The 230,686-nt window shown below is 51.9% G+C and carries 203 protein-coding genes, 1 tRNA gene and 30 pseudogenes (2 of these 234 cut by a window edge); 112 read left to right on the top strand and 122 right to left on the bottom strand.

Annotated features, from left to right (window positions below; all coding sequences use genetic code 11):
- The 5 genes from rfbB to rfbD all read right to left on the bottom strand — a co-directional run.
- Window positions 1-624 carry the 5' portion of a dTDP-glucose 4,6-dehydratase gene (gene rfbB, locus L1889_RS17320; protein WP_238666259.1) on the bottom strand. It extends 480 nt beyond the left edge of the window, so the window shows 624 of its 1,104 coding nt (coding positions 1-624); it begins with the start codon at window positions 622-624; the stop codon falls past the left edge of the window.
- 26 nt (window positions 625-650) lie between these two features.
- Complete coding sequence (locus L1889_RS17315) at window positions 651-1,817, bottom strand: nucleotide sugar dehydrogenase (protein ID WP_238666258.1); 1,167 nt, start codon at window positions 1,815-1,817, stop codon at window positions 651-653.
- A 46-nt stretch (window positions 1,818-1,863) separates the two neighbouring features.
- Window positions 1,864-2,217: a MarR family EPS-associated transcriptional regulator gene (locus L1889_RS17310; RefSeq protein WP_238666257.1), complete on the bottom strand. Its 354-nt coding sequence runs from the start codon at window positions 2,215-2,217 to the stop codon at window positions 1,864-1,866.
- A 272-nt stretch (window positions 2,218-2,489) separates the two neighbouring features.
- The gene (locus L1889_RS17305; RefSeq protein WP_238666256.1) at window positions 2,490-2,705 is read right to left on the bottom strand and encodes a hypothetical protein; all 216 of its coding nucleotides are present in this window, start codon (window positions 2,703-2,705) and stop codon (window positions 2,490-2,492) included.
- A 105-nt stretch (window positions 2,706-2,810) separates the two neighbouring features.
- On the bottom strand, window positions 2,811-3,707 hold the full coding sequence (gene rfbD, locus L1889_RS17300) for a dTDP-4-dehydrorhamnose reductase (RefSeq protein ID WP_238666255.1): 897 nt from the start codon (window positions 3,705-3,707) through the stop codon (window positions 2,811-2,813).
- Between the two features lie 152 nt (window positions 3,708-3,859).
- On the opposite strand from rfbD, the pseudogene L1889_RS19335 reads away from it, so the two are divergent.
- Window positions 3,860-4,063: pseudogene (locus tag L1889_RS19335) on the top strand (Fic family protein); the annotation flags it as partial.
- Between the two features lie 24 nt (window positions 4,064-4,087).
- On the opposite strand, the gene rfbC reads toward L1889_RS19335, so the two are convergent.
- Both rfbC and L1889_RS17290 read right to left on the bottom strand, forming a co-directional pair.
- Window positions 4,088-4,624: a dTDP-4-dehydrorhamnose 3,5-epimerase gene (gene rfbC / locus L1889_RS17295; RefSeq protein WP_238666254.1), complete on the bottom strand. Its 537-nt coding sequence runs from the start codon at window positions 4,622-4,624 to the stop codon at window positions 4,088-4,090.
- 12 nt (window positions 4,625-4,636) lie between these two features.
- Window positions 4,637-5,221 (bottom strand): annotated as a pseudogene (locus L1889_RS17290) (dTDP-glucose 4,6-dehydratase); the annotation flags it as partial.
- Window positions 5,222-5,415: 194 nt separating this feature from the next.
- Between L1889_RS17290 and L1889_RS17285 the strand changes: the two are divergent.
- Window positions 5,416-6,291, top strand: a complete 876-nt coding sequence (locus L1889_RS17285; protein WP_238666253.1) for a TauD/TfdA dioxygenase family protein — start codon at window positions 5,416-5,418, stop codon at window positions 6,289-6,291.
- On the opposite strand, the pseudogene L1889_RS17275 reads toward L1889_RS17285, so the two are convergent.
- The 7 genes and pseudogenes from L1889_RS17275 to L1889_RS17245 all read right to left on the bottom strand — a co-directional run bounded on the left by L1889_RS17275 (window position 6,286) and on the right by L1889_RS17245 (window position 11,780).
- A pseudogene (locus L1889_RS17275) lies at window positions 6,286-7,009 on the bottom strand (IclR family transcriptional regulator). The gene L1889_RS17285 and the pseudogene L1889_RS17275 overlap by 6 nt on opposite strands.
- Window positions 7,010-7,084: 75 nt before the next feature.
- Window positions 7,085-8,593, bottom strand: coding sequence for a tripartite tricarboxylate transporter permease (locus L1889_RS17270; RefSeq protein ID WP_238666250.1), 1,509 nt, complete (start codon window positions 8,591-8,593; stop codon window positions 7,085-7,087).
- Between the two features lie 78 nt (window positions 8,594-8,671).
- A complete protein-coding gene (locus L1889_RS17265) occupies window positions 8,672-9,106 on the bottom strand; it encodes a Bug family tripartite tricarboxylate transporter substrate binding protein (RefSeq protein ID WP_238666249.1) in 435 nt (144 codons plus the stop codon).
- The gene (locus L1889_RS17260) at window positions 9,067-9,654 is read right to left on the bottom strand and encodes a hypothetical protein (RefSeq protein ID WP_238666248.1); all 588 of its coding nucleotides are present in this window, start codon (window positions 9,652-9,654) and stop codon (window positions 9,067-9,069) included. The genes L1889_RS17265 and L1889_RS17260 overlap by 40 nt, the downstream gene beginning before the upstream one ends.
- Window positions 9,655-9,691: 37 nt before the next feature.
- On the bottom strand, window positions 9,692-10,132 hold the full coding sequence (locus L1889_RS17255) for a tripartite tricarboxylate transporter TctB family protein (protein WP_238666247.1): 441 nt from the start codon (window positions 10,130-10,132) through the stop codon (window positions 9,692-9,694).
- A 12-nt stretch (window positions 10,133-10,144) separates the two neighbouring features.
- A pseudogene (locus L1889_RS17250) lies at window positions 10,145-11,085 on the bottom strand (hydroxyacid dehydrogenase).
- Complete coding sequence (locus L1889_RS17245) at window positions 11,085-11,780, bottom strand: RraA family protein (RefSeq protein ID WP_238666246.1); 696 nt, start codon at window positions 11,778-11,780, stop codon at window positions 11,085-11,087. The pseudogene L1889_RS17250 and the gene L1889_RS17245 overlap by 1 nt, the downstream one beginning before the upstream one ends.
- A 140-nt stretch (window positions 11,781-11,920) precedes the next feature.
- On the opposite strand from L1889_RS17245, the gene L1889_RS17240 reads away from it, so the two are divergent.
- Both L1889_RS17240 and L1889_RS17235 read left to right on the top strand, forming a co-directional pair.
- The gene (locus L1889_RS17240; protein ID WP_238666245.1) at window positions 11,921-12,667 is read left to right on the top strand and encodes an IclR family transcriptional regulator; all 747 of its coding nucleotides are present in this window, start codon (window positions 11,921-11,923) and stop codon (window positions 12,665-12,667) included.
- Between the two features lie 110 nt (window positions 12,668-12,777).
- Window positions 12,778-13,023: a hypothetical protein gene (locus L1889_RS17235; RefSeq protein WP_238666244.1), complete on the top strand. Its 246-nt coding sequence runs from the start codon at window positions 12,778-12,780 to the stop codon at window positions 13,021-13,023.
- An 80-nt stretch (window positions 13,024-13,103) separates the two neighbouring features.
- Here L1889_RS17235 and L1889_RS17230 read toward each other — a convergent pair whose 3' ends face one another.
- The 15 genes and pseudogenes from L1889_RS17230 to L1889_RS17165 all read right to left on the bottom strand — a co-directional run bounded on the left by L1889_RS17230 (window position 13,104) and on the right by L1889_RS17165 (window position 26,473).
- Window positions 13,104-13,778, bottom strand: a complete 675-nt coding sequence (locus L1889_RS17230) for an Rpn family recombination-promoting nuclease/putative transposase (protein ID WP_238666243.1) — start codon at window positions 13,776-13,778, stop codon at window positions 13,104-13,106.
- A gap of 4 nt (window positions 13,779-13,782) precedes the next feature.
- Window positions 13,783-13,911 (bottom strand): hypothetical protein, encoded by a 129-nt coding sequence (locus tag L1889_RS18620; protein WP_257794034.1) that lies wholly within the window; start codon window positions 13,909-13,911, stop codon window positions 13,783-13,785.
- Entirely contained in the window at window positions 13,908-14,969 is a 1,062-nt protein-coding gene (locus L1889_RS17225) for a Fic family protein (RefSeq protein ID WP_238666242.1), read from the bottom strand. Before L1889_RS17225 ends, L1889_RS18620 begins: the two co-directional genes overlap by 4 nt.
- A 371-nt stretch (window positions 14,970-15,340) precedes the next feature.
- Window positions 15,341-15,466 (bottom strand): annotated as a pseudogene (locus L1889_RS19440) (Arm DNA-binding domain-containing protein); the annotation flags it as partial.
- 526 nt (window positions 15,467-15,992) lie between these two features.
- Window positions 15,993-16,574, bottom strand: coding sequence for a YqaA family protein (locus L1889_RS17215; RefSeq protein ID WP_238666240.1), 582 nt, complete (start codon window positions 16,572-16,574; stop codon window positions 15,993-15,995).
- A gap of 164 nt (window positions 16,575-16,738) precedes the next feature.
- A complete protein-coding gene (locus L1889_RS17210; RefSeq protein WP_238666239.1) occupies window positions 16,739-19,048 on the bottom strand; it encodes an autotransporter domain-containing protein in 2,310 nt (769 codons plus the stop codon).
- Window positions 19,049-19,375: 327 nt separating this feature from the next.
- Window positions 19,376-19,924 carry an NADPH-dependent FMN reductase gene (locus tag L1889_RS17205; protein ID WP_238666238.1) on the bottom strand — a complete coding sequence of 183 codons (549 nt, stop codon included), beginning with the start codon at window positions 19,922-19,924 and terminating at the stop codon, window positions 19,376-19,378.
- Window positions 19,925-20,021: 97 nt separating this feature from the next.
- Window positions 20,022-20,585 (bottom strand): ATP-binding protein, encoded by a 564-nt coding sequence (locus L1889_RS17200; protein ID WP_238666349.1) that lies wholly within the window; start codon window positions 20,583-20,585, stop codon window positions 20,022-20,024.
- Window positions 20,586-20,623: 38 nt separating this feature from the next.
- Entirely contained in the window at window positions 20,624-21,361 is a 738-nt protein-coding gene (locus L1889_RS17195) for an AlbA family DNA-binding domain-containing protein (protein WP_238666237.1), read from the bottom strand.
- Between the two features lie 297 nt (window positions 21,362-21,658).
- On the bottom strand, window positions 21,659-21,901 hold the full coding sequence (locus tag L1889_RS17190) for a hypothetical protein (RefSeq protein ID WP_238666236.1): 243 nt from the start codon (window positions 21,899-21,901) through the stop codon (window positions 21,659-21,661).
- A gap of 377 nt (window positions 21,902-22,278) precedes the next feature.
- Entirely contained in the window at window positions 22,279-22,725 is a 447-nt protein-coding gene (locus L1889_RS17185; protein ID WP_238666235.1) for a hypothetical protein, read from the bottom strand.
- On the bottom strand, window positions 22,686-23,249 hold the full coding sequence (locus L1889_RS17180; RefSeq protein WP_238666234.1) for an Rpn family recombination-promoting nuclease/putative transposase: 564 nt from the start codon (window positions 23,247-23,249) through the stop codon (window positions 22,686-22,688). The genes L1889_RS17185 and L1889_RS17180 overlap by 40 nt, the downstream gene beginning before the upstream one ends.
- A gap of 197 nt (window positions 23,250-23,446) precedes the next feature.
- A complete protein-coding gene (locus L1889_RS17175) occupies window positions 23,447-24,763 on the bottom strand; it encodes an MFS transporter (RefSeq protein WP_238666348.1) in 1,317 nt (438 codons plus the stop codon).
- 94 nt (window positions 24,764-24,857) lie between these two features.
- Window positions 24,858-25,610 carry an SDR family NAD(P)-dependent oxidoreductase gene (locus tag L1889_RS17170; RefSeq protein ID WP_238666233.1) on the bottom strand — a complete coding sequence of 251 codons (753 nt, stop codon included), beginning with the start codon at window positions 25,608-25,610 and terminating at the stop codon, window positions 24,858-24,860.
- Entirely contained in the window at window positions 25,607-26,473 is an 867-nt protein-coding gene (locus tag L1889_RS17165) for a fumarylacetoacetate hydrolase family protein (RefSeq protein WP_238666232.1), read from the bottom strand. The genes L1889_RS17170 and L1889_RS17165 overlap by 4 nt, the downstream gene beginning before the upstream one ends.
- Before the next feature lie 111 nt (window positions 26,474-26,584).
- On the opposite strand from L1889_RS17165, the gene L1889_RS17160 reads away from it, so the two are divergent.
- The 11 genes and pseudogenes from L1889_RS17160 to L1889_RS17105 all read left to right on the top strand — a co-directional run bounded on the left by L1889_RS17160 (window position 26,585) and on the right by L1889_RS17105 (window position 40,199).
- The gene (locus L1889_RS17160) at window positions 26,585-27,541 is read left to right on the top strand and encodes a LysR family transcriptional regulator (protein ID WP_238666231.1); all 957 of its coding nucleotides are present in this window, start codon (window positions 26,585-26,587) and stop codon (window positions 27,539-27,541) included.
- A 380-nt stretch (window positions 27,542-27,921) separates the two neighbouring features.
- The gene (locus L1889_RS17155) at window positions 27,922-28,884 is read left to right on the top strand and encodes a nitrilase-related carbon-nitrogen hydrolase (protein ID WP_238666230.1); all 963 of its coding nucleotides are present in this window, start codon (window positions 27,922-27,924) and stop codon (window positions 28,882-28,884) included.
- Window positions 28,885-28,978: 94 nt separating this feature from the next.
- A pseudogene (locus L1889_RS17145) lies at window positions 28,979-29,919 on the top strand (DUF6963 family protein).
- Entirely contained in the window at window positions 29,916-30,623 is a 708-nt protein-coding gene (locus L1889_RS17140) for a TetR/AcrR family transcriptional regulator (RefSeq protein ID WP_238666227.1), read from the top strand. Before L1889_RS17145 ends, L1889_RS17140 begins: the two are co-directional and overlap by 4 nt.
- Window positions 30,620-32,287 (top strand): thiamine pyrophosphate-dependent enzyme, encoded by a 1,668-nt coding sequence (locus L1889_RS17135; RefSeq protein WP_238666226.1) that lies wholly within the window; start codon window positions 30,620-30,622, stop codon window positions 32,285-32,287. Before L1889_RS17140 ends, L1889_RS17135 begins: the two co-directional genes overlap by 4 nt.
- Entirely contained in the window at window positions 32,284-33,534 is a 1,251-nt protein-coding gene (locus L1889_RS17130; RefSeq protein ID WP_238666225.1) for a D-amino acid dehydrogenase, read from the top strand. Before L1889_RS17135 ends, L1889_RS17130 begins: the two co-directional genes overlap by 4 nt.
- A 115-nt stretch (window positions 33,535-33,649) precedes the next feature.
- Window positions 33,650-35,242, top strand: coding sequence for an ABC transporter substrate-binding protein (locus L1889_RS17125; RefSeq protein ID WP_238666224.1), 1,593 nt, complete (start codon window positions 33,650-33,652; stop codon window positions 35,240-35,242).
- A gap of 11 nt (window positions 35,243-35,253) precedes the next feature.
- Window positions 35,254-36,195: an ABC transporter permease gene (locus L1889_RS17120; protein WP_238666223.1), complete on the top strand. Its 942-nt coding sequence runs from the start codon at window positions 35,254-35,256 to the stop codon at window positions 36,193-36,195.
- A 9-nt stretch (window positions 36,196-36,204) separates the two neighbouring features.
- The gene (locus tag L1889_RS17115) at window positions 36,205-37,050 is read left to right on the top strand and encodes an ABC transporter permease (protein WP_238666222.1); all 846 of its coding nucleotides are present in this window, start codon (window positions 36,205-36,207) and stop codon (window positions 37,048-37,050) included.
- Window positions 37,050-38,747, top strand: a complete 1,698-nt coding sequence (locus L1889_RS17110) for a dipeptide ABC transporter ATP-binding protein (protein ID WP_372871896.1) — start codon at window positions 37,050-37,052, stop codon at window positions 38,745-38,747. Before L1889_RS17115 ends, L1889_RS17110 begins: the two co-directional genes overlap by 1 nt.
- Window positions 38,740-40,199: pseudogene (locus L1889_RS17105) on the top strand (N-acyl-D-amino-acid deacylase family protein). The gene L1889_RS17110 and the pseudogene L1889_RS17105 overlap by 8 nt, the downstream one beginning before the upstream one ends.
- A gap of 680 nt (window positions 40,200-40,879) precedes the next feature.
- Here L1889_RS17105 and L1889_RS17100 read toward each other — a convergent pair.
- Window positions 40,880-42,454 (bottom strand): ABC transporter substrate-binding protein, encoded by a 1,575-nt coding sequence (locus L1889_RS17100; RefSeq protein WP_238666220.1) that lies wholly within the window; start codon window positions 42,452-42,454, stop codon window positions 40,880-40,882.
- Between the two features lie 141 nt (window positions 42,455-42,595).
- Complete coding sequence (locus L1889_RS18615; protein WP_257794033.1) at window positions 42,596-42,730, bottom strand: hypothetical protein; 135 nt, start codon at window positions 42,728-42,730, stop codon at window positions 42,596-42,598.
- A gap of 193 nt (window positions 42,731-42,923) precedes the next feature.
- On the opposite strand from L1889_RS18615, the gene aqpZ reads away from it, so the two are divergent.
- The 7 genes from aqpZ (at window position 42,924) to glcF (ending at window position 51,107) form a co-directional block, all read left to right on the top strand.
- The gene (gene aqpZ / locus L1889_RS17095; RefSeq protein WP_238666219.1) at window positions 42,924-43,616 is read left to right on the top strand and encodes an aquaporin Z; all 693 of its coding nucleotides are present in this window, start codon (window positions 42,924-42,926) and stop codon (window positions 43,614-43,616) included.
- Window positions 43,617-43,750: 134 nt separating this feature from the next.
- On the top strand, window positions 43,751-44,902 hold the full coding sequence (locus L1889_RS17090; RefSeq protein WP_238666218.1) for an acyltransferase: 1,152 nt from the start codon (window positions 43,751-43,753) through the stop codon (window positions 44,900-44,902).
- A gap of 91 nt (window positions 44,903-44,993) precedes the next feature.
- Window positions 44,994-45,344 carry a DUF4870 family protein gene (locus tag L1889_RS17085; protein WP_238666217.1) on the top strand — a complete coding sequence of 117 codons (351 nt, stop codon included), beginning with the start codon at window positions 44,994-44,996 and terminating at the stop codon, window positions 45,342-45,344.
- 133 nt (window positions 45,345-45,477) lie between these two features.
- Complete coding sequence (gene pgi, locus L1889_RS17080) at window positions 45,478-47,007, top strand: glucose-6-phosphate isomerase (protein WP_238666347.1); 1,530 nt, start codon at window positions 45,478-45,480, stop codon at window positions 47,005-47,007.
- A 207-nt stretch (window positions 47,008-47,214) separates the two neighbouring features.
- Complete coding sequence (locus L1889_RS17075; RefSeq protein ID WP_238666216.1) at window positions 47,215-48,720, top strand: FAD-linked oxidase C-terminal domain-containing protein; 1,506 nt, start codon at window positions 47,215-47,217, stop codon at window positions 48,718-48,720.
- Between the two features lie 30 nt (window positions 48,721-48,750).
- Window positions 48,751-49,833, top strand: coding sequence for a glycolate oxidase subunit GlcE (gene glcE, locus L1889_RS17070; protein ID WP_238666215.1), 1,083 nt, complete (start codon window positions 48,751-48,753; stop codon window positions 49,831-49,833).
- Window positions 49,833-51,107 carry a glycolate oxidase subunit GlcF gene (gene glcF / locus L1889_RS17065; RefSeq protein ID WP_238666214.1) on the top strand — a complete coding sequence of 425 codons (1,275 nt, stop codon included), beginning with the start codon at window positions 49,833-49,835 and terminating at the stop codon, window positions 51,105-51,107. The genes glcE and glcF overlap by 1 nt, the downstream gene beginning before the upstream one ends.
- 87 nt (window positions 51,108-51,194) lie before the next feature.
- Here glcF and L1889_RS17060 read toward each other — a convergent pair whose 3' ends face one another.
- Window positions 51,195-51,950 carry a GntR family transcriptional regulator gene (locus L1889_RS17060; RefSeq protein WP_238666213.1) on the bottom strand — a complete coding sequence of 252 codons (756 nt, stop codon included), beginning with the start codon at window positions 51,948-51,950 and terminating at the stop codon, window positions 51,195-51,197.
- A 340-nt stretch (window positions 51,951-52,290) separates the two neighbouring features.
- On the opposite strand from L1889_RS17060, the gene L1889_RS17055 reads away from it, so the two are divergent.
- The gene (locus L1889_RS17055) at window positions 52,291-53,790 is read left to right on the top strand and encodes a nucleobase:cation symporter-2 family protein (protein WP_238666212.1); all 1,500 of its coding nucleotides are present in this window, start codon (window positions 52,291-52,293) and stop codon (window positions 53,788-53,790) included.
- 86 nt (window positions 53,791-53,876) lie between these two features.
- Here the strand turns inward: L1889_RS17055 and L1889_RS17050 are convergent, their stop codons facing one another.
- Together L1889_RS17050 and L1889_RS17045 are read right to left on the bottom strand one after the other, a co-directional pair.
- On the bottom strand, window positions 53,877-54,647 hold the full coding sequence (locus L1889_RS17050) for an isocitrate lyase/PEP mutase family protein (protein WP_238666211.1): 771 nt from the start codon (window positions 54,645-54,647) through the stop codon (window positions 53,877-53,879).
- A gap of 52 nt (window positions 54,648-54,699) precedes the next feature.
- Entirely contained in the window at window positions 54,700-55,374 is a 675-nt protein-coding gene (locus tag L1889_RS17045) for a GntR family transcriptional regulator (protein ID WP_238666210.1), read from the bottom strand.
- 181 nt (window positions 55,375-55,555) lie between these two features.
- Here L1889_RS17045 and L1889_RS17040 point away from each other — a divergent pair, with 181 nt between their 5' ends.
- From L1889_RS17040 to L1889_RS16995, 8 genes and pseudogenes are all read left to right on the top strand, one after another.
- Window positions 55,556-56,281, top strand: a complete 726-nt coding sequence (locus L1889_RS17040; RefSeq protein ID WP_238666209.1) for an alpha/beta fold hydrolase — start codon at window positions 55,556-55,558, stop codon at window positions 56,279-56,281.
- Complete coding sequence (locus L1889_RS17035) at window positions 56,272-57,513, top strand: iron-containing alcohol dehydrogenase (protein WP_238666208.1); 1,242 nt, start codon at window positions 56,272-56,274, stop codon at window positions 57,511-57,513. The genes L1889_RS17040 and L1889_RS17035 overlap by 10 nt, the downstream gene beginning before the upstream one ends.
- A gap of 162 nt (window positions 57,514-57,675) precedes the next feature.
- Window positions 57,676-58,500: a sterol desaturase family protein gene (locus L1889_RS17030; protein ID WP_238666207.1), complete on the top strand. Its 825-nt coding sequence runs from the start codon at window positions 57,676-57,678 to the stop codon at window positions 58,498-58,500.
- A gap of 168 nt (window positions 58,501-58,668) precedes the next feature.
- Entirely contained in the window at window positions 58,669-59,763 is a 1,095-nt protein-coding gene (gene dctP / locus L1889_RS17025) for a TRAP transporter substrate-binding protein DctP (RefSeq protein ID WP_238666206.1), read from the top strand.
- An 83-nt stretch (window positions 59,764-59,846) separates the two neighbouring features.
- Complete coding sequence (locus tag L1889_RS17020; RefSeq protein ID WP_238666205.1) at window positions 59,847-60,356, top strand: TRAP transporter small permease subunit; 510 nt, start codon at window positions 59,847-59,849, stop codon at window positions 60,354-60,356.
- Window positions 60,357-60,359: 3 nt separating this feature from the next.
- Window positions 60,360-61,674: pseudogene (locus L1889_RS19330) on the top strand (TRAP transporter large permease).
- Between the two features lie 67 nt (window positions 61,675-61,741).
- A complete protein-coding gene (locus tag L1889_RS17000; protein WP_238666201.1) occupies window positions 61,742-62,329 on the top strand; it encodes a cysteine dioxygenase family protein in 588 nt (195 codons plus the stop codon).
- Between the two features lie 118 nt (window positions 62,330-62,447).
- The gene (locus tag L1889_RS16995) at window positions 62,448-63,326 is read left to right on the top strand and encodes a DMT family transporter (protein ID WP_238666200.1); all 879 of its coding nucleotides are present in this window, start codon (window positions 62,448-62,450) and stop codon (window positions 63,324-63,326) included.
- 1 nt (window position 63,327) lies between these two features.
- On the opposite strand, the gene L1889_RS16990 is transcribed toward L1889_RS16995, so the two are convergent.
- The 14 genes from L1889_RS16990 to L1889_RS16930 form a co-directional block, all read right to left on the bottom strand.
- Window positions 63,328-64,179: an IclR family transcriptional regulator gene (locus tag L1889_RS16990; RefSeq protein ID WP_238666199.1), complete on the bottom strand. Its 852-nt coding sequence runs from the start codon at window positions 64,177-64,179 to the stop codon at window positions 63,328-63,330.
- A 60-nt stretch (window positions 64,180-64,239) separates the two neighbouring features.
- Window positions 64,240-65,511 (bottom strand): TRAP transporter large permease, encoded by a 1,272-nt coding sequence (locus tag L1889_RS16985; protein WP_238666198.1) that lies wholly within the window; start codon window positions 65,509-65,511, stop codon window positions 64,240-64,242.
- Window positions 65,508-65,984 (bottom strand): TRAP transporter small permease, encoded by a 477-nt coding sequence (locus L1889_RS16980; protein WP_238666197.1) that lies wholly within the window; start codon window positions 65,982-65,984, stop codon window positions 65,508-65,510. Before L1889_RS16980 ends, L1889_RS16985 begins: the two co-directional genes overlap by 4 nt.
- Window positions 65,985-66,101: 117 nt before the next feature.
- Entirely contained in the window at window positions 66,102-66,668 is a 567-nt protein-coding gene (gene dctP / locus L1889_RS16975; RefSeq protein ID WP_308217698.1) for a TRAP transporter substrate-binding protein DctP, read from the bottom strand.
- Window positions 66,578-67,081 carry a type 2 periplasmic-binding domain-containing protein gene (locus tag L1889_RS18610; protein WP_257794032.1) on the bottom strand — a complete coding sequence of 168 codons (504 nt, stop codon included), beginning with the start codon at window positions 67,079-67,081 and terminating at the stop codon, window positions 66,578-66,580. The genes dctP (L1889_RS16975) and L1889_RS18610 overlap by 91 nt, the downstream gene beginning before the upstream one ends.
- A 25-nt stretch (window positions 67,082-67,106) precedes the next feature.
- Window positions 67,107-68,351 (bottom strand): L-fucose:H+ symporter permease, encoded by a 1,245-nt coding sequence (gene fucP, locus L1889_RS16970; protein WP_238666196.1) that lies wholly within the window; start codon window positions 68,349-68,351, stop codon window positions 67,107-67,109.
- Window positions 68,352-68,368: 17 nt separating this feature from the next.
- Window positions 68,369-68,713 carry an L-rhamnose mutarotase gene (locus L1889_RS16965; protein WP_308217697.1) on the bottom strand — a complete coding sequence of 115 codons (345 nt, stop codon included), beginning with the start codon at window positions 68,711-68,713 and terminating at the stop codon, window positions 68,369-68,371.
- Window positions 68,714-68,746: 33 nt separating this feature from the next.
- The gene (locus tag L1889_RS16960) at window positions 68,747-69,523 is read right to left on the bottom strand and encodes an L-fucose dehydrogenase (RefSeq protein WP_238666194.1); all 777 of its coding nucleotides are present in this window, start codon (window positions 69,521-69,523) and stop codon (window positions 68,747-68,749) included.
- A 12-nt stretch (window positions 69,524-69,535) separates the two neighbouring features.
- Window positions 69,536-70,396, bottom strand: a complete 861-nt coding sequence (locus L1889_RS16955; protein WP_238666193.1) for an amidohydrolase family protein — start codon at window positions 70,394-70,396, stop codon at window positions 69,536-69,538.
- 15 nt (window positions 70,397-70,411) lie between these two features.
- Entirely contained in the window at window positions 70,412-71,692 is a 1,281-nt protein-coding gene (locus L1889_RS16950; protein WP_238666192.1) for an L-fuconate dehydratase, read from the bottom strand.
- A 32-nt stretch (window positions 71,693-71,724) separates the two neighbouring features.
- Window positions 71,725-72,567, bottom strand: a complete 843-nt coding sequence (locus L1889_RS16945) for a fumarylacetoacetate hydrolase family protein (protein WP_238666191.1) — start codon at window positions 72,565-72,567, stop codon at window positions 71,725-71,727.
- Window positions 72,568-72,610: 43 nt separating this feature from the next.
- Entirely contained in the window at window positions 72,611-73,381 is a 771-nt protein-coding gene (locus L1889_RS16940; RefSeq protein WP_238666190.1) for an SDR family oxidoreductase, read from the bottom strand.
- Window positions 73,382-73,655: 274 nt separating this feature from the next.
- A complete protein-coding gene (locus L1889_RS16935) occupies window positions 73,656-74,855 on the bottom strand; it encodes an acetyl-CoA C-acyltransferase (RefSeq protein ID WP_238666189.1) in 1,200 nt (399 codons plus the stop codon).
- Between the two features lie 23 nt (window positions 74,856-74,878).
- Window positions 74,879-77,317, bottom strand: coding sequence for a 3-hydroxyacyl-CoA dehydrogenase/enoyl-CoA hydratase family protein (locus L1889_RS16930; RefSeq protein ID WP_238666188.1), 2,439 nt, complete (start codon window positions 77,315-77,317; stop codon window positions 74,879-74,881).
- Between the two features lie 318 nt (window positions 77,318-77,635).
- Here L1889_RS16930 and L1889_RS16925 point away from each other — a divergent pair, with 318 nt between their 5' ends.
- From L1889_RS16925 to hisB, 14 genes and pseudogenes are all read left to right on the top strand, one after another.
- A complete protein-coding gene (locus L1889_RS16925; protein ID WP_238666187.1) occupies window positions 77,636-78,202 on the top strand; it encodes a chromate transporter in 567 nt (188 codons plus the stop codon).
- Window positions 78,202-78,732, top strand: a complete 531-nt coding sequence (locus tag L1889_RS16920) for a chromate transporter (RefSeq protein WP_238666186.1) — start codon at window positions 78,202-78,204, stop codon at window positions 78,730-78,732. The genes L1889_RS16925 and L1889_RS16920 overlap by 1 nt, the downstream gene beginning before the upstream one ends.
- An 80-nt stretch (window positions 78,733-78,812) precedes the next feature.
- The gene (locus tag L1889_RS16915) at window positions 78,813-79,643 is read left to right on the top strand and encodes an ABC transporter ATP-binding protein (RefSeq protein WP_238666185.1); all 831 of its coding nucleotides are present in this window, start codon (window positions 78,813-78,815) and stop codon (window positions 79,641-79,643) included.
- Complete coding sequence (mlaE, locus tag L1889_RS16910; RefSeq protein WP_238666184.1) at window positions 79,640-80,428, top strand: lipid asymmetry maintenance ABC transporter permease subunit MlaE; 789 nt, start codon at window positions 79,640-79,642, stop codon at window positions 80,426-80,428. The genes L1889_RS16915 and mlaE overlap by 4 nt, the downstream gene beginning before the upstream one ends.
- Window positions 80,429-80,447: 19 nt before the next feature.
- Entirely contained in the window at window positions 80,448-80,903 is a 456-nt protein-coding gene (gene mlaD, locus L1889_RS16905; RefSeq protein ID WP_238666183.1) for an outer membrane lipid asymmetry maintenance protein MlaD, read from the top strand.
- A 118-nt stretch (window positions 80,904-81,021) separates the two neighbouring features.
- Window positions 81,022-81,851, top strand: a pseudogene (locus tag L1889_RS16900) (MlaA family lipoprotein).
- A gap of 25 nt (window positions 81,852-81,876) precedes the next feature.
- A complete protein-coding gene (locus L1889_RS16895) occupies window positions 81,877-82,521 on the top strand; it encodes an MlaC/ttg2D family ABC transporter substrate-binding protein (RefSeq protein WP_238666182.1) in 645 nt (214 codons plus the stop codon).
- Window positions 82,522-82,626: 105 nt separating this feature from the next.
- Window positions 82,627-83,417 (top strand): annotated as a pseudogene (locus L1889_RS16890) (ABC transporter ATP-binding protein).
- 32 nt (window positions 83,418-83,449) lie between these two features.
- The gene (locus tag L1889_RS16885) at window positions 83,450-84,271 is read left to right on the top strand and encodes an ABC transporter permease (protein WP_238666346.1); all 822 of its coding nucleotides are present in this window, start codon (window positions 83,450-83,452) and stop codon (window positions 84,269-84,271) included.
- A gap of 6 nt (window positions 84,272-84,277) precedes the next feature.
- Window positions 84,278-84,526 carry a BolA family protein gene (locus L1889_RS16880; protein WP_238666181.1) on the top strand — a complete coding sequence of 83 codons (249 nt, stop codon included), beginning with the start codon at window positions 84,278-84,280 and terminating at the stop codon, window positions 84,524-84,526.
- Window positions 84,519-85,781, top strand: coding sequence for a UDP-N-acetylglucosamine 1-carboxyvinyltransferase (gene murA, locus L1889_RS16875; protein ID WP_238666180.1), 1,263 nt, complete (start codon window positions 84,519-84,521; stop codon window positions 85,779-85,781). Before L1889_RS16880 ends, murA begins: the two co-directional genes overlap by 8 nt.
- Window positions 85,778-86,460, top strand: a pseudogene (hisG, locus tag L1889_RS16870) (ATP phosphoribosyltransferase). The gene murA and the pseudogene hisG overlap by 4 nt, the downstream one beginning before the upstream one ends.
- Window positions 86,461-86,513: 53 nt before the next feature.
- A pseudogene (hisD, locus tag L1889_RS16865) lies at window positions 86,514-87,817 on the top strand (histidinol dehydrogenase).
- 24 nt (window positions 87,818-87,841) lie between these two features.
- Entirely contained in the window at window positions 87,842-88,429 is a 588-nt protein-coding gene (gene hisB, locus L1889_RS16860) for an imidazoleglycerol-phosphate dehydratase HisB (protein WP_238666179.1), read from the top strand.
- Window positions 88,430-88,624: 195 nt separating this feature from the next.
- Here the strand turns inward: hisB and L1889_RS16855 are convergent, their stop codons facing one another.
- A complete protein-coding gene (locus tag L1889_RS16855; protein ID WP_238666178.1) occupies window positions 88,625-90,079 on the bottom strand; it encodes an NAD-dependent succinate-semialdehyde dehydrogenase in 1,455 nt (484 codons plus the stop codon).
- Window positions 90,080-90,343: 264 nt separating this feature from the next.
- A complete protein-coding gene (pdxR, locus tag L1889_RS16850; protein ID WP_238666177.1) occupies window positions 90,344-91,840 on the bottom strand; it encodes a MocR-like pyridoxine biosynthesis transcription factor PdxR in 1,497 nt (498 codons plus the stop codon).
- 336 nt (window positions 91,841-92,176) lie between these two features.
- Here pdxR and L1889_RS16845 point away from each other — a divergent pair, with 336 nt between their 5' ends.
- The 8 genes and pseudogenes from L1889_RS16845 to L1889_RS16810 all read left to right on the top strand — a co-directional run bounded on the left by L1889_RS16845 (window position 92,177) and on the right by L1889_RS16810 (window position 101,296).
- On the top strand, window positions 92,177-93,739 hold the full coding sequence (locus tag L1889_RS16845; RefSeq protein WP_238666176.1) for an ABC transporter substrate-binding protein: 1,563 nt from the start codon (window positions 92,177-92,179) through the stop codon (window positions 93,737-93,739).
- A 68-nt stretch (window positions 93,740-93,807) separates the two neighbouring features.
- Window positions 93,808-94,812, top strand: a complete 1,005-nt coding sequence (locus L1889_RS16840) for an ABC transporter permease (RefSeq protein WP_238666175.1) — start codon at window positions 93,808-93,810, stop codon at window positions 94,810-94,812.
- Window positions 94,812-95,650 (top strand): annotated as a pseudogene (locus L1889_RS16835) (ABC transporter permease). The gene L1889_RS16840 and the pseudogene L1889_RS16835 overlap by 1 nt, the downstream one beginning before the upstream one ends.
- A gap of 9 nt (window positions 95,651-95,659) precedes the next feature.
- A pseudogene (locus L1889_RS16830) lies at window positions 95,660-97,290 on the top strand (ABC transporter ATP-binding protein).
- A 20-nt stretch (window positions 97,291-97,310) separates the two neighbouring features.
- Entirely contained in the window at window positions 97,311-97,607 is a 297-nt protein-coding gene (locus L1889_RS16825; protein WP_238666174.1) for a cupin domain-containing protein, read from the top strand.
- 12 nt (window positions 97,608-97,619) lie between these two features.
- A pseudogene (locus L1889_RS16820) lies at window positions 97,620-98,873 on the top strand (Zn-dependent hydrolase).
- A gap of 12 nt (window positions 98,874-98,885) precedes the next feature.
- Window positions 98,886-99,800, top strand: coding sequence for a DMT family transporter (locus L1889_RS16815; RefSeq protein WP_238666173.1), 915 nt, complete (start codon window positions 98,886-98,888; stop codon window positions 99,798-99,800).
- Window positions 99,797-101,296, top strand: a complete 1,500-nt coding sequence (locus L1889_RS16810; RefSeq protein WP_238666172.1) for an aldehyde dehydrogenase — start codon at window positions 99,797-99,799, stop codon at window positions 101,294-101,296. The genes L1889_RS16815 and L1889_RS16810 overlap by 4 nt, the downstream gene beginning before the upstream one ends.
- Before the next feature lie 24 nt (window positions 101,297-101,320).
- On the opposite strand, the gene L1889_RS16805 is transcribed toward L1889_RS16810, so the two are convergent.
- The 8 genes and pseudogenes from L1889_RS16805 to L1889_RS16770 form a co-directional block, all read right to left on the bottom strand.
- Window positions 101,321-102,028, bottom strand: coding sequence for an SDR family NAD(P)-dependent oxidoreductase (locus tag L1889_RS16805; RefSeq protein WP_238666171.1), 708 nt, complete (start codon window positions 102,026-102,028; stop codon window positions 101,321-101,323).
- Entirely contained in the window at window positions 102,028-103,062 is a 1,035-nt protein-coding gene (locus L1889_RS16800) for a histone deacetylase family protein (protein ID WP_238666170.1), read from the bottom strand. Before L1889_RS16800 ends, L1889_RS16805 begins: the two co-directional genes overlap by 1 nt.
- A gap of 16 nt (window positions 103,063-103,078) precedes the next feature.
- A pseudogene (locus L1889_RS16795) lies at window positions 103,079-104,681 on the bottom strand (dipeptide ABC transporter ATP-binding protein).
- Window positions 104,681-105,520: an ABC transporter permease gene (locus L1889_RS16790; RefSeq protein WP_238666169.1), complete on the bottom strand. Its 840-nt coding sequence runs from the start codon at window positions 105,518-105,520 to the stop codon at window positions 104,681-104,683. The pseudogene L1889_RS16795 and the gene L1889_RS16790 overlap by 1 nt, the downstream one beginning before the upstream one ends.
- Window positions 105,517-106,494 carry an ABC transporter permease gene (locus L1889_RS16785; RefSeq protein ID WP_238666168.1) on the bottom strand — a complete coding sequence of 326 codons (978 nt, stop codon included), beginning with the start codon at window positions 106,492-106,494 and terminating at the stop codon, window positions 105,517-105,519. Before L1889_RS16785 ends, L1889_RS16790 begins: the two co-directional genes overlap by 4 nt.
- 12 nt (window positions 106,495-106,506) lie before the next feature.
- Window positions 106,507-108,087, bottom strand: a complete 1,581-nt coding sequence (locus L1889_RS16780) for an ABC transporter substrate-binding protein (protein WP_238666167.1) — start codon at window positions 108,085-108,087, stop codon at window positions 106,507-106,509.
- An 83-nt stretch (window positions 108,088-108,170) separates the two neighbouring features.
- The gene (locus tag L1889_RS16775; RefSeq protein ID WP_238666166.1) at window positions 108,171-109,439 is read right to left on the bottom strand and encodes an aspartate aminotransferase family protein; all 1,269 of its coding nucleotides are present in this window, start codon (window positions 109,437-109,439) and stop codon (window positions 108,171-108,173) included.
- Window positions 109,436-110,494: a phosphotransferase gene (locus L1889_RS16770; RefSeq protein ID WP_238666165.1), complete on the bottom strand. Its 1,059-nt coding sequence runs from the start codon at window positions 110,492-110,494 to the stop codon at window positions 109,436-109,438. Before L1889_RS16770 ends, L1889_RS16775 begins: the two co-directional genes overlap by 4 nt.
- A 190-nt stretch (window positions 110,495-110,684) precedes the next feature.
- Between L1889_RS16770 and L1889_RS16765 the strand changes: the two genes are divergently transcribed.
- Complete coding sequence (locus tag L1889_RS16765) at window positions 110,685-111,389, top strand: GntR family transcriptional regulator (RefSeq protein ID WP_238666164.1); 705 nt, start codon at window positions 110,685-110,687, stop codon at window positions 111,387-111,389.
- Between the two features lie 22 nt (window positions 111,390-111,411).
- Here L1889_RS16765 and L1889_RS16760 read toward each other — a convergent pair.
- Window positions 111,412-113,068: pseudogene (locus L1889_RS16760) on the bottom strand (thiamine pyrophosphate-binding protein).
- Window positions 113,069-113,161: 93 nt separating this feature from the next.
- Window positions 113,162-113,890 carry a FadR/GntR family transcriptional regulator gene (locus L1889_RS16755; protein ID WP_238666163.1) on the bottom strand — a complete coding sequence of 243 codons (729 nt, stop codon included), beginning with the start codon at window positions 113,888-113,890 and terminating at the stop codon, window positions 113,162-113,164.
- A gap of 388 nt (window positions 113,891-114,278) precedes the next feature.
- Between L1889_RS16755 and gabT the strand changes: the two genes are divergently transcribed.
- Window positions 114,279-115,544 (top strand): 4-aminobutyrate--2-oxoglutarate transaminase, encoded by a 1,266-nt coding sequence (gene gabT, locus L1889_RS16750; RefSeq protein WP_238666162.1) that lies wholly within the window; start codon window positions 114,279-114,281, stop codon window positions 115,542-115,544.
- Between the two features lie 153 nt (window positions 115,545-115,697).
- Here gabT and L1889_RS16745 read toward each other — a convergent pair.
- From L1889_RS16745 to L1889_RS16715, 7 genes and pseudogenes are all read right to left on the bottom strand, one after another.
- Window positions 115,698-117,196: pseudogene (locus tag L1889_RS16745) on the bottom strand (M81 family metallopeptidase).
- Between the two features lie 19 nt (window positions 117,197-117,215).
- Window positions 117,216-118,903: pseudogene (locus L1889_RS16740) on the bottom strand (ABC transporter ATP-binding protein).
- A 9-nt stretch (window positions 118,904-118,912) separates the two neighbouring features.
- Window positions 118,913-119,806 carry an ABC transporter permease gene (locus tag L1889_RS16735; protein WP_238666161.1) on the bottom strand — a complete coding sequence of 298 codons (894 nt, stop codon included), beginning with the start codon at window positions 119,804-119,806 and terminating at the stop codon, window positions 118,913-118,915.
- Window positions 119,807-119,814: 8 nt separating this feature from the next.
- The gene (locus L1889_RS16730; RefSeq protein WP_238666160.1) at window positions 119,815-120,756 is read right to left on the bottom strand and encodes an ABC transporter permease; all 942 of its coding nucleotides are present in this window, start codon (window positions 120,754-120,756) and stop codon (window positions 119,815-119,817) included.
- Window positions 120,757-120,770: 14 nt separating this feature from the next.
- Window positions 120,771-122,125, bottom strand: a pseudogene (locus tag L1889_RS16725) (ABC transporter substrate-binding protein).
- Between the two features lie 258 nt (window positions 122,126-122,383).
- Window positions 122,384-123,544 carry a D-serine ammonia-lyase gene (gene dsdA / locus L1889_RS16720; protein WP_238666159.1) on the bottom strand — a complete coding sequence of 387 codons (1,161 nt, stop codon included), beginning with the start codon at window positions 123,542-123,544 and terminating at the stop codon, window positions 122,384-122,386.
- Complete coding sequence (locus L1889_RS16715; protein WP_238666158.1) at window positions 123,538-123,696, bottom strand: hypothetical protein; 159 nt, start codon at window positions 123,694-123,696, stop codon at window positions 123,538-123,540. Before L1889_RS16715 ends, dsdA begins: the two co-directional genes overlap by 7 nt.
- A 126-nt stretch (window positions 123,697-123,822) precedes the next feature.
- On the opposite strand from L1889_RS16715, the gene L1889_RS16705 reads away from it, so the two are divergent.
- On the top strand, window positions 123,823-124,782 hold the full coding sequence (locus L1889_RS16705) for a LysR family transcriptional regulator (protein WP_308217696.1): 960 nt from the start codon (window positions 123,823-123,825) through the stop codon (window positions 124,780-124,782).
- 62 nt (window positions 124,783-124,844) lie between these two features.
- On the opposite strand, the pseudogene L1889_RS16700 reads toward L1889_RS16705, so the two are convergent.
- Both L1889_RS16700 and L1889_RS16695 read right to left on the bottom strand, forming a co-directional pair.
- Window positions 124,845-127,054 (bottom strand): annotated as a pseudogene (locus tag L1889_RS16700) (TonB-dependent receptor).
- A gap of 10 nt (window positions 127,055-127,064) precedes the next feature.
- Window positions 127,065-128,189, bottom strand: a complete 1,125-nt coding sequence (locus L1889_RS16695; RefSeq protein ID WP_238666157.1) for a YncE family protein — start codon at window positions 128,187-128,189, stop codon at window positions 127,065-127,067.
- Between the two features lie 477 nt (window positions 128,190-128,666).
- Between L1889_RS16695 and dctP (L1889_RS16690) the strand changes: the two genes are divergently transcribed.
- From dctP (L1889_RS16690) to L1889_RS16670, 5 genes are read left to right on the top strand one after another with little or no spacing between them, the layout of a single operon-like run.
- A complete protein-coding gene (dctP, locus tag L1889_RS16690; RefSeq protein WP_238666156.1) occupies window positions 128,667-129,647 on the top strand; it encodes a TRAP transporter substrate-binding protein DctP in 981 nt (326 codons plus the stop codon).
- Complete coding sequence (locus tag L1889_RS16685; RefSeq protein WP_238666155.1) at window positions 129,644-130,195, top strand: TRAP transporter small permease; 552 nt, start codon at window positions 129,644-129,646, stop codon at window positions 130,193-130,195. Before dctP (L1889_RS16690) ends, L1889_RS16685 begins: the two co-directional genes overlap by 4 nt.
- Before the next feature lie 11 nt (window positions 130,196-130,206).
- The gene (locus L1889_RS16680; RefSeq protein WP_238666154.1) at window positions 130,207-131,502 is read left to right on the top strand and encodes a TRAP transporter large permease; all 1,296 of its coding nucleotides are present in this window, start codon (window positions 130,207-130,209) and stop codon (window positions 131,500-131,502) included.
- A 13-nt stretch (window positions 131,503-131,515) separates the two neighbouring features.
- Complete coding sequence (locus L1889_RS16675) at window positions 131,516-132,295, top strand: SDR family oxidoreductase (protein WP_238666153.1); 780 nt, start codon at window positions 131,516-131,518, stop codon at window positions 132,293-132,295.
- A 39-nt stretch (window positions 132,296-132,334) separates the two neighbouring features.
- Window positions 132,335-133,840 carry a 3-hydroxyacyl-CoA dehydrogenase gene (locus L1889_RS16670; protein WP_238666152.1) on the top strand — a complete coding sequence of 502 codons (1,506 nt, stop codon included), beginning with the start codon at window positions 132,335-132,337 and terminating at the stop codon, window positions 133,838-133,840.
- On the opposite strand, the gene L1889_RS16665 is transcribed toward L1889_RS16670, so the two are convergent.
- Window positions 133,832-134,641: an IclR family transcriptional regulator gene (locus L1889_RS16665; protein ID WP_238666151.1), complete on the bottom strand. Its 810-nt coding sequence runs from the start codon at window positions 134,639-134,641 to the stop codon at window positions 133,832-133,834. The genes L1889_RS16670 and L1889_RS16665 overlap by 9 nt on opposite strands.
- A 128-nt stretch (window positions 134,642-134,769) precedes the next feature.
- Here L1889_RS16665 and L1889_RS16660 point away from each other — a divergent pair, with 128 nt between their 5' ends.
- The 13 genes and pseudogenes from L1889_RS16660 (at window position 134,770) to tatC (ending at window position 144,358) form a co-directional block, all read left to right on the top strand.
- Window positions 134,770-136,320 (top strand): class I adenylate-forming enzyme family protein, encoded by a 1,551-nt coding sequence (locus L1889_RS16660; protein ID WP_238666150.1) that lies wholly within the window; start codon window positions 134,770-134,772, stop codon window positions 136,318-136,320.
- The gene (locus L1889_RS16655; RefSeq protein ID WP_238666149.1) at window positions 136,295-137,104 is read left to right on the top strand and encodes an enoyl-CoA hydratase/isomerase family protein; all 810 of its coding nucleotides are present in this window, start codon (window positions 136,295-136,297) and stop codon (window positions 137,102-137,104) included. The genes L1889_RS16660 and L1889_RS16655 overlap by 26 nt, the downstream gene beginning before the upstream one ends.
- Before the next feature lie 11 nt (window positions 137,105-137,115).
- Window positions 137,116-138,317 (top strand): annotated as a pseudogene (pcaF, locus tag L1889_RS16650) (3-oxoadipyl-CoA thiolase).
- A gap of 2 nt (window positions 138,318-138,319) precedes the next feature.
- The gene (locus L1889_RS16645; RefSeq protein WP_238666148.1) at window positions 138,320-139,105 is read left to right on the top strand and encodes an enoyl-CoA hydratase-related protein; all 786 of its coding nucleotides are present in this window, start codon (window positions 138,320-138,322) and stop codon (window positions 139,103-139,105) included.
- Between the two features lie 180 nt (window positions 139,106-139,285).
- A complete protein-coding gene (gene hisH, locus L1889_RS16640) occupies window positions 139,286-139,927 on the top strand; it encodes an imidazole glycerol phosphate synthase subunit HisH (RefSeq protein ID WP_238666147.1) in 642 nt (213 codons plus the stop codon).
- Window positions 139,928-139,993: 66 nt separating this feature from the next.
- On the top strand, window positions 139,994-140,734 hold the full coding sequence (gene hisA, locus L1889_RS16635) for a 1-(5-phosphoribosyl)-5-[(5-phosphoribosylamino)methylideneamino]imidazole-4-carboxamide isomerase (protein WP_238666146.1): 741 nt from the start codon (window positions 139,994-139,996) through the stop codon (window positions 140,732-140,734).
- Window positions 140,731-141,522 (top strand): imidazole glycerol phosphate synthase subunit HisF, encoded by a 792-nt coding sequence (hisF, locus tag L1889_RS16630; protein WP_238666145.1) that lies wholly within the window; start codon window positions 140,731-140,733, stop codon window positions 141,520-141,522. The genes hisA and hisF overlap by 4 nt, the downstream gene beginning before the upstream one ends.
- 2 nt (window positions 141,523-141,524) lie before the next feature.
- On the top strand, window positions 141,525-141,923 hold the full coding sequence (hisI, locus tag L1889_RS16625) for a phosphoribosyl-AMP cyclohydrolase (RefSeq protein WP_257794028.1): 399 nt from the start codon (window positions 141,525-141,527) through the stop codon (window positions 141,921-141,923).
- Window positions 141,920-142,263 (top strand): annotated as a pseudogene (locus L1889_RS16620) (phosphoribosyl-ATP diphosphatase). Before hisI ends, L1889_RS16620 begins: the two are co-directional and overlap by 4 nt.
- A gap of 93 nt (window positions 142,264-142,356) precedes the next feature.
- A complete protein-coding gene (locus L1889_RS16615) occupies window positions 142,357-142,776 on the top strand; it encodes a histidine triad nucleotide-binding protein (protein ID WP_238666144.1) in 420 nt (139 codons plus the stop codon).
- On the top strand, window positions 142,737-142,961 hold the full coding sequence (gene tatA, locus L1889_RS16610) for a Sec-independent protein translocase subunit TatA (RefSeq protein WP_238666143.1): 225 nt from the start codon (window positions 142,737-142,739) through the stop codon (window positions 142,959-142,961). The genes L1889_RS16615 and tatA overlap by 40 nt, the downstream gene beginning before the upstream one ends.
- Before the next feature lie 29 nt (window positions 142,962-142,990).
- A complete protein-coding gene (tatB, locus tag L1889_RS16605) occupies window positions 142,991-143,590 on the top strand; it encodes a Sec-independent protein translocase protein TatB (RefSeq protein WP_238666142.1) in 600 nt (199 codons plus the stop codon).
- Window positions 143,591-144,358, top strand: a complete 768-nt coding sequence (gene tatC / locus L1889_RS16600; protein WP_238666141.1) for a twin-arginine translocase subunit TatC — start codon at window positions 143,591-143,593, stop codon at window positions 144,356-144,358.
- A 54-nt stretch (window positions 144,359-144,412) separates the two neighbouring features.
- Here the strand turns inward: tatC and L1889_RS16595 are convergent, their stop codons facing one another.
- Complete coding sequence (locus tag L1889_RS16595) at window positions 144,413-145,564, bottom strand: trypsin-like peptidase domain-containing protein (RefSeq protein WP_238666140.1); 1,152 nt, start codon at window positions 145,562-145,564, stop codon at window positions 144,413-144,415.
- A gap of 34 nt (window positions 145,565-145,598) precedes the next feature.
- On the opposite strand from L1889_RS16595, the pseudogene L1889_RS16590 reads away from it, so the two are divergent.
- Window positions 145,599-146,374 (top strand): annotated as a pseudogene (locus L1889_RS16590) (Nif3-like dinuclear metal center hexameric protein).
- Between the two features lie 99 nt (window positions 146,375-146,473).
- Here the strand turns inward: L1889_RS16590 and mscL are convergent.
- Window positions 146,474-146,959 (bottom strand): large conductance mechanosensitive channel protein MscL, encoded by a 486-nt coding sequence (gene mscL / locus L1889_RS16585; RefSeq protein ID WP_238666343.1) that lies wholly within the window; start codon window positions 146,957-146,959, stop codon window positions 146,474-146,476.
- 124 nt (window positions 146,960-147,083) lie between these two features.
- Between mscL and petA the strand changes: the two genes are divergently transcribed.
- The 17 genes and pseudogenes from petA (at window position 147,084) to L1889_RS16500 (ending at window position 160,912) form a co-directional block, all read left to right on the top strand.
- Window positions 147,084-147,725 carry a ubiquinol-cytochrome c reductase iron-sulfur subunit gene (gene petA / locus L1889_RS16580; protein WP_238666139.1) on the top strand — a complete coding sequence of 214 codons (642 nt, stop codon included), beginning with the start codon at window positions 147,084-147,086 and terminating at the stop codon, window positions 147,723-147,725.
- Between the two features lie 47 nt (window positions 147,726-147,772).
- Window positions 147,773-149,161, top strand: a complete 1,389-nt coding sequence (locus L1889_RS16575; RefSeq protein ID WP_238666138.1) for a cytochrome b — start codon at window positions 147,773-147,775, stop codon at window positions 149,159-149,161.
- A 20-nt stretch (window positions 149,162-149,181) separates the two neighbouring features.
- Window positions 149,182-150,035, top strand: a pseudogene (locus tag L1889_RS16570) (cytochrome c1).
- A gap of 143 nt (window positions 150,036-150,178) precedes the next feature.
- Window positions 150,179-150,787: a glutathione S-transferase N-terminal domain-containing protein gene (locus tag L1889_RS16565; protein ID WP_238666137.1), complete on the top strand. Its 609-nt coding sequence runs from the start codon at window positions 150,179-150,181 to the stop codon at window positions 150,785-150,787.
- 4 nt (window positions 150,788-150,791) lie between these two features.
- A complete protein-coding gene (locus L1889_RS16560) occupies window positions 150,792-151,220 on the top strand; it encodes a ClpXP protease specificity-enhancing factor (RefSeq protein WP_238666136.1) in 429 nt (142 codons plus the stop codon).
- A 357-nt stretch (window positions 151,221-151,577) separates the two neighbouring features.
- Window positions 151,578-152,252 (top strand): annotated as a pseudogene (locus tag L1889_RS16555) (amino acid ABC transporter permease); the annotation flags it as partial.
- A gap of 28 nt (window positions 152,253-152,280) precedes the next feature.
- Window positions 152,281-152,919 (top strand): amino acid ABC transporter permease, encoded by a 639-nt coding sequence (locus L1889_RS16550; protein ID WP_238666135.1) that lies wholly within the window; start codon window positions 152,281-152,283, stop codon window positions 152,917-152,919.
- 16 nt (window positions 152,920-152,935) lie between these two features.
- On the top strand, window positions 152,936-153,436 hold the full coding sequence (locus L1889_RS18605; protein WP_257794027.1) for a transporter substrate-binding domain-containing protein: 501 nt from the start codon (window positions 152,936-152,938) through the stop codon (window positions 153,434-153,436).
- Window positions 153,437-153,515: 79 nt separating this feature from the next.
- The gene (locus tag L1889_RS19325) at window positions 153,516-153,725 is read left to right on the top strand and encodes a type 2 periplasmic-binding domain-containing protein (protein ID WP_372871835.1); all 210 of its coding nucleotides are present in this window, start codon (window positions 153,516-153,518) and stop codon (window positions 153,723-153,725) included.
- Window positions 153,726-153,747: 22 nt separating this feature from the next.
- Entirely contained in the window at window positions 153,748-154,476 is a 729-nt protein-coding gene (locus L1889_RS16540) for an amino acid ABC transporter ATP-binding protein (protein ID WP_257794026.1), read from the top strand.
- A gap of 47 nt (window positions 154,477-154,523) precedes the next feature.
- The gene (locus L1889_RS16535; protein ID WP_238666134.1) at window positions 154,524-155,459 is read left to right on the top strand and encodes an SMP-30/gluconolactonase/LRE family protein; all 936 of its coding nucleotides are present in this window, start codon (window positions 154,524-154,526) and stop codon (window positions 155,457-155,459) included.
- A gap of 98 nt (window positions 155,460-155,557) precedes the next feature.
- A complete protein-coding gene (locus tag L1889_RS16530; RefSeq protein WP_238666133.1) occupies window positions 155,558-155,752 on the top strand; it encodes a hypothetical protein in 195 nt (64 codons plus the stop codon).
- Entirely contained in the window at window positions 155,749-157,152 is a 1,404-nt protein-coding gene (locus L1889_RS16525) for an amidase (protein WP_238666131.1), read from the top strand. The genes L1889_RS16530 and L1889_RS16525 overlap by 4 nt, the downstream gene beginning before the upstream one ends.
- A gap of 24 nt (window positions 157,153-157,176) precedes the next feature.
- A complete protein-coding gene (locus L1889_RS16520; protein WP_238666130.1) occupies window positions 157,177-158,205 on the top strand; it encodes a C4-dicarboxylate TRAP transporter substrate-binding protein in 1,029 nt (342 codons plus the stop codon).
- 149 nt (window positions 158,206-158,354) lie between these two features.
- Complete coding sequence (locus L1889_RS16515; protein WP_238666129.1) at window positions 158,355-158,834, top strand: TRAP transporter small permease; 480 nt, start codon at window positions 158,355-158,357, stop codon at window positions 158,832-158,834.
- Between the two features lies 1 nt (window position 158,835).
- Window positions 158,836-160,118 (top strand): annotated as a pseudogene (locus L1889_RS16510) (TRAP transporter large permease).
- Window positions 160,119-160,225: 107 nt separating this feature from the next.
- On the top strand, window positions 160,226-160,912 hold the full coding sequence (locus L1889_RS16500) for a GntR family transcriptional regulator (RefSeq protein WP_238666126.1): 687 nt from the start codon (window positions 160,226-160,228) through the stop codon (window positions 160,910-160,912).
- Between the two features lie 432 nt (window positions 160,913-161,344).
- Here the strand turns inward: L1889_RS16500 and L1889_RS16495 are convergent.
- Both L1889_RS16495 and araD read right to left on the bottom strand, forming a co-directional pair.
- A pseudogene (locus tag L1889_RS16495) lies at window positions 161,345-162,054 on the bottom strand (ribonuclease activity regulator RraA).
- Window positions 162,055-162,074: 20 nt separating this feature from the next.
- Window positions 162,075-163,808, bottom strand: coding sequence for an L-arabinonate dehydratase (gene araD, locus L1889_RS16490; protein ID WP_238666125.1), 1,734 nt, complete (start codon window positions 163,806-163,808; stop codon window positions 162,075-162,077).
- A 225-nt stretch (window positions 163,809-164,033) separates the two neighbouring features.
- Here araD and L1889_RS16485 point away from each other — a divergent pair.
- Window positions 164,034-165,604, top strand: a pseudogene (locus L1889_RS16485) (aldehyde dehydrogenase (NADP(+))).
- Between the two features lie 176 nt (window positions 165,605-165,780).
- Window positions 165,781-166,923 carry a metallophosphoesterase gene (locus tag L1889_RS16480; protein ID WP_238666124.1) on the top strand — a complete coding sequence of 381 codons (1,143 nt, stop codon included), beginning with the start codon at window positions 165,781-165,783 and terminating at the stop codon, window positions 166,921-166,923.
- 84 nt (window positions 166,924-167,007) lie between these two features.
- On the opposite strand, the gene cysW is transcribed toward L1889_RS16480, so the two are convergent.
- From cysW to L1889_RS16460, 4 genes are all read right to left on the bottom strand, one after another.
- Window positions 167,008-167,838, bottom strand: coding sequence for a sulfate ABC transporter permease subunit CysW (gene cysW, locus L1889_RS16475; protein WP_238666122.1), 831 nt, complete (start codon window positions 167,836-167,838; stop codon window positions 167,008-167,010).
- Window positions 167,835-168,731 carry a sulfate ABC transporter permease subunit CysT gene (cysT, locus tag L1889_RS16470; RefSeq protein WP_238666120.1) on the bottom strand — a complete coding sequence of 299 codons (897 nt, stop codon included), beginning with the start codon at window positions 168,729-168,731 and terminating at the stop codon, window positions 167,835-167,837. The genes cysW and cysT overlap by 4 nt, the downstream gene beginning before the upstream one ends.
- Before the next feature lie 13 nt (window positions 168,732-168,744).
- Complete coding sequence (gene cysP / locus L1889_RS16465; protein ID WP_238666118.1) at window positions 168,745-169,749, bottom strand: thiosulfate ABC transporter substrate-binding protein CysP; 1,005 nt, start codon at window positions 169,747-169,749, stop codon at window positions 168,745-168,747.
- A gap of 220 nt (window positions 169,750-169,969) precedes the next feature.
- A complete protein-coding gene (locus L1889_RS16460; RefSeq protein WP_238666116.1) occupies window positions 169,970-170,989 on the bottom strand; it encodes an Ldh family oxidoreductase in 1,020 nt (339 codons plus the stop codon).
- Between the two features lie 111 nt (window positions 170,990-171,100).
- Here L1889_RS16460 and betT point away from each other — a divergent pair, with 111 nt between their 5' ends.
- The 3 genes from betT to L1889_RS16445 all read left to right on the top strand — a co-directional run bounded on the left by betT (window position 171,101) and on the right by L1889_RS16445 (window position 173,910).
- Complete coding sequence (gene betT, locus L1889_RS16455) at window positions 171,101-173,113, top strand: choline BCCT transporter BetT (protein ID WP_372871894.1); 2,013 nt, start codon at window positions 171,101-171,103, stop codon at window positions 173,111-173,113.
- Window positions 173,114-173,192: 79 nt separating this feature from the next.
- Window positions 173,193-173,268: transfer RNA gene (locus L1889_RS16450), tRNA-Thr, on the top strand.
- A 126-nt stretch (window positions 173,269-173,394) separates the two neighbouring features.
- On the top strand, window positions 173,395-173,910 hold the full coding sequence (locus tag L1889_RS16445) for a SixA phosphatase family protein (RefSeq protein WP_238666113.1): 516 nt from the start codon (window positions 173,395-173,397) through the stop codon (window positions 173,908-173,910).
- Between the two features lie 106 nt (window positions 173,911-174,016).
- Here the strand turns inward: L1889_RS16445 and L1889_RS16440 are convergent, their stop codons facing one another.
- From L1889_RS16440 to L1889_RS16400, 9 genes are all read right to left on the bottom strand, one after another.
- Entirely contained in the window at window positions 174,017-174,349 is a 333-nt protein-coding gene (locus L1889_RS16440; protein ID WP_238666112.1) for a hypothetical protein, read from the bottom strand.
- Window positions 174,331-174,642, bottom strand: coding sequence for a Fic family protein (locus L1889_RS16435; protein ID WP_238666111.1), 312 nt, complete (start codon window positions 174,640-174,642; stop codon window positions 174,331-174,333). The genes L1889_RS16440 and L1889_RS16435 overlap by 19 nt, the downstream gene beginning before the upstream one ends.
- Window positions 174,585-175,169, bottom strand: coding sequence for a Fic/DOC family N-terminal domain-containing protein (locus L1889_RS16430; RefSeq protein ID WP_238666110.1), 585 nt, complete (start codon window positions 175,167-175,169; stop codon window positions 174,585-174,587). Before L1889_RS16430 ends, L1889_RS16435 begins: the two co-directional genes overlap by 58 nt.
- A gap of 324 nt (window positions 175,170-175,493) precedes the next feature.
- The gene (locus L1889_RS16425; protein WP_238666109.1) at window positions 175,494-176,633 is read right to left on the bottom strand and encodes a M20 family metallopeptidase; all 1,140 of its coding nucleotides are present in this window, start codon (window positions 176,631-176,633) and stop codon (window positions 175,494-175,496) included.
- A gap of 37 nt (window positions 176,634-176,670) precedes the next feature.
- Window positions 176,671-177,669 (bottom strand): ABC transporter ATP-binding protein, encoded by a 999-nt coding sequence (locus L1889_RS16420; protein WP_238666108.1) that lies wholly within the window; start codon window positions 177,667-177,669, stop codon window positions 176,671-176,673.
- The gene (locus L1889_RS16415) at window positions 177,666-178,658 is read right to left on the bottom strand and encodes an ABC transporter ATP-binding protein (protein WP_238666107.1); all 993 of its coding nucleotides are present in this window, start codon (window positions 178,656-178,658) and stop codon (window positions 177,666-177,668) included. Before L1889_RS16415 ends, L1889_RS16420 begins: the two co-directional genes overlap by 4 nt.
- Complete coding sequence (locus L1889_RS16410; RefSeq protein WP_238666106.1) at window positions 178,658-179,611, bottom strand: ABC transporter permease; 954 nt, start codon at window positions 179,609-179,611, stop codon at window positions 178,658-178,660. The genes L1889_RS16415 and L1889_RS16410 overlap by 1 nt, the downstream gene beginning before the upstream one ends.
- Window positions 179,612-180,589, bottom strand: a complete 978-nt coding sequence (locus L1889_RS16405) for an ABC transporter permease (protein ID WP_238666105.1) — start codon at window positions 180,587-180,589, stop codon at window positions 179,612-179,614.
- A gap of 47 nt (window positions 180,590-180,636) precedes the next feature.
- A complete protein-coding gene (locus L1889_RS16400; protein WP_238666104.1) occupies window positions 180,637-182,244 on the bottom strand; it encodes an ABC transporter substrate-binding protein in 1,608 nt (535 codons plus the stop codon).
- 199 nt (window positions 182,245-182,443) lie between these two features.
- Between L1889_RS16400 and L1889_RS16395 the strand changes: the two genes are divergently transcribed.
- From L1889_RS16395 to L1889_RS16385, 3 genes are all read left to right on the top strand, one after another.
- Window positions 182,444-183,355 carry a LysR family transcriptional regulator gene (locus L1889_RS16395; RefSeq protein WP_238666103.1) on the top strand — a complete coding sequence of 304 codons (912 nt, stop codon included), beginning with the start codon at window positions 182,444-182,446 and terminating at the stop codon, window positions 183,353-183,355.
- A 105-nt stretch (window positions 183,356-183,460) separates the two neighbouring features.
- Window positions 183,461-184,234 carry an HAD family hydrolase gene (locus tag L1889_RS16390; protein ID WP_238666102.1) on the top strand — a complete coding sequence of 258 codons (774 nt, stop codon included), beginning with the start codon at window positions 183,461-183,463 and terminating at the stop codon, window positions 184,232-184,234.
- Window positions 184,235-184,323: 89 nt separating this feature from the next.
- Window positions 184,324-185,559, top strand: coding sequence for a multidrug effflux MFS transporter (locus L1889_RS16385; RefSeq protein WP_238666101.1), 1,236 nt, complete (start codon window positions 184,324-184,326; stop codon window positions 185,557-185,559).
- 170 nt (window positions 185,560-185,729) lie between these two features.
- On the opposite strand, the gene L1889_RS16380 is transcribed toward L1889_RS16385, so the two are convergent.
- The 6 genes from L1889_RS16380 to L1889_RS16355 all read right to left on the bottom strand — a co-directional run bounded on the left by L1889_RS16380 (window position 185,730) and on the right by L1889_RS16355 (window position 190,419).
- The gene (locus L1889_RS16380) at window positions 185,730-186,443 is read right to left on the bottom strand and encodes an amino acid ABC transporter ATP-binding protein (protein ID WP_238666341.1); all 714 of its coding nucleotides are present in this window, start codon (window positions 186,441-186,443) and stop codon (window positions 185,730-185,732) included.
- A 117-nt stretch (window positions 186,444-186,560) separates the two neighbouring features.
- Window positions 186,561-187,205, bottom strand: a complete 645-nt coding sequence (locus L1889_RS16375; protein ID WP_238666100.1) for an amino acid ABC transporter permease — start codon at window positions 187,203-187,205, stop codon at window positions 186,561-186,563.
- Entirely contained in the window at window positions 187,205-187,876 is a 672-nt protein-coding gene (locus L1889_RS16370; RefSeq protein ID WP_238666099.1) for an amino acid ABC transporter permease, read from the bottom strand. The genes L1889_RS16375 and L1889_RS16370 overlap by 1 nt, the downstream gene beginning before the upstream one ends.
- Before the next feature lie 96 nt (window positions 187,877-187,972).
- Complete coding sequence (locus tag L1889_RS16365; protein ID WP_238666098.1) at window positions 187,973-188,770, bottom strand: transporter substrate-binding domain-containing protein; 798 nt, start codon at window positions 188,768-188,770, stop codon at window positions 187,973-187,975.
- 23 nt (window positions 188,771-188,793) lie between these two features.
- Window positions 188,794-189,651: a fumarylacetoacetate hydrolase family protein gene (locus L1889_RS16360; protein ID WP_238666097.1), complete on the bottom strand. Its 858-nt coding sequence runs from the start codon at window positions 189,649-189,651 to the stop codon at window positions 188,794-188,796.
- Window positions 189,652-189,672: 21 nt separating this feature from the next.
- On the bottom strand, window positions 189,673-190,419 hold the full coding sequence (locus tag L1889_RS16355; protein WP_238666096.1) for an SDR family oxidoreductase: 747 nt from the start codon (window positions 190,417-190,419) through the stop codon (window positions 189,673-189,675).
- Window positions 190,420-190,648: 229 nt separating this feature from the next.
- Between L1889_RS16355 and L1889_RS16350 the strand changes: the two genes are divergently transcribed.
- The 4 genes from L1889_RS16350 (at window position 190,649) to L1889_RS16335 (ending at window position 195,208) form a co-directional block, all read left to right on the top strand.
- Window positions 190,649-191,464, top strand: coding sequence for an IclR family transcriptional regulator (locus tag L1889_RS16350; protein ID WP_238666095.1), 816 nt, complete (start codon window positions 190,649-190,651; stop codon window positions 191,462-191,464).
- A 6-nt stretch (window positions 191,465-191,470) separates the two neighbouring features.
- The gene (locus tag L1889_RS16345; RefSeq protein WP_238666094.1) at window positions 191,471-192,379 is read left to right on the top strand and encodes an AEC family transporter; all 909 of its coding nucleotides are present in this window, start codon (window positions 191,471-191,473) and stop codon (window positions 192,377-192,379) included.
- Between the two features lie 25 nt (window positions 192,380-192,404).
- Window positions 192,405-193,373: an AEC family transporter gene (locus tag L1889_RS16340; RefSeq protein ID WP_238666093.1), complete on the top strand. Its 969-nt coding sequence runs from the start codon at window positions 192,405-192,407 to the stop codon at window positions 193,371-193,373.
- Window positions 193,374-193,792: 419 nt separating this feature from the next.
- On the top strand, window positions 193,793-195,208 hold the full coding sequence (locus tag L1889_RS16335) for an aspartate ammonia-lyase (protein ID WP_238666092.1): 1,416 nt from the start codon (window positions 193,793-193,795) through the stop codon (window positions 195,206-195,208).
- Window positions 195,209-195,275: 67 nt separating this feature from the next.
- On the opposite strand, the pseudogene L1889_RS16330 reads toward L1889_RS16335, so the two are convergent.
- From L1889_RS16330 to L1889_RS16300, 8 genes and pseudogenes are all read right to left on the bottom strand, one after another.
- Window positions 195,276-198,928, bottom strand: a pseudogene (locus L1889_RS16330) (hydantoinase B/oxoprolinase family protein).
- A 157-nt stretch (window positions 198,929-199,085) separates the two neighbouring features.
- Complete coding sequence (locus tag L1889_RS16325) at window positions 199,086-199,964, bottom strand: NHL repeat-containing protein (RefSeq protein WP_238666091.1); 879 nt, start codon at window positions 199,962-199,964, stop codon at window positions 199,086-199,088.
- A gap of 6 nt (window positions 199,965-199,970) precedes the next feature.
- Window positions 199,971-201,266 carry a TRAP transporter large permease gene (locus L1889_RS16320; RefSeq protein WP_238666090.1) on the bottom strand — a complete coding sequence of 432 codons (1,296 nt, stop codon included), beginning with the start codon at window positions 201,264-201,266 and terminating at the stop codon, window positions 199,971-199,973.
- Entirely contained in the window at window positions 201,259-201,750 is a 492-nt protein-coding gene (locus L1889_RS16315; RefSeq protein WP_238666089.1) for a TRAP transporter small permease, read from the bottom strand. Before L1889_RS16315 ends, L1889_RS16320 begins: the two co-directional genes overlap by 8 nt.
- Before the next feature lie 16 nt (window positions 201,751-201,766).
- On the bottom strand, window positions 201,767-202,732 hold the full coding sequence (locus L1889_RS16310) for a TRAP transporter substrate-binding protein (protein ID WP_238666088.1): 966 nt from the start codon (window positions 202,730-202,732) through the stop codon (window positions 201,767-201,769).
- A 76-nt stretch (window positions 202,733-202,808) separates the two neighbouring features.
- On the bottom strand, window positions 202,809-203,474 hold the full coding sequence (locus L1889_RS16305) for a DUF4286 family protein (protein WP_238666087.1): 666 nt from the start codon (window positions 203,472-203,474) through the stop codon (window positions 202,809-202,811).
- Between the two features lie 229 nt (window positions 203,475-203,703).
- The gene (locus L1889_RS18595; protein ID WP_372871824.1) at window positions 203,704-203,964 is read right to left on the bottom strand and encodes a hypothetical protein; all 261 of its coding nucleotides are present in this window, start codon (window positions 203,962-203,964) and stop codon (window positions 203,704-203,706) included.
- Window positions 203,955-204,638 (bottom strand): LysR family transcriptional regulator, encoded by a 684-nt coding sequence (locus L1889_RS16300; protein ID WP_257794023.1) that lies wholly within the window; start codon window positions 204,636-204,638, stop codon window positions 203,955-203,957. The genes L1889_RS18595 and L1889_RS16300 overlap by 10 nt, the downstream gene beginning before the upstream one ends.
- A 120-nt stretch (window positions 204,639-204,758) precedes the next feature.
- Between L1889_RS16300 and L1889_RS16295 the strand changes: the two genes are divergently transcribed.
- Window positions 204,759-205,424, top strand: coding sequence for an HAD family hydrolase (locus tag L1889_RS16295; protein ID WP_238666086.1), 666 nt, complete (start codon window positions 204,759-204,761; stop codon window positions 205,422-205,424).
- Between the two features lie 11 nt (window positions 205,425-205,435).
- On the opposite strand, the gene L1889_RS16290 is transcribed toward L1889_RS16295, so the two are convergent.
- Complete coding sequence (locus L1889_RS16290) at window positions 205,436-206,608, bottom strand: FAD-dependent oxidoreductase (protein ID WP_238666340.1); 1,173 nt, start codon at window positions 206,606-206,608, stop codon at window positions 205,436-205,438.
- Window positions 206,609-207,262: 654 nt separating this feature from the next.
- On the opposite strand from L1889_RS16290, the gene L1889_RS16285 reads away from it, so the two are divergent.
- Window positions 207,263-208,801 carry a hypothetical protein gene (locus L1889_RS16285; RefSeq protein ID WP_238666085.1) on the top strand — a complete coding sequence of 513 codons (1,539 nt, stop codon included), beginning with the start codon at window positions 207,263-207,265 and terminating at the stop codon, window positions 208,799-208,801.
- 121 nt (window positions 208,802-208,922) lie between these two features.
- On the opposite strand, the gene L1889_RS16280 is transcribed toward L1889_RS16285, so the two are convergent.
- The 15 genes from L1889_RS16280 to L1889_RS16215 all read right to left on the bottom strand — a co-directional run bounded on the left by L1889_RS16280 (window position 208,923) and on the right by L1889_RS16215 (window position 221,467).
- Window positions 208,923-209,492: a putative pterin-binding protein gene (locus L1889_RS16280; RefSeq protein ID WP_238666084.1), complete on the bottom strand. Its 570-nt coding sequence runs from the start codon at window positions 209,490-209,492 to the stop codon at window positions 208,923-208,925.
- A 393-nt stretch (window positions 209,493-209,885) separates the two neighbouring features.
- On the bottom strand, window positions 209,886-210,596 hold the full coding sequence (locus tag L1889_RS16275) for a ribonuclease activity regulator RraA (RefSeq protein WP_238666083.1): 711 nt from the start codon (window positions 210,594-210,596) through the stop codon (window positions 209,886-209,888).
- A gap of 44 nt (window positions 210,597-210,640) precedes the next feature.
- Entirely contained in the window at window positions 210,641-211,423 is a 783-nt protein-coding gene (locus tag L1889_RS16270; protein ID WP_238666082.1) for an SDR family oxidoreductase, read from the bottom strand.
- 45 nt (window positions 211,424-211,468) lie between these two features.
- Complete coding sequence (locus tag L1889_RS16265; protein WP_238666081.1) at window positions 211,469-211,699, bottom strand: acyl-CoA carboxylase biotin carboxyl carrier protein subunit; 231 nt, start codon at window positions 211,697-211,699, stop codon at window positions 211,469-211,471.
- Window positions 211,700-211,715: 16 nt separating this feature from the next.
- Complete coding sequence (locus L1889_RS16260; RefSeq protein ID WP_238666080.1) at window positions 211,716-212,747, bottom strand: ATP-binding protein; 1,032 nt, start codon at window positions 212,745-212,747, stop codon at window positions 211,716-211,718.
- Window positions 212,748-212,782: 35 nt separating this feature from the next.
- Complete coding sequence (locus tag L1889_RS16255; RefSeq protein ID WP_238666079.1) at window positions 212,783-213,079, bottom strand: biotin carboxylase N-terminal domain-containing protein; 297 nt, start codon at window positions 213,077-213,079, stop codon at window positions 212,783-212,785.
- A 36-nt stretch (window positions 213,080-213,115) separates the two neighbouring features.
- Window positions 213,116-214,297 carry a pyridoxal phosphate-dependent aminotransferase gene (locus L1889_RS16250; protein ID WP_238666078.1) on the bottom strand — a complete coding sequence of 394 codons (1,182 nt, stop codon included), beginning with the start codon at window positions 214,295-214,297 and terminating at the stop codon, window positions 213,116-213,118.
- 75 nt (window positions 214,298-214,372) lie between these two features.
- A complete protein-coding gene (locus L1889_RS18955; protein WP_308217693.1) occupies window positions 214,373-214,678 on the bottom strand; it encodes an amidohydrolase family protein in 306 nt (101 codons plus the stop codon).
- Window positions 214,651-215,826, bottom strand: coding sequence for an N-acyl-D-amino-acid deacylase family protein (locus tag L1889_RS16245; protein WP_308217692.1), 1,176 nt, complete (start codon window positions 215,824-215,826; stop codon window positions 214,651-214,653). The genes L1889_RS18955 and L1889_RS16245 overlap by 28 nt, the downstream gene beginning before the upstream one ends.
- A 139-nt stretch (window positions 215,827-215,965) precedes the next feature.
- Window positions 215,966-216,829, bottom strand: a complete 864-nt coding sequence (locus L1889_RS16240) for a dihydrodipicolinate synthase family protein (RefSeq protein ID WP_238666077.1) — start codon at window positions 216,827-216,829, stop codon at window positions 215,966-215,968.
- A 33-nt stretch (window positions 216,830-216,862) separates the two neighbouring features.
- Window positions 216,863-217,828, bottom strand: a complete 966-nt coding sequence (locus L1889_RS16235; RefSeq protein ID WP_238666076.1) for a 5-oxoprolinase subunit C family protein — start codon at window positions 217,826-217,828, stop codon at window positions 216,863-216,865.
- Window positions 217,825-218,559, bottom strand: coding sequence for a 5-oxoprolinase subunit PxpB (gene pxpB / locus L1889_RS16230; protein ID WP_238666075.1), 735 nt, complete (start codon window positions 218,557-218,559; stop codon window positions 217,825-217,827). Before pxpB ends, L1889_RS16235 begins: the two co-directional genes overlap by 4 nt.
- Window positions 218,556-219,869 (bottom strand): TRAP transporter large permease, encoded by a 1,314-nt coding sequence (locus L1889_RS16225; protein ID WP_238666074.1) that lies wholly within the window; start codon window positions 219,867-219,869, stop codon window positions 218,556-218,558. The genes pxpB and L1889_RS16225 overlap by 4 nt, the downstream gene beginning before the upstream one ends.
- 23 nt (window positions 219,870-219,892) lie before the next feature.
- Window positions 219,893-220,414 (bottom strand): TRAP transporter small permease subunit, encoded by a 522-nt coding sequence (locus L1889_RS16220; RefSeq protein ID WP_238666073.1) that lies wholly within the window; start codon window positions 220,412-220,414, stop codon window positions 219,893-219,895.
- Window positions 220,415-220,426: 12 nt separating this feature from the next.
- Window positions 220,427-221,467: a TRAP transporter substrate-binding protein gene (locus L1889_RS16215; protein ID WP_238666072.1), complete on the bottom strand. Its 1,041-nt coding sequence runs from the start codon at window positions 221,465-221,467 to the stop codon at window positions 220,427-220,429.
- A 222-nt stretch (window positions 221,468-221,689) separates the two neighbouring features.
- On the opposite strand from L1889_RS16215, the gene L1889_RS16210 reads away from it, so the two are divergent.
- A complete protein-coding gene (locus tag L1889_RS16210) occupies window positions 221,690-222,469 on the top strand; it encodes a LamB/YcsF family protein (protein WP_238666071.1) in 780 nt (259 codons plus the stop codon).
- A gap of 18 nt (window positions 222,470-222,487) precedes the next feature.
- Here the strand turns inward: L1889_RS16210 and L1889_RS16205 are convergent, their stop codons facing one another.
- The gene (locus L1889_RS16205) at window positions 222,488-223,150 is read right to left on the bottom strand and encodes a GntR family transcriptional regulator (protein WP_238666070.1); all 663 of its coding nucleotides are present in this window, start codon (window positions 223,148-223,150) and stop codon (window positions 222,488-222,490) included.
- 363 nt (window positions 223,151-223,513) lie between these two features.
- On the bottom strand, window positions 223,514-223,855 hold the full coding sequence (locus tag L1889_RS16200; protein ID WP_238666069.1) for a two pore domain potassium channel family protein: 342 nt from the start codon (window positions 223,853-223,855) through the stop codon (window positions 223,514-223,516).
- A gap of 173 nt (window positions 223,856-224,028) precedes the next feature.
- Between L1889_RS16200 and L1889_RS16195 the strand changes: the two genes are divergently transcribed.
- Both L1889_RS16195 and L1889_RS16190 read left to right on the top strand, forming a co-directional pair.
- Window positions 224,029-225,120, top strand: a complete 1,092-nt coding sequence (locus tag L1889_RS16195; protein ID WP_238666068.1) for an SLC13 family permease — start codon at window positions 224,029-224,031, stop codon at window positions 225,118-225,120.
- Entirely contained in the window at window positions 225,045-225,872 is an 828-nt protein-coding gene (locus L1889_RS16190) for an SLC13 family permease (protein ID WP_308217691.1), read from the top strand. The genes L1889_RS16195 and L1889_RS16190 overlap by 76 nt, the downstream gene beginning before the upstream one ends.
- Window positions 225,873-225,939: 67 nt before the next feature.
- Here the strand turns inward: L1889_RS16190 and L1889_RS16185 are convergent, their stop codons facing one another.
- Window positions 225,940-226,377, bottom strand: a complete 438-nt coding sequence (locus tag L1889_RS16185; RefSeq protein ID WP_238666066.1) for a 2'-5' RNA ligase family protein — start codon at window positions 226,375-226,377, stop codon at window positions 225,940-225,942.
- Window positions 226,378-226,602: 225 nt separating this feature from the next.
- Between L1889_RS16185 and L1889_RS16180 the strand changes: the two genes are divergently transcribed.
- The 3 genes from L1889_RS16180 to L1889_RS16170 all read left to right on the top strand — a co-directional run bounded on the left by L1889_RS16180 (window position 226,603) and on the right by L1889_RS16170 (window position 228,143).
- Window positions 226,603-227,421, top strand: a complete 819-nt coding sequence (locus L1889_RS16180; RefSeq protein WP_238666065.1) for a M20/M25/M40 family metallo-hydrolase — start codon at window positions 226,603-226,605, stop codon at window positions 227,419-227,421.
- Window positions 227,418-227,750, top strand: a complete 333-nt coding sequence (locus L1889_RS16175) for a M20/M25/M40 family metallo-hydrolase (protein ID WP_238666064.1) — start codon at window positions 227,418-227,420, stop codon at window positions 227,748-227,750. Before L1889_RS16180 ends, L1889_RS16175 begins: the two co-directional genes overlap by 4 nt.
- Before the next feature lie 144 nt (window positions 227,751-227,894).
- Window positions 227,895-228,143 carry a GlsB/YeaQ/YmgE family stress response membrane protein gene (locus L1889_RS16170; RefSeq protein ID WP_238666063.1) on the top strand — a complete coding sequence of 83 codons (249 nt, stop codon included), beginning with the start codon at window positions 227,895-227,897 and terminating at the stop codon, window positions 228,141-228,143.
- Here L1889_RS16170 and L1889_RS16165 read toward each other — a convergent pair.
- A complete protein-coding gene (locus L1889_RS16165; RefSeq protein WP_238666062.1) occupies window positions 228,130-229,584 on the bottom strand; it encodes a GTPase/DUF3482 domain-containing protein in 1,455 nt (484 codons plus the stop codon). The genes L1889_RS16170 and L1889_RS16165 overlap by 14 nt on opposite strands.
- A 9-nt stretch (window positions 229,585-229,593) precedes the next feature.
- Window positions 229,594-230,686: the 3' portion of a DUF2868 domain-containing protein gene (locus L1889_RS16160; protein WP_238666061.1), read on the bottom strand. The gene runs 317 nt beyond the window's last position; 1,093 of the gene's 1,410 nt are visible here — the last part of the coding sequence; its start codon lies off the right edge, out of view; the stop codon is at window positions 229,594-229,596.

Raw genomic sequence — 230,686 nt, 5'->3', positions numbered from 1 at the left:
CAAGGCATTCAAGATCATCAACGGAATTAGTTTTTCCGGAAAATGATAAGGTCCATAATTATTTGAGCAGTTGGTAATTAAGATCGGAAGCCCGTAAGTTCTTTGCCAAGCACGAACCAAATGATCAGAGCTAGCTTTACTGGCCGAGTAGGGCGAGCTAGGCGCATAGGGCGTAGTTTCAGTAAATAGATCCTCAGGGCCTTCGAGATCACCGTAAACCTCATCAGTGGAAATATGATGAAATCTGAAATCTGCTTTACGTTCATCACCCAGTCTATTCCAATATGCTCGCGCAGCCTCAAGTAACGTATAAGTGCCAACGATATTAGTTTCGATAAAAGCTGCCGGACCATCGATCGAGCGATCCACATGGGACTCAGCTGCAAGATGCATAACCCTATCCGGTTGCTGCTCTCTGAAAACGCGGTCAAGCTCAGTACGGTTGCAGATGTCCACCTGCTCAAAGTCATAACGCTCGCTGTAACAACTATCGCCAAGGGACTCAAGGTTACCGGCGTAGGTCAGTTTATCCAGATTGACCACTGCATCCTGAGTATGTTGGATAATATGGCGTATGACTGCAGAGCCTATAAATCCAGCCCCGCCAGTTACTAAAATTTTCATACTTTCGACTCCATTAAAGATACGACTCAGTCATTACCGAACAAATCGCGTGTATAGATTTTTTCCGACACATCTTTAATTTCAGTCGTAACTCGGTTTGCTACTATGACATCTGAAACCTCTTTGAACTGGTTCAAATCATGCAGAACACTTGAACCGAAGAAGCTCTTCTCTTCCAGCACCGGCTCATACACGACTACCTCGACCCCTTTAGCTTTGATACGCTTCATGACCCCCTGAATAGCCGAAGTCCTGAAATTATCCGAGCCAGACTTCATCACTAAACGATATATACCTACCACTTTAGGACTTCTTTCTAAGATAGACTCAGCAATGAAATCCTTACGCGTACGATTTGAATCCACAATCGCTCTAACCAGGTTGTTAGGCACTTGATCGTAATTTGCCAACAACTGTTTAGTGTCTTTAGGCAGGCAGTATCCGCCATACCCAAAGGACGGGTTGTTGTAATGGTTACCGATACGGGGATCTAGTCCTACACCTTCAATAATTTGTTTTGTACTCAGCCCATGTATCTGAGCATACGTGTCTAACTCATTGAAGTAGGCAACTCGCATGGCTAGGTAGGTATTAGAAAATAATTTAATAGCCTCTGCCTCGGTGGCATCCGTAAATAGTACAGGAATGTCCTGTTTGATTGCGCCTTGCTGCAGTAAGCTGGCGAACGTTTCAGCTCGCTTACTATGCTCACCAACAACAATGCGTGATGGATGTAAGTTGTCGTGCAGTGCCTTACCTTCGCGTAGAAACTCCGGCGAAAACAAAATATTATTTGTGGCGAATTTCTCTTTAATTGACTTTGTGTAGCCAACAGGTACCGTCGACTTAATAACCATCACCGCACTTGGGTTGATGTTAAGCACATTTTGAATAACGGCTTCTACGCTAGTAGTATCAAAATAGTTGGTTTTTGGATCGTAATCAGTCGGGGTAGCGATAATTACAAAGCTGGCCCCTTCGTAGGCAGTGCTTGCATCAGTAGTAGCACTCAGACTTAAGCTATTATTTTCCAAATAATGCTGTATCTCTGCATCCTCGATGGGCGAAATCTTGTTATTAATTTGCTCTACTTTCTGAGCAATAATGTCAACAGCCACTACCGTGTTGTGCTGCGCTAGCAATACCGCATTAGATAGACCTACATATCCTGTGCCTACCACTACTATCTTCATAATTAATCTTCCAGTTTATTCTAATTCAGTATTTCATATACTCAGTTTAAGAATCTGATGTTCGCTCTAGCTCTGTTTTCAACGCTGCAATTTCTTTTTGCAATATTTCATACTCACGCATTTTTCGTTGTAAAAACTTTACGGTTAATTCAGTTTTCTTTGCGATACCTGCAGGGGTCAATAAATACACATAACCGCTTTTATTCTTGTTATTGCGGAAGTTGTTGATTTTTAGCAAACCCTTGTCGACTAGAGCCTTAATGCAATAGTTGGTTTTACCCACACTGATGCCCAGTTCCTCAGCCAGTTCGCGTTGGCTAAGATGTGGGTTCTGCTCCAGCACCCGTAGCACTTCCAGGTGGCTTTCTTCGTACAGTGCGGTGTATTCAGGGCGTTTCATAATAAAAAAGCCGGGGATACCGGCTAGCGTTCAATGATTGAACGCAACTATAGCACGCTCACTAAGAGGAAAGAGAAGCAATTCTCAGTTCTGAATAAAAAGTAACTATATAGATCTTTTATTACAGTTCTATGTTTCTATTATGTGACAAGTAAAAATGAAAATTACTTTAAATTTCAAGTTTATGCATTAGCTTTCAACTAAGCGTCCTAAAGAGTTGTTACGCTACATGCGGCCCAGAAATAGATACTTTTAATAGAATCAAACAAGCACTATTTTAGCATTCCATAATGCTCTATCTGCTCAGCTCCGGTCGTATAAGTCAGAACATCAGTCACCGTTTCATCAACTTTTTCACATAAGGCTAATATCGCGCGCAGCGCGGCCTCCCTCTGTGCTGGGTCTGAGTTTGTCAGGCCCAGGCGGGCGTGAATCGTAATCGTTGTGATGGCACTGTCGTACTCATCTATGGCGGTAAGTAAAGGCATGCCCGTAATGCTAGCGCCATTTAACCTCTAGTTACAAGTCAATAGACGATAATGCGCAGAAAAGACTTTGGAGTAACGAATGCCCTCGGGATATTCTGGCTTTGATCAGGATGTTTGCAGTATGTCTAACACCGTATCAAGCTCATCTCGCCAGTCCACAGGCTCAATGCCATAAACAAATTGTATTTTTTCACCGCTTAACACTGACCACGCCGGGCGCTTCGCCGGGGTTGGGTATTGCGTAGTCTCGATGGCATTAACTACGGGTATTCTGCCTATTAAACACCGGGCATGGGCCTGACGAAAAATCTCTACGGCAAACTCATACCATGTACAGGCTGGGCTACCGGCGTAATGGTAGATTCCCCAATCCAGCGTACCGTGCAGACGGTAACGACCAGCCAAGCCCCATAATGCGTCTGCCACGCTCCTTACCGAGGTAGGGCTTCCATATTGATCGTTCACCACCCCTAGCTCGACGCCGCTGGGGCCCATTTCCAGCATCTTGTTAACAAAGTTATTGCCATAAGCGCCAAACAGCCAACTGATGCGTAGGATTAGGCTGTTGGGGCATTCGGCCAGCAGGGCTTTCTCGCCAGCCAGCTTGCTGGCGCCGTAGACACCTAGAGGCCCGGTGGCGTCATCTTCGGTATAGGGTTCATCAGCCTCGCCGGAAAACACGTAATCGGTTGATACATGAAAAACCGGAACCCTGGCTGCCTGCGCACTGCGTGCCAGGTTGGCTACGCCGTCCCTGTTAACAGCATAAGCCTGTTCAACCTCAGATTCGGCCTTGTCTACCGCCGTGTAGGCCGCCGCGTTAATAAGCAGGTCAGGTTTAAAAAGCTGTACCGTCCGCTCCACCGCTTCGGCATCACTGATATCCAGCTCGGCAGAGCTTGGCGCCAGTATAAAAGCGCCTCCGGGTGAGGTGCGCACCAACTCATGGCCTAACTGGCCGCTTGCACCGGTGATCAAAGCCCGAAGTCGCTTTTCGCTCATAAGCTCAGAAGTTCTTGCAGCAAAGGGTTGTTTAATTGAAGGTAATCATAACCATTTTTAAACGCTCTCATCTTCCGCAACCCGCACATCAGGCCTTACAGTAGGTTTCTAAAAGTGAGCAAGTCAGTGCGCCAGTCAGTGAGCAAGTCAAAACCATCCTCAATAGCTGCGTGGATCAACCACTAAGCAGACAAGAGCTATTGGCTGCCATTGGCTTATCTAATGCTTACATGAACTATAAGCGCCACATTGTGCCATTGTTGGAACAAGGGCTTCTGGAGATGACTATTCCTGAAAAACCAAATAGCCGCTTACAGAAATACCGGGTGACGAAGACTGGCCGCTGGCACCGGTGATCAAAGCCCGAAATCGCTTTTCGCTCATAAGCTCAGAAGTTCTTGCAGCAAAGGGTTGTTCTTATCCTTCTCGGAAAGCAGCGGGTTATCCACTGGCCAGGGAATACCGATTTCCGGATCATTCCACAGCACTCCTCCTTCATCTTCCGGAAAGTAAAAGTCAGTACACTTGTATTGAAAATCGGCCACGTCGCTGAGTACGCAAAAACCATGGGCATAACCGGGTGGTACCCAGACTTGACGGTGGTTCTCATCACTTAGCTCCACCGCTGTATATTGTCCACAGGTAGCCGACTGCGGGTTAATGTCGACGACCACGTCATAAACCAGCCCACGACTAACCCGCACCAGCTTGCCTTGTGGACGTGTGCGCTGAAAATGCAACCCACGTAACACGCCACGCGGTGAGCGAGAATGGTTGTCTTGCACGAAAGGCAGCTCTATGCCGGCCTCCCGGTACCGCTCAGCGTGGTAGACCTCGGTAAAAAAGCCCCGACTGTCTCCAAACACATTGGCTTCGATAATTAATACACCTGGCAACGCGGTTTGTATCACTTTCATGTCAGTGCTGTATCAAGGGTTTTTCAGATATTGGCCATAGCCGGTCTTGCTTAAGTCCAGCTTATGCAAGTGCCACTCTACGGTTTTACGAATTCCAGATTCAAAACTTTCTTCGGGCGCCCAGCCCAGTTCATTCTGGATTTTTGACGCATCAATGGCATAGCGTACATCGTGCCCCGGACGGTCTTCCACATGGCGAATCAATGAGGCATGCGGTATGACTGGAGAACTGGGATGTAGCTCGTCCAGTAAATGGCAGATGGCGTGTACGACTTCAATATTCTGCTTCTCGTTATGGCCACCAATGTTGTAGGTTTCACCCGGCTGCCCCGTTGTCAGCACCGCATACAGTGCACGCGCGTGATCGTCCACATACAGCCAGTCTCGAACCTGAGTACCCTGCCCATAAACCGGCAGCGGCTTGCCTGCCAGTGCATTGACGATAACGAGCGGAATAAGCTTTTCAGGGTAATGGTAGGGACCGTAGTTGTTGGAGCAGTTGGTTATCAGCGTAGGCAAGCCATACGTCCGTCGCCAGGCCCGCACCAAATGGTCAGCCCCGGCCTTGCTTGCCGAATAAGGCGAGCTAGCCCGGTAACGCTGGGGCGAACTTAGTTTTCTTTTCAACCATAGCGGAAAAAGCGGCGACAAGGTAACGAGCAAGGCTTATCTACCTCCCCGTTTCATTCTGTGAAACCACATTGTGGTACTCGAACCCTATTTCTACAATTCAATTCATCTTGTCGAGTGTCTATTTAAACCACAACATGCATGACCATGGGAGACTAGTTATGAGTATTACATTACGCCCGGCCACTCCGGGATTTGGTTTGGAAGCTCAAGGTATTGATGTCAGCCAGCCCTTAACCGCAGAACAGGTAGCGATACTGCAGCAGGCATGGCTGGATGCCGATGGTATTTTGTTTTTTCGTAATCAAAACCTGACTCCCGAGCAACATATAGCATTTAGCGGGGTATTTGGTAATGTCTATAGTGAAGGCGCTAAAAACAACCCAGCGCTCGCCCACTACTACTTAGAAGGCCACCCAGAAATCTATCAGGTTTCAAACAAACAAATAGATGGCAAGCCTGTAGGGCGGGAAGACGCCGGTACCTTCTGGCACTCGGACGCTTCGTGGCATGCTGCTCCCCCTACAGGCTCACTGCTTTTGGCGCGAGAGCTACCTACTGTAGGCGGCGATACGATGTTTGCTAATATGTACCGTGCCTATGAAACCCTTTCTGAACCGATGAAGCAGATGCTTAGCGGCCTGGAAGCCTCGCATTCAATTTTAACGGCAGCCCTTCAAACAAGTTATGCAAAAGAATATGTGGGCAAGCTGGATCAGGCCAGCCAGAAACAAGCCGTCCATCCACTAATTAAGGTGCATCCTGACTCTGGCCGCAAGGTACTTTTTGTGAACCCTGGCTTTACCTCGCACATTATTGGTATCCCGACGGCAGAAAGTCGCGCCATTCTGGATTTTTTGTTCGAGCACTCAACTCAGCCCGATAACGTGTATCGCCATGTTTGGCAGCTTAACGATTTATTGATGTGGGATAACCGCTGTGTAATGCACTACGCCGTGCCTAACTATAAGGCCCACGGCATTCGTTACATGCATCGCACCACAATCAAGGCTCCTGAAGTCGCCGGTGCCTTATAGCAATCGTACAACCCTATGCCCGCCTAATGCTATCGATAACTGGTTTGCATGCTCAAGTATAGGCTCTACCAGGCTTTCCATTTTTTCTGCATTCAAGCGGGCGTACGGGCCCGATACACTGATCGCACCGAGCAACTTCCAGTCAACGCCATACACTGGCGCTGAAATGCTGGCTACCCCGGATCCCGTTCACCGCTAGAAGCGTAATACCCCTTTTTCGTATCGCTTCGAAGGCTTCGCCCTGCTCGCCGCTGAAGGCCAGAATGGTTTTCCCCGGACTCCCTATCTCAAGCGGCAGCGACTGGCCAATACGAAAATAATGACGGCCAGCCAACGGGCCTTCGGCTCTGTATAGACAAACTCGTGTGTGGTCTTCTTTCACAAAGAAGGTTGCACTTTCATTCGCAATTTTAGCGAGCTTCTTTAGTACAGGTTCTATTGAGGTAGAAAGGTCCAAAGACGCCTGATACCGTGCACCCAGCCACCCAGCAGCCGACCCTAAGCGCCAGGCTCCATCATGGCGTCGCACCAGATACTGATACTCAGCCAAGGTGCGGGCCAAGCGTAATACCGTTGTTTTATGTAAGGCGCTGCGTTTACTGAGCTCAGCTAGCGACAGATAACCATCTTGTAAGGTGAAGCATTGCAACAGAGTCAAGGCCCGCGCTACAGCGATGACTGTGCCACTTGCTGCGCTGTCTGTGTTTGAGGTGCTCATTGGTCTTCACCAAAGACTTAAGGTCAGCATCGCGAAGACAACGCTGATCTTAAGTCGTTAAATAACAGTCGCTTATTAAGCCTCTGCTCTTTTTCTGGTTTGCAACCTTTTATAAGAACGCCATATAGGTAACAGCACCATCACAAGAATTACCGCCCACACCACTTTGGAAATCGGGCTAGCAAACAGAATGGCGATATCTCCGTCGGAGATCGACAAAGCACGGCGTAAGTTATCCTCCATAAGCCCACCCAAGACGAATCCTAGCAAAATTGCCGATAGCGGAAAGTCGAGCTTTCTGAGGATATAGCCCACGACACCGATTCCTACCATCAAGAGCAGATCGAAAGGCGACGAGTGCACTGACCACACACCCAGCATCGTAATGATGGTGATGAAGGGAACCAGGACCCAGGTAGGAACCAATAAGATGCGAGCAAAAACACCAACCATCGGTATGTTCAGTACGAGCAACATGATGTTCGCTATGAATAGCGAGGCTATTAACCCCCAAACCATGTCGGGCTGTTGCTGAAAAAGCAACGGACCCGGCGTTATGTTGTACAAGGCAAGAGCCCCCATCATGACCGCAGTAGTACCCGAACCTGGTACACCGAGTGTCAGCATAGGCACCATTGAGCCGGTCGCTGCAGCGCTATTCGCTGTCTCCGGAGCAGCCAGACCCCGTAAATCTCCTTCTCCAAACTTACCGCTTTCGCCTGCTATGCGTTTTTCATTGCTGTAGCTTAATGCCGTTGCAATCAATAGGCCCGCACCAGGGAGAATTCCAAATAAGAACCCTGTTAAGGCACTGCGCACATTCGTCCACCAGACGAAAGAGACTTCTTTCAAATTGAAAAGCTTTCTACCTGTGGTGCTGGCAAGTTTTGAACCAATTTCTGTTTTTTCCATTAGCGTCAGAATTTCACTAACTGAAAACAGACCAAGCACTAATACAACAAACTGTATGCCGTCTGATAAACCTAGCGTGCCAAAAGTAAACCTGTACGTGCCCGTGCTTCCATCAATCCCTACTGCTGACAAAAACAGGCCGAGCATGGCTGCCATTAAGGTCTTTAGCGGTTTATCACCAACCATGCCTCCGAGGCAGACAATCGCAAACACCATCAGCGCAAAGTACTCCGAAGGCCCAAAAGCTATCGCCCACTTTGCCAGCAAAGGAGCAAATAACACAAAACCAATGGCTGCAGAAAAGGTGCCAAGAAATGAACTCCAGGCCGAGATGGAAAGTGCAATACCCGCCTTCCCCTGCTGAGCTAAAGGGAAGCCATCCAGCGTACTCATGACTGCGCCAGCCTCACCCGGAATATTCAGCAGTATGGATGAGATACGTCCGCCATACTCACATCCCAGATAAACAGCGGCTAAAAGAATTAATGCCGAGTCAGGCGGTAAACCAAGTGCAAAGGCAACAGGAATCAGTAATGCAATACCGTTAACCGGACCTAAGCCAGGCAGTAGCCCAACCACAGTGCCTATCAGTGAGCCCGCCAGAGCGACCAAGAGGTTAAGTGGCCGCAAGGCAACCTCAAAACCCAGTCCTAAGAAATTTAATGTATCCATCGACTTTCTGTTTTTATAGCTCCAGCCACGCGGCTGGAGCTAACCGTTATAGGTGCATTATTGACGGCAATACTCAACTTACTGAGTGAAACCGAACTCTTCGGATAATTCACGGTACTGGGCGATTTGCGCATCCAGCGTTTCTTGTAAATCGCTGCCACTCAGTTCAAGCGGAAAAAAACCAAACTGATCACGCAACTCAGCGTAGCGATCTGTCTTATAAAGCTCCTTAATCGTTTGGTTCCACCATTCATAATCTTCATCGCTCACGTCAGGCCCCAGGTATACGCCTCGTAATACTGACCAGTCGACGTCGTAGCCTTGCTCAACTGCGGTTGGCAGCTCACTGTATTTGCCAGGCAAGCGCTGCTGAGTCAGAACTCCAAGTACACGCAAATCGTCGCTTTCCAGATGACTCACGATGGCGCTTACATCGTTGCTAAGCACGTCCACATGCCCGCCCAACATATTTGTTAGCGCTTCAACGTTTCCTTCAAAAGAAACAAAGCGCATTTTTTCGGATCTACGCCGATTTCACGAGCGAATAAAGCGGTTTTCATCCAGTGAGGATTACCGGGTGATCCGGAGATACCGAACACTACGCTTGAGGGATCGTTTTGTAATGCTTTGACTACATCTTCCAAACTCTTGTACTTTGAGTCGCCCCGCACCGCAAACATGCCGTAATCAACCCCAACGGAGGCAAGCCATCTTGCGTCTTTTTCAGTGTATTTACCAAAGCGGCCTTGCATTAGATTCAGCAGGCTGCCGCTACCAAATGCCACCACCGTACCCGGCTCGGCCCTGCGGTGAGCGTTAATAGTGTTAAACGCTACAGCACCCACCCCTCCGGGCATATAGGTAGCCCGCATGGAGCTTTTCATCAAACCAGTGTCTTTTAGACCCATTTGCAGAATCTTGCAGGTTAAATCAAAGCCACCACCCGGTTTAGACGGTGCAATACATTCCGGTCTTCTGGGCTCTGCGCTTGCTACGGTGGAAACCCCTATGCCCAGCAAGGCAAGGGATACAACAGATACTTTTGCTAGAGTGCGTAACATGCACCTCTCCTCGTTATCGTTTTATTAATAAATGTCTTCAGGAAAAGAAAGGATCGAGCAGGCCGAGTGGCAAAGGCACATCCAACACATACTCAAATGCGACATAGGCGAACACAGATATCACGAGCGCTGCCAAGCCACCTTTCCAAACGCTTCCACCATAAAAAACTGCCAATACCCATGCCAGTAAAAAACTGGCAATTAAAAAACCAAGCCATTCAATAGTTAGCCCATAAGCAACCATCGCGAGAACGCACACTGCTCTTTTAAGTAACAGCGCTTTATTTACAGGGCGCACGCTGCCTGGGTTTCTCACTACCAGCACCATGGCCCCTAGTGCCATCAAGGCTAGTAAAATGATGGGGTACGGCTTAGGCCCTAAAGGTTCATAGGAATAAGGGGCATATAAGTCCCAGCCTACATAGATAAGAAATACGCAAACAAGGAACCAAACACCTACAACAGCACGTTCCATCATTTTTCTCCGCAATCAGGTTGGGATGGGTTCAGAAGCCAGTACGCTCAATACGTTCTTGGCCGCTGCCACGCCCATAGCGATATAGGCTTCTTGTGTTACTCCACCGATATGCGGGCTGAGTATGACGTTGGGCACGTGACGTAACGGGCTTTCAGGTGGCAATGGTTCAACAGCAAAGGTATCAAGACCTAAAGCGCCTACCTGCCCGGCTTTTAGCATATGGATTGTGTCTGTTTCATTAATGACCGCACCTCGCGCCGTATTAATGATGGTGACACCGGTCTTCATTTTTTAAGCGTTTCTTTATTGATCAGGTTTCGGGTTTGCGAAGTAAGTGGGCAATGTAGGGAGATCACATCAGCGCGCCTCCAGATCTCGTCAAGCTCAACGCTCTCAATATCGCCACTACTGTTCTGAGGAGCAGGGTCATAGGCAATCACACTCATGTTAAAAGCCTTGGCCATTTCCGCCACTCGCTGGCCTATAGCTCCAATCCCAACCAAACCAAGTGTTTTTCCAGCGAGTTCAATACTCTGATGGGTGGGTTTGTCCCAGTGGCCTGCTTGCATACGCTCATTCAAGACCACTATCGATTTCGAGCAAGCCAGAATTAAGGCGAAAGCATGTTCGGCGACCGCATTCGCATTGACACCGCTTGCGGCGCGAACCTCTATGCCATGCGCTTGTGCTGCCTCAAGATCGATAGAATCGACACCGCTGCCATGTTTGGAGATAACTCTCAGTGCTTTAGCTTGCTCAAGCGCCGCTTTGTTTACCCCGCTATATCGGACAATGACCGCTACGGGTTGATGCTCTTTTATTAGCGAAGCGATGTGCTCGTAATCCGTTGTTCTGCCAGTAAAAACCAGTTCATAGCTATTTAACAGCTCCTTTGCTTCGTCTGCCAGGTCTGCTGCTGTGACCAATATTTTTTCTTTATTATCCTGGCTCATTACAATGAACTCCCCTGGTCTAGTATGCCCATCTGCCTCAACGCCGGCTCTAACCAAGCGCTGCGCAAATCCCCTTCGCTGATTTTTTCCATACGGCTTGCCTCGTCTTCCAATTTCTTTTGTCCTAGCGCCATTAGCTCCGCTGCGCGATCCCGAGGGATCACCACTACACCATCAGCGTCACCCACAATAAGGTCTCCGGGGTTAACGGAAACTCCACCCATAGAAATTGGGTGATTAACCAGCCCGCCTAGTCCCTTTGTGGGCCCGGAAGGATTGGTGCCCACAGAGAATACCGGAAAGCCTGCTGCACAAATTTCTTCGGCGTCACGTACCGCTGCGTCGACTACGAACCCGGCAATTCCACTTTCACTTGCCTGAAATGCCATGATTCCACCACACAGCGCGCTTGTTTGGTCACCCTTTCCATCGACCACGATGACATCACCAGGTTGCGCAATTGCCAAGGCGGCATGAAACATGAGGTTGTCTCCGGGTCTTACCTCAACAGTAACCGCCGGGCCTACTACTCTCATGGTTTGACTTAAGGGCTTAATGCGACCATGGGCAGTGCCTCGGCGCCCCAGCACATCAGCCAAGATAGCGGCGGGTAAAGAGCGCGCAAGCTCGATAACGTCAGGACTCACGCGAGTGATGTCGCGGATGATAGGTTGAAACGAAGAAGCAGCTGTCATAAGAAGTTCGATTAAAACGCCCGGTAAATTAAATACATTTATTTGTTTCACTAGGTACAACACTGTTGCGCCTACAGAAACTATAAAATGCGAACTTCTGTGCAACAATAGGGGGATACCCGATAATAATGAGATCAATTATGAGTAATACAGGTGTCAACTCCGTAGAACGTGCTCTGGTTCTTCTAGACTGCTTTACTATCGCATCGCCCCAGCTAACCCTTACTGAACTGGCGGTTAGTGCCGGTTTGCATAAGACCACTGCTTATCGCTTACTGAACTCGCTCGAACGCATGAACTATGTTGTTCGCCAAAGCGATGGGCTCTATTCCTTAGGACCGAGAGTTCTGTATTTGGGCAGCTTATACAGCCGAACCTTTCAGCTTGAAACCTTAGTTCAACCTATACTTCAAGAGCTATGTTCTGCTACCGGCGAAAGCGTTTCTTATTACGTACTGAGTGGCAATTCACGGCTGTGCCAATGGAGGATCGAACCCACCGAAGGAATGCGCGACACCGTTATCCCAGGCTCACTCCTGCCTCTAGATGAAAGCTCTATTGGAAAAATTCTGCGTACATGGGGAATTGATAAAGCCCCACTCTCGCCCGATGTTTTGCCGTTACCGATCACATCAGAGGGCGTCCGCGACAAATACGTTAGTTCTGTCTCAATGCCTATTTTCGGAATTAACGAGAGTTTTTTGGCGCGCTGGCTGTATCTGGCTTATCAACTCGGATTCGCGCTGCAGATCAAGAAAAGCTCAAAAGTTTGCTTGTTAATGCTTCCGCATCTCTGTCTCGACAGCTTGGAGCCAGCGTCGCTCTTTGTAAACGTATGTACGGGATTTAGCGAAAGCCCCGCAGCCAGCGGCCGCAGCGCCTCTTGAGGCGCTACTACATAAACGGGACATAAACAACCTGTCAATTCTGATAGGTTACTTTTTTACACATAAGCGGGCACAATGCGGTGTCGACTCCCTGCAAGAGAATTAATCCCATGCGTCATTTGATCGAGAGCTTAGACGAGTACTTAACAGCGAATGCCAGAATGGCAGAACTGATGCACATGAACCCGGACACAGACACATTAGAGTACAAAATGCTGTCCGTCCTGACAGATCAGGTCTTTATTTACGAAATCCGAAATTTTCCCGTTTTTTACGAGAATAGCCAATACTTCACAGCCCTACGCCAATCCTCTGCCAACGTGGACGACATACTGGAAGAATTGGAGCTGGTGTAAGCCCAGCACAAGCTTAGGCGCCATCCTTAAGGTATTTAACAACAACCTTAGAACACAAGCACACTAAGCCTGAACAAACCTTAATCAGCCAACAACGCGTCCAGGCTATCAGCAGTTAGTATGCGCTCACCCCAAACATCCATCTGCCCGGAGCTGGCCTGATCAAGCTTGGCTTGCACCCAATCCGGAACCGAACCAAATTTCAACTTAATTAGCTTCAGCAGCAACTGACGTTCACCGTCGCTCCTCCCTTCGACCTTACCCTTGGCTTTGCCTTTAGCTTCGCTCCGATCTTCAATCCCTTGTATCCACTGCTCCAAATTCTCTGCCAGCATGGTGTTCACCTCTTCCAAATCATGTTGTTCAGGAATAGCATCGTTGCGAAACCGGGTTCGTAGCAAGCGACTAATCCAAATGGAAAACGTTTGCCGAATCTGCTTGTAATGCGGTTCGGCAAGCTCGTGCGGGCCCGACCACCTTTTGCTGCCATTATAAAGCACGATAGGCAAAACAGGTGGCAGCTTATCACCCTGCCCCAGCCCTGTGGAACGGATAATATCCTGGTACAAAAGCCCAGTGTAGGTGACCACACGTACAGCCATAAAATGATCATCGCTGGACTGAAACTCAATCATTAAATACAGGTAAACCCAGGTGCCATCAAAACGCACCCGCCAAATACTGTCATCATGGCGCTGGGTCAACTCATCCGTAACATAACTGCCCTTATGAGGCTCAAGCGTCGTCAAATCCACACTATCAAGCCTCCCTGGCGATGAGGAAGCCTTGGTTACCCGCGATCATTTCCTCGGTCTGGAACGCGGGCACATTGCCGCAAGTGTGATCGTCGCGGATGTCGAGGCTGAAAATACTTTTTCTAGTCTTCATTTCTCATCCCCTTGATTGATGCGAAGCCACTTTGCCCCACGCCCTTTGCCCGTCGATTCGATCAGTCTCTCTGACTTCATCGCCCGCAACACCAGCCGCACCATGTCCCGGCTCACGCCCGGGCAAGCTTCTTCGATCTCCGAAATCGAGAATGGCAAGCTGCGCCCCAGGACTTCCGCCCGCACCCGGTCGCCCTTGCTGCCACGTCCCCGTTCGATGGTGCCGACACGCTCCTCGAATTCGCGGTAGGCCCGTAGCAAGGCACCCCAGAAGTAGTCGAGCCAAGGTTTGACGTCGTGCTGCCCCTGGTGCCATCCCTGCGAACTGGCTTCCAGCGTCTCGTAATAACCTTCCTTGGTGTCCTCGAAGATGCGTTCTAAGCTGATGTAGCGGCCCACGGCATAGTCGAAGTGGTAGAGCAGCAGCAGGGTCAACAAGCGGGACATGCGACCGTTGCCGTCCGGGAAAGGGTGGATGCACAGGAAGTCGAGCATCGCCAGCGGCACCAGTACCAACGGGTCGGCCAGGTGCTGGTCCAGCGCGGTGGCGTAGCGCCCTGTCAGATCAGCCATGGCCATCGGCGTGAGATGCGAAGCCACCGGCTGGAAGCGCAGGCGCGAAGTGCCATCCGGGTGACGCTCGATGATGTCGTTATCGGTGGCCTTCCAGCGCCCGCCCGCCTGCGGCATGTAGCGATACAGCAGGGTGTGCAGTTGCAGCACCACGCCATCGCTGAAGGGCATGTGCGCGGCAGACTCGTGGATCAGCGCCAGGGCATCACGGTAGCCGGCGATCTCCTGTTCGGAACGGCTCTTTGGCGTTGCGTTGCGGATGACCAGAGACTTCAAACGCGAGGGCGCTATGACAACACCCTCCAGCCGGTTGGACGACTCGGTGGACTCCACCACCGCGATCTGGCGCAGGCCCTTGAGGGCTTCGGGCGACTGCGCGGCGTAGAGTTGCTGCTTGCCCTGGTACTGGCCCAGTGCGCGCAACGTGGCGGCTTGAGTGCCATCGAAGCGAAGCGCGGCAAGGTACTCGGGTGTGAGCGAGTGCATTGAAATGTAAGCCCAGGCTGTCTAAATGGGGTAATCATAGCTGTTAAATGGGGCATTGTCTCTATAAATACCTCATTAACAGTGTTTGACTACCCCATTTCCTGAACGTAGGCCCGGTCGTGAGGGACCGACAAAGCTGACCAGGAAGAAAACGGGCGACATAATACTAAAAATAGGGCAATAAATTACAAATTACCCCATTTAATCCATTGTTTACCCCATTCATAGGCCCAACCTGGGGCAAAGGCAAACGGCAAGGGAACGGCACTCAAGGGACAACGGCCCTACCCTGAAAAGGAAAAGGCCGCCCACCCTTGCTCACTCGCTCTGTCACAACCGACCAAATCGTCTCTATGCTGTGCCGCTGCCCTCCGCCAGAGCTTGCCGCCGGTGGGCTTGACCAGCAGGAACAAGCCCCCGCCGTTTGAAAGTTTCCAGTCTCGATCAGTCGATTTGGCCGACCTAACCTTGAGGTCGGTGAGTAGATTTTCGGGCATCGTCGGACTCCACTGCGGGGAGATGTACCCCCACGGTTGAACACGAGTACCCCCAACGCTACTCCCGAATTTTCTGGACCTCGATGAACAATAGGAACGCTCAGCAGACCGTATTATTTACGCAACCCATTGATTTCAAATGGGCCAACCTGTCCACCAAGCGCTACTGAGCGCCACCGAGATCCAGCAAAAATCGTCAGACATCAACACGGAAACCCGTCAGCGAAAGCTCAGCCACTCTTTACCATAAAAACTCAGCAAAAACGCCTCTACCATTAAGCCACCACCGCAAGTCAGCCGTCGCCTCAATGAAGGCCGGCGGTTAGGTGTGCGCCGCGTGCTGACGAAGGGAAGGTGGGGGCTTTCGGCGGACGCTGTTTGAGCGTTAGCGAGTTCGTCCGCCGCCCGCCTGTACGAGGCAGACGCGGAAAAAGCACACCGTGCCGGCCTTCATTGAGGCGACGGCTGGCCTTAAGAACCTGTAATAGCCGCCCTTAAGAACACCTAAGCACAGACACGCAAAGTGTTACGAAAACGCCACCCACACACCCGCTATAGCAACGACTATCACCGTAGCCCACCCAAGGCGATCCACATAGCGCTGCAGCAACGCCTCCATTCGCGGACCACCACGCGCCAGCAGCGCAGCAACCAGAAAGAAACGTATACCACGGCCAATAAGTGACGCCACGAGAAATGGCGCCAGAGCCATTGACATGGTGCCCGCTGCAATCGTGAACACCTTGTAAGGAACAGGGGAAAAACCAGCTACGAATATCGCCCAGAAACCGTATGCCTTAAACCAGGCAACGGCAGTCTCATACGTGGGCCAGTAGCTGCTTGCCTGCAGCCAAGGCATGATGGCATCAATAGCATAATAACCAATCAAATACCCAAAAAAGCCACCAGCCGCCGAGGCAAGAGTCGTAAGCAAAGCAAACCACCAGGCACGCTTTGGGCTGGCCATGCACATCGGCGCCAGCATGACATCGGGTGGAACCGGAAAGAATACAGATTCGAAAAAACTGAGCGTCGCGAGATACCAGGGCGCCCTGGGGTGGCGCGACCAGATCATCGCGCGCGCATAAAGAGGAGAAAATATTTTCATGTGGGGAGCATCGTATCTGCGGCAAATAGCACTGCTTGAAGTGGGCGAAACCGCCATAAAGAATAGATGGTAGCGCAGTTTGGCCACCCGTGTGGAATCGATAGTTAGCTGATTGCTACCCCGGCTTACAGCCAAGGTAGCCACCAAACTTTTTTCAGGCAAACTTAAAAGGCGAACTCGGCGCGCAGGTTGATGGTGTGATCCAGACTATGCCGATGATGACGCCGGCTGAAATCCACCCCCACGTAGCTGTGCTTTCCGATCTCTGCCCGCACGCTCAAATCCAGTTGCCAGGCACTTAGCGAATGATCTGACGATTGGCGGCTGCCCTGCAGCCAATCCGAAGCAGGGTTGTAATCAGTGCGTAGCCTCGACGCTGCGACAGCCTGTTGCCGCAGCATACGCAGGTTAACGGTAGCTTCCCCGTGTTGACCCTTAAAGTGATGCTCCAGCCCAGCCCCCAAGCCCATCAAAGTAGCATTGGCCGCACGATGACGTAAACCCAGCTTGCCCTGGCCTGCCCAGTGCTCGTTGCTGCGATAAGACGGGCGGTGCAATTGCACCAGCTGCGCTATGCCGTACACCTGGGTAGTGGGCTCTTCCCAGTGCACTTTAGCTTCATGATCCAAGCTAAACAGCCGTGGCCGCGTCTCCGCATACAGTTGCCACAGCGCATGGCTATCTCTGCTGTGAAAGCTGGTTTGCAATGTCTCTCGCTGGTGATGCGTATGCAGCAGCGTATAGCCCACGCCTATGTGCCACGGTAAGCGCTGTTGAGGATGCGAGCCTACAGTAGCGCCCAGAGTGTAGCTTTCCCAGCGGGCTTCCGAGGAATAGGAAGGCGACTCCCAGCGGCTTTGCTGCAATCCCAGTTGCACCCCGTAGCGCAGAGCATAGTTGCTCCCGCTATCTACGCCCACAATCAGCCCTTCAGTCCGGCGCTGCTGATCCCACGTCTGTCCATGCTCATGTTGATGTAAGTCCGCATGAAAAACACGTACCCACAGGCCCCGTTTGTGAGTTTGAGCGGCTCCCTCTCTGCTGGGCTCAATGGCTGCATCTGCGTGCCTATACGTAGGAGCTGTACCCCCGTTATCCCACAAATAGCCCGCCACCGCTTCACGCAAGAATCGGCTATCTGAAAGCTGTATGGCCCCAACCTGGGTGTAGGCTCCCGCTCCGGTATTGAAGCGTTCAGGGGCATACGGAGCCGGTTCAGGCCGAGCATCGGGATCAGGTTTCGGTTCGGTTTCCGGAAACGGTTCAGGAACAGGGGCTGGTGCAGGAGGCGTTGCGTCGTCCGCATCGTCATCACCATAGGCCAAAAGCACTTGCGTAGGCTGGTACTGCAGCGAGGGCATCTGCTCGTGCGGGTTGGTAAACAGCAACTTGGCAAAAGAGCCCTGGTAACCATCCGGTGCCGAGACCACCACATAGGGATACCTTTGCTGAAAACCGTCGCTTAAGGTCACCAGTAACGTGCCTCCCAGGTGCACATCTCCCTCAAAGACCAAAGGTGCGCGAACCTGCCCGTTATTTAACCAGATATGCGCCACCGAGCGCGGAGCCATGCGCAGCGATGACCAGACGGTAAAGGTGTCGGTAGGGCTATACAACGCCAGATGGGCCCCATCGTTTAAGCGCAAATCATTCACAAACCCCCGCGAACGAATACGGGCGCCGTCATGCACAACAATAAAACCCGTGCTGCGATTGTGTACGGTGAAGCTACCCTCGCGAATATGAAACTCACCACGTATACCCGCGCCCGACAGAGGCCCTTCAAAGCTCAGCTCGCCCTTACCGGTTTTGCTGAGACTGTAGATCTCGTCAATGCTGATGAAACCCGTGTGATAAACCTCGCCGTGCGGCACATGCAGAGCCATTGAGTTTGTGCCAGGAGGCGTGCCGACAGGCCGATGCGGTACCAGATCAATAACCTGCTGGTCTGACTCAACCATCATGATATTGTTTTGCAGCCTTAAACCATCAGCAAACTCCAGCCGCGTACCCGGCGACATTGAGAACTGCGTACGACCATTATTCGCGGCTTCGAGGCTTTCAATACGGAGCGTACCTTCGGCTACGTTAATACCGCCAAACATGGTGTTGTTACCGCTCAGGCTAAGTGTGCCCTGCCCGAACTTGAAGACCGGATCGGCCATGGGCGAAGGCCTTACCGTTAAATTACCGCTTATGCTCACGGTTTGTCGGGTGTCCACGTCCACCACCATCGGCCCATGTACTGTCACATCCCGCTGTATTAACGCATCGGCTGCAAAATACAGCCGCTGCTGCCAGATATCCATCGGGGAGCCTATTTTCAGCAGCTCATCGTCCGCGACTACATTTCTATCTTCGAAAACCATCTCTTGCGCCAGCACAGACTGGTGTGCGCAGATTGCCACCAGTAGCACTTTAGTTACGGCGCGACAGCGTTTATAGGCTGCCTTCCTCAACATCGTTACAACCATGACATTTCCTAAGAAAACCCACCCGGCTGGCGGGATAGGGCAAATTTAGCCCTGTCACTAGTTGTTAGTCATTGTTAATTATTGATATAAACGACACTTTTACATGCGAAATGACACTTTGTTGAGTTTTATCAAGTTAGCTGCAAATATAGTTTTTTAGAGGGGAGTTAACACGAAATAGTGTCATGTTGAGGGTGGTATGGTGGTGGGCTGGGCAGCAATTCAGTCGGCTAACAACGGACAGTCTCTCCGCTAGGGAGTAGTGTGGCCAGCCCGCCGTCAACCAAGCTGTCTAAATTAAAGTGGCTTAATGCGATTTCTAATCGCTCAGTTGTGCTTCTTTACCCATGCAACATATTGATCCATCCAGCTTTGCAGGAATGCTTGGCTGTCGGGTCCAATATTGCCGTCACTATCAAACAAACCCTCTTTGACATGGATGAACGCCTCCGGCTGGCCAAGCGTTGGTACGTCAAGATACGCCAGAACATTGCGTAAATGCTGCTGGGCCATGGCAGTTCCGATGGAGCCGATTGATGCACCCAGTACGCCGGCAGGCTTGCCCGCCCACGCGCTTTCGCCATAAGGACGTGAAGCATGATCAATGGCGTTCTTGAGTACGCCGGACATCGAGCGATTGTACTCGGGTGTAACGAACAAGAGACCTTGAGCGCCGGCGATGTCTGCCTTCAGGCGTTTCACGGAATCTGCCTGGTGTGCATCATCGTCCTGATCGTAAAGAGGCAAATCACCAATTTCCACTTGCTTGAATGAGAACTCCGACGGCGCCAGCTTAACAATGGCGCTCGCCAACTTGCGATTGAAGGAATCCTTGCGAAGGCTACCGACTACAACAGCGATTTGGTATTGGCTCATGTTTATCCTTTCACGTTTTATGACAAGAAATAAAACTTAGGTTACTGCCTGGCTGACGACCAAAGAGCTGGAACTTCACAACGGCTTGATATGGAAATCATACACCCTTAAGTTCACGAGCGACCATCGCCTCTCCTGACTGAGTCAGCCGATAACGCTGCAGTCGGCTCGATGGCGTGTCAGGACGCGTCATTTCAATCAGACCAAAATCAAGCAGGCGACGAATCTGCTTGTGCAGTTCACCCGAAACGGTTTTGTGCCCCAGCAAACGGGCTAGCCCAGCCTTTCCAGCCTCATCCTCAGTGAGCAGCAAAACAACTTTAGCCGCGAGCTTCGACTCTAGCCGTGACTCTAGCCGTGACTCTAGCCGCGCATCACACCGCGACATGTAAGCTTCTGCAGTTGACACTCGGGGCTCAGATAAAAAAGATGCTGTACTTGCTGGTTTTTCAGTAAAAATTGTCAAACGTAAATGTAAACCGATTTCCTCAATAACTGGCTCAGGTAAACCCAGTGTCTGCGCCTGCTCAAAAATACGTCTCACACCGCTGCCCCATTGTTCAATCAGCTTCAGCTCGTGAAAAACTCTGGCAATGACACGATTACGCAAATTGGACACACCCCGCTTCATGTCCTCAATCGTCATCCCTGGAACAAGAATCCCCGGGCTCTCGACCTCGATCCGATTATCGTAAAAAGCTACCCGTATAGGCGCCCCCGGTGAGAATAATCGGCATGCACCAATGCATTGATAATCGCCTCACGCAACATCAACAATGGAATGCTCCACACATCCTTGCGCTGAAGCTCGGAAAAATCCGCACCCCGCATGGCATGTTTTTTCAGGAAATCCATAATTTGTGGCACGCATTCGGGCAGCGAGGCATGAATGTCCACATGGTCAAAAATCTCCGCCTTGTCGTTCCCCACGAAACGCCCACACTGAACCCAGGCATCGGGAAAATAGTAGTCGCGATTTTTGCCAAACAGCAAAATGGCACCTTTAGTAGGTACAAGCCGTCCTTGCTCGCGAACCAGTAACCGTAATGACAGCAATGCCTGCTCTGTAAGAACACGATCATCGCCGAACACACGCTGTGCAGCACTAAGGTCGAGATCCTCAACACCCAGCTCAGGCATAGGCTGCTCGTCAAAGACAACTCCGGCCGCTGAGCGCTGCAATTGCGCAATAAGTTCAGGCCCTGCCCGCCGATTGCTGGAACCAAGCCGCACATAGCACCCCTGATCCCGACCATCTGACTTTAGATAGTGCGGACGCATGCTGCTGGGAAACACCTCGACCATCAGAATATTCACGTCTTTGTGGCTCAGAGTCTCTACAGTGGGCACCAGACGGGGAGCAATTGAATCAGCAATCAGATTACAGAGACGTTCTTCTTCATCCATCGGGTTGTCCACACCAACAACCTGATGCATATCATCTACGCCAACAAGCAAACGCCCCCGGCACTGTTCGCAAAAGCGACCAAAGACTTAAGTACATTTCGGGGGAAGACAGATCGCTTTTAAACTCCAGCGTTTTACTTTCTGGGCTTGCCACCAACTGCTCGGTTGTCGTGTCCATTTAACCCTCGTTTATGCCTTCCTGCCCGACGATTCTTCTCAAAAAAATCAACTATAGCGTAGCTGTGCTGACTCAGGAGGATAAGCATGGACACTCACCCACAAGGACGACACAAATGCGGAGAAAAGCACAATGAATCTGAACAAACCTTAATCAGCCAACAACGCGTCCAGGCTATCAGCAGTTAGTATGCGCTCACTCCAGACATCCATCTCCCCGGAGCTGGCCTGATCAAGCTTGGCTTGCGCCCAATCTGGAACCGAACCAAATTTCAACTTAATTTGCTTCAGCAGCAACTGACGTTCGCCGTCGACTTTCCCCTCAACTTTTGCAACTTCAGCAGCGCGATCTTCAATCCCTTGTATCCACTGCTCCAAATTCTCTGCCAGCATGGTGTTCACCTCTTCCAAATCATGTTGTTCAGGAATAGCGTCGTTGCGGCCAGCGATACATGCATGGGATCAATCAGCTCAGCCACTTTTTATTATAAAGACACCGGCAAAAACGCCTCTACCATTAAGCCACCACCGCAAGCCAGCCGTCGCCTCAATGAAGGCCGGCGGTTAGGTGTGCGCCGCGTGCTGACGAAGGGAAGGCGGGGGCTTTCGGTGGACGCTGTTTGAGCGTTAGCGAGTTCGTCCGCCGCCCGCCTGTACGAGGCAGACGCGGAAAAAGCACACCGTGCCGGCCTTCATTGAGGCGACGGCTGGCCTTAAGAACATGTAATAGCCAGCCTTAAGAACACAAGCACGCTAAGCCTGACCAAACCTTAATCAGCCAACAACGCGTCCAGGCTATCAGCAGTTAGTATGCGCTCACCCCAAACATCCATCTGCCCGGAGCTGGCCTGATCAAGCTTGGCTTGCGCCCAATCCGGAACCGAACCAAATTTCAACTTCATTAGCTTCAGCAGCAACTGACGTTCGCCACGATCCTCAAACCCTTGTACCCACTGCTCCAAATTCTCTGCCAGCATAGTGTTCACCTCTTCCAAATCATGTTGTTCAGGAATAGCGTCGTTGCGAAACCGGGTTCGTAGCAAGCGACTAATCCAAATGGAAAACGTTTGCCGAATCTGCTTGTAATGCGGCTCGGCAAGCTGCTGCTGCAAACGCGCAATGCAATCACCTATTTGATACGCATCACGGCACTGACCCAGCACGATCAGGTGGCCCATCAGATTATCCGGATGCCGCTCGGTGTAATCACGCGCCACCGCCGCCTCATGCAAGAAAAATACCGCAGCCGAGGACTGAATTCGGCCAAAGTCGCATGCATTGGATCAATCAGCTCGGCCAGCTCATGCGGGCCCGACCACCTTTTGCTGCCATTATAAAGCACGATAGGCAAAACAGGCGGCAGCTTATCACCCTGCCCCAGCCCTGTGGAACGGATAATATCCTGGTACAAAAGCCCAGTGTAGGTGACCACACGTACAGCCATAAAATGATCATCGCTGGACTGAAACTCAATCATTAAATACAGGTAAACCCAGGTGCCATCAAAACGCACCCGCCAAATACTGTCATCATGGCGCTGGGTCAGCTCATCCGTAACATAACTGCCCTTATGAGGCTCAAGCGTCGTCAAATCCACACTATCAAGCCAGGACTGCTTAACAAAACCGGTTAATAAGTCACGCACCAGCCGGGCGTTACTAAACAGCAGCTTATAGCCGCTATCGTGTGGAACAGAAGGGGAAGCGGCTTTTTTAATAGCGTGTGGAACATCATGAGGCATATCGACTCCGGCAACTTAATCCTGGTTGCCAGAATATCGAACTTTCGCGTGACACAACCGTCCCTACGTAGTCACCAGCCTGGACAAAAAGGACATCACCGCAAGCCAGCTGTCATCGTCTCATGCAGAAAAAAGCTGCTCTTCTATTATATTAAGAGCAGCCTTGATGATCGACCAAGACGGTACGAAACAACAGCTTAACTATCTACCGAGAGCCGCTTCGGCAAACCCCATGCGATAAGCAGAAAAGCAATAACGCACGCAATTGAGATCGCATACAGCCCCATCGTGGCGCTTCCTGTGAGGTCGAGCACTTTGCCCACCATATATGGAGTAATGATTCCACCCAACTGACCGATAGAATTAATAAACGCAATGCCTGCTGCCGCTGCCATTCCCCCAAGAAACCTCTGAGGGAAAACCCAAAACAAACCAATAGCGGAAATTATTCCTGTTGCTGCAATAGTTAAGCCAATCAGTAAAATAACAGTATTACCACTGTATAGGCCGCAAATGAAATAGCCAAGCGCCCCCGCTAACGTCGTCAATGCCAAATGCCAGCGACGCTCTCCTGTACGGTCCGAATTTTTCCCAAGTAAAATCATAACAACGCCAGCAATAGCATATGGCAACGATGATATTAAACCTATAATAAACACATCTTCAGTACCTGCTGTACGGATCAATTGTGGCATCCAGAAAACCAACCCATAAATTCCGCCAGCCAAAGCCATATAAATTAATGACAATATGTATGTCGCAGGTTCACGTAAAGCTGCTCCGAAGTTATGCGTGTTTACTGTTTGAGAATCCTTAAGAACTTTTTCAGACCAAAACTGCTTCTCGGTAGGTGACAACCATTTTGCATGCGCAATTTCATCATCCAAATGCTTCCAAACAATTAATCCTAGAACAACGGCAGGCAGACCCTCTAAAAGAAACAGCCATTGCCAGCCGGCGAGGCTAAAAGCAGCATCGGTGTACTTCATAATGCCACCAGAAATTGGTCCGCCGATAATTCCGCAAAACGCAATACCGGACATAAAAATAGTATTGACTCTAGCTCGCCGATCGCTAGGGAACCATTTAGTGAAGAAATAAAGAGCCCCTGGTACAAAACCAGCCTCTAAAGCCCCTACTAAAAATCGAATTGCGTAGAAGCCCATCTCAGTGGTGACAAACATAGTGCAAGCTGAGGCAATACCCCACGTTACCATGATGCGCATAATCCACACTCGCGCACCCACTCGATGCAAAATCATATTACTGGGTACTTCGAAAAAGAAATAACCAATAAAGAAGACGCTAGCCCCCATTCCGTAAACAGCATCACTGAAACCAAGATCACTTTGCATTTGTAATTTAGCAAAGCTGATATTCACACGATCCAAATAGGCTACTACCCAACATACGACGAGTAACGGTATAAATCGCCAAAACACCTTTGCGTAAATGGCTGCATCCTTCACCGTATCATTATCTTTCGGATTGGAAGCCGAACCTTCTAAAGCTATGGAATTCACTATGGTCTCCACTACATTATTATTTGCAAAACAAGACCAGATCGGCTGCAATCAAGCGCAGCTGACCCGATGACCATTTTGATAATTAATATGTTGCCCTTCCTCCCGAAAGGTCAAACACAGCACCCGTCGTAAACGAGTTTTCTGAGGAGACTAGCCAGCTGACCATCGCAGCAATTTCCGCTACTTGTACAAAACGTCCTCTGGGGATTTTTGCTAACATGTAATCAATGTGCTGTTGTGACATCTGATCAAAAATCTTTGTTTTTGCAGCCGCAGGGGTAATGGCATTCACGCTAATATTCTTGCCCGCTGTTTCTTTTCCCAAGCTTTTTGTAAAGGCTATGACTGCCGCTTTTGATGCACTATATGCAGCTGCATTAGGATTTCCTTCTTTACCAGCTATTGATGCCACGTTGACCACACGGCCATAATCACGGTTGATCATTCCAGCGACTATGACCTTATTAACATTGAACGTACCGTTAATATTGATGTCAATGACTTTCTTCCACTCGCTTTCGGCATAATCCACCACTGGTGCATTTTCACCAGCAATACCCGCGCTGTTAACTAATATCGATACAGGGCCAAGCTTATTTTCAGTTTGTACCGCCGCCTCTTCCACTGATTGCAAGTCAGTGATGTTGACCTTTAAACCACAAACATTACCGCCTCCGCCTAGACGTTCAATCGCTTCCTCAAGAGCGTCGGGGTCCTTATCCCAGATAGCGACCTTGGCCCCACTGGCTAGAAGCCTCTCCACAACGGCATAACCAATTCCTTGCGCTCCACCTGTTACCACTGCAACTTGAGCGCTTAGTCCATACTGATTCATTTTCTCTCTCCGTCTCGGTAGGCCGCTACAACTTCCTGCTGTTGCTCTCCAAGTCCATCAATACCCAGTCGCATAACTTGGCCTGGACGCAAATAGACTGGGTTAGGCTTCTGTCCCATTCCTACGCCGGGAGGTGTTCCAGTTGAAATAACATCCCCAGGATGAAGCGTCATAAACTGGCTGAGATACGCAACAATTTTAGGAACGCTAAATATCATCGTTTCCGTACTCCCATCTTGGTATCGCTTTCCATCTACTTCCAGCCAGAGATTAAGCCGATGGGGATTCGGCACTTCATCACTGGTTACCAGCCAGGGACCAATTGGTCCAAACGTGTCGCAGCCCTTACCTTTATCCCACGTACCGCCCCGCTCAATCTGGTACTCGCGCTCCGAAACGTCATTAATAACGCAGTAGCCAGCGACATGGTCCAGAGCGACACTCTCGTCAATGTACGAAGCGGTTTTTCCAATGACAACGCCTAACTCGACCTCCCAGTCAGTTTTTTCTGACCCTCTGGGTATCATTACGTCGTCATTCGGACCTACTACCGCAGAGAGCCATTTATTAAACACGACGGGTTCGTCAGGGATGGGCATATTTGACTCCGCAGCATGATCCGCGTAATTCAACCCTATACAAATAAACTTTCCAATATCGCCAATGCAAGCCCCTATTCTTGACTTGGAGTCAACAGTTGGAAAAGTTTCTAGATCAGTGTTTTTAAGACGATTAAATGCTTCGCTGGATAAAAAGTCTCCATTAATATCAGCGGTAAGGCTAGAAATATCCCGGATAACTCCTTTATCGTCGAGAATACCCGGCTTTTCTTGTCCAGCTAATCCGTATCGCAATAGCTTCATAATACAAATCCTAATTAAACAAGTTAAAACATCTTCATTCAGATACAACTTGAGTATAGGATTGCGAACAGCTGCTATAGTAATGAGAGTTACTGACCCATTATCTACAAGATGTTATCTACTGGTTTACCCTCAATTTCTACTCTGCACGCTTTGTGTTCAAGACTAAGATTTCGCCAGTTGCGGCTTCTCATCGCTATCGACGATCTGGGGTCGGTGCATCGGGTAGCGAAAATTCTGCACATGACTCAACCCGGCGTGAGTAAATCTCTCAGGGGAATTGAAGAGACCTTTGGTGTCAGTTTGTTTGTTCGTTCTACGCAGGGTCTCTTGCCCAACGAAATGGGGAAAACCGCAATTCGGCATGCTCGATTAATTTACGCCAGCCTCGGACATATGCGAGACGAGCTAGATTCAATCAGTAGAGCTCAGGGAAATAGGATTGCAGTCGGTACGATCGCAGGCGGCCTAGCAGCAACAGTAGCTAAAGCCTTACTGGCATACCAGCAAGAGATGTCTGAGGTCAGCATCGATTTATACGAAGACACGAGTGCCAACCTTCTCGAACAACTGCAAAGTGGGGGAATTGATCTTGCAGTTTGCCGCACATCCGTAGCGGCACTACCCGAACTTTTCGATTTTGAATGGTTATGTGATGAAACTGTGGGGGCCGCCGTGGGCTTCCACCACCCATTAGCCAAAAAGAAAAGTGTCAGCTTAGAAGATGCTGCTCAATACCCATGGGTTTTATTCCCGGGACACATGCCTCTTCGCACACTGCTAGAAAGAGAACTAGCATCTAAGGGGGTTACTCTTAATCCGGGGACCATAGAAACATCGTCAACATTTGCAACCGCATTACTACTCGCAAAAAGTAAGAGTTTGGTCGCTCTATTTTCATCTGAAACCATTGATTTCTTTGCTGAACATAAAACGCTACATTTGCTTCCGTTTGAAATTGACTCAACCGCTGAACCTTACGGCATTGTTACGCGGCGAGGTGCTCAACTGTCTAGCTCCCTGCAACTGTTCAAAGAACGTTTGTTAAGTACTTCTGAAACAAATTAATAAACTAATCAAACTTCCAGACGGACTTGTTTTCTGACCAAGCCTCAACGCTAATAACCCTAAACGATCCCTACCACCACTAGCACGTCTTAAGCAAAAACGCCTCTACCATTAAGCCACCACCGCAAGCCAGCCGTCGCCTCAATGAAGGCCGGCGGTTAGGTGTGCGCCGCGTGCTGACGAAGGGAAGGTGGGGGCTTTCGGCGGACGCTGTTTGAGCGTTAGCGAGTTCGTCCGCCGCCCGCCTGTACGAGGCAGACGCGGAAAAAAGCACACCGTGCCGGCCTTCATTGAGGCGACGGCTGGCCTTAAGAACATGTCATAGTCAGCCTTAAGAACACGCTATATTAGACAGCTAAACCACCATAACGGAGACAACAATGCCAGGCACAATCACCATAGCAGCCGCACAAATGGGCGCCATACAAAAGAACGACACGCGAAGCAGCGTAGCCCAGCGCATACAACATCAAATAGAAAAAGCAGCCAGCCGAGGTGCCCAATTAATTGTATTCCCCGAACTCTGCCTAACCCCATTCTTTCCCCGCTGGTACTACGAAACACTAGACGAAGCCGACCAATGGTTCGAAGACCAATGGCCGCCCCGAGGCCTGGAAGCAGCACTGCAAAAAGCCAGAGAACTGAACATCATGGTACAGATCTCCTACGCTGAGAAAACACCCGACCAGCACCGCTACAACACCGCCAGCCTGATCTTCAGCCAAGGCAGCGCGATCATGAAATATCGCAAAATTCACCTGCCAGGCCACGCTGAATACATCCCGGAACGCCCCTTGCAACACCTGGAAAAACGCTACTTTGAAATCGGAGACCTGGGTTTCCCGGTAGAGCGCCTCAATCTGAAAAATGTAGGCGAATTCAACATCGGCATGCTGCTCTGCAACGACAGACGCTGGCCCGAAGCCTGGCGCGTATTAGGCCTGCAAGAAGTTGATATCGTGCTCATCGGCTACAACACGCCTGTTGCCAATCTGGACGTAACACACAACCAGCCGCCACACCTGAAAGTGCTGCATTCCAACCTAAGCGTGCAGGCAGGCTGCTACCAAAACAACTGCTTCGGGGTGTCAGTTGCCAAGGCAGGGGTCGAAGACGGCCACGCCATGTTCGGCAGCTCAATCATTGTGAACCCATTCGGCGAAATTATTGCCCGCTCCTCCACCTGGAACGACGAACTCATCATTGCTGACTGCGATTTATCCTTGTGCCAGGTCAATCGCTCATCAACCTTTAACTTCGAAGCACATCGGCGCCCCGAGCACTACCAGCGGATCGTCGAACAAACAGGCAGCATTCGCCCTAAAAACACAATCCAGGCTTAAGGGAATCTACTGATATAAGTCCACTATTCACACTCCCGACTCAGTGCTAGCATCTAAATGTGACCACTTGGTCACCTTTGTGGAGCGTGGTGGTATGACGATAGGAATAGCAGCTTCTGGCCCTCATGCCGTATCAGTAGTCATGGAGGCCTTACGCGTCACAGAAACGCTAGGCGCAGGCGCCATCGGAGGCTTTGCGGTGCTGGCCGCCCTCGATCACGAAGGGGGGCCCATTATTGCGAAACCCAAACTGGCGGCTCAGCCGAGCTTTCCTACCCGGCATCATGGCTGTCCTATGAGCGCGCCGCGGCCATTTCCAGCGGCCCCAATCGGCCAGCTCCATTGATGCAGTTTTTACCCAGCCTCGATGGCGTGGGTTTAGTGACCGGCCATCGCCTGCCGAATCGCGACCTTAACGGCACGCCTTTAAACGTCGCCGCTCTGCAACGCCTGGCACAGGGCGAAACCGCCCGCGACGCCATAGCCGCGGTATTGACTGCCTACCCTGAGTGTGACGCCGGTTTAATCGCATTAAGTGCAAACGGAGAGCTGGCTTTAGCGAACAGCCCCCGCGTCGAACGAAGACTGGATCTTTACACCACAGAGCATCACCACAGCTTTGGTACCGTCGCTATGCTGATGAACTCCATTACGTTTCGGGCTGTCACGGCTCGGGCCGACCCGGCTGCCTTGATTGCGCAGATTGCGGCACAACGTTTTGCCGAGCCCCCATCGCCGTCAACGCTTATGCTGGCGCATGTCGATGAACACTGCCAGTTAAGCCAGGCCGATCAAGACCTGGTCATGGTGAACTCCGTCACCCGACGAGTCGTGCGTATTGCCAGTGCCGATCCCTTGCTACCCACTGCTGCCGGACGGTGGACGGTCATTCAGAATGGCACCGCTGTGGTCGACATGGAGGGCGAACCGCTAGGCATCAGCTATAACGATGTAATAGCAAACGTAGAGGCCAGCTCGTTGCGCAGCCTGGCCGACTATTCGTCTTTAGGACTCGTTATAGGACCGCAACCATGAGCTTATCGCGCAGAGAAAAAACAGAGCAGCGCATTATGCAGGCGCTTGAGGATCAGATACGTGAAGCGGGCATGATGGGCGTGGGCATTAACGCCATCGCCAAACGCGCTGGTGTCAGCAAAGAGCTGATCTATCGCTACTTTGATGGCCTGCCCGGCTTGATGCTGCAATGGATGCAAAACCAGGATTTCTGGACAGGTAAATCGTCGGTGCTGCGCGATCCAGGCGCCGCAGAAAGCAGCCCCCAAGAGCTGATATTGATGATGCTGCGGGCACAGATCAGTGCCTTGGAAAACAACGATGCGCTTAAAGAGATACGCCGCTGGGAGCTTATCGAGCGCAACGAGGTCAGCGGCCAGCTGGCCGATCGGCGCGAAATGGCCGCGCGTCCTTTTATTGATGAGCTGGACGCCCTGAACAACGAGATGGACGTACCCGCCATGGTAGGCGTGATGCTTGCGGGCGTACTGTATCTATCGTTGCGCTCTAAAACCGAAAGCCAGTTCCTGGGCGTGCCGCTGCGCACTCCCGAGGGCTGGAAGCGTATTGATGATGCCCTGGTGCAGCTCACGCAAAGTCTGCCCGGCGATTTCCAGAACAGCACTCTGGGCGAATTAAGAACCCATCATTCCGTAGCAAAAACCGACGTCACGACCACTCATGGCGCTTACTCACTGCACACTGAAAGCGAGGCATCAGAATGACGATTCGAGCAGCAGATCTATTAGTGAAATGCTTGGTGGCCCACGGCATCGATCAGGTTTATTGCGTTCCGGGAGAAAGTTACTTAAGCGTACTGGACAGTTTGCGTGATGAAGAAAGCATTAAGGTAATCACGTGCAGACACGAGGGAGGTGCGGGTTTTATGGCCTTGGGTGATGCGCGATTGCGTGCCGCCCCTGCCGTGCTGCTGGTCAGTCGGGGACCTGGTTGCATGAATGCCTCGATTGCCATTCATTCGGCCCAGCAGGATGCCACGCCCCTGGTAGTCTTTATTGGTCAGGCCGAACGCGAGAATTTACGGCGTGACGCCTTTCAGGGCATGAACTATGAACGCATGTTTGTGGACGTCGCCAAGTGGGTGGTTGAGCTTAACGACCCGAATCTCCTGGCTGACACTATATGCACAGCCTTTAAGTTGGCACAGGCAGGGACGCCTGGCCCCGTGATTGTTTCGCTGCCCGAGGATATGCTCGAAGAACATAGCGACGAGATGTTCTACCCACGGCAGAATGCCGATAGCACGCTGACCGCTACCGACCAGGACGCTATTGTGCAGGCAATTGCCCAGGCCAGGAATCCCCTGGTGATGGCGGGCGGCCTGTTAAAAAACAAGGAAGGCAAAGCCGCCCTGATGCGTTTTGCTGAACACTTTTCATTGCCGGTGGCGACAACCGTGCGCCACGCCGATTTATTTCCCAACGATCACCCCTTGTTTGCCGGGCATTTAACCCTGGGCCTGCCTTCTGAGCTGGCCAATATTTTGCATGAGGTTGACCTGATTATTGCGGTGGGCACACGGCTGGGCGATGTCACCACACAGTCGTTCAGCTTTCCTGCCGCTCCTAAGGCCGCACAAAGGCTGATACACATTTGGCCTGAAGCGCAAATGACAGGACGATATCGTCACACCGACATCAGCGTGGCAGCCCACCCGACCAGCGTGCTGCGCAGCTTATGCGAAAGCCCGGCCCCGGACACGTCGTTTAAAGAATGGACGGCGCAACTGCACGAAGTCGTAAGCGGATTACGTGACTGGGACCCCATGCCGGACGCTGATGACGGCATCGTCTTCGGCAATATTGTTGCTCTATCCGACCAGATGCTGCCCGAGGACGCCATTATTTGTCTGGATGCAGGTAACTTTGGCGGCTGGGTACAACGTCTTTTCCGTTTCTCCCCTACTCGCAAACTCATCGGTCCTTCCTCTGGCGCAATGGGCTACGGCATCCCCTCCGCTGTTGCCTGCTCATTGCGTGAGCCAAATAAAAAGGTCGTGTGCTTCGTGGGAGACGGCGGTTTTCTGATGACAGGCAGCGAACTGGCCACCGCCAGACAATATGGCGCAACACCAATCATTATCATCTCAGACAACAATGCTTACGGCACCATCCGCATGCACCAGGAACGGCAATTTCCCAGGCGTAAAAGCGCGACAACACTGCACAACCCTGACTTTGTTGCCATGGCCGCCGCATACGGGGCCGAGGCATTTTTGGTCGAGCAAAGCGATCAGTTTGCTCCCGCACTTGAGCGTGCCCTGCAAAGCAATGAGCTTTGCGTGATCGTGGTGCGTACCAGCCTTGAGCACATCTCTGCGAACGCCACTATTCAACAATTACGCCAGGGCGCAGCGGGACAAGCATGAAACACATTCTGGTGATAGGTGCTGGCATTGTGGGCTTGGCCAGCGCTTACGAGCTACGGCAGCGAGGCTTCGAGGTGACGGTGATCGAGGCCCAGGGAAAAGCGGGCCAGGAGACCAGCAAGGCCAACGGCGCCCAGCTTAGCTACAGCTTCGTGAGCCCGTTGGCCAGCCCCGTCGTACTGAGAACCTTGCATAAGCTGCTGCTGGATCGCCAAGGTGCCTTGCGCATCCGTCCTCGTGCAGACGGTCAGCAAATTAACTGGTTGCTGCACTTTTTAGCCGCCTGCTCTGTTAGTCAGAACCGCCAGGCCTCTGAAGATTTATTGCATTTAGGCTCGTTAAGCAAAAGTGTATTAACCGAGCTGTTACAGCAGCATCCGATTGCGTTTTCCCATAACCGTAATGGCAAGCTCATGGTGTTCGAATCCGATGCTTCTCTCACGGGTGCCCGGGATCAGGCCCGTTTTTTACGTAGTCATGGCGTAAGCCAGGAAGAACTGTCAGCAGACGAAGCATGCAGGCTTGAGCCTAGCCTGCTTCCTATTAAAGACCGCATAGAAGGCGCCTTTTTCACGCCGTCTGAAGAGGCGGGCGATTGCGAAGCGCTTTGCACTGGCCTGAGCCAGCTTCTGGCTAGTCAGGGCGTGGTGTTTCGGTACAACACGCCCGTGGAACGCCTGGCCATAACCCCGGGCGGACTCGTTCAAGCTTATGCTCACGACAGCCCCCTTGATGCCGACGCTATCGTGCTCGCCAATGGTACGGGCGCTCAAAGCCTGGCAAAAGATGCTGGCATCAACTTGCACATTTATCCGCTGCGCGGCTATTCACTTACCTACAGCGTGGACAATAACAGCGGTGCGCCGCAGGCTAGCGTCAGCGACATACGCAACAAAGTGGTCTATGCACGGATTGGCGACAAGCTGCGAGTAGCGGGCATGATCGATATCGGTATTAACGACCCTCAGGCCATCGAGCAGCGCACGCAAACCCTGAAGTCTCAGGTTAAGGATTTTTTCCCGGCATTGAAAGCTCTGGAGCCGCCTGTTGCCTGGAGCGGTCAGCGCCCGGCCCGTCCGGACAGCAAGCCGCTGATCGGGGCTACCGCGATGCATAACCTTTTTATCAATGCAGGCCACGGTGCGCTTGGCTTCACGCTGGCCTTTGGCTCGGCACGTTTGCTGGCCGAGTCGGTTGATGGAGACAGCAGCCCGAACCTTCACCTCGCTGCCCGTTTTAGCTTGTAAGAACCACGCTTTTCAAAGCGTTAAAACTGCTCTTTTCCACTTGCTGACACCATCTTTTCCTTAGTATTCGAGTCACAAGAACCAAATACATTTGGTCCACATACCGGAGACAACCATGGAATATCGCCACAAAAGCCGTTTCACTCTCCCGCTCGCGATTAAAGCCTTAGCTGCAGCCGCCCTGATCTCATTACCCGCCGTCGCTTCAGCCACCACCGTTACCGCGGTGATGCACGCTGGCCTGCGCGTAATGGATCCGATATTTAGCACGGCCTTTCTGACGCGCGATCATGGCTACATGATCTACGACACCTTGCTGGGTATGGATGAAAATTTCAAAATACACCCACAGATGGCCGACTGGAAAGTCAGCGAAGATGAAAAAAGCTATGAGTTTTTCTTGCGCGACGGTCTGAACTGGCATGACGGCACACCCGTTACTGCCGAGGACTGCATTGCATCTATCGAGCGCTGGATGAGTGTGGACGGTACCGGTCAAGTGCTAGAAGGCATGATTGAGTCAATGGAGGTCATTGACGACACCAGCTTTAGAGTCACCCTTAGCGAACCCACCGGCCTTCTGCTTTCCGGGCTGGCCAAGCTGAGTTCCAGCCCGGCATTCATGATGCCCAAACGCATTGCTGCCACACCCGGCACCAAAGCCATTACCGAGTTTATCGGTTCGGGGCCTTTCAGCTTTGTGGACGAAGAGTTCAGACCCGGCATTAAAGTTGTTTACGCTAAAAACCCCGACTATGTGCCACGCTCTGAACCGGCCAGCTGGACCGCTGGCGGCAAGCAGGTCAAGGTCGACAGGGTGGAATGGGTCACCATGCCCGATGCCATGACCAGCATGAACGCCTTGCTGAATGGAGAGGTCGATTTCCTGCAGCAAGTGCCGCTTGACTTACTTCCGCTGCTGGAAAGCAATGACGAGCTGCGCGTGGACACCATTGATGAGCTGGGTAACTGGACCTACCTGCGCTTTAACCACTTGCATCCACCCTTTGACAACCCTCTTATACGCCAGGCTGCCATGCTGGCGGTGGATCAGGAACAGGTTCTGAAAGCCTTGGTGGGCAACGATAGCTATGCTCAAACCTGCGCTTCAGTAATGGGATGCGGTAACCCCTTCGAAAGCGATTACCGCAGCGACGACATCATTAAGCCCCAACTGGACAAAGCCAAGGCGCTGCTCAAGGAGGCAGAATACGACAATACTCCGGTGGTAATTTTGCACCCCACCGATATGGCAACGGTTTCACCTCAACCTGTGGTGGTGGCCGATGCTTTGCGCAAGGCCGGTTTTAACGTGCAGCTAAAAACCATGGACTGGCAAAGCGTAGTCATGCAGCAAGGCAATCAGGCTTCGCCGGCCGAAGGCGGCTGGAATATTTTTTCCACTTACGCCACGCTGGCTACCAGTAGCGACCCCTTCACCAACACCACCCTAGCGTCCAATGGCAAACAAGCGTGGGCTGGCTGGCCTGATGTGCCAGAAATCGAGGCACTGCGCAGAGAGTTTGCGACGACCACCGGCGATGACGAGCGCAAACGCATCGCATTAAGGATCAACGAGCTGGCTATTGATCAGGGCGTGGTTCTGCCATTAGGGCAATTTACTATCCCCGCCGCTTACAGCGCTTCTTTGCATGACGTGCCACATTCGCCGGTCACTGTCTTTTGGTCTATGTCCAAATCTAACTAGGGAGCTTGCTTATGCTGGCCTATATCGCCCGCCGCATTCTTACCACTGTCCCGGTGGTGATCATGGTCGCCATCGTGATCTTTGCCTTATTGCGTCTTACGCCCGGCGACCCGGCGGCCGTGATTGCCGGAGACGATGCTTCGCCAGCACAACTAGAGGCCATCCGTGACCGGATGGGGCTGAACCTGCCCATTTACGAACAATTTTTTCAGTGGGCTGGAAATCTGCTGCAGGGCGATCTGGGCACGTCGCTGCTGTCGGGCACGCCGGTTACCGCCCTGATTGCAGACCGCATGGGCCCCACGATTGCACTGGCCATTGCCACACTTAGCTTCACTCTGTTAATTGCCATTCCCATTGGGGTGATTGCCGCCTGGCGTCACGGAAAAGTCACTGATCGCTTTGTGATGATTCTCTCGGTGCTGGGCTTCTCTATTCCTACCTTTGTGGTGGGCTACTTGCTGATCTATATTTTTTCCATGCAATTCGGGTGGTTTCCCGTGCAAGGCTACCGCGACTTAGGCAGTGGCTTCTACGAATTCGCCAGGCGGCTGATTTTACCTACAGTCGCTCTAAGTACGGTTTATACCGCCCTGATTGCCCGTATCACTCGCAGTAGCGTCATCGAAGTCATGAATGAAGACTTTGTACGCACAGCCCGGGCCAAGGGGGTGAAAGAAAGCACGGTGTTCTTGCGCCATGCCCTGCGCAACGCGGCGGTGCCTATTGTCACTGTGGTGGGCATTGGTGCTGCCTCGTTAATTGGCGGCGTGGTCGTCACCGAGTCGGTCTTTAACATTCCAGGCCTGGGCCGTCTGGTGGTCGAGGCCGTCCTGGCACGCGACTACCCCATTATTCAGGGGGTGATCTTGTTGTTCTCGCTGACCTATATCGTCATCAACCTGATTGTTGATGTGCTCTACACCGTGTTTGATCCACGCATCACCTACTAGGAGCCACCGATGACTGAACGAACGCTTCTTAAAGGGCTGCTGCGTCGCTTGTTAAGCCCGACGGCTTTTACCGCCTGCTCCCTGTTACTGCTTGTCGTGCTGATGGCGGTGCTGGCACCGTGGCTTGGCACTATTGATCCCATACAAATCAACCCCACTTCTCGGCTGGCACCTATAGGCGCCGAGCATTGGCTGGGCAGCGATGCCTTTGGCCGCGATATTTATTCGCGCGTGATCTACGGCGCACGTGTTTCGATAATCGTGGGCCTGGGAGCCGCTGGCCTGAGTCTGTTTTTTGGCTTGATCATTGGCATTCTGGCCGGCTATTTTCCGGTATTTGACGCGATCATCATGCGCGTTATGGATGGCATCATGGCCATTCCCAGCATTTTACTGGCCATTGCGCTGGTTTCGCTAACCGGTGGCAGCCTGCTGACCGTGCTCGTGGCGATCATTATTCCTGAAGTCCCTCGCGTGGTGCGGCTGGTTCGTAGCGTAATTCTATCAATTCGGCATGAACCCTATGTTGAAGCCGCCATTACCCTGGGCACACGCACGCCACGAATTATTTTCCGCCATATTATTCCCAACACCTGGGCACCCCTTATTGTTCAGGGTACCTACATTTTTGCCTCGGCCATTTTAATCGAATCCACGCTTAGCTTTTTGGGCGCTGGCCTGCCCCCTGAAATACCTTCCTGGGGAAACATGATGGCTGACGGACGCATGTTCTTTCAGCTTTATCCAGGTCTGGTCTTGTACCCCGGCGTGTTTTTGGCGCTTACCTTATTAAGCGTCAATATATTGGGCGATATTTTGCGCGATGAACTTGATCCCAGAATGGTGAAAAAATGATGAATGCTGCACACAACACTCAGGCACCAGCTGGTAAAGCCGTCTTAAGAATCGAGAACCTGTGGGTCAAAATCACCAGCAAAGACGACGACAGCTATGCCATCTCTGACATTTCTTTATCTGTGCATCCTGGCGAAACGGTGTGTCTGGTGGGGGAGTCTGGCTCAGGAAAGTCCGTGACCTCGCTGGCAACCATGGGTTTACTGGCTCGCGATGAACTCCACTGCAGCCAGGGAAAAATCTGGCTGGATGACGAAAATCTGCTTGAGGCCTCGTCGTCACGCATTCGTTCCTTGCGCGCCTCGCAAATGGCGATGATTTTCCAGGAGCCCATGACAGCGCTGAATCCCGTCGAAAGGGTGGGCCCGCAAGTTGAAGAGGTGCTGAAGGCACATGGTGTGGGAAACCCTTCGCAACGCAAACGCCAGGTGCTGGAGATGTTTGAGGCTGTGCACCTGCCTGATCCGCAAAAAATTTACACGGCTTACCCGCACCAACTGTCAGGCGGGCAACGGCAGCGTATCGTGATCAGTATGGCGTTAATTTTAAAACCTCGCCTGCTGATTGCCGACGAGCCTACCACGGCCCTGGACGTCACTACACAAAAGCAGATTCTGGCGCTTATCCGTGAACTTCAGGAGAAACAAAACACAGCGGTGCTGTTTATTACGCATGACTTTGGTGTGGTGGCAGAAATCTCAGATCGCATCGTCGTCATGAATCGCGGCAAGATGGTCGAAACCGGTACGCGAGATGCCATTCTGCGCAATCCCGCCGAAGCGTATACCCGCATGCTGGTCTCATCAGTGCCCAGCCTGATTCCCGGCCAGGCGCGTGCCGTTGGCTCCGATCCTATTTTGCACGTTGAAGACCTCAACAAAACCTACGACGAAATTCATCTTTTCGCCCCAAACCGTAGCGTGGTGGCGGCCAACAACGTGTCTTTTACGCTGAATAAGGGCGAAATCATCGGGATTGTAGGTGAATCGGGCTCCGGGAAGTCATCAGTAGCGCGATGCATCATGCGCTTGATCAAGCCTTCCTCGGGTCTGATCCAACTCGGTGACAGCGATCTGGCTACGGCAAAAGGCGAGGCGCTACGCGATCTGCGCCAGCGTCTGCAGATCGTTTTCCAGGATCCCTACCGATCCTTAAACCCGCGGTTACGCATACGCGATGCCTTGCTGGAAGGCATGGAGAACTATGGCATCTCGGCTGCAGAGTGCGAGAAGCGCATTGCTACTTTGCTTGATTGGGTGGGCATGGATAAAACAGCCCTGGGACGCTATCCGCATCAATTTTCAGGTGGGCAGCGCCAGCGTCTGTGCATCGCCCGGGCCCTGGCTCTTGAGCCCGATGTACTGGTTGCCGACGAAGCGGTATCGGCGCTGGACGTGTCGGTGCAGTCCCAGGTGCTGAAGCTGCTTGATGATATGCGTCAGCGCATGGGGATTGCCGTGCTGTTCATCACCCATGACTTGCGGGTAGCTGCGCAAATTTGCGATCAGATACTGGTGATGCAGCGCGGCATTGTCGTTGAGGCTGGCCGCGCCGACGAAATTCTTGTGAACCCGCAGCATGCCTACACCCAAGCCCTGATCGAAGCCGCCCCTGGCCGTCATTGGGACTTCCAGAACTTCAGACCCGTTGACGCGGCGTCTTCACTGAGCAACCCAACCGAGAGTCACTATGTCTAAACATGCACAGTTAGTTATTCGTAACGCCGAAGTGGCCGATGGCACAGGCCGCCCTCGGTTTCAGGCCGATGTGGTTGTGAATCACGACCGGATTGAGTTCATTGGCAACGCCAGCGACTGGACGGCCGAGCACACCATTGATGCCGAGGGTCTTGTCGTGGCGCCGGGCTTTATCGATACCCATACGCACGATGACCGTATGATGCTTTCCAACGGAGCGATGCTGCCAAAGCTCAGCCAGGGTGTCACCACGGTGATTGCTGGCAACTGCGGTATTTCCCTGGCCCCCACGCCCTACCCCATGACGCCGCCGATCACTCCGCCCATGAACTTGCTCGACAACCAAGGAATCTGGTTTAAGCACCCCACCTTTGCCAGCTACATTGAAGCGCTGGCTGAGACGCCGCCTACAACCAATAGCGCCTTGCTGGTCGGCCACACCACTTTGCGTATCGCCGTAATGTCAGAGTTCGACCGGCCTGCTACCGACGTGGAAATTGCTGCCATGAAAGAGTTGCTGGCTGAAGCGATGCAGGCTGGTGCCATTGGATTATCTACCGGTCTGGCCTACGATCCGGCTTTTTTATCGAGCACCGAAGAGATCATTGAGCTTGCCAAAGTGGCAGGTCAGTATGGCGGCGTCTACTGTACCCACCTGCGTGACGAGGGCGACGATGTAGTCGAGGCTTTGGAGGAAGCTTTTCTGATCGGGCGTGAAGCGAGCTTGCCGGTGGTGATTTCTCACCATAAGGTGGCTGGAAAGCAGAATTTTGGACGTTCCGCCGAGACGTTGGCGCTGATCGAAAAGCAGATGGGCCTGCAGCCTATTTGTCTGGATTGTTACCCCTACTCCGCGTCTTCCACGGTGCTGGGGGCCAAGGCAGCGGCTTCGGCTTTAAAGGTAACTGTTACGTGGTCTGTTCCTCATCCTGAAATGGCAGGGCGTGACTTGGCTGAGATCGTCAATGAATGGGGGACAACTCAAGTAGAGGCTATTGCCCGCCTGTTGCCTGCCGGCGCTATTTATCATCGTATGGATGAGGCTGATGTGTCGCGAATTCTGGCCTTTGAGGACACCATGATTGGCTCGGATGGCTTGCCTCACGATGAAGTGCCTCACCCCCGGCTATGGGGTAGTTTTCCGCGGGTGCTGGGGCATTATTCGCGTGATCTGGGCTTGTTTAGCTTTGAGAAAGCGATTCATAAGATGACGGGGCTGAGTGCCGAGAAGTTTGGTCTGAAGGACAGGGGGTGGTGCGCGAGGGTGCTTTTGCAGATTTGGTGATTCTTAATGCCGAGACTGTTGCTGAGGGGTCAAGTTTTGCGAAGCCTACGATTCCGGCTATTGGTATTGAGATTGTTATTGTGAATGGAGAGGTTGTCTGGGAGAACGAGGCGGTTACCGAGCGTCGGCCGGGGCGGGTTTTGCGGCGGGTGGTGTCGGTTGTTTGAGCTTTTCCGTCCTCGCTTAGCATTTGTGGGGGCTCTGTCTCACGGGTGTCGTCTTCTTGCCCTTTCCTGCGCTCGCTTAGCGTTGAGCGGTGCTGCGCACTACCCTTGAACAACAAACAAAGCAGGCGTTCGCGAACTTGCGGACGCTCTGCCGCACAGGTGTCGTCTTCTTGCCCTTTCCTGTGCTCGCTTAGCGTTGAGCGGTGCTGCGCACTATCCTTGAACAGCAAACAAAGCAGGCGTTCGCGAACTTGCGGACGCTCTGCCGCACAGGTGTCGTCTTCTTGCCCTTTCCTGTCCTCGCTTAGCGTTGAGCGGTGCTGCGCACTACCCTTGAACGGTGAGGAAAGCAGGCGTTCGCGAACTCGCGGACGCTCTGTCTCACGGGTGTCGTCTTCTTGCCCTTTCCTGCGCTCGCTTAGCGTTGAGCGGTGCTGCGCACTACCCTTGAACAGCAAACAAAGCAGGCGTTCGCGAACTTGCGCTGCGCGCTTCGAACAGCGCTCACTTTTTCCCTGCTTTGTTTGCTGTTCGCGGCGCTCCCCGATGCGCTCGCACAGGAAAGGGCAAGAAGACTGGGGTTGGGGTTGGGGTTGGGGTTGGGGTTGGGGTTGGGGTTGCATGAAAAAGGCGAGCTTTATGAAGCCCGCCTTTTTTGCTTTTCTACTTGGTACGGACGCTTAGCCTTTCTTTTCTAGTCCCCAGAACACTGTGATTGGTGCTTCGGGGATGTTTTGAAGTTTATTGCTGTACGCAGCGGGGGTTCTGAATTGTCCCAGCGGGACGATAACGCCTTCGTCTATGACCAGTTCCTGTATTTTTGCGGCGGTGGCTTGTTTGCTTTCGTCGTCGACAGCTCGTGCGTATTCAAGGCGTAGGGTTTCAATTTCTGGTACGTCAGGCCAGCCGAACCAGGCTTCTTTGCCGTTGGCTGCAATCGTGGTGTTGGCAAATGGGTCACCAGCGGCGGCAATGATGCCGTAGGTGGCAAAGATGCTCCATCCTCCCTGCGATGGCTGGCTGGTGTTGGAGCGTCTGGATACGACTGATTGCCAGTCCATCGATTGCATATCAACCGTGAAGCCGGCTGCTCGCAATGCTGAGGCGATCACGACGGGTTGCGGTGCCGCCGTCACATGGTCTGTGGGATGCAGCAGTACCACGGGTGTTCCGTCGTAGTTGGCTTCAGCCAGAAGTTCTTTGGCTTTTTCAATGTTGGCGGGAACGATCATGTCGGTGCCGTAGTCGGTGGCGTTTGGCGTACCGCAACCAAAGGGCGAGGCGCAGGTGGAGTAGTATTCGGGATTTCCCACCAGCGCTTTCAATACATCTTCCTGGCCTACGGCATACATGGCAGCCTGTCTGATGAGCTTATTGTCAAAGGGTGGATACATGTGATTGAAGCGGAAGTAGCTCCAGTTGCCCAGTGGATCGATGACGCGGGTGGTTAAATCGGCACTGTTTTCCACCAGTGGCAGTAAATCGAATGGGAATTTCTCGATAAAATCGACTTCTTCGTTGAGTAGTGCATTGGCACTGGTCATGGCGTCGGGCATGCCTACCCATTCGACCTTATCTACGTTGACCTGCTTGGCTCCTGAAGTCCAGTCTGTGGGTTCGCTACGAGGGATATAGTCGATGTTTTTCTCATATACCACCCGTACACCAGGACGGAATTCGGCTTGAACAAATTTAAAAGGGCCAGAACCAATCATTTCGCTGACGGCTTCTTTGCCGGCCGCTTCGACAATGCGCTTGGGCATCATGAAAGCAGGACGTGAACTGATTTTTGCAAGGCTGTCGAGTACCAGACTTGTGGCTTCGGTGAGGTGTAGCTCGAATACCTTGTCGTCGACGACCTTGTAGTCGGCCAGAAAACCTTCCAGCACAGGGCCGGTATTGTCGTTGTCGAGCCAGCGTTTGATCGAGGCGATGCAGTCCTCGGAGGTTACTGGCGTGCCGTCGTGCCATTTCAAGCCATCACGTAAGGTAAACCTGTACACCTTGCCGTCATCAAGCACTTCCCAGTCGGCCATCTGAGGCTGAACCTTGAAGTTTGAATCGATGCCTACCAATGTGTCGTAAATCATGTAGCCATGTTCACGGGTGATAAAGGCGGTGCTTTGTATGGGGTCCATCATCCGTAGCCCCGAATGCATGACCGCCGTAACGGTTTGCGCGCTAGCCGCCGTCATCAGTGTTGTGGATGCGAATAGCGCACCCCACAATATTTTTTTATTCCGCAGCATATTCATACCTACCCCCGGCTTATTAAAATAAAGAGTCTCCATCCTTAAGCACTGATGTGACCATACGGTCACACTACAGACTAGCAGCCACAGCAGAACACGCAATTAGTACAAACCTGCTCCTGTTCTATCGGAGATATCACTTATTTATGCCTGTATGGCGATAGCAGCGTGGTATGCCGGGCGAATGCCCTTCTGAAGGCGGTTCAGGCGGTGTAAGCCAGGCTTCAGTACGGCTTGCGTCTGATTCTTAGGGTTACCAATAAACTCATTCGATTTCATTTCCCCTCCAGCGCAGGAGCACCATATACGTTTAGATACATCTCTGCTTCTCCAACGGTGAACAATCGTTAATCCAGGCATTTCTTCGCTCCACCCCTCCTTAAATAGTCCTATTCTTGGCGTGAAATTTCTGCGACCCATATGGTTGCAGAGGACACCATGCTGTAGATCTATTTTTCTTTCGGAGTAGGATATGCCGTTGTACAAACGCTCATTTGCTGAATTTATTGGTACATTTTGGCTGGTATTTGGTGGTTGCGGAGCTGCTGTCTTTGCAGCGGGCTTTCCTGTCCTGGGTATTGGTTTCGCAGGGGTGGCGCTGGCCTTTGGTTTAACAGTGGTGACAATGGCTTACGCCCTGGGCCATATTTCTGGTGGACACTTTAATCCTGCTGTTTCTGTAGGCTTGGTGGTTGGAGGGCGCTTCCCCGCTGCCGAACTGCCCGCTTATATCGGAGCACAGGTTCTGGGTGGGATCGTTGCTGGTGGCATGCTGTACCTAATCGCCAGCGGTAATGCTGACTTCAGCCTGGCTGGCGGGTTGGCGTCAAACGGCTATGGCGAGCACTCGCCCGGTGGCTATTCGATGCTCTCAGCGCTACTGATTGAAATCCTGCTTACTGCGGTTTTCATCATTGTCATTATGGGCGCAACCGACTCACGCGCACCCGCAGGTTTTGCTCCGCTGGCGATTGGTCTGGCCCTGACCTTGATTCACCTGATCAGTATTCCTATTACCAATACGTCGGTAAACCCTGCTCGCAGTACCGGTCCAGCGGTTTTTGTGGGCGACTGGGCCTTGTCGCAACTTTGGCTGTTTTGGGTTGCGCCATTAGTCGGGGCGGCTATCGGAGCGCTTATTTATCGCTGCTTTGACAAGCGCTAAACGTTGATGTGCTAGTTCGTTATGCTGCAGTACAAAGCCGCATTTTCCAGATTGGATATGTGGCTGAAACCAATCCCAATGACTGTTAGCATTTCGTAGCTTGTTAGACGCAGCTCTTTGTTAGCGTTAAGGGCATGGGATCTAAACAACAAAATCTTTATCGAAGCACCGTTGCCAACTCTCAGTATTTTTCAAATACCGATGTAGCCGGGGCCAGTCATGTTTCACCTTCAACCCGCCGGCAGGCCGCAGCTGTAATTCCATTAAGCGATGCTGATAGTGCCGGGCTGAATGTACTGCGTGTCGTGGCCTGTTTTATGGTGATTTTTCTGCACGTGGCCGCTGTCGGCTTTCATGATTTTATTCCGGGCTGGTGGGCGAGCAATGTGTATGACTCGGTGTTGCGCAGTTGTGTGCCGCTATTCCTGATGATTACGGGTGCTCTCTTGCTGCGCAAAGAAGAAGGACTATGGTCGTTTTTTACGCGCCGCTTTAGCCGGGTGGTGCCGCCTTTTCTTTTCTGGTCTTTCTCTTATCTGTCCTGGCGCCATTGGCAAGGCACATTAAGCATTGAATGGTATCGCTGGCCTCTTACTATTTTGGAAGGTCCCACTGCGCATCACCTTTGGTATTTGTACGCGCTGCTGGGCATTTATGCGGCGATTCCCTTTTTGCGTAAAATTTATTTGCACGCCACATTATCGGAACGTTATGCCTTTTTACTTTTATGGGCGGTGGCTTCTACCTGGCAATTGGCTGAAAGTGCGCAAGAGCCTCCGAGTCCGCTGGTCGACATTTACCAGTTTAGTTTTTTTGCAGGGTTGATCGGTTATGTGTTTCTTGGTGCGGTAATTGCTGATTTGCTGGGCCGACTGCAGCGCCAACGCATTGGATTCCTGCTGCTCTTTATATTATCCAGTGCATTGACTGCGATAAGCACTTACGCACTAAGTACATCAAGTGGTGTTCCCAACACGCTGATGTATTCATTTCAGTCGCCATTCGTGATGGCCGCGGGGATTAGCCTGTTTGTTTTGCTGACCCGCATAGGACAATATTTTCAGAAAACACCCACCAAGTGGCTGCAGCAATTAAGCGGCGCGACCTTGGGCATTTACGGTATTCATGTGTTTGTGCTCGAGATCTTGCATACCAGGTGGATTAACGGCGAGCTGCTTCCGGCTCCCTGGCTTAGCATTCCAATCTTTAGTCTGGTGGTATTTATCGTATCTGCTGCGGTTATACTGATCGTCCGCCGTGCCAGTTGGTTACGCGGAATTATTTAGAGTAAAACAAAGCTGTTGCCATCGCCGGATCCAGCGCAAAATGCTGTCTACCGCTATGGTTTCAGATAGAGCAATCACAAAGGCACTGATTATGGATAACAATACGGTGATTATTACCGAGAAGCCCATCAACAAGCTGACACAGCTGACCCTCATAATTTATATCTTATATGCCTTAAGTGTGTTTGCCGGCATTACTGCTATCGCCGCTATTATTATTAACTATATTAAGCGCGAGGAAGTTCAGGGCACCTTTTTGGCTTCACACTTTCGCTGGCAAATCCGTACCTTCTGGTACGGCGTTTTATGGTGCGTTATTGGCTTTATAACCATGCCTATTCTGGTTGGCTTCATCATCTGGGCTGCCGCCGCCATCTGGTTAGTGTATAGACTGGTTAAGGGCGTATTGAACCTTAACGACGAAAAGCCTATGTATCACTAAGCATACAAGCGCTAAACTGCTGCTTTTAAGGGGAATCCCCCTTTCTTATCTATAAGCATCGGCCTTGCCAGGCGCACTATTGTCGTTTTTATCAGGATCTACTTTGCATTTTCACCTTCCTCCCCTAGAGCAAATGCCAGAGTGGCAGGCATTCTCCACAGCTGCCAGCAGTGCCGATGTCTGTTTAAAAAGCGTACGCAGTTTTCCTGCCGCCGGTTTACATGTTGATGTCAGCGGGCAGCGCTATTCTCCTGAACTTGAAAGCGCCGCCGAACAGCTGCTGAGCGCCCGCAACTTCACTGCTGCACGAGAAGCCTTGCTGACCGGCGGCATTTGCAATCCGACTGAAGACCGTGCCGCCTGGCACACCGCCTTGCGGGCACCCGCACCCAATGCTGAAATCACTGCCGAACGCGAACGTCTCAACGACTTTATCCGTAATGCTGATGCGTCTCGTAGGTGGCGCAACATTGTGCATATTGGAATTGGGGGCAGCGATTGGGGCGTACGTCTTAGCGTAAACGCCTTTGGCTACAGGAAGGTATGGCGCAATGTACGCTTTGTCGCCAACATCGACGGTCACGCCATTGAAGGTGCCTTGGCCGACCTGAATCCTCACGACACCTTAATCGTGGTAGCAAGTAAATCCTTTACCACGGTTGAAACGCTGGAAAACGCCAAACGCGCTATTGAGTGGCTTCAGGCCGCCAATGTGCCCGATCCCTATGAGCAGGTCGTGGCCATCACTGCCCGTGTCGAAACCGCGAAAAAGTGGGGCGTGCCAGAGAGCAATATTTTCAAGTTCTGGGATTGGGTGGGCGGCCGTTTTTCGTTGTGGTCAACCGTTAACCTGACCATCGCCATGGTGGTCAGCAGTGATGTGGTCGCCGGTATGCTGGCAGGCGCAGCAGCCATGGATACGCACTTTGCCGAAACTCCCTTGCATAGCAATGCACCAGTACAGATGGCCTTGTCGGGAGTCATTAATCGTAGTGTTCTTGGTTATGGTTCGTTAAATATCGCTCCCTACGATTTCCGCCTGGGCAATATCGTGTCTTATATTCAGCAGCTCGACATGGAGTCACTGGGTAAATCAGTAGATCTGAATGGCGAACCGGTCAGCGTTGCCACCGGCCCCGCCGTGTGGGGCATGCCAGGCACCGATGCCCAGCATACCTTTTTCCAGTGGCTGCATCAGGGCAGTGACGGCGCTCCAGTGGATTTTATTGTGTGTCAACATGCCGACCATAAATGGCGCAGCCATCACCAAACCTTGCTGGCGCACTGCCTGGCCCAACGCGAAGCCCTGCTCCGCGGAAAAAACTATGGTCAGGCCCTGCAAGAATGCCTGGATAGCGGCGTAGAACCCGGTCGCGCTGAATGGTTAGCCAAGCACCGCGTCCATAAGGGCGGGCGTCCCAATACGCTTATTGTGTTGCCACGCCTTACGCCCTATACGCTGGGGGCCTTGCTGGCACTCTACGAGCACAAAGTGTTTGTGCAAGGTCTGATCTGGGGCATTAACCCCTTTGATCAATGGGGTGTTGAATATGGCAAGGTGCTGGCGGCAGGTATTTTGAACGAGTTGCAGCATTCCCAAGCTGCACAGGTCAAGCACGATGCGTCGACAGCTTACTGGGTGAATCAGTTCACAGACCTGTAATACTTTAGGCATGTAAGTGTTTATGCCACTTGGCATAGAACTCAACTCGCGATATATTAATGGTAATACCACTTTACCGAATGATTTAAAATACCCCTAAGCCATTAATTTATCGGGTGTTTTTACATAAATACTGTTTATAAGCGTGAATACACGCGGCTTATTTAGGCCGTATATCGCGCTTCTTGACTCCGCAAAGGCTAAGACATGTCTGAAACTCATCAACACGAGCTCTACGCTGAATACGATTTCGGTACGACTGATCGTCCTGCGTTGATTGCTGCCCTTCAGCAAGCCACCTCGCCCGAAGCCGTACTGCATACCAATGAACAGTTGAAGCCTTACGAGTGCGATGGTTTTACATTATTACGTCAAAAACCATTATTGGTGGTAATGCCGGCAAACGAAGCCGAGGTTGTACGCGCCATCAAAATCTGTGCCGAGCGTAATGTGCCTATTGTGGCTCGCGGTGCGGGTACCGGTTTATCCGGTGGTGCCATGCCGCACCCTCAAGGTGTGTTGCTTTCGCTAGCCAAGCTCAGTCAGGTGCTTAAGGTCGATCCCTACGCGCGTACGGCCACTGTGCAGCCAGGCGTGCGTAACATTACAATTTCGCAGGTAGCGCATCCGCACGGCCTGTACTATGCGCCTGACCCTTCATCCCAAATTGCCTGTAGCATCGGCGGCAACGTTGCCGAAAATGCGGGTGGCGTTCACTGCCTGAAATACGGGCTGACTATTCATAACCTCCTGCATTTGCGTGCAGTTACCATCGATGGCGACATCATCCAGATCGGCAGCCATGCCCTTGATACACCGGGCTTTGACATGTTGTCACTGCTCACCGGCTCAGAAGGCATGCTGGCCGTCGTCACCGAAGTTACCGTCAAGCTGACGCCAACTCCGCAGCTAGCACAATGTATTCTGGCAAGCTTTGATGATGTGGCCAAAGCCTGCGACGCCGTCGCCGCTGTCATTGCCGCAGGTATTATCCCTGCTGGCCTGGAAATGATGGATCAACCCGCTACCGTAGCCGTCGAAGCCTTTGTCAATGCCGGTTACCCGCTAGACGCCAAAGCTATTCTGCTATGCGAATCCGACGGAACTCCCGAAGAGGTTGCGGCAGAAATCAAGAAAATGAAAGCCGTTCTGGTTGAAAGCGGCGCAACAGAGATCCGCGTGTCGCAGTCCGAAGAAGAGCGTGCACTGTTCTGGGCGGGTCGTAAGGCGGCCTTTCCCGCAGCGGGCCGCGTCTCGCCCGACTACATCTGCATGGATGGCACAATACCGCGCAAGCGCCTCGCTGAAATGTTGACCACCATCAAAGACTTCGAGGTCAAGCATGGCTTGCGTTGCCTGAACGTCTTCCACGCCGGCGACGGAAACCTGCATCCTCTGATCCTTTTCGATGGCAGCATCCCTGATGAAAAAGACCGCGCCATGGCATTTGGCGGCGACATTCTAGAGCTGTCTGTAGCCCTGGGTGGAACGATCACTGGCGAACATGGCGTGGGCGTTGAAAAGATCGATCAAATGTGTGTGCAGTTTAGCGATGGCGAACGCACCAAGTTCTTCGACATCAAAAAAGCATTTGATCCGGACAGTTTATTGAATCCGGGAAAGCACATCCCTACGCTTAACCGCTGTGCCGAGTTTGGTCTCATGCATGTACATCATGGTGAAGTGCCTTTCCCCGAGCTTCCACGTTTCTAATCGACGCCATTTTCTAGCGGAATTTGTATTATGAGCACTACCAATTTAATCGTTAGCGACTGGCAAGACAGAATTCGTCAGGCGCACAATGATAAAACTCCTCTGCACATCCTCGGTTCGGGCAGCAAGCAATTTTATGGTCCGCGCTGCAAAGGCGAGATCTTGAATGTCTCTGCCAATCAGGGCATTGTTGATTACGAACCATCTGAGCTGGTGATCACCGTCAAAGGTGGTACGCCCTTAAGCGAAATCGAAACGCTGCTGGCGTCGCGCAAACAGTTCCTCGCCTTTGAGCCACCTCATTTTGGCGAAGGCGCAACCATCGCCGGCTGTATAGCCTCTGGCCTGGCCGGGCCCCGACGGGCCACTGCTGGTGCACTAAAAGACTTTGTTCTGGGCGTCAAAATTGTTGATGGTCAGGGACAGCACCTGACGTTTGGCGGACAGGTCATGAAAAACGTGGCCGGCTACGACGTGTCCCGCCTGATTGCCGGCAGCTTTGGCAGTCTGGGTGTGATCGACGAGCTTTCCATCAAGGTTCTGCCTATTCCCGAAGCCTCTGCCACTCTGGCCCTGGCTCTCACTCAAGAAAAAGCACTTGATCTGTTCAACAAATCCGCGGGCTTGCCACTGGCTATTTCTGCCACCACCTGGGTAGACGAGGTTGCCTATATCCGTCTGTCAGGAGCTCAGGAAGCCATTGATTCAGGCATACAAAAAATAGGTGGAGACACTCTGGAAGCTGATGTTGCGGATGCATTCTGGTCCAGCATCCGGGAACAGAAGCACGATTGGTTCAAGGCCGAAAAGTCTGGGCACTTATGGCGCTTATCAGTGCCCAGCACCTGTGGTGTACTGAAACCGCTGCAATCTGTCATGGTGGAATGGGGCGGAGCCTTGCGCTGGGTCTACAGCGACGCCTCTGAAGCGCAAATACGCGAGATCGCCAGCAGTGTAGGCGGGACCGCCAATGTTTTCCGCGGCAATGGGCCGGTCGACTCTCCTTTTCATCCCTTGGCCGCACCCATGCTGCGTATCCAGCAGCGTCTTAAATCGGCTTTCGATCCAGCCGGCATTCTGAATGCTGGACGTATTTACCCAGGAGCCTTGTAATGCAAACCGTGCTATCGGAAGAGTTCATCGGCACCGCCGAGGGCGAAAAAGCCAAAGAAGTCATTGCGAACTGCGTACACTGTGGATTTTGTAATGCCACCTGCCCTACTTACCAGATATTAGGCGACGAGCTTGATGGGCCACGAGGCCGCATCTATCTGATGAAAGAGATGTTCGAAGGCAAGCCGGTCAGTGAAATCACCCAGCAGCATTTAGACCGGTGCCTGACCTGCAGAGCCTGTGAAACCACCTGTCCGTCTGGCGTCAAGTACAGCGAACTGGTCGATGTAGGCCGTCGCGTCATGGAACGCAAGGTCGAGCGCCCGCTAACTGAGCGTGTCAAACGCTGGGGGCTCAAGGAGATGGTAGCGCGGCCCGCCGTGTTTAGCCGTGCCGCCGCAGTTGGCTACACATTAAAGCCCTTGCTGCCCCAGTCACTCAAAGAACTGCTGCCTGATCGCCCGGCCAAGGGTCGTGCCGAGCCCACACGCACGCACGCACGCATCATGCTGGTATTGGATGGCTGTGTACAACCTTCGCTGACGCCACAAACCAACTCTGCTGCCATTCGGGTACTCGATGCCTTAGGTATTACGCTTAAGCGTGTTCCCCGCGCCGGTTGCTGTGGCGCAGTCAGGCACCATTTAAACGATCTGGAAGGTGCAAAGACCGACGCTCGTCGTAATATTGATGCCTGGTGGCCCTTCATACAATCTGATCAGGCTGAAGCTATTGTCAGCACCGCCAGCGGTTGTGGTGTTCAGCTGGAACACTATGCCGACCTGTTGGCCGATGATCCCGACTATGCAGAAAAAGCACAGAAAATCGCAGGCTTAAGCCTGGATATCAGCCTGATTTTGCAGAATGAGCTTTTGGCTGTGGATGCCCGCACGCTGCCACAAACCAGTTCGCCGCTAAAAATTGCAGTACAAGAGCCATGCAGCTTCCAGCATGCTCTTCGCAATAAAGCCTCAATTTCTGCCTTGTTGACGCGTTTCGGCCATACACCGGTGCCCGTACGTGATGGCCATCTTTGCTGCGGTTCGGCGGGTACCTACTCAGTGCTGCAGCCCGAACTCTCAGAGCAGTTGCGGACCAATAAAATAGAGGCCCTGCAAGTTAGCTCGCCAGATATGATTGTGACCGCCAACGTAGGCTGCTACGGCCACCTAGCCGCCAAGGCGCCTATTCCGATCAAGCATTGGATTGAAGTCGTGGATGATATCTTCAGTGAAAGCGAAACAGGTGCATCACTTCAAAAGTTAGAAGCCTAAGCTGCCTGGCAGGGCGGCGACGCGCGACTGCAGTAAAAATAAGCCCTTAACTGTCCGATCGGCAGCTAAGGGCTTATTTTATAGGCTTTAGAGCATCAGGCCACGGCGTAGTGAACGCGCTTCGCGCTCTTGTACGGCTTTCATCTCGAGGAGTACCTCTTGCACAAAGCGGATATGCGACTGGGCCGCATCGGAAGCATCATCGGCCCGACCTTCCATAATTGCCAGGTATAAGGCCTGGTGCTGTTTCATCAGATCGCCCCGTACCCCATGACCATCGGGGTACATGCCCGCAAAGTTAACCTGCACGCCACTTCCTAATACCTCGTAAGTATTACGCATGGTATGCAGCAAAATCGCGTTATGGCTAGCCTCGGCAATGACCAGATGAAAATGCGCATCGGCAGACTGCTCTTGGCTTTGTTCTATGCCTACCGGGTCGTCATGGTACGAGGCCAGGGTTTCAAAGGCCTGAGTCAACCGCGTACGGTCGGCAGCCGTGGCCCGTAGCGCCGCGTAGTACGAACAGGTGCCTTCAAGCATATAACGAAACTCCAGCAGGTCTCGCTGGGCATCGGGATTATTAAACAACACTTGTTGCAGCGGATCTCTGAAGCTGGCGCCCACCGTTTCAGCCACATAGGTGCCGCCACCATGGTGTGTGTGCAGCAGCCCGGTAGCCACCAAAGACCGTATGGCCTCGCGCAATGAAGGACGCGAAACACCAAAACTATCGGCTAACTCACGTTCAGCGGGCAACCGCTGACCGCGTACCCACGCGCCTTCCAGTACCAGATTCTTGATTTTCTCGGCAATTTCATCCGATAGACGAGTGCGTTTCATGGGTTGATCATTCAGTTAGGCCAAAGTGGTATTACCAATTATAAGGAGAATTCTATGCTTCTGTCATTTTTTTACCCCCACTGCAGCATGTTTTCCCAACGTTTATTCCGTGCGCACCGTTATCCGACGATTTGTCGTCTGGGATGTCTGTATCAGGGTTTTCCCCAGCGCAGCTTCAGAGGGGGACAAAAGCGCCTCTTTAAGGCGGGTTAACCCCTAAACATATGAAATTACACGATATATTTATCGGCTTTATCATATGACCCAGACGCAGCGTATCCGTTACATTAAGCTCACACTCAAAAGTTAATAAATTTTACTAAAAACGGAGACGCTACTCATGGGGACGAATCAACACGTCGCGCCCGTCGATGAACTTTTACCCGTCGGAAAGCTCGGCCTTCTGGGGCTGCAGCACGTACTTGTCATGTACGCTGGCGCGGTGGCGGTTCCTCTTATCGTCGGACGTGCATTAAATCTAAGTTCTGCCGAAGTCTCAATGCTGATCGCTGCGGATCTTTTTATCTGCGGCATTGTGACTATCATTCAATCGTTCGGTGCCACCCAGTGGCTGGGAATACGCTTGCCAGTCATGATGGGCGTTACTTTTGCCGCCGTTGGCCCGATGGTTTCAATGGCAAACTCCACGCCGGGGCACGAAGGTGCGCAACTATTGTTCGGCACGATTATCGGGGCAGGTATCGTTACGGTCATTATTGCCCCCATGGTCAGCCGTATGCTGCGTTTTTTCCCGCCCGTGGTCACCGGAACGATCATTGCCATGATCGGTATTACGCTCATGCGTGTGGGTATTAACTGGATCTTCGGTAACCCGGTAGGTCCCACTGCACCTACGCTGGTCGACCCCAATCACCTCGCCTGGCTACAAGCCGTGCGGGAAGCCGCAGCACCTGGCTCTGAATTGCCACCCCCGCCGTCAGGACTGAATCTTGCCCCAAGCCTGCCGAATCCACGCTACGCATCGCTGCCAGGCCTGGGTATCGCTACCATTGTGCTGGGCTCGATTTTGATCATCGCAAAATTCTGCAAGGGTTTCCTGGCCAACGTTGCGGTATTGCTGGGCATTATTATTGGTGCCCTGGTGGCTACGACGCTGGGCATGATGACTTTCGAGAAGGTTGTTGCGGCGCCCTGGGTTGACGTGGTGTTGCCGTTTCACTTTGGCATGCCCAAATTCAGCTTCCTGCATATTGCCACCATGAGTCTGGTGATGGTAGTGGTGCTTATTGAGTCTACGGGTATGTTCCTCGCCTTAAGTGACATGACAGGCCGACGCATTACCCAGCGTGAGCTGGCTGCTGGCCTGCGTGTGGACGGTGTAGGTACTATTTTAGGTGGTGTTTTCAACACCTTTCCCTACTCAAGCTTCTCGCAGAACGTCGGGCTGGTGGCCGTGACCGGCATCCGCAGCCGCTTTGTTTGCGTAGCCGCCGGTATTATTCTGGTTATTCTTGGCCTGTTACCCAAAATGGCGGCGTTGGTTGAGTCGCTGCCTACCGTTGTCCTGGGCGGCGCCGGAATCGTGATGTTCGGTATGGTTACCGCTACAGGGATTCGTATTCTGGGGCAGGTTAACTACACTACCAACCGCCACAATGCCATGATTGTCGCCATTTCCATTGGTGTAGGCATGATTCCCCTGGTCGCTCCCCATTACAAGCAATGGATGCCTGAGGCCCTGGGCCCACTTATTGAGTCAGGTATTTTGCTGACTTCTATTGCCGCTGTTTTATTGAACGTTTACTTTAACGGCGCAACTGAAGACCGTAATCCAGCAACCAGCCTGGAAGAAGAAAGCGCGGCCCCTAGCCAGGCCTGAGCCGAACGACGTTAGAAGCAGGCATTAATAAAGGCCGCCATTGCGTGAGGTGATGGCGGCCTTTTTATTTGCTGCTTTATCCCAGCTTAGCTTCGCGGCAACTGTCCTGTTGCCAAAAGAGCCTGAGCAGCGAGCTCGAAGGCTGAGCGGGCGGCGGCAGCGAGCCGCGAGCCTGAGCTTACCCGTTTCACACCAACGCTGGCTAACTGCTCGACGCTTAAATCATCTTGCAATAACAATACATTTAGCGGTAAAGGAGCGACAGCCTGGACTACCTTGGCAATATCATCCAGATCGCGCAAGCCCGGCGCATAGAGCACATCAGCCCCGGACTGTGCATAAGCCTGCAGGCGCTCGATGGTGCTTTCAAGGCCGGTGCTGCCTGTTAACAAGCCTTCGCATCGGGCAATCAGCATGAAGTCGTCGCCACCGTATTCTATGGCCGCCTGCTTTGCCGCTTTTACACGACTCGCTGCTTCAGAAAGCTCATACAAGCCGTCTTCAAAACGGTCTTCAATGGAAAATGCCGCTACTCCGGTCTGCTCCAGCCGGGCAATGTTCTGACGAAGCTGTGCCTCAGTAACGGCAAAGCCCGTTTCGAAATCGGCATTCACAGGAAGAGATGTGGCTGCTACTAATTCAGCGATATGATGCAGGGACTCATCCAGGGTAATTTCATAGTCTTCTTTGGCCAGGGTCCAAGCAAAACCCGCACTGGTCGTGGCCACGGCTTGGGCGCCCTGTTGCTCAAGATACTGCAGGCTTCCCAGATCCCACGGATTGGGCAAGACAAGAATGTCTGACTGTTGATGCAATTGACGAAACTGTTGGCGTGTTAATTCTGCTGATGTGTCCATCGTTATCTCCGGCTGCCAGATGTTTTCGTACTGCTAAACATTTGAGGGTGGGTTAACTATCTAAAGTTGCACGGGTAAAGGCTTCGATGTAGTCCAGCATGGTGTCGGATGCACTCGCTGCCGCGTCAGCGTTGCCTTCTGAAATATAGCGTGCCACCTGAGCATGCTGGCGCGCAATAAGGGGCAAGTCTGCCGAGCCCTGATAATTATGGTAAAAGAACCGGCGTGATAAACCGTGCATTAAACGCATGGCCCCTTCGGCAAACTCGTTGCGTGCGGCCTTTAAGCACAATTCATTGAATTCCCGGTCACTACGCATGAACAAGGCGCCATCACCTTGCCCGGCCTCTGCACTAAACTCTCCGGCCAGGCGTGCAAATTGTTCTCGCTCGACAGGCGTTGCCCGTCGCGCAGCCGATCGGCAAATCAGACGCTCAATTTCACGTCGGGTTTCGATTAGCTTTAATTGCTGTTGTACATCCATTTCCGCAACCAGAATCCCCCTCTGCGGCAAAACTGTAATCAGGTTCTCGCGTGCCAGACGCTGAATTGCCTCGCGGATAGGGGTGCGGCCTATCTGGGTCATTTCACTCAGGGATTGCTCGGAAACGACCAGCCCAGGGGCTAGCTCCAAGGTGACGATCGCTTCCTCAAGCCGCTGATAAGCCTGCTCGCTGAGACTTAACTTGGTCCCAAATATAGTTAACGTCTTTTGATTAGACAACATTTCGTCCTCTTTTTATTTTCTCAAAATTAAGCACGGACTCGGTAGAGTACGCCTCGCTGACCAGGCCTTTTGACAGTATATCGCCGAAGACCGCATGCACAGTAGTGACTGTCCATCGTTGCCAAATCCTAAACCGCCATGTTATATATCAGTCATATACTACTATAAAAATGGAGACAATATGGACATTAGTGTCTCGGGAAGCTCAGGCGTAGACGTGCTGCTATTGCATGGGATACAAGGCACTCGCCTGGCATGGTCCGAAATAGAGTGCGACTTGAATCAGGACTATAGGTGCGTGATGCCCAACTTTGACGGCCGCGGGAGACGTCGGGACGGCTACTGTGCGCCGGCCTTAAATCTAAAGGGCTTCGCCAGCGAGCTGAATTCTGTTCTTCAGAAAACCGCGTCACCTGGCTTCATCTTGGTGGGCTGGAGCCTGGGAGTCTCAGTCATTCTTGAGTATCTGACCCGATACGACCAGACGCCTGTCGGCGGCATCGTGCTGATATCCGGCAGCCCTGCCCTGAACACATGTAGTTGGTTTAAGCAAACAGATCCCGTCCTGCTGGAAGCTGAAATTGCCGAACGCGAGCAACGCCTGAAACTCAGCGAGACAGCACATCCTGGCGCTGTCGCTGCACTGTGGTCGGCAATCAAATCAAGTAATCATGAAAGCAGCCTTTCCCATATCAGGCCTCCTTGTCTGGTTATTCATGGCGAGCAGGACGAAGACTGTCCTTTTGATCACGGCCTTCGTTTACAAAAACAGATTCCGGACTCCACGCTCCTGCCTATCGCCGATGGAGGTCATTCTGTACTACGTACCCACCCCGTTCTCATAGCCACTGCGGTGCGCGAGTTTATTCAAGAACTAAAATCTCATGGAGACAACGTATGCAATTAAAAGACGATATATTTTTCTGTGCCCCACCACGCACCCTGATGGGAATAGGTGTCAGGCACCGCTTAGGCCCGCTCTTGGCGCATCTGGGCTATCGCAAAGGCCTGCTGGTTACAGATACTTTTTTCAGCCAAGACTCCAACTGGGTTGACGATTATCTAAAAGATGCACAGAGCGCCGGCTTGGAAACCGTGGTCTACGACAAAGGCCACGCTGACCCCACCACCGCTCTTTGCGATTCGGCTACAGCCGAACTCCAAGCCCAGTTGGCCGGAATCGATCACATCGTTGCACTGGGCGGCGGCAGTAACATTGACCTGGCTAAAGCACTCTGCCTAACGCTAAAAAGCGGCCGTCCTATCAGCAGCTATGTGCACGACACTGCCAAACCCTTCGACGCCATTGATTTAATCGCTATTCCCACTACAGCCGGAACCGGCTCAGAAGCTACGCCGGGCACAATTTTGGTGGATGCCGCGAATGCGACGAAAGTGGCTGTCATGGACAACTCATTACGGCCAAAAATTGCCGTCATCGATCCGGAATACACCTTTTATTGTCCCAAGCGGGTTACTGGTGACGCGGGGATTGATGCCCTGACCCATGCTATCGAGTCCTTTATTACTGAGGATTCATTTTTATTCGCCCGTGGGACTGACCCCGATCCAGGTTATAGCGGTCGCCATCACCTGAGCAAGATTTACGCCAAAGAAGCCATTGCGCTTTGCGGACGTTATCTGGAAGCGGTTTATGAAGATGGTGCAAATCAAGAAGCCAGAGTAGGCATGGCGTATGCCAGCTACTATGCAGCGCTTTCTTACGGCAGCTCAGGGCTCAATGCCGTACACGGCATTGCCTACGCGGTAGCCGGCTTGACTCATAAAAGCCACGGCAGCACCAATGCAGTCATGCTGCCTTATGTGCTTGATGCCCTGATCGAAACACGCAGTGATGATTTACTGCAAATAGCTGAATTGCTCGGACTTCGAGGCACACCTGAAACGGTGGTCCTTGAAGTGTCAAAACGAGTACGTGACATTGTTCGCCACCTGGATATTCCGACCAATCTGGCTGATTTTGGCATCCATTTTGATCAGCTCGATACGTTGCTGGCTGATGCCGTTCAGGTAAGGCGCCTGTTTGATGCGTTTCCAGTGGCCGACAAGCATCAGGCCTATCAAAAAATCATATTGAACGCCTGGCATGGACGGCTGGCATCGGACCCTAAAAAGTAAATATCTCTATGATCTTCAATTAAATCGCGGCATAAACCTAAATCTCGGCTCTGGAGGCTGATATTTGAGGTTTAAAGTGCACAGCTTGGGGTTTGCCCCATTTTTTTATCGACATACATCTTATATATTAGATGAATACAACTAGCATGAGGAGACACAATCATGGCTATGGAAATTAGGCCGATGTCCGAGCGGCAACGGAAATTCAGAGAAAACTACAAAGCAAACATCAGCCCCGCCTATAACGGGCTGATACACGTCATCGTGATGTACGCGGTTGGTATTGCCACGCTGACCTATTGCTTTATGCAACTGAACAATGTGGGCTGGGAATGGCTGATTGCCATTCCGGTCTTTATAGCGGGTAACCTGGTTGAATGGTTTATGCATTCAAAAGTGATGCACAGACGAATCGATGTATTCGGGCTTCGCCAAATCTACGAGCGCCACACTCGCGAGCATCACCAGTACTTCACCGATAACGAATATACGATCGACACCAGCAAAGAGTTTCGTATCGTGTTTTTCCCCTGGCGTGTACTGGTTACCTTGGGCGCAGTGGGAGCACCGCTGGGCTATCTGACAAGTCTGCTTATTAATGCGAATGCCGGCTATATCGTATTCATGGTGATGGTAGGTCATTACGTAATTTACGAAACCTTCCACTATTGTTGCCATGTACCGGAGAACTGGTTCGTAAGAAACATTCCCTTTATCAACACCATTCGCCGCCATCACACTGCTCACCATAACCAGGGGATCATGATGCGCTACAACATGAACCTGACCTTTCCTATTTCCGACTGGCTGATGGGTACCTCAGACCTTAAACGCGGTTTCTTTGGCCACCTGTTTAATGGCTATAGCGAAGAACACATCAAGCCTGAACTTAAACCCATTATTGCTCGTTTCCGCAATGACGACTCCAGAGTGACACTGGATGGCCCGTTGCTGTCGCCCGAGGAGCAAAAAACCGTAAACGGGTAGCTCGTCTTCTGCCCTTCCTGCTTTCAGGGCGGGCAGTGACAGCCTACTCTTCAACACTCAACTCTTAGATCAGCTCTACCTGGACTCGTACCGTTTCCGATCCATACCGTATTACAAAATCAAAACCTAATAATGGCTCACCAAGACTAGCCAACAAGGAGACAGACCATGAAAAAAATGCGCATTCCTCAGCTTCTGAGTACGCTCGCCGTTAGCCTTGCTTCACTGAGTTTCGCCACTGCAGCCCCTTCGGATACAGCGTGTCCTGAAGTAGGGTCTTGTAAATTCAAGATGACTACAGGCTGGGCGTCTGAGCCGCTAATGGATGTAGGTGCCAAAGCCTTTGCCGAGAGGCTGAAGCAGATGTCCGGCGGCAGAATGGAAATACAGGTTTTCCCCGGTGGGGCTTTAGGAAATGCCGTAAAAATCAGCGAAACCGTACGCAACGGTGTTGCCGACATGGGACATATGTGGATGGGTTGGGACTGGGGCAGAAACCCCACCACCGTACTGTTTGGCGGTTATGCAGGTAGTCCGGACACAGAGCGAATGTTGCACTGGCTGTACGCTGATGGCGGTATTGAACTGCAACGGGAATTCAGGGACAAAGAGTTCGACGTCATCTCAATGCCATTGTTCATACGTCCAGCCGAAGTATTCTTGCACTCCAGAAAGCCCGTGCGCACGCTGGAAGACATGAAAGGTTTAAAACTGCGCACAGCTGGGGCGTGGATTGAAATGTCAGCAGCATTGGGAGCTTCGCCAGTGATGCTTCCGGGCGGAGACGTATACCCTGCACTGGAGAGAGGCGTCATTGATGCTACCGAGTGGGGAACTTTATGGGAGAACATTTCACCCGGTTTCGCTGAAGTTACCAAGTACGTGATCGTCCCCGGAGTCCATCAGCCTACGGCACCCTATGAGCTGGTCATCAATAAAAAAGTATGGGCAAAACTCACCCCTGAGGATCAGAATCTGATCGAAAAAGTGGCGCAGCTAGTGACCTTCGAGGCTTATTTAAAGGTGGGTAACGAAGATACCAAAGCTCTTGAATACTATCGCAGCCGGGGAAATGAAATTATCGAGCTTGACCCCGAAGTGCAGTATGCAGCGCGCCGAGTTGCCGATGAGTGGGCAGACAAGCAAGCCAGTAATAACGAATGGTTCAAGCGAGTGCTGGACGATCAGCGCGAATTCCGCGAGCGCTGGGCGGGTGCGGAACGTTATCGCGACACGCTAATCGAGCCAGGAAAAATCCAATAACGCCAGTTTAAGACCGGCTTGAACACTTAGGCACGATGCGAGCCTTGCGCTTGCTTCGTGCCATGTAAATGGAAACCACACTTATGCATACGATCATTCGTTTGATTGAACGCTTAACTGGCGCGACCGGAATTATCGCTGCCTTATTGCTCATACCCCTTATTATTGCCACCGCCTACGAAGTTTTCGCCCGCTACGTGCTTCATACACCTACCGCCTGGGCATTCGAAGTGGGTTATATGGTGATGGGCGCACACTTTTTGCTGGGTTCTGCCTATACCTTAAGAGAAGGCCAGCACGTCAAAGTTGACCTGGTCTCTGGCGCGCTATCGGAGCGTAGCCGCGCCGCAATCATGGCTTTTTTCTATGTATTGCTGCTGCCATGCCTGGCGTGGCTAAGCTATGGCTTATGGGAATACGCCTACTACGCCTGGGATATCAACGAGACCACCGGTCAGTCGTCATGGAACCCTCGTGTATGGCCTTATCGCGCCGTCTTTGTCATCAGCTTTATTTTGCTGGGCTTGCAAGTGTTTGCCGAGATTCTTAAAGCGCTGATCATCATTTTCCACCCAAAAACTAAGGCGGCCTAATCCATGGAGTACTTATCACTTGCCATGTTTCCGGCATTGCTGATCCTTATTTTTATCGGCTTGCCAGTCGCCTTTGCCCTCATGCTAACGGGCATCGGCTTCGGATTTCTTACCTTCGGGACCAGCCTGGTCCATTTGCTGACCGATAAGGTCAACGAAGTCGCTGGAAACTTTATTCTGGCCGCGGTACCGCTCTTTATTTTCATGGGCTGTATGCTGGAGCGCAGCCGCATTGCAGAACAGCTCTTTGAGGCCATGCACATGTGGACAAAGCGTCTGCCTGGCGGTCTGGCGTTAGGCACTATCTTGATGAGCCTGGTGTTTGCAGCCACTACCGGGGTGATTGGCGCCGCAGAAACAGTCATCGGCCTGCTGGCTATCCCCCTATGCTTAAGCATAAGTACGATAAGCGACTGATCAGTGGCACGATTTGTGCAGGCGGTTCGCTGGGTACGATCACTCCGCCATCTGTCGTGGCGGTGGTAATCGCCTCACTGGCCAACGTATCGGTGGGTGAGCTGTTTGTGGCTATTATCGTGCCTGGCTTGATGCTGGCCGGTGCCTACATGGTCTATATCGTCGCCATTTGCACGATTAAACCCGAATACGGTCCGCGCGTCCTGCCCAGCCCGGACGACCCAAGCTTCAGTCAAAAAATACGATTCACCCTGTATGCGCTGGTTCCTCCGCTGCTGATGGTCACTGCCGTGCTCGGCTCGCTGATCATGGGCCTTGCCGCCCCCACAGAGGCCGCTGCCCTGGGCGCATTATGTTCATTTTTGCTGACTCTGTTTTATCGCCGCTTCACTTTCACCATACTGTATGACTCGCTACTGACGACGCTGCGTATTACCTCGATGATTCTGCTGATTTTACTGGGCGGAAACATGTTTGCCGGAGTATTCACCGGTGCCGGCGGCATGAGCATGATCCAGAATCTGGTCGATACACTTCAGTTTGGTAAGTGGGCATTATTGTTTTTAGCACTGGGACTGACCTTTTTGTTGCCTTCTTCCTGGAATGGGCTTCGGTCACGCTGATTTTCATCCCGATCTTTGCTCCGCTTATGCATGCGGCAGGTATTGATGTAATCTGGTTCTGCGTGCTCTTCATGATTATGCTCCAGACTGGCTATTTGACGCCTCCCCTGGCCTTGGCGATATTCTATTTACGTGGAATCAGCCCTCCAGAGATTACCTTGATGCATATGTACAAAGGGGTTATCCCTTTTGTCATCTTGCAATTGATGGTGGCCGGGGTGATTATTGCCTTTCCGGAGACCGCACTTTGGTTACCCAATAAGTTACTAGGCAGATAGTTTTTATTGATGTTGTTAGTTTCGCCAGGCCTCGTTTTCAAGGCCTGGCGAAAGTCGAGGCTGAATCATGATCACCCCTTTTCGTCATTTCATACGTCATCTGCACCTGCTCTTTGACGACGCTACGCTAAGCACCACCCAGCGACAACAGCAGGCCACCCAGTTATTAAAAACGCTTGTTCAGCAACACTCCTGGTTACCCCGAGCCTACGCTGAACCCGACCCTGACCGATACCGTCAAATGCTGCTTTATGCTGATCTGCACGAACGCTTTTCAGTGCTAAGTTTTATTTGGGGCCCAGGGCAGCAAACACCTATCCATGATCACGGAGTCTGGGGGCTGGTTGGCGTTCTGCGCGGAGCCGAGATCGATCAGCGCTACAAGCCTGCTGCGGACGGAAGCTTGCACCTGATTGACGCTACGACACTTAATGAAGGCGATGTCAGCCTTATTTGTCCGCGTCAGGGCGACATACACGCCGTTAAAAATGCCTACGAAGATCAAGTCTCAATCAGCATTCATCTGTATGCCAGCAATATAGGTCGTATTGATCGCCAGCTCTATGAAAACGACGGCACAACACGACCGTTTATTTCGCGCTATCAGAACGCCTCTGTACCGAATCTGTGGTTTGAGGACTCTGACTCAATGTAAATAGTGCCCTGATGACTAAATACGGTAAACGCCGCTGGCAACGCCATGCTTGTGCATATAATCGAGCCTACACTCTGTCTTTACCGCTGGCTGCTAGCGATAGACCTTTAGGCTCCCCATGTCATCTCACGATTTACGCAACCTACTTTTATTAGCCGCAATTTGGGGCAGCTCGTTTCTATTCACACGACTGGCGGCTTTTGACTTCGGGGCCTTTCCGCTCATTCTGGTAAGGGTAGGTGCGGCAGGGCTCATGCTGTTGATCGTCATGGCCTTGCAGGGAAGGTTACATGCGCTATGGCCATACTGGCGCCCTATTGCTATGGTGGGCTTCTTGAATGCTGCCGTGCCTTTCACCTGTTATGCCTTTGCAGCCACCCGCATTGAAATCGGACTGCTATCAGTGCTCAATGCCATGACACCCTTGTTTGCTGCGCTTATTGCACGTTTATGGCTCAAAGAACAACTTAGCGGCTTGCGAGTGCTGGGTCTGGTTATCGGTTTTTTAGGCATTATTACCCTAGTTTATGACAAGCTGCATTTTGACCAGGGGGCCACGGGCTGGGCTATTTTAGCCTCATTGGTCGCCACGCTTTTTTACGGCATCGCCGCGAGCTTCTCGACTAAATACTTAAAAGGGGCCGAACCCATTGCCGTCGCTGCAGGCAGCTTAAGCTCGGCTGGCATTATGCTTGCGCCTTTTGCCTGGTGGCTATGGCCCGACACCTCTATTTCTGCTGGTGCCTGGGGCTCCGCCCTGACCCTGTCCCTGCTATGCACCGGCCTCGCCTATTTGATTTTTTATCGCCTGCTCGCCAACGTAGGCGGCGCGAAAACCGTTACCGTCACCTTCCTGGTGCCGCCTTTTGGTGTCCTTTGGGGTGTACTTTTACTGGGCGAGAAGCTCAGCTTCCAGGTCGTCGGTGGAACCGCAGTTGTGCTGTTGGGCACCTTGCTGGCAACGGGGTTTATTGGCGGGCGAGGTGCCCGGGCCTAAATCACGGAGCCGGCGTATAACTGCTGTACCCCATCATCTCCGATAGCTTTTTGGCGTAGCCATCAACGATCTGCTTGACGTCTTCCACGGGTGGCGGCGCACCCAGATCAACACGCTCCAGATAAGGAACGTTCAAACAGGCGATCACGTTGTTGTTGGAACCAAAAATAGGGTAGGCAATGTTTGTGATGCCTTTGACCTGCTGGCTGGGCGTCTCTGCATAGCCACTTTTGCGCACCTGCTCCAGCACCTTATTAAGCTGAGCAGTCGTCAACGCTGACTCGCCCTCGACAGCGCCATGCATAGCCAACATTCGATCTCTGTCGGAATCGTCCCTAAAGGCCAGAAGTACATGACCGGAGGCGGTGTCTCGCAGCCCGATCAAGGCACCCACCTTCAGGCCAAACGACCACCGCTCAGGGCTATCGATCTGGGCAATCACGACTACCCTTCCGTCTTGCACAACCGTTAAATGACAGGACTGCCGCGCCTTGGCGACAAGCTGCTTCATCAAGGGCATCGCCATGCTGACCAGCGAGCGCAACGGCATGTGCCGATGCGCCAACTCGAACATGCGAAGCGTCAGACTGTAGCGATCATTCTCGTCTACCTGCACCCAGCCCCGTCGCTCTAGCGTGACCACCATTCTGAAGATCTCGTTCATGCTGCGATCCAGCTTCTTAGAGATTTCGTTCAGAGTGTAACCGTCGTAGGAGTCCGACAATACCTCGAGGATATCCAGCCCTTTCTCTAGCGCGGGCGCGGAGTATCGCGGGGTTGCGGTTTTAGTAGCGGCAGTTTTTTTGCAGTAACCATTCGACGTTCTTGGGTAAAAATAGAGGTGGGAAAACATTCATGCATGAGATGGGCAGGAGTTCGTCCAGCGCTCTTGCCCACCTTTAGCGTTGCAGCTTTAGGTCAAAAGAAGCGCAATGGCGGGTATATACGTCACCAGGCCCAATGCCACCAGCAAAGCAATCAACAATGGCAAAGATTCTTTTAGAAATGCATTCATCGAAACACGCGTAATGTTACACACCAATAACATGACTGTCCCCACCGGAGGCGTCAGCGTACCAATGGACAGGTTCAAAATCATGACCAGTCCAAAGTGAACCGGGTCGATTCCCATTTGCATCATGACAGGCTTTAACAGCGGTACTAGCACGATGATCAGCGCTGTACCTTCGATAAACATTCCTAAACCCAAAAGAAGAATATTGACCGCTAACAAGAAAACGTATTTATTATCAGTTAACTCGCTTATCCAGCCGGCCATGGCCACCCCGGCGTGCTCCAGGGAGAACACCCAGGCTAGTGCCGAACTGGCCATAATCACCAGCATGACCGACGCTGTGGATTTCGCTGTGGTGGTCAGCGCTTGCCCTACATGGCCCAAGGTCATTTTTCGGTAAACAAAAAACCCGATAAATGCCACGATCGCAACCCCGGCCGCACCCGCTTCGGTAGGTGTAAAGATATTGGCGCGTATGCCACCGACTACCCCCACCAAAACCAGCAAGGCAGGCCAGGCGCTAAGGGTAGCGTGTCCTAGCTCGCGTGGCTTGGGCCACTCTTTACGCATAGGTTGATAGCCCCGTTTTACTGAAACGATCCATACCGCAATCATCAATAAAAAAGCACATAGCAAGCCCGGCAAAATACCGGCCATGAACATGCGGCCAATAGAGACATCGGCCACCATTCCATAAATAATAAGTGCGATGCCGGGTGGGATGATCGGCGTGACCAGGGATCCCGATGCCGTCACGGCAGCCGCAAAAGCACGGTTATAGCCCTGACGCTCCATTTCAGGCACCATCATTTTTGAGAGCATGGCCGCATCTGCCAGATTCGAGGCGCTGACGCCTCCCATCAAGGTGCTCATCGTGATGTTAGCCATCGCCATGCCACCCCTGAATTTACCCACCAATAAATTGGCTAAATGCAGAATGCGTTCGGCAACTCCTGTGTGCGAAAGCAAGGTGCCCAGCAGGATGAAAAAAGGGATGGCCAATAGTGTGCTGTTTTGAGCTGGTGCCACCAGACGCTGAACAGCTACACCAAAGGGTATGTTATTAAAAAACAAAAAATACACGACGATGGCTGTAAACATCGCCAGGTAAATACGCATGTTCAATAGCATCAGCCCAAACATAAGGGGCAATATCCACATCCAACTCATGGTGTATCTCCGGCGCTGCTAGCGTGAGCGTGACGATCAAACAGCCGCTTAAGCATTAACAGGGCAGTTGCAAAAAACCCGACAGTGACAGGTACATAGATCCAGAATAGCGAGACGCCTAATATGCGCGTCATGCGTGCCTGCACAGCGCCCGCAAGCGTCCAGCTCCACCACGCCGTAACCACTAAAACTGCGACTGACAGAAGGCTGATGCCCACGAAAAAGGCTTGTCTCAGCCTTGGTCCCATGGCTTCTGTCAAAAAGTTAATTGTCAGGTTCTCATTGTCTCGCTCGGCGAAGAACACACCGATGAATACAATCCACACCATCAGCAATCCGGACATTTCCTCTGTCCAGTGCCAGGGCGCATGCATAACGTAACGCATGAACACGCCACCGACCGTAATGCATACCAGAACGCCCAGCAGCAAGGCCAGAAAGCCGTTACCGAGCCTATCCAAAAAACGCTTCATTGTCAGACCTTATCGATAAAAGTGTGCGGCCAGCCGCGAGCCGGCCAAGTCACGCCATTACAGGCAGAGACGGGACACACGCTTCTCGCCACACACTATAGAGACAGAAGTAGAGCTTTACTTCAGCTGATCCTGGAGGGTTTGATAAAGATTAGGTGACCAGTTGGGAAACTGCTCATAAACAACCAGCGCTTTTTCTCTGAAGGCTTCGCGGTCAGGCTCGATGATTTCCACACCCTCTGCTTTCATCAGCTCCAGAATCTTCTCATCACTTTCTTTAGCGAGCTGCTGGCTATAAAGGCCTGCTTCTCTTCCTGTCTCATGAATAAGCGCCAGCTGATCCTCGGGAAGTGTGCTGAAAAAGGCTTCTCCACCCATCCATACCGCCGCCGTAGTCAGGTAATTAACCAGTGATACGTATTTAGCCGGCTCGTGCAGCTTTTGACCGTACAGGACACTTAGCGGGTTCTCGGCACCGTCAATAACACCCTGGGTCAAGGCAGGATAAACATCAGCCAGAGGCATCGGTGTAGGGGTCGCACCCATGGCTTCAAAAGCCTTGATCTGAATGGGATTGTTGGGCACGCGGATCTTCAGGCCTTTAAGATCATCCGGCGTACGAACAGGCTTTTTGGCGATGATATGACGATCACCATAGTTGTAGTTCGTAATGACCAGATGCACACCCTGCTCGCGCAGCGATTCGTTTTTTCTTTAAACCAGGGGCTTTCGTAGAGTTCAAAAAGCTTTTCGGTATTCTCAGTCAAGAAGGGACCGTAAAGCGCTGCCAGATCAGGCTCGTAATCGGCCATAAAGCCAACATCGCTAATGGTGATTACATTCATGCCCATCAAGGCCTGATCCATTACATCGCTTTTAGAACCCAGCTGCGAACTGGGATAAAGCTCTAATAGAATTTCACCATTACTGCGCTCTTTAAGCATGTCGGCCCAGTAATTCATCACCACGTCCGCCGGCTCGCCAGGGTGGTTTTCATAGGCCACCTTAATTGAGGTGGGCGCCGCCGATGTGCTAAAAGGCACGGCCATAGCCAGGGCAGCCGTCAAGGCCATTGCATACGATTTTACGTTTTTCATAGTTGTCTCCTAGACTGAGTCTTTTTTAGGGCTGAACGATACGACTGCCCCGTTTTGCGAACCAAAGCACTATGGCGAAACAGCCTAAGGGCAGCCAGAATGCTTGCTCGATTGAGCTGTTATCAGCAATCACTCCCATCACGAAGGGCGCTACAGCCCCACCTACCAGCGACATAATCAAATACGATGAGCCGCGTTTTGTCCGGCTTCCCAGTCGCTCGAGGCTCAAGGCGAAAATCGTGGGGAACATAATGGACATGAAGAGGAAAGCCAGAACCAGGGCAATAACTGACCATACCGGCACACCAGCGATCACGACGCCCATCAACACGATATTGGCCAAGGCATACCAGGCCAGCAGCACGCGCGGCGCCACGAACTTCATGATGGCGGTACTGACAAAGCGACCGATCATGTAGCACAGCATGGCTACCGACAACCAATAGGATGCTTTTGAGGCGGTCATGTTGCCCCAGTGGTCAATTGCGTAATTGATAAAAAATGCGCCTAAGCCCACCTGAGCTGCCACGTAGAAAAACAGAGTCACCACACCATTTACGTAATGGCGCTGCTTGGACAAGGGTAAAGACTGCGCCTGTTCTTTGGTTCCGGCTTCACGAATATCAGGCAAGGGGGCACGGGCTATCAATATGGCCAGCACAATCACCACCAGCGCAATCAGCACATAAGTGATGCGTACGCCATCAAAACCTGCCACTTCGGCAATCGCGCCTGTCTCGGTAGCCGTTGAACTAAAGAAGAAGGTCCCCCCGATAAGAGGACCTACAAAGCTGCCCAATCCGTTGAACGACTGCGCCAGATTCAGACGGCGTGCAGCGCCCTCTTCACTGCCCAGCACTGTGGCATAAGGATTGGCGGCAGTCTCCAGGCATCCGAGCCCTGAGGCCAGAACAAACAAGGCAAAAAGGAACATGGCAAAGCTGGCGGCTCCTGATGCGGGAATAAACAGCAGCGCCCCTACCGCGAACAGAGAAAGGCCAAGCAGAATACCCGGCTTATATCCGAAGCGCTCCATGAACATGGCAGCAGGCACCGCCACGATAAAATACGCACCAAAGTAGGCAGCCTGCAGTAGCCCCGACTGGGCTTTGCTGACATTCAAGGCATCCTGAAAATGCTTATTGAGTACGTCGAGCAATCCATACGAAAGGCCCCACATAAAAAACAAGCTGGTAATCAATATGATGGCAAGTTTGTACGAACCACCCTCCACACGGCCAAGGGTCTGATCTGCTTGGGTATTTTCCACGACTTACTCTCCGACAATCAATTTTTTACGTAACTTGGGCCAGCGCAGAATTGATAGATGCTTTTAGCTTCCATCCACTTTTCTCCTGCTGGCGTCCAAGGGGTCGGCGATTGAAATCGCCACATCAATGTTTCCCACTCTTGCACGCGCGGATCGCTGTCTTGAGCCGCTTGAAAAGCATATTGATCGAATAGAGAATCATCGGTTTGCATCACCATGCACAGCCGGGTTCCCAGGCGATAAATATCAACGCTCAGCACACCGAAGTTCTTAAACTGTGCTTCAACCTCCGGCCATACTTGTTGATGCAGGCGCTCATATTCCTGGATGGCCTGCTCATCATTTTTCAGATCGAGCATCATGCATTTCTTCATCGTTCACTCCGCTGTCAATGTTCAGGTGAGTGACCGGTCCAGATGGACATAGCCACCGTCCGGCACGACCCACTGTCCAGTGGTATGTGAGGAACGCGAGGAAAGCAGGAACACAGCGGTATCGGCAATTTCCTCAGCTGTGGTCATGCGCTTGCCCAGTGGCACATGGCGAGTGATATTGGCCTTGGCCACTTCAGGGTCATCAAAGGTCTGCAGCCAGCGCTCGTATAAAGGCGTCATGACTTCGGCAGGCAAGATAGCGTTAACCCGCACACCATCTGGCGCCAACGCCGCGGCCCACTCGCGTGTCAGGGCCAGCTGAGCACCTTTTGAAGCACAATAGCCGCTGGTATTGCCTTGACCGGTAAGTGCTGTTTTCGAGGAAATATTCAGGATATTTCCTTTGCTGCGCTTCAAGTGCTCAACGCATAAATGCGCCATGACGTAGCAGTGGATCAAGTTGCTTTCCAGCGATGCCATGAATGCCTCGCGGCCGGCATCCAGGCCAACGCCATCATTGATACCGGCGTTGTTGACCAACGCATCAATTTGGCCGAACTCAGCCACCACGCTGCTTACCGCCTCTGCACATGCAGACTCATCGCGTAAGTCGAGCTGGAAAAAACGCGGTGCAGCCCCAGTTGCCAAAAATACACTTTTCATTTCGGCACTAATGGGGGAGCGGGCAAAAATAACAACCTTTGCCCCTTCGCGTAATAACTGGGCAGAGATTGCCCCGCCGATTCCGGAAGCGCCGCCCGTGACAATCACAACCTTGTTTGCTAGATGTAAATCCATAGTTCTCTTGCTCTAAATAGAATAAAGACGGCGTGCGTTAGTGCCAAACAGCAGTTCGACTTCGGATGCTGACAGGCGGGCTTGAGCCCAGCGCTCAATCACTCCCAGCCCCATGTCGTACTCACCGCGCAGATGCGCTACAGGCCAGTCGCTGCCAAATACCACTCTTTGCGCACCAAACCACTCCAGCACTGCGTCCAAAAAAGGCCAAAACACAAGGTCGGCGTCGGCGGCAGACTTGAGCGCCGACACGTCTACTTCCGTTAACAATCCCGAAAGCTTCACGTAGACGTGAGGCAGTTCGGACAACTGCTGGAACACACTGCTCCAGCGCTGCCCCGAAGCGGATGTAATACCCGCTTCGTAATCAGGTTTAGCCAGATGATCCACGACTAAAAAATGACTATCGTTATGACGGCAAAAAGAAATAACGCCATCAAGCTGATCATGGCGTAATAACACTTCGTAAACGACGCCCTGATCCTGAATTTGTTTGAGATAGCGGTTAAAAACTGCATCTTGCATAACCGATGCCGGGAAGCTCATGTCTTGCAGCATGGCCCGTACTCCCAGGCACTGGGGATGTCCAAGCAGAACATCCATTTTTTCCTGGGCTGACTCATCAAGTAAATCTGCCCAGCCCACTACACCGGCGATACGTGACGATTGCCCAGCCAACGCAAACAGCCAGTCGTTCTCTACCCAGTCAGCACGAGCCTGCACGGCGATAGCCGCATCAAAACCATGCCTGTCGAGCAAAGAAACCGCCTGCTCAGCGTGATAGTCGCGCCTCAACATCTCCATATCAGAATCAATCCACGGAAAATCGGTGGGATTAAAGGTCCAGAAATGTTGATGCGCGTCTATTTTCACGTTGATGCTCCGACCTTAGCCTTTGAACTCGTACTCTTCGATGGATGAACGTTTCATCTCGATGGAATAGCCTGGCATTGAAGGGGCCACATAGGCGGCATTTTCAATACGGCATGGATCCACAAAATGCTCATGCAGATGATCGACGAATTCAATAACACGTCCTTCCTTGGTGCCTGCTATTGAGATGTAATCAATCATCGACAAATGCTGAACGTACTCGCACAGGCCTACGCCACCTGCATGCGGGCACACTTTCAGGCCATACTTGGCAGCCATCAGCATTACAGCCAGCACTTCGTTCACGCCACCCAAACGGCAGGCGTCGATTTGCACCACATCGACGGCGCCTTCCATGATCAACTGCTTGAACATGATCCGGTTCTGACACATTTCGCCAGTGGCGACCTGCATCTTGCCTTTCATGGCCTGGCGAATTTTGCGATGGCCTGCGATATCGTCAGGACTGGTGGGCTCTTCAATAAACCAGGGCTTAGCAAAGGCCAACTGATCCAGCCAATCGATGGCCTGATTCACTTCCCATACCTGGTTGGCGTCAATCATCAGATTGCGCGAATCGCCCAGCACCTCACGAGCAATGCGCAAACGGCGTTTGTCGTCTTCCAGATCACGGCCGACTTTCAATTTCACGTAATCGAAGCCTGCATCCACCGCCTCTTGAGCCAAACGGCGAAGTTTTTCGTCGTCGTAGCCCAGCCATCCGGCCGATGTGGTGTAGCAGGGGTAACCGTTCTGCTCCAGCTCGGCGATACGTTCAGCCTTGCCAGCCTCACGACTGCTCAGAAGCTCAAGCGCTTCTTCAGGTGTGATGCAGTCAGTGATGTAGCGGAAATCGATCAGCTTTACGATTTCTTCAGGGCTCATCTCGGCGACCAGGCGCCACACGGGCTTAGCTTCAGATTTAGCCCAAAGATCCCACATCGCGTTTACTACTGCCCCGGTGGCAAGGTGGATGGCCCCCTTGTCGGGACCGATCCAGCGCAATTGGCTGTCGCTGGTAACATGGCGCCAGAAACGCCCCATGTCCTCAGCGACCCAGGCCAGATCCAGACCCACCACCAGATGTTCCATTGCCCGGATCGCAGCGCAGCATATGTCATTGCCGCGACCAATCGTGAATGTCAGCCCGTGGCCTTCCAGCCCTTCTGTGTCGGTGTGCAGAACCACATATGCAGCCGAGTAGTCGGGGTCCAGGTTCATGGCATCTGAACCGTCTAGATTATCTGAAGTGGGGAAGCGAATATCCCTCACTTCCATTGAAGTGATTGTCGTCATTGTTTAATCCTGATTCTTAAGGCGAGATGCCACTACGCTTGAACAACTGTCTGTTGCTGTTCGCCCAGCCCTTCAATACCCAAACGTACGACATTGCCAGGCTGAAGGTAGACAGGAGGAGTCTGGCCCAGGCCTACACCCGCTGGCGTACCGGTGGAGATGACGTCACCGGGCTGCAGGCTCATGAAACGGCTCAGATAGCTCACGATGTGTGGCACGTCAAAGATCAAGTTGGCGGTGGTGCCATCCTGGTAACGCTTGCCATCGACTTCCAGCCAAAGCTTCAAATTGCCGACATCGGCCACTTCATCAGCCGTCACCAGCCAGGGTCCGATAGGACCAAAGGTGTCTGAACCCTTGCCCTTATCCCATGAACCGCCACGCTCCAGCTGAAATTCGCGCTCGGAGATGTCGTTGATAACGCAGTAACCGGCTACGTGATCCATTGCATCTTCTTCACTGATGTAACGGCCGCCTTTGCCGATCACGACGCCGAGCTCGACTTCCCAGTCGGTTTTCTTGGAGTCGCGAGGAATTTCCACGTCGTCATTGGGGCCAACGATAGCGCTGGTCCATTTTCCGAAAACGATAGGCTCTTTAGGCACCTCAGCACCGCTTTCTGCTGCATGATCAGCGTAGTTAAGGCCGATACAAATAAATTTGCCTACATTGCCCACACACGCGCCGTAACGCAGTCCGGCATCCAGCTCTGGCAATGTGCTCAAATCCACATCGCGTAATTTATTCAAGCCTTCTGGCGTCAATGCTTCACCGGCAATATCCGATACTACCGACGATAGATCACGCAACTTGCCATCTGCATCCAATGCTGCCGGCTTCTCTTGACCTTTCTCACCTACACGTAACAACTTCATTGCTTACTCCGTAATCAAATAAAAGCGACCTTCCAGGGTCTACTTAGTTGGACCATCCGCCATCAATGACATGAGTCGCACCGGTGACAAAGGCAGACTCGTCTGACGACAAGTAGACGACCAACGCTGCTACTTCTTCCGGTGTTCCCAGGCGACCTACGGGCTGACGGGCAACAAATGCTTGGCGCACAGCCTCTTGATCGGCGCCTGAAAGCTCCGCTTGCACGTTAATGCGTTCGTTTAACGACGGGGATTGAATGGTGCCTGGACATATCACGTTGCAACGTACGCCGTTGGCAACAAAATCAGCCGCAACCGCCTTGGTCAACCCGATAACAGCGGCTTTGGATGTGCCGTATACAAAACGGTTTGGCACACCTTTTACGCTGGATGCTGCAGAAGCCATGTTGATGATCGAGCCGGCCCCATGTTGAATCATGGCAGGCACGAAGGCCTTGATCATGTGGAACATCGACTTCACGTTGAGATCCATGCTGAAGTCGAAATCGGCTTCAGTCGAGTCCAGGATAGAGCCGCTAGCCACATAGCCCGCGCAGTTAAACAAAATATCAATACGCCCGGCTTGCTGGGCGAAAGCATTGATCGCTTCGGCATCACGCACGTTCAATACGGCGGTTTTTACGTTCACACCCGCTGCTTCGGCTTCTGCGCGTAACTCAGCCAAGGCCGACTCGTTAATATCTGTTGCCCAAACTGTTGCGCCTTCTTTGGCAAGCGCCAGGACGCTTGCGCGTCCAATGCCTTGTCCAGCAGCCGTTACAACAGCAGTTTTATTAGCCACTCTAGCGGTCATGAAACCCCCATCAATAAAAGTAAGTTTCACATATGAAATCATATAGACGAAAAAAACTCTAGCTCCAGTTCTACTTTAAGGCTGAAATATAGGGAAACCCCTAGTAAACCAGTCTGGATCCCTAGTGACACTGTTTTATGCTTGCTCATTGATTTACAACGGAAAAACCCCGTTAACGTGATATTAACGGGGTTAAAGACAAGTGCTGCTTTCAGGCACTAAAAGCTAATCACAAATCGTAGCTCGGCCGCTGAAGCAGAGCTGCCTCCAGCGCTCAAACACGCTCAAAAATACCCGCCATTCCCATGCCGGTGCCGACGCACATGGTCAGCATGCCATAATCCAGATTATGCCGACGCAACCCGTGTATGACCGTTGCTGCACGGATCGCCCCCGTAGCACCCAGCGGATGCCCAAGCGCAATCGCACCGCCCATGGGATTGATCACGTCCGGATTTAAATCGAGATCGCGTATCACCGCCAGAGACTGCGCAGCAAACGCCTCATTCAGTTCAATCCACCCTAACTGATCCGCCCGTAGCCCAGCTTGCTTTAATGCCATCGGAATCGCCACCTTGGGGCCGATGCCCATGATTTCGGGTGGTACGCCCCGCACCGCCGACGTTACAAAACGCGCCAAAGGCGTAAGCTTATGCTCTTTCAGCGCTTTCTCGGAAACCACCAGCAGCGCGCCCGCCCCGTCCGACGTTTGAGAGCTATTTCCAGCCGTGACCGAACCGCGTGCTGCAAAAACCGGACGTAACTTTGCCAGCGCTTCCAGACTGGTATCAGCGCGGGGCCCTTCGTCCAGCGAAACGGTTTGGGTGTGCAAGTCGATTTGGCCTGTTTCAAGATTAGGCACCCGGCGGGTGACCTCGACAGGAAGCATTTCGTCGTTAAACTCACCTTTTTGCTGGGCCGCCAGAGCCTTTTGATGAGAGGCTAGAGCAAAGGCATCTTGATCTTCGCGCGATACCTTCCACTGCTTTGCCACCTGCTCGGCTGTTAAACCCATGCCATAGGCAATCCCCAGGTTCTCATCATGAGCGAAGATCTCCGGGCTGAACGACGTGCTTACCCCCATGGTAGGCACCTGGCTCATCGACTCTGTGCCAGCGGCAATCAGAATATCGGCTTCGCCCGTACGGATACGGTCGGCAGCCATGGCTATGGCGCTTAATCCAGATGCACAAAAACGGTTCACGGTAATACCACCCACCGTATCCGGCAAAATCGACAATAATGCGCCAATACGGGCGACGTTCAGGCCCTGAGGCCCCTCTGGGATCGCACATCCGACAATGGCATCTTCCACCACTGCAGGATCCAGATTCGGTACCTGTGCCAGCAAACCATTGATTACCGTTGCCAGCAGCTCATCAGGGCGAGTGTGCATAAACACACCTCGAGGCGCTTTGCCAATAGGTGTACGGGTCGCCGCCACAATGTATGCTTGTTGTAATTGACTCATCACAAAACTCCTTTCTAGTGGCAACCTTAGTTTCGTACGGGTTTTCCGGTTTTCAGCATGCCCATGATTCGCTCCTGCGTTTTGGGCTGCACAAGCAGAGCCAGGAAGGCCTCTCGCTCAAGACGCAATATCCATTCTTCGTCCACCAGAGAACCTGGATCCACATCGCCCCCACACATAACATAAGCAACCTTCGAGGCTATCTCAAAGTCGTAGTCCGAAATGAAGCCGCCCACGCGCATATTGTGCAGCTGTGCCTGCAAAGTGGCGATGGCGTCACGCCCTGCCACCGGAAATGACTGTGCCAGAGGCGGGCGCCAACCGCTATTCGCCAGGGCTCGTGCCATGCTGACTGCAACGTACAACAGCTCATTGCGGTTCATGACCAAGGTGTCGGATTCACGTAAATATCCCAACTGCTGGGCTTCAACGGCGGAGCTTGATACCTGCGCACTGACTACTGCCAAGGCAAAGCGCTTCAAATAGGCCAACAGAGGCGCATCAGGCGCGCCCTGCTGCAACTCGGCAGCGCGGCGCGCGCAGTAGGCCAAACCGCCTGCACCAGGCACCAGGCCGATCCCCACCTCAACCAGACCAATATAGGTTTCCAGATGGGCAACGCGATGGGCACAATGCACCGATAGCTCGCAACCACCGCCCAGCGCCATCCCGGCCAAGGCCGCCACCACAGGAACCTGGGCATAGCGCAAACGAAGCACCATTTCCTGCATGCGCTTTTCTATAGGCTCTACCGCACTCGCCCCTCCTTGCTCGAAGATGGGCAAGATGGCTTTTAAATCGGCTCCTGCTGAAAAAGGCTCGCCTTGCTGCCCGATTACCAAGGCAGCATAGTCGCTCTCTGCCAGCTCAACGGCGCGGATAATGCCATCAACCACACCAGGACTCAGTGTGTGCATCCGCGTTTTAAAGGACAGCAGCAGCACGCCCTTGGCTTCAGGATGCTCTACTGTCCAGGCCCGCACAGCGTCATCCTCAAAAACGGTATGCGTTTGCTGTTGCGCTGCCTCGCCCACTTGCAGGGGAGCCAGCCACTGGCGTTTATACACAGCCAGCTCGCTGCGCCCCTGAAACTGCTGTGTCTTCGGATTCCACGAACCCCTTACATTTTGTACCCCTTGAGCCTGCGCTACCGGGCCTTCCGTTACCCAGGCGGGCAACGGCGCCTGGCTCAGGGTTTTGCCATTGCGGATATCTTCAGCTATCCAGTGGGCAACTTTCTTCCAGCCCGCCGCCTGCCAAATTTCAAAAGGCCCCTGACTGTGCCCAAAGCCCCACTTCATGGCCAAATCCAAATCACGCGCGGTCTCGGCAATGTCGTGCAGATGCACGGCGCTATAGTGAAAGGTATCGCGCAACACTGCCCACACGAATTGCGCCTGTGGGTGACTTGAGTCACGCAAACCTTGCAGACGCTTAGCGGGATCACGTTCGGACAACAGCTTCAAGACCTCATCATCCACCTTCGTATCAGCAGCTACGTATTCACCCGTGCTTGGGTCAATCCGTAAAATGTCACGGCCAACTTTCTTGTAGAAGCCTGCGCCTGATTTTTGTCCCAACGCTCCTTTTTCAACGAGTGCTTTCACCACCGGCGGCAAAGCAAAATGAGCGTAAAAAGGATCACTTTGCAGTTGGGACTCCATCGTTCCCACCACATGCGCCAAGGTATCCAGCCCCACGACATCAGCCGTTCGGTAGGTGCCTGATTTGGCTCGTCCCAGCTTAGTGCCGGTGAGTTCATCTACCTGCTCGTAATTAAGCCCAAATTGCTCAGCCTGCTTAAAAACTGACAAAATACCAAATACACCAATGCGGTTACCGATAAAGTTCGGCGTGTCTTTAGCCCGTATCACCCCTTTCCCCAAACGGCTGACCAGAAAAGTCTCCAGCACATCGAGGTAATCCGCTTCAGTTTGCTCGGTGGGGATAAGCTCCACTAATGACATATAGCGCGGTGGATTGAAAAAGTGCACACCGCAAAAACGATGACGCAACGCTTCGGGTAGGGCTTCAGACAAGCTTCCGATCGACAGCCCTGATGTATTGCTGGCAATGATGGCATGCTGGCTGATTGCAGGAGCCAGCTTGCGGTAGAGGTCGCGCTTCCAATCCAGCCGTTCGGCAATGGCCTCAATGATCAGGTCGCACCCGGCCAGCAAGTGCAGATCATCATCATAGTTTGCAGGTGTTATCAATTTGGCGAACTCTGGCACGGCCAAAGGAGCAGGCCGGAGTTTGATGAGATTGGCGATAGCCCCTTCGACAATGGCATTCTTTTTGCCTTTCTCTGACGCTAAATCGAACAATACAACGGGAACACCGGCGTTGATACAATGGGCGGCTATTTGCGCTCCCATGACCCCTGCCCCACACACAGCCACGCGTCGGATCGGAGAGCCGCGTGAGAGCATATCGGACGTTGAAGCTGAAGGACTGGCTGGCATAAAGCAATTCTCCACAACGTAAGTTTGGACCTAACATATAAAAGCCGAAACCGTGCCTGCCTTTCAATCGCGACAGCAACACAGGGCTTCACGTTTCTATGATAGTAGAGTAGCGATGAGCTTAAATAAGCATTTTCATTACTTTACACAGTATTCAAACGTTTGTTTGAATGGGGTTTGCCCTAGTTTCAGCAAGCATCCATCGCCACGCATACTTCAGAACACCGCTTGCTCCCGGCCAGTGGTGTTCCTTTGATGCAGGGCTTTTGGCCTACGCCATGACAGAATCATCTCCTACCTTCATTTTCTGGAGCCGCAGTGCCTGATGTCTCTACCCCCAAGTCTCCCTTACCGACTGCACCACAACTGTTCTTTTTATTCGCCCGTATCGGTTTAAGCAGCTTCGGTGGCGGGCTGAGCGGATGGCTTATGCGCGAAGTTGTTACTAAACACAACTGGATGAGCCAGCAAGATTTTCTAAGCGGCCTGGCCTTATCCCAAGCGTTACCAGGATTAAATGTCGTTAACTTGTCGGTCTGGATAGGCTATAAGCTGCGAGGTCGCAATGGCGCCTTCGCAGCCAGTTGCGGAATGGTTATACCGGCCCTGATTCTCGCCGTGGCGCTGGCGATGGCGTATGAGAATTTTGCTCATAATAAAACGGTCTCCCTGGTAATGGCAGGCATTGCAGCCGCCGCGATCGGACTTTCTCTGGAAATGGGTATTCGCGCTACGCGTTATGCCAGCAACGGCTTAATTCCGATTGCCATTATTGCAGGCATGCTTATTTCAATTACCGTTTTGGAATGGAGTTTAATTACAGTAACAGCCGTCGCCGCGCCCATTTCGATTATGGTGGCGTGGCTTCGTTTACGAGGTAAATAATGCTCACCGTATTGCTGCAATTGCTGCGTATATTCTTACCCCTGTCTTTTCTTACAATCGGCGGTGGCCAAAGCATCATTCCGGCTATTCATTACCAGTCGGTCGAGGTTCACCAATGGGTTAGCAATCGTGAGTTTCTCGATCTTTTTGCCCTGACACGCCTGACCCCGGGGCCCAAATCGCTATTGGTCAGTTTAATTGGGTGGAAAGCCGCCGGGCTGCTGGGTGCTGCCGTCGCAACCTTTGCTATTTTCGTGCCTTCAGCCGTGTTAGTGTATTTTCTCGCTAAAATATGGCAGCGTTACGAGGCTACCCTGGCACTGCGTGCGATCGAGCAGGGTTTGGCGCCAGTGGCCGCCGGCATGATTCTCGCGGCAACCGCTACTATTCTGAAAGCAGCAGAGGGTGGCATATGGGCGTGGTCCACTGCCATTGTTGCTGCTATTTTGTTACTTCGTACCCGTATAAATCCCTTTATCCTGTTGGCATCAGGCGGGTTGATCTTCTACCTTGCCCAGCCTGCGCTGTAATCGTTTTTGTCCGTCTGCTATTAGCCTTAATTGGCTTAGCAGTTACAATAGCTTGTTTTTCCCCAACGATTTTAACGCCCATGAGCCCTGAAACCCCTACGTCTGACAGTGTCTTACGCTTCGAATCCGCCTCGTTGGGATACGGCGACTTCACGGTGCTTGATGATATCAACATCGAGGTTAAACGCGGGCAAGTGGTTGCCATGATGGGCGGCTCAGGCTCTGGAAAAACAACACTTTTGCGAGCAGCCACGCGCCAAATTCTTCCGCAAAAGGGGGTAGTCCGGGCTTTCGGTGCTGACCTTGCCACGCTCAACAACGAGCAATTGCATAAAACACGCCAGCGCATGGGTGTGTTGTTTCAGCAAGGCGCTCTTTTCACTGATTTGAATGTTTTTGAAAATGTAGCCTTTCCATTACGCGAACACACCCGAATATCGGAAGCCCAGATTGTCAGCCGGGTTCTAGAGAAGCTTGAGGCCGTAGGTTTGCATGCCGCAGCCCATCTGCAAATTTCCGAGATTTCTGGCGGCATGGCCAGACGCGTCGCTTTAGCACGCGCCATTGTGCTTGAACCTGAACTTATCCTGTACGACGAGCCTTTTGCCGGCCTTGATCCTATCTCATTGGGCATTACCGCCAAACTCATTCGTGATTTAACCGACAGGCTTAATTGTGCCTCGATTCTGATTAGCCACGACGTGCCGGAATCATTTACTATTGCTGACCACGTTTATATCGTGGGCCAAGGTAAATTAATTAGTCACGGTACGCCTAGCCAGCTTGAGAGTTCAGACGATCCCTATATACAACAGTTCTTGCAAGGCGAGCCCGACGGCCCCATTGCGTTCAACTATCCTCGCACACCCGCTTTCGAGCAGTGGCTGCAAAAAAATCAACCGCGTCCATGACTAAACTTCTTTCGCCGATTACTGCGCTTGGTAAACTGGTTCGTCATAGCATTTCTAGCTTGGGCGCTTTTTTCCGTCTGTTCATCACCATTCTTGGTCGTTCAGATGTTGTATTTAAACGTCCAGGCCTGATTTCACAGCAAGTCCATTTCATTGGCAATTACTCACTGCTGATTATTGCTGTTTCCGGCTTGTTTGTCGGCTTTGTTCTGGGCCTGCAGGGCTACTACACACTGAATCGTTACGGCTCCGAAGAAGCGTTGGGCCTGCTGGTCGCGCTGTCGCTCACTCGTGAGCTTGGACCAGTGGTAACCGCACTGCTGTTCGCCGGTCGGGCAGGCACCTCATTGACGGCTGAAATCGGTCTCATGAGAGCCGGCGAGCAGTTAGCCGCCATGGAAGTCATGGCTGTTGATCCAATCCGCCGTGTATTAACTCCGCGCTTTTGGGGCGGTGTCATTGCCATGCCTATCCTGGCGGCAGTGTTTTCAGCGGTCGGGGTTATTGGCGGCTGGATCGTCGGTGTTTTAATGATTGGTATCGACCCCGGTTCGTTCTGGTCACAAATGCAATCTGGCGTTGATGTTGTCGACGACGTGTTAAACGGGGTGATCAAAAGCCTCGTATTCGGAGTCGTCGTCACACTCATCGCTCTGTATACGGGCTGGACAGCGCGCCCGACCCCCGAAGGGGTGTCACGTGCCACCACCCGCACTGTGGTGGCAGGCTCACTCGCAGTATTAGGCCTCGACTTCCTGCTTACTGCACTGATGTTCGGCAATTAATTTTTAACGGATACCTATTATGTCGCGTGAAAGATCAGACTTCCTAGTCGGCTTGTTTTTGCTAATTGGCTTGGGAGCCTTAGCTTTTTTAGCCCTGCGCGCTGGAAACCTAAGCTCTTTTTCCTTTGCTCCCACCTACACGGTTCAAGCCTCCTTCGATAATCTTGGCGGCCTGAAAGTGCGCGCTCCTGTCAAAAGCAGTGGCGTTGTTGTCGGGCGTGTCAGTAATATCAGTTTTGACAACACTGAGTTCCGTGCCGTGGTCAGCCTTGATCTGGAAGATAGCTTCAAGTTTCCCGATGACAGCTCTGCTTCCATCTTAACGTCTGGTCTCTTGGGAGAGCAGTACATTGGCCTGACTCCAGGCGGCAGCGACGACGACCTGCATGAAGACAGCAAAATCCTGTACACCCAAAGCGCCGTGGTACTTGAAGAGCTCATCAGCAAGTTCCTCTACAACAGCGCGAGCGAGTAAGCCTTAACCTTACTTAACGCTTATATCGGCGTATTGTCACTACATTCGCTGCTGTTTTTGTACCTTGGCCACACGGCTTCTGTTATCTTTACTTTTCTGTTTTCGGATCCACACGATTATGAATGCCATCGAGCAGCCATCCATTTTTACCGTTAAGCGTGTATCGCGTATAACGGTTGCAGCCGCAGCTGTCGCACTTTTTCTGGTTGCGCGACCGTAAATAATCCAAGCCCCAACGATCCCTTCGAGCGTTACAACCGCTCAATGGATACCGTTAACTACAACATCGACAGAGCGCTGTTCCGCCCGGTTGCCTCGGCCTATACGGCACTTACGCCGCAGCCCGCCAGAACCTGTATTCACAACATGTTTAACAACGTGGGTGATATCTGGTCGGCAACCAACAGCTTCCTGCAAGGCCGTCCGCATGACTTCTTCAACACTCTGGGCCGCGTTCTGTTTAATAGCACGATGGGTCTGGGCGGCTGCTTCGACGTCGCCTCAAAGAATGGCTCGCGCCGTATTTCCAACGACTTCGGTACCACACTTGGCGTTTGGGGCTTTCCCACTGGTCCTTATGTGGTTCTGCCCTTAATAGGACCAAGCACCGTACGGGACACGGCAAGCCTGGCTACCGTCGCGCTTGATGTTGAAGGCTTTTCTCGCGTCGCACCCATTACCGCCATTAAAAACGTTCCGGTTCGCAACTCAATACTTGCTTTGTATCTGGTTGATGTACGCGCTAACTTGCTTGATGCTGACGACCTGGTGAGCGACGTCGCCCTTGATCGTTACAGCTTCATCCGCGACGCCTACCTGCAACGCCGCAACGCCATGGTCGAAGGCCGTCGCCAGGGTTCTTCACCTGACGATCTGGCATTGCCCGACTATTCGGACGATTACGACGATGAAGACGAGGCAGTCTCACCAGCTCCAGCCGCGAACTAATTGCCAATACAAGACTCTTAAGGTTATGCATACACATATATTCTTCACTCGCCGCACTGTCTACGCTGTTTTTCTTAGTGTCGTGCTTGCGTTGTGCTTAAGCGGCACTGTCCGAGCCAAAGACGCCGTTGACCGACACGCGCCTCCTCCAGAATTTGTTCAGGTGGTTGCCACAAACGCTCTTGAAGCCGTTAAAGCCGACAAGGCAGCCCAAGGCGGTGACCGCGCATCCATCAATGCGCTTATTGACGAATACGTCATGCCCTACGTCAACTTCGAAAAAACCACCCGTTTGGCGGCTGGCCGTCATTGGCGTACGGCTACCCCCGAGCAGCGCACTCAACTGGTAGAAGCCTTTAAGAACACCTTGATCCGCACCTACAGTGGTGCCCTGGCCCAGGTTGATCAGCGCTCAAGCATCAGCATTCAGCCTTTCCGCGGGGACCCCTCCGCCGAGGACGTTGTGGTACGGTCAAGCTTCAACCAAAGCAATGGGCCTGCCGTTGCGGTCGATTACCGCATGGAAAATACGCCCGATGGCTGGAAAATCTACGATATCAACGTAGAAAACATCTGGCTCATCCAAAATTATCGCAACCAATTCTCAGAGCAAATCGCACAAAATGGCATTACCGGCTTAATCGACGCACTTAATCGACAAAACCGATAATTCCCTACGCGCATTGGCCTCCTGCCTCTACTGGCGCTCACTGGTATGGCCTGATTTATAATCAAAGTCGGGCTTATTGGTGAGCCCGGCTTTTTTTATTTATACATGTCTGCAATCACGTTAGAAAACGTTACCAAAACATTTAGTCCCAAGCCTCGCGGGCTGAAGGACTTTTTTACGCGCGCTCCACAAGAGACCGGCTTTCAAGCCCTGAAAAACGTCTCCCTTAACGTTGAGTACGGCGAGTTTTTGGCTTGCTCGGCCCTAACGGCGCGGGCAAGACCACCATGATCTCCATTCTGGCAGGCATTACCCAGGCCAGCAGCGGCTCAGCCAGGGTCTGTGGCTACGATGTCACTGCCGACTTTCGCGACGCCCGCCGGTCATTAGGGGTGGTGCCCCAAGAGATCGTCTATGATCCGTTCTTTACGGTACGCGAGTCATTGCGCCTGCAGTCGGGCTACTTTGGCTTACGTAACAACGATGACTGGATTGACGAAATCCTGGCTAATCTCGGATTAAGCGATAAAGCTGACGCAAATATGCGTGCGCTCTCTGGTGGCATGAAACGTCGTGTGCTGGTTGCTCAGGCATTGGTACATCGCCCGCCCGTTATTATTCTTGACGAGCCCACCGCCGGGGTAGACGTAGACCTACGCCGCAATCTCTGGGAATTCATCGCCCGGCTTAACAAGGCAGGCCACACGATTTTACTTACTACTCACTATCTTGAAGAGGCCGAAGCCTTATGTGGCCGTATCGCCATGCTTAAAGATGGCGATATCATCGCTTTAGATACGACTCAAAGGCTTCTGGACCGCGTGGGTGGTCACGACCTCGAAGAGGCATTCGTGCGTATTATGCACGGCGAACAGTTCAATGAGGCCCTGGCATGAATCAGCCTGTAACCCAAGGCAAGCGATGGGGCGTGCCCGCTGCCGATACCTCCAGCCCTTCAACCACTGTTTCCAGGCTGCCACCCCAGCCAGCGATGGGGTCGGGTTTTCCTACCCTGTTACATAAAGAGCTGCTGCGCTTCTGGAAAGTTGCCTTCCAGACCATTGCCGCGCCTGTTTTAACCGCTTTGCTGTATCTGCTGATTTTCGCGCACGTACTGGAAGGCCGGGTTCAGGTGTATAACAGCGTGCCTTACACGGCATTCCTGATCCCCGGGTTAATGATGATGAGCATGCTGCAGAATGCCTTTGCCAACCCCTCGTCATCGTTAATGCAAAGCCGTATCACGGGCAATCTGGTTTTCATTTTATTGCCTCCCTTGTCGCATCGCGAGATATTTAGCGCTTATCTGTTGGCAGCTATCATCCGTGGCTTATGTGTAGGGCTTTGCGTATGGGCGGTATCATTGTTTTTTGTACGCCTGCCGGTTAGCAATATACTGTGGATAATTAGCTTTGCTGTGCTGTCATGCGGGATAATGGGCGCGCTGGGTATTATTGCCGGGCTCTGGTCAGAAAAATTTGATCAGTTAGCGGCTTTTCAAAACTTTTTGATCATGCCCGCTACCTTTTTGTCTGGTGTGTTCTATTCCATACATAGCCTGCCCCCTTTCTGGCAGTCAGTATCGCACTTGAACCCCCTGTTTTACACGATTGACGGCTTCAGGTATGGCTTTTTTGCTGTCTCTGATGTCTCGCCATGGCACAGCCTGGCCGTTGTTTCAGCGGTATTCGCTGTGCTGTGCTTGTTACTATTACGCTTGCTTGCTGCAGGTTATAAATTACGGAATTAATTTGTTATGTTGCCGACACCCGAACTCGTACACTCGTACCTTGCCGACAACCTTAACTGCGAACACCTCGAAGTCACGGGCGACGGCGCCCACTTCGAAGCACTTATTGTCAGCTCCGAATTTGAAGGTAAACGTGCCATCGCACGCCACCAACTGGTCTACCGCGCTTTAGGCAACCGTATGGACGCCGAGATTCACGCGCTTTCAATGCGAACTCTTACTCCCGCCGAATATAAGGCAGACATTAATGGATAAACTGCGCATTACCGGGGGCCAGCGCCTCTCTGGCGAAATCACGGTCTCCGGTGCAAAAAATGCAGCCTTACCGATATTGTGCGCAAGCCTGTTAAGTGCTGATGCCGTAACGCTCGCTAATGTTCCCTCGCTACGCGATATTGACACCACGCTCAAGCTATTGGGGCAGTTAGGTGTGCGCGCCGATCGGGGACGCAACACCGTCACGCTTCAAGCCGATCAGATTTCCAGCCTCGAAGCCCCCTACGAACTCGTAAAAACCATGCGAGCTTCGATTCTGGTACTCGGTCCATTACTGGCCCGCTTTGGCGAAGCCAGGGTCAGCCTGCCCGGCGGCTGTGCCATTGGTCAACGACCTGTAGACCAGCATATTAAAGGCCTGGAGGCCATGGGTGCTGAAATCCAGATCGAGCACGGCTTCGTCATAGCCAAGGCTTCGCGCTTAAAGGGTGCCATCATACGCACCGATATGGTGACGGTAACCGGCACTGAAAACCTGATGATGGCCGCTGCGCTTGCCGACGGAGAAACCGTCATCGAGAACGCGGCTCGTGAACCCGAAATTATTGATTTGGCTGAATTGCTCATTGCCATGGGCGCCAACATTAGCGGACACGGCACCGACCGCATCGTTATTCAGGGCGTAGAACGCCTGCACGGTGCCGAGCACACCATCATGCCTGACCGCATCGAGACCGGTACTTTTTTATGTGCAGTTGCCGCCACTGGTGGCGATTTGATGCTGCGCAACACCTCGCATCACACATTAGGCGCTACGCTAGACAAGTTGCGTGAAGCTGGTTTGCATATCGAAGTTGGAGACGACTGGATCCGGGGCACCATGCAGGGCCGCCCCAAAGCCACGAGCTTCCGCACCAGCGAATACCCAGGCTTTCCTACCGACATGCAAGCTCAATTGATGGCGCTCAATACGCTCGCTGATGGCACTGCTTTTATTGTAGAAACCATTTTCGAGAACCGCTTTATGCACGTGCAGGAGCTTATTCGTCTGGGCGCACAAATTGATATTGATGGCAATACTGCCGTGGTTACCGGCGTCGAGCGCTTATTAGGCGCACGTGTCATGGCCACCGATTTACGCGCCTCGGCCAGCCTCGTCATTGCCGGCCTTGCTGCCGAAGGCTCCACCGAGATCGAGCGCATTTATCACCTAGATCGCGGTTACGACCGCATGGAAAGCAAACTGCAAGCCGTAGGCGCGCAAATCGAACGCATCTCCAAGGACAACGCATGAGCCCAGCCAGTGCCGATCGCCCCATTACCTTAGCGCTATCCAAGGGTCGCATATTCGATGAAACCTTACCGTTGCTCGAAGAAGCGGGTATCAGGGTACTTGAAAGCCCTGAGTCATCGCGCAAGCTTATCTTGCCTACCAATTCGCCCGATTTGCAGATCATTATCGTGCGGGCTACCGATGTCCCCACCTACGTACAGTATGGGGCAGCACATATAGGCATTGCAGGCAAAGATATCTTGCACGAGCACAGCGAGGATCATCCAGGGGAATTTATCAGCCGCTGGACTTGAACATCGCACGTTGCCGCATGAGTGTAGCCGTTGCCGAGGGCTTCGATTACGAGACGGCAGTCAAGCAAGGGTCGCGTTTACGCATTGCCACCAAATACACACGCGCAGCACGTGAACACTTTGCATCCAAAGGCGTGTACGTCGATTTAATCAAGCTCTATGGCTCCATGGAGCTTGCGCCCCTGGTGGGGCTGGCCGATGCTATTGTTGATCTCGTCTCCACCGGTGGCACCTTAAAAGCCAATCGGCTGGTCGAAGTTGAGGAAGTCGCTCAGATCTCTTCCCGCCTGATCGTCAACCAGGCAGCCATGAAGACACGCCAATTGCAGCTGCAGCCACTTATCGATGCCTTCAAGCGTGCGGCGGTTGATCCACACCAAAGTTAAGTCATCCGATATACACTTATTGTTGTAGTGTTCGCCTTTACGATCCAAGCACCATGCCTATTATTCGACGTTTAAGCACCCAGAGCGCACAATTCGATACCGAATTGCGCCAATTACTTGCCTACGAGTCGTCACAAGACGATGCGATCGAACACGCCTGTAAAGAAATCCTGCAAGGCATACAGCAGCACGGGGATACCGCGCTGCTTGACTACACCCATCGCTTCGATCATCTGCAAGCTGGCTCGGTTGCCGAGCTAGAGATCACACGCGACGAACTGCAGGCTGCCTTAAACTCGCTTCCTTCAGAACAGCGTAGCGCCTTAGAGGCCGCAGCCGGGCGCATCCGTCTTTATCACGAGCGCCAGCGCACCGCCGACTGGTCCTACACTGAAGCAGACGGCACGGTACTGGGCCAAAAGATCACGCCACTCGATCGGGTGGGTCTGTATGTACCTGGTGGCAAGGCTGCCTACCCCTCGTCGGTCCTGATGAATGCCATTCCCGCGAAAGTTGCAGGTGTAGCACAGCTGATCATGGTCAGCCCGACCCCGGGTGGCGAACGTAACCCGTTGGTATTAGCGGCAGCCGCCCTGGCAGGTGTGGACAAGGTTTACACCATCGGTGGCGCGCAGGCCGTGGGAGCGTTGGCCTACGGCACAGAAAGCATTCAGCCTGTGGATAAAATTGTAGGCCCCGGTAACGCCTATGTTGCTGCAGCAAAACGTCGGGTTTTTGGCACAGTGGGCATCGACATGATTGCCGGGCCCAGCGAAATTCTGATTATCGCTGATGGCAGCACCCCTGCCGAATGGATCGCCATGGACCTGTTCTCCCAGGCCGAACACGACGAACTGGCCCAGTCCATTTTGCTATCTCCTGATGCCGACTATCTTGCCGCAGTCGAAGCTGCAATCGAAAAACTGATCACCACCATGCCGCGAGAAGCCATTATCCGCGAAAGTCTGAAAAACCGGGGGCCCTGGTTTTAGTCAACGATTTAGACGAAGCCTGTACAGTGGCTAACCATATCGCGGCAGAACACTTGGAAATCTCCACCCGGAACCCCGAACACTGGGCAGAAAAAATTCGTCATGCGGGCGCTATTTTCATGGGCCCCTACAGTTCTGAATCGCTAGGCGACTACTGCGCCGGCCCCAATCACGTGTTGCCAACTTCGCGTACTGCCAGGTTCTCGTCGCCTCTGGGAGTGTACGACTTCCAGAAGCGCAGCAGCATGATCAATATTTCACAGGCCGGCGCTCAAACGCTTGGCCCTATTGCCGCGACGCTAGCTAAAGGCGAAGGCTTATACGCCCACGCCGCGAGCGCCGAGTATCGGCTCACACAATCTTAATTTCGGTGTCACTACCGCTTAGCCATGCGTACTGCTGAAGTCTCTCGTAATACTAACGAAACCCGAATTCGTGTTGCTATCAACCTTGATGGCACCGGGCGTAAAAATCTGAATAGCGGTGTTCCGTTCCTGGATCACATGCTGGATCAAATTGCCCGGCACGGCCTGATCGACCTTGATATTCATTGCGATGGTGATACCCACATCGATGATCACCACTCGGTGGAAGATATCGGTATCGCTCTAGGCCAGGCCTTCTCCGAGGCCGTGGGTGACAAAGCCGGCCTGCGTCGTTACGGCCATGCCTATGTGCCGCTGGACGAGTCCTTGAGCCGTGTCGTGATCGACTTCTCGGGCCGTCCAGGCTTGTACTATCACGTTAATTTCAGCCGCGCCCGTATCGGTACCTTTGACGTAGACCTGGCTCGCGAATTCTTCCAGGGCTTTGTAAACCACGCCAACGCCACGCTGCATATCGATACGCTTCGTGGCGAAAATGCCCACCACCAATGTGAAACTATTTTCAAAGCCTTTGGCCGAGCAGTGCGCATGGCGCTGGAAACTGACCCCCGTAACGAAGGTGTCATTCCTTCTACCAAAGGCGTGCTTTAAGCACAAAGTCGGGAGTCCTTTGCGAAATTCAGCGGCAACTGAAAACTAAAGTTCTTTAAAAAGAACCCCGACACGCCGCTTTACGGCAGAAGGTATATTGCTGATTTCCAGCACAGATATAAAAGACGGGCCAGGTTGTTTTACAACCTGGCCCGTCCTGCCTCATGATGCGTACTACAGCCAATATTTCAGCTATTAAATACCGCCCATCAGCATGTATTTAACAACCATATAGTCTTCCAGGCCGTAACTTGCACCTTCCCGGCCTATCCCAGATTGCTTAACGCCCCCAAATGGAGCAGCCTCGTTAGACAAAATTCCCGAATTAATGCCAATCATTCCATACTCAAGTGATTCGGCAACACGCCAAACCCGACTAATATCCCGGCTATAGAAATAGGCAGCAAGACCATACTCGGTGTCATTGGCCATCTCCACCACTTCCTCATCGCTGTGAAAACGGAACAAGGGCGCCAGCGGGCCAAAAGTTTCCTCCCTGGCCACTTTCATGTCGGACGTCGCATTTGCCACAACGGTAGGCTGAAAAAACAACCCGCCCAATTCGTGAGAGTCGCCACCCGTCAATACCTTGCCACCCTTGGACAAGGCATCGGCAATATGCTCTTTAACCTTATCTACGGCGCCCTGCTCGACCAAAGGTCCCTGAGTCACGCCCTCGCCCATCCCGTCTCCAACGTTAAGCCTGCCCACAGCAGCAACGAGTTTCTCGGCAAAGGCATCATAGATTTTGTCATGCACGTACAAACGATTGGCACAAACACACGTTTGACCCATATTGCGGTATTTACTTGCCATTGCCCCTTCAACAGCGGCATCCAGGTCAGCGTCATCAAATACGATAAACGGTGCATTGCCACCCAGCTCGAGCGAGACTTTCTTGATTTGCCTGGCACTTTGCGCCATGAGCAAACGTCCGACTTCAGTCGAACCCGTGAAGCTGACTTTACGCACCGTGGGATTAGACGTCATTTCGCCGCCAATATCCGAGGCCGAGCCCGTTAAGACCGAGAACACGCCCTCTGGCACGCCGGCCTCTTGCGCCAACACCGCTAAAGCGTAGGCAGAGAAAGGGGTTTGCGTGGCGGGCTTAACCACAATCGTGCAGCCGGCACCAAGCGCCGCGCCCACCTTGCGCGTGATCATGGAAGAAGGAAAATTCCAGGGAGTAATGGCTGCGCAGACACCAACCGGCTCTTTAACCACTACAACCCGGCGGTCGGCAGCAGGCCCCGGGATCGTTTGCCCATAAGCCCGCTTGCCTTCTTCGCCATACCATTCCAGGTAGGAAGCACCATACGCGATTTCACCACGTGACTCCGTCAAGGGCTTACCTTGCTCCAGAGTCATAATCACGGCCAGGTCCTCTTGATTTTGCATTACCAAATCAAACCATTTGCGCAGAATGCCTGCACGCGCTTTAGCAGGCATGACTCGCCACTGCTTAAAAGCGTCATTCGCCGCTGCAATGGCACGAGCCGTTTCAGCAGCCCCCATTTTCGGAATACTGCCTATCTTCTTGCCATTAGCCGGGTTAAATACGTCAATGGTTTCGCCTGAATCGGCATCCACCCACTGCCCATTAATATATGCTTGCTGCTTGAGCAGTTCGGGACGCTTTAAATTAATCATGTCACCTCCGAGGTAAATATACGATTCAACCCCAGTCTTACAAGCTGCCAGCTACCGTGGCCGCCTTTAAGTCAAAGCGGCAGAACCGTGCAAACCTATGCCTGGAGAAGAAGCTGATTCTCAATCTTATATTATTTAACTATTAACATAATCGGCGAAAGGCACCCGTTATAGCAAGGGCAATCGCCTTAAAGTGGCCTTATTAAGACAGTTGCTTAATTGAAATCTATGGAGCCATTTTGGATGAGTAGCAAGGTGCCATTTCTATAAATTGCTATGTTCCAGCTCAGCGTCTATAAGTTTTGCCAATTGCTTAAAAGCCGGCTCGATGTCTTCTTCGTTTACGGTGGCATAGCCAAACAGTAAACCAGGCAGTCGCTTCGTACCAGAGTAATAGTTTGAAAGTGGCCGGACCCATATGCCCCGCTTTTGGGCTGCAGCGGTGATTGCAACATCGCTCACACCCTGCGGTAAATGCATCACTAGATGCAAGCCTGCTTCTTGGCTAGACATCGGCCAAGCAGTTCCATAATGACTACAGATGGCATTGCGCAGTAACGTCTGGCGCCGTGCATACACCGCTTTCATTTTGCGCACATGACTTGAATAATGACCTTCAGAGATAAAATCCGCTAAAACCGCCTGATCAATCAGGCGCCCTTCGCGGTATAGCTCTGACATGCCCAGGGAAAGAAGGGACGCCAATTTTTTTGGTACTACGATGTAGCCCAAACGAATACCGGGAAACAAGGTTTTGGAAAAGGTCCCCAAATAAATAACCCTGTCGTAGCTGTCCAGCCCTTGTAACGATGCAATAGGCCTGCCCCCAAAGCGAAATTCGCTATCGTAATCATCTTCGATAATCCAGGCACCACGCTGGTGCGCGTACTCTAGCAGCATACGGCGTCGCCCCAGGCTCATGAGCGTTCCGAGGGGATACTGGTGCGAAGGCGTAACAAAAATGAATTGCGGCGGCTTCTGCATTTGCCCGGCATCAGGACTCAAGCCCTCTTCATCTACATCCACTGGAACCAATCGAATTCCGGCCGCTCGCAGTACCGTACTCGCTCCCCAGTAACCGGGGTTTTCCATCCATGCTGTGCTGTCAATATCGCCCAGTAATTTAGCAATCACGCTTAAGGATTGGTGAATGCCAGAGGTAATGATCACCTGCTCAGCTTCGCAGCGAACTGAGCGCGCAATACGCAGATGATCAGCCAAGGCCTGGCGTAGTGGCAGATAGCCAGAGCCATGCGCATAGGTCATAAGATCGGGCATCGGCTTTTGCCAATACCGGCGCTGTAGACGCATCCAGGTCTTGTTAGGAAATAAACGTAGATCGGGCACGCCCGGCACGAACGCTCCCCACTGTTGTTTTGACGCCTGGGCATGATGAAGGAGCTCGATGCCCCGACGCGATAACAGCAGGGTTTCATCAATCGAAGGCTGCAGCGAGTCGTCAGTATCGTCCTTTTTCGAGGCGGACATAACAGGGACGGTATCAGACACAAACGTACCGCTTCCAGTGACCGCGACCACGTAGCCTTCGGCCTGCAGTTGCTCATAAGCAGCGATGATGGTGTTACGTGACAATAGGGTTTCACGCGCTAATGCACGGCTGGCGGGCAGCTTTGTACCCGCAGGTAAATCGCCATCAAGAATAAGTGCACTAAAGGCCTCGTATACCTGTCGTGCAAGCGGAGTCTCGGCATTGCGCTCGATTTTCTGCAGCAAAAGCTCGTGAACTAGCATTTCCAACATCGCATCAACTCACTATTGTTCGTCAAAAACAGGCCCCCTCTGCTAGCAGGGTTTAGGAATACTCCTTGAAAACCCCAACCTAGGGAAAACGCCGTGAGTGAAAAAATAAGGCTTGCATTAAACTGGCCTTGTGGCCTGACCACTCGGTTACGTTGCCGCGGGTTGATTGTTATCAAGGACTTAGACTCAATCTCCTTGATTAGGCTCACCGTTACATCTTCGATCAAGAACGAGACTACCACAAGTGGCTCTGCCTTCGAGTCAAGATATGGCTCTTTAAACAGCGCCAGTCACGCATTACCTTAGTCTCATAACAACTTCTGCAGGAGACAAGCAGTGAAGACAAAACCTTGGATAAAACTTGGGCTTGGCGCAGCGATGCTAGCGATGACTTTCAGTGCTGGCGCCCAAACCCGCGGTGGCACCTTAAGCATGATTGTGCAGCCAGAGCCTCCTGTTCTAATTCCCGCAATTAACCAACAGGCCCCAACGCAATACATTACCGGCAAAATTTACGAAAGCCTGTTCCGCTTTACGCACGACTTAAAACCCGAAGCTAATCTGGCCAAGTCCTGGGAAGTTAGCGAGGACGGCAAAAGCTATACCTTTCATTTACAAGAAGGCGTGACCTGGCATGATGGCGAGCCATTTACTGCCGACGATGTCATTTTTTCAATGACCGACATGCTGCCTGAAGTGCATGGACGCGCAAAGGTCATCCTGAACCGCTATCTTGAAGGCGTCGACAAAATTGATGACCTAACCGTGGTCATGAAGTTGAACGCCCCTTTGCCAGCCTTCACGTTGATGTTTGAGCCCGCTTTTGCACCGATGATGCCCAAGCACATTTACGAAGGTACCGACTACCGGAACGCCCCCGCCAATCAAAAACCTATTGGTACTGGTCCCTTCATGTTCAAAGAATGGCGACGCGGCGAACATATCAAACTGGAACGCAATCCCAACTATTGGCAAGAGGGTCTTCCCTATCTGGATGAACTGATCTTTAACGTGATACCCGACTCAGCTTCCCGTGCCGTTGCCTTTGAACAGGGCCAAGTGGATGTGCTTCGCGGAGGCGACGTCGATAACGTCGACGTCAAGCGTCTTGCAGCGTTGCCGAACGTAGAAATGACAACAAAAGGCTGGGAACTTCTTTCTCCTCAGGCGTACTACTTGTTCAATATGCGTCAACCGCCATTCGACAACGTAAAGGTGCGTCAAGCCGTTATGGCAGCCGTCAATCGCGACATTATTGTCAATAACATCATGTTTGGCATGGGCAAAGTCTCAACCGGCGCTTTCGTCAACACCGAGATGTTTTACGACAGCAATACGCCCACCTACACCTTCGACATGAAAAAAGCACGCGAGCTGATTAAAGAGTCTGGCATTAACCCGGGCGACTACACCGTCAACATGCTGAGCTTTCCTTATGGTTCCACCTGGGAGCGCCTGGATGAATACACCAAACAGGCACTGGAGCAACTGGGCTTTAAGGTTAATCTCGCCGCAACAGACGCAGGCGGATGGGCGAGCCGAACCAGCAACTGGGAATTTGACCTCACTACAACCTACGCCTACCAGTATGGCGATCCTGCCTTTGGCGTAGAACGCTTCTATATCGAGTCAAATATCGTTAAAGGCTCTCCTTTTGCCAACGTGCAAGGCTACAAAAACCCTGAGCTCGACAAAAAATGGGCCCAGGCTGCAGCCGAAACCGACCCGGAAGAACGTCAACGCCTTTACAGCGAAATTCAGACCACCTTAGTCAACGATGTTGCGCAAGGCTCATTGGTCGATATGGAGTTTGCGACAATCTATCGTGACAACGTCAAGAACCTGGTGAAAACAGCTATTGGCCTGCATGATAATTTTGCCGACGTGTACATCGAATAAGCCACGCTATCCAGCTGAACAGCCCCTTCGGGGGCCCTGCTTATCTCAGAGGACACAGGACTCAATTTATGAAATTTTTGATATTTTTGGCCTCGCGTCTGGGCAAGGCGCTTATTGTTATCCTGGGCGTTGTCATCATCAATTTTTTCCTGATTCGGCTCGCTCCAGGCGACCCGGCTGCAGTGCTTGCCGGTCAGGCTGGTGTCAGCGATCCGGCCTATGTTGAACAATTACGCATTGCTTTTGGCCTGGATAAGCCTCTCCTAAGCCAGCTATGGCTATATCTGAAAGGTGTGGTACAGCTGGATCTCGGCTATTCGTATCGAAATCATGTTCCTGTCTTAACGCTCATTCTTGAGCGTTTGCCTGCCACCTTTTTGTTGATGTCCTCGGCTTTTATATTTTCGATAATCGCCGGCGTCTCACTTGGTGTAATAGCCGCCCGCTCACGCTTCTCTGGCCGTCGCCGCTGGATAGACAGCGTCGTCACCAGTGGAGCGCTGATTCTTTACGCCACGCCTCTGTTCTGGCTATCGCTAATGGGAATTCTCTTGTTTTCCGTGGTGCTTGGCTGGTTACCTGCCTTTGGGATGGAGTCGGTAGGCTCACGCTTGACGGGGCTTGCCCGGGTGCACGATATCGCCCGGCACCTGGCTCTGCCCACGCTAACGCTAGGCTGCTTCTTCATGGCCTTTTACGTACGTCTAACCCGCGCCTCGATGCTTGAAGTCATTGGCATGGACTTCGTTAAAACTGCCCGCGCCAAAGGAGTGCCCGAGGGACGCGTCATCCGCACACATGTGCTAAGAAACGCCCTGTTGCCGGTGGTGACCTTTGCAGGCATTCAGTTAGGCCAGATGGCAGGCGGCGCCGTTTTAACCGAAACGGTCTTTGCCTGGCCCGGCATCGGGCGCTTAATGTTCGACGCCCTGTTACAGCGCGACTACCAATTGCTGCTGGGCATCTTCCTGGTCACCTCCACCATGGTGGTCCTGTTTAATCTGATCACAGAAATTATTTATCGCCTGATCGATCCTCGTATTGGCGCTGGTGGACAGGAAGGAGCAGCCTGATGAACACCTTCTTCAGACGTTACTCACGTAACTGGGGCGCCGTATTTGGCCTCATCGTTATTTTATTCGTGTGCTTCCTCGCTATTGCCGCCCCCTATATTTATGAGGAATCCCCCTGGATGATGGTGGCTGCGCCGTTAATCCCCCCTTGACTGATGCCGCCTACCCGCTTGGCACCGACATGCTGGGGCGCGATATAACTGCAGGCCTTGTATGGGGCGCGCGGGTATCGCTCATGATCGGGTTGCTTTCAACAGTGATTGCCTTGGCCTTTGGAGTCGTCATCGGCACGATTTCGGGCTATTGCGGTGGTCGTATTGATGACGCCTTGATGCGCTTCACCGAGTTCTTTCAGACCATTCCCCAACTGGCACTCACCGTTGTTATTGTCGCGGTTATGGGTCCCTCGCTAGTCTCGATTACAGGGGCCATAACAGTGGTGTCCTGGCCCCCGGCTGCGCGACTGGTGCGCTCGGAGTTTTTGTCGCTACGTCAGCGCGAATTCGTGCAGGCGGCTATTGTCATTGGGCAAAAACCCGCACGCATCATTTGGTCTCAAATCTTGCCCAATGCCATGTCGCCCATTATTGTTTCAGCCTCATTTATGGTCGCAACAGCCATTCTTACTGAGTCAGCACTGTCGTTCTTAGGACTGGGCGATCGCAACCTGATGAGCTGGGGCTTCATGATCGGTGCCTCCCGAACCATGATTCGCGAAGCCTGGTGGATGTGTGTGTGGCCGGGCGTGGCAATCATGCTGACCGTGTTGGCCATTAACCTGATCGGTGAGGGCCTCAACGACGCCCTAAACCCGCAGTTACGCAAACGCGGCGAATAGGAGTCCACGATGAATACAGGGAAAGACCCCTTGCTGTCAGTACAAAACCTAAGCATTCCACTTGAAAAGGGCAGCGACCGTAAGTTTGCTGTTGAAGACGTATCGTTCGAGCTCCATGCCGGTGAGATTCTATGCATTGTGGGTGAGTCAGGTTCAGGCAAATCCATGAGTGCGAATGCCATTCTGGGCCTGCTCCCCCTTATCTCAAGCCCAGCCAAGGATCCATTCTATTTAAAGGCAAGGATCTGGTTAAGACGCCGGAAGCCGAGCTGACCAAAATGCGCGGCAAAGATATGGCAATGATTTTTCAAGAGCCCATGTCTGCCCTTAACCCTCTAATGACGGTTGGTGCGCAGGTGACCGAAGTCATGGAAGCACATAGGGCGTTTACGCCCGACGCCCGCAAGCAGCGCGCTCTTGATTTATTCAATTTCGTAGGACTTCCAGATCCCAAAGTGCTTTATGACACACACCCTTTTCGACTGTCAGGGGGACAACGCCAACGCGTCATGATCGCCATGGCCCTGGCTCTCGAACCCCCTCTACTTATTGCCGACGAGCCTACCACCGCCCTGGACGTCACAACGCAAGCACAAATTCTGGCGCTTATCGCCAAAATTCAGAAAGAGAAAGGCATGGGTGTCATGTTCGTCACTCACGACTTTGGGGTCGTGGCTGAAATTGCCCATCGCGTTGCCGTCATGGAAAAAGGGATTCTGGTCGAGCAAGGTAGCGTCGATCAGGTTCTTAATAACCCTCGACATCCCTATACGCAGCGTCTCATCGCAGCCGTGCCTCATTTGCGCAAAATAGAACGTGTGGTAGCCAAAGAGGGCGAGGTCGTGCTTGAAGTGGCGAATTTACAAAAAACCTACGTGACCGGTCGCACCCTATTTACCAAACCACGCATTATCAAGGCTGTAGATAACGTTAGCTTTACGGTGCGGCGAGGGGAGACCTTAGGCATTGTGGGCGAATCCGGCTCAGGAAAAAGCACAATCGGAAAATGCCTGCTTAAACTGATCAAAATCGACGGTGGTGAGATTCGTTTCCAAGGTACGGATATAGCGGGTTATAGCGAAGCGCAACTACGTCCGCTTAGGCGCCATGTACAAATGATCTTTCAAGATCCCTTTGCCTCACTTAATCCCCGGCATACTGTGGGCCGGTCGATTTGTGACGGCCCCATTGCGAATGGCGACTCGCCCCGCGACGCCGAACATCGTACCCGTGAGCTGCTTGAGCTGGTGGGCCTGGATGTTTCAGCATTTGATCGCTACCCAAACCAGTTCTCCGGTGGCCAGAGGCAGCGTATCGGCATTGCCCGTGCCCTGGCGCTGAACCCTAGCCTGATCGTCGCAGATGAATCAGTTTCTGCACTGGACGTTTCTGTTCAGGCACAGGTGCTTGAATTGCTGCAGTCACTGCAAAAACGTTTACAGATTGGCATCATCTTTATCACTCATGACTTACGCGTTGCTTCGCAAATCTGTCACTCAATTGCAGTCATGCATCAAGGAAAGATTGTGGAGTTCGGCAAGCCCACTGACATTTTCAACAATCCCCAGAGTGATTACACCAAACGTTTAGTCGATGCGATTCCCGGTAAGCAGTGGGAGCCGCAAGAGTCGGTTGTCTAAAAAGAAACAAAGGAAATTTCATGAGTAACGTGCCACTCTCCACAGCTGTTCCCACCGTACAAATCGACAACGCAGTGACTCGCGTCACCGAATGGCATTTTCCGCCACACTCCGAAACCGGATGGCACAAACACGAAATGTCCTATGTCGTCGTTCCCATGACGACCGGGCCCTTGCAGCTCGAGCACCCGGACGGCAGTGTGACGACTAGCCACTTAAACGCTGGACAAAGTTATACCCGCGATGCAGGAGTAGAGCACAACGTCATCAATCCTAGTGACACTCCTTTCACCTTCGTTGAAATTGAGTTTAAGTAAGGAATAAACAGAATGACCACCACAACTCTTGAAATCAATGGCGAACGTCTTTGGGATTCGTTAATGGAACTCGCCAGGATTGGCGCAACGCCGAAAGGCGGTAATTGCCGTCTTGCCTTAACTGAGCTGGACGGCGAGGCCCGTGACTTGCTGTGCAACTGGATGACAGACATCGGCATGACGGTCACGGTAGACCAGGTTGGCAATATTTTTGGTCGCCGTGCCGGACGCAATCCGGACCTCCCCCATCGCTACAGGCAGTCACATTGACACCCAGCCCACAGGCGGAAAATTTGACGGGTGTTTCGGTGTTCTGGCGGGCCTGGAAGTCATGCGCACCCTGCACGACACCAACATCAATACCGAAGCACCCCTAGAGTTAATTATCTGGACTAACGAAGAAGGCACCCGCTTTGTGCCCGTAATGATGGGATCGGGCGCCTATTGCAAAGTCTTTCCCGTTGAAACCGCGCTGAATGCTGTGGATCTGGACGGAAAGTCGGTTCGCGATGAGCTGAAAAATATCGGCTACGACGGAGACTACCCTGTTCCTGGACACGCATTAGGCGCTTATCTGGAAGCCCACATTGAGCAAGGCCCTATCCTGGAAGCCCAGGAAAACGTTATTGGGGTTGTAACGGGCTCTTTAGGGCTACGCTGGTATGACGTTACTGTCACCGGAATGGAAGCGCACGCAGGACCCACCCCCATGGAACTACGTCAAGATGCTCTCTATGCGGCAAGTTTCCTCATGCAGGCTGTGATCGAAATCGCACGAGAGTTTGGTCCTGAAGGACGCGGCACGGTCGGTGTCGTTGATGTTTATCCCTCTTCGCGGAATGTCATTCCTGGCAGCGTTAAATTCAGTGTGGATCTACGCCATGAAAAGGCCGATTTACTCGATGAGATGGAGGCTCGCTTTAGAAGCTTATGCGAAGAAATCTCAACTGGCAAAAACATCGGCTTCACTACGCAAATCGACATCAACGATATCCAGCAGTTTGCGCCTACCCCTTCGCTCCGGAACTGGTCGAAAATGTGCGGAGTCAGGCACAAGTCCGCGGTTATCCCCATCAATCCATCGTCACTGGCGCTGGACACGATGCAGTATACGTTGCGGGCGTACACCCGACAGCCATGATCTTTATTCCCTGCAAAGACGGTATTAGCCATAATGAAATTGAAGACGCCAAGCCGGAACACATCACCGCTGGCGCAAACGTGTTGCTAGGCGTCCTGCTGGAGCAGGCAAGAATCGTCGAATAAACACGAGGTTTTATGCAGCCCCTTGCGAATCCGACCTCTAGTCTGAACCATAAAAGTGGCATTCTGCTATTTTTTTGCGGGCTTGTCACCTTTGCTGTATTCGATGCGGGAAGCAAGTATTTTCTTAACTTCTACCCGGCTCCTTTTTTGAATGTTTTGCGCTACTCCACGGTTAGCGTTTTCGCCCTTTTTTTATTGCTTAAACATGGCGTCGCCCCGCTGCCCAAGGGCCGCATACTGAAGTTGCTTGTTCTACGTGGCGTCACGCTGGGCGTGGCTGGCACCGCCTTCATGACCGCATTGACCTGGATGCCCTTGGCTGAAGCCACAGCCATCTACTTCACCTCACCACTGCTTATTGTTGCCTTATCTGCCTGGCTATTAAATGAACGAGTGGGCCGTGCTCAATGGTATGCCGTACTTGCGGGCCTGATTGGCATGCTGCTGATTGTGCGACCGGGCAACGAACTTCCTATACTCGGAACCGTACTTATGGCAGTCGCCGCTTTAAGCTACGCCTTATTTCAACTGCTGACACGTAAACTGGCAGGATTGGTTCCCGGACACACCCAGTACGCTACCACCGCATTTGTATGCTGGATCATTACAGCGGTACCCGCTCCTTTCTTTCTGCCCGAAATATGGCCCGACTCTGTTGACCTGGCCCTGATTATCGGGCTGGGCGTGCTAAATGCCATGGGGCAGATGCTGCTTATTGCAGCATTTCAACGCGTGGCAGCCTCGACACTGGCACCGTACAACTACTGCCAATTGCTAATGGCAGTGCTAATCAGTTCGCTCGTATTTAAGCAAGCTCCTGATTCACTTGCCCTTGGCGGCATTGTTCTAATCATTGCAGCAGGTGTTTTTTTAGCACGCCGCGCGCCCGCAAGCCTGCCAGTCTACTCCACAGAGAAAATCTCATGACGACTCCAGCTACCTTACACGATTGGGAAGCGCTCGCCTCAACGCTACGCTTTCGTTCACATGCCATCATCGACGGCAAACCTTATGCCGGTAATGGTGAAGTGCTAAACATCGTCAATCCGGCCACCGGCAAGTTACTGACGCAAGTGCCATCCTGCTCTGAAGAAGACATTAACGTCGCCGTACGCTCTGCACGCCGAGCCTTTAAAGAAGGCGTATGGGCCAATATGCCCCGGCGTGAGCGCAAAAAATGCATGTTGAAGCTGGCCCAGCTGATTGAAGAGAATCTAAACGATATCGCGCTGCTCGAAACACTGAACATGGGCAAGCCTATTAGCGACTGCCTGCTATTCGATGTGCCGGAATCGGCCTACACCTATGCATGGTACGGTGAGCTGATTGATAAGCAATATGATGAAATTGCGCCTACCGACAACAACGCCTTAGCCACGATTACCCGCCATCCTCTGGGCGTGGTCGCTGCCGTTGTGCCATGGAATTACCCGCTGATGATGGCAAGCTGGAAAGTCGCGCCAGCCCTGGCAGCGGGCAACAGTGTCATTTTAAAGCCGGCTGACGCTTCACCCTTAACGGCGATTCGTTTGGGCGAACTTGCACTTGAAGCCGGAATTCCTCCTGGGGTACTTAATATCGTGCCTGGAACTGGGCCGGTAGCCGGTCGTGCCCTGGGCCTGCACCCTGATATCGACTGTCTGGCATTTACCGGCTCCACCGGTACGGGAAAACGCTTTATGCAATATTCGGGCCAGTCGAATCTTAAGCAAATATGGCTCGAATGCGGTGGAAAATCGCCACATATTATTTTCGACGACTGCCCAGACCTGGACCGGGCTGCTTTAGCCGCCGCCATTGGTATTTTCAACAACCAGGGTGAAGTTTGCATTGCTGGCTCAAGGTTATACGTGCAGCGCGGTATATACGACCAGTTCATGGAAAAGCTCATGGCATGCGCAACACAGATGCAACCCGGTAATCCGCTGGATCCGAAAACGGCCATGGGCGCCATGGTCAACGAAATGCATATGCAACGCGTCATGGAATTTATCCAGTCCGGCACAGCGCAAGGAGCGACGCTACGCATGGGCGGCAGCCAGGTACACAGCGATACAGGTGGCTACTACATTGAGCCCACTATTTTCGAGGTGAGTGCACAAAACATACGTATTGTCGAAGAAGAAATCTTCGGACCTGTATTAGCCGTGACCGCCTTTGACACCGAAGAAGAGGCTATTGCTTACGCCAATGACCACGAATATGGTTTGGGCTCTGGCCTTTGGACAGCAAACCTTGCCCGTGCGCATCGCGTGTCGCGCCAGCTTGAAGCGGGTCTGGTCTGGGTAAACTGCTACTTTGACAGCAACGTTTCTGTACCATTTGGAGGAGTAAAGCAATCGGGCTTTGGGCGTGACAAGTCGATCCATGCCATCGATAAGTACACCAGCCTGAAATCGACCTGGTTTAGTCTTAACGAGTAGATGTAAGAAGCGCCCCGCCCCCGTTTAATACTCTGACTCGACCCGCCAGTTGATCGGTACCTCGGCAACACTCGCCGTATTTGGCAATTCCAGTACGGTGCGCACAATTACCGCTACATCTTCAGGACGTGTGAGCTGATCCATGATCTCTTCGTCGCACTTTGCCGCCATATCAGTCGCCACAAAGCCTGGGCAAATAGCTGTAGCGCGTATACCGTCCGCCTCCCCACAATGCCGAATGCCATGGGTCAGGTTCAATACAGCCGCCTTGCTCAACGAATACAGGCTCGATTGCGGTGCCCGCACACGCTTTCCAGATAGTGAGGCAAGCACTACTACTTTCGCTCTGTCAGAGTTTTTTAAATGCGGCCATGCCCGTTGAGTAATACGTAAGGGCGACTTCACATTGACCTGTAACAGATCGTCAACCTCCGCTTCGCTCGCTTCAATCACCGGCGTTTCACTTAGAATCCCGGCGTTATGCACCAAGGCATCAATTCGTCCGAAATAGGCAACGGCGGCATCCACCCAGGCCGTTTCGCTAGCAGCATCTCGCGCATCGTAAGCCGACCAGTGCAGCGTCTCGCTGCCTACAGCACCTAGCCCAGCAGGGGCTGTGCGCGATCCCACGCTGACAGCCCAGCCCGCTTTAAGCAGTTCAGCGGCAATGGCAAAACCAATTCCTCGTCCGGCACCGCTGATAAGCGCCACACGGCGTGTTGTCATTGTCATCAACGTTCTCCTAGATAACCTTCGAGTAATGAACGCGTATTCGCTCTCAACGCGCTTATAACGTAGCCACCTTCTTGGACGAACAGGGTGGGAAGCTTCAGTGCCGCCAAACGCGCCCCTAATATCGAATAATCCGGGGTATCCAGGCAAAGGTTGCCGAAAGGATCCCCTCGAAATGTGTCGTAGCCCGCGGCGATAATAAGGGCTTCAGGCTGAAAATCAGAAATGCGTTGCAATGCACGCTCGAAATGGGGACGATACTGCGCCATTTCACTGCCCGCGATAATGGGTATATTCAGGTTATAACCTTCACCTGCATCTACACCGACCTCATCGTCATAGCCACAGATAAACGGGAAAATCACATCCGGATCGCCATGAATCGAAATGGTCAACACATCATCACGACTATAAAAAAGTTGCTGCGTGCCGTTGCCATGATGCACGTCGATATCCAGAACAACCACACGTTTAAATGTGCTGCGCAAACGCTCTGCTGCCAGCGCCGCATTCGCAATAAACGACCCGCCCATCGCCATGTCGGTCATGGCATGGTGGCCGCTGGGTCTGGACAACACATACACGCTACGTTCGCCATCAAGCAATGCCTGGGCTCCCATAACAGCAGTTTCCGCTCCCGAGTGCGCGTTTTTCCAGGTATCCGCAACGATTGGCGAAGCTCCGTCACCCAAATAACGCCCCGCCTTAGCCACTGGCAGACTTCCTTTCATTACCGGAAAATAGCGATTAGGCCAAATATTCGGACGAACCTCGAAAGAAACATCCGGGCGTTGTAGCCATTCCTCAGAGGCTGTGCGTAAGTAATGCAAGTAATCCTCCGCATGCACACGATTTAATTCGGGCATGTCTACAGAGCCTGGCTCTACATAATGACATTGCAGCTCCAGGTCTTTTAATGCTGCTTCAACCTGGGCACCGCGGCCTTGTGCATCATGGTGTAGTTGCAAGCGGCCACGCACCAAGGCATTGCCTGTCCAGTGATGATCATGAAACGGAGAAATAAAAGCTTTCATCAGCGTCGTCCTAAAATTATTTCCAATCGCGGCCCGGCAGTGCATCAATCAGCGCCTGGGTGTATGGGTGTTGGGGGCGCTGCAATACTTCAAGAGTACTGCCCTGTTCTACTATTTCGCCATGCTGCAGTACGATAATGCGTTCGCACAACTGGGCTGCCACACGTAGATCATGGGTAATAAACAGCATGGATAAACCCAGCTCGCGCTTTAAGTCGCCCAGCAATGCCAACACTTGCTCTTGTACTGACACATCCAGTGCAGAAACAGGCTCATCTGCAATAATCAGCTCGGGATTTAGTGCAATCGCACGCGCAAAGCCCAGGCGTTGACGTTGCCCCCGAAAACTCGTGTGGAAAACGATCAAGAGCTGAGGCGTCGAGCCTGACGATATCCAGTAACTCTCGAGCACGCTGCAACGCCTCGCTTCGCGTTGAGCCTTGAGCAATCATGCCTGCCGTTAAAATCGTCGACACTCTATGCCTGGGGTTCAGCGAGCTGTATGGGTCCTGAAAAATCATCTGTATACGACGGCGCAGCCCCATATCATTAAACGCCCCATCAGCCAAAACATCCTGCCCACCCACCATGGCCTGCCCTGAGTCAGGACGAATAAGCCCAGTCAGAATTCGTCCAATGGTTGTCTTGCCCGAACCGGACTCCCCCACCAGACCCACCGTTTCACCGTGTCGAATCGTAAAATCAACCCCCTTTACAGCATTGAAGGTTTGACTCGGCCTGAACATGCCTCCGCGCTTTACGTAACTTTTGTGCAGTCCCTGAACAGTCAGTAGTGTATTAACAGTCTCAGAGCCGGCATCCCGCTCCGGCGGAACGGAGGATGGCACTGCCGCCAATAACGCTTTTGTATACTCTGCCTGGGGACGATTCAGCACATCATCAACCGGGCCCTGCTCAACGACGCAACCGGCTTTCATCACCACAACCCGATCCGCAATCTCGGAAACCACACCGAAATCGTGGGTAATAAACAGGACGCCTAAACCTTTACGCTGCTGAATCTCAACCAACACCCGCAAGATTTGTGCCTGAGTAGTGACATCCAGCGCTGTTGTCGGTTCGTCAGCGATGAGGATCTCTGGCTCCAGGGCCAGAGCCATCGCAATCATCACCCGTTGACGCTGCCCTCCCGATAATTGAAAGGGGTACGAGCCCGCGACACGCTTATGATCACTCAAGCCAACCGAGACCAAAAGCTCTCCGACCCGGTCTTGCATGCTCTCTGCTGTGTCGGCAGTGTGTTCTCTCAGTGTTTCCACAATTTGATCACCGCAGCGCATCAATGGGTTCAAGGCGCTGAGCGGCTCCTGGAAGATCATTGAAATGCGCTTGCCACGTATCTTTCGCAATGTTTTTAAAGGCTGCCCCTTTAATGACTGCTCTCCCAAACGAATCTCGCCTTGCGTCACCGACAGCCCACGAGGTAACAAGCCGAGAATGGCGTGTGCCAAAGTCGACTTTCCAGAACCAGACTCGCCCACAACGCAGACCACCTCGCCGGGCTTTACCTGCAAGGAAACACCGTCGACAGCAAACGGGCGATCGGCACCACGGGGGAGCGCAATCTGAATATTTTCGATATGAAGTTCTGCGCTCATCATCCTTCCTTACGATGCAACTTGGGATTTAGCGCGTCATTCAACCCCTCGCCCACTAAGTTCACCGCTAATACCGTCATGAAAATAGCCAGACCGGGGAACAGGCACATCCACCACGCCAGTCGCAGCAGTGAGCGTGAGGCACCCACCATGTACCCCCAGCTCATTAAGTTGGGATCACCCAGACCAAGAAAGCTAAGCGCACTCTCGAGCAAGATGGCGTTAGCCACCATCAGCGAGGCCATGACAATCAACGGCGACAAGCAATTAGGTAGAATTTCCACGACAACAACACGCGTCTTTGACAGGCCTTGAACCAACGCAGCCTCGACAAACTCGCTGGATTTCAACCGCATGAATTCAGCGCGTACCAAACGGGCAATGGGCGGCCAGCTCACTAAGCCTACAGCTGCCACCACTGAATTAATGGACGGTTGAAAGATAGCAACAAACAAAATTGCCAGGAAAAAACTGGGTATCGTTTGAAAGATCTCGGTTAGGCGCATCAGTGCTTCGTCGTAACGGCCCCCAAGAAAGCCTGCAGGTACACCCACCAGAAGCCCAATGCTTACCGCCACGACTGTTGCTGCACAACCTACCAATAACGAAGCACGTGCCCCATGGGCAATTCCGGCAGCAATATCACGGCCCATCGAGTCGGAGCCGAGCCAAACACCCGGCTCTTCAAGCGGTTTTAGAAAAGGTGCTGCACCAGTATCCCAGGGACTACCTGGAAAAAGCCAGGGTGCCAGTACTGCAACAGCAATAACCAGCAGCAGAACAAACAGGCCAAGTACTGCTCCGCCATTCTTAGCAAAACGACTCCACAATCCCGTCATGACGCACTCCGCATACGTGGGTCTACAACTACATAAAGCAGATCTGTTAACAGATTCAGGGCAACTACAACCACTGAGGTGCAAAAGAACACGCCCAGTAGTATTTGATAATCGCGTTGCATCAAAGCATCGAAAGCCAGGCGTCCCACTCCCGGCCAGGCAAACACCGTTTCCACTAAAACTGAACCACCAATTAATTGCCCGGCCTGCAGTCCTGCCAAGGTTATGACGGGCAACACCGCATTACGTAACTGGTGAACCCACACCACTCGCGAAGGCGACAAACCCTTTGCCCACGCAGTTTTAACGTAGTCAGCCGTCTGCACGTCATTCATTGATGCTCGGGTCATACGCGCATAAAGCGCCACGTTAAACGCGGCCAAGGTCACAATCGGCAAGAAGGCATGATGAGCGATATCCATCCAACGCGCCGTTCCCGTCAAAGGCGAACCCATACGCTCGAAGCCAAAGGGCGGGAACCAGCCTAAATGCACTGAGAAGATCAAGACCAGCATCAATCCCACCCAGAAAATGGGCGTAGCGTAAAAAGCCAATGATCCGGCGGTGATCGCTGAGTCTTTCCATGTGCCCCTGAACTTGCTGGCCAACACCCCAAGCAGAACCCCGATTAACAGGGAGAATACAAACGCAGGGAGCGTCAGAATAAGGGTGGCCGGTAAACGATCGGCAATCAAATCCCAAACAGGCTGTTGCTGTCTGTAGCTAAAGCCCAGGTCAAAAGAAGCCATCGACTTCAAGTAACCGCCCAGCTGCACAATTACCGGCTGGTCCAGATTGAACTCTTGGCGCAATTGATCCAGAAACTGCTGGTCAGAAGCACCTGCCTCGCCCGCCAGTACACTCACAGGATCACCAGGAGCCATTCTGACCAAAGTGAAGTTGATCACGAGTACGGCCACCAGCACCATCAGTGACTTAAGCAGGACAGGTACCGCTGCCAACAGAAACCTCATCGTTTGCTCCTATTACTTTTCGATGTAAGTCGTCGCAAACGTCTCCGCCACGCCAATAGCCGAGGTGGTTACATTTTTGACACTTTTATTGGTAATGGTGGGAAAAGACAACTCAACTAACCAGGCGGAAGGTGCGTCCTCGACCAGAATCGCCGTCACTTCTTCGTACAGTGCTTTGCGCTTGGCCGTGTCGTTCTCTACCGCTGCAGCTTTGAAAAGACGATCTACCTCCGGGTTCTGATAACCCGAGGCGTTAGTGCCGTAAATGCCTTGGCGGATGTTGTCACTCAGGTAGGTGCGGTCTACACCTAAAGCCGGGTCGGAGTACTGATAAAGGTACGCAACCACCATTTCAAAATCCCAATTGGAATAGCGGCTGGCCCAGTTTCCTGCGTCGGTACTTTCAAGAATCACCTCTACACCCACTTTTGAGAGCGAGTTCTTGATGTATTCGGATACTTTGTTCCATGTATCGCCGTATGGCAGCCCTAATAACTTAACAGTTGCCCGTTTGCCGTTGGCATCAGGAGTCAGGCCCATGTCATCGAGCAAGGCAATGGCTTTTTCAGGATCGTAGTCGTGACTTGCTGCATCAGCGACATGATATTTAGTCACCGAGGAAATAGGGCCGGTAGCCGGACGTGCGGCTCCGAAGAAAATACGCTTGGCAATGAAATCGCGATCAATCGCGTACTGAACCGCCTGTCGGAAACGTTTGTCGGCGGATGGCCCATCGCGGTGATTCAATTCAATAAATGCCTGCGGCCCGGCAAACTCATACCCTTTGTTAGTGATGTCCAACTGCGGATTGGCCTGCAACTGCGGCAAGAATGCAAAATCGATATCGCCAAAGCTGGCTACCTGCACCGATCCATTTTCAAGCGCCACAAGCCTTGAGGCCGCATCAGGAATCACCTGGAAATAAATACTGTCTAAATAGGGAAGGCCTTCCTGCCAGTAGTCGTCATTACGCACCACATGCACAAAACGTCCCCGCTGCCACTCGTTAAATTTAAAAGGACCCGTTCCAATTGGCTTCTGATTAGCCGGGTTACTTCGATAATCGGTGCCTTTGTACAAATGAGCCGGCATCATCGGCGCGCTGGATACTTCGAAAGTATTGATAAAGGGTGCGAACGGCTCTTTGAGTGTAATTACGATCGTATGCTCATCGGGCAAATCTATACTTTCGATACGCGATAGGTTCGCCCGAGCCCGGGAGTGGGTGTCGGCCAACATCTCTTGCAATGAAAAGCGTACATCTTCGGCAGTAAAAGGCTCTCCATCGTGCCATTTGACCCCTTCCTGCAACTGAAAGGTATAGCTAAGACCGTCGGGGCTTACTTCCCACGATTTAGCCAAACTTGGTTGTGGATTTAAATCGAAGTCATACGTTAATAAACCCTCATAAATCTTCCCTGCAGCGATCTGCGTAGGCGTTTGTTGATTCAGAGCGTAGATCAGCGTAGGCGGCTCGGGATTCAAAATCACGTTTATCGACCCACCTGCGGTCTGTGCCTGTGCCTGCGCCGACGCCATTAATAATGCAACGCCTCCCAGCACGCCCTTCAATAGTTTCATAGAACGTTTCATTGTCTGCTCCTGTCTTTATAGTGTGTGCACAAAGCGCATGGCATTGGGCAGTAATGTAATTGAGGTGGTTTCCTGCGTTTCTGCTACTGCAGATCCAAACTAGTAAATTGCCGCCTCAATGCCTGAATAAAGAGCTCTACATGCTCTGGCCTAAATGTCAAAGGCGGTCGAATCTTTAAGATATGATTTCGGTTGCCACAGGTTCCAATAAGTACGCCGTCTTCGCGTAAACCATTCACAATCGCTGCCGCCAGCGTGGCTGACTGCTCAGCCACCTGTGCCGACGGTGTTAACTCCACCGACCAGTACAAGCCACTTCCCCGTACAGCGCCAACCGTAGCGTAGTCTTGGGCGATGCCCTTTAAACCGGCTTCCATCAGCCTTCCCACATGCAAGGCCTGTTCGGTGGCATTTATACGTTTTAGCTCTGATAGCACAGCCAGACCTACCGCAGCTGATACCGTATTACCGCCAAAGGTATTGAAGTATCGACTCTGCTTTCCAAATTCATCGAGTAGAGCGTCTTTTACGACGACGGCCCCTATAGGGTGCCCATTGCCCATCGGCTTGCCTAGCGTCACAATATCGGGCACCACATCATCTTGCATAAACGCCCACCAATTACCGCCAACGCGAGCAAAACCACCTTGCACCTCATCCGCAATAAAGAGCCCACCATGGCGGCGTACAGCCTCAGCAGCAGCTCTTATCACTCCTCTACTGGGCAAATACAGACCATCACTAGCAAAAACGGTATCGATCAGCAATGCACATACAGGCGTTCCTCTTTGGTCTAACCGTTCTGCCGCAAGATCGATCGCCTCGGAAAACTGTGCGTTAATCTCATCAGGAGTGCCCACAAACGATAGTGGCGACGGCACGACCTCTACATAGTCACCCACCGGACGCAGCGAGGGAGACATATCAGCCAGCAAACTAGTCACGCCATGGTAGGCGTTGGCAGTGACAATAACGCCCTTCCGGCCAGTCATGTCATGCGCAATGCGCAGGGCCAGGTCATTTGCTTCACTGCCTGTGCAAGTAAAGACCACGCGGTTGAGTTCGGCAGGAAACAAGGCCAGTAACCGCTCGGCGTAATCCACCACATTCTCGTTCAGGTAACGCGTATGGGTATTTACCTTGAGCGCCTGTTCTGTCATCGCAGCAACGACTTTTACATTGGCATGCCCTACTACTGGCACATTGTTGTATGCGTCCAGGTAACGCCGCCCTTCGGCATCCTCCAGCCAAACATCCTGACCTCGTACCACATGTACCGGATGCTCATAAAACAAACGATAGGCTGGGCCCAAAACAACACGCCGCTGCAATAACGTTAACTCTTGACTCATGACAACTGTGCTCCCTTATTTGCTTGCAACCAAGGTCCGATCAACTGTTCAAATAGTTCTTTTGCCGAGTCATGACTACGGAGTATGTAAGCGCTATTACACGGAAACTGTGACGCGCGCCATGAGGTAATTACCATGCGTTGAACCAATCTGGCGAGCACCAAATCCATAACATAGCGTCGCTCTGAAGCCGATAAGGGAACTATGCTTGCGTAGCCTTCCAACATATGTCCAAGAACGTCCAGAGGCTTAGCCGCCTCTCCCATCTGATACGAGGCAGCTACGGCAATCTCGGCGATACGAGGCGCGTAGACTAGATCTCCAAAATCAAGAATTCCAGCCACTCGCAAGCCATCATCACAGCTCAGCATGTTGCTGGGCGACAGGTCGTTATGAATCACTTGATGGGGAAGGCCGCAAAGTGCCGGCTGCGTTACCCTTTCGAACTGCGTCATGAAATCCAAGAGGTCTTCGTACACAGACGAATGCTTTACAGCGCTAAGCATCGGTTTCAGCAGTAAAACTTGAGATGCGTCCCATAAGAAGGCCCTATGTGCAGCGTTATGCTCGAACGAAGCTAAGGCTTGATCAAGCTGACCTGCCGCGATTCCGATATCACGCCACACCACAGGCAATGGCTTTAAAAAGGATCCCGACTCGCCCCCGATAAAACTGTAGGCTCTAACCCGTACTGGCCCCTCCTCGGTAGAGTAAGAAAGCCAATTCCCTCCCGCATTGGCACAACTGATGTGCTGGGGTACCGCGCGCTCCAAACCTACCTGAGCCAAATGCTTCAGCACCGAAATCTGCATCTCTGTCTCTGCTGGCGTTTCGGCATTATTAATAAATTTCAGGGTGAGGTAGCTCCCTTCAGGGCGACGTACATAAAAATTCTTGTCGCGCTCACCACTTAACGCTTCGCCACTTACAGCACCCTGATAAAAATCAGCCATCACCTGCAAGGCATCGCGAATGCCCACTCTTGGAGGAGAGGTCGTTAACAGGGAGTTCGCCAATGCGATACCCGGTTCTGCAGTTGGCACAAAGGTCGTCATGTCACCACTTTAAAAACATAAGGATTGATGCATGATACATCATCAATATTTTTAAAATTAATGAGTGTTAACCCTTTCAGCGGTTACAGACTATTCAAAGATCAATAGAATTCAACATGATGCATCATCGCTAAATTTCCTCAGCTAAGGTAGCATCGTTATATTCCCTGCAAACTTACTCCAAGATGCCATGTCTCCTCCGCCTGTTACCGCCACCGCCTTCACCGCGTTAAAACACGAAAATATGGGGGCTTTAGTCTATCAAACGATATCGCTGGCCCTTATTGAAGGCCGCTTGCGCCCAGACGAACGCCTGCGCATTCGCGAACTTGCCGAAGAAATGGGGACGAGTGTCACGCCCGTACGCGACGCCATCTTGCGGCTAGTGCAAGACGGGGCACTCACCATGCGCAGTGCCAGGGATATAAGGGTGAGCCAGGTAACACTCGAGGAATACCTTGAGATTCGAGATATCCGGCTTGAGCTCGAAGGAATGGCAGCCGCCAGGGCAGCAGAAAAAGCCACCGATGCCGACATCCAGCGACTTGAAGCATTAATACAGGAAAACGAAGATGCGTTGCAGGCAGGCGATGTGGTAAATGCTACAGGTCTTAATCAGCGCTTTCATTTTGAATATTGCAAAATAGCCGACATGCCCGTGTTACTTGATATTTTGCGCAGGCTTTGGCTAAAGATGGGGCCACTAATTGCTGAAATCTACGCCGACGGAGGACGAGATATGATTGATGGACACTATGTACTTATCGAGGCCATGCGTAACCGGGACGGCCAAGCGGCTAAAATCGCCGTGCAAACTGACATTCTCTCTGGCGGCCAACCCATACTCGAGTTTAAAAGGAAACAGGCCGCTGCCAATACCTCGACAACGGCCTAAGCGCTGCAGTAGAGTAGAACCGCTAGTTGGCTGCTGCCAGCGACCGCTCACGAATTTGGCTTAAGGTCTCACCTGGAGCGATGCCATTGGGGTCATAGCGGATCTCCAGCAACGCAGGCAATTGATGTTCATCAGCATATGCCAGCGCCCGGTCAAAGGCATCAGCGAAGTCGTCGGTGCGCTCTACGACTTCACCATAGCCACCGTACCCTTTGATCACCTGCGTAAAATCCGGATTAACAAAGTCCAGAGCTATAGCACGGCCTGGAAAATCGCGTTCTTGATGCGCGCGGATGGTACCCCACACCCCATTATTAAATACCAAAATAACAATGCCCAACTTATATTGCAGGGCCACACCTAATTCCTGCATAGTCATCTGAAAACACCCATCACCGGCATAACACACCACTGTTTGTTCGCGATTCTGGAGCTTCGCCGAAATCGCAGCAGGCAAACCGTAGCCCATCGAGCCCACAGTAGGTGCCAGGCTCGTACCCATTTGGCGAAACTGCCGGTAGCGATGCGGATACAAGGCATAGTTACCCGCTCCGACCGTAACGCATGCATCCGGGCCCAACTTCTCGTTAACAGCCGCTGCGATAACATCCAGACTAAGTGGACCAGGGGCTGGCAAGGGCTTTAGAGTGGCTAAATATTCTTCGTGAGCGTTGCCGACCAAGGTCTTTCTATCTTCGCTGGCCGCGACGACATCAAGTTCGCTTAATGCCTGAGCAAAGCCTTTAACACCAGCCACAATAGACAACACCGGTGCAAAAACACGGCCTAACTCATCAGAATCAGGATAAATATGTACCAGCTTTTGTCTAGGCACAGGTGATTTGACCAAGGTATAGCCAAGCGTAGTTTCTTCGCCCAACCGGGTGCCCAAGGCAATCACGACATCGGCCTCTTCAATGCGCTGCTGTAGCTTCGCATCCATACCCCAGCCCACTTGGCCAGCCGCATTGGGGTGCGCCTGGTCAAAACACTCCAGGCGGCGCCATGAAGTTCCAACGGGCACACCGGCACGCTCTGAAAAATCCTGTACTTGCTGAACCGCTTCCGGCGTCCAACCGCTGCCCCCACCACCATTACCGGGCTATGGGCCTCATTCAGAATCTTCGCAAACGCATCCATATCGTGCCGGCCCGGATTAACCTGCTTAGGGATATAGCGTGAAGCATCGGCCACCGCTGCTTCCCCCATAGAGTATCCTCGGGCAATGCCAGCACGACAGGGCCAGGGCGTCCACTGGTCGCCACCGAATAAGCTCGCGCAATGTACTCGGGAATTCGCTCTGTACGATCGATTTGCGCGACCCACTTCGTCATCTGTCCAAACATCCGTCGATAGTCGATTTCCTGGAATGCCTCGCGCTCTACAAAATCATTTCCCACTTGCCCAATGAACAAAATCATCGGTGTCGAGTCTTGAAAGGCCGTGTGTACACCGATACTGGCATTGGTTGCGCCAGGACCTCGGGTAACAAAGCAAACTCCTGGCTCACCCATCAGTTTGCCGTAGGCCTCAGCCATATAGGCTGCGCCACTTTCCTGGCGGCACACAATAGGCTCAATCACGCCCACGTGCTCATTCAGAGCATCGATACACGGCAAATAGCTCTCACCGGGTACTAAAAACACACGCTTCGTACCATGAATACGAAGCTGCTGCATTAAAACCTGCCCGCCATTTCGCTTAATAACAGGAGTAGCCGTCACATTTATTCTCCTCTAGGATCCAGCCGCGTTGCGGTCGTGACGTCCGAACTATATAGCCCCATCGCCACCAAAATCGACACGTAACCGCGCCAGGATTCCAACCAAATGGTCATGCATTGCGTTTCTTGCACGAGTGGCATCACGTGCCGCAATAGCATCCAGAATGCGCGCATGTTCTTTGTCTGCTTTTTCCCAGACACGCGCATCCACAAAGTGTTTATCCATGCGTGAAAATACCGCACTGTTCAGAGCCAAATCCCATATGTGAGCAATGACAGCAACTAAAGCAGCATTGCCACTTGCTACCGCTACAGCCATGTGAAAAGCATGATCCGCACGCGACGGAGTCGGGTTATTTGCCATTTCGGCGTGCGCATCGCGAATGGCTTGAATCTGCTCGTCGGTTGCCAGCTTCGCCGCCAGCGCCGCACTTTCAGGCTCAAGCAGCAAGCGGGTTTCCAACAGATCAAACGGCCCAAGGTCGTTGTCATACTCAATGGCCACAGACGCAGTATCTTTTGATTTGAAATCTTCAGGATGATGAGCGCTGAGTACAAATACCCCTGTACCTACACGAACTGACACATACCCCTCGAGCTCAAGAGCGATAAGCGCTTCACGCACAGAGGCCCGGCTAACGCGTAATTGCTCGGCGAGCTCGCGCTCCGAGGGCAGGCGACCACCAACCGGAAACTCACCATTACGAATTTTTCCGGCAATTTGATCCGCAATAACGCGATATAAGCGCGGCACGGCGACGGCTTCAAATACACTCATTTTTTGTCCATTTGAAAGGTCTGGTGGTCAGGCCACTAAGCTACCGTACACCAGAGCGGGTTATCAAGATAAAAACGCGAAAACTAGGGTTAACCACCAATTTGAACAGATAACTGAACTGGACAGGCCATCGAACCATCAAAAAGGTGATACGAGCAGGCTCAAGGCTTGACGCTTGATTACGCGACGCCTGTTTGCCTCAAAGCGGTACCCTTTATCTTGGGTGTAATGGATCTTTGTAAAGTACCAAAGAAGACTTAAGCTCTTTCCATCCACAGTCTTCATGCACCGCAATGGCCAACAAGCTAATAAGCCGTTGACGTAGCAATTCACTACGCTGTGCGTTCAGCGATAACTTTGGATACCTTGAACAACTTGGAGACTACTAATGAGCAACGCCAACTTAAAACAACGAAAAGATGCTGCTACCCCTCGTGGCGTTGGCATCATGTGCAATTTTTATGCTGATCGGGCCGACAACGCCCAGTTATGGGATGTTGAAGGCAAGCGTTATATCGACTTTGCCGCTGGTATCGCCGTACTCAACACCGGCCATCGCCATCCGCGTCTGATCAAAGCCATTGAAGAGCAATTACAGCGCTTTACGCATACGGCTTATCAAATAGTGCCTTATGAGAGCTATGTAGAACTGGCGGAAAAAATTAACCAGCTCGTACCCGGCCCAGGCGACAAGAAAACCGCCTTCTTCACCACGGGTGCCGAAGCGGTAGAAAACGCCATCAAGATCGCACGCTCCTACACTGGTCGTCCGTCTGTCGTGGCATTTAACGCATCGTTCCATGGTCGCACCTTACTCGGCATGGCGCTCACCGGGAAAGTTAACCCCTATAAGGTCGGATTTGGCCCCTTCCCTAGCGATGTTTACCACACCGCCTATCCCAACGAGCAAGCCGGCGTTTCCGTTGAGGATGCGAAACGCGCCCTAAAAGCTCTCTTTACCTCTGCTCTGGATCCTAAAAACGTCGCTGCAATTATTCTTGAGCCTGTACAAGGGGAAGGCGGTTTTAACGTTTGCCCTCCTGAGTTCATGAAACATTTACGTGAAGTCTGCGACGAACACGGTATTTTGCTGGTGGCTGATGAAGTGCAAACTGGCTTCGGCCGCACTGGAAAGCTGTTTGCAATGGAACATTACGATGTACATGCAGACTTAACGACCATGGCAAAAAGCTTAGCGGGTGGTATGCCGCTCTCAGGTGTCTGTGGTCGTGCCGAGATCATGGACGCTCCAGCTCCTGGTGGTTTAGGCGGCACTTATGCCGGAAACCCCTTAGCCGTGGCATCGGCTCTTGCTGTTATTGATGTAATAAAAGATGAGGATCTGCTCGCTCGTGGGAACGAGCTGGGCAAGCGCCTGCAAGAGCGTTTAAAAGCCATTGCCAAAGACGTCAAGAATATAGCCGACATTCGTGGCCTGGGCGCGATGATCGCCGCTGAATTCAAAGACCCTGACACCGGCATGGCAGACCCCAGCTTCGTTAAGACCGTTCAAGAGCGTGCTTTAGAACAAGGTCTGCTCTTGCTCAGCTGTGGTACTGAAGCTAACGTTATCCGCTTCTTATTTCCTCTGACTATCACTGACAAGATCATGGACGAAGCTCTGGATATTATCGAAGAAGCCCTACGTGGGTGATACGAACTTTCCACAGCGCAATTTCCCCCAGATGCCTGAACAAGCGATTCTTTAAAGAATCGCTTGTTTACAGACCTTTTTACAGCCAGCTTGGGTCGCTGCCAGCGAAACTCAAAAGCTACTGCCCCTCACACGTCTGATCGAGCTATAGGCTCAACTGGGCTCAAAGACTTCGCCACAAGGATCTATCCTCATCCCTTCCGCCAGATTTTTCCAAGGTAACTGACTCAAAATCATGGGCATAGAGCCTGGTGCTGCAGCCACAATAATTTCTTCTGCCATCGGTGTAAAGTCAGCACGAAAGTGCACAGCACTTTTGACGACCAGGACATCTTGCGTCGGCGCATCAATTCCTACATAGCTGAACATTACGCGGTCGGCCAATTGCACTTTACGCGACGCTAATACCACACGCACTCCGCCTATTCGCAAGCAGGCGGAGGGGCCCATTTCCAAGGTAAAGCCGGAGTAGTAAGGCCCCTTCGCATAGGCCACCCCATCTGATAAGCTCTCGACCAGAAAATCAGCTTCAAAAGGCTCATCATCGGGAATTCCGGAATTGCCTCCGATAGCCAAGCGTATGGTCGCGCCCTTGCCTGCCTCGTGAACCTTTAATGCCGCCACTGGATCAACAATTAAGCCAATCGCAGCATTCTGAGCGTCATTGGCAACCAGGGCACGCAACATACCGGTAGTATCCGAATTACTGCCCGCACCGGGGTTGTCCTGGGCATCAGCAATAACAATGGGCTTGGTAGCCCCGGCACTTTGCTGCATCGCGTACTTTACCGCTTCATCGGGGCTGTACAATTTGCCAGCAAAACGCTCTTCGGCGGCTTCAGCAGCATCGGCAACGATATTGGTGGCCTGCTGCGCATCCTCTAAAGTATCGGCATAGGCCCAGACCACGGGTGAGCATTCCGGAAAATCAGCCGCAGGAAAGCCGGTAGCAAAGGAAAGGTGAACATCTAGACCTTCCGTTTTTTCCAGCAATTGGTATAAGCCTTTTGCTGGCTCAATATCGGTACATTGCCAGCAGATAGGAACCAGAAAGTGCAGACGGCGTACCGCTAATTTAGGGCGTACGCCTGTCGCCAGGCGCCGCTTAAGCAAATCGAATGCACGAGCCCCTGTATCGGCCATATCAACGTGGGGATAGGTACGATACGCCACTAACATATCGGCCTGCTCCAGCATTTGCTGAGTAACGTTGGCATGTAAATCAAGACTGGCGACAATGGGAATTTCGTTACCTACCAATTCCCGTACTCGGCTCAATAATTCACCTTCGCCGTCGTCAAAGTGCTGGGCTACCATGGCACCGTGCAAATCCAGGTAGACAGCATCAACAGGTAAAGCCTGCCGAATGCCAGACAAAATCATCTCGACAATGCGCTCATAAGTGTGCTTTTCCACATGAGCCGAAGGACTAGCCGCGCACCACGTAGTAGCAACCAGCTCGTCACCGGCAGCCTGGGCTTTAGCGATAAAGCCTGCCGCAGGGATATTTGCTCCCTTGATGGCAGGCCAGATAGCATTGCCACTCACCACGCCGGGCCAACCCCTCCCGCTTCAAAGGCGGCCCAGTCGGCGAGGTCGGGGGCAAAGGTGTTGGTCTCGTGTTGAAAACCGCCATAAACAATACGTGCCATGATTTGTTGTCTCGTCTTATTAGTGAGTAGTGAACTGTTTGGATGTGGAGTCTGCTACCGGCCTGAAGTTTTGAAAATCCCAATGACGTCCAGGTGCCGCCGTAATTAAACGCTGCGTATATTCTTCTTTAGGCTCGGCCAGCACCTGAGCCGCCGGCCCTGCCTCAACAACCAGGCCTTTTTTCATCACAATGATCGTGTCACAGATTTGTGCGGCAACACGTAAATCGTGGGTGATAAATAAAACGCCGACACCAACCCGCTCACGAATTTCTTCTAAAAGCTCAAGCACTTGAGCTTGCACCGACACATCCAGTGCTGACACGGCTTCATCCGCGACCAAAATGTCAGGCTCCATCACCAAAGCTCGTGCAATGCATATGCGCTGACGTTGTCCTCCAGAAAACTGATGTGGATATCGCTCAAGTGCCTCAGCGGGCAGACCTACAAGCTCCATTGCCCGAGCGGCCTGCTTTAGTGCCTGGTCGTAAGAAGTGCCATAGTTCAGCAAACCCTCCATAACGGAATCACCCACTTTTCGGCGTGGATTTAAGCTCCGGTAAGGATCCTGGAAAATAATTTGAATACGCTTGCGCATCGGAGTCAGTGCAGCGCGGCTTAAACCCGTAATATCAGTGCCCTGCAGCACAATCTCCCCTGAGCTGGGTTCAATCAAGCGCATGACACAGCGTGCAACGGTAGACTTACCTGAGCCTGACTCGCCCACGATGCCTACAATCTCCCGCCGGCGCAAGGCGAAGCTGACCTCCGCTGCAGCGGCGACCATCTCTTGTTTTTTAAGAATTGCTTAGGCTTGAAGTAGCTTTTATGCAAATCTCGAACTTCCAGTACAATTTCGCCATCTTGCACGGGCTTACTGGTTGGCGTGAGGCTTGGCACCGACGATACCAGCATGCGTGTGTAGTCTTCGCTTGGCTTGGCCAAAACCTGCTCCCGTGTGCCCGTTTCAACCTCACGCCCTTGGTTCATGACTAAGATTCGGTCCGCAATCTCGGCAACTACGCCAAAGTCGTGCGTAATAAAAATGACTGCGGTTCCATGCTTGGCCTGGAGCTCTTTGATAAGGCTCAGAATTTGCTTTTGTGTGGTGACATCCAAAGCGGTGGTAGGTTCGTCAGCAATGAGCAGTTTTGGCTTCAAAATCAACGCCATGGCAATCACAATGCGCTGACGCTGCCCACCTGAAAGCTCATGGGGGTAGGACTCATATATACGTTCGATATCGGGCAAATGCACCGAGGCCAGCATAGCCATTACCTGCTTACGACGCTCGGCGGCTGATAAACGACTATGCAGCCGTAACACCTCCTCAACCTGGCGGCCTACTTTGTGAACCGGGTTGAGCGCGGTCATGGGTTCCTGAAACACCATTGCTACCTTCGATGCGCGCAATTCACGCATGCGTGCGGGCGTGCACTGCAGGACGTCTTCACCATCAATGGTAATAGCGCCTTTTGTAGCCATTAAGCTATCTTTAGGTAAAAGACCCATTACCGCCATTGAACTAACCGACTTCCCTGACCCTGACTCGCCCACAATACACAAGGTTTCTCCAGACTCTACATGCAGGCTTAGCTCATGCACAATGGTGCTACCGATTCCATCGGGAGCATCCTCGTCGCGCACGCACACCTGCAGCTTATCGATCGTCAGAACGATATTCGTCTTTATATTATTATTTGTCATAGTTTGCCTTTACACCCGACGGGCCATACGCGGATCAAGTGCATCACGCAAGGCATCACCCAATACGTTCACACTTAACACGGTTAGCGATAGCAGCAGCCCGGGATACAAGACCAGCCCAGGAAGTAGCTGAAAGAACGAGCGGCCATCAGCCATGACGTTGCCCCACGACGACGTTGCGGGAGGAACGCCTGCACCTAAAAAGCTCAAAATAGCCTCAGTCAGAATGGCTGACGCAAATACGTAGGTCCCCTGCACCACCAACGGAGCCAGCGTGTTAGGCACTAAATGCCGTCGCATCAGCGTTAGCGTGGGCGTACCAAGCGATACCGCCGCCTCGACATAGGGTTCATTACGTACGCTTAAGATCACGCTGCGCACCAGACGTACTACCCTGGGCACTTCAGGGATCGTAATGGCAATAAGGACGGTTAACAGGCTAGAGCCCGAAAGCGATACCAAGGCAATGGCCAGCAGTATTCCAGGAATCGCCATCAAACCATCCATAATCCGCATGACAATTGCATCAACCCAGCGGAAATAGCCAGCCACCACTCCAATAACCAAGCCCAGGGTCACACTCAGTATGGCGACACCTGCGCCTACCATCAGCGAAACACGAGCGCCATACAGTACTCGGCTAAGCACGTCGCGCCCATACGCGTCTGTACCAAGCCAATGTTCGGCCGAGATTCCTTTTAAGCGAGCGATTGGATTAATTTGAGTAGGCTCATACGGGCTTAACCATGGGGCGAATATCGCCACCAAGATCATTAACACCAATATGGTTAGCCCGACAATGACAGGTACAGTCTTGAAAGTTTTAGAAAAAGCAGAGCGCGGCTTGTGCACTGCCTCTGGGATGGAATCAAGCGCCGCCTGATGTGTAGAAGTTGTCGTCATCAGTAGCCTCAATATCGAATGCGTGGGTCAAACACGGTATACAGCGCATCAACGATGAGGTTGATCACGACATACACCAAGGCGAACAATAGTATTAGCGCCTGAATAACAGGATAATCACGTGCTAACACGGCCTCAACCACCAGACGGCCGAGCCCTGGAAGGTTAAACACTGATTCGGTCACCACGACTCCGCTAATAAGCATGGCAATGCCAACCCCAATAATCGTAACGATAGGCACAGCAGCATTACGCAAGGCATGACCTATCAGCACACGACTCTCTTTCATTCCTTTAGCGCGGGCGGTCCGAATGAAATCTTCACCCATCACCTCGATAATGCTGGTGCGGGTAATACGCGCAATAAGCGCCACATAGACGGTACTTAACCCTGCGGTAGGCAAAACGAGCGAACGCAAGAAAGGCCATATGCCTGCCGAAAGTGGCTGATAACCCTGCACGGGAAACCACTCCAGCCTTATCGAGAACAACAAAATCAGAACATAAGCGGTAACAAACACAGGAACTGAAAAGCCCAGTACCGAAGTCGCCATAACCACACGATCCAACAACTTCCCCTGGCGCCAGGCAGCAACAATCCCTAAAGGAATCGCGATGCAAACTGCCACCACAATGGTACTGGAGGCCAACGCTATTGATGGTCCCATGCGCTGTACGATCATGTCAGCGACCGGCACGCCAGATAAGAGCGACGTGCCGAAGTCACCATGAAGCACCTTCCACAACCACATAAAAAACTGTGTGTAGATAGGCTGGTCTAACCCCATCATGCGGCGTATTTCTTCGAGCTGCGCAGAGGTTGCCGAATCACCTGCAATAATGGCTGCAGGGTCTCCGGGCGTTAGGCGGAGCAACGCGAACACTACCGCTGCCACGACTAGCATTACCGGTATTGAAGCTGCAGTACGCCGCAAGATAAAGTTCAACATAGGCTGTTAATCGATTAAGATTTCTTGATGTTCCAGAAGATAGGTGCCGGCGATTCCAGCATGCCGCTCAGATTGCTACGAAAGGCTCCTGGGACGTAATACTGACCCATGGGTAACAACACCCCTTCCTCTATAACTAAGGTCTGAATCTGTTCGACTAACTTCTTGCGTTCATCCAGGTCAGGCTCTCTCGAGAACTTCAAGCGCAGCTCTTCAATTGCCGGAACATCAGGCCAGCCAAACCAGGCGTCCTGTCCGTTGGCTGCCACACCAAAGGCACGCAATGGGTCAAACGCCTCAGCCATTACGTTATTCGTGGCAAAAATATTCCAGCCACCGTCTTTAGGTGCAGACTGTACGGCGCGGCGGGTTACGACTGTTTGCCAATCCATTGCCTGCATATTGACGTTAAAGCCAGCCGCTTTAAGAGCTTGGTCAATCACGACGGGCTGCGTGTTAACTGATGGCGTATCAGTGGGCTGCAAGATAAGAACTGGCGTGCCGTCATAGCCGGCTTCTTTCAATAGCTCTTTCGCCTTTTCAGGGTTGCCCTTCACACTAATGTCAGCTCCTTCATTGCTTTCATAGGTAAGGCCACAACCAAAAACCGCAGGGCACGTTTTGTAGTATTGCGTATTACCGATCATGGCCTGCAACACTTGTTCCTGATCCACGGCGTACATGGCAGCCAGGCGAATTTTGGGTCATTAAAGGGAGGGTGCATATGATTCATACGCATGACCGTCTGATAACCCTGAGGATCCAGAACTTCGATGTTGATATCAGAATTACTTTCAACAATGGGTGCCAGATCGTAGGGCAATTGCTCCAAATAATCGACTTCACCACTCATGAGCGCGTTAACTGAAGTCATGGCGTCAGGAGTCGCGATCCACTTTACGCGGTCGACATACACATTCTTACCGCCCGCCAAGCCGCTAGCAGCCTCAGTTCTTGGTACATAGTCAGCGTTTTTCTCATACACCGCCTGTAAGCCCGGTCTGAATTCGTCCATCACCATCTTGAAGGGACCAGAACCGATATGCTCAGTAATTGCCGTATTTTCGGGTGATTCGGCAATGCGCTTAGGCATCATGAATGGCGTGACACCACTGGGCTTGGCCAAGGAGTGCAATGCCAGCTCGGTAGGTTCTTTAAAGCTCATGGTGAAGCTGTTTTCGTCGACCGCTTTCATTTCGGCCAGCTCGCCCATCATCATCTGACCCATTTTGTCATGGCGGGCCCAGCGCTTGATCGACGCTATGCAGTCTTCAGCAGTAACCGGGTTTCCATCATGCCATTTCAAGCCTTCGCGCAGGGTCAGGGTATAGGTTTTTCCGTCTTCCGACACCTCCCAACCTTCGAGCATTTGCGGCTGGATCTCGTTATTGGCATCCGTTGCCAATAGCGTGTCGTAAATCATGTATCCGTGATTGCGAGTGATGTGTGCCGTAGTCATGATCGGATCCAGCACGCGCAGGCTGGAATGCATAACAGCGGTTATTGTCTGTGCCTGAACGGCAGACCCGACACCAATAGCAGCCAACGACGCAGCAATGACCAACGCCTTGGTGCCTGCGACAAAGTTAAATTTCATAGTCTCCACCCTTCTAGTTAGTGTTATTGGTTAAGACGCAGCAAATATTTGCTGGTTAACCGTTGCCCCACGAGCCAAATACTCGTGGTATTCATCGGGAGGTACGAACAACCCTCCCGTTGTCCAAAGAATATGGTTGGCGTTATCCAAGATGTCGCCCAGACCATTCGCTTCAATGTATTGTCTGCCTTGCGTGGTATTGAATAGCGCGCGGGGCCCACTGCAAGCAGCCGCTGCGGAAGGCTCTACTTTCAAACCCTCGTTGCTTTGCAACGCATAAAGATCTGCAAATAAATACTCATCTGCCATGGTTGCAATGCCAGACAAGCGGGAACGCATTGCGTCGATAGCCAGTAGCGACGCTGCAGGTACAGCCAGACCATCGGCCTCGGTCTGATTATTTTGCCCCACGTCGTAAACGCTGATGCCTTCATGCTCAGGATGCTGCATTTGTACTAGAAAGCATGACGACTGCTGTGGCTCGACAAAAAAACAATGCGCGTGCTTACCAAAAACATGCTTTAAGCCATACACCACCCCTCCTGGCGCGCCCCCTACCCCGCAGGGCAGGTACACAAATAACGGATGCTGCGCATCAACAGGAATATTCTTTTTGTGTAGCTGTTGCTGCAGCCGGCTCGCTGCCACCGCATAACCAGCAAATAAGGAAACTGATTTTTCATCATCAACAAAATAAGCATAGGGATCTTCTGCCGCCTCTAGCCGCCCGGCCTCAACTGCTTGAGCATAATCACCGGTGTACTCAAGCACCGTTACCCCGTTAGCTCGAAGCCGCGATTTTTTCCATTGTTTAGCTTCAACCGACATATGCACCGTAGCCTGTAATCCTAAGGCTGCAGAAATAATGCCAATACTTAAACCCAAATTACCCGTAGATCCTACTGCAACCTTATATTGCCTAAAAACAGCCTTCGCCTTTGCGCTGTCTAAACTTAAATACGAACCGTCATCAACAATTAACCCGTGTTTATACGCAAGGTTTTCAACGAACTCCAAGACCTCGTGTATACCGCCCCGAGCTTTTATTGATCCTGCTATGGGCAGAGCATGATCAGCTTTAATCCAGAACGTCCCTTGAGGCTGATGCAAGCCTGGCGGAGCGCCAACGGACAGTAAGTCTGACTCAATCAATCCGTCATGTTCAACTAGCTCGGGAAATAGCTTCAGCAATAAGGGGCAAAACGCTCCAAGCGTTTTTCGGCTTCCTTAACATCAGCAATAGTAATAGCTGAAAAAGCATCTTCTTGCCTATTAGGGTTAATATCAGGGTTGAGCCAAAGCGCTGGCGCCTCTGTATCATTTAGCGTACTTTCTACGTACATTATTAAATATTCCAACAAGTTACGTTAATTATGACAAGCTGATCTTTATATTTATTGTTTTATAGTCTGAGTGGTTTAATTTTTTTAGACAAATCATTTTTAAGCAAATAGGCATTAGTTAAACTAATGGAAAAAAACCTTTCTGCCTCTTTATTAGCGTGGCTACGCAGTTTTGATGCAGCTGCTCGTAATCTAAGCTTTACGCGCGCCGCCACCGAACTGAGTGTCACCCAAGGCTCGGTTAGCCAGCAGGTAAAAAAACTGGAAGAGTATTTAGGAGTAGCCCTTTTTGTACGAGGGAATCGCAATTTGCAATTAACTCACGAAGGTGAACAGCTAAGCGTCACGACTCAGCGCAGCTTTCAAGACCTGGCCCGCGAAATTGCCTCTTTTCGTCCGTCTCGCCAAAATGAAACGGTTACTGCCATTAGCTGTTCACCTTCGTTCGCCATGATCTGGCTTACCCCCAGAATGGGTAGCCTCATGCGCGCGCATCCTGAAACTGCGATCCGGGTACATGGCGAGTTTCATATGCTGGATCGTTTTCGCATGGAAGAAGATGACATTAAGGCCGCTATACGCTTCGACCCTGGCCATTACAACGACATCCGCGCCACTGAATTCTTAAATGAATGGTTAATACCTGTTGCCAGCCCGGCTTTTTTATCAGCCCACCCTGATATTGCGCACCACAAGTCTATTCCGGCGAAGTTTATGCTTCACGACGCCAAACCATGGGATGCCGCACCTGAGAACACCGAGTGGGATCATTGGTTAAAGAAGAGTGGGCACGAACTTCCCGTCAAGCACACAGGCATGCACTTTAATTTGTCTCAGCTTGCGATAACGGCAGCGCTCTCAGGACAAGGCATCGCCATGGGCCGAATGGCCTTAGTAATTGAAGACTTGAAGAAAGGTCACTTGGTGGCCCCCATCCCCATTGCGGTGAAGTCGCAAGCCTCGTACCACTTTGTCAGCCCTCTGCTTGAAAGCGACGAGGTAAAAGTGCTTAGGCGCTGGCTCGAATTCGAAGGTCGACGCTTTAAAACCAGTCGGGATTCATATATAGAACAAAAGCTCGCTTAGTCGCCGGGTTTAACTTATCAAACAGCTAAAAGGGCTACACCTGTATCGTGTAGCCCAAACTCCTAAAACTCCATAGATGCATTCAGCATTAGCGTCCGTGGGTTGCCCAGTACCAGGTATCCATTGTTGGGATAGCCTCCCACCGATGACCAGTAATCGCGATTAGCGACGTTCTCGACTTGCAGGCGGAACGTAACGGGCGTCCCGCCCACATCGGTCAGGTAATTAGCGCCCAAATCAACACGAACCCAGCCAGGCGCACGCAAGGTGTTTTGCGCATTGGCGTAACGGCTGCCGGTGGCAATGACCCGGGTACTTAATGACAAACCTTCGATGGCGGGCACATCCCAATCCAGCCCCAGATTAGCTTGCAGTCGCGGCACGCCGATAACGCGTTTCCCATCACTGGCGGCATCGCCGGTAGAACGTTGCTTCGCCTCCAGGTAAGTAAGCCCTCCCAACAGCCGCAGACCCTCGCTGATTTCACCATACACGGTCAGCTCGGCCCCGCTATGGCGGTCTTTACCGGCAGCTTCATACACCAGCTCGTCGTTCACAAAAGCCCGCGGCTTGGAGGTGGTAAATAACGCCAGCCCCGCCCCCAGCCTGCCTCCATCATATTTAATACCAATTTCTTTTTGCTTGGACACATAGGGCGATAGCCGTTGTCCGCCGTTCAGCACCGGATTGCCTCCCTGAGTGGCTGGAGCGGTGTCGCCCTGAGCCAGGCTCTCTATGTAGTTGGCATACAAAGAAATGTCGTCACGCACCTTGAACACAACACCAGCTACAGGGCTGGTACGTTTTTGACTGTTTTCTCCGGCGGCCTCACCAGTGAAGTATTCGTAGGAAACATGCCGCATCTGCTGATGACGCAAACCCACGGTCAACTCGACCCTGTCGTCCAAAAAGGACAAGGTGTCGCCTAAGGTGAAACTGGTCAGGCGCGTGCGATTGGTCAGACTGGGATTTTTCAGGTCATTACCAATAAATGAGCCTGGTGCAAAATCCGGTCGAAGCCAGTTAATAGGGTCATAGATATTGGTGTCCAAGGGTGTGTTTAAGCCCATGGCAACTGCATTTTTTCTTTATGTTCAAAATGCGAAACAGAGGCAACCAAGCGATGGCTGACTGCACCCGTGTCAAAAGTACCGCGAAAACCCACTTCGCCTGTTTTCACATCATCCTGACGACGGTTATCAAAACGGGTAAAACTGGCGTCGCCGCTTGTTGCATCAGATACGGTGGGACTAGCCAGCGAGTTGAATTCCTTGCCCCGTTTGGCTCCCAAAGCAGCCCATAGTGTTGCCGTATCGCTTAGGTCGTGCTCAGCACGCACAGTTCCAAATAAGCTATGTTCATTGGAAACCGTCCAGGGTTGCGCGTAGTTAAGTTTATTAGACGGCGCATCAGGCACAGCAGTAAGGTCTTCAGCTAGCGTTACGTTCGGGCGTATGCCTTTCAGCCGGTACTCCTGAAAGCCTAGATCGGCTGACAAGCGTGTCTGCTCGCCACGCCAGTCAACCCCGACATTAAACAGATTCATCGACACCTTCTCGTCATCTACCGCTGTGTCTCCGTCACGACGAGCCAGGTTGATCCGCACGCCAGTACTGTTATCCGGACCGAAGCGGCGACCTATATCTGCGGCAGTATATAGCTGGGAACCACTTGCGGTTCCCACTGTTAACTGGGACAACGGTTCGTCATCAGCACGTTTAGGCAGCACATTAATCGTTCCTCCAATACCACCGCCGGAAGGTGCTGCGCCATACAGGAAAGCACTTGCGCCACGCAGTACCTCAACGCGCTCGACCGACTCAACCGCCGTATATTGACGAGGCAACAGGCCAAATAAGCCGTTATACGCGATATCGTCCGACACGGTCAGAAAGCCACGAATAAAAAACGTTTCCTGAAAATTTCCAAATCCTCGAGCCGTGCGCACTGCCGGGTCGTTCTGTACGACATCTGCCACACTGCGTGCTTGCTGACTTTGCATCAAACGGTTTGTGTAGCTGGTAATGCTAAAAGGGGTATCCATATTGTCGCGGGTTCCCAGCACACCGGCACGACCGCCACGGGCGACCTGTCCACCCGCGAACTCTGGCGACAGACCTTCAGCCGAAGCATCCGCGCTGGCTTTCACAGTGATGGTAGAGAGCTCGCTAGGCTCCGGCTGGGCAGTGGGTGACTGAGCCTGGACCGTCGAGGCAACGGCGTAACCCAATACTATCCCGATCGTCGATGGAAAAAAACGGATAGCAGCCATTTATTTCACCTTAGTTTGCAGGATGAACGGGCAAGCTTATCCGTACTACGCTGCCTGGACCACTGGCCGTGTACTCCGGCGTAAACGGTGTCTTGACGGTCACATACAGAGCCTCTTGATCAGGCACAAGCAGCAGGCTGTTTGGATTTGGCGGGAGCTTGTAGGTATTGGTCACCTGATAGGTGTCGGCGTCGAGAATAGACACGGTTCCCTGGCCGCGATGACTTACATACAAGGCGTTATCAGCAGCCTGGTACTTAATATCCATCGAATCGCCCAGCGGCAAGCGTTTAATGACACGGCCTGTCTGATCATCAAGCACCAGTGTCATTTTCAATTGAGAATCGTCGGTAACGAATAAGCGATGGCCGGAGGCGTCGTGAGCCAGGTTCAGCAACAGCGCGGCGTCGCTGCCAGCGGGTTTCCAGCGATGCTGTATTTGATTATTGCTGGTATCAATCACCAAAACCTCGCCGTCACCGTTGGCGGCATAAAGGCGGTTATTGCCAACATCGGACAACAGACCCGTAACCCATTTTCCGGCGTTGGGAATCTTGGCTTGCAGCTCAAAAGTCTCAGCATCGATTACCCAAATCATGCCTGGATCGCCCACTCCTCCGACATACACGGTATCAGTCTCGGGCTCATACAAAACGGTGCGAGGTCCATAAGGGCTACCATCTTCGCTGGTATCCGTAAATTTCAGCCGGGCCATTACCTTGCCTGTTTTCAAATCAAGCTTACTGACTGCACTGGACAGGCTATGAGTAACAAACAAGGTATCACCAGCGGGATTAATATCCAGCCCGAAACTTTTTTCATCGAGGTGAAACAGGCCTGTAGTCTCAAGCGTTTTCGGATCCAACTGATAAATGGCTCCGCCATGAACATTCTTCATGGCCTCAGACGAAGCGACATAAATAGAAGTGGTCAGCGGGCTGTAAACCACTTGGTACACCCCATGCGCTAACTCTCTGCGCAGTGCACCTTCGCCCGTGATTTCGTATTTCTGCTGGGTCTCGGGCACAACTGTGGCAGCCGGTGCTAACGATTCCGCATGAACTGACATTGTGAAGGGTAACGACAGCACCAGTGCGGTAAACAGGGATGTTATTAAACGTGGGGCGACGGGCATTAGGGGATCTCCGATAAGTCGACAGCAGTTGTGCCTATTAGGGTGTAGACGACGTAAGGCGCCGCACAATCGTCGTTGTACGGCGACCTACGTGCTTACAATTCATCAATCAACACGAATGATAATGATTTTCATTTGTCGAATATTAACAGCATATCTTCGGTAAATGAATAAGCGTGGTAATTGTCAGACGCTATATACAGCCCTCCGCGTATCGAAAGCCTCAGGCACAGCGGTTTGAGCAGAAGCTTTCGCTCTACGATACTCAAACGCTATTTTTTGCCTTTCGAAAGCTTAAATCAGCCAAACCCATAATTCCGCCTAGCGAAACTTGATTTTGCAATTTTTCTTGACGTCACTCATACCCGTGCTTATCGTTAAACAACTTTTAGGCGGGCTTAGTCCGCTATAACGAGCGCCTTAGAAACGCTAGAGAAGAGCCTCTTTTAATAATTAAATTCGTGCGGAGACAACTTCATGATTCGTCAATTACTCGCCACAACCTTATCGTGTGCCTGCCTGCTTGGCGCATCCGCCGCTCAAGCCAAAAACCTTACGATTCTGTCCGGTTGGGACAATAACTACAATGCAGTGCCTGTCTTTGTTGACCAGTTCATCAGCAATCTTAAAGAACGATCAGAAGGCAAGTTAAGCGCCGAGATGCGGGGCCCCGAGACTGTGCCACCCTTTGAGCAACTGCAGCCCGTGTCCTCGGGTCTGTTTGACATGCTATTTACCCATGGCGCGTACCATTTGGGTGAAACAGGAATGTCCTTCGCTTTGGACGCTATGAAAGATGACCCCATAGCGCGCCGTGAAAGCGGCGCTTACGAACTGATCGACCAGCATTATCAAACTCGTGGCTTGAAACTGATTGGCGTCTTTTCGGCTGCTTCGGGCTATCACGTTCTGCTCCGCCAACCTATCGGACAGGACGGTGCCCTGCAAGGCCGTAAAATACGCGCGTCAGCCACCTACCATGACATGGTTAGCGAACTGGGCGGAGCAGTCGTCACTTTGCCTGCCAGTGAAATTTTCTCAGGACTTGAGCGCGGAGTAGTGGATGGTGCCGCATGGCCCGTGTTTGGCGCAATGGAATACGGCTGGTACGAGGTAGCCCAATACATGACCCGTCCTACCTTTGGCGTGACTAATCACATCCTGTTCATGAACCTCGACACGTGGGAAGACCTTGGCCAGGAAGCGCAGGGCATCATTATGGACGTGGCGATTGAGCTGGAAAGCTCGGGTCGTGACAAATTTGCTGAGTTATGGGCCGCTGAAGACAAAGCGATGCAAGATGCTGGGTTGCAAATCACCGAGTTCGGCCCTGAAGTGGCTCCCGCTGTTAATGCTATGTTTGAAGCTGGGGTATGGAAACAAGTAGAAGCCCGTTCAGGGGCGGATGGAGCAGAACTTCATAAATTAGCGCTCGAAAAAGGTTTGACGAGCAAATGAATCATGCCGTTCAACGCCGCCCGAATGGCGGCATCACTCACTCGCTAATGTGGGCGCACGATAGCCTTACCCGAGCTCTATTTGGTGTGAGCATGATTGCAGCAGCCTACCTGACTCTCGTGTTGGCATGGGAAGTCATTGCCCGATATTGGCTACATATGCCAAGCAGCTGGGCGCCCGATACCGCTGGCATCAGTTTCGCATTGGTCGCTTTTCTGGCAGCGCCGATGCTGGCCTGGAAAAACGGCCATGCCAATATGAATATGGTCGTCAAGGCACTACCTCCGGGTGGATCAAAGTGGCTGGAGCGCTTCACTATGCTGTTGGCATGCGCCGTTTGCCTGCTTGCCGCCTGGTTCGGGTGGATTGAGTTACTTCGCTTGTATAAGCGCGGTGTAATGATGATCGCTGTCACACCCATACCCAAATGGTGGTTAATGACAGCCATTGTGTACGCGCTGGGCAGTTCAGGCCTGTATTACCTGCGTCATTTCCTGTGCTCTTTTTGCCGCACTGCAACCCCTGGCACACACGATGAGGTCGCCTAATGGAATGGTATGTGTTTATTACAGGCGCCTTGGTCTTGATGCTGCTGCTATTCGCAACCGGGCTGCCGATTTTCTTGTCTTTTCTAACGCTCAATCTGATTGGCCTGTACATTTTATCGGGCAGTTTCAAAGGAGTGCTGCTGGTTGTCAATTCGATGTACGACACCGGGGGCAGTCTGTCATTGGCGGCGATTCCTCTTTTTATTTTATTGGGCGAAATCTTATTCCGCTCTAGCGCCGTCAACGTTATGTTTGATGCCGTTGATGGGCTGGTGGGCGCTGTCCGATCCCGGCTTTATATCGTCAGCGTCGTACTTTCAACGATCTTCGGCGCGCTCTCAGGCTCCGCAATGGCGGTGGCGGCCATGATGGGTGCATCACTGCTGCCTGAAATGGAAAAACGTGGCTATCAGCGTAACTTGTCGATAGGAACCATCCTGGGTGGGTCAAGCCTGGCTCCGATTATTCCACCAAGTGTGATGGCCGTTGTACTTGGGATCTTGGCAAGCGTATCGATTTCCAGCTTGTTAGTAGCCGGAATTGTGCCTGGTATTTTGCTGGCGCTTGCGTTTTTCACCTATGTCATCATTCGGGTCAAGATTAATCCCAAACTGGCCCCTCCGCTAAACGAAACGTCTACCCTGCCCTGGTCGCAGCGCAGTCGTCTTGTATTAAAAGCCATACCGTTTCTCGCCATTATTGTCGCCATTCTCGGTTTGATCATCTCAGGCATCGCGACTCCAACCGAAGCTGCCGCCTTGGGCTGTGTTGTGGCTGCAGTGGTATGTTCTTTGTTTGCGACTCTACGGCTCAACACCCTGATCGAGGCCCTCCGCTCCACCGCATGGACCACCTGCATGATCATGATCATCATGGTGTGTTCAGTTTCATTTAGCCAGGTGCTGAACATGAGCGGTGTCACTGTAAGCTTGGTCAAAGCGGTAACGGCACTGGAATGGTCACCAGTTGTGATGTTTATCTTGCTAATGGCGCTGGGCTTCGTACTGTGCATGTTCATTGACCAGATAGCGGTAATGATCCTGCTGGTCCCCCTGTACAAGCCAATTATCATGGCCCTAGGGTTTGAGCCCATTTGGTTCTGGGCGATTTTCCTGATCAATATGTCTATAGGCAATATCACCCCGCCCTTCGGATACACGTTATTCGCGTTACAGGGGGTAGCGCGTCACACCACCATTCAGGAAATGTACCGCGCCGCCATACCCTTTATTACACTGTATTTATTGATGATGGGTGTACTGGCTTTGCTGCCCGGGCTCGTTATGTGGCTGCCTTCAAAAATGTAGCTAAGGAATAGAAATGGATTTAGGTATCTCCGGGCTTAATGCCCTGGTTCTAGGGGGCTCACGAGGCTTAGGTTTCGCCAGCGCACAAGCGCTGGTCGAAGCCGGCGTAAAAGTGGGCGTAAATGGCCGTAACGCTGAAAATGCGCATTACGCCGCCAAACAGTTGGGTAATAACGCCGTCGCTTTACCCGGCGATGTCTCGATCCCCGTCGGCCGCAAGGCCATCATGCAACAGATGCAACAGCAGTTGGGCAAGGTCTCCATTTTAATCACTAACGCAGGCGGTCCCCCGCCAGGTCCAGTTGATCAGCATGACCACACTACCTGGCTGCATGCCCTGGAAACCAACATGCTGTCGGCTCTCGACTTCGCAGTCATGTGTCTACCTGCGATGAAAACGGCTGGTTTTGGCCGCATCATCAATATCACGTCCTTCACTGTTCGGGAGCCATATGCGAACATGGGCCTCGCTACCAGCGTGCGTGCAGGTTTAACCGGAGCGATGTCGAGCTTAGCGAAAGAAGTTGCTCCGTTTGGCATCACCGTTAACAACCTACTTCCAGGCCTTATGGACACTGGCGCTCTGGAACGTGTGTACAAAGCCCAGTCTGAACGCGACGGCATCAGTATTGAGACTGCCAAACAGCGCATGGCGGAATCCATACCCATGCAACGCCTGGGCCGTGCCGAAGACTTCGGACATGTTTGTGCTTTCATGAGCTCACGGCATGCCGCCTACATGACCGGTCAAAATATTACCGTCGACGGTGGCCTGGTTAAATCGCTGCTATAACCAGCCCGGAAATTTATAAATCAGTAGTAGAGGAAGAGAATGAACGAAAGCAAAGGGCCGATACAGCACGTTGGCATTGTTGGCGCGGGTGCCATGGGTACGGGAATTGCCCATGTATCCGCATTGGGAGGCATAAGCGTTACCCTGATAGATGCCCGCGAAGGGGTTGCAGCCGCCGCATGCGAGCAAATTACCAACCGCTTGAATAAACGCGTTGCCGACGGCAAAATGCCAGCTGACAAAGCTGCTGCGGCCATTGCATGCCTTCGCGCAGGCGCCAGTCTTACCGAGCTTGCCAACTGCGATCTTGTCGTCGAAGCTATTATTGAAAACATTGATGCAAAGCTGTCCCTATTCACCGAGCTGGAAGCTATCGTGAGACCGGGCGCCATCTTGGCTTCGAACACCTCTTCCATTCCCATCGGCGAAATCGCAGCAGGTTGCGAGCGTCCTGAACGCATTGCAGGGCTACACTTTTTCAACCCGGTCCCTCTCATGAAGTTGGTGGAAGTCATTCCAGGGCCGGACACCGACAACGCCGTGCTGGACATGTTAGTTGAGGTCAGTCAGCGCATGGGACGCACACCGGTGATCGTTAACGATATGCCAGGATTTCTAGTCAATTACGGTGGACGTGCCTATACCACTGAAGGGTTGGCTATTGAGCACGAGTCTGTTGCCACACCCGCACAAATTGATGCGATCATGCGCGATTGCTTTGATTTCCGCATGGGTCCATTTGAACTAATGGACCTAACCGGCATGGATGTAAACTTTCCTGTAACGCAATTCATTCACGAGCGTTTCTTTGCCGACCCACGCTTGCGCTCAACTCCTAAGCACCGCTATATGCTTGAGACCAAGCAACTCGGCCGCAAAACCGGACGCGGCTTCTATTCGTACGGAGAAGGACAAGCCGCGCCGTCAGCCGATGCCGTCAGTAATGTCCCTGCTGCAAGCGCTGTGGTCGTGCTCGAAAACCATGAGCGGTTAACAGCATTGCTCACTGATATCGGTGTCAAAGTGCTGACCACCGACGACCGAAAATCGCCCATACTCATCGCCCCCATTGGCGAAGACTGCAGTGCTTACATCAGCCGTCTACACCCTCAGTTAGCGTCCAGCCGAGTCGTAGCGATTGACCTTCTGGGCAATACGGACAAACGCATAACGTTAATGAAAGCACCCGGTGCCGACATGAATGTGGTCAACGCCGTCGTCAGCGCCTTCACCGCCAGCCGCAAAGTATGTGTCATCAACGACTCACCGGGCTTTGTTGGCCCACGCATTGCTGCGATGGTGGCCAACCTGGGGTGCGAAATGGCGCAAACCGGCGTCGCCAGCATAGAGGATATCGACAGCGCCATGCGCCTGGGCCTGAATTATCCACAAGGACCTTTACAACTGTGCGATAGCTTGGGGGTAAACAATGTCTACACTATCCTGCTCGCGGCTCAATCGCTAAGCGGTGACGATCGCTACCGCCCCAGCCAGTGGCTACGCCGCCGCGCGCAGTTGGGCCTCTCGGCCCGAACCTTAGCCTGAGGATAAATTGGCCCCTGAGGGGACCGCCCCGACGGGAGCCGCTCCAACGGGAGCCGCCCCGATCTCGTGCGCGGCTTTAAGCAAGATGGGCACGAGATCGTTACGCATACGCTGCTCGTTGATGCTGCCTGTTGAAATCGGCATGGTCAATGCTGCCAGGCTGCCCTGCCAAAGCAAAGGTACTGATATACCGCCAACGCCTTCCTGCCATAGGTTACGAACGATGGCATAGCCTGTTTTATCGCAGTCTTCTAGAGCACGCTCAAAAGCCTTAAAGTCTTCATTTCGCTGCTCCATATCTGCACTGAGGCGATTTAAGGTCGACCAGCGTTTACGTTCGGAGAGCGCTGCGGTAATGGCCACCCCAGCCGCCGAAACGCCCATGCGCAAACGCCCTCCTGTGGCAAGTCTGACGGCCAACAGATTAGTGCCGGGAATGACCTCGACAAACGATATATGCAAAGAGTCCCGAACGGCGAGCGCCACGGTTTCATGCGTTTCATCACTAATGGACTTTAAATAGGGGCGCGCTCGATCCAGCAGCGTCATACCTGCCAACACCGGGTAACCCAAGGTCAGGTTTTTAGGAGTCAGTTCATAGGTGCGCTCTGAGGACGAGCGACGAATATACCCTAACTCGGTCAAGGTGTGAGTCAGCCGGCTGATAGTCGAGGGCGGCAACCCAACAATTCGTGAAATTTCGCCATTGCCCATCGGGCGCTGCGCTCGGGACAAGCACTCCAGAACGGCGAAGCCACGGGCTAAGGCATCAACAAATTGGCGATCTTTGGCTTCCGACATAAGCCTCCTGATTTTTGCACAGCGAAATTGCTTTTTGCAAAATCAGTTTAAGATTATCGTGTTTATAAGTAAAGACCACGAGCATTTTTTCTTGCGTCTGCTGAATAATTCTTAAAGGAGACAACCGGATGCTAGCCGGGGACATGCTGCGCCGCTCTGCAGAGCGCTTTCCTGATAAAGCCGCGGTGATCTGGGAAGATCAGTCGTTGAGCTACCGTGAACTTGATTTGGCAGCTAATCGTTTAGCTAATGCCTTTATTGCCAACGGTATACAGAAAGGTGAAAAAATCGGCATTATCTGCCGCAATCGCACCGAATATGCCATTACGTTTTTTGGTGCTGCGCGCTCCGGGGCTGTGCTGGTCAATATTTCGACGCTATACCAGCCTGACGACTTAGCCTATGTCGTTGAAAAGGCCGATGTAAGCACGCTACTTTACGAAGATGTGTTCGAAGCCAAAGTGGACGCAATTCGGCATCGCCTGCCGTTGCTGAAGACCTTGGTTCGCATAGGCCATGGAGGTGCAGACATACTTTTTCAGGACTACTCCACCGCCAGTAGCGATGCGTACCCCAGCATAAAACCAGGCTTTGACGATCCGTTTTGCATGACTTATACCGGTGGTACTACAGGTAAGCCCAAGGGCGTGTTATGCAGCCACCGCAACCGCTACATCACAGCCCATACTGTGGCCATCGAAGAGGCCCTGGACGAACGTGACATCATCGGTATTGTGACACCGCTTTTCCACGTCGCCGCACTGAACATCATGTTCCAGCCCGCCGTCCTTGTTGGCGCCACCTGCACACTGCTCAGCAAATGGAGCGTGGCCAGCTTCGTGGCTATGGCAGAACGGACCAAAATGACGGGTGCCTTCATGGTGCCAACTCAGGTATCCATGGTTGTTAGTGAACCCAACTTAGCAGTTGATTCGCTATCCCATTGGCGCAAACTTTCGTTTGCCGGCGCTCCCATGCCCGACTGGGTACAGCGCGACATGCTGCGCTTGTTTCCTAAAGTAGAGATGACACAGATTTACGGCCAATCGGAAATGGGCGTACTTACCTCGCTGCGCGCCTGGTATCTGCAAGACAAGCTCGGTTCTATTGGACGGCAGGCCTACAACGTAGATATAGCCCTGGTCGACAAACATGGCGTGCCCGTGCCCCAAGGCGAGGTCGGAGAGATTGCATCGCGTGGCAGCAATGTCATGCTGGAGTATTACAACGAACCTGAACAAACGGCAGCATTTTGGCGTAATGGGTGGGCCTTAACGGGTGATCTGGCCAAAATGGACGAAGACGGATTCATCACATTAATCGATCGTGCTAAAGACATGATTATCTCGGGCGGCGAGAATGTTTACCCAAAAGAGATAGAAAACGCCTTATACGAACTCAAGGAAGTCGCAGAGTGTGCGGTATTTGGAATTCCCGACGAAAAGTGGGGCGAAGTACCCGCTGCATACGTACTGTTGCATGAAAACGCTACCCTTGATGAAGACACCATCACCACTCACTGCGAGCAACGCTTAGCTCGCTTCAAGCGCCCACGTTTGATCAAGTTTGTGGCCGATTTCCCAAAGACACCGATTGGGAAAATTCAAAAGAATATCCTGCGCGAAAAATACTGGGCAGGTAAGGAGAAAAAATATGAGTTCTATTTACGACAGCTATAAGCGCCTGAAATTTGACTGGCCTGCTGAACGCGTATTGCGTGTAACCATGGAAAACCCTGGACGCCTGAACTCGGCTGACGCCATCATGCACGGAGAACTGGTACGCATTTGGCGAGACATTGACGCTGATCCTGATGTCAGCGCGGTCATCATCCGTGGGTCTGATGGCGCGTTCTCATCCGGCGGAGATCTGGACCTCGTCAAAGAAATGTCTGAAGACTTCAATACTCTCACCCGTGTCTGGAAAGAAGCCCGCGATTTGGTCTATAACATTATCAATTGCTCCAAACCCATGGTGTCGGCGATGGACGGACCCGCTGTTGGTGCAGGGCTCGTCGCCGGTTTGCTGGCTGACATTTCTATCGCTGCCAAAGACGCACGAATTATTGATGGCCACACCCGTCTTGGTGTAGCAGCTGGCGACCATGCCGCCATCGTATGGCCGCTGCTATGCGGTATGGCTAAAGCCAAGTACTACCTTATGCTTTGTGAGGCCGTCAGCGGAGAGGAAGCCGAGCGGATCGGCCTGGTATCGCTTTGCGTCGAATCCAACGAACTCCACGATAAATCAATAGAAATCGCCACGCGTTTAGCCAACGGGTCGCCTACGGCCTTAAGGTGGACTAAATATGCACTCAATAATTGGCTGCGCATGGCAGGGCCTACTTTCGACGCCTCGTTGGCGTTGGAGTTCCTGGGGTTCAAAGGCCCCGATGTTCAGGAAGGCCTCGACTCCCTACGTGAAAAACGTCGTCCGAACTTCACCAAAAACTGTCCGCTATAAGGAGAAATAAAATGCGAGACGCTTTGCTTTGCGCCGGAGTTCGCACGCCCATTGGACGCTACGCCGGCGCTCTGGCTACAGTCCGGCCAGATGATCTGGGCGCACATGCCATTCGTGAGCTCATGGCAAAAGTCCCTACCCTGCCCTCCGAAGCCATTGACGATGTTATCTTCGGCTGTGCCAACCAAGCCGGTGAAGACAACCGTAACATCGCTCGTATGGCTGTCCTGCTGGCAGGATTATCGGAACAGGTCGGGGGATCCACCATCAACCGCCTATGCGGTTCGGGCATGGACGCTGTAGGAATGGCCGCTCGGGCGATCCGCACAGGCGAAGCCGAAGTCATTATCGCTGGCGGCGTGGAGTCAATGACTCGGGCTCCCTGGTCATGCCAAAAGCAGGTAGCGCCTTTTCACGTAACGCTGAAATTTACGACACCACTATTGGCTGGCGCTTTGTTAACCCCTTGCTAAAAGCGCAATACGGCATCGACTCCATGCCAGAAACGGCCGAAAACGTCGCGGCTGATTTCAAAATTTCTCGCGAAGATCAGGATCGGTTCGCCCTGCGTAGTCAAGAGCGGGCTCTCGCCGCCCAGGCCCGAGGCCGTTTCGCCAAAGAAATAGCACCGATCAGCCTGTCACAGCGGAAAGGCGACCCGATCGTTGTTGAACATGACGAGCATCCACGTCCCACAACACTTGAACAGCTAGCGGCGTTGCGCACCCCATTTCGCCAGGGTGGATCTATTACCGCAGGCAATGCTTCTGGCGTGAATGATGGCGCTGCAGCCCTCTTGATTGCCTCTCCGGAAGCAGCCGAACGCTATGGCCTCACACCTATCGCCCGCGTCCGTGGAATGGCTGTGTCCGGGGTTTCCCCACGCATTATGGGCATTGGCCCGGCGCCTGCAACGCATAAGCTGCTTGATCGTTTACAGCTGAGTATCAGTGATATTGACATTGTCGAGTTAAATGAAGCTTTTGCAGCGCAGGGCCTTGCTGTCATGCGCGCGCTCGGCTTAGCTGACGATGCCGACTTTGTTAACCCCAATGGCGGCGCAATTGCTTTGGGACACCCCTTGGGCATGTCCGGAGCCCGACTGGTCCTTACCGCTGCACTTGAACTTCAGGAGCACGAGCTAAAACGTGCTCTATGCACCATGTGCGTGGGAGTAGGACAAGGTATCTCCATGGTAATAGAAAGGGTTTAGCCATGACAGAACTGACATTAAGCGAAGTCATTCTTGAGCGTATTCACCCGGGCATTGCGGTGGTCAGGTTAAACCGCCCCCATGTTCGTAATGCATTGAATCTGAGCATACGTCAAGAACTCGCCGAGGTTTTCCGTGGCTTTATGGATGATGACGAACTGCGCTGCGTCATCTTGACGGGCGATGAAAAAAGCTTTGCTGCAGGGGCTGATATTGAAGATATGTCTAAAATCAGCGCAATCGAAATGTATCAGCGGCATACCGAGCGTCTATGGAACGCCGTTGCCGAATGTCCGGTGCCCGTAATCTCAGCAGTTAATGGCTTTGCCTTGGGTGGAGGCCTCGAACTGGCCATGAATACCGATATCATCGTGGCAGGTCGGAACGCCCGCTTTGGCCAGCCCGAAGTCAAAGTCGGAATCATGCCAGGTGCAGGAGGCACGCAACGCCTAACCAGAGCTGTAGGTAAGTTTCAGGCCATGTACCTGTGCTTGACAGGTAACTTATTGAACGCCGACGAGGCCTACACATTGGGCCTGGTCAGTAAAGTTGTCGACGACGAGGCCGTTATGACCGAGGCTCTTGCCCTTGCACACCATATTGCCGACTTGCCACCTATTGCGTTAGCTCAAATAAAAGAAGTTATTATTCACGGTGCCGACGCATCCCTCGGAGCTGCGCTCGCCATGGAGCGTAAAGCAGTGCAAGTGCTGTTTGCCAGCCAAGATAAGCAAGAAGGCATGAAAGCATTCCTGGAAAAGCGAAAACCCGTATTTGTAGGGAAATAACCTAGTAAAAGGAGCCCGCTTATTGCTTGCAACCTCAACCATCAAACCCCTATAATTTATATAGAAACTGCTCACCCAACGCTAAACTATTTTTAAAATCTGTGGTCATGCATCTCGCCCCGAGCCTGAAGCTGGCCCTCGCAACCAAAGCGTACCCTAATTACCTACAGGCCACCTGTTGTGAGCACTATTGCTATTGTCGATTACGGAATGGGCAACATACATTCAGTTGCCCGCGCCTTACAGGTCGCTGCGCCTCATGCCACTGTGATTCTGGCCAGCACGCCTGACCAGCTTGCCGCAGCCGATCGGCTGGTATTACCCGGCCAGGGCGCGATGCCCAATTGTATGGTTTCCCTGCACCAATCTGGCCTCTATCAAAGCCTGTTGGACCATGCCCATAGCAAACCCATGCTGGGAATTTGCGTGGGCGAGCAGATGCTGTTCAGCCATAGCGACGAAGGCGACGTCGAGTGCCTTAATCTATTTGCAGGAAACGTTATACGTTTTAACGGCGATGCCTTCTATTCGCCATCGCATCCAGCGGGGCTAAAAGTGCCCCATGTAGGCTGGAATCGGGTTTTACAGGCGAAGCCGCACCCTCTTTGGGCTAATATCGCTCAAAATAGTCACTTTTATTTCGTTCATAGCTATTACGTTCAGCCAGTTACCTCTACACTATGTGCAGGCACGACTCAGTATGGTTATGCATTTACTAGTGCTGTCGCTCGCGACAACATATTTGCTGTGCAGTTCCACCCCGAGAAAAGCGCTCAATCAGGCTTACACCTGTTAAGCAACTTTGCTCGCTGGAACCCCTAACCACATCCGCCCTGCGGGTGTTTACGATTTTTAATTTAAATACTTCGTTATTGACGGCTCTACATCATGCTTTTAATTCCCGCCATCGACCTTCAAGACGGGCGTTGTGTGCGCCTGCGCCAGGGTGACCTGGACGACGCAACCGTATTTTCCGATGATCCCGGTGCCATGGCTACGCAATGGCTAGACCAGGGTGCCCGACGCCTCCATTTAGTAGATCTTAACGGCGCCGTCTCCGGCAAACCGATCAATCAGGCAGCCATCAAAGCCATTATCAAAGCTGTAGATGGCGAAGTGCCTGTACAGATCGGCGGCGGCATACGCGACCTGGACACGATCGAGGCCTATCTTGATTCAGGCATGAGCTATGTCATCATCGGAACCGCTGCAGTTAAAAGCCCTGGCTTTCTGCGCGATGCCTGCAGTGCTTTCCCTGGCCATATTATTGTTGGTCTGGACGCCCGGGATGGCAAGGTAGCCACTGAAGGCTGGAGCAAGCTCACGCGCCACGACGTACTCGATCTGGCCAAAAAGTTTGAAGACTACGGCTGCGAATCCATTATCTATACCGATATCGGACGCGACGGTATGCTCACAGGCGTTAACATCGAGGCTACCGTAAGCCTGTCAAGACACGTCAGCATCCCCGTCATCGCCTCAGGTGGCGTGGCCAGCATGAGCGACATTGAAGCGCTTTGCGAAGTCGAACACGAAGGCATCGAGGGCGTGATCCTCGGACGCAGTCTTTACGAAGGCACTCTCGATTTCGCCGAGGCTCAAGATTACGCCGACGAGTACGAAGGATGAACCAGATAGATCAAGCCCAGCACAGCTGCCGTATTATTCCCTGCCTTGACGTTAACGCAGGACGCGTGGTTAAAGGGGTTAACTTTGTTGACCTCGTTGATGCAGGCGATCCCATTGAAATTGCACGTCAATACAGCGAACAGGGTGCCGATGAGCTAACCCTGCTCGACATCACGGCTACCACCGAGAATCGCGATCTTATTCTTCCCATTATTGAAGAGGTCGCCAAGCAGATTTTCATCCCGCTTACTGTAGGCGGTGGTGTACGAGAAGTCGGCGATATTCAGCGTCTGCTTAACGCTGGCGCTGACAAGGTGTCTATTAATAGCGCCGCGGTGTCCAACCCTGACCTCGTACGGGCGGCCGCTGAACACTACGGCTCTCAATGTCTCGTCGTCGCTATTGATGCCCGACGCACGTCGAGGCCTGGCGAAGCCCCTAAATGGGAACTCTATACCCATGGCGGCAAGCGCTCCACGGGTATCGACGCCATAGAATGGGCTAAGCGGATGGCCGATTTAGGCGCAGGCGAAATCTTGCTAACCAGCATGGACCGTGATGGCACAAAGTCAGGCTTTGACCTTGAACTCACACGTGCAGTGGCCAATGCTGTTTCCATACCGGTCATTGCCTCTGGTGGAGTAGGCACGCTTGAACACTTGGCCGAGGGAGTGCTTCAAGGCGGCGCAAGCGCGGTGCTGGCCGCCAGCATCTTCCATTACGGCACCTACTCGATTGCCGAGGCCAAGGCGTACCTCAGTAGCCAGGGTATACAGGTAAGGTCATAACCATGCAGAAGGCTTGGCTTAATCAGGTTAAATTCGATGCGCATGGCTTAGTGCCCGCCATTGCCCAAGATGCCGAAAGCGGTAAAGTCTTGATGGTGGCATGGATGAATGCCGAGGCCCTGGCCGAAACCGCTTCCACCCGCCGGGCAGTTTACTGGTCTCGTTCGCGCAACCGCTTGTGGCGCAAAGGCGAAGAGTCCGGTCATACCCAGGAAGTGCACGAGATTCGCCTCGATTGCGATGCCGATGTGGTTTTGCTGCTAATTAAGCAAATCGGCGGTATCGCCTGCCACACGGGTCGTGAAAGCTGTTTCTTTCAGCGCCTCGACAACGATGATAACGGCCCCCACTGGAAAAGTGTCGAGCCTGTAATCAAAGATCCCAAGAAAATTTATCTATGAACCAAACTACTTCTGCTGATGTCTTAAGCCAAGTGGCCGACATTCTCGAAACCCGGCTGCCTGCCAATGGCGGTGATCCCGAGACCTCATACGTCGCCCGTCTGTTTGCCAACGCGCCCGATGCCTTTCTGAAAAAATCGGCGAAGAAGCTTGTGAACTGGTGATGGCAGCCAAGGATAATACTCCTGAACGCATTGTGGCCGAGACGGCCGATCTATGGTTTCATTGCCTGGTTACGCTTACCCACTATGGTCTGCGGCCCGAAGCTGTACTGGCCGAACTTGCCCGACGTCAAGGGTTATCCGGTCTGGATGAGAAGGCACAACGCATAAACAGCTGAAGCCTTAAGTGCTGGGTCGCAGGGTACGGTACACTTAAGCCATAATTTCGAAAACATTATTCTCAACAATTCACCATCACGCAGAGTCATTTCATGAGTGAAAACTGTTTGTTCTGTAAAATAATAAAAGGCGACATACCGTCTGAGAAAGTCTTTGAGAATGACGAGTTCATTGCTTTTAAAGACATTAATCCGGCTGCACCTGTACATATTTTGCTCGTACCTCGCCATCATGTTGTATCTCTGCAAGAGGTAAAAGAATCTGATGCCCCCTGGCTGGGCAATATGCTGGCATTAGTGCCTCAGATTGCACACGAGAACGGCTGCAGGCCCGGAGCTGAAGGCGGATTTCGCGTGGTAATCAATAGCGGCAACGACGGCGGTCAAGAAATTGACCATTTACATTTACACATCATCGGGGGCAACGCCCCTGGAACACTACAGCGACGGCTGTCGCATAACGGAGACAGCACATGGGAAGTTTTAGCATTTGGCACTGGCTGGTTGTTTTAGTCATCGTAGCCCTCGTATTTGGCACCAAGAAACTACGCAACATGGGTGAAGACCTCGGCGGAGCAGTCAAAGGTTTCAAGAAAGGTATCAAAGAAGCTCAAGACGACGAGCCCGAAGCCGTAACGCAGCGAGTTCAAGATCAACACACTGTCGATGTACAGGCTAAAGAGAAGCAAGACATTTAAGTTTGCCGATCTAAAGGTATTGCGTTTTTATGTTTGACATAAGTTTCAGTGAGCTGCTGTTAATCGGCATTGTTGCTCTGATTGTGCTTGGTCCTGAACGTCTCCCCAAGGTAGCGCGTACGGTGGGCCACCTGTTCGGGCGGGCGCAGCGTTACGTAAGCGAAGTCAAAACAGACATTGAACGCGAAATCAACCTGGAAGAAGTTAAATCGATCAAAAACCAAGTTAAAGATGCCGCTGAATCCGTTCGCGAGTCGGTAAACACGACCACCAAGCAGATCAGCGACCCGCTTGAAGAGGCCCGGCGTGCCGTGGGCGATTTCGCCAGCACGACCGAGAAATCGGTTAACTCGCTGGTGGAAGACGCACGCTCAAGTAATGCACCGTCCGAATCTGCTGAGGACGCAACCAAGGATCACACCGCCCAAGCCGAATTACCGCTAGACAGCACTGAAACCCCATCCCTGGCCGACGATTCCGGCCAGACAGCCAGCACGCCGGCATCGGTTCCGCCTGCTCCTTCGCCGGCAACTGCCGACCCCGCCTCCAGCCGTGATGAGGCCTCTGAACTTAAAACAGAGAACGCCGGCTCTGACACAAGCAATGCTACATCGAAGGGCAATCTCTAAATGACACAAGAGTCGCAAACCGGCGAATCCTTTATTTCGCATCTGGTCGAGCTGCGTAGCCGACTGATGCGAGCAGTGATCAGCGTAATAGGCGTTTTTATTGTGCTGTTTCTGTACCCTGGCCCATCTGTTATTTACGATGCGCTTGCGCAGCCTATGCTGGCCTCCTTGCCACAAGGTACCCGCATGATCGCCACGGGTGTCATCACGCCATTTATGGTGCCTGTTAAGGTCACCCTGCTGGCTTCTTTCGTCATTGCACTGCCCGTGGTGCTGTATCAAGCGTGGGCCTTTGTTGCTCCCGGGCTGTATAAGCACGAAAAGCGTCTGGCCTTACCCCTGATTTTTTCCAGTACCCTGCTGTTTATCATGGGGATGGCATTTTGTTATTTTGTGGTCTTCAAAACAGTTTTCCATTTCATCGCATCCTTCGCCCCGGAGTCCATCACGCCAGCCCCGGATATCGAAGCCTATCTGAACTTCGTCATGACGATGTTCCTGGCCTTTGGTATTACGTTCGAAGTGCCAATTGCGGTGATTTTGCTGGTAAAAACCGGTGTCACTACCGTGGCAAAATTGCGCGAGATACGCGGTTATGTCATTGTGGCGGCCTTTGTTATCGCCGCCGTAGTGACGCCGCCTGATGTCATCAGCCAATTTCTGCTCGCTGCGCCACTGTGTTTGCTGTATGAAGTAGGTCTCATCTTTGCCGCCTTCATAAAAAAACGCGAAGCCGAAGCCGAAGCGCAAGAGCTAGAAGAAATTTAAGCAGCCTGACCCCGCTATTAGTCCAGCTACAGACCGGCCCCTGCCTGACGATTGTTAGCGTACAGCGGGCCGGCTGCCCACTACCACGTCAATACCGGTTAGCTTGCCCTCACGTAATACCTGCAGCTTTACCTTCTCGCCAGGAGCAACAGGTGCAACCCGGTTCAACAGCTCAACCGAATCTCGCAGGGGCGCTCCGTTTAACGAAGTAATAATGTCGCCCACACGTATGCCTGCTTTCCAGGCAGGGCCGTCGCGCAACAGGCTAGCAATAATGACGCCATTATCAGTGTTCAGATTGAACACCTCTGCCAAATCATCAGTGATGTCCTGGGGCTCAACCCCCAGCCACCCACGGGTCACTGCACCCGTATCGCGAATTTGTTCCAGGATGGTCAAGGCTGCTTGAGCAGGTATGGCAAAGCCTATGCCCAGTGAGCCGCCCGTTTCAGAGTAAATGGCAGTATTGATCCCCACTAGGCTCCCTTGAGCATTTACCAGGGCCCCGCCTGAATTACCAGGGTTGATGGCGGCATCGGTCTGGATGAAGTTTTCAAAAATATTAATGCCCAAGCGGTTTCGCCCCAGACCTGAGATAATTCCCATTGTTGTGGTCTGGCCTACCCCAAAGGGATTTCCAATGGCCAGTACAATATCGCCTACACGCAAGCTGGACTGCGCTGAAGCTACGGGTATGGCTTTTAGCTTATCAAGTTGAATACGCAGTACCGCCAAATCGCTTTCAGGATCTGCCCCGACAAGCTCGGCACGTGCTGACCGTCCGTCATTCAGGGCTACGTCAATGTCATCTGCAGCTTCCACTACATGATAATTCGTCAAAATATAACCGTCGGTGCTTACTATGACGCCTGAACCCAGGCTCGTAGTGCGGCGACGCTCCTGGAAGCCAGGCATGTCTTTAAACAGCCGATTCAGCAATGGATCGTCAAACTGCGGGCCTGTTGGTACATTAACGTGTTTAGCAGTGTAGATATTCACCACCGAGGGCACAGCACGGGCAACCGCATCGGCATAACTCGACACAGCGTCGTCCCGTCGCATCGTGGCGCTCTGTGAAGCGCCCTCGCTTGTCGCTGTGTCATAAGCATTATTTGCCAGCCACGCGGGACGCAGGCTGGAGACTATAAATAACAAACCCAAACAGACTGTCGCTGTTTGAGCAAATAACAACCAAAAACGACGCATAACACCGAACCGAATTAATTAGGAAAAGGATGTAATGACTGAAATCACACGTAACGAACTTAACCACTGGCTAGAGCAAACACTGCAACCGCAAAATTTCTCTGACTACTGCCCTAACGGCCTGCAAGTTGAAGGCCGCGATAAGGTAAGCCACGTCGTTTGCGGCGTCACCGCCACCCAAGCTTTGATTGAAGAGGCTATTGAGCGCGGAGCGGACACCATACTTGTACATCATGGATGGTTCTGGAAGAACGAAGATCCGCGTATCCGGGGTATCAAAAAAACCGGCTGGCGCTGGCGCTGCGACATGAGCTGAATATTTTCGGCTACCACCTTCCGCTGGATGCCCACCCTGAGCTGGGCAACAATGCGCAGCTGGCCAAGGTGCTAGGCTTCACCCCCGATCTGGACGACAACGGACAACCTCTAACTTGTGGCCCCGGAAATCTGATCTGGTTAGGACAGCTGGCAACACCCCAAACATTAGAGACGCTATCCCATTCGATTTGCAAACAATTGCAACGTGAGCCCCTGGTTGTTGGTAGCAGACAACAAAACATCAAGCGGATTGCCTGGTGCACAGGCGGTGCACAGGGTTATATGCAAGCCGCCGTAGATGCCGGAGTCGATTTATACCTCACAGGCGAAGCCTCTGAACCTACCTACCACTTGGCCATCGAAACCGGTACGGCATTCATTGGAGCCGGCCATCACGCCACGGAGCGCTACGGTGTTAAAGCCGTCGGCGAAGCACTGCATGAACACTTTGGCGTACGTGTTGATTTTATTGATATCGACAATCCGGTTTAAGAAGTTTTGCCTTTACTTTCCTGCTCAAAATGTCACGCTACGAACGCCAAAAAGCCCCGCCGAAGCGGGGCCATGGGCATCAGGAATACAAACTGCAACTTAGGGTGTTGTGTTTGTGTTGGGTGGGGTCTGCAAAGAATCGCGAATTTCACGTAGCAACACGATATCTTCTGGCGTAGGCGCTGGTGCTGCGGCCTCTGCCTGCTTCTCTTCGTGATGCACTGCTGCACGCATACGATTCACCATTTTCACCATGCAAAACACCACGAAGGCAAGTAAGATAAAATTGATAAAAATCGTAAGGAAATTCCCCCACGACAACACCACTGCCCCAGCTTCGTTCAGGGCTTCGATGGTTTGTGGACCGGTATAGCCTTCCGGTTCTCTTAGGACGAGGAATTTATTTGAGAAATCGACTTCGCCACCTAATATGAAGCTGATTAGTGGCATAAAGAGATCTTTAACTAAAGAGTCAATGATCTTGCCAAAGGCACCGCCTATAATGACCCCGACCGCAAGGTCAATCATGTTGCCTTTGACTGCGAATTCTCTAAATTCGTGAATAAAACCGCTGGTTCTGCCCATATATACCTCTTTGATCAAGTCACATGCGTTTGGTAACGCTATAATACTGGGTTAATGGAACACAACCCAGGCCAAAATCCGTAAATTGTGGGAAGCCCTGAAGGGCAGGAATAAGGATACTAGAATGAGTCAGATTACGACACAGCCCGATGAAAACGGAGCGGACGAAAAGAAACCGTCCGATCCTTCGCGCCGTTTCTGGGTCACCACCGCCTGTGCGGTAGGTGGTGTCGCCGGTGTAGGAGCCGCAGTGCCTTTTGTCGGGTCATTTGCTCCCTCGGCTAAAGCCCGCGCTGCTGGCGCCCCTGTTGAGGTCGATATTTCTACGCTCGCCCCCGGGCAAATGCGTACTGTCGAGTGGCGAGGCAACCCTGTTTGGATCTTACATCGCACCGAAGAGCAACTTGCCTCTCTCAGTGGACACGATGGTGCGCTTGCTGATCCCTTATCGAATCGCGCTGGCTTTACGCCAGAGTACGCAAAAAACGAGTACCGCTCACGCCGTCCAGAAATCTTTGTTTGCATTGGTATTTGTACACACCTCGGTTGCGCACCCACACCACACCTGAACCCTGGTGCGCAGCCTGGAGTCCCTAGCGATTGGTCAGGCGGGTTTCTATGCCCATGCCACGGCTCTACCTTCGATCTGGCTGGTCGGGTTTTCAGTAACAAACCTGCCCCAGACAACCTCGAAGTACCGCCTTACGAGTTCTCCGCTGACGGCATGCTCATTACAATTGGTGTCGACGAAGACAACAAAGCCTAATGCAAATTAAACACTTGGTTTTTATCAAAGATTAAAGGAGCCGTTTCATGGCTGGCGAGAAAACCGTCGAAACGACAGGACTCTTAGGATGGATTGATAGGCGCTTCCCGCTAACAACCCTCTTCAAAGAGCATATGTCGGAGTATTACGCGCCGAAGAATTTCAACTTCTGGTATTTCTTTGGTTCGTTGGCACTTCTGGTGCTGGTAATTCAAATCGTGACAGGTATCTTCCTGGTCATGAACTACAAACCCGATGCAGAGCTTGCCTTTGCCTCAGTCGAATACATTATGCGTGAAGTGCCGGGTGGCTGGATCATCCGTTACATGCACTCCACCGGCGCTTCCATGTTCTTCGTGGTGGTGTATCTGCACATGGTGCGTGGCTTGTTTTACGGCTCATACCGTAAACCCCGCGAACTCGTCTGGATCTTCGGCGTTGCAATTTTCCTGTGCCTGATGGCTGAAGCTTTCCTTGGCTACCTGTTGCCGTGGGGCCAAATGTCCTACTGGGGCGCTCAGGTTATTGTGAATCTGTTCGCTGCCATTCCTTTTATCGGCCCTGAGCTCGCTATCTGGATTCGTGGTGACTACGTGGTCTCTGATGCCACGCTGAACCGGTTCTTCGCGTTTCACGTAATCGCTATTCCGCTGGTCCTTATCGGTCTGGTCGCTGCGCACATAATCGCGCTGCACGAAGTTGGTTCCAACAACCCGGACGGCGTAGAAATCAAAGATGGTCCTAAAGATGCAAAAGGAATCCCCCTAGACGGCATTCCCTTCCATCCCTACTATTCGGTACACGATATCGTCGGTGTAGCGGGCTTTCTCATCGTTTTCGCAGCGATTCTGTTCTTTGCGCCTGAAATGGGCGGCTACTTCCTTGAGTTCAACAACTTTATTCCTGCCGACTCAATGAAAACGCCACCGCACATTGCTCCGGTCTGGTACTTCACGCCCTTCTATTCCATGTTGCGTGCCACCACCGAAGACTTCACCTGGATATTCGCGGGCGGCGCTGTTATAGCTGCTGTCGTGCTCTTCTTCAAGGGTCGCCTCCCCGGTATATGGCGCATTGCTATTCCTGTGATTCTTATCGCAGTCGCCATCGCTTTCAAAGTGTTCGATGCTAAGTTTTGGGGCGTAGTTGCCATGGGTGGCGCGGTTATTATTCTGTTCTTCTTGCCGTGGCTTGATCATTCACCCGTTAAGTCGATCCGTTACCGTCCGACTTGGCACAAGTTCCTGTACGCCATCTTCCTGATCAACTTTGTGATCTTGGGATATCTGGGAACAAAGGCGCCAACCGACCTATTCAACTTGCTTAGCCAGATCGGCACGGTAATTTACCTTGCCTTCTTCTTCCTGATGCCAGTCTGGAGCCGTCTGGGCACCTTTAAACCAGTACCGGACCGCGTGACTTTCCGCGCCCACTAAGGACTTCAACACGACACGGAATGACCATGATTAAAAAACTGATTGGCGCCCTGGCGTTGTCCCTGACCTGCACGGTGGCTCTCGCCGCCGATGGGGGATATCCGCTAGAGCGCGCTCCTAACCGCATCAACGATATGGCATCTTTGCAGAATGGTGCCAAGCTCTTCGTCAATTACTGTCTGAACTGTCATAGCGCAAATTCAATGCGCTACAACAAGCTGACTGAAATTGGCCTAAGCGAAGAAGAGATCAAAAAGAACCTGCTGTTCACCACTGATAAAGTGGGTGATCTCATGACCATCGCCATGGCTCCGGCTGATGGCGGCAAATGGTTTGGTGCGGCTCCCCCGACCTTTCTGTTACCGCCCGGGCCTTGTCCACAAACCTGGGCCCGTCAGGTACCGACTACATCTACACGTATTTGCGTACTTTCTACCGTGACACAAGCCGCCCCACCGGCTGGGACAACCTTGTATACCCAAGCGTTGGCATGCCACACGCACTATGGGAGCGCCAGGGCCCAACCAGCCTCGAACGTAACAGCGTTGCTGAAGTTACCGCGGAAGACGGTTCCAAAAGCTGGGTACGCACTATCACTACCTTTGATGAGCATGGCTTTTCCAGCACTCAAACCGAGAACCTCAGTAACTACTCGGGTAAAGCTGGCGAAACCGTTAAGCTCACTCCGGTTGATGCTAAGCTTCAAGCTCAGTTCGACAGCGATATCGCCGACCTCAGCAACTACATGGCCTGGATGGCCGAGCCCGCACAGTTAGTACGCAAGAAAATCGGTGTGGCCGTTCTGTTATTCTTATTTGTGTTCTTTGGTGTAGCCTGGCGCTTGAACAAGGTCTACTGGAAAGACATTAAATAACGACATTAGCCCTTGCTGCCGTATACTTTACGGTAGCAAGGCATTTGTCACTTCACATCGTCATCGGGCCTATTGTTGACCGATGCTCCTGTTAGAGCCACCGTTTGGCTCTTGTTTTTATTTCTACGACTGGAATCCACAACATGATGGTGCTCTACTCTGGAACAACGTGCCCGTTTTCACAACGCTGCCGTTTTGTGTTGTTTGAAAAAGGCATGGATTTCGAGATTCGTGACATCGACTTGTACAACAAGCCTGAAGATATCTCGGTAATGAATCCATACGGCCAGGTACCCATTTTGGTCGAACGAGAGCTTGTTCTGTACGAATCCAATATTATTAACGAGTACATTGACGAGCGTTTTCCGCATCCTCAACTCATGCCCGCCGACCCAACCATGCGTGCACGTACTCGCCTGTTTCTATATAATTTCGAACGTGAGCTCTTTGCCAACGTATCGTTGCTCGAAGATCGCCGCAATACTGACGCTAAAGCTCAAGACAAGGCCCGCCAGCAAATTCGCGACCACTTGTCTCAGCTAGCTCCGATCTTGACCAAGAACAAGTACATGCTGGGCGAAGAGTTCTCGATGCTGGACGTGGCTGTTGCGCCGTTGCTCTGGCGTTTGGACCACTACGGCATTGAACTTCCGAAAAGCGCTGCTCCGATTCAAAAATACGCCGAACGCGTATTTTCACGTCCTGCCTTCATCGAGGCATTGACTCCATCTGAAAAAGTCATGCGCCGTTAAGCTTATGCAAGAATCCTCTACCAAACCTTATTTAATCCGTGCGCTGCACGAATGGTGCACCGATAATGGCTACACCCCGCACATCGTAGTCAGCGTGGACGAAAATACGGTGGTTCCGTTCAGCCATGTCCAAGATGGTCAAATTACCCTGAACCTGGGGTTGCTGGCTACGAACCAACTGCGCCTTGGAAACGAATACATCGACTTTCAAGCGCGGTTTAACGGTATTACTGAAGATATTTTCGTGCCGGTGGCTGCTGTATCTGCCATTTATGCACGTGAGACTGGTGCCGGCATGGGGTTCGAGGTGGCAGAGTCCGAAGCCTATACAGGTAGCACTGACGAGAGCACTCAAAGCGACGCTCCCGCCGCACCTGCTTCAGCCGACACACCCTCCACTGCCAAACCCTCTCACCTGAAAGTAGTTAAATAAAGCAGGTAGATGATTTAAAAAACCCAGCTGCATCAAAAATGCAGGCTGGGTTTTTTTTCGTTCGCACCTAATACCCACTTCTCTTTGGTGTGCTTTTCTTGAAGTTAAACCGCGTGCACTGGTGTTTACACTAGGTAGGGGTCTTTTTTAGCAGCATATGTAATATATTAGTGTTTCAGATGTGATGGAAATTTGCAGTACATACGCCCGATAGCGTTGGCGGCCCCCTGAAGCGCTATACAAGCAGAGCCAGATTCCTGGAAAAGCATCGGTTTTTTCTTCAAAAAAATTAGGAGACAAAGGAAAGTGCAGAGAACATCCATATTTGATGTTGCTGCTCTTACCCTATAGCTTGGTATGAATTACACCTTCGACTTTGCTTCTGTCCTTGAGCATAAAGATCTGCTTTTATTCGGACTGTGGACCACGATAAAGCTCAGCGCCTTTGCTACTGTACTTGGCTTTATTGTGGGGACGTTCATTGCGTGTGTCCGCTTAAGTCAAAACAAGCCAGGCCGTTTTTTAGCCGCCGCATATGTTGAGTTGATTCGCAATACGCCTTTGCTGATACAGGCCTATTTTCTCATTTTCGGCCTGGCCAGCGTCGGAATGGACATGCCCATTCTGGTGGGCGCGGTAATAGCATTAGTGGTGAACATCAGCGCCTATACGGCAGAAATCATGCGGGCAGGAATAGAGTCAATTCACAAGGGGCAACTGGAGGCTGCTGATTGCCTGGGACTCAGCAAGGCTCAGACGTTCTTCCAGGTGGTGCTGGCTCCAGCCATGGAAAGGGTATACCCATCACTGATCAGTCAGTACGTACTACTAATGCTTGCCACCAGCATTTTGTCTGCAGTAGGAGTGGAAGAGCTATTTGGTATCTCAGTTCGCATCCAAAGCCTGACCTTTCGCAATTTCGAAGTATTTATTGTTATAGGCCTAATGTACCTGGTGCTGTCATTCGCCGTGAGGTTCTTGTTCACCTTACTGGGAAAACTTCTGTTCCCCCGCCAGCGCAAGCTCGGCACCCCCTGTAAGGCCATAGGAATTTCACGTCATGAATATTCAACAATTAACGTTCTTGCTAAGCGGTTTCATGGGAACAGTGATTCTAAGCGTGCTGACCTTTCTCTGTGGCGGCTTGCTCGGTTTCTTTATCAGCCTGATGAGGGTATCGGGCAGCAAGACTTTACAGACCCTTGCCTCGATTTACATTGCCGTGTTGCAGGGTATTCCACTGCTGGTACTGATGGGGGTCGCATTTTATGGACCCAGTTTATTTAACGTAACACTCAACCCTTTGTTTGCTGCGGTGCTGGCTCTGACCTTTTATGCGTCCGCCTACCTGGGCGACATCTGGCAAGGCTGCATCAAGTCGGTGCCCAAGCCTCAATGGGAGGCCGCGGAATGCCTGGGCCTTAGCCGAACACGCCGCATGCTGCTGGTTGTTTTACCTCAGGCCATCCGTATTTCCCTGCCGCCTACGGTCGGCTTCATGGTGCAGATCGTCAAAAACACGTCGATTGCTTCGCTGGTCGTCGGCTATGCCGAACTGGCCTATAACTCGAAAATCCTGAATAACTCTACCTTCGAGCCTTTTTTATATTTTGGTCTGGCGGCATTGCTGTACTTCGCTATTTGTTATCCACTTTCTGTCATAAGCAGAAGAATGGAATTGCAACTGCAACGACACTAACTTTCTGGAGACTCACATGAAAAAAAGCATTCTGACCTTTTGCATGATGGCCATCATGACAACGGGCTTCTCACTCGCCTACGCCGATACCTTGTCCGATATTCAAGAAAAGAAGGTCATCAAAGTGGCCATTGACCTAGGCAACCCGCCTTTTGGACTGCAAACAGAACAACTCAAAGCCGGCGGGTTTGACGTACATACCGCCGAGCTGCTGGCCAGCGACCTGGGCGTGAAGCTGGAAATCGTAGCCACCACGGGACCTAACCGCATCCCGTTCCTAACCTCTAGACGCGCCGATATCGTCATTTCCACCTTGGCCAACACACCTGACAGAGCCAAAGTCATTGATTTCACCGTGCCCTATGCGGCTGTGCTGAATATTGTGGCAGCGCCCAAGAACATGCAAATTACCGGGCCCGAAGATTTGGCTGGTCAGCGTATTGCAGCAACCCGCGGTACGACGAATGATGTTGAGGTCACGAACGTGGCCCCCCTCAGCTCAAGTGGTTCGCTTTGATGATGAGGCCACGACACTAACATCAATAACCAGTGGCCAGATCAAGGTTGTAGCGCAGAATCCGCAGATGGTTAAGCTGATGAACGAAAGAAATCCAAAACTCGAACTAGAACAAAAATTCGTACTTAAGCAAATACAGTTTGGTATTGGGGTGCGCAAAGGCGACGATAACCTGAAGAACTGGATCAATGACTGGATTCAGGCCAACCTGAAAAACGGCAAGCTAAACGAGTTATACAAACAGGACATCGGCACCGATCTTCCTGAAGAAATCATCAACGCTCAGTAGTTCGTTAACGAGAATAATCACTATGTCTGTAATCGTTTGCCTTGACAATGTCCATAAGCAATTTGGTTCAAATCAGGTCTTGAAGGGCGTTAGCTTCGAGGTTAAGAAAGGGGAAGTCGTTGCGATTATCGGGCAAAGCGGTTCCGGTAAAAGTACGGCATTACGCTGCATTGATCATCTTGAAAAAATCAATGAAGGCCAGATTACGGTTTGCGGACATAATTTGGCCGACTCAGCGCCTGATTTAAAGTTATTGCGGCGTGATGTCGGTATTGTTTTTCAAGGCTATAACCTGTTTCCCCACCTGACTGTAGAGAAAAATATCAAGCTGGCCTTGAAACACGTTCGCAAGCTGGGAAACGCAGAAGCCAGAAAAATTGCGCAAGACGTACTGCAAAAAGTCGGTTTATCGGAAAAGGCCGATAGCTATCCCGAGCAATTGTCGGGCGGCCAGCAACAGCGTGTGGCGATTGCCCGTTCTCTGGCAATGGCTCCGCAGGTTATGTTATTTGATGAGGTTACCTCAGCGCTTGATCCGCAATTGACCGGCGAGGTACTCAAAGTCATTGAAGAGCTCGCCGCTGGCGGCATGACAATGATACTAGTTACGCACGAAATGAGTTTTGCCCAGAAGGTGGCCGATAAAATCATTTATATGCGTGACGGCCTGGTATGGGAGATGGGAGGCCCCGAGATTCTTAGCCATCCAAAGACACCAGAGCTGCAAGAGTTTGTCGGCATTGGTATGTAACAGGCACCGTTTCGTTAAATCAACGCCATTGACACGAGGACAAGACCATGTGGCAGGTAAGTGAACGCTATCCCGACCCTAGAATTCAAAGTCTGCACGCCGACTTTGCCCACTATCGGCTGGCTAGCGCCGCCGTTGAAATGCTGGCAAGTGGAACCCGCTGGGCCGAAGGGCCCGTCTGGTTCGGCGATGGACGCTTCTTGCTATGGAGCGACATACCACGCGATCGGATCATGAAGTGGGAAGAAAGCACCGGTTCTGTCTCGGTCTTTCGCCAGGGTAGCAATATGGCGAACGGAAATACCCGGGACCGCTTTGGCCGCCTCATCAGCTGCGAACACCTCAGCCGCCGTGTTACCCGTACCGAATACGATGGCAGCATTACCGTACTGGCTGACTCCTTTGAGGGCAAACCACTGAACTCGCCTAACGACGTCATCGTCAAATCCGACAACTCTGTCTGGTTCACCGATCCGCCGTTCGGAATTCGCGACTTCTACGAAGGCCGGCCTGCCAAGCAAGAGTTGCCCGCCAATGTGTATCGCATTGATGGCCAGTCTGGTGAAATCACCGTGGTGGCTTCAGATGTCGAAGGGCCGAACGGCCTGTGCTTTTCGCCCGACGAAACTATTCTGTATATCGTTGCCTCCCGAGCGCAGCCAAATCGTCTTATCTACGCCTACGATGTTGCGCCCAGCGGCAAAACCATCACGAATCAAAGCATACTGATCGATTGCGGCCCAGGCACCTCCGATGGCATACGGTGCGATGAAGACGGCAACCTCTGGTGCGGCTGGGGGATGGGAAGCGAAGAACTTGATGGGGTACGTGTATTTAGTAAGCAGGGCACCCCACTGGGACATATTCATTTACCCGAACGATGCGCCAACCTTTGCTTCGGTGGCAAAAATAATAATCAGCTTTTCATGGCGGCCGGGAAAAGTTTATTTAGTCTTTACGTAAACGTGCGCGGCGCGCTTTAAGTCTGAAATACTAGTGTTTACACCTAGTAGACACATCTTAAACAGCTTATGTAATATATTAGTGTTTTACTTCTAGCTGAAATTTTTGGTAGATACGCATGGATGCAACGCAGGTTCTTAAACAACTATTAGAGCGGAATCAAATAGATCCCTCACATTTTGATCTGGAAAGTTTCCGCGCCGATCAGCAAAATTTTCAACAGAACCTGCAAAAAATACGGGATCTGAATCCTGACCTGGCGCTAGAGCCTATCCAGTCTGTACATCAGGTATTAAAAGGAAAGGCGCAATGAGTACGCCTGATTTCCTGCAGTTAAGTATCGCCAAGCTCAGCAGCCTTATTCAATCTAAAGCACTTTCTCCAGTCGAAGTGACCGAGGCGTCGCTGTCGCTGATCGAAGCTCGCAATGGCAACCATAACGCCTATGTCACAGTCATGGCCGACGAAGCCATGGCTGCAGCTCGCAGGGCCGAACAGGAAATACTGGCAGGTCAGTATAGAGGCCGTCTGCATGGCGTGCCGCTAAGCCTGAAAGATGCGATTTACACTAAAGGCATTCGCACCACCTTTGGTTCGGAAACCCATAAAGACTTTGTTCCTGCGTACGACGCAGACGTGGTAGTTCGCCTGCGCCAAGCCGGTGCCGTCATTTTGGGCAAAACCAATATGCAGGCCTTCGCTTTAGGGCCGACAGGCGACAAATCGTACTTCGGACCAGTTCTGAATCCGCGTAAACCTGGCAAGATCACCGCTGGTTCCAGCTCCGGCTCGGCTGGTGCGTTGGCCTCGTATCAATGCTTTGGCTCTATAGGCTCAGACACCGGCGGCTCGGTACGGATGCCAGCTTCAGCCTGCTCGTTGGTAGGCATGAAGCCCACTTTCGGCAAAGTCAGTAAGCACGGTGCCCTGCCGCTGTGCTGGACACTGGATCACCTCGGACCTATGACACGCACCGTTGAAGACAACGCATTGCTGTTGAATGCAATCGCGGGTTTTGACGAAAAAGACCCCTACTCGGTCGATCTGGAGACAGAAGACTACAGTGCAGGCATCGACAGCGGCGTTGCCGGAAAAGTTATTGGTGTACCCACCAATTTCTATTTCGACATCATTGATTCCGAAGTTCAACGGGTCTTTGATGAAACGGTGGAACTCCTGAGAAAGTCTGGTGCACATATTGTGCCCATCGCCCTACCTGAGATGGAAGAGCTGTTAATCGCCCAGCAAATTATTTTTGCCTGCGAGTCTTACTCGAGCATGAAAGGTTACCTTCAGCAGTGTCCTGAGAAAATTGATGTCGAAGTTCGCAATCGCGGTATTGCCGGACTGCTCCTGGATGCCGATGCCTACATCACAGTATTACAGCTGCGTAACCGCCTAATCCGGCAGCACCGTCAGGCGTTTAACCATATTGATGCCCTAATCACACCGACATTACCGATTTTGCCGTCCGATGTGGGACAACGCGATGTGCTGATTGACGGAAAGCCCGGCCACACGCGCATTCTGTCCCGACTGACCGGACCTAGCAACACCACAGGCTTTCCTGCCATTTCAGTACCTGGAGGCCTCTCCAAAGACGGTATACCCGTTGGTATTCAGTTAATTGGCAAGCCCAACGCTGAACAGCTTTTGTACACGCTGGCCTACACCATTGAGCAGCATGCCTCTCCAGTTTTTCAAAACAAATAAACCGATTACAAAAAGGTAACTTACGTGAACAGCTATTATCGAAGGATTCTTTCCGTCCTTGCCGTCTCTTCCCTAGCCATTTTGGCCGCATGCTCCTCAGAAGATAAAGCGTCCGCAGACACCACAAGTGCAGACACATCGAAGACCTACTCCATTAACGTAGCTTATGGCAATCAGCCCGGCGAACCCATTGACCAGTTGGCTCATAAATGGAAGCAGCTAGTTGAAGAGAAGAGTGAAGGTAAAGTATCACTGAAACTCTATCCAAGCTCACAATTGGGATCGGAGCAGGACGTAGTAGAGCAGGCACGCATGGGTAACAACGTTATTATCCTTGCGGGCTATGGCTTCTTGATGAACTATGTCGCTGATGCTGGTATCTTCGACACGCCTTACCTTGTCGATAACTTCGATCAAATGATTTATCTGACCTCGACAGATTGGTATAAGGATATCGCTGGAAAGCTGCGCGAGAAAAAACTTGATGTCTTGCTGCCTGCCGTTATCTACGGTGAGCGTCATCTGATGACAAAACGTCCGGTGCTGACTCCAGCCGATCTGAACGGCATGAAAGTCCGTGTGCCCAATACACAAATCGCCATTAATACCTTCACCGCTCTGGGTGCGTCGCCTACACCTACTCCGCTGAGCGATCTATACACTTCGCTGCAGCAAGGGCTGGTAGATGGTGCCGAGAACCCTCTTCCAGTACTTCAGGGCGTCAAGACCCAAGAGGTTGCAAAACATCTGTCACTGACCGGCCACCAGAAGTTTATATTGGCCTGGGTTGCGGGTACGGACTATATGGCTTCCTTACCTGAAGATGTAAGGCAGCTGCTGGAAGAGACAGGTATAGAGGCTCGCGATTACGGGCGACAGGTTCTTGAGGATCACGATAAAGCCGTGCTCGAATCATTCAAAGCCGACAACGTCACCGTGCATGAGGTCGACCAACAGCTCTTTAAGGATGCCGTCAGCGACGTATACGGAACATTCCCTACCTTCAGCCCAAACCTGTACGACACAGTGCAGTCTTTGCTGGCCCAGCAATAACTTTTAGTCGCGCATTAACGGTTAGAGCCTAGCCTCAACGTCACTGCTTTAGCAGCTGCACGGTGAGGCTTTCGCCCTCTTGGCGGCTTAGCCTTTAACATCATCAAAGTCTGAGTCATACAAAAGCCGGACTCAAGCTCGAGGAAACAATGAAACACTGGCTCAAGAACATAGACGATATTATCGCTACCATCGCCGTTATTGGCGTGATCAGCCTGACGATTTTAAACGTAGTCAGCCGATACGCTCTCAACCACCCGATTCAATGGGCTGAGGAACTGGCCATAGCCCTGTTTATCTGGTTTATTTTCATAGGCGTCAGCTCGTCAATGAAACGCGATGGGCACGTAGGGGTGGATTACTTCGTCCGCAAACTCCCGCGACCGTTAAAGATTCTTAGTGAAATTATCCGCGCAGGCGCCATTTATTTTGTATTGATCTATGTATTTATATACCTGGGTTCGAAGCTGGCAGCCCAGGCTAGCGACAAAATCACCCCAATTCTCGGTATCAGCTACGAAGTCATCGATATCGCCGTGCCGCTTGGTGGCCTGTTAACCCTTATCCATTTCACGTCGCAACTGGTCAGCAAGTACCGTCGCGAATACTGCGCCAACAAGGAAGTTTAAAATGGCACTCAGCATCATGCTCATTACGCTTTTAGCATTATTTTTGCTAAACGTACCTATCGCCTTTGCGATGATCTTCGGCACTGCACTGTACTTCTTTCTGAGCGACGGCTTCACCACCATGGTACTGATCCAGCGCATGGTCGGTGGCATGGAGTCCGTTCCCTTACTGGCGATTATCTTCTTTCTGACCGCCGGTATCCTGATGAACTACACCGGCATCACCCGACGAGTTCTTTTCTTTGCCATGATTGTGACCCGCCGGCTGCCAGGCTCATTAGGACAGGTTAATGTCTTGCTCAGCACATTAATGAGCGGGCTCTCCGGCTCTAACATTGCTGATGCGGCGATGACGTCGAAAATCCTGGTGCCGGAAATGGAGAGAAAAGGCTATAGCCGCTCATTCTCTACCGCACTGACGGCATCGTCATCTTTAATCACCGGTATTATTCCGCCTTCTATCGGCCTGATTATGTATGGCTACGTAGGAAACGTGTCGATCGGGGATTTGTTCCTGGCTGGCATCTTGCCCGGATTAGCCCTTTGCGGCGTATTCATGCTGTATGTGCACTTTTACGCAAAGAAACACAAACTCGAGACCGAACCCACGGAAAAAATCAGCGCTAAAGAATTTTTCCTGGCTTTGCGTGATGCCACGCTGGCACTGTTAATGCCTGTGGGTATTATTGGCGGTATACGCGCCGGAATGTTCAGCGCCACCGAAGCCGGTGCCATCGCCGTGCTCTACTCCATGTTTCTCGGCTTGGTGGTGTACCGCGAGATGAAGCTGAACCAGCTGCTGAAGGCCTTGGTCGAAACTGTACACATAGCTTCTTCCGTGCTGATCATCATCGCCGCCGGCGCCGCTTTCGGATGGGTACTTGCCTTTGAGCAAGTGCCACAACGCATGGCTGAGGTGATTGTGCATTATGTGAGCACGCCCGAACTCTTCTTTTAGTAGTTCTGGGATTCTTGCTGGTTATTGGCATGATTGTCGAAGGCAACATCACGATTATTATCCTGACGCCGTTGTTCATACCAATGCTTGCCCAGTATGGAATTGACCCTGTGCACTTTGGTATTTTCTTTGTTCTGGCAATTGCAATCGGGACGCTAACACCGCCTCTTGGCACGATTATGTTTGCCACGTGTTCGATTACCAAGACCAAAATAGAGGATTTCATTGTTGCCAGTCTGCCGTTTCTGGCAATACTCGCGCTATTTACCCTGGCCCTTGCGTACATTCCTGCATTGTCAATGTGGCTGCCGACATACGTAAAATAATGAACTATTCAGCAAATCTTATAGGTCACGAGCCTAGCGTTGATATACTAGTATTGAATTTTTACGCTCCCGTAAATCACCCTACACAATACTTGTTTTAGCCAAAAATGACTACAAACATAACACTCGATCGAGGACGACAAGCTGCACCGCAGCTTTACGAGCTGTTTCGCGAAAAAATTGTCTCGCTGGATCTGGCACCCGGTTTTGTCCTTTCAAGGGCAAAACTGGCGAATACCTATGATGTCAGCCAGACACCCGTGCGCGAAGCATTGCTACGGCTTGCAGAAGAGCGTCTGGTCGACGTTTTTCCACAGTCCTCCACACGTGTCAGCCTGATTGACGTATCCTTCGCCCAGGAAACACACTTTCTACGTCGAGCCGTCGAACTGGAGGTTGTACGGGAAGTCGCCCTTAATCGTGATGAGGCGCTAATCAACAGGTTAAAAGAACAACTGGAACAGCAGAAGAAACTGCTGGACGCCAAGGACCTGGCCGGATTCACGCAAGCGGATAGAGACTTTCATCAAAGCTTGTATCGCTGGGTAGGGAAAGAAGAGCTTTGGCATCTGATATGTAGCCGTAGCGGTGACCTCGACAGGGTACGCCGTCTGCATCTTCCCTTTGTCGGCAAACGCGACCGTATTATCGATGAGCATCGGCAATTATTTCAGGCTATTGTTGATCAAGACCCCGATCGCGCACAGCAATGCTTACGCGTTCATATGTCAGGTACGCCTAAGTACATTGCCAAGATTCAGGCTGAACATCCTTCTTTTTTCAAACAGGTATAGGCAGTTTTAAGGGCAGTGGCTTTCTACTGTTACGTTGGTTTTCTTTAGACGCCGCTGAGTGAAGTTTCTTGTTGTGCTGGATTTCTTAACACGCCACTGTCGTGGTGGTGTGAAAATCGGCGACGTCGCGGCCCGCCAGCCGACGGACGTGAAGGCAGCGCACAGGCGCGGACGAACGGGGCGAAGCTGGGTTCGACGCGACGGCGTCGAACAGGAAAGCGTGAAGCCGATTTTCACACCACCACGACAGTGGCTACAACGAGGCAGGTTCAACGTTTGACTCTAACTAACGAGCTGTGCACTTTTTTATGCCTTGTTGGCAACAAGTATCACAGGCCTTTATTAGAGAGTAATTTTTTGCCTGTGCTTGGCGTAATTTTGCCGGCAAAGCCGGCTTGATCTGGTACACCATAGGCAAGCCGACAAACCAATTTAACGGTTGTTTTCTTTACGCCATGCAGCAAAATCCACATTGGTTTGCTCATCAGTCGCTGGATATAAGCCCAAGATCGACTTGCCCTTAAGCACCTGTTCCATCACGAAGTCTTCAAAAACCGTCATCTGCACGGCTTCTTCAGCAACCTCGTCAGCAATCTCTGCTGGGATGATGATGACGCCTTCAGCGTCGCCCACCACTACATCCCCGGGAAGACCGGCGCATCGCCGCAGCCAATGGGTACATTGATATCCATGGCGTGGTGCAAGGTCAGGTTGGTCGGCGCCGATGGTCGATTATGGTAGGCAGGGATATCCAGTCCTGCAATTTCAGGCGAGTCACGAAAACCGCCATCGGTCACGATGCCGCGTGCACCACGTTTCATCAGGCGTGAAATCAAAATAGAACCGGCCGAAGCTGCACGTGCATCTTTACGGCTATCGATAACCATGACAGCGCCTTCAGGACACTGCTCCACAGCCACTCGCTGCGGATGCTGACGATCCTGAAATGCGGATAAGGGATTGAGATCTTCGCGAGCAGGAATATAGCGCAAGGTAAAAGCCTCGCCCACCATATTCGGCAATGCGGGATTCAATGGCCGCACGTCTTGAATAAACTGATTACGCAAACCACGTTTAAAAAGTGCCGTACACAAGGTAGCCGTACTAACGGTAGACAGCTTGGCGCGAGTCTCTGGATTCATGGACATGATTGTTACTCCTGTTAATAAATATCGGGTTCACGGTTCGGCGCACCGAACTGGGTTTCTAAGAAATCGAAATCGCAGCCGGAATCGGCTTGTTGTATGTGCTGCGAGAACATCCATCCGTATCCCCGCTCAAATCGTTTAGGTGGCGGAGTCCACTCAGCGCGGCGTTGGGCCAGCTCGTCTTCATCTACCTCGAGCCTGATGCTACGCGCTGGAACATCCACGGTAATTTGATCGCCTGTCTTGACCAGCGCCAGAGGCCCGCCAATATAAGACTCGGGGGCCACGTGCAAAATGCAGGCTCCATAGCTGGTGCCGCTCATGCGCGCATCGGACAAGCGCAACATATCACGTACCCCTTGCTTTACCAGTTTCACGGGAATAGGCAGCATGCCCCACTCCGGCATACCAGGCCCGCCTTGCGGTCCAGCGTTGCGCAACACAAGAATATGATCTTCGGTAACATCGAGGTTTTCGTCATCCACTGCTGCTTTCATGCTGGGATAGTCATCGAAGACCAACGCCGTACCGGTGTGCTGCAAATACTTCGGTGCGCAGGCGCTAGGTTTTATGACACAGCCTAAAGGGGCCAGGTTACCGCGCAAGACAGCAAGCGCCCCTTCGTGATAGATGGGATTATCCAAGGGACGGATCACATCATCGTTATACACTTCGGCGCCTTCCAGGTTTTCACCCAAAGTACGTCCGCAAACGGTAGTGGTATTCAGGTGCAACTTTGACTTCAAGCGCGACATCAGGCCGGGTAATCCCCCTGCATAATAAAAATCCTCCATCAAGTAGGTATCACCACTGGGGCGGATGTTTGCAATGACGGGAATGTGCCTGCTGGCTTCATCCAGGTCATCGAGGGTCAACGGATGATCGGCCCGTCGCGACATGGCCAGCAAGTGAATGACTGCATTGGTCGAGCAGCCCAGCGCCATGGCCACCACAATGGCGTTCTCGAAGCTTTCGCGGCTAAGTATGCGTTTGGGCGTCAGATCTTCCCAGACCATGTCGACGACCCGTCTGCCGCACTCGCTCGCCATGCGTATGTGGTTGGCGTCAGCGGCGGGTATAGACGCTGCCCCGGTAAGGGTCATGCCAATTGCCTCGGCAATTGACGTCATCGTACTGGCCGTTCCCATGGTCATGCAGGTACCGTGACTGCGCGCAATCCCGGCTTCTACCTGAAGCCATTGTGTTTTATTGATTTTTCCTGCACGCCACTCATCCCAATACTTCCAGGCGTCTGAACCCGAGCCGAGCACCTGGCCCTTGACGTTTCCGCGCAGCATGGGACCGGCAGGCATAAAGATGCAAGGCAAGTTCATGCTGATGGCACCCATCAGCAAACCGGGCGTTGTCTTGTCGCAACCGCCCATCAAAACGGCACCGTCCACGGGGTGGCTGCGCAGCAGCTCTTCAGTCTCCATGGCCAACATGTTGCGATATAACATGGTGGTCGGCTTCACGAAATTTTCAGACAGGGAAATGGCAGGAAGCTCGATGGGAAATCCGCCGCTTTGCAGGATACCGCGCTTCACATCTTCAACGCGCTGTTTAAAGTGCGCATGGCAGGGGTTGATATCTGACCATGTGTTGATAATGGCAATCACCGGCTTACCCGCCCAGTCTTCTGGACCGTATCCCATTTGCATCAGGCGGGAGCGGTGCCCGAAGGTACGCAGATCATCAGGAGCAACCCAGCGCGCGCTGCGCAAAGATTCATAGCTTCGTAGAGACATTGTTTTTTTAGCCTTTATAAATATCAGGACTATGCGCGTGAACGCTGCGTGGCAACGATGGACGCGCAAAAAGCTCCTTCGCCTTCTTTATTTTTTAGGAGGTACTCGCTCGCGCACACCAACTATTTGACATACTAATATACTAGTGTTTTACTGACATTGGCGCAACTATTTTCGCGCCGCATCATGATTCCTCTATCGTTACTGTATATAAGGCAAAAAACCATGACACTTACTGGGAACATGCTAATCGGCCAATCCCTGGTCGCCGGCGATGACCGCGAAATTCGCGCTATCAATCCGTTTAGCAACGAGACCCTTGAGCCCGCTTATCCTGGCGCAACAAAAACCCAAGTTGATGAAGCCGCAGCGCTGGCAAATGCCGCATTCGCCAGCTACCGTGAAACCACGCCGGAACAACGTGCTGTGTTTTTGGAAACCATTGCCAGCGAAATCATGGATCTGGGCGATATCCTGATCGAACGTGGCCAACAAGAAACCGGTTTACCGCAAGGCCGCTTAGTAGGTGAACGAGGCCGCACTGTTAATCAGCTTCGCCTGTTTGCCACTGTGGTACGCGAAGGAGCCTGGCATGGGGCGCGCATTGACCATGCCAAGCCCGAACGTACACCAATGCCACGTGCCGATATCCGCTTGCGCCACATTCCTCTTGGCCCGGTCGCCGTATTTGGTGCCAGCAACTTCCCGCTGGCGTTCTCGGTTGCCGGAGGCGACACCGCCTCCGCCCTAGCTGCCGGAGCCCCTGTTATTGTAAAAGGACATTCGGCACACCCCGGTACATCGGAGCTGGTTGCCCGTGCTATTGCATCCGCGATAAAAAAATGCGAACTGCATGAAGGCGTATTTTCACTGATTTTTGGTTTCGATTATGCGGTAGGTCAACAACTGGCCGCTCATCCTTATATCAAAGCAGTAGGCTTCACCGGCTCCCGCAGTGGTGGCGTAGCGCTTATGCAAACCGCCGCCGCACGTCCGGAGCCTATTCCTGTCTATGCCGAAATGAGCAGCGTTAATCCGGTTTTTCTGCTCCCCGAAGCTCTCAAACAGCGTGGTTCCGTCATTGCTCGCGAGTTTGTCGCCTCTTTGGTCGGCAGCGCGGGTCAGCTGTGCACTAATCCTGGTTTGGTGATCGGTCTGGAATCGCCCGAGCTTGACGCCTTCGTTGACACTGCTAAAACAGAGCTTGCGGCAAGCCAAAGCACCACCATGCTGACCCCTGGCATTCATGAAGCCTATGTCAAAGGCGTAGAGGCGCTCACGCAGCTTTCCTCCGTAAAAGTGGAAGCGCAAGGGCAAATCGCCGAGGGGTGCAATCAATGTCAGGCGGTATTGCTAAGCACCACTGCTGCTGCCTTCATCGAAGCACCGCATCAGCTAGGAGCGGAGGTTTTTGGTGCATGCTCGATGGTTGTACGTTGTACCGATACAGAAGAAATGCTGGCACTGACCTCCGTACTTGAAGGCCAGTTAACCGCAACCTTGCAAATGGAAGCTGCCGACGACAATCAGCTTATCCGCAGCCTGATCTCGTCCCTGGAGCTAAAGGCGGGCAGGGTTCTCGCCAACGGTTTTCCCACTGGCGTCGAAGTCGGTCATGCCATGGTTCATGGCGGACCTTTCCCTCCACTTCCGACGGTCGCAGTACCTCGGTGGGAAGCAGCGCCATCTTCCGTTATTTACGTCCGGTCTCGTATCAAGACATTCCTAACGACTATTTACCCCTGGAGATACAGGACAAAAACCCCTGGAATGTGCCCCAGCGTATAGACAACTGAACGAAAACCCGCTCATCAAGCGCATCTCTTAATCATCAAGAAAGCTTGGCAGCTTCCGTTACTTAAGGGGCGCTTGAGCCGCCCGGTAACCCCTTGTGAGTGTGGTGCATTCAAGGGGTAAAGCTTGAGCAGGCAGTATGATCTTGTACTGTCATGCTTAGCGCAGGGAATTAAACATGTTTCATGTCTTCACCGGAATTATTGCCTTATACGTGATCGCACGCGTGGTCTTGCCCCTTCCATGGGGCTGGACAGCCAAAGTGCTACTTGCCGTTATATTGCTGCTGATCGCTGAACACCACTTGATAAGCCGCACCCTGTATGGTTCCATGGCCTCGCCCGAGGCTCCGACAACCGTAATTATTATGTTGGGCTGGGCGTTTGGCGCTGTACTGGTGCTTGCTATGCTGCTGTTCATCAGCGATATAGCAGGACTATTATCCTATCCATTTTCTGCCAGGCTTGGCCAAGCCTTGCTTTCTACACCTGCCTGGCGGTATGGCCTGGCAGTTTCTGCACTGATCCTGGCCGGCATAGGCGTCTGGGAGGCCATACGCGTACCCAGGATTAAAACCATCGAAGTAGTGATGCCCCGTCTACCACAAGAGCTTGACGGCTTCCGCGTGGTACAGCTGACCGACCTGCATGCCAGCAAGCTCTTGCAAACGCCGTGGATGGAAGCAGTCGTAGCGAAGACCAATGCACTGAACCCAGATCTGACAGTCATTACCGGTGATCTGGTTGACGGTACGCCGGAAGCCCGCGATGCCGATATGAAACCCTTGCAAAAACTCACTGCTCGATATGGCGTACTCGCCATACCAGGCAATCATGAATACTATGTTGATTACCTAAGCTGGCTTCCTGCGTTCGACAAGCTGGGGCTGCATATGCTGCTCAATCAGCATGTGACCATCGAGCATGAGGGTCGCAAGCTGGTTGTGGCTGGCATCACAGACAGGGCCGCCGCTGTCTTCGGCCAGCCCCTGCCAGATGTGGCAGCTGCGCTGGACGGCGCCTCTAACGATGATCCGGTGATTCTGCTAAGCCATCGGCCGGTCAGCGCTGTGGACAACGCCAATGCCGGAGTCGATCTGCAATTATCGGGACATACGCATGGTGGACAGATTCTGGGCGCGCATCTGCTTACGCAGTGGGCCAACGAAGGTTTTGTTTCGGGCCTGTATCAGGTGAACAGCATGCTGATGTATGTCAGTAACGGCACTGGTCTCTGGAGCGGACTGCCCATACGGCTTGGGCGTCCTTCCGAGATCACGCAAATCATACTGCGCTCTGGTGCTGGCGAATCGTTGCCATGAGCTTGTACTGCGATCCCGGTAAGTAAAGGAGCTTGGGGGCTGGCTTTGGCGCTATAAATTGCCTATGCAGCCCCGCTCGCTACCCTAACGCCGGGCACCTGCTTCACTATTGCGCAAGCGCCATTCGAGTATGCTTTTTAGCGCAACCGTTAATATTGCCATGCAGGCCAATAATGCAGCGGCAGTAAAAGCAGCCGCCGTTTTGTAATCATTGTTCAATTGCTCTACCAATAGCGATAAGGTCAGCGTTTGATTCATGATGGTGCCAGACACCACTGACACGGCCCCGAATTCGCCAATAGCCCGCGCATTGGTCAAGACCACACCATAGATCAGGCCCCAGCGTATATTGGGCAAACTCACCTGCCAGAATATTTGCCAGCCATTAGCCCCGAGGCTAAGCGCGGCTTCTTCGTGATCGCTACCCTGAGCCTGCATCACGGGTATCAGGATACGAGCTACATAAGGTACAGTGACAAAAATCGTCACCAGCAAAATACCTGGCCATGCAAACATCAGCTGTATATTGTGTCCAACGAACCAGCGTCCCACTGCTGTCTCGACACCATACACCACCAAATAACAAAGGCCCGCAACCACGGGTGATACCGCGTACGGAATATCTACGAACAGGCTCAACAGCCTTTTTCCGCGAAATTGATAATGCGTCATGCACCACGCAAGCAGCACGCCGAACATGGTATTAAGAGGAACCGTTAACACGGCGATGAACAGCGTCAGGCCAATGGCGTGAAGCATGAAGTCCTCGCGCATGTTTTGCGTAAAAAGCGTCCATCCTCCTGCAATGACTTGCGTGAAAATCAATGCCAAGGGGATCACCAGCAACAGCAAGACCAGTGCGGCTCCTACGATGACCTGCGTCCACTGAGCGAGGTTTTGAGGACTTTTTCTCATAATCGTTGACGCTGCCAGCCTAGCAGACGCCCCTGTACAACTTGAAGGGTAAATAACAGCAGCAACGACGCCATCAAGACGACAGATGCAATTGCCGCTGCCGCAGGATAGTTAAACTCTTGAAGACGTACAAATATCATCAGCGATGTAACTTCGGTCTTGAAGGGGATATTACCTGCAATCATGATGACCGCACCAAACTCACCCAGGCTGCGAATAAATGCCTGAGAAGCCCCGGTTACCGTTGCCGGAATAAGCGGCGGGACAATAACTCGCCAAAATATCTGCCACCGGTTTGCCCCCAGCGTTTGAGCAACCTCTTCATACTCTGTGCCCAGCTCCTCGATCACAGGCTGCACAATCCGCACCACAAAGGGAAGGCTGGTAAAGGTCATGGCTATCAGAATGCCCGGATACGCGTAAGCAATTTTGATGTCCCATTGGGCAAAGAGCTGCCCCAGCCATCCGCTGGGAACGAATAAGGTAGCCAGCGTCAGACCCGCCACCGAAGTGGGTAACGCAAACGGCAAATCAACCAGCGCATCAATAATGCGGCGACCGAAGAAGTTATAACGACTGGTAATCCAGGCAATTAAAAACCCCACTATCGTGGCCGCGACCGTAGAGTAAAAGGCGGCGCTGACAGTGACCTTATAACTTTGCAATACACGAGGGTGGCTGATGGCACGCCAATACTGCGACCACGACATATCGCTGACGTAGATAAGCAGGGCGGACAACGGCAGCAACACAATAATAGACAAATAGAAAAGGCTAACGCCAAAACTAAGTCCAAAACCAGGCAAGACTGGCCGTCTAAAGAAAAATCGTGGACGTGACTTGGGCGCAGCCGTAGCTGCGCCCGAAGCGGCCACCTGATTATAGGTAGGCATAAACTAAGTTATTTTATTGAGCTTGTAACTGGTCGAGAATACCATCAGTAGCAAAGTGATTGCTTTGAATTTCTGTCCAGCTGCCTAGTACGTCGGTAGGATTAATAAGCTTTACATCCTCGAACTTATCCGCATTTTCCTTAACCACATCGGGATCGTTGACGCGGTAGTTAAAACTCGCTAATAAACGCTGGATCTCGGGTGTGTACTGAAACTGCAAATATTCGGTTGCCTGCTCTCGGGTACCCTTGGCATCAACGACTTTATCGACTACCGCAACGGGGAACTCGGCCAATACGCTAACCGGTGGAACCACAACTTCAAGTTCATCAGATTTAAATTCGTCACCGTTTGCGATGTTGATCACTTCAGATTCGAACGTCAGCAGCACGTCGCCCTGACCATTTTGCGCAAAGGCTACTGTGGCCCCGCGTCCGCCTGTGGGAAAACTTTCAACGTTAGACAGCACTTTAGTTACGAATTCTTTGATTTTCGCTTCGTCACCACCAAACTTGTCGTGAGCATATAGCCATGATGCCAGGTAAGTGTAACGCGCGTTACCCGAGGTTTTGGGGTTGGGGAACACGAGTTTTACGTCATCGCGGATCAGATCATCCCAAGACTGAATGTTTTTGGGGTTACCTTTGCGCACCAAAAACGCGATGGTGCTGTAGTAAGGCGAACTATTGTTAGGAAATCGTTGTGCCCAGTCGCTAGCCACAATGCCGCGCTCGGCCAAAATCTCGATATCGGTGACTTGATTAAAAGTAACGGTATCTACTTTTTTACCCTGAATGATGTCCTGCGCTTGACGAGATGTGCCCGCAAAGGACTGGTCAATTTTTATATCTTCACCTGTTTTGTTCTTCCAATACTCAACAAACTTCGGGTTTACCGCTGCAAAAGTTTCCCGAGCAACGTCAAACGAGGCATTCAACAAGGTGGTTTGCGCGCCCACCGTAGTGGCAAATGCACTCGCAACAACAGCGGCTGACAGTACAATTTTTCTTAGTTTCATTGATTTACCCTGGAAGTTTGCCTCAACAGGCTTTAACCCTGCTGCTTAAGCAATTTGTTAAAGAAGCTTGGGTTCATTATGCGTAACAGGAATATGAAACCGAACAATTTTGTATTCATTCCTATATAACTAAATAGCATAATAAAAGCTGCGCATGAGTCTTAAGGGGCACCATTGTTTGACCTTTTCGTTTTTATCAGCTTGGCTATTCAACAATCTTCTAGGGTATTAGCGAACGTATACGGTTCATCAATGCAACTGAAACTGGAATCCCCATCCTAGCGCTCGTGTCACGCGCTTGATAGCGTCGGTTGCCTGGCAACCGGGCCCCTTGGTCCGTAAAGCCATTAAAAATAGCCTCAGCCTCATGCAGTGCGTCTGGTCCTCCGGTTAACTCAGGAGAGAAGGCAATAAATAACTCACCGTGACACGGGGCCGCATCCGCATCAGCGTCAAACTGTTTGGACTGGTAGCTACTCCGGTCTCCAATCATGGGGCCTGCCAGCAACTCAATCATTGTAGAAATGGCCGAACCTTTATGGGCACCGAACGGAAGCATGGAGCCCGCCAGAACTTCAGCCGGATCTGTCGTTGCCTGGCCATTTCTATCAAGGCCCCAATCATCGGGAATCTGCTGTTGCTTATTTCTGGCCATCGCAATATCGGCGCGAGCAGCGGCCGAAGTCGCAAAGTCAAAGACATAAGGCCGGCTGTTCGGACGTGGCCATGCAAAAGCAATTGGATTTGTACCTAAAAGTGCACTCCGTCCCCCACTGGGAACAACCCAATTGTGCGTTGGATTCATAGACATAGCGGCTACACCCGAGTTCGCCGCTTGCTCTACTAACGGCCACAGCGCTGTTGAATGGAAACCATTATTCACAGCCAAAAGCCCTACTCCAAAATCACGGGCTGATGAAATTAACGAGCTCATCCCCCGTTCAGCCGCCAAGCACGAAAAACCGTGGTGTGCGTCAACCCGGGTTAACACTGGAGTTATGTTCTGCACCTGCGGATCAGCCTGTTTATTAAAGCGGGGATGCGCCATGGTATCCAGGGTGCCCGGTAACCTTTGTAAACCATGAGATAAGCTGCCATCGCGCTGCGCCGCTGTCAGCATATTGGCCATGGAGTCCACCTGTGGCTGATTCAGGCCTTGTGCTAAAAGAAACGTGCTAATTAATTCACGTACCTCTACCTCTGAAAACCAGATATGTTTTTCTGATTGAATTGGCGCCATCACTTTCACTTTTATAGAAAAATTTACTAAACAGAGTAGAAAAGATTAGATCTATCTCAGTCAAATCAACCCTGATACACTGAGACGCATCTTAAAAATACATAGGACTATATCGTGAAGCCCTTTAAGCAAACGAGCATAAATCCGCCCGTCTTTTTCTCCGCCGCAGCGCTCATCCTTATTTTGGTTGGCTTTGCGATTTTTGCTTCTGATTTCACCCAAAGGGTCTTTGGGCAAACACAAGAGTGGATTCTGACTAACGTCAGCTGGTTTTACATCGTCACCGTTGCCATTATTCTATTGGCTACGATATTTTTGGCAATTAGCCGCTATGGTGATATCAAACTAGGGCCCGATCACTCTCAGGCCGACTATAAAGACACCACGTGGTTTGCTATGCTGTTTTCCACCGGCATGGGCATCGGGCTTATGTTCTTTGGTGTAGCAGAGCCCGTCATGCACTTCGTGGACCCGCCGGTTGGCACGGGTGGCACTGCCCTGGCGGCCCGCGAGGCCATGAACATCACCTTCTTCCATTGGGGCCTGCATGCGTGGTCGATCTACGCCATCGTTGGCCTGATTCTGGCTTTTTTCAGCTACCGACATGGCTTGCCGTTAAAATTAAGTTCGGCCCTGTATCCGCTGATTGGCGACCGGATTCATGGGCGCATCGGTCAGGCAGTAGATATCTTTGCCATTATCGGTACCGTTTTTGGCGTAGCAACATCGCTAGGGTTTGGTGTCGCACAGATTAACAGTGGTCTACAGTACTTGTTTGATGTGCCCGTTGGCATCAGTACACAAATTATCCTGATCATTATTGCTTGCGGCCTGGCAACAGTTTCAGTAGCCAGCGGGCTTGATCGGGGTATTAAAATCCTCTCCCAGCTCAATCTTGGCTTCGCCGTACTGTTACTGCTGTTTGTGCTGATTCTGGGCCCAACCGTCTTTTTGCTACAAGCATTTGTACAGAACACCGGCTCTTATCTCGCTGATATCGTCAGTAAAACCTTTAACTTATACGCCTACGAACCGAACGACTGGATTGGTGGCTGGACATTATTCTATTGGGGCTGGTGGATTTCCTGGTCGCCTTTTGTTGGTCTGTTCATTGCCCGTATCTCGCGCGGCCGTACTATTCGCGAATTTGTTCGCGGCGTATTACTGGTACCCGCTGGCTTTACCTTGCTGTGGATGACGGTATTCGGTGATACGGCCATCTACTATATTCTCGTAGGAGGCTTGCAGGACTTTGCCAACGTTGTACAAGGCGATACGTCTCAGGCCCTGTTTGTATTCCTTGAACAGATGCCCCTGGCGAGCATTACCTCCCTGATAGCTATTATTATGGTGGTGGTGTTCTTCGTGACCTCAGCTGATTCAGGCGCTCTGGTGATTGATTTGCTGGCATCCAAGGAAGGAATGCCCTCTCCAGTGTGGCAACGAGTATTCTGGTCGAGCCTGACAGGTGTTGTAGCCATTGCGCTGCTATTGGCCGATGGTCTCCAGGCGCTGCAAACCGCCACCATTGCCAGCGCATTGCCATTCTCGATCATCTTGTTAATCGCCATGTTTGGGCTGTTCAAGGCATTGAAGCTGGATGCGACCAAGCGACAGATACGTTATCAAACAGTAGCTCGCTCGCAGCCTTTGGTTGCTGGTCAGTCGTGGCAGAAACGGCTGCGTAACTTGATCATCATGCCCAAGCGCGATCAGGTACTGCGTTTCATGGACACGACAGTGAAACCAGCCATGCAGGCCGTGTGCAGCGAACTGCGTAAAGCTGGGTTTGATGCCACCGTTAGCCAATCGGAAGCCGATGAGGACATCGAGGCCGGCTGGCAACTGAATGTAGAGCATCACGGTGAATATCAAGACTTTCACTATACTGTGCGGCCAATTTCAGAAAACAGGCCCACGCTCACCCCCGCCGATGCGAAAAACCCGGATGCTCAAGTGTATTATCGGGCCGAGGTTTTCATGATCGAAGGTGGCCAGGACTATGACATCATGGGCTGGACAGAAGACGAAGTCATTGGCGACATTCTTGATCAATACGAGCGTCATCGTCACTTCCTGCATCTGGTCCATGACAACGATCCTCAGGGCGAAGCAACAACTTAAAGGCATTAAAAAGGGTTGTTTTCTTAAAGTAGGAAATAACCCTTTCCTTTTTATAAAATTCTTGTATAATTCTTAGTTCGCCGGCTTAGCTCAGTTGGTAGAGCAGCGCACTTGTAATGCGAAGGTCGAGGGTTCGACTCCTTTAGCCGGCACCAGTATTTGCAGTAAGAAGAAGGCACTATATCTACGATATAGTGCCTTTTTTGCGTTTAGAGTTATCGTTGTCTTATTGCTAACATGGCTATTCGAAACTCAAGCAATCCTTGCCCAGGAAAACATCTATGCGTCGCTTAATACTTCTTCGCCATGCCAAAGCCGACAGGCCAAATGCGGTCAGCGACCACGAACGACCACTGGCAAAAAGTGGCCGATCACAGAGTACAGTCATGGGAGAGTACATGGCTAAAGAAGGGCTTGTTCCCGATCTGGCCATTGTTTCAACCTCGCGCCGCACCCAAGAAACCTGGCAGCTTGTACAACCGGCTTTTGCTTCACACATTGATCAGCGCAATGACCCTCGCATTTATGAGGCATCAGTTGACGACATCTGCCAAGCCATAAAGGAAACTGAAGCCTCTGTTCACGTCTTGCTGCTTATTGGGCACAACCCGGGCTTTGAGCACTTGGCCCAGACTCTTATTGAAACAGGACGCCCCTCTGTGCTATCCCGCTTTCAACTCGGATACCCCACGGCAGGCCTTGCCGTCATTGACCTGCCGATCGAGAGTTGGAGTGAAGCAGGCGCCCGCATCGGCCATCTTGAACGATTCGAAACGCCGGATTCCGTTAATAGCTAAATACGGTACGGCGCCGAAAAACTCGATGTTAAGATGCTTCCAGACTGATTGCCATCGACGCTTCAGCCAAGATCAGTCCAAATTACGTAACAGACACTGTCAGAGATCACACTCTTACTAAGTTTAAAAGAGGTTCAAAAGAATACAGCGCAGGCTTATTCCCCGCGGACTCTTCCAACGTAATTATTATATTTTTATCGAGCATAGAGCGCGTAAATCTTGCTGCTGTAGCTGGTGGGATCCCACTTTGAGAAGTGAATTTATTATTTCTAAAAACGGGATTTGTAAAAACAAAATCTAAGGCCGTTACACTCCATTTAGAGGAAAGAGTATCGGCAAAAATTTTCTTCATCTCCTCATAAAGAGCACTAATGCTCTCGGCGATAGACAAATTACTAATTGCCTGCTGCTCTACAGCTTCTAAAAAAACATGCACCATTCACTCCAGTCGCCTGTCTCTGAGACTAACCTCATCGTGTCAATATAGAGATCTTTGTTCTCTTCAAAATACGCACTAATATAAAAGTGTGGCTCAGAAATGGTTTTTGCCTGCCAGAGCATTAGAGTAATTAGCATACGTCCAATACGGCCATTACCATCTTTAAAAGGATGCAGCGCCTCAAACTCAAGGTGTGAAATAGCAGCTTTCAGCAAACTGGGCATAGGGCTGTTTTTTATATAGTCAAAGAGGTCATCCAATCCATCTTGTAATTTTTCAGGGCTAATTGGCACAAATAGAATTTTTTTCTGGATCGATCAGCAAGATAGTTTTGCTCTGTTTTGAATTCACCCGGAGATTTTCTCGCCCCTCTTCCAAATGACAACAGACGCTGGTGCAGAGATTTAACCATTGACTGCGTTATAGGATATCCATCAAGCAAAGCTTGCTGAGCCAATTTTAAAGAGCGCTGATATAAAATAGTTTCTATAACTTCAGATCTTACGTTCTCAATATTGCCTGACTCGCCATTTTGATGATCTGCCTCATACTTCAAAATCTCATCCATGGTACTTACGGTACCTTCCATTCGTGATGAGATAACAGCTTCTTGGTTTCGTAAAGGAGCTAACAGTATTTCACTGTTATGCATGTTTTTTAGCATCTGATCATATCTTGCTATAGCATCTGTAGCTCGAAGCAAGACAGGCAGCAACCTCTCATAATCTAACTTCTCAGGTGGAAATTTTCCATGATGGTAGTGTATGGCTCCATCTAAAGCTAAGCTCATCATTAATTTAATCCTCAACCAATCAAACACTGCATCACTCGTGACTATCATTTAAGATGAAAAATGATAGTCACACTTATGTGAACTGAATATATGAGAATCAACTCGCGCTGTCTATCAAATTAACAAAATAATGATAATCAAATATTTTTGAGCTTGCTCATTGAGAAGCAAATCCACTTGACTCTCAAAAATACACAATAATGAGCATCAAATGACGTTGAAAGTACTAATTGAGAGACAAACCCCACTGTCTCTCAATTATCAAGAAATATGAGAAGCAGTCGTGAGGCTTCGGAAAATCAGATGTTGAAACACAATTCAGGCAAATTACCTCCGGCGCTGCAGCCAAGGTCAGTCCAGATTACGTAACAAACGTTGCCAGAAATTGAGTCTTTGGGGCAGCGTAGACACCAGTATGTGCTCCCACAAGGTATGCGCGCCGTCACCGTCTGCGCCCAAACCGTCCAATGTGGGTATGCCCAATGCTGCTGTGAAATTAGCGTCGCTTCCACCGCCGGTCATGGGTGCCTCTTCCAGCATAAAACCTGCCTCTTCGGCATATATCTGAGCGCGTGCAAGCAGGGCAGCCGTTTCCTCAGTGCGAGGCATGGGTGGGCGGTTCAAGATGAACTCAACCTTCAGAGCAACGTCAGGGTCCACCGACTTCAACTGATCCACTTTCTCGCGCAGAACGGTAATGGCGTCCATATCAGGCACACGGAAATCGGCCACAATATGGCAGTGCTCCGGCACCACATTGGTTGTGGTGCCACCCGTAATACTTCCGACACTAACCGTGATGCCACGCTCGTAGTCGGTCATGGCTTGAAGTGCCAGAATTTGATGTGCCATTTCCTGAATGGCGTTGCGTCCTTTCTGGTGCTGAACGCCTGCGTGTGCCGGGCGGCCGCGTGTGCTGACATGGATAAATCCAGTGCCCTTGCGGGCGGTCACACAGCGCCCGCCACCAGCACGTGCGGGTTCGCACACCAATACATACTTGGCCTTCGTTGCATACGTTTCGATGTGGCTGCGCGACTCATGGCTGCCAATCTCTTCATCTGGGACAATCAGAAAATCAATAGGAAGAGCGCTGCTGCCAGCTTGCGACAACGTTCCCAATGCAGCCAGGGCAAGCCAGGTGCCTGCTTTCATGTCGTAGACACCTGGGCCGAAGAATTTGTCATCCTCGATCCGGCAAGGATTGCTGTCTTTCAGCGTACCGACTGGATGCACCGTATCGTAATGTGCCAATAGCATAATACCCGACCGCGTGTCGCCTGCCGCCCGGTTATGAAAATGCAGCAGCGGGCCGGTATTTCCGCCAATATCCTGGACGTTAACCTGCAGGCCCAGCCCACGAGCGTCAGCCACCAACACATCGGCCATACGGAGCAACGCATCGCGGTCATGTGAGGGGGATTCGCATTCGACCCAGCGGCGTATATTGAAAAGAATAGAAAGTGCAGCTTCAGAATGAACGTCAGGCATGATGTCGGTATTATCTCGGTAAGGGGCTATTCGAAGATCAAGCAGAAAGCAGATGGCATGCGGCCTTGTGACCGCCCGCCACCGCTTGCAAAACTGGCGCGCTTTGCTTGCAGCGCTCCATCGCATGGGGACAGCGGGGATGAAACGTACAGCCAGATGGCGGATTGAGCGGCGATGGGATTTCCCCTTTTATAGGAGTAAAAACCCGCTTCTGCCGTTGTACGTCCGGCATCTCGGCCAGCAATGCCTGGGTGTAGGGATGAGCCGCACGATTAAAAATATCGGCTGCTGAAGCGACTTCCACGATCTTGCCCAGATACATAATAGCGACCCGATCTGAAATATGACGAACTACACCGAGGTCGTGGCTAATAAACAGATAGGTAAATCCATAGCGATCGCGTAAGTCCATAAACAAGTTGATGACCTGGGCTTGAATGGAAACATCAAGTGCGGCAACGGGTTCGTCACAGACCAGAAAGGAAGGCTGCACCATCAGTGCCCGCGCAATGCCGATACGCTGGCGCTGACCACCCGATATCTGATGGGGAAAGCGGCTGCGGTAGTCCTTTTCAAGCCCTACCTCGGCAAGCGCTTTATCCACTCTTTCGGGAATTTCATTTTCGGGGGCCAGCCGATGCACCTTAAGTGCTTCCCCCAAAATCTGATGCAGTCGCTGTTTAGGATTCAGCGATGCCTGGGGATCCTGAAAAATCATTTGCACACCCAGAATGTAAGCCATCCGCTCCTTATGACTCAACGTCGTCACATCCTTGCCTTGGTAATGGATGCTTCCTTCAGAAGGACGAATCAGTCCGGCGACCATGCGGCCCAGCGTAGACTTCCCACAGCCCGACTCCCCCACCAGCCCAAGCACCTCGCCTTTCGCAATGTTCAAGCTGACATCATTGACTGCGTGAACAGTGGGATTGTGAATTGGCTTTCCTGCCAAGCCCATCAGGCGCTGTGCCAAATCAGGCTTTCTGCCAAATTTTTTGCGTAAATCGTGGATCTCGATAACGGATTGCGTGCTCATACTGCCTCCTGCAAAGCCGGGATAGGTGCAAAACAACGGAAATAACGAGCTCCTTCTATTGTTTGCGGTGGCACGGACTGAGCGCACTGATCAAGTGCATGGAGACAACGCGGGCGAAACGTACAGCCGACTTCGCGGCTGGTCAACGTGGGAGCCATGCCATCTATCTGCGCCAATCGACTGCCAGGTTTAGCTGTACCGGGCATAGATTGCAGCAACCCCTTGGTGTAGGGGTGTCGTGGCGCAGCAAGGATTTCACTGACCGGACCATACTCTACGATACGTCCTGCATACATAACAGCAACCTTATCGGCTAATTCAGCCACCACCCCCAGATCATGGGTGATCCAAATCATGGCAGTATTGTTTTTTCGGCAGAGCGTTTGCATCTGATAGAGAATTTGTCCTTGGATGGTCACATCCAGGGCGGTAGTCGGCTCGTCGGCAATGATTAACTCTGGCTGGTTCAACATCGCGATAGCAATCGCAACGCGCTGGCGCATGCCACCCGAGAACTCATGAGGATAATTATCGATGCGGCTTTCAGGCGCAGGGATACCCACCATAGCTAAAGCTTCCAAACATCGCTGCTCAGCCTCACGCTTTGGCGTCTTCGGATAATGCGTATGGATCGCTTCCATCATCTGCTCTTTGACGCGCAATACAGGGTTAAGCGTCATTAAGGGATCTTGGAAAATCATGGCAATCCGGTTGCCGCGAAGCTGGCGCAGCTGTTCTTCGCTCAATGTGCGTAAGTCGGTGCCATCGAATATCACCTCTCCGGCTACAACCTCACCGGGAGGGTCGATCAGGCCCAGCAAAGAGAAGCCGGTCACAGACTTCCCTGAACCCGACTCCCCAACCAAGCCTACGATTTCTCCGCGCTCAACGCTTAGATCTACCCCGTCGACAGCAAGCCAGGCGCCAGCCTCAGTATGAAAAGCCGTGCGCAATCCGCGCACCTCAAGGAGTGTATTGTTAGTCGTCATCAGTGTCGGGGATCCAGGCTGGTACGCAGCCGATCACCCACTATGTTGATTGAAAGAATGAGCAGCAGAAGCGCAATGCCTGGGAACATGCTGATCCAGTAGTCGCCGGACAAGAGATATTCGAAACCGCTGGAGATCAACAACCCCAAAGAAGGCTCTGTTATGGGAACACCCACCCCCAGAAAAGATAGCGTGGCTTCCAGCACTATGGCGGTAGCAATCTGGATCGTGGCAAACACCATGATCGGACTCATGCAATTAGGCAAAAGGTGCACAAATAGAATACGCCAGGTGGGAAAGCCCAGATTCTGCGCAGCCTCTATATATTCCTTGTTGCGCTCCTGAAGCGTACGGCCTCGCATGATGCGAGCGTAGTGCGCCCATTGCACAATAACCAACGCAATAATGACTTTATCTACTCCACGGCCTAAAACCGAAAGCAACACTAAAGCCACCAGAATCGTGGGAAAGCCCAGAATAAAATCAACAGTGCGCATTAACGCAGTATCAACCCACCCGCCTTTGTAGGCGGCAACCAGCCCGGCTATGGAGCCAATCAGCGTGGAAAGCAGAACCGCGCTCAAGCCCACCAGCAGGCTGATACGCAAGCCATACAGTATGGCGCTAAGCATATCGCGGCCCTGCGAGTCGGTGCCCAGCCAATAAGTACCCCCGTCAGCGTTACTGGCACCCGGAGGAAGCCGGCCGTCCATAATGTTTAACGCCAGCAAATCGTAAGGGTTCTGCGGTGCGAAAAAAGGGGCAAAAAGAATGAATGCAATTAGCAGGGTCAGTGCCACCAATGAGCCACGCACTGTGGGCCGGGAATGAAGCCGTTTGAGAATACGGCGCCGCTCGGGTGTTTCAAGCAAGGGCCTGATACGTTCCACAACGTCTTGATGATCCGTCAGCTCAGTGCTCGCCGCAGGCGTGGAGGAATGAGAAGTCTTCATTTAATGACTCGGCTCCAGCAATTGAACACGGGGATCGAGTACCGCGTAAAGTATGTCCACAATCAAATTGATCACCACAAAAAGCAGAGTAACCAGCATCACATAAGCGACGATGACCGGACGATCCAGCTGATACACACTATCAATCAACAACTTGCCCATGCCAGGCCACGAAAAAACCGTTTCGGTAATCGTCGAATAGGCAATCAGAGTCCCGAACTCCATGCCGATCACCGTGACGACTGGAATCAGAATGTTGCGCAAGATATGGCGACGCACAATTCGGCCGGGACGCAAACCTTTGGCACGTGCAAAACGGACATAATCTTGAGTTTGCGCTTCGGCAACACCCGAGGCGGTCATACGCAGCACCAACGCGATATTGGCTACGGCCAGGTTGACCGCGGGCAAGATAATGTGGCTCCATCCTTCGCCGGTAAAAATGCTGAATGGCACGTTGAATAGGCTGACTGTCGGCCCTCGGCCTGATGCCGGTAACCAACCCAGCCAGACGGCAAAGAACAAAATGAACACCATCCCCTGCCAAAAGTTAGGCAGAGAAAAACCAAGCACAGAAGTGGCCATAATGCCGCGGCCAAGGTAACGCTCTCGATAAAGACCTGCGACAAGGCCAAGAGGAATACCGATAATACAGGTAAGAACAATTGCCACAAAAACCAGCTCTAGCGTGGCGGGAAAGCGCTGCAGAATCAATTCAATCGCTGGCATGCCATGGACAAAGGAATTACCCAGATCTCCGTGTAATGCGCGCCAAAGGAAATGTCCGTACTGCTGCCAGATAGGCAGGTCCAGGCCCAAACGTGCAATTAATGCTGCACGCTCGGCCTGGCCGGCATCCGGACTGATCAGCAGCTCAATCGGGTCTCCCACCGCATAAACGGCAAAGAACACCACGATCGAAACTGCCAGCAATACAAACAAACTCTGCAGTAACCTGCGCAGAATAAATACAGACAACTCGTGACCCCCTACTTAAGCTGGCAGGACGCGTAAATTAACAAAACTTACTCGGTTGGAGTGGCGGCAGTTGCCATGGTGCGCTGATCGGCACGGCCTTCGTAGCGTATACCCTTGCGGAACGCCCAGACACCGCTTTCGAAATGCAACGGAATATTTGCCATATCCTCAACCGCCAACTTGACGCTTTGCTGCAGCAGCTCACTACGATGTGTGTCGTCCATAGTACGGATAGCCTCAAGGTACACCTTGTCCAGTTCAGGGTTGGAATAGCTGCCGTAATTGCTGCTGCCTACGCCCAGCTCAGGATTACGCGTGGTTACCCAGTACTGAATGAAATTACTGGCTTCTCCAGTTTCTGATCCCCAGCCGCCCAACGACGCACTGAACTCCTGCTTCGCACGACGCGGGAAATATACAGAACGCGTCATCGTATCTACACTAGTTTTGATGCCAATACGCGTCAGATATTGCGCTACAGCCTGTGTAAGCTGTGCGTCATTGATATAACGATCATTGGTTGATGCCAGCGTTAGCTCGAAACCATCCGGATAACCCGCCTCGGCCAATAGCTCTTTAGCTCTCTCCGGGTTGAATTCCAAAGTAGGGGCACCTTCAATCGAGCCGAACATGCCCTCTGGCAAATATTGATTGGCGGGGGATGCCACGCCATCCATGATGCGATCCACAATGGTCTTGCGGTCAATCGCCATAGACATGGCCTGACGTACACGCACGTCTTGCAAGGGGTTATCCCCTTTTGAAGATTTGACGAACGGACTCTGATCGCGACCTATATCCAGCTGGAAGAACATGACGCGAACCGACGGTTTGACGGCGTATTCGAAACCACTTTGCTCAATACGCTTCAGATCGCGCGCAGCCGGGTTTTCTATCAGGTCAAAGTCACCCGAAAGCAAGCCTGTCAATCGCGGGCCTGCAGAGGGAACTGAAGTTAGACGAACCTCTTCCCAGGCAGGAGCCGTGTCACCCCAATAGCCATCGTTGCGCGACAGCACAATATTAGAGCCTTTAACGTAGGTTTTCAGCTTGTATGGGCCTGTTCCGACAACCAGATTTCCGGTATTGAATTCAGTAACGGTGGGCCAGGCACTAGTCACGCCGCAACCATTGGCGGGATCATAATGCAGTTCATCAAAGGTAGCGATGCCGCTCCAGATCATGGGCGCGCGCGCCAGTTCGTTAGGCAAAACGGGATAGGGCTTAGCGGTTTCAAGACGTACCGTATGGGCATCGGGTGCCTGGATATCAACAATTCGGCGTGCCACATTCGTCAGCCCGCCACCGATGGCAGTTTCATTATTCTGAATACGGCAGAAGCTGTAAATCACATCGTTGGCAGTAAACGGCTCGCCATTAGAAAACCTGGCCTTTGGATTCAGCTTGAATTCCCATGTGGTCTCACCGACCGCCTCCCAGGACTCTGCCAAGGCAGGTTCGAGTTCCATGTCAGGACTCATCCGCACGAGTGGCTCGAAAATATGATAGACCAGTGCCTCGTTAGGGGTGGTCTGATGATAGTAGGGGTCAATCGCCGTGGGTTCTGATGCCAACGCAATTTTCAGAGTTTGCGCAGAGGCCCCGCAACTTAAAGCACAAGCCAGCAACAAAAATGCAGACTTGGATAATGGCATATTCAGGATCATTCTGTTTCCCTTATAGAGGCATGATCATCAAAGAGGGCCCATTCTAGGCGTCAGTAACCCAGCCTCACAATTAGGGTTTTCTATATAATTAGAATAAATAGTCATTGCTTTGCTTTTATTAGAAATATCAGACTGCTAAGATAGCAATGTTTGCGCTAGCAGATTCATCAATTACAAAGAGACAAAAATGCAAAGTCTGGCATTCAAATATTTTTTGGAAGTTGCACATCACGGCAGCCTCAGCGCTGCTTCTGAAAGCCTGGATGTCGCTATTTCAGCTATCAGCCGACAAATATCTCAGCTGGAACAACGGGTAGGTATGCCTTTGTTCGAACGAGGCGCTAGAGGAATGACATTAACGGCTGCCGGACATTTACTGTTGACGCATGCCCAGCGCCAAAAGCTGGAGACCGAGGCTGCGTTGCAAGACATCTCCCGACTCAAGGGGTTGCAGCAACACCATATCCGTATTGCCTGCTCTCAGGGGCTGGCAAATGAAATGGTTCCTAAAGCAATTGCCACCTTCCAGCATGACTGTCCGGAGACCTTATTTTCACTCTGGGTCGGCAGCGCCCTTGCTGCCTCCGAGCGTGTCGCCGCCGGAAAGTCAGATATGGCAATCACATTCAGCACGCGTCCTGCCTCCAATGTGGTGGTACGTTACGCACATCGCTCAGCTGCGCTTGCCATCATGCACAAGCAGCACCCTCTTGCCAAGCATGAGCGGCTCTCTCTGAAAGAGATCGTAATGTACCCTGTTGCCCTGACGGATACCGACACCTCCACGCGGAAGATATTCGACATGGCCTGCAATATGAGCAACATTGACATTGAACCCGTGCTCGAAAGCAACTACGCCGAAGCGCTACATGCCTATGTACGCAGCAATTCTGCGGTGCTGTTTGCAAGCTATGTGTCCATGGCCGATCGGCTGGAGCGAAACGATCTGGTCGTACGACCAGTGACCGACGCAGAAATGCACTCACGCAGCATTCAAGTACAAGTGATGGAGGGACGGCTACTCCCTAGTTCCATCGAACGATTCATTGATCTGATCATTGAAGATCTGGAAGCAAAACGGCTGGCTGAGCCAAGGTGAGTGATTAAACATGCAAATTCCACGTACGAGATTTAGCTTGAGTCCGATGCCCGGTTCCGCATGCTAAAGTAGTCTCACAAAGTGCTCCCGTGACACATACGCTATATGGACGCCACACTGATCGGCTATGCCGCATCTCCGAAGGACTTATCAAACGTGCCCGACCCACTGAAACAAGCTAACAATCTCCACCCTCTCTTTCTCGAAAACAACGTACTCGGTTTGGTTTTCGACCTCGACGGCACCATTATCGACAGCGCTGCGGATATTCTCCATGGCATGCGCCTGACTCTCGAACAGTGCGGCCTGGGAACGCTGCCCGATGACTACTTTCCTGATGACCTGCACGGTACTGCTGAAGGCATCCTGCATTCGATCATCGTCGAGATGGGATGGCCGATACCTACCGACTTTACCGTCCTCAAAGCGCAGTACCTCTTGAACTACACCACACTGGATCACCAGTGCACCCGCCTTTATGACGGAGCGCTTGACGTGCTGCATGCCTGCCGCGACGCTTCATTGCCCATGGGCATCTGCACCAACAAAATTCATGTCAGCGCGGTGGCTGCTACCCAGAAAGTCGGTATCAACGGATTATTCGATTTCATCACCGGCTCCGACACCTGGGCAGAAGCCAAGCCCTCGCCTGTGCCCTTGCTGGAAACCATTCGCGAACTCGGCATCACGCCCGAGCAATGCCTGTACTTCGGAGACACCTCGGTAGATGCTGCCTGCGCCCGCGACGCCGGGGTTCGTTTCGTACTGCATCAGTCCGGATACGGAGATCAGGCCCTCAAAGGCGCATCGTCGCATTTTAGCTTCCGTCACTGGGACGAACTGCTGGCGACCAACCCAAGTGCAAGCCTTATTCTTTAGCAAAACACCTAAAATCCAGAAACGCCGGCATTCCTAAGCAGCAAACATCTGCTGCTGTGCGCCAGTGGTCAACAGAAGTAAACAAAAACATGTACCCTGCTAAAACTCATAGCACTGAATCTATTGGCATCACCTTGATCTTGTTGCTGGCCCTGCTGACGGGGCTGGACGCACTGGCGATCGATATGTACTTGCCCGCCATGCCCGCGCTGGCGAACGATTTTAGAGCGTCTTCGGGACGCATCCAGCAAACACTCTCTATCTTCCTGGCGGGCCTTGCTATCGGACAAGCGCTCTATGGCCCGTTACTGGATCGCTATGGCCGGCGCCTCCCCTTGCTTCTGGGTGTCGCTATATTTGTGATCGGCTCCATACTTGCTGCCTTGGCACCGACGGTAGAATGGCTACTCGCTGCTCGCTTTCTGCAAGCCCTAGGCGCTGCCGCAGGCCTTGTAACACCGCGCGCCATTGTTGCCGATCTGTGCGACCTGAATGAATCAGCACGTATCTTTTCTTTGCTCATGCAAGTAATGATGATCGCGCCTATCGTGGCACCCTTGCTTGGAAGCTACGTGCTCGCTCATGGCGACTGGCGTCTCATTTTCTGGATATTGGCAGCTTTGGGTATCGCCGGCTTCTTGTGGGGCTTGCGGGAAATTCCGGACTCATTGCCGGCAGAGCGCCGCGTGCCATTAAGTTTCAGGAACATCGTGCAGGCTTATGGCCGCCAGATGCGCAATCCTGTTTTTATGGCCTACACACTGGCGGGCGGCTTCATTTTCGGCTCGCTTTTTACGTATATAAGCGGTTCCTCCTTTATCTTCACCCAGCATTTCTCGCTAACTCCCACCCAGTACGGCTATTTGTTCGCAGCCAACTCGGTGGCCCTGGTGTTAGGCGGTCAAATCAGCAATCAGATGCTCAAGCGAGGCACGCGCGAACAGCATGCAATGTATCTCGGGATCATCGTGCATAGCGTTGCAGGCCTGCTGCTGTTTTTGGCGGTGCGAACAGAAATAGCAAAGCTGTGGGTGTACTTCTCGTTACTGGCCCTGGCAGTGGGTTCTTTAGGCATGGTAATTGGCAATTTGACTGCCCTGACCATGGCTAATGCCGGACGGCAGGCTGGCACGGCGTCGGCACTGATGGGCACCCTGCATTATCTGCTATCTGCCATCATCGGCTATGCCGTCAGCTTTGCGGCTGCCGGACCGGCGTCTTTGCCACTTGCTATCGCTGTCTGCGGCGCGCTCGCATTGTTGCTGAGCCTAATGGCGGCACGTTTAATCACGGGACGCTCTGGACCAATAAATCATGTGACCTAAATAAGTTTTAGACAGCTCGCTATGCTGTCTACATTTCTCGACGCTACAACAATGATCAATACGTAGGTCGCATGTGCCAGCGTTAATGTCATAAGGCCACTGCATATTCAACAAGACCCGTATGCCAATGAGCCGGTCACATACGGGTCTTGTCTTTTATATAAGCCAAGTCAAAGTATTTGACTTAAAAAGGCTTGGGTTTTGGGATGCTGCGGACTATCGAAGAAGTCAGTTGGGCTGGCTTGCTCGAGGATTTTCCCCTCTGCCATAAATATGACCCGATCGGCCACACTACGTGCGAAGCCCATCTCATGCGTGACACAAACCATGGTCATGCCGTCTTCAGCCAAACTCATCATCGTCTCAAGCACCTCCTTTACCATCTCGGGGTCAAGCGCCGAGGTAGGCTCATCAAAGAGCATTGCCTTGGGGCTCATGCACAGTGCCCGGGCAATCGCAACCCGTTGCTGCTGACCGCCGGATAACTGGCTGGGATACTTATCTGCCTGGTTTTTAATGCGTACCCGGTCCAGGTACTTAAGGGCGACGTCACGGGCCTGGGTTTTGGACATATTACGTGCACGCATCGGGGCCAACATGCAGTTTTCTGCAACCGTCATGTGCGGAAATAGATTGAACTGCTGAAACACCATGCCTACCTCTCGACGGATAGCCTGGATATGAGCAGGGTTTTGGTCCAGAGTAATGCCATCCACAACGATCTCGCCAGAACGTATGTGCTCCAGAGCATTTATGCACCTGATCAGCGTAGACTTGCCCGAGCCCGACGGACCACAAACCACTATTTTTTCGCCCGGAGTGACTTCCAGGTTGATATCAACCAAGGCGTGATAGTCTCCATACCACTTGTTGACGGATCTCATCGAAATAAGCGACGGTTTTTCAACGATGCCTTGTGAGGCTGGATTCAAAGCAATATTTTCTTCTACAATCATATACGCCTCTACTGGCTTATAAATACATTTGTGTTTTTTATCTTATCAAGCTCTATTAAATTTATTTTCCAATCTTGTGGCATATAAAGATAATGGCCAGCAAAGAATAAAATAAATAGCGGCTACCAAACTAAAGATAATCAGCGGTTGAAAAGTCGTGTTATTGGTAATTTGACCTGCTCGAGTCAGCTCAATAAAACCGATAATTGCCGTTAACGAGGTGGCCTTAATAATTTGTACTAGGTACCCAACCGTAGGTGGTATGGAAATCTTGAAGGCCTGGGGCAAAATAACATCCATCATCTCTTGCTTGTAAGTCAGGCCCAAGGCTGAAGCCGCCTCGGCTTGCCCCTGAGGCACAGCTTGTATACAACCTCGCCAGATTTCCGCCAAGAACGCCGAACTGTTGATAATCAGTGCTATTGAAGCTGCATACCATATATCAACCTCGACCCCCAATATAGGCAAGCCGAAGAAAACCAGAAACAACTGCAACAATAAAGGCGTGCCCCGGAAGAACTCGATGTACACCTTAGTACCGATGCGCAGCCAGCGTCGCTTCGAGACCCGTCCCAGCGCCACCAGCAAGCCAACGGCCCCACCGCCGATAAAAGCAATAAGAGAGAGCAGAATTGTCCATTGCGTCGCGTCGATAATGAACCAAAAATCGTCAATATTAAATGTACGCATTATTTACGGTCCGGATAGTCAAGCGCATATTTATAAATCAACGAAAATAGCGCAGAAAACGTCAATGTCATGAGCAAATAAATAAGCGTCACCACAATATATATTTCAAAGCTTCTGAACGTTAATGATTGGAGGCTGGCCGCAACAGACGTTAAATCATCAGCAGAAATTACTGACACCACACTGGATGCCAACATCAAATAAATAAACTGGCTGGTTAGCGCTGGATAGATTGCACGTAAGGCAGGTTTTAGAATAATAAATCTAAAAACCTCGACCCCTGAAAGACTTAAAGCTCGTCCCGCCTCAATCTGCCCTTTTGGAATAGACTCTATGCCAGCCCTGACGATCTCACTGGCATAGGCACCTAAATTCACGGTCATTGCCAACAGGGCAGCCGTATGGGCGTTCAACTTCACGCCTATAGACGGAAAAACGAAAAAGAAAACAAACAGCTGAATAATAAACGGGGTGTTTCTGATTACCTCAATGTAGGCATTGACCAGAAAACGCAATAGCCCATTTCCGTTAATCTTTGCGGCTGCGCAAAGCACGGCAATGATTAACCCAAAAACCATCGATAACACTGACAGTTGTATAGTGACCCAGACGCCCCTAAGCAACAATGGCCATGCCTCAAACACAGGCCCAAACTGAAAAACATAGTTCATTACAGCATCCCTGCTTTTTACACAAGAATCATGAGACGCTGCCCGAATGCGAGCGAGCGCTCATAATCTTGTGAACATGACACGACATCACGGCATTTAGTTAGACGGTGCGCGTACCGAATCGGGTATAGGTGTACCCAGCCATTTTTGGAAGGCCTGGTCCAGAGATCCGTCTGCCACTTTTTCCTTGATAAAGTCATTCACCGCTGCAAGCAGTTCAGGACGATCCTGTTTCATGGTGATCGCCATTACCTGCTCGTTAATCACGTATTGAATTTCAAATTTCTCCGGATGTCTTTTTTGCACCTCAGAGGCAATGACCGTTGATGTTCCAGCCACATCGACTTGCCCAACAATCATGGCTTGCAATGCCGAAGCATCGTCATCAAAACGACGGATATCAGTGCCTTCTGGTGCTATTTTCATGACACCAATGTCGGTGGTGCTGGCTCGCGGGACACCGATTTTGTATTTAGTGAAATCTGCTGGTTCGTTGATCTCAATGTTCTTTGGCCCCAGCAGAACCATGCTTGCCGCAGAATAAGGGTTTGAGAACTGAACCTGTTTCTCACGCTCTGGCGTAATCGCCAGGGACGCTACCAGCACGTCAGCCTTATCCGTCAATAGATAAGGGATCCGATTTGGACCTGTGGTCACCACCGGCACCATTTTCACCTTTAGGTAGTCGGCCAGCATCTTTGCAACTTCAGCATCATAGCCATCAGGCTTATTGCCGGCCCCTGCACTCGCGTACGGAGGAAAATCAATCATCAAACCGATTTTGATTTCTCCCTTATCCTTAATTTGTTGCAGACTTTGATCTGTTTGAGCCGAAGCAGAGCTGCCAAGGCCGAACATTAGCGACAAGCCCAGCGCTAAACATAGTTTTTTCATGGTTGTTTCCTTGTTACACGAATTTAATCAAGCAGATCACTGGTCCAGTTATGCACTTCCTGACGCTGTTCGCCCAGACCTTCTATTCCTAGCTCCATCACGTCGCCATTTTTCAGGTACACCGGCGGTTTCTGTCCCAGGCCTACGCCGGGAGGTGTGCCGGTCGATATTAGATCGCCGGGGTAGAGCGTTGTGAACTGGCTGATGTAATGCACCAGATAGGCCACGTCATACACCATCGTGCTCGTGCTGCCGTCTTGATAACGCTTACCGTTAACGTCTAGCCACATGCCCAGATTCTGAGGGTCTTTCACTTCGTCGCGCGTGACCAGCCAAGGGCCGATAGGGCCGAAGGTGTCGCAGCCTTTGCCTTTATCCCAGGTTCCGCAACGCTCGATCTGGTACTCGCGCTCTGAAATGTCATTCACAACGCAATAGCCTGCAACGTGGCTTAAGGCTTCCTCCAGGCTGACGTATCGTGCTTTCTTGCCAATAACGACGCCCAGTTCCACTTCCCAGTCACTCTTTACCGACCCCTTGGGTAGAACCACCGCATCATCAGGCCCCGTGGGCTTGGACCACTTTGTAAACAAGACCGGTTCAGCAGGTACTTCTGCCCCTGTTTCTGCTGCGTGATCGCTGTAATTAAGACCTACGCAAAGAAATTTACCTAAACCAGCAAAAGGAGTACCGAGCCTGCCGGGTTGCTCAACCACAGGCAAAAGCTCCAGATCCAGGCCCTGCAGTTTCGCTAGGCTTTCGTCGCTAAGCTGCTCTGGCGTCACATCATCGATCACACCAGAAAGGTCTCTTACCTGTCCGTTTGCATCCAGTACACCTGGTTTCTCGCTGCCCACCGGGCCAAAACGCAATAGTTTCATATCCTGTCTCTTCCTTATTAATTAATTAGACCAGCCACCGTCAATAATCATGTTGGTGCCTGTCGTAAATCGTGATTCATCTGAGGCCAGATAAACGGCCATGGCTGCAATTTCTTCCGGCTTGCCTAAACGGCCTACGGGCTGACGATCAACAAAGGATTGCTCGATTTCTGCCGTGCTGCGATCCAGTGCTTCGGCCTGATTGGAAATACGTTGACGCAAGGAAGGCGACTCGATGGTTCCTGGGCAGATCGTATTGCAGCGAATACCACTCGCCACGTAGTCGGCTGCCACCGCTTTAGTCAATCCAATGACGGCCGCCTTAGAGGTTCCGTATACAAACCGGTTAGGGACTCCTTTAATGCTGGAGGCTGCCGATGACACATTGATGATTGAGCCATTTTGACGCTCTAGCATGCCAGGCAATACGGCCTTGATCATGTAATACATTGAACTCACGTTCAAAATCATGGATTGCTGCCAAGCCTGTTCGTCGCAGTCCAGAATGGTGCCGTGATGCACGAAGCCAGCGCAATTAAAGAGCACATCCACTGGTCCCAATGACGCTGCAAAGCGCTGTACCGCCTGCGCATCAGTCACATCCAGTTGCGCGGTCACAGCTCCTTCCAGGCCTTCCAGCAATTCGGGGCGCAAGTCAGTCGCCACAACCTTTGCTCCTTCAGCCAAGAACAATTCAGCAGTAGCGCGTCCGATTCCTTGCCCAGCTGCGGTAATCAACGCTACCTTTCCTTCCAGTCGTCCACTCATTGACGCAATCCTTTGATAGAGAATAACTTCACTAACGAAAAAGCTTTTTATATATGATTTGAGTAGACTATATAAATAAGGCCATGCTTGACTACACACTGGAGCTAGTAAAATCCCTATAAGGGAATAAAAACCATCAAAAAAGGCCCTTTAATCCACCATATGCAAAAAGTACTTTTTATATACAAAATATGAATGGTCTTCAATTTCTAAAAAGGCAGGAGACTGTATGAGTGAAAAAAACAGCGTCAACACAACCGAAACAAGCCGGCGTTACAGCGCCCCTGCGCTAGAAAAAGGCCTGGATATTCTGGAGGCCTTAAGTTCCTGCAGCCAGGGCTATAGCCTGAACGAACTGAGCATCCGCCTGAATCGCAGCGTCAATGAAATATTCAGGATGGTAAGTACCCTGCACCACCGGGAATACATCCAGATAAGCGAAAATGACCGATACACATTAACGCTGAAAATGTTTGAGCTCGCTCATCGGCAAGACCCTATCAAGGCGCTGATTCAGGAAGCCATCCCTCTGCTGACTGAACTGGCAGAACGAAGCATGCAGTCCTGTCATCTGGCCCTGTACCAAAATGGCAGAGTGATTGTCATGGCACAATGCGATAGCCCCGAACGATGGTCCTTTGGCTTGAAAACCGGCGCCCTGATCGGATTAACCGACACATCCTCCGGCCATGTATTGCTCGCATTTGCTGATGAAATAACGCGTGCCCGTATGCTCAATCATCACGTTAAGGTAGATGGAGAAGTAGCTCTTGATCCGGGGCAGCTCTTTTCGATTTTAGAAACAGTGCGTTCACAAGGTTATGCGACAATGCCCAGCGCTCAAATCATGGGGGTTACAAATATCGCTATGCCTATACGTGGCTTAGGGGCTAAGGTATGCGCAGCAATTAATGTGCCGCATATCGCACGTATCGACGGGCTTCGACGTCCGGACATCGAACAGATAAAAAACAACCTTCTCGACATCACCACACGTCTGTCTAAGAAAATGGGCCACAGTGCCACAGATACTATTAAAGAATAACGATAAATGTTTGAATTACTGCGAGTTTATGTTTCGGCTTTAGCAACGGTAGCGCCGCTCGTGATGTGTGGGGGCGTCGGATTCATCTGGGGAAAAAAGCGTCTGAGCTTTGATGCGCATTTCATATCCAACCTCGTGACGCTTGCAGGGGTTCCTGCACTGATTTTTCATACCTTATACAGCACGGAAATTGAAAACTCCGCCTTGCTGGAAATAGGGCTGGTTTCAACTCTGGCACTATTTCTGTCATTAGGGCTGTCTGCCTTGGCCCTTAAGTACCTGAAGTTTGAGCGGCGCCCCAACTTGCAGATTGTCAGTTTTCCCAACTCCGGAAACCTGGGCCTGCCACTCTCTGCACTGGCATTTGGTGAGATTGGCCTGTCAGTCGCCATCGTGTTCTTCGCTATCTGTACCTTTTTGCATAATACCGTCGGCCTGCGTACTATCTCAGACAGTCGGGATGGCAGTCATGGGAAAATCCTCGTGATGGGGTCGGCTATTGCCGCCATTGCCGCGCGGCTCGGTGGCATCAGCCTGCCGAACTGGCTTCTGGATGGCCTGGAGCTTATTGGCAGTGTCACTGTGCCGCTGATGCTTCTGAGCCTGGGTGTAACACTGGCAAGTATCTCGACTAAAGGCTTGAGGGCGGGCTCGGTCATTGCGGGCTTGCGCCTGAGTGTGGGCTTCATCAGCGCGGTGGTGATCTGCTGGCTGCTTGGCACCCCGACTGCCCTGGCTCCAATTATAGTGTTGCAAATGACCATGCCTTGCGCCGTAATAGGGTATGTGTACGTAGCCAAGTTTGCTCCAGAAAACGGTCAGGTGGCAGCCAGTGCCGTCTTGGTATCGACTCTTGTGTTTTTAGCGACTTCTCCGCTGCTCATTGCAGGTTTGAAGTACTTTTACCCTCATTGATTTTTAAATTACGGTTCAGTCATCAATGCACGCCGTTTTAAGCTCAGCCTTCCCCGTCTTTGCCTTGATTTTTTTAGGCTGGATTTTAGCCAAACGCAAGATTCTGGGGGCCTCCACCTCCAGCGCCTTAACTCGCTACGTCGCGCTGATAGCGCTACCCGCCTTGTTATTCAAAGTTAGCTCATCAGCTCCCTGGCGCGATTTGCTTAATGTGGGGGTCGTGATCAGCGTCGGGGGCGGGCTGCTGATCTGCTTTTTCACCGCTTTTTTTGTTTTTTATGGGCGGCGGGATGCATTGCGGGGCAAAGGTTTAGCCGGTGCGACGCTGGACGGCATGAACGCCTCGTACTCAAATGCGGGGTTTATGGGTGTGCCGCTGGTGGCCTTGCTGGTCGGCGAGACGGCCTTGATTCCTGCCGTCACCACGGTTCTGCTGACCGCCTCTGCACTCTTCAGCTTAGCCGTGGCTCTTATTGCCGGCGGCAGCGCCGAAAAAACCTCATGGTGGACGGTACTGGGCCGTATCGCTCGGGCCTTAGCCTTAAACCCTCTGGTTTTTGCCCCCGTTATTGGCATGCTTCTGTCTGCCAACAGCATTGGCGTGCCTTTGCCTATCAGCAATTTTGTGGATTTACTGGCAGCCGCTGCCGCCCCCACCGCACTGGTAGCCATTGGCCTGTTTTTGGCCTCGATCACCGAACAGCAGCCGACACACAGCAGCCCCAACCGATCGGCCATTGTTTGGTTACTTAGCGTAAAAATGATTGGGCAGCCCCTGATCACAGGGCTGCTCGCCTACTTTGTGTTTTCACTGCCGCCATACTGGGCTTACACATTGGTCATTTTGAGCGCAACACCTATAGGTATCGGCCCCTTTATGCTGGCTAACCTCTATGAATATGACACACGCGAGACCTCGTTACTGATCTTGTTATCGACCTTGCTGTCCGTATTCACGATTTCTGCTCTGATTACCTGGCTGCCTGCGAGCTAGATAGTTAATAACAATAGGATGGAGCAATAAAACGATAAAAGTGAGTGACACACAACGTTAAATAACTTTTTTTGCTATTAAAGAACGTTCGGCGCTAAAAAGTGTCGCAGGCACCTATAATAATTCAGAACGGTGTCACTTCCGTGTTGTGCCTGATAGTATGGGTTGCTTGCTTCGTAATCCGCTAACCTTATCAACAGCGGGTGACAGGCATCGAGGCTTCTTGCCAAAACATAGATGACGATCATTGCAGTCCCCACAACGAGCAACCCTTGCTGTGCTTGCGGCTCAAGAATTCGTAAAAATCCGCATGCTCGATCAGCATCGCCTTACATCGACTGGGTTTGGTAAGGGGCGATCACATCCTTTTTTGTTTATTTTCACCGCACAGGCCTCCGCGTCTTGAACTATTCAATCCTATGAGCACTTCCAACCTCTCACGTATCGAAAAAGACCTACTTGGAACACGAGTGATCCCTGCTGATGCCTACTATGGCATTCAAACTCTTCGTGCTGCTGAAAACTTCTGTCTAACCGGCATTACCCTGGCAAACTACCCGAAGTTTGTTATTGCGCTGGCTATGGTCAAGCAGGCAGCGGCCGCTGCCAATCATAAGCTGGGCCATCTGGATGAGCAGAAGTTCAATGCCATCAATAGCGCTTGCGGACGCATTATTGAAGGCGAGTTTCTGAGTGAGTTTATTGTCGACATGATCCAGGGCGGGGCCGGCACCTCGACGAACATGAATGCCAACGAGGTCATTGCTAACGTGGCGCTGGAAATAATGGGACACGAGAAAGGCGATTACGGCCACTTGCATCCCAATAACCATGTCAACATGGCGCAATCCACCAACGACGCGTACCCTACCGCCATCCGCGTGGGCCTGTTACTTAGCGTCGGAAGCCTGCTCGACAGCCTGAACCACCTTATCGAGGCGACAAAACTTAAGGCGGGCGAGTTCTCCACAGTGCTAAAAATGGGTCGCACCCAAATGCAAGACGCTGTGCCCATGACCTTGGGCCAAGAGTTTCAGGCTTTTGCCACGACTCTCGAGGAGGATGTTGCCCGCCTTCGCGTAATGGCCCCTGAACTGTTGGAAGCGGTTAATCTCGGCGGTACCGCTATTGGCACCGGCATCAATGCCGATCCTGGCTATCAAGCCTCAGCGGTCGAGTTTTTAGGGGAAATCAGCGGCCTGAACATTAAGGCTGCTCCGGACCTGATCGAAGCCACCTCAGATATGGGTGACTTCGTCTTGTTCTCTGGCATGCTCAAGCGCACAGCGGTCAAGCTCTCAAAAATCTGTAACGACTTGCGTTTACTTTCCAGCGGACCACGTGCCGGCTTCGGTGAGATCAATCTACCCGCGCGTCAGCCAGGCAGCTCAATCATGCCCGGAAAAATCAATCCTGTTATTCCTGAGGCCGTGAATCAGGTCGCATTCGAGGTTATCGGCAACGACCTGGCGCTAACCATGGCTGCCGAAGCAGGTCAGCTTCAGCTTAACCCCATGGAGCCGCTCATTGCCTACAAGCTGTTCAGCTCTATTGACGTATTGGCGCGAGCCATTGATATGCTGCGTATCTACTGCATTGAAGGCATCACTGCCAACGAGGCTCATTGCCAAAATCTGGTGCATCAGTCCATCGGTCTGATTACCGCTCTGAACCCCTACATTGGCTACGAGAACTCCACCCGCATCGCCAAGGAAGCCCTGGAAACTGGACGCGGCGTACTCGAACTGGTGCAGGAACAATGCTTGCTGGATGAATCGGTACTGGCCGACGTACTAAGGCCTGAAAACATGATTGCTCCGCGTAAATACAGATAAGTTGTAATTACCACCAGGCACCAGGGCCGCTGTCGTAACAGCGGCCTTTTTCATGGCAACAATCTACCTAGGCTTTGCCAAACCCTCCGCCTCCAGGTGTTTCAATAACGAAAACGTCCCCTTCCTGCATCTCTGCCGAGCCGGTTGATCCTATTTGCTCAACGGAACCATCTGTACGCTCAACATAGCTGCGTCCACACTGGCCGGTTTCTCCTCCTTCCAGGCCATATGGCGCAATACGTCGGCGATTCGCCAGAATGGATGCCGTCATTGGCTGTAAGAAGCGCATTCGGCGCGTTCCACCGTTTCCTCCACTAGCCAGGCCTGCCCCGCCACTACCAGAGCGGATCTCAAAGCTTTCCAATAGCACCGGGAAACGCCATTCCAGAATTTCAGGGTCCGTCAGCCTGGAGTTCGTCATGTGAGTTTGCACCACATCCGTACCCTCAAACAATACAGGCTCGCCCGTTTCGGGATGACGCAAAAAGCCTGCGCCCGATCCGCCTGCGATCGTTTCGTAATATTGGTAGGTATTATTACCGAAGGTGAAGTTGTTCATGGTTCCCTGGGCTCCTGCCATAACTCCCAAAGCACCATAAAGCGCATCGGTAACGCACTGCGAGGTCTCGACATTTCCGGCTACCGTTGCCGCCGGGTAGCGTGGATTTAGCATGCAACCTTCGGGAATGTGCACGGTTATGGGCTTTAAGCATCCTGCATTCATCGGGATATCATCATCCACCAGAGTGCGGAAGACATACAACACCGCTGCCATACACACCGCAGAGGGAGCATTAAAATTATCATCGAGCTGCGAAGACGTACCCGTAAAATCAATCTCTGCGCTACGCTCAGCCGCATTTACCTTCACCTGCACATTAATGATCGCGCCGCTGTCCAGCTCATAGCGGAACGAGCCATCCCGTAACACACCAATAACCCGACGCACGGCCTCTTCAGCATTGTCTTGCACATGTTGCATATACGCTTGCACTACAGCCAGACCAAAGGTGGCAACCATGCGGCGCAGTTCCTGCACACCTTTTTCATTCGCTGCAATTTGAGCACGTAGATCGGCAATATTTTGCTCTACATTTCGAGCCGGATAAGGCCCGCTTGTCATCAAGGTACGCAACTCCGACTCGCGCATCCGGCCATCTTCAACAAGCTTGAAGTTATCAATGAGCACACCCTCTTCGATGACAGTGCGGCTGTCTGGAGGCATGGAGCCCGGGGTAATGCCGCCTACATCAGCATGGTGGCCGCGCGAGGCCACGAAGAACAAAATCTCTGAGCCCGCGTCGTTAAACACCGGCGTGACCACCGTGATATCAGGCAAGTGCGTGCCGCCGTTATAGGGATCATTCAGCACATACCCGTCTCCCGGCTTCATCTGGCCTGCATTTTTACGTATTACTGTCTTGATGCTCTCGCCCATAGACCCTAAATGCACAGGCATGTGGGGAGCATTGGCAATCAGGTTGCCGTCGGCATCAAACAGGGCACATGAGAAATCCAGCCGCTCTTTAATGTTGACCGAAAAGGCCGTGTTGGCCAGGGTTGCCCCCATTTGTTCGGCAATAGACATGAACAGGTTATTGAAGATTTCCAGCATCACAGGGTCGGCATCCGTACCGATGGCTGTGCTGTTTCGGCGGGGCACCGCACGAGTCAGGAGAATCTCGCCCCCGCTCAGGATCTCAAGCTGCCACTCAGGCTCGACCACCGTCGTACCGCTGGCGTCGCAAATAATGGCAGGCCCTACCAGACGCGCCCCTGCCAACAGGCTTTCTCGCCGATAAACCGGCGTCGCATGCTCAGCATCATGAGAAAACAGCCTCACGCGCGCCATAGCCTCGGGCAGCTGTGATGCGGCTTCGACTGCCTGTGATGTGGCTGTCTGCTCACCGCTGGCGCCCACCGCCTCTACCGACACCGCCTCGATAATAAGCGCCTTATCTGGCATCAGGAAACTGTAGCGCTGCAGATAACCCGCCTCAAACTCTGCCTTCATGGCATCAGCAGACGCGTACTTCACGATCAAAGCAGAGTCGGTACCGTCATAACGCAAATGAGCACTATGTAACACTTGTATGCGCTCGTCATGCACACCCTGCGCTTTGATTTCAGCATAGGCGCTGCCGCCCAATTCAGTCAGACGGTCGGCGCATAGCGCTACGCTTTCTTCGTTTAAAGGACTCTCTATGCTGGCTTCTCGCATGGCTGTAATGTCTGCCAGACCCATGCCATACGCTGATAACACACCAGCAAAGGGGTGAATCAAAGCGCGACTTATCCCCAACGAATCCGCCACCAGGCACGCATGCTGGCCACCCGCACCACCAAAGGAAACCAGAGTGTAGAGGCTGACGTCATAGCCTCTTTCAATAGAGATTTTCTTGATGGCATTCGCCATATTGGCAACTGCAATCTGGATAAATCCTTCGGCTACCTGCTCCGGACTATGGGCACGGCCTGTACTAAGGCGAATTTGCTCGGCCACTTCCATGAATTTCTGCCGCACCACTTCAACATCCAGCGGCTGATCGGCAGCAGGACCAAAAATACTGGGGAAAAACGCGGGCTGCACCTTGCCCAGCAGCACGTTGCAGTCGGTCACCGTCAAGGGCCCGCCATTACGGTAGGCGGCCGGGCCAGGATAGGCACCTGCAGAGTCGGGGCCCACACGCATACGTGCGCCGTCAAAATACACAATAGAGCCGCCACCTGCTGCCACAGTGTGGATATTCATCATGGGTGCCCGCAATCTTACCCCTGCCACGATAGTTTCAAAAGCACGTTCGAACTCGCCACTGTAATGGGAAACATCCGTCGAGGTTCCGCCCATATCAAAGCCTATAAGCTGGTTCGCCCCCGCCGCGGCCGCCGTGCGTGCCATGCCCACGATGCCACCCGCTGGACCCGACAGCACAGAGTCTTTACCCTGAAACTGACTGGCTGCGGTCAAGCCCCCATTGGATTGCATAAACATCAAACGCACGCCTTCCAGCTCGCTGGCTACCCGGTTTACGTAGCGGCGCAGAATCGGTGATAAATAAGCATCCACCACCGTGGTATCGCCTCGTCCGACCAATTTCATCAAGGGACTGACTTCATGCGAGACCGACACCTGTGTGTAGCCAATTTCTTTGGCAAGCTCAGCGAGCACAGCTTCATGTCCGCTGTAACGGTAAGCATGCATCAGCACAATCGCGATGGCCCTGTAGCCTTCGTCATAACATTGCTGCAACTGCGTCTGGGCAAGTTCACGATCAAGCGCCAGCACCACTTCGCCTTCGGCGCTAACCCGCTCATTTACCTCTACCACTTTTGAATACAGTAATTCAGGCAGCTGGATGTAGCGATCAAAAATACGGGGACGAGCCTGATAGCCAATACGCAAGGCGTCTTTAAAGCCTTGGGTAATGAACAAGACGGTGGGATCTCCTTTACGCTCTAATAACGCATTAGTGGCTACTGTTGTTCCCATCTTGACGGCCTCAATGCACTCAGTGGGGATAGGTGCATCATTCGCCAGGCCCAGCACATGCCGAATGCCGGCCAGCGCCGCATCAGGATACTGCGAGGGGTTATCAGATAGCAGCTTATGCGTCAGCAGCTCTCCATCAGGACGGCGCGCCACTATATCGGTGAAGGTGCCCCCCTGTCTACCCAGAACTGCCATTGAGACTGTGTACTCGCACCTATGCTCGTCGTCATTATGATTGCCTTTAAACCTTAAAAATCGAATCCGATAGCAGCACTGAGATTTTTACGTAACAGTGCCCCAGGGCGACAAAGGCGGCCCCGGAAAGTCAGAATAAAAAGAGGAAGACCGCTCGCATTTGCACAGCGGATCTAGATGAAGAGCCGCCACTTAAGGCTCATCAAGAATGGGCTCTAAACAAGTCAGCCCGTCGGGCACCATTTCGGCAATAAAGATGCGTCCCTCCGCATCGCAACTGAGTCCATGACCGTACACCGCCGTGACGCGACAGCGACCCAATAGTTCGCCATCAGGCGTAAATAACGAGAGGCTTGCCGTCTGATCGCTGACCAGCAGATTACCTTCCGGGGTGATGGCCAGTGCCATGGGTTTATACATGGGCCGGATCACGCGCAGCAATGTGCCTTCGTGATCCAGCACAACCACGCGACTGTTTTCACGATCGGCCACAAACACCTGCTTACCGTCAGCCGTTATGTGATGAGGTACGCTGAACTGAACGGGAACCCCGCGCTGCAGTACCTCAGTCCGGGAATGCGGCTGATCTCCCGCCGTGCCCACCGATCGTATCAACCTTCGCTGAGCATCAAAGTAGTGCACGCATGAATTGCCATAACCATCGCTTACAAGCAAGTTGCCATTGGCCAGCACCAATCCGTGCGTCGGGTGATTAAAAGGCTGCTGCCAGCCAGGCTGATCCGGTCGGCCCAGTTGCCACAGAACTTCTCCGCTTGAATCAACCGCTATCAGTTGATGACCATCCACATCGCAGACCAGCACGCCCCCTCCCGGAAGCGCACTGAGCTGATGGGCACAGCGCAACCCGGGTATGGACCACTCGGCCAGCGGCCTCGCCATGGAGTCAAACAGCTTTAGGGCTGGCTGAGTGCGGCTAAGCACCGCAACGCTCCCATCGCTCAGCACAGCCACACTGCTGATGCCCCGAGTGTGTTCTGCGCCTAGCCAGTGCTTGAGTAAGCGGTAGCGCTGCGTTCCAAGTAAAACTGTGATCTCAGAGTTGCTAGTCATATCGTTCTACATCGCGTTAGGCAGCACCAAGACAATACTTGGAAATATCGTCACCAACACGGTTGCCAGTACTAATAACAAGAAGAAGGGGAAAGACATACGGACCAGTTCAAAAAGATTTTTACCCGTTATGTTCTGAATAACAAAAAGGTTAAAACCAATAGGTGGAGTGATCTGCGCCATCTCTACAGTCAGGATCAAATAAACACCAAACCAGATGGGATCAATGCCCGCCGCCAATACCGTCGGCATCAGCACCGAGGTAGTCAGTACCACCAGGGAAATCCCATCAAGAAAAGCACCCAGCAAAACGAAGAAAATGGTCAGTACGGCGATAAGCGCATAGAGGCTTAGCCCAAGCGAACCAATCCAGGCAGCCAAATTTCCGGGTAGCCCGGTAAAGCTCATGGCACTGGTCAGATAGCTGGCACCAATCAAGATGAAGGAAATCATGCACGAGGTGCGAACCGCCCCCATCAGGCTTGCGCTAAAAGACTTCCAGGTTAACGACCTGCCTACCGCTGCGATTGCCAGGGAACCGATCACACCAATTACAGCGGACTCGGTCGCTGTCGCCACCCCGGTGTAAATTGAACCAATCACCACCGCAATCAGCACCATTACCGGCAACAGCAGACGCAGACGATAGATTTTTTCGCGAAAGCTAATCACTTCAATGTCCTGTGGCACTCGATGTGGATTGCGCATGGACCAAATAGCGATATAGCTTGAGAACAAGAACATCAGCATCAAACCCGGCAAGACGCCAGCCACGAACAGCCGAATAATCGACACCTGCGCCGCTACGGCATACACGATCATCACGATCGAAGGCGGAATCAACAGGCCCAGGGTACCGGCTCCTGCAAGCGAACCAATGCTGATGCTGTCGTCGTAGCCGCGTGATTTCAGTTCAGGTAATGAAATACGGCCGATCGTTGCCGCGGTAGCCGCAGACGAGCCGCTGACAGCCGCAAAAATGCCACAGCCGAAGGTATTGACGTGTACCAGTCGACCGGGCAGGCGCTGAACCCACGGCCCCAAGCCCTTGAACATGTCTTCGGCCAACCGGGTGCGATACAGGATTTCACCCATCCAGATAAACAGGGGCAAGGCGGTTAATGCCCAACTGGCGGCCGAATCCCAGGACTTGGTGGCAAAAATAATGCCTGCCGGTGCATCGGCAAACAGCACAATTGATAACACACCGCACGCGATCAGCACGAATGCTACCCATACGCCCAGGCCTAAAAGCAACAGCAGGCACGAGAAAAGTACAACCGCTTGAGTAATATCAGCCATGCTCGGTCGCCTCCAGCTCTTGATTCATAACACAACGCAACAAGCGTCGAGCCAGCATTGCGGTCAACATGCACATTCCGATTGGCATGCCTAATTGTGGCAACCACATCGGTACCCGTACCATGCCTTGTGCCACCTCGTTATACATAAATGACTCATACACAAAAATCACAACCTGCTGTGAACACCATGCGCTCAACACCAGCGTGAACGTCGTTGCCACGAGTTCGTAAGGCTTATGAAAACGTTTAGGCATTAGCTGCAGCAGCAGGCTTACACGAATGTGATCACCGCGCAGCATCGCATAAGGCAAGGCAAGGAACACCGACGAGGCCATTGCCCATGCAGCGAAGTCATCAGACGATGGAATAATCCCACCGAACGAACGTGCGATGATTTGTCCGGTAACGATGATTGCGATCAGGCAGAGAAAGCACGCGGCGAGTCCGCCACATGCTTTGGCCATAAGTTCCAGCCATTTCATGACTTAATCCGCCGCCTTAATTGCGATACGCATCAAGTACCTTCTGACCATCCGCGCCGGCCTTTTTCAGCCACTCTTCAGTCATGGTCTCGCCGATCTTGTTCATTTCGGCTTGCACGGAAGCGGGCAGCTCCTGTACTTTCATTCCCTTATCGGCAAGGGTTTTGGTCAAGTCATCGGTAAGCTCTCTGCCCATTTCCCAGCCACGTTGTTCAGCACGTGCAGCGGCATCCCTGACAGCTTTTTGCTCGGCTTCAGACAAACGCTCGAAAGCACGCTTGTTCACGATAACGAAGCTTTGCGGAATAAACACTTTGGCGTCGTAGTAATGACTGACGTAATCCCAGGCCTGAGAATCCACCCCTGTTGCCGGAGAGGTCAGCATGGAATCAATGACGCCAGTTGAAAAGGCTTGTGGTACTTCGGGAGTTTGCACGGTAGTGGGGGTCGCTCCCATCAAGGTGGCCAGGCGACTGGTTGCCGCACTGTAAGCGCGGAATCGCGCGCCTGATAAATCGGACAGCGCAGTGATGTCTTTTTTAACGTAGATACCTTGAGGGGGCCACGGTGAGCCGTAGAGTAAAATAATGCCCTGCTTGTCCAGGCGCTCTTCGAGCATAGGACGCGTTACCTTCCAGAGTTTCTCTGACTCATCAAAGGAAGACGCCAAAAATGGCACACTGTCGACTTCAAACAGAGGGTCCTCGTTACCAATAGCGGACACCAGCATTTCGCCCACCTGAACCACGCCCTGCTGAACACCACGCTTTACCTCTGGACGCTTCAGCAATACGCTGTTCGACTGTACGTTAATGTTGAGTTCACCGTTTGTGGCTTCTTTGACCTCTTTGGCAAACTCGCGAGCATTGACCGTCAGGTAGTTATTATCGGGCTGCTCAGCAGTCATGTTCCAGTTAGTGGCTGCACTGACGGTGCCTGCCATCGCCATAGCACATGCCACGCTTAAAAGTTTCTTGATCATTATTGACTCCTCCAATCTGAAAGTGACGTCTCCGAAAGCGGGCAACATTGCGCCGCCATCGATATCACACTGTTCCTCAGGCGCTAAGGTCTGCCGACCGTAGATCCCAAAGCAACGAAAACGTAGCGGCGCTTGAGCCATTTAGCCCAAGCTCTTCTACGATCAATCTCGATACCGCTGCCGCTGCGGGCTCGGTAGTGGTATCAATAATTAAAAAGGGTTCCAGCACACGAGCTTCCGTATTCTCCGAAGGCAAGGGAGTCGACAGCTCCGGCTCGGGCGTCAACACCCTCAGGGCCAGCACTCCATCCACCTCGTCCAGGACTCGTTCGGCAATTTGCGCGATTCGCTCTGCCGTCTCTACACTGCCTAATGCTATCAACGCCACCGCCGCGCCCGTGCCTGCCCCGGCCAGCGGACTAACGACCATCACACGGCGGTTAGTGTTACGCATGCGGCCAAAGTTAGTGATGGACCACGGTGTTTGCTGCTCAAAGGCCTGACGATAAATATCGCTAGTAAAAACATTCACCGTCTCGGTGCGGTAAACCGCTAAGTAACGACGGTCACCCTGACGCGCCTTATATCGTCGAGCCCATTTAAAGCCAGGAATCGCAGCACGCTCTTCCATGTGCTCGCGGTCATACCATTGATTAAAGTCTTCTTCATACGCAGGGTCGATATCTGTCCAGATGAACAGCTCCCCTTGAGCGGCGCGATCTTGTCGAATGGGTGATGCCACGATCTATCTCCATCATGAGCATTAAAATTATGGATTCTGTGCCCTGATTTTGTAATGTCGTACGCACTTGCTCAACCAACTTTTTTAGCCGTCGGCAATAAGAAATTGTTATCAGACGCTAAAGAGCCCTGACCACCGGTATTCAGCAAGAGATCAGGCAGGCGCGCCAGCGTGGCTTAAGGGGAAAACCCCGATCTGGCCTATCACTCGATTCGGCGGTAGCAACGCGTCAAATAAGAAAAGCACTGGTATCGACAGGCGCAGTTGCATCCGCATAACGCTGCGCATAAGCGCGCATTTCGTCCATCCCCACGGCTACCACCGCTTCACCCAGACCACTGACCGGGTCTGGACGCCAACTGGCCACCAGCCTAAGGTCGGGGATACGAACCGGACATAACAAAGGCGCGAAACGTCCTTCTGCCAGCCCCTGACGAAAGGCCGCCAACGGCACCGCGCCTACGCAGATTCCAGCGTCTATTAACTGCATACTTGCCGCAATGGAGGAAACAAAGTGTATTTTGGGATGAGCAATGCCCGTGTGATCCAAGACTTCCAGCAAGGACAGATGGGGTTGCGAGTGACGGGGAAAGTCACTATCGCCCATTGCTCTGTCAGGCTTTTTAAATCGATCTCGGCTTCGGGCTGTTTATCGTGAGCGATCACCCAGCCCATTTCCAGACTGCCCATCGGTGCATTGCGAATACCCTCTGCCAGAATAGGATCCGTTTGCAAGGCAACATCAATCAGCCCTCGCTTGATCAAATCCTGCAAGCGCATGCTGGACTCAACCGTTAGTTCAATCTCCACATCGGGGTGAATCCGGTGCAACTGGCTCACAAACGATGTAAACCACGTATGTACGATTGACTCAACGATGCCCAGGCGAACTCGGCCACGCAGCACAACCGGCCCTTGCAGCTCAACCAGCAAGTCACGCTCCAGGCCAAGCATCTGTTCCGAGAACCGCAATACGCGCTGGCCCGCATTAGTCAGCTGTATATCACGACTGCCTCGTTCAAACAGTTGCTGTTCCAATTCGCTTTCCAACGAGGCAATACGGCCAGATATGGCGGCCTGAGTCAGATGCAACTTATTGGCGGTCGCCCTGAAACTGCCTAATTTTGCTACCCAGATAAACGTTTCCAGAAATCTGAGATTCATACTCGTTCCTTTGCACCACACCGGTGCCAATGCCTGAAATAGTAGCGAATGATACTAACTACCCGATAGCTGCGGTAGTATGCTGGGACAATAACGCACTATGTCATCACGGTTCATATTATGAGTTTTGAAGCGGTAATTTTCGATTGCGATGGGGTTCTTGTCGATAGCGAGCCCCTCACCCTTGGGGTATTGCGCGATATGCTAGCCGAACTGGGCTGGGAATTAAGCGCGGACGAATGCGAAGCGCTGTTCATCGGCAAATCCACGGCCAACGAACTGCAGATCATCCAAAATCGCATTGGAAAGAAGCTGGAGCAAGACTGGATTGATGAGTTTCAGCTGCGGCGCAATCAAGCGCTTAAACAAAAGCTCGTAGCCGTACCGGGTATTCGCCAGTGCCTGAGCGATATTCTCAAGGCAGGATCAGGAAAAATAGCCTGTGCCTCTGCGGCTGAACTGCAAAAAATCAATCTGCAACTCAATAAGGTAGGGCTTATTGATCTTTTCGACGGCCACTTATTCAGCGGTGTAGATGTACCACGCAACAAGCCCTACCCGGATGTTTACCTCAAAGCAGCCGAGGCACTGGCAACCGACCCGCAACATTGCGCTATTGTAGAAGACAGTATTACCGGCATCAGGGCTGGCTTCGCTGCGGGGGCAACCGTCTTTGCCTACGATCCAAAACACAATCCCGAACCCCTGCTGAATGCCGGAGCTGCCGTCGTGTTCAATAGCATGTGCGACTTGCCCAATTTATTGCGCCACTATGATCAACAGTGACGCACTAACGATCAGGGCATAAAACACCGGTAAACGGGCGATACCTCTTCGCCAGCAAGCTGTTGAGCCAGAGCTTCTGCACTTCCTGCAGCCAAGGTGAAGCCTAAAGCACCTTGCCCCACGTTCATCCACAGATTATTTATTTTAGGATGGCGGCCAATAATCGGCTTGCCTGTGGGTGTAGCAGGCCGCAGCCCTGCCCATTCGGTTGCCTGGTCCAAAGGAAGCCGGGGGAAGGTCTCAGCCACTTGCTGCCGCAACAATTTCAGGCGGCCGGCACTCAAGCTTGCATCAGTGTCCCCTATATCGACCATAGCGGCTATACGCAGGCGCTTGCCTAATGGGGCATACACAATACGACGCCCGTAGTCGGTAATACTTAGACCGGGAGACGTACCAGCCGGTGCATCGGCCTCGATGGGCACCGTGAGGCTATAACCTTTTAAGGGATATACCAGCGGTGTGTAACCGGTACCTTTTAGCAAGGGCACGCTTCGCACCCCTGCAGCGACTACGACATGATCGGCCTGCATATCGCCCGCCGAGCTTTGAACTGACACCACCTCGTCACCTTCCCGATGCAGTTTCAAGATATCTACGCCCATGTGGGCAGTAAAGCCTGGCTGCCTGATTAAATAATCAAATAGCTGCCGGGTGTATTGCTCACAATCGCCCACTTCCTCAAGCGGCGTAAAAACACCCCCTGCCAGAGATCCTGCAATAGGCGTTAATGAAGGCTCGAGCTCAAGCAACTGGGCGGGAAATAGTACTTGCTGTTGAGATCCTAGTCCCGCTTGAAATTCCGCTTGCTTACGTGCCTTGGCAAACTGCTTCGCATTGCGATAAATAATTAACTTCCCCGAATCTCTCCACGAGTAATCGAGCTGCAGATCATGGCTGTTCTCATGCACAATAGCCTGGCTGCGCTGAGCCAAGGCCAGTAACTCTGCAGTACTGCTCTCGCATTGACGCTGGGTACAGGCCGCCATAAACTGCATCAGCCAGCGCCACTGCTGCCAGTCCGCGCGCGGATAAAATCGTAGCGGCGACCGTGGATTGAATATCCATTTAGGCAAGTCACTAAATACCCCCGGCGTCGCCAGCGGTGCAACATAGTTGTAGCTAAGCTGGCACCCATTGGCATAGCTGGCCTCTTTAGCCGGCTCGAAATGACTATCAACCAGGGTGACCTTAAAGCCTTTTTTAGCAGTAAATAGGCGCAGTTAACCCCAACTACACCGGCTCCAATCACTAACACATGCATCGCTAAGCTCCTTAGCCTTTATTTTTATGTCTGGAGTATCTTTTAAAACAGGCGCACCACAAATAAATAAACACTCCCACATAGAAAACGCTCGAAAAACCGTGACTGCATGGCGATGCAACAGGGAAAACACCGTGCAACAAGGGTTTATACTCAGCGGCAAAACAATATAACGCTCATAACAAACGAAGTATTTGTGTTAAAGAAAATGTGGTTATAACGTAAATTGCCTGTTTTCTTAATTAGAGAAATTTACCAATAACAGAATCTATAGCATTCAGGTCGCTTTCGAGAGGGAGACAAATAAAACGTGGTGCCCCTCCCACGTTAAGCATCTAAGACTTAGCTTTGTTAAAAGGCTTATTACACGAAGCTAAGTTTGCACCACAATATGCTGCTTTTTACACCAAGTTAACGCCACCTATAGCGTCAACTTGGCTCACCAAAAACAACTCAGCTGGCAATAAAAACCGTTTTTAGCTAAACAGAGTCACGCTGGGACAACTAAAAAATGCAGTCCGGTTTCGGATGCTTAATTAACACTACGGTAATTGACTATAAGCGAGTACATGTCATGAGTCAGGGGTCATTTCATTATCCATGGTTTAAAAAAACCGATATCGACGGCTTTTTTGCACTATTTCAAAATAACATTGCGAACTTCATCGTGATCGCCATCACGATGCTGGGCATGGGCTTTTCGCCTGCCATCGTTTTCGGCAAGGTATTGCCGGGCGCCGCCATTGCCGTGATGTCAGGTAACTTCTACTACGCCTACATGGCCAATCGTCTTGCTCATAAAGAGCAGCGTACCAATGTTACCGCCTTGGCCTATGGCATCAGCACACCGGTGATGTTCGTGTTTTTATTTGGTGTTCTGCTGCCCGCCAAAACCATCACCGGTGATGCCGATCTGGCCTGGAAAATCGCTGCCGGCGCCTGCTTTTTAAGTGGTCTGATTGAGGCGATGGTTGCTTTTGTCGGCCCCTGGATGCAGCGCAAGCTGCCCCGTGCGGCCATGCTGGGCGCGGTAGCAGGGGTGGCTCTGACCTTTATTGCCGGGGAAATGCTGTTTAAAACACTGGAAATGCCCATCGTGGGCATTGTGGTGCTGGGCATCATCATTCTAGGATTGGTCGGTCGGGTAGTCATGCCCTTCCGTATTTCCTCTACCTTTTTCGCCATCATTATCGGCACCGGGCTAGCCTATGCGCTGGGGGAGTCTGACACCAAAAACTTCCAGGATGGATTTGACTATCTGGGTTTCTACCCGCCCACGTTCACCATGGCGCCGTTCGAAGGGATGGGTTTGCTGTTCACCACGATGGTGGGGATCCTCACGGTAGTGTTGCCCATCACTCTGTATAACGCCATTGAAACGATGAACAACGTTGAAGCCATGAAAGTATTGGGCGACGACTACCATGTGGGCGAATGCCAGGCCGTTGACGGTATAGGAACAGTACTGGGCGCCTTGTTTGGCGGTCTATTTCCAACCACTGTGTATATTGCCTCAGCCAGTTCCAAATGGATGGGCGCCGGACGTGGCTACAGTATCGCCAACGGTGTCGTCTATTTAATCGCCACAACATGCGGACTGATTGCCGCCTTGGCCGCCATTATTCCTGTTGCCGTGGTTTCACCGATATTGGTCTTCGTGGGTATCTCAATGGTATCAACGGCCTTTCAGGCGAACGCCAAAAAATACTATCCTGCCGTTGCTATCGCCATGCTGCCTTATCTGGGTAATTACGTATTAACCCGCTTTGGAAACAGGGCCGGCGAAGTTGTTGAAAGCATCTCTACCGGTATCGTGCCGCTGGGCCAGGGAGCCATGTTTACCGCCATGATGCTGGGCGCCATGACAGTCTGCGTCATTGACCATCACTTCAGGCGCGCAACCGCCTTCGCGCTTATCACCGCTGGCATGGCTTTTGTAGGCATTATCCACGCACCTAAAATGGCTTGGTACGCAGCCCCTGACTTCGTGATTGGTTACTTGATATTGGCCGCATTGTTCTTTTACTTCTCGGTCTTCAAGCCAGCTATCTTGCCCTCTCCGGTGGGATTGCCCTCGCTGGATGACGAGAACGAAAACCAAAGCTCAGTTTAAAAACAATAAAAAAACCACGCTTTTAGCTGCTGCTTACCCTGATAGGAGCTAAATAAAGGCCCGGATTCCTTGACGGATCCGGGCCTTCCTCGCTGCGATGGCATTCCATATTAAAGAGTCGCTAATAATCATCAGTATTAAAAAGCGTCACGCGACGCAGTTGCCAAACCCATCGCGCGTCATAGCGTAAATCGTTCAGCTCTTTGTAATCGTCTCGAGGATAAATCACCCAAACAGGCCCGAAATGTCGCACAGTCAGACGTTGGCCGTTCAAGGAGTACGCGAAAATCACATCGTAGTTATAAAAATCGGAGGTAGGCACATCAATAGCATAACCATTAAGTGCCTCCAGGCGCGCCATGTTTCCAGTCAGCTTGAAATGGTCCAGAACATCGCGAACCAATGGTCCTGCGAACACATGCGAACCGTAGGATATCGAGGTTGTTGTCTGTAAGCGCGCTGCCGGAAACGCCAACAGTTGTTCGCCGCTGAGCATATGCACCGAAGCTGCCTCTTCTCCTTCTGCAACCCCCGTCACACTTAGCACTGTGTGCTGATCATTTATTGTTGTCTCGGCAAGAGCACTTGTAATACAGCCACATTCAATTGCCACCACCATCAAATATCGCAACCAGCGCTCGCGACGATGGGTAAGCAAGGCCATTACACGATTCGACAAACCGTTACTCATGATTTTCCCTGTAGAGTAGTTATGTTTTTATTAAACCAACTTCCTTATTGCGATGTTAAGTGGCCCAACACCGGCTGCTTCAGGCTTCAATTCCCGCCAGCCCTCCCTACGAAACGAGAGATAAACTTGTGTCTAAGTCCAAGTAATGCAAGCCTTTACGAGCACAGTCTTGGGCAGCATAACAGGACCTATCCCTTCAAATATCAAAGCCTTATTAATACAACGAGGTGCAGCGAATTCCCCTCACAGAAAAAACACAGTTCCAAACAACGAAAAGGTTACGGCAATTAAAAACAATGCCAGCAAAAGCTGGCATTAAATTAGTTGTAACGGCCTTTAGCCTACGCAGAGGAGCAAAGCTGGCCCATGCAGGCCAGTAGCGTAAGTCTAAGCTTACTGCCCTTTACTCGATTTGTACGCCTGATAGCGTTGCAAGTTTTCCGCATTGGGGGGATATAAGCCGATTAAAGGATGGCCTGCTCGCACTTGCTCTATAACCCAGGCCTCCAGCATTTCTTGTTCTGGAGCCTGCTCCAGAACAGCGTTCAAATAATCAATAGGAATGACAATAGCACCATCTTCGTCTGCAACAATTATGTCGCCCGGAAAAATAGCAACGCCACCACAACCTATAGGCTCATTCCACCCCACAAAAGTCAAACTAGTAACAGACGCAGGCGCAGCGTAACCTTGGCTCCAACTAGGCAAGCCGGATACAGCTACGCCCCGGGCATCACGTACAACCCCATCGGTAACCAAAGCTTTAATATCCTTTTTGACCATACGTTCACATAAAATGTCACCCCATACGCCTGCATCGGTAGTGCCAAAAGCATCCACTACGGCAATGCATCCAGGGGGCATTGCTTCAATCGCCGCCCGGGTTGAGCAAGGCGAACTCCAAGAAGCCGGCGTAGCCAAGTCCTCGCGTGCAGGTACGAAGCGTAGGGTAAATGCAGGGCCGACCACCCTGTGCTGTCCTGCAGCAAGTGGACGCACACCACGTATCCAAGTATTACGCAAGCCGAGCTTTAATAAAACAGTAGTTAGAGTTGCTGTAGTGATATTGGAAAGGGTTTCAATTGCTTTGGCATCCAATAGCATTCCGTACTCTCCTTAGTAGCGGGAAAATTTAGTGGCTATAGGGCTTATAGACCCGATATCAGACCACCATCAACGCGCAAAATTGAGCCAGTAATATACGAGGCCCGGGTACTGGCGAGGAAAGAGACTGCATCAGCATATTCTTCCGGGCTACCATAACGGCCAGCTGGAATGCTGGAAACACTTTCAGCGGCAACATCAGCAGCACTACGGGACTCGCGTTTTGCCTTAGCTTCATCCAGAGCCTGTATCCGTGTTGTAGCGATACGACCAGGAACGGTAATGTTGACGGTGATTCCTTGAGCGGCAACTTCGCGGGATAGAGTTTTAGACCATCCGACTATGCCTAGACGCAGAGCATTGGAAATAGCCAAGTTTGGAATAGGTGCCAGCACGCCCGAAGATGTGCTAGTAATTATTCGACCCCAGCCCTTCCTTTGCATGGCGGGCAGTACCCGATCGGTAATGGCAATCACCGGTACAACCATAGTGTTGAAATACTGCTGCCAGATTTCAGCGTTCTGACCGGCAGCGGTAGTTGGGGGGCCGCCCGTGTTATTGACTAGAATATCCACGCTCTCGAATTCGGCTTCAATACTGCTGATGCTTTCATCGATTCGCGAGAGATCACCCAAGTCCCAAAGTAGAGACAGACTTTTGCCACCAACGTCAGCAATTTTTTTAGCAGTTTCCCCCAAAGCCTCCTTATTGATATCCGCAATGGCTACCTTCACGCCCTCTCTGGCAAGTGCCAAGGCAATTGCGCCTCCCAGCTCCCCGCCAGCACCGAAAATCAGTGCAGTTTTATGTTGAATTCCTAAGTCCATGGCCAACTCCTTATGTTGTGATGAGCGTATAAAAAATGTATTGGTTCAATGGGGTTGACGTACTAATGTGACAATCACTTGCGCCTCATCCACTACGTCCCCAACCGAGACATGGATGTCCTGAACAATGCCGTCCTCTCCGGCCTCGATCAGAATCTCCAGCTTCATGGCTTCCATAACGGCTACGGGATCACCAGCCGATACGGATGCACCAGCAGAAACAAGTATGTTACTGATGACACCTCCCAGCTCTGCTTTAATTTCTATGCTGCTCATGGTGCTCTCCTGATAATCATGGTGTATTAATCAACACAGCTTTTCTTGATTCCAAAAAAGCTGTATGTACTTTTCCTGCTATGTAATCTGGGTCAGCCATAATGGCTTGCAACAACTTCACATTGTGTTTGGGACCGTCAATAACGCTTTGCTTTAGGGCGTCCTGCATCGCCTCAATTGCCACAGCACGTGTCGCTCCCCAGACAATCAATTTGGCGATCATGGGATCGTAATACGGACTGATACGGTCATTAGGCCGATAACCAGTTTCAACACGACAGTGCGAACCGGTCTCAGGTAACGTAAATACGTTTAACAATCCGGGTGAAGGTAGAAAATCCTTTTCCGGATTTTCAGCATAGAGTCTGCACTCAATGGCAACACCGCTGTGACAAACCTCTGATTGTGCTATTTTTTCGAAGACCCCAGATGCCAGTTCTAACTGATGACGCACAATGTCCAAACCAGTGACCATTTCAGTAACAGGATGTTCAACTTGGATGCGAGTGTTCATTTCCAGAAAGTAAAATCGCTGTGTCTGGGTATCAAAAATGAACTCGACGGTACCAGGGCCAGCATAGCGTTGATGAGCAGCCAACTTTACGGCGGCTTCAGCCATAGCCATACGAATACTCTCAGCAACTTCCGGTGCAGGGCTTTCTTCAACTACTTTCTGAAAGCGTCGCTGGATGGAACAGTCTCGTTCATAAAGATGGATGACATCGCCATCGCCATAGCCAAAAATCTGAATTTCTATATGACGAGCTCTAGTGATGTACTTTTCCAAAAACACAGCGCTTTCACCAAAGGCTTTACCCGCCAGTTGCAGAGCGGCTTGGACGGCAGAGTCAAGCTCTGCCTGACACATCACGTTCTTCATACCCATGCCACCTCCACCGCCAGTGGCCTTAACCAGTATTGGGTAACCAATGTCATTAGCCAGAGCAGCCAGATCGACATCCATATCCGCCTGAATACGAGGACTACCAGGCAGCACAGGAACACCAGCCTCAACGGCGATGGCGCGGGCGTGATCTTTATCACCCATTTTCTTGATCGTATCGGCATTAGGACCAACCCAAATCAGGCCCGCATCTTGGACTTTTTTGCAAAATCAGCACTTTCTGATAGGAAGCCATAACCCGGATGTATAGCATCCGCCTGAGTGCTCTTAGCGACCTGTAGAATGCAGCTGCTGTTCAGGTAGCTGTCCCGAGCAGCAGCAGGGCCTATATGCACAGCTTGGTCAGCCATCGTGGTATGCAACGCATTGGCGTCAGCATCCGAATACACGGCAACCGTTTCAATACCCATAAGTTGGCAGGCGCGAATAATGCGACATGCAATTTCGCCCCGATTAGCAATAAGAAGACGTTTCATAGTGATGAAGTAAGGTAGAGAGGATACGTACAGCGATCAACGCAGCTTGAGGCATGCGGCAGCAATAGCTTCACAAGCTTCATATACGTCAGCGTCACTTGCGACATAGGCCAATCGAAAATATGGGCTCAGGCCAAAGGCAGTCCCGGGCACTACAGCAACCCCCGCTTCTTCCAGCAGGTATTCAGCAAACGCCACATCACTCTCCATTGTTCTGCCATCAGGTTTTATACGTTGCACAGCCTGACTACACTCGATGTATAAATAAAATGATGCGGGCGCGAATTGGGGCTGCAGTAAAGGAGCGGCCCTTTGCAAGACCGACAGAGCAATATCGCGCCGTCGGCGTAAAGCGGCAAGCCACTCCGGTAGAAAATCTCGCGGAGTACTTAATGCAGCCAACGCTGCTGCTTGCGAGATGGAACAAGGATTACTCGTACTGTGTGACTGCAGATTTTCAATTGCCTGAATCAGCCATTGAGGGCCGCCAGCGTAGCCCAGCCGCCAACCGGTCATCGCAAAAGATTTAGAAACGCCATTCAAGGTCAGAGTGCGATCCTGCAACGCTGGTGCTGCTTGAGCAAAGGAAGCAAAGGACTCTTCGTAAACAATTTCTTCATAAATATCATCCGACAGGACAAGTACCCGAGGGTAGTCCTCCAATACCGCCGCTAAGGAACGAAGTTCATCAGCGCTGTAGAGTGCTCCCGACGGGTTGCCAGGCGAATTCAGGATCAACCAACGCGTAGAATTGCTGAGCACTTGACGCAAAGTTTCGGGTGTGAGCTTCAGGGCATCTTGCGATCCAGGTTTAACGATGACAGGAGTAGCACCCGTCAATGTCACCATATCCGGATAAGACACCCAATAAGGAGCAGGAATGATGACCTCATCCCCTTCGTCAAGTGTTGCAAGAAAAGCATTAAAGATTATTTGTTTAGCACCGCTCGCAGCTAGCACTTGCTGCGGTGTGTAGCACAAACCATTGTCGTGAGAAAACTTATTAATAATGGCTTGTTTCAAAGCAGGTGTGCCGCCAGTATCCGTATAACGTGTTTCTCCTCGCTCAATCGCCTTGATGGCAGCCTGACGGATTACATCAGGAGTATCGAAATCCAGCTCTCCTACACCAAGGCTGATAATACGGCGACCTGCTTGACATAGGGCACGTGTTTTTTGGGCGATTGATGAGGTTGGGGAAGGCCTGATGCGTTGCATGCGTTTAGCTAGGCTTTGCTGAGGCGGTGTCAATATCATGGCATTCTATATAGAAGAAATAAGGGTGGTAAAGCATCAATTTTTATCGGAATGTACTCGGCGTAGTACACGGCCCTGACGAGTAACGCAGCGGCCGTCTTTTAGGGCAAGCTGCCCATTCAAATAAACAGCATGAATGCCTGTAGCGGGGGTGCAGGGAGAGTCAAAAGTAGCTGCATCATCAATCTTTTGCGGATCCAATATAACTAGGTCAGCAAAATAGCCCTCACGAATAAAACCTCGTTGCGGTATGCCCAGCCGGGTAGCGGTCAAGCCTGACATTTTATGTACAGCCGTTTCCAAGGAAAACAGACCTACATCGCGCGCATAGTGTCCCAACACTCTAGGAAAAGCCCCCACAAACGCGGATGAGGGTGGTTGTCATGTGGCAGCCCGTCAGAACCAATCATGGTTTCATCGAAAGCCAGAATGGCCTGCACGTCATTCTCATCCATCAAAAAATAAATCGCGCCAGCCGGCATCAAGAGGTTGGCGGCTTCTCTCTGGTCACATCCCAGCTCTGCTGCAATATCGGCTAGCATACGTCCAGCGTATTTCGGATGCGGTGTAGACCATGCCACCATCACGCTGCTGGCGCGCTCAATGAAGTCAGGATGGAGCATGGTGGAGGAGGCATTGTAGGGATAGCAATCAAGACAAACAGGCTGCTCAGCCATAGCATCTTTGATGCGTTGCAGTGTTTTTCCAGACATCCCGTGATAGCGGACACCAGCCAGCTTATGGTGGGAGATAACCACATTGATACCCAGCTCTTTTCCAATTACAAAGGTTTCTTCCAGTGACTCCATAACTCGGTCAGCCTCATTACGCATATGCGTAGCATAGAGACCCTTATGGCGGCCAAGGGGTTGGCCGACCTCAATAATTTCTTCGGTAGGAGCTGCAGCCGCAGGAGGATAGAAAGTACCCGTAGACATACCCCAGGCACCACTTTGTAATGCTTCATCCAGTAGTTGCTGCATCTGAGAAATTTCTTGTTGTGATGCAGGCAATGAGAGATCAGTCATTGTCTGTGCACGTAAGGACGTATGCCCGACCAAGGCAACAACGTTGACTGCCGGTGCAGCAGCGTCCAAGGCATCAAGATAGTCAGCAAAATGCGGAAAACGCAGCCATTCTTCTGTAGCGACCAGATCCAGTGGTGGAACGATAGCAATGTTAGGGGACAACGGCGCTAAACTAATGCCACAGTTCCCCGTTACGACTGTAGTTACACCTTGAGTCAATTTAGGAAGCATGTCTGGATTGCTCAGTAAGGCGCGGTCATCATGGGTGTGCACATCAATAAACCCCGGCACTACACTCAAGCCTTCCAGATTAATGTCCTGTTGTGTCGCTGTGGCATCATCTAAATTACCAATAGCGGCAATACGGTCCTTAAGCAGACCAATGTCCGCGGTATATGCGGGTTGGCCACTACCGTCTATAACATTGGCGTTACGCAAAATGGTGTCAAAAGAAGAAATCATGGCATGCTCTATCCGTGATGAGTGTCCAGATACCAGAACACTCAGGTATCTGGGTAACCAGGAAAATTTTAGCGGCGTGCTGCAAGGCGCTTTTCCAAGCGCTCCAACAGGCTGTCGAGTTCAATCAGATCATCAGCATCTAACGCTGGACCAGGTTTGCGGGTATAGGCTGACTTAATAGCCCCCGCCGGCGCAGCACTTCTTTGCGTATGGCCAAGCTAATACCCATCTGGAATTCATGTTTCAGGAAAGGTAAATAGAGATCAAATTCGTCCTCGGCTTCTTCGGGCTTTCCTTCACGGAACAGACGCGCTACTTCAACCAACATTTCTGGGTAGGAAAACCCCGTCATCATCCCATCAGCTCCTCGACGCATTTCTTGCGGAATGTACAGGCCGTTATTACCAACCAGTACACTAATGCGACGTTTATTGTTCTGCTCGGCATGACGACGCAACTGTGTCAGTTTCCGTAGCCCGGGAAACTCTTCATGTTTCATCATGATGATCTGCGGAAACTCATCAATTAGACGACTCAGTACATCTAGAGAAGTAGATACGCCAGTGGCTTGAGGGTAATCCTGATAGCAGACGGGCACATCCGAACCCAGGGCTTTCAGTACACCGGAAACGTACTGGTAGACTTGCTCGTCGGTTTTCAATGCTCCTGAAGGGGCCAGCATAATACCGGCAGCACCCGCATCCATGACGGCTTCGGTCAGATTTTGAATATGCAATGTACTGACGTTACTGGCGCCCACTACTATTGGTAGACCCTGGGCACGCGCAATCACGCGTTTAGTAAACTGCAGCGACTCTTCGAAAGTTAGCTTGGGAGCTTCGCCAAGAATCCCCAGGATAGTCAAACCATCCACGCCTTTCTCTAGGTAAAAGTCGACTAAGGAATCGGTGCTTTCCAGATCTAGTGCCCCATTATCGGTAAAAGGGGTTGCGGAAATAGTGTAAACACCGTGTGATTGTTCATTAAAGCGTTGCGGGGTCATGGAAACTCCTCATTGGTTAGGGGTGACTGACAGTTATGAGATCGGCGTCAGCCTAGAAATAAATTGTTGTGAAACGCCATATGTGTGGCGCCATAGCGCAATAGCTTTATCAACTGAAATGGCTCGCCACTTCAGTTGTGAGCCAGGGCGTAACTGAGCCAGCCGACCAAGATCAGTCCGTGAGACAACAGCAATTTTTGGATAACCGCCGATGGTTTGTCGGTCATTGAGAGCGATAATGGGCTGCTCATCACCTGCAACCTGAATCGCTCCATATGCAATAGCGTCGGAAATAATGTCATGGCCAGTATGGTGACGGATTAAGGGGCCGCTCAGCCTATAACCCATACGGTCAGAAGCTGGCAGTATCTTGTAATCTCCGCGCAGGAAATCCTGGATCGCGTCGGCAGTAAAAGCATCATCCTGTGGACCTAACACGATGCGAAAAGGCCCTTGCTGTTGATGCCAAGGCAGAGTGTGCAGACTAGTTCCGTCAGGTGTTTTCAGACAAGAAGCATCGGGCGCCTGATGCAGCCTAAGCGGCAGTTCATCATCTTTTTTAAGAGCCTGTCCCGTTACGCCCCCTAAAGCAGCTCTGGTTAGGGTGGAGACGCTACCTAGCACTGGCTGTATGGCAAAGCCTCCCGCAACAGCCAGGTAGCCGCGTAGCCCGGTCCGTAATGATCCAATGCGTAGAACCGTGCCTTCGCCCAAGGTATAACTACGCCAAGCACTGACAGGTTCGCCATTGATGCTTAGGTCTGCATCGCCTACTACGGCAACTCGGCAGGTGCCATCCTGAACCCTGTACTGACCACCATTAATTGTGAACTCCAGGGCACCGCAGTCGCTAGAGTTATTCACTAACCGGTTAGCCAAGGAATGCAATAGGGTATCCATGGGGCCAGAAGGAGGGACTCCCAAATGTTGATACCCCCATCGCCCTGCATCCTGCAACGTAGTAAAAATGCCTGGTGAGACAACATATAGTGATGTCATATGAGTACTTCCGGCTCTGGCATGCCTTGATGGGCGCTCAGCGCATTTGCCAAGCGATAAAAATCGCTGTGAGCTATAGGTTGAAATAAAATCTCATCGCCTTGATTCAACATGAAAACAGTGGGACGATTTAAGTTGAATACTTGCACTGGCGTACGTCCAAGCAAGTGCCAGCCACTAGGACCAGGCACCGACGCAATTAAGGTTTGCGCACCACCTAGGTTAATGCTGCCTGCAGGCGTAATAGTTCGTGGCGTAGCGCGTCGGGGAGTGTGGAGCAATGGATCCAGTTCGCCCAGATAAGCTAGGCCAGGTAAAAACCCCACCATATACACCCGGTAAATGGGTGAGCTATGACGGTAAATAACCTCTTCAGTGGAAATACCATGCGTCTGCGCAACAAACTCAAGATCTATGCCGTACTCACCGCCGTAGGCTACTGGTATATGCCAGCGACGACGAATTGAGCTGGTGCTATCAAGGGAGTCCAACTGCTGACGGACATGCTGCTTTAGTGCAGCGGCGTCCGTCTGTAATGGATCGTACTCAATCAAAACAGAGCAATACCCCGGAATAACAGCGGTCGCACCCAAAGGAAGAGTCCGAAGTAAAGTTTGGGCGAGATTAGTCGTTTTCTTGTTTACATGCGGGGAAATGACTTCCCCAAGCTCTATCAGTAAGGCATGTTCGCCAGCATGTAAAAAACGCGGAAACTCAGACATATCGTTCATTTCAACCCTCTCGTCCCAAAACTCAAGTTATCGGGTAGCCATGTAACAATGTCAGGAAATAACGCCAGCAACAGAGTGAAAAACACAAGAATCAGGAAAAAAGGAAAGGCGGCTCGAGTAAGCTGGCCTAATGGCGTACCTGTTATGCCATTGATAACAAACAAGTTAAATCCGATTGGGGGTGTAATCATGGCCATTTCCACGACCAGAATTAGAAAAATACCGAACCAGATCGGGTCGTAGCCTACTGCGGTAACTAATGGCAGAGTGATAGGTAAAGTCATAACGATCAGTGACATGCCTTCCAGCACTGTTCCCAGCAGTACATAAAAAACGATCAGCAGCGCAATTAATGCCAGTGGCGAAAGGTTCAAGGCAGAAATGGCCGAAGCGATGGTTGAAGGAATTTGCAGAAAGCCTATTGCAATAGATAGGAAAACGGCTCCCGCAATGATCAACCCAATCATGCTGGTAGTGTGCATGGCGCTGATGCAGGCCTGCCAGATACCTTTCCAGCTAAAACAGCGCTGCAAGGCACTAACCAAGATGGCCCCAAACACCCCAATCGCTGCGGCTTCAGTTGGTGTAGCGAACCCAAAAACCATAGATCCAACGACAAACAGGATAAGAATCAGGACGGGGCCGATTTTTAGCAAGCCCTGGATCAAGTCACGGGCAGTAACCTGCTCTTTTTCCTCAGGGAGCAGGCTAGGGTTCATCACACTGCGTACGCCCACATAAATCATGAACGACAGGGCCAACAGCAACCCAGGCACTATGCCGGCAACAAACATTTTCAGGATAGAAACCTGTGCCAAGACACCATAAATAATCAACATGGTACTAGGCGGAATCAGAAAACCCAGAGTACCTGCCCCAGCCAGCGAGCCTACGGCTAAGCTCGGGTTATAGCCGCGTGATAGCAGCTCATTGGCTGTGATACGTCCCACAAGAGCCGTAGTCGCAGCGGAGGAGCCAGAAATCGCTGCAAACAATGTACAACCTAGGATGTTGGTATGTAGGAGCCGACCGGGTATGTGGCGTACCCAAGGAGATAGACCATCAAACAGCATTTCTGACAGCCGGGTACGAAACAGAATTTCGCCCATCAATATGAATAAAGGCAGGGCAACAAGTTCAGGGCTGGAAGCAGTATTCCATATAGATTGTGCTAATAGTCGCTCAACCGGCATATTACGAAACAGTTCAAGACTGACTATACCGACGCCCATAAGGCCGACGCCGACCCAGATACCAACGGACAGAAATATAGCCAGAATAGCGAGGGTGCTCAGGACAATAGTAGTCATGGTGGCTGTTTATTCAGTGAGTTTTATAGCTTGGTTGTCGTTGAAGGCGTACAGATAAGCCGTGCCAACGCTGCCAGCAATTGGAATAGAAAAACCAGTAACCCAAAACAAAGAGCGGCCTGCGGCAAGACAAGAGGGATCTGCTCCGGAGTGCTGGAAACTGAGTTACGTATATAGGATGTCCAGGCCAGCAACGTCATGGCGCGCAGCAGGTACAACGTAATAAGAATGCCACCTACGGTGGCAACCATATCAAGCCAGCGAGTGAAGCGCGGTGGGAGCATCTCAAGCAATAAACGTATACGGATATGGCTTCGGCTTTTGAGAGCGCTGCCCAAACCCAGGAAAATTACGCTACCCATCAGATAGCCATTAATTTCCCATGTAAAGCCCAAGCTGTAATGAAAGAATCCACGCAGGATGATTTCAGCCATCATCAGCAAAAAGAGGGTGGCTAGGCAAAGCGCTGCCAATGCACCCAAGGTATTACTCAAGGCCTGTATCAGACGATCCAGGAAATGTAGCACTTTGGATTGAAAAATCATGATGACTCACGGTTATCGGTTGGCTTCCTGACGGTAGTCATCAATGATGCTCTGGGCGGGCCCACCGACCCGTTTGATGAATTCACCCCACAGAGGCTCGGCAGCCTCGGTCAATTGCTGAGATAGCGTTTCGGAGGGCAACGTAACAGTCATGCCACTTTCTTGAAGCCGAGCGATATTAGCGCTGTCTTCGTTCTGGGCAATCTCCCAAAATAGTGGCTGGAGCTCAGCAGCGATATTTTCAATTTGTTCTCGCTGCGTTGAAGTTAAGGCCTCCCAGGCGTCTAGATTGACAGAAACAGCCTGTGAGGCAGATTGCCAGTTGAAGCGATTGTAGTAATCGATAAATTCCCAAAATTTGCCATCAGTCGCTGAGGGACTGGAGGTACTGACACCTTGAATTGCACCCGAAGCAAGGCCAGGAATAACCTCGCCCCAAGGCATTTGGATGGCAATGGCATCCATGGCATTAAAGAAGTCCGTGCCGTTTTTCTCAACCGTACGAACCTTCATATTTTTCATGTCCGCCAGATCAGTAACCTCTGTTTTGGAGAATAATCCTTGCCCAGGCCACGGAGTGAAATATAAGAATTTTTGATTGTTTTCACCGGCTATTTCGTGGTAGTACGGCTTGACGTGCTTTTGGAGAATTGCCAATTCTTCAAAACTCCGTGTCAAGTAGGGGACCGACTCTAAACCTAGCAACGGTTCTTCGCCTACCTGCTGAGTAAGGAGCATATCGCTTATCTGAACAATGCCGTCCCGAGTAGCATTGAGTAGTTCAGGCCCTTTTAAACCCAGGTCACCTCCAGTATGAACACGAATAGTCACTTCTCCGCCAGTGACTTCTTTTACCTTGTTTGCGAAGGTCTGTAGATTGACAGCGTGATAGTTATTCTGAGGCCAGGGAGTAACAGCAATCCATTCCGTAGCAGCATAAGCCTGACCGCTTAGCCCCATGCCGATGGTGACAACCCAAGCCTGCACATAGTGCAGAGGAACGTTTAGCGAGCGCACATGAGCTATGGAGCGAGTGTTAGCACTATTAAGCATTTTTGTCTCCTAATCTTCATTTGTTGAAGTGATGTCATTTCCCATTTATTGTCAGTTTGCTGATGGGTTAATGACATTCCTCATGAATTGGTTTTTAATTGGAATACTTATGGGATACCATGGTACATCATTTTTCGTTTTTTGTGTTTTTCTTATGTATCGATATTTCCAGCACCTACCAACACATACAAAAACAAACACTTTCATCAGGAGGAAAGCAGCATGCTAAGAGTCGATTTGAATTCAGATATGGGAGAGGGGTTTGGCGCTTACAAGATGGGGGATGACACCGCCATGCTAGATATCGTCACTTCAGCTAACGTGGCGTGTGGTTTCCATGCTGGTGATCCACAGATTATGACGCAGGTGACAGCAACGGCTATTCGCAATAAAGTAGATATCGGTGCACATCCTGGCTTTATGGATCTGTGGGGCTTTGGCCGCCGCTACATCAAAATAGATGATGTGGCCAGTATTGAGCCACTGCTGATCTATCAGATCGGTGCTTTACAAGCTATTGCACATTCGCAGGGAGGCCGGGTAACGCATATCAAGACCCACGGCGCTTTGGGCAACATGGCTTTCACCGATAGGGAGTTATCAGAAGCTATCGTACGTGCTATAAAAACAGTAGATCGCGACTTGATACTAGTTACTTCACCGCATAATGAAACTGATGCCGCCGCTATGCGGGCAGGTGTCCGAGTAGCGTGCGAGATATTTGCAGATCGGGCTTATGGTGATAATGGTTTACTAATTCCACGAGGTCAGCCTGGAGCCATGGTGGATGATCCTAAAGACGCGACTGAAAGAGTTTTGCGTATGTTGCAGGAATGTGCGGTTATCAGCGAGAGTGGTGAAAAATTCCCTACTCAAATCCATACCATCTGTGTACATGGTGACAGCCCTCACGCTATTACCATGGCACAGTCGATTAAAGAAGGCTTGCTAAAAAATGGTGTAACGCTGGCCCCAATCAGTACTTTGGATATTTCCGCCTGAACTATCTGCAGGATAACGTCAGAATTGAGTCAGGCGATCTACAATACTTTGTTTGACATTTTCAAGGTGGCGAATCATGGCTTGTTTAGCCGCTTCGCCATCACGTCGTTTCAGGTGTTCAAGTATTTCCAAGTGCTCCTGACTTCCAGGACTTAGGCGACTAGGTACCAAGTTCAAGTCGAAGACCCGAGTTTTTAAACGTAATTCTCGTATCAATCCAGCCAAATGCTGGTTATGGGTTGCAAGAGCGATCGTTTCATGTACTAAATCATCGACGCGGTGCTGATCTTCACGAGTTCTTTCCTTGGCAGATTGCAGCGCTTGTACCATAGTGATTAGATAATCAATTTTCTCCATTTCCAGATTGCGAGCGGCGATTTCGGCTGCCTCGCTTTCCAGCAAAGTACGCACATGTAGAATTTCTATGTATTCACGTGTGGCAGGCTCTTTGACCATAAGCTGGCCCCGAGCCACACGTACTGCCAATCCTTCGTTTTCTAGGCGGCGTAGCGCTTCCCGGACAGGCGTGCGAGACACTCCAAGCATGTCCGCAAGATGTCGCTCTTGCAATTGAGAATTGCGAGGTAATTGACCTGACTGAATCATACCCAGCAATTTCAGATAAGTGTCTTCGGCCAGACTTGTTGGCTGAGGTTTAGCAAGGTTTGAATCAAGAGGCATAGCACTGAATAAGAGAGTGTTGTTTGTATTAAGTGCGGAACGTAATACGCATATTTGGCAAAGTTGTCACTGGCATATTTAAATTAGCTTAAATACACTTGGTGTACCGATGGGATACTATTATAACCGTAAGATCAACAAAGTCTTGTGATGCGGGCTAATCAAGAAAAAATAATGAGTCAGCTATGAAGACACCCGCTTAGAAAAGGCTATCCGAACTTTACATGACACCAATGATTCGCCGCTAAGGTATGCACAGAAACAACTCTTCGCTCTCTGCAACTCCGGGCACACTCAGCAGCATTCGCTGATCATTTATTGTTGTTTCGGCGGCAGCAATTGTAAAATCGCGAGCAGTCCTCTTCACTCGGTATCCAGATGGAATTTATGCATAATCCGATGCGCTACCGGTGCGAGGATAACGCCGAGAGAAGCAATAAAAAACAATCCTGTTATAAAGCCATAAATAGCGATGAAAATTTTTCCCAGAGCGGTCACGGGCAGCATAAAAGGCCCTATGCCCCCTAAAACCAGGGCGGTATTCAAGGTCGCATCGTGAAGCGAAATCTCTTCGAATAGCAGATGTCCCACTACTCCCAGCAGCATCGCTATGACGACTAGTAAAAAAGCGCCTGCAACATGCCAGGCCAAACGCCTGGCAAAATCCGCCGTGCTTAATAATGCTTCATTTTTAGACTCATACACGGCCCACTCCCTGCCAATTAATTAATTGTTCACAAGTACATTGTCATGTTCCTGTTCTTGTGCGTATGCGTAATGGTGCCCATAGTGTCGTATAAAGTTGAACCGTATGATGGGTTTTCGTTTCGTCCGCCATATTTTATTGCTTAAACACTACGAGCAAAGGCATCTCAACTATGTTTAGCCCCACGTTGTTGCTGTTTGTAATACTCATCGCCACAATCTTAATGTTTTTATTCGGTCGATGGCGCCATGACATGGTTGCAGTCGCCGCTCTGCTGGTGTGTTGTGCCGCCGGAGTTATCAGCCCTGCCGACGCCTTCTCAGGTTTCAGCCACCCGGCCGTCGTGACTGTAGCGTGCGTACTGGTTCTTAGCTACGCCCTTCAACAAACAGGTGCGGTAGACGTGCTGGCCAAGCGGCTATTGCCTTCTGATGCCTCCCCAACCGTATCCATTACCGCGCTCGCCGCACTGGCAGCCTTGTTATCGAGCTTCATGAACAATGTCGGTGCATTGGCCTTGCTCATGCCTATCGCCCTGCAGATGGCAGGCCGTCTGGGCATTCCCCATGGGCGGGTCCTGATGCCCTTGGCCTTTGCCACGATGTTCGGAGGCATGACCACGCTGATCGGCACCCCTTCAAACCTGGTTGTATCAAGCTTCAGAACCTACGATGGGCACAACGGCTTTGCCATGTTCGATTTTAGTCCTGTGGGGGTCGTGGTAGCGGTGATCGGAGTCTTGTTTCTCGGTCTCATCGGCTGGCGCCTGGTTCCTGTTCGCGAACGACAAGATAGCGACAGCTTCGAGACTGGAGCCTACCTAACCGAAGCACGCGTTCCCGACGAATCCAAAGCCATAGACATGACCCTGGGCGAGGCCGAAGAAGCACTCGCCGATGCCGAAGCCCAGATCCTAGGTCTGATCCGAAACGGGATACGTTTAAATGCACCCGACGCAACGCTGGTGCTGCGGGCCGGCGACGTCATCCTGCTTGAGGCCGACCCCGCCACCTTGGCCAAAACACTGGAGACGCTCGAGCTTGTCTTTGAAGAAGGCAAGACTCCACTCGAGGATTCAGACAACCCGGAAACTGCCCTCCCAACCACCAAAGCAGCCGGCCCCGGCTTCAAAAAAATGAAGGTGACAACAAACGTGCCTTCAGCACTGAATTATTTGAGCTTGTCGTATTGCCGGGGTCCGCCTTGCTGGGCCGCAGTGCCTCGGATATTCAAATGCGCAGACGTTACCGTATCAATCTGCTAGCGATCTCAAGACAAAGCATTCGCTCCCGTACCCGTCTGCGTAGCACACCTCTACGTACCGGAGATGTGCTGCTGCTTCAGGGTCCGAGCGAAAGTATTAGCAACTTTGCCTCGGCTTCGGGTTGTGCCCCATTGGCCAGTCGCCCTCTGCGTGTGCCTGACCGCAGAAAAATGTGGTTATCCGTAATAATCATGGCGGCGGCTATTGCCGGTTCGGCATCAGGCCTTTGGTCTTCAGCGCTGTGTTTTACCCTCGGTGTGCTAATGCTGCTGGCCTTCAATGTAGTGCCGGTGCGTAACGCCTATACAGCTATAGACTGGTCCGTGATTGTCTTACTGGGCGCCCTGATTCCAGTGGGGCAAGCCATGGAATCAACAGGAGCCGCGGCTACGGCCGCCAACTTTTTACTGACTCATATAGCTCAAGGCCATGCAATCGCGGCATTAATCGTCGTCATGCTGGCAACAATGACACTATCTGACCTGATGAATAACGCCGCAACCGCCGCTGTCATGAGTCCGATTGCCATAGGCACGGCGACACAGCTCGGGGTGAACCCCGACGGCTTTTTGATGGCGGTCGTCATAGGGGCTTCGTGCGCTTTCTTAACCCCTATTGCCCATCAGAACAACACGCTTATCCTGGGCCCCGGCGGTTTCAGGTTTGGCGACTACTGGCCCCTGGGGCTGCCAACAGAACTGATTGTAGCCAGCACGGCCCTGCCTTTAATACTCATCGTGTGGCCTCTCTAGGCCATTCGCCAGGTTTCTTTCAGGTGTGCGAATAATCGCACACCTGAAAGACGTGTTTAAATTACCGTTAATTTAAGGGTATTTCGTCCAGTACTACATATTGATTGGTGTGGCCATCGGAAAAAGATGCAATCAAATAGCAAGCCTGGTGATGCCATGGCACTGGCGTCTTTAGCTGCAAGTTCAGGTGTTCTGCTGCTGCCTTCCGGAGCAGCGACACATGCGGTACATATTCACGCTCATGGCGTTGCCGGCCCACGGCGCCAAGCCTTTCCCACACTTGATCATGTGCACAATGCAAGCCTGCAACAGCCGGCACGCCAGACCCGGGCTCAGGCCCTAGCCAGACTACACCTGCTTTCCTGAACGCACCATATGTCGATAGCACCAGGGGCTGCAACGGCGATAGCCGTAGCCCCTGCAAGCTTTCGATAACCTGTGCCGCCTCGACACGATTGCACTCACCCACGAAAGCCACGGTTATATGCCAGTGACCATCACTCATGATGCGCCCCCACATTGCTGCTGGGCCAATCGTGCGTGCTGAAGCAATAAGGGCTGCAGACTTTCGTCAGGCCATAACCCAACAAACAATCGGCATTGCGGGGGTAATTGTTCAAGATTACAGAGGCGTCTTAAGGCTTTACTCATGAGGATGCTATCCCTACTCCGACAATACGCTTTACCATTGGGTTTTAGTTTAAGCAGCCCTTAGCAGGAGATCAACGCTGTGTCACCCGCAAGCTTATCGCTACTGGAAAAACTCATTGCCTTCGATACCGTCTCACGGCATACAAACCTCGCCCTGATTGAGTTCGTGCGTAATTATTTGACGGATCTGGGACTGATGCCCACGCTAATCTACAACGAGGACCGTAGCAAGGCCAACCTGCATGTGTTGATCGGTCCTCCGGTAGACGGAGGCGTCGTGCTTTCAGGTCATACCGACGTGGTGCCCGTTGACGGCCAGCCTTGGGATACCGCCCCTTTCAGTCTAAGCCGCAACAACAATAAGCTGTATGGACGCGGAACCTGCGATATGAAAGGTTTTCTGGCCGTTGCGCTGGCCAAAGTTCCGGCGATGCTAAGCGCCCCGTTAAAGCGCCCTATTCATCTGGCGTTTAGCTATGATGAAGAAATTGGCTGCTTCGGTGCCCCGCATCTTATCAAGCATCTGCTTGAGCACGAACCCAAGCCTCACGCCATCATTGTTGGCGAACCTACCAGCATGCAAGCGGTGATTGCCCACAAGGGCATAGCGGCCATCAAAACCACCGTTATTGGCCATGAAGCACATTCCAGTCAGGTACAGCGCGGAGCCAGCGCTGTCACCATTGCCGCTCGGCTGGTGTCTTTTATTGACGATTTGATGCAAGAGAACCAGCGCCAGGCAGACCCGGACAGCCCCTTCGTGCCTCCCTACACGACTTTGCACACGGGCGTGATTCAGGGGGCACGGCCGTCAATATTATTTCGCGTGAGTGCTCGTTTATCTGGGATATTCGCAACATACCCGGAGACCCCACACAGCCTTATATTGATCGTGTGATCGCTTATGGCAATGACCTGCTGGCGCCTGTGCAACACCTAAGCGCCGACATTACTATTCGCCATGAAATAATGGCCAGCGTTCCAGCCTTGGCCGATCATGGTGGAAAAGCACAACAGTTAGTCGACGAATGCTTTAACCACGTAGAACGCAATGTGGTTCCATTCGCAGCCGAGGGCGGTCAGTTTCAGTTGGCAGGTTTTGATGTGGTGCTTTGCGGGCCAGGCTCTATTGATCAGGCGCACCAGCCGAACGAGTTCATCGAGATTGATCAAATCACACAGTGCGAACACTTTATGGATGAGCTCATTTCGCGGCTTTGTCAGTGATTTTTCAGCATGACTTTACAAATGATGACATTTAAATAACATGATTAACCGGCTAATCACTGGACGATTAGCTGCACCGAACCTAAGATCATTAAAACTGCATAGCCTCACCCTTGCAGTTCAAACAACGTACCGGAGAAAAACATGGCCTTTATTTGGATGCTAATTGTTGGTTTGGTAGTTGGTTTAATTGCACGGGCGCTGATGCCGGGCAATCAAAGCATGGGTTTGGTCCTGACAACTATCCTAGGTATCGTCGGTGCTTTGGTCGGCGGCTTCTTAGGGCAAGCCTTGGGCTTTTATCCAGAAGGCTCTCAGGTAGGTTTATTGGCGTCGGTCATTGGCGCCATCATCGTGCTATTTGTTTACGGCCTTATCGCTAAAAAGCGCTAGAGGCTGCCTCCAGGTTGGGCGCTGGTTGATTCATAACCGTGGCTAGCGCCACAACCACCTGTTCCCGTCGTGGCGATGCGCCATACTGGCTTAGCATCGAACTCCATTCCGGATGCCCTCGGGCCTCAAGCAACGCAGCGGGAAGGGGGCCTTTTCGCCAATCCAGTGTCTGCGCGTTCACGTCTTCTGAATCGGACTCATCGCTGCTCAAACTGACGGCGATGGCAATGGGAGTTTGTGCTGCATGGCCACGTGCCTCTAAGGCCCGTATCAAAGTGGCTTGTCGAAGCGCCAGCACTCGTATCACGCTTTCATCTACACTGAGTTCCATTTTGCCGCGCCACTTCCCCATCAGGCGTTGCCCCCACTTATCGAATCCCTGCCACAAGCCTCCTGCGGCTGCGCCAACCACGGTCCCAGCTCCCAGGCTAAAGCCTAAGGTCAGCATATCGACGGTAGCCCCTGCCAGGGCACCAGCGGCCACCCCCTTGCTCATCTGCACGCCCAAATTCCTTAGTGCCTCGGGATTAAACAAGTCAGTTTCCCACCGGGTGCCATCAAGCTGTAGTTCGTCCGGCAAGTAATCACGCGACGAGAAATTAAAACGTTTTAACAGTGCTTTCACACAGCGCTCTTCGCGCTGTCGAATCTGCTCACGCATCTGCCTGGTGCTCGCGCTGATTGAGTTCTCGTCGGCTTCGCTGATTAATCTCCACGCCGTGACATCAACCAGCATGTCAGCCAGAATCCGCCAGGCGTCGCTGAGTCGCTGACTTCGCTGCTGCTGTACATTGCTGATCAACGCTTTAAGTGCAGCCGAATGGCCCTCGTTCAGCAGCAACGCCAGACGTTCGTATAACTGGGCTTCACCGCCCAAAGCGGGTGCCACCGTATCAAACTCGGCAATGGCGTGCAGCCCCACATTCGCCAACGCTGTGCGCCACTCGTCGATACGCTGCTCAGCACTGCGCGTGAAGTTCAGCACCGGAAGCAAGGGCTTGCCGGTGCGGGACAGTATCCGTAATTCATCCTGATGCTTGGCCAGAACAGGATCACGCACGTCCACTACATACAGGCCTGCATCGGAGGCCAGCAGCTGCCGCACCACCCTGGCCTCTTGCTCGAAACGACCCAGCGCTTCCGGCGTTTCCAGAAAGCGGCCCAGGCTGGCGGGGCCGTCTATGCGCTCTCCCGGCAGTATCAGGCGCTCGAGGTACTCAAGCAGTGCCATGCTGTCTTCAATGCCTGGCGTATCAAACAGCTCCACAACGGGGGTGTCTTCAACTTTTAGTCTGACACCCTCCACGTGCCGTGTGGTGCCGGGGCTATTACGTACTTCGCCAAAGTGAGCATCGCGAGTCAGTGTACGTAGCAATGAGGTTTTGCCGGTATTGGTATGACCCACGACTGCCAAGCGCAACGCAATGTTTTCTGAATTCATGCTTAGACCTTAACGTAGTAGCAACGCGTCAAAATTCGTGAAAATCTGTTCGGACTCGAACCCCGCTGATTCCAGACGATAGAACCACGCCTGCAGGCGTTCGCCATTATCCGTATTGGGAGCCGTAATCAACACCACGCTGCAATGCTCACCATAAGCTCGCAACTCGCTAAGCCATGCGATGACTCCTCGGTCCGGGGTCTGCTGCGCATCACACACCAATACCAGGTGAGCGGCCTGCTTTAGCTGCAAGCGCTGCAATAGCTGCTGACGTTGGGCGCGTGAATCCACCACACCGACGACGTCCCACGCTGCGGGCAGCACAGGCGGAGGCCAAGACGTGTTACGAGCCAGCTCAACCCCCACGACTAAAGTGGGTGCATTCAAATCAGGCAGAATCACAGCAGGCTGTATAGTCTCGACCCGATCAGCTGGCGCGGCAGCATCAATACCTACCGGCTCGGTGTTAGGCATTAAGCGATCACGATGTTCGGCGAAGCCGAGCATGCTTGCATCGATATGCATGCGATGCAAGCCCAGTACCAAGCGTGCGCCACACAACACTAAGGCCAGCAGACGAGGTAACAAGCCATAGGTAACGATGCACCCTAATACCCAGCCTGACCACAATCGCTGATCCTCGGCGGAGAGCTGCTGAAGGCCGTCGCTACGCAGAATAAGTTCGGAATCTGGCAGGCCAAAACCAAGCAAGCCAGGGATTGAACCCAAACCATGGACCAGGCTCACGAAATGCTGAGGCGCAAGCAGAGTGGTTTCCCAGCTAAAGCCATAACGGCGTGCCGAGAAAGCCCAAAGCAACGCGAGCAAGGCGGCCAGAGTGGCACAGAACCACAGTAGATGACTCACAGCTCCAAACACCCAGCGCGTCAGGCCCTGCCGATTTAACACCGACACCCCCGCTCCAAGAATTAAACCGGCTTCAGGGCCGCGTACAAATCGCTTAGTCAGCCATAACCAAAGACGGCCCAATGCGCTGCTACCTCCGGCGTCCGTCCTGCCTGGCCACCACAGGCTAAGGCACCACACCAGCAGGCTGAGCACATTCAAGGCTAAGAGCGCCGATACCGTCGTCAGCACATTG

This window comes from Paenalcaligenes niemegkensis (genome assembly GCF_022230885.1).
In the GTDB taxonomy this organism is placed as follows: Bacteria; Pseudomonadota; Gammaproteobacteria; order Burkholderiales; family Burkholderiaceae_B; genus Paenalcaligenes; species Paenalcaligenes niemegkensis.
This window is presented reverse-complemented; position numbering and strand designations above follow the sequence as displayed.

Coding starts and splice junctions, on each gene's coding strand:
- L1889_RS17075 (WP_238666216.1), top strand. CDS start 47,215: ATGTCTGAAACTCATCAACACGAGCTCTACGCTGAATACGATTTCGGT.
- L1889_RS16660 (WP_238666150.1), top strand. CDS start 134,770: ATGCTAGCCGGGGACATGCTGCGCCGCTCTGCAGAGCGCTTTCCTGAT.
- L1889_RS16170 (WP_238666063.1), top strand. CDS start 227,895: ATGGCCTTTATTTGGATGCTAATTGTTGGTTTGGTAGTTGGTTTAATT.
- L1889_RS16245 (WP_308217692.1), bottom strand. CDS start 215,826: ATGATTTCTTCTTTTGACACCATTTTGCGTAACGCCAATGTTATAGAC.
- tatB (WP_238666142.1), top strand. CDS start 142,991: ATGTTTGACATAAGTTTCAGTGAGCTGCTGTTAATCGGCATTGTTGCT.
- L1889_RS16205 (WP_238666070.1), bottom strand. CDS start 223,150: ATGCCTCTTGATTCAAACCTTGCTAAACCTCAGCCAACAAGTCTGGCC.
- hisF (WP_238666145.1), top strand. CDS start 140,731: ATGAACCAGATAGATCAAGCCCAGCACAGCTGCCGTATTATTCCCTGC.
- L1889_RS16220 (WP_238666073.1), bottom strand. CDS start 220,414: ATGATTTTTCAATCCAAAGTGCTACATTTCCTGGATCGTCTGATACAG.
- L1889_RS17305 (WP_238666256.1), bottom strand. CDS start 2,705: ATGCCTTTACTTACCGCCATAGATGAGTACGACAGTGCCATCACAACG.
- L1889_RS16540 (WP_257794026.1), top strand. CDS start 153,748: ATGTCTGTAATCGTTTGCCTTGACAATGTCCATAAGCAATTTGGTTCA.
- L1889_RS16295 (WP_238666086.1), top strand. CDS start 204,759: ATGAGTTTTGAAGCGGTAATTTTCGATTGCGATGGGGTTCTTGTCGAT.
- L1889_RS17050 (WP_238666211.1), bottom strand. CDS start 54,647: ATGGACACATCAGCAGAATTAACACGCCAACAGTTTCGTCAATTGCAT.
- L1889_RS16895 (WP_238666182.1), top strand. CDS start 81,877: ATGCATACACATATATTCTTCACTCGCCGCACTGTCTACGCTGTTTTT.
- L1889_RS16260 (WP_238666080.1), bottom strand. CDS start 212,747: ATGGGTGATAAAGATCACGCCCGCGCCATCGCCGTTGAGGCTGGTGTT.
- L1889_RS16530 (WP_238666133.1), top strand. CDS start 155,558: ATGGATGCAACGCAGGTTCTTAAACAACTATTAGAGCGGAATCAAATA.
- L1889_RS16320 (WP_238666090.1), bottom strand. CDS start 201,266: ATGGCTGATATTACTCAAGCGGTTGTACTTTTCTCGTGCCTGCTGTTG.
- gabT (WP_238666162.1), top strand. CDS start 114,279: ATGAGCAACGCCAACTTAAAACAACGAAAAGATGCTGCTACCCCTCGT.
- L1889_RS16995 (WP_238666200.1), top strand. CDS start 62,448: ATGTCATCTCACGATTTACGCAACCTACTTTTATTAGCCGCAATTTGG.
- L1889_RS16255 (WP_238666079.1), bottom strand. CDS start 213,079: ATGAAACGTCTTCTTATTGCTAATCGGGGCGAAATTGCATGTCGCATT.
- L1889_RS16375 (WP_238666100.1), bottom strand. CDS start 187,205: ATGCGTACATTTAATATTGACGATTTTTGGTTCATTATCGACGCGACG.
- L1889_RS16665 (WP_238666151.1), bottom strand. CDS start 134,641: ATGTCGGAAGCCAAAGATCGCCAATTTGTTGATGCCTTAGCCCGTGGC.
- hisB (WP_238666179.1), top strand. CDS start 87,842: ATGCGTACTGCTGAAGTCTCTCGTAATACTAACGAAACCCGAATTCGT.
- L1889_RS16365 (WP_238666098.1), bottom strand. CDS start 188,770: ATGAAAAAACTATGTTTAGCGCTGGGCTTGTCGCTAATGTTCGGCCTT.
- L1889_RS16345 (WP_238666094.1), top strand. CDS start 191,471: ATGTTTGAATTACTGCGAGTTTATGTTTCGGCTTTAGCAACGGTAGCG.
- L1889_RS17170 (WP_238666233.1), bottom strand. CDS start 25,610: ATGAATCAGTATGGACTAAGCGCTCAAGTTGCAGTGGTAACAGGTGGA.
- L1889_RS16250 (WP_238666078.1), bottom strand. CDS start 214,297: ATGCAACGCATCAGGCCTTCCCCAACCTCATCAATCGCCCAAAAAACA.
- L1889_RS16965 (WP_308217697.1), bottom strand. CDS start 68,713: ATGATGCTCGATCTGAAAAATGATGAGCAGGCCATCCAGGAATATGAG.
- L1889_RS17120 (WP_238666223.1), top strand. CDS start 35,254: ATGCTGGCCTATATCGCCCGCCGCATTCTTACCACTGTCCCGGTGGTG.
- L1889_RS16655 (WP_238666149.1), top strand. CDS start 136,295: ATGAGTTCTATTTACGACAGCTATAAGCGCCTGAAATTTGACTGGCCT.
- L1889_RS17285 (WP_238666253.1), top strand. CDS start 5,416: ATGAGTATTACATTACGCCCGGCCACTCCGGGATTTGGTTTGGAAGCT.
- pgi (WP_238666347.1), top strand. CDS start 45,478: ATGCCAGAGTGGCAGGCATTCTCCACAGCTGCCAGCAGTGCCGATGTC.
- L1889_RS16215 (WP_238666072.1), bottom strand. CDS start 221,467: ATGCTTAATAGTGCTAACACTCGCTCCATAGCTCATGTGCGCTCGCTA.
- L1889_RS17315 (WP_238666258.1), bottom strand. CDS start 1,817: ATGAAGATAGTAGTGGTAGGCACAGGATATGTAGGTCTATCTAATGCG.
- L1889_RS16225 (WP_238666074.1), bottom strand. CDS start 219,869: ATGACTACTATTGTCCTGAGCACCCTCGCTATTCTGGCTATATTTCTG.
- L1889_RS16420 (WP_238666108.1), bottom strand. CDS start 177,669: ATGAGCACGCAATCCGTTATCGAGATCCACGATTTACGCAAAAAATTT.
- L1889_RS16315 (WP_238666089.1), bottom strand. CDS start 201,750: ATGAAATGGCTGGAACTTATGGCCAAAGCATGTGGCGGACTCGCCGCG.
- L1889_RS16390 (WP_238666102.1), top strand. CDS start 183,461: ATGGACGCCACACTGATCGGCTATGCCGCATCTCCGAAGGACTTATCA.
- L1889_RS17090 (WP_238666218.1), top strand. CDS start 43,751: ATGGGATCTAAACAACAAAATCTTTATCGAAGCACCGTTGCCAACTCT.
- L1889_RS17190 (WP_238666236.1), bottom strand. CDS start 21,901: ATGCTGGCAGAGAATTTGGAGCAGTGGATACAAGGGATTGAAGATCGC.
- L1889_RS16300 (WP_257794023.1), bottom strand. CDS start 204,638: ATGAATCTCAGATTTCTGGAAACGTTTATCTGGGTAGCAAAATTAGGC.
- L1889_RS17060 (WP_238666213.1), bottom strand. CDS start 51,950: ATGAAACGCACTCGTCTATCGGATGAAATTGCCGAGAAAATCAAGAAT.
- L1889_RS16285 (WP_238666085.1), top strand. CDS start 207,263: ATGAGTCAGGGGTCATTTCATTATCCATGGTTTAAAAAAACCGATATC.
- L1889_RS16960 (WP_238666194.1), bottom strand. CDS start 69,523: ATGGATTTACATCTAGCAAACAAGGTTGTGATTGTCACGGGCGGCGCT.
- L1889_RS16425 (WP_238666109.1), bottom strand. CDS start 176,633: ATGCCTGACGTTCATTCTGAAGCTGCACTTTCTATTCTTTTCAATATA.
- L1889_RS16355 (WP_238666096.1), bottom strand. CDS start 190,419: ATGAGTGGACGACTGGAAGGAAAGGTAGCGTTGATTACCGCAGCTGGG.
- L1889_RS17115 (WP_238666222.1), top strand. CDS start 36,205: ATGACTGAACGAACGCTTCTTAAAGGGCTGCTGCGTCGCTTGTTAAGC.
- L1889_RS17260 (WP_238666248.1), bottom strand. CDS start 9,654: ATGTTACGCACTCTAGCAAAAGTATCTGTTGTATCCCTTGCCTTGCTG.
- L1889_RS17245 (WP_238666246.1), bottom strand. CDS start 11,780: ATGACAGCTGCTTCTTCGTTTCAACCTATCATCCGCGACATCACTCGC.
- L1889_RS16525 (WP_238666131.1), top strand. CDS start 155,749: ATGAGTACGCCTGATTTCCTGCAGTTAAGTATCGCCAAGCTCAGCAGC.
- L1889_RS17265 (WP_238666249.1), bottom strand. CDS start 9,106: ATGCGCTTTGTTTCTTTTGAAGGAAACGTTGAAGCGCTAACAAATATG.
- L1889_RS18595 (WP_372871824.1), bottom strand. CDS start 203,964: ATGCAGTTAATAGACGCTGGAATCTGCGTAGGCGCGGTGCCGTTGGCG.
- L1889_RS16915 (WP_238666185.1), top strand. CDS start 78,813: ATGAGCCCTGAAACCCCTACGTCTGACAGTGTCTTACGCTTCGAATCC.
- L1889_RS17180 (WP_238666234.1), bottom strand. CDS start 23,249: ATGCCTCATGATGTTCCACACGCTATTAAAAAAGCCGCTTCCCCTTCT.
- L1889_RS16335 (WP_238666092.1), top strand. CDS start 193,793: ATGAGCACTTCCAACCTCTCACGTATCGAAAAAGACCTACTTGGAACA.
- L1889_RS16535 (WP_238666134.1), top strand. CDS start 154,524: ATGTGGCAGGTAAGTGAACGCTATCCCGACCCTAGAATTCAAAGTCTG.
- L1889_RS16595 (WP_238666140.1), bottom strand. CDS start 145,564: ATGCGTCGTTTTTGGTTGTTATTTGCTCAAACAGCGACAGTCTGTTTG.
- L1889_RS17205 (WP_238666238.1), bottom strand. CDS start 19,924: ATGAGCCAATACCAAATCGCTGTTGTAGTCGGTAGCCTTCGCAAGGAT.
- L1889_RS18610 (WP_257794032.1), bottom strand. CDS start 67,081: ATGAAAAACGTAAAATCGTATGCAATGGCCTTGACGGCTGCCCTGGCT.
- L1889_RS16705 (WP_308217696.1), top strand. CDS start 123,823: ATGGAAAAAAACCTTTCTGCCTCTTTATTAGCGTGGCTACGCAGTTTT.
- L1889_RS16500 (WP_238666126.1), top strand. CDS start 160,226: ATGACTACAAACATAACACTCGATCGAGGACGACAAGCTGCACCGCAG.
- L1889_RS16780 (WP_238666167.1), bottom strand. CDS start 108,087: ATGAAACGTTCTATGAAACTATTGAAGGGCGTGCTGGGAGGCGTTGCA.
- L1889_RS16380 (WP_238666341.1), bottom strand. CDS start 186,443: ATGAGATCCGTCAACAAGTGGTATGGAGACTATCACGCCTTGGTTGAT.
- L1889_RS16550 (WP_238666135.1), top strand. CDS start 152,281: ATGAATATTCAACAATTAACGTTCTTGCTAAGCGGTTTCATGGGAACA.
- L1889_RS16385 (WP_238666101.1), top strand. CDS start 184,324: ATGTACCCTGCTAAAACTCATAGCACTGAATCTATTGGCATCACCTTG.
- pxpB (WP_238666075.1), bottom strand. CDS start 218,559: ATGAACGATATGTCTGAGTTTCCGCGTTTTTTACATGCTGGCGAACAT.
- L1889_RS18605 (WP_257794027.1), top strand. CDS start 152,936: ATGAAAAAAAGCATTCTGACCTTTTGCATGATGGCCATCATGACAACG.
- L1889_RS16440 (WP_238666112.1), bottom strand. CDS start 174,349: ATGGTGCATGTTTTTTTAGAAGCTGTAGAGCAGCAGGCAATTAGTAAT.
- cysW (WP_238666122.1), bottom strand. CDS start 167,838: ATGAGAAAAAGTCCTCAAAACCTCGCTCAGTGGACGCAGGTCATCGTA.
- L1889_RS16265 (WP_238666081.1), bottom strand. CDS start 211,699: ATGAGCAGCATAGAAATTAAAGCAGAGCTGGGAGGTGTCATCAGTAAC.
- L1889_RS16360 (WP_238666097.1), bottom strand. CDS start 189,651: ATGAAACTATTGCGTTTTGGCCCGGTGGGCAGCGAGAAACCAGGTGTA.
- L1889_RS16855 (WP_238666178.1), bottom strand. CDS start 90,079: ATGATTAATTTAAAGCGTCCCGAACTGCTCAAGCAGCAAGCATATATT.
- L1889_RS16410 (WP_238666106.1), bottom strand. CDS start 179,611: ATGAAGACTTCTCATTCCTCCACGCCTGCGGCGAGCACTGAGCTGACG.
- L1889_RS16235 (WP_238666076.1), bottom strand. CDS start 217,828: ATGACATCACTATATGTTGTCTCACCAGGCATTTTTACTACGTTGCAG.
- L1889_RS16670 (WP_238666152.1), top strand. CDS start 132,335: ATGAACGAAAGCAAAGGGCCGATACAGCACGTTGGCATTGTTGGCGCG.
- L1889_RS16790 (WP_238666169.1), bottom strand. CDS start 105,520: ATGACGGGATTGTGGAGTCGTTTTGCTAAGAATGGCGGAGCAGTACTT.
- L1889_RS16940 (WP_238666190.1), bottom strand. CDS start 73,381: ATGACCGCTAGAGTGGCTAATAAAACTGCTGTTGTAACGGCTGCTGGA.
- L1889_RS16415 (WP_238666107.1), bottom strand. CDS start 178,658: ATGACGACTAACAATACACTCCTTGAGGTGCGCGGATTGCGCACGGCT.
- L1889_RS16275 (WP_238666083.1), bottom strand. CDS start 210,596: ATGCTATTGGATGCCAAAGCAATTGAAACCCTTTCCAATATCACTACA.
- L1889_RS17125 (WP_238666224.1), top strand. CDS start 33,650: ATGGAATATCGCCACAAAAGCCGTTTCACTCTCCCGCTCGCGATTAAA.
- L1889_RS16400 (WP_238666104.1), bottom strand. CDS start 182,244: ATGCCATTATCCAAGTCTGCATTTTTGTTGCTGGCTTGTGCTTTAAGT.
- L1889_RS16165 (WP_238666062.1), bottom strand. CDS start 229,584: ATGAATTCAGAAAACATTGCGTTGCGCTTGGCAGTCGTGGGTCATACC.
- L1889_RS17215 (WP_238666240.1), bottom strand. CDS start 16,574: ATGAAAATATTTTCTCCTCTTTATGCGCGCGCGATGATCTGGTCGCGC.
- L1889_RS16575 (WP_238666138.1), top strand. CDS start 147,773: ATGGCTGGCGAGAAAACCGTCGAAACGACAGGACTCTTAGGATGGATT.
- L1889_RS16645 (WP_238666148.1), top strand. CDS start 138,320: ATGACAGAACTGACATTAAGCGAAGTCATTCTTGAGCGTATTCACCCG.
- L1889_RS17055 (WP_238666212.1), top strand. CDS start 52,291: ATGGGGACGAATCAACACGTCGCGCCCGTCGATGAACTTTTACCCGTC.
- L1889_RS16565 (WP_238666137.1), top strand. CDS start 150,179: ATGATGGTGCTCTACTCTGGAACAACGTGCCCGTTTTCACAACGCTGC.
- L1889_RS16775 (WP_238666166.1), bottom strand. CDS start 109,439: ATGAGTCAAGAGTTAACGTTATTGCAGCGGCGTGTTGTTTTGGGCCCA.
- tatA (WP_238666143.1), top strand. CDS start 142,737: ATGGGAAGTTTTAGCATTTGGCACTGGCTGGTTGTTTTAGTCATCGTA.
- L1889_RS16310 (WP_238666088.1), bottom strand. CDS start 202,732: ATGATCAAGAAACTTTTAAGCGTGGCATGTGCTATGGCGATGGCAGGC.
- L1889_RS16370 (WP_238666099.1), bottom strand. CDS start 187,876: ATGAACTATGTTTTTCAGTTTGGGCCTGTGTTTGAGGCATGGCCATTG.
- L1889_RS16615 (WP_238666144.1), top strand. CDS start 142,357: ATGAGTGAAAACTGTTTGTTCTGTAAAATAATAAAAGGCGACATACCG.
- aqpZ (WP_238666219.1), top strand. CDS start 42,924: ATGCCGTTGTACAAACGCTCATTTGCTGAATTTATTGGTACATTTTGG.
- L1889_RS16460 (WP_238666116.1), bottom strand. CDS start 170,989: ATGGCGCCAATTCAATCAGAAAAACATATCTGGTTTTCAGAGGTAGAG.
- L1889_RS16515 (WP_238666129.1), top strand. CDS start 158,355: ATGAAACACTGGCTCAAGAACATAGACGATATTATCGCTACCATCGCC.
- L1889_RS16445 (WP_238666113.1), top strand. CDS start 173,395: ATGCGTCGCTTAATACTTCTTCGCCATGCCAAAGCCGACAGGCCAAAT.
- L1889_RS16560 (WP_238666136.1), top strand. CDS start 150,792: ATGCAAGAATCCTCTACCAAACCTTATTTAATCCGTGCGCTGCACGAA.
- pdxR (WP_238666177.1), bottom strand. CDS start 91,840: ATGTTGGAAATGCTAGTTCACGAGCTTTTGCTGCAGAAAATCGAGCGC.
- L1889_RS16985 (WP_238666198.1), bottom strand. CDS start 65,511: ATGAGTTGGATGTGGATATTGCCCCTTATGTTTGGGCTGATGCTATTG.
- L1889_RS16920 (WP_238666186.1), top strand. CDS start 78,202: ATGCTCACCGTATTGCTGCAATTGCTGCGTATATTCTTACCCCTGTCT.
- L1889_RS16945 (WP_238666191.1), bottom strand. CDS start 72,567: ATGAAGTTGTTACGTGTAGGTGAGAAAGGTCAAGAGAAGCCGGCAGCA.
- L1889_RS16770 (WP_238666165.1), bottom strand. CDS start 110,494: ATGACGACCTTTGTGCCAACTGCAGAACCGGGTATCGCATTGGCGAAC.
- L1889_RS16350 (WP_238666095.1), top strand. CDS start 190,649: ATGAGTGAAAAAAACAGCGTCAACACAACCGAAACAAGCCGGCGTTAC.
- L1889_RS16685 (WP_238666155.1), top strand. CDS start 129,644: ATGAATCATGCCGTTCAACGCCGCCCGAATGGCGGCATCACTCACTCG.
- murA (WP_238666180.1), top strand. CDS start 84,519: ATGGATAAACTGCGCATTACCGGGGGCCAGCGCCTCTCTGGCGAAATC.
- L1889_RS17195 (WP_238666237.1), bottom strand. CDS start 21,361: ATGCATCAGGTTGTTGGTGTGGACAACCCGATGGATGAAGAAGAACGT.
- L1889_RS17040 (WP_238666209.1), top strand. CDS start 55,556: ATGGACATTAGTGTCTCGGGAAGCTCAGGCGTAGACGTGCTGCTATTG.
- L1889_RS16800 (WP_238666170.1), bottom strand. CDS start 103,062: ATGAAAGCTTTTATTTCTCCGTTTCATGATCATCACTGGACAGGCAAT.
- cysT (WP_238666120.1), bottom strand. CDS start 168,731: ATGCCTACCTATAATCAGGTGGCCGCTTCGGGCGCAGCTACGGCTGCG.
- L1889_RS16990 (WP_238666199.1), bottom strand. CDS start 64,179: ATGTTTTCCCACCTCTATTTTTACCCAAGAACGTCGAATGGTTACTGC.
- L1889_RS16840 (WP_238666175.1), top strand. CDS start 93,808: ATGAAATTTTTGATATTTTTGGCCTCGCGTCTGGGCAAGGCGCTTATT.
- L1889_RS16980 (WP_238666197.1), bottom strand. CDS start 65,984: ATGAAGCGTTTTTTGGATAGGCTCGGTAACGGCTTTCTGGCCTTGCTG.
- L1889_RS17240 (WP_238666245.1), top strand. CDS start 11,921: ATGAGTAATACAGGTGTCAACTCCGTAGAACGTGCTCTGGTTCTTCTA.
- L1889_RS16805 (WP_238666171.1), bottom strand. CDS start 102,028: ATGACAATGACAACACGCCGTGTGGCGCTTATCAGCGGTGCCGGACGA.
- L1889_RS17225 (WP_238666242.1), bottom strand. CDS start 14,969: ATGCACTCGCTCACACCCGAGTACCTTGCCGCGCTTCGCTTCGATGGC.
- mlaE (WP_238666184.1), top strand. CDS start 79,640: ATGACTAAACTTCTTTCGCCGATTACTGCGCTTGGTAAACTGGTTCGT.
- L1889_RS17140 (WP_238666227.1), top strand. CDS start 29,916: ATGAGCTTATCGCGCAGAGAAAAAACAGAGCAGCGCATTATGCAGGCG.
- L1889_RS17100 (WP_238666220.1), bottom strand. CDS start 42,454: ATGAATATGCTGCGGAATAAAAAAATATTGTGGGGTGCGCTATTCGCA.
- L1889_RS17130 (WP_238666225.1), top strand. CDS start 32,284: ATGAAACACATTCTGGTGATAGGTGCTGGCATTGTGGGCTTGGCCAGC.
- L1889_RS16755 (WP_238666163.1), bottom strand. CDS start 113,890: ATGAGTGTATTTGAAGCCGTCGCCGTGCCGCGCTTATATCGCGTTATT.
- dctP (WP_238666156.1), top strand. CDS start 128,667: ATGATTCGTCAATTACTCGCCACAACCTTATCGTGTGCCTGCCTGCTT.
- L1889_RS17085 (WP_238666217.1), top strand. CDS start 44,994: ATGGATAACAATACGGTGATTATTACCGAGAAGCCCATCAACAAGCTG.
- L1889_RS16950 (WP_238666192.1), bottom strand. CDS start 71,692: ATGACGACAATCACTTCAATGGAAGTGAGGGATATTCGCTTCCCCACT.
- hisI (WP_257794028.1), top strand. CDS start 141,525: ATGCAGAAGGCTTGGCTTAATCAGGTTAAATTCGATGCGCATGGCTTA.
- L1889_RS16325 (WP_238666091.1), bottom strand. CDS start 199,964: ATGACTAGCAACTCTGAGATCACAGTTTTACTTGGAACGCAGCGCTAC.
- L1889_RS16810 (WP_238666172.1), top strand. CDS start 99,797: ATGACGACTCCAGCTACCTTACACGATTGGGAAGCGCTCGCCTCAACG.
- L1889_RS17270 (WP_238666250.1), bottom strand. CDS start 8,593: ATGGATACATTAAATTTCTTAGGACTGGGTTTTGAGGTTGCCTTGCGG.
- L1889_RS17310 (WP_238666257.1), bottom strand. CDS start 2,217: ATGAAACGCCCTGAATACACCGCACTGTACGAAGAAAGCCACCTGGAA.
- L1889_RS16210 (WP_238666071.1), top strand. CDS start 221,690: ATGCTAAGAGTCGATTTGAATTCAGATATGGGAGAGGGGTTTGGCGCT.
- L1889_RS16675 (WP_238666153.1), top strand. CDS start 131,516: ATGGATTTAGGTATCTCCGGGCTTAATGCCCTGGTTCTAGGGGGCTCA.
- L1889_RS17035 (WP_238666208.1), top strand. CDS start 56,272: ATGCAATTAAAAGACGATATATTTTTCTGTGCCCCACCACGCACCCTG.
- L1889_RS17000 (WP_238666201.1), top strand. CDS start 61,742: ATGATCACCCCTTTTCGTCATTTCATACGTCATCTGCACCTGCTCTTT.
- L1889_RS16880 (WP_238666181.1), top strand. CDS start 84,278: ATGTTGCCGACACCCGAACTCGTACACTCGTACCTTGCCGACAACCTT.
- glcE (WP_238666215.1), top strand. CDS start 48,751: ATGAGCACTACCAATTTAATCGTTAGCGACTGGCAAGACAGAATTCGT.
- L1889_RS17020 (WP_238666205.1), top strand. CDS start 59,847: ATGCATACGATCATTCGTTTGATTGAACGCTTAACTGGCGCGACCGGA.
- L1889_RS17045 (WP_238666210.1), bottom strand. CDS start 55,374: ATGTTGTCTAATCAAAAGACGTTAACTATATTTGGGACCAAGTTAAGT.
- cysP (WP_238666118.1), bottom strand. CDS start 169,749: ATGAAACTAAGAAAAATTGTACTGTCAGCCGCTGTTGTTGCGAGTGCA.
- L1889_RS17135 (WP_238666226.1), top strand. CDS start 30,620: ATGACGATTCGAGCAGCAGATCTATTAGTGAAATGCTTGGTGGCCCAC.
- L1889_RS16480 (WP_238666124.1), top strand. CDS start 165,781: ATGTTTCATGTCTTCACCGGAATTATTGCCTTATACGTGATCGCACGC.
- L1889_RS18615 (WP_257794033.1), bottom strand. CDS start 42,730: ATGAAATCGAATGAGTTTATTGGTAACCCTAAGAATCAGACGCAAGCC.
- glcF (WP_238666214.1), top strand. CDS start 49,833: ATGCAAACCGTGCTATCGGAAGAGTTCATCGGCACCGCCGAGGGCGAA.
- L1889_RS16785 (WP_238666168.1), bottom strand. CDS start 106,494: ATGAGGTTTCTGTTGGCAGCGGTACCTGTCCTGCTTAAGTCACTGATG.
- L1889_RS17235 (WP_238666244.1), top strand. CDS start 12,778: ATGCGTCATTTGATCGAGAGCTTAGACGAGTACTTAACAGCGAATGCC.
- dctP (WP_238666206.1), top strand. CDS start 58,669: ATGAAAAAAATGCGCATTCCTCAGCTTCTGAGTACGCTCGCCGTTAGC.
- L1889_RS16340 (WP_238666093.1), top strand. CDS start 192,405: ATGCACGCCGTTTTAAGCTCAGCCTTCCCCGTCTTTGCCTTGATTTTT.
- L1889_RS17165 (WP_238666232.1), bottom strand. CDS start 26,473: ATGAAGCTATTGCGATACGGATTAGCTGGACAAGAAAAGCCGGGTATT.
- L1889_RS17030 (WP_238666207.1), top strand. CDS start 57,676: ATGGCTATGGAAATTAGGCCGATGTCCGAGCGGCAACGGAAATTCAGA.
- L1889_RS16825 (WP_238666174.1), top strand. CDS start 97,311: ATGAGTAACGTGCCACTCTCCACAGCTGTTCCCACCGTACAAATCGAC.
- araD (WP_238666125.1), bottom strand. CDS start 163,808: ATGTCTCTACGAAGCTATGAATCTTTGCGCAGCGCGCGCTGGGTTGCT.
- mscL (WP_238666343.1), bottom strand. CDS start 146,959: ATGGGCAGAACCAGCGGTTTTATTCACGAATTTAGAGAATTCGCAGTC.
- L1889_RS16270 (WP_238666082.1), bottom strand. CDS start 211,423: ATGGACTTAGGAATTCAACATAAAACTGCACTGATTTTCGGTGCTGGC.
- L1889_RS16730 (WP_238666160.1), bottom strand. CDS start 120,756: ATGTTGAACTTTATCTTGCGGCGTACTGCAGCTTCAATACCGGTAATG.
- petA (WP_238666139.1), top strand. CDS start 147,084: ATGAGTCAGATTACGACACAGCCCGATGAAAACGGAGCGGACGAAAAG.
- mlaD (WP_238666183.1), top strand. CDS start 80,448: ATGTCGCGTGAAAGATCAGACTTCCTAGTCGGCTTGTTTTTGCTAATT.
- L1889_RS16695 (WP_238666157.1), bottom strand. CDS start 128,189: ATGCCCGTCGCCCCACGTTTAATAACATCCCTGTTTACCGCACTGGTG.
- L1889_RS16930 (WP_238666188.1), bottom strand. CDS start 77,317: ATGCCAGCCAGTCCTTCAGCTTCAACGTCCGATATGCTCTCACGCGGC.
- L1889_RS17255 (WP_238666247.1), bottom strand. CDS start 10,132: ATGATGGAACGTGCTGTTGTAGGTGTTTGGTTCCTTGTTTGCGTATTT.
- L1889_RS16715 (WP_238666158.1), bottom strand. CDS start 123,696: ATGTACGTAGAAAGTACGCTAAATGATACAGAGGCGCCAGCGCTTTGG.
- L1889_RS19325 (WP_372871835.1), top strand. CDS start 153,516: ATGAACGAAAGAAATCCAAAACTCGAACTAGAACAAAAATTCGTACTT.
- L1889_RS16815 (WP_238666173.1), top strand. CDS start 98,886: ATGCAGCCCCTTGCGAATCCGACCTCTAGTCTGAACCATAAAAGTGGC.
- L1889_RS17110 (WP_372871896.1), top strand. CDS start 37,050: ATGAATGCTGCACACAACACTCAGGCACCAGCTGGTAAAGCCGTCTTA.
- L1889_RS16280 (WP_238666084.1), bottom strand. CDS start 209,492: ATGAGTAACGGTTTGTCGAATCGTGTAATGGCCTTGCTTACCCATCGT.
- L1889_RS18620 (WP_257794034.1), bottom strand. CDS start 13,911: ATGAAGACTAGAAAAAGTATTTTCAGCCTCGACATCCGCGACGATCAC.
- L1889_RS16735 (WP_238666161.1), bottom strand. CDS start 119,806: ATGACGACAACTTCTACACATCAGGCGGCGCTTGATTCCATCCCAGAG.
- rfbC (WP_238666254.1), bottom strand. CDS start 4,624: ATGAAAGTGATACAAACCGCGTTGCCAGGTGTATTAATTATCGAAGCC.
- L1889_RS17155 (WP_238666230.1), top strand. CDS start 27,922: ATGCCAGGCACAATCACCATAGCAGCCGCACAAATGGGCGCCATACAA.
- hisA (WP_238666146.1), top strand. CDS start 139,994: ATGCTTTTAATTCCCGCCATCGACCTTCAAGACGGGCGTTGTGTGCGC.
- L1889_RS16240 (WP_238666077.1), bottom strand. CDS start 216,829: ATGACCCCGCAACGCTTTAATGAACAATCACACGGTGTTTACACTATT.
- L1889_RS17160 (WP_238666231.1), top strand. CDS start 26,585: ATGTTATCTACTGGTTTACCCTCAATTTCTACTCTGCACGCTTTGTGT.
- rfbD (WP_238666255.1), bottom strand. CDS start 3,707: ATGAGCGAAAAGCGACTTCGGGCTTTGATCACCGGTGCAAGCGGCCAG.
- tatC (WP_238666141.1), top strand. CDS start 143,591: ATGACACAAGAGTCGCAAACCGGCGAATCCTTTATTTCGCATCTGGTC.
- L1889_RS16185 (WP_238666066.1), bottom strand. CDS start 226,377: ATGAGTGATGGTCACTGGCATATAACCGTGGCTTTCGTGGGTGAGTGC.
- L1889_RS17210 (WP_238666239.1), bottom strand. CDS start 19,048: ATGGTTGTAACGATGTTGAGGAAGGCAGCCTATAAACGCTGTCGCGCC.
- L1889_RS16395 (WP_238666103.1), top strand. CDS start 182,444: ATGCAAAGTCTGGCATTCAAATATTTTTTGGAAGTTGCACATCACGGC.
- L1889_RS16195 (WP_238666068.1), top strand. CDS start 224,029: ATGTTTAGCCCCACGTTGTTGCTGTTTGTAATACTCATCGCCACAATC.
- L1889_RS16765 (WP_238666164.1), top strand. CDS start 110,685: ATGTCTCCTCCGCCTGTTACCGCCACCGCCTTCACCGCGTTAAAACAC.